The sequence below is a fragment of the Burkholderia sp. WAC0059 genome (assembly GCF_002870125.1).
GTDB lineage: Bacteria > Pseudomonadota > Gammaproteobacteria > Burkholderiales > Burkholderiaceae > Paraburkholderia.
In genome coordinates, this window is sequence record NZ_PNEO01000004.1 from 1 (window position 1) to 224,275 (window position 224,275).

Here is a 224,275-nt window from a genome sequence, read left to right on the forward strand (position 1 = left end):
GCTGCGGCGCGTCTTCGTTCATCAAGACCAGATAGGGAGCGGCGAAGCTCCATTCCTCGTCCGAAACGTCCGTGGGGTATGGCTTGCGTTCTGGCATTCCGCCAGATTACCAGGTTTGAACGAAAGTGCCTAACACGCTCTAGACTATTCACAACGAATTTCCGCAGCATGCTGCCATCCGATGTTCAGCGCGGCAATCACGATTCCACTCGGCACAACAATCGCGCATCGGTCACCCCCTGATCGCGGTGACCTCGACGAACACTACCGCTGCACGGCGCGGTATGCAGCACACGTGGTGGGCATCCGTAGCCCACGACGAACATCACGCTGCTCGTGAAGCCAGACCTACGTGCATGCGCCGGAACCGGGATTGATCTGTCTATCCGATCGTCGCGCAACCGTCCATTGCATCCGATACCCCCGACATAATGTTTGCTGGACCAAGTGCGACACATTCGCGTTTTAGCTGACCGACTGTACCGGTCACATCGTCGGTGATGTTCGGTATCAACAGGGTTTCGGGCAGAGCCAGCCAGAGTGCGATTGGCGCCGGGTACGGCCGCACGATAGATACCCAATGTCGCGAGATCCAGCGGTACGGACGGCCGGTGAAGCGCGAGCAAGCTGTCGGCGATATGCTCCATACGTCGGGCGTGCGCACCGACCGCGGCAGTGCTGTACGGCAGCAGGCCGAACACGCCCCCGGCGTCACCATCAACCATAACGCGCCGCCGCGCTACCATTCGGCAGCACATGCCGGAAGTACTCGAATTGCACGGTCGCAATTACAAGTCCGTTGACAAGGCCGGACATCACCGAACGAATGACCATCCGGATAAACACGCCGAGTAACAAGATAGACTTGAAGATTGTCTCTTGCCCTATCTCAAACCGCGGGAGCGATCTTTGGGAAAGCACGATAAGTCAACTCTTCTCCTCAGCCGGCCACCACCCTGTGCGCCAGTGAAGTCTCCGGTCGGGCAGAACGCCGAAAGGCCGGAAAGCTGCGCCTTCGAATTCATGCAAAGCGCGAAGCGCCGCGATTTCGGTTCTCGCACCACCAGCAAGAAAACAGCCCCACGACTCCGGAGAAACGCACCCGGATCAGTCAGCCGGAACGATCCGCCCGTGCTCCATCGCAATCCGCCGAGTCGCAAGACGATCCGCGAGACCGATATCGTGCGTGGCAATTACCAGAATCCCGGCATCACTGACAAACTGCTCAAGGCGAGCCTCTGCCTTCTGCTTGAAATGCTCGTCCCCAACACTCATCCATTCGTCCATGAGCAAAACCTCCGGCTTGATGATCGTCGAAATCGAAAAAGCCAGACGAAGCGTCATCCCGGACGAATAGGTTCGCACCGGCACGTTCAGAAAGTCGCCGAGCTCGCTGAATTCAGCTATCTCGTCCGTCAACGCTGCAATCTGTTTAGCCTTGAGTCCAAGAAACAACCCGCGCAAATACATGTTTTCGTAACCGGTGGATTCGAGATCCATACCCAACATCGAATCAAGCAGGCTAGTAACACGCCCTTCCACGCGCACGGATCCTTTCTCGGGATAATAGACGCCGGCAAGCACCCTCAATAACGTCGTTTTCCCAGCTCCGTTACCACCAAGTAGCGCTATCCGCTCGCCTTCGGCAACTTCGAGGTCGATGTCATGCAAAGCTTCGACGACCGTATGCCCTGCCTTACCGACAAACTGGCCACCGGTCGCGGCCGACATGATCGCGCGTTTAAACGACCGTTGCTTTGCGTCGTAAATAGGAAATCGAACACTTACGTTCTCGAGAGAGATATGCATCTAAATACCATTAAAGCCAATAGGTAACGCGATGCCGGAACTTCCCTAGCATATACAAAGCGAACGCAGTTCCAACCACAGCCATGCCGCCGGCTCTTATCCAAATCGCCGGGTCAGGCATTTCACCCAGCAGCGGCTCGCGTAAGAGATCCAAAAGATAGAAGAACGGATTGATATGAATCAGATGCCTCCGCCCCGGCGACAACTGTTCCGCTCTCCAGAGAATCGGCGTAACAAAAAACAACACCTGCACAAGGTTACCGATTACGGGCTGCATATCGCGATAGCGGGTACAGAAGATACTCGTCACACATCCGATCCAGAACATGTTGACGAGAACAAGCAATGCCGCCAATGGAAAGATCAGGATATTCCAATTCAAGTGAACCGGAAATATCAACCAAACGACGACAAAAACCAGAATATTATGCGCAAGAATGATCGAATGCCGGTACATGACTCGCAGCACGAACATAGAGAGCGGCAACTTCATCTGCCGAAGGTAGTTTGTCGAATTCGAAAATGCTTCTCCGAAATCATTTATCTGGCCTGCAATAAAACCCCAGAAAATCAAGCCAAGCGCCAAATGGGGTACGAAGGTGGCAACGTCGTATTTGAACAGGGCGCCATACAGCGGCCCCATAGCCCCAACCATCACTGCCATGCTGATGGTCAGCCAAAAAGGCCCCAACAACGAGCGACGATAGCGCTGACGGATATCCTGCATACCGAGCGCAAGCCACAGTTCACGACTGCGTATACCATCCCGGACGTCGGTTAGAGCATTCAGATATTTCACACTATATAATTAATTTAAAGATTACCCATCGAGATCAAATTCACCGCGCGCGCGAATTTTTGAAACTCCCGATATTAAATTCACCCTAAAGGAGCAAAACCATGCCCCCCCATAATGACCGTCAACCGGAATCTGTAGACAGAATAAATCCGGAATCTGCGAAACCCGGGGCATCATTACATTAAAATAACAAGTTAACTGTTAATCTTCCCATGCACACCCGGTAATGTCAACTCACAGACTACCGCCCCCATAACCTGGTGGCCAACAGCAAATCCATGAATTCAGATGGTAGCTTGCGAGCTTGTCCAGATTTGTCAGAAAGGGTTACCGAGCCGGGCAGACCTATGTCGTGCTGTCGGTCACCCCATTGCTCGATCTCGATCATGCAGACATCTCGCCAATGCTTCTCGCCACGCCGGCGCCCGAAGACCGAACGTGCTGGCCAATTTGTCGTTGCAAAGCCGGGAATTCAACGGCCGGCGGGCAGGCGTCGGATACTCGGAGCTTGAAATTGGCCTGACTGCGATACCCTTACAATTTGTTGCATCAAAAATAGCGGTCGCGAAATCGAACCAGGACGCTTCGCCTGCCGCACTCAGATGATAGATACCAGATAGTGAACCCCATCGGTCAGCGTCGGGGTCGGCAATATAGCGTGCAACTATATGCGAGGTCAGCGCTGCGATCGTACCGCTCCACGTCGGAGCACCGACCTGGTCGGCGACGACGCGAATCTCGTCTCGCCGCTCTCTTGCCAGCCGTAACATCGTCAACAGGAAATTGCGACCCATGACGCTGTATACCCAACTGGTCCTCAAGATCAAATGCGCACCGTTCGCCGCTGCGACCGCCCGCTCACCGGCAAGCTTCGTTCGACCGTATACGTTCAGCGGTTTCGGCTCGTCGCCCTCTCGATACGGTTGTGCCGAGGTACCGTCGAACACATAGTCGGTCGAATAATGAATGACAAGCGCCCCCAGCCGCCGAGCCTCTTCGGCGATGGTGCCCGGGGCAACGCCGTTCGCCAGATGCGCGTGCAATTCGTCGGTTTCAGCCCGATCAACTGCCGTATATGCTGCGGCGTTAATAATCAGCGCCGGCTTCACGTCGCGGATTATGGCGCGCACCCGATCGGCATCGCCGATATTCAATGCATTCCGATCGAGCGCAACGACGCGGCCGAGGCCCTGTAGCGAGCGTGTCAACTCGAATCCGACTTGACCATTCGCACCGGTCAACATGATCACCGGCCAGGGCTGATGGGAAGAAAACGAATCACTCATACGTCTGTGCGTCAGCCAGGTATGCCCCCGCTGCGTCCTTTACCGCAAGCACTGGCTCGCAGTCGAGGGGCCATTCGATACCGATATCCGGGTCATCCCATCGAATCGAGCGCTCATGCTCCGAATGCCAATAATCGGTCGTCTTGTAGAGCACCTCGGCCACGCTGGATACGACGACGAAGCCGTGCGCAAAGCCGGGCGGCACCCACAATTGCCGACGATTGTCCGCCGACAACCGCACGGCCACCCACCGGCCGAACATCGGCGAACTCCGGCGCAAATCGACGGCCACGTCGAATATCTCGCCGTGCACGACGCGCACGAGCTTACCCTGCGGATGCCGGATCTGATAGTGCAGCCCACGCAGCACGTTGTGCGCCGAGCGCGAGTGATTGTCCTGGACGAACGTCGCGTCACAGCCCACCTGCTCCGCAAAATCACGCGCGTTGAAGCTTTCGTAGAAGAAGCCGCGCGCGTCTCCATAGACGGTCGGCTCGATGATTTTGACCTCGGGTAGCGCCGTTGCGGTCACTGCGATTGCCATACGATCTCGTCGGTAAGAAGATTCATCAGATATCGGCCGTAGCTGTTCTTCGACAGCGGCACAGCGAGCCTCGACAGCTGTTCAGCGTCGATCCACCGATACCGGTACGCGACTTCTTCGGGGCACGCGACCACGAGCCCCTGGCGCTTTTGCAGCGTCGCGATGAAAGTCGCGGCATCGATCAGCGAGTCGTGCGTACCGGTATCGAGCCATGCGTAACCACGGCCCATCACTTCGACGTGCAGACGCCGGAGTGCAAGGTAGTGCAGGTTAATGTCGGTGATTTCGAGCTCGCCGCGCGCGGACGGCCTGATATCGGCCGCGATATCGCAAACGTCGTTGTCGTAGAAGTACAACCCGGTCACTGCATAGTTCGAGCGCGGCCGCTGCGGTTTCTCCTCGATCGACAGCACGCGTAGCTGGTTGTCGAACTCGACCACTCCATAGCGCTCAGGATCCTGAACGTGATAGGCAAACACGGTCGCGCAGTCGGTCCGTTCGTCCGCCTGACGCAGCTTCAACGCCAGATCATGCCCATAGAAGATGTTGTCGCCGAGAATCAGCGCGCATGAATCGGCGCCGATGAATTCGCGGCCGATCAGGAACGCCTGCGCCAGGCCGTCCGGCGACGGCTGCACCGCGTATTGGAGATTCATTCCCCATTGCGAGCCGTCGCCGAGCATCGCCTCGAAGCGCGGTGTGTCCGACGGCGTCGAGATAATCAGCACGTCGCGAATGCCGGCAAGCATCAGCGTCGACAGCGGATAATAGATCATCGGCTTGTCGTATACCGGCAGTAATTGCTTCGAGATCGCGTGCGTGATCGGATACAGCCGCGTGCCCGATCCCCCAGCGAGAATGATCCCCTTGCGCGTAGTCTTCGATGCCATCGCCCCACCTCAGCCCTGCTGCCTACGCATAATGCGTTTCGATCCAGCGACGATAGCTGCCGCTCGTCACGCCCTCAATCCATTCCGGATGCTCGAGATACCATTGCACGGTCCGGCGCAGACCGGACTCGAATGTCTCGACCGGTTTCCAGCCCAGCTCGCGTGCGATACGCGACGCGTCGATCGCGTAGCGCTGGTCATGCCCGGGCCGGTCCTTGACGAAGCGGATCTGCACAGCATGCGACTCGCCCGAAGCCCTCGGCCGCATTTCGTCGAGCAGCGCGCAAACCGCGTGGACCACGTCGATGTTAGCCTTTTCGTTCCAGCCGCCGATGTTGTACGTCTCACCGGACGCGCCGCGCTCGAGCACGACGCGTAGCGCCGCACAATGATCGCCGACGTATAGCCAGTCGCGCACGTTGCGGCCGTCGCCGTAAACCGGCAGCGGCTTCCCGTCGAGCGCGTTCAGAATCATCAGCGGAATCAGTTTCTCCGGAAACTGGTATGGGCCGTAGTTGTTCGAGCAGTTCGTCGTCAGCGTTGGCAGTCCGTACGTGTGATGCCACGCGCGCACGAAATGATCGGACGCCGCCTTGCTCGCCGAATATGGGCTGTTCGGTGCATAAGGCGTGCGCTCGTGAAACGCGGGGCCGTCCGCGCCAAGCGAGCCGAACACTTCGTCGGTCGAAACGTGCAAAAACCGGAACGTGTCCCGCTGACCGGCCGGCAGCGTCTGCCAATACGCGGTCGCTGCCTCGAGCAGTGTGAACGTGCCGACCACGTTCGTTTGCAGAAAATCACCCGGCCCGTGGATCGAACGGTCGACATGGCTTTCGGCAGCGAAATGCAGTACCGCGCGCGGCCGGTACTGGGCAAACACCGCGTCGAGCAAGCCGCGCTCGCAGATGTCAACGTGCGCGAACGCGTAGCGCGGATCCCCCTCGAACGGCTCAAGCGTTTCCGCGTTGCCCGCGTACGTCAGTCTGTCGACGTTCACGATTGGCTCGTCGCTGTCACGCAGCCAGTCGTGAATGAAATTACTACCGATAAAACCGGCTCCGCCTGTCACCAGGATCACGGTCCTTCCCCTATTAAGCCTCGCGGCCGGCGCGTAACCGGATACTCGCCGCCAGTAAAGCCAGATTATAGGTCCACAGCACATCGGCGACGCATGGCAAGCGCGAGCAGATTCGTGTGGCCTTCGAAACAAAGGATTGCGGCGAGCGCCAGGTTGTTACGACTGGCAGGAAACAACGGGATCGAACTTCGAAGGCATCGACAGGTTGCCGTTACCTGTAGCGCACTCGCGAGAGTGAGCGGCTACCGCAAAGACAGTACGCTGAATCCTGGTGCCGACAGCGGTATCGGTCACGCGCGGAGCATGGCGTTTAACGCCCGCGTCCTTCCTGTGACGACGCAAGCGAACGCGAAGCATCACCCTGCCGGCGGTAGCCGGCCAACCTCGGACGGATCGGCTGCATCACCCCACGACGTCGCGCCACTGTTGGCTACCTCGCCCGGCAACACCACCGGCCGATTGTCCTTCATCTCATCCAACGCGCCTCTCACCTGCGCCTCCGCCCGCGCCGCCAATGCCCGCCGATCCAAACCCGCGTCGATCGCCTCCCCAACATAAACATGGGCAGTAATCGGCCCGGCCCTTAGCAGCGCGTCGAGCGATTCGGCCAGCGACACGTCGTCGATATAGGCCGGCGCAACCGTCTGCCGGCCCTTGGCATCGGTGTACATCAGGCAGATCGGTTGCACGGGACACCCCGCCGACACCGCTGCCTGAAACAGGTTCGAGTGAAATGGCTTGAGCGAAAGTCCATCGGAGGTCGTCCCCTCCGGAAACACGCACATCAACTCGCCGCGGCCGAGCCGCCCGGCCAGCTCGTGCGTGATGCGCTTCGCGTCGCTGCGTTTTTCCCGTTCGATGAACACGGTATCGAGTTGACGCGCGAGCCAGCCCACGACGGGCCAGCGCTGGACCTCGGCCTTCGAGACGAACGGCGTCGGCCGCCACGCATTGATCACGTAGATGTCGATCCACGAGACGTGATTGCTGACGACGAGCGCGCCGGCATCGAGCCGCGCCGCGTCGTTATGGACGACCAGCGTGAGGCCGCAAAGGCGCAGCATCTTCCGCGACCAGGCGCGGTTCAATTCCATGCGCACGGCGGCCGGGGCACGCGAAAAACGCAGCGCGACGACCAGCATGCCGTACAGCAAATGTGCGATCAGCCGGGCCTTGCGCCAAAGTAGAGTCATATCAGGCTCAGGCACGTTCGTGAACGACGCCAGTCGGGCAGTCCCGAATCAGACAGCGGGCACTTCCGCCCCAACGCCGATGGGAACTCATAGCTGTTGACTGAAATGCTCGTCCAGATACTGCTGGAGAATGACGCAGGCGGCTTCGGCATCGAGCTGGCTCGAATCGCCTCCCCGCTCGCGAATGCGCGCTTCGGCGTCGACGGAGGAGTACCGTTCGTCGACCCACACGACCGGCAGCCCGAATCGGCCGTTCAACTGATTGCCGAAACGCTTCGCCTGCTGCGTCATGGCGTGCGGCGTACCGTCGGGATGCACGGGCAATCCGACCACGAGCAGATCGGGCTGCCACTCGCGCAACAGCGAGGAAATGGTCTCGAAGCGATAGTCGCGGCTGCGGTTCTGCACGACGGTCAGCGGCCGGGCGCTATGCGTGAGCGCATTACCGAGCGCGACGCCGATGCGTTTCTCGCCGTAATCGAACGCAAGCAACGTCGCTTCACGCCCGTCCGCTCCGCTCATGCGTGTCCCGCCTCGCCGGAAAGCACGGTCGACGAGATGCCGAGCAGCGCGAGCGCCGCTTCGAAGCGGTCCTCGGCCGGCACGTCGAAAACGATTTTCGGGTCCGCCTCGACGGTCAGCCAGCCGTTCTTCGAGATTTCGTCCTCGAGCTGGCCAGCGCCCCATCCTGCGTGACCGAGCGTCAGCAGGAACCGCTCCGGACCCTCGCCGTTGGCGACAGCCTCGAGCACGTCCTTCGAGGTGGTCATCTCGAGCCCGCCCGGCACCGACATCGACGACGTGTAGTTCGCGCCGCCTGCCGAGGCGTGCAGGACGAAGCCGCGCTCGGTCTGCACCGGGCCGCCGAAATAGACGGGCACGTGCATCAGCGGTTCGATTTCGAGCTTGAGGTCGATGCGGCTGAAAAGCGCCTGCAGATCGATGTCGGTGGGACGGTTGATGACGAGGCCGAGTGCACCGCGTTCGCTGTGATCGCACAGGTAGACCACCGTTCCTGAAAACGTGGGGTCGGCCATGCTCGGCATGGCGATCAGGAACTGGTTGGTCAGATTGATGCGATCGTTACTCTTGGACATGGTTCGAATTCTAGCAAAGACGATGCGGGATAGCGGCCCCCGCCGCCGCGCTCCGGAGCTTCATGCGCTGGGAACGATCTCACTCTAACACGCGGACTCGGCCATGCCGGCGCGAATAACGAGACCTGCCCGGTCACGCAAGCTATATGCCCGGCGGCTGTCCCGGAATCAGTTCGGCACGGGCTGGCCGAGCGCGCGGCCAAGCGCGGCGACGGCCAAACGGGCGTCCGGCTGCCCGACGCCGGCCGCCACCTTGTGCAGCATCGCGCGCAACGCCTCGCCGGCCTGTTCGAGCGCGGCGGGATCGGGCACGGCCGGCGGCAAAACCGGCGCCGAGTCGGACACTGCGGACGCGGCAAGCACCCCGTGGGCGGTGCGCCGCCAGGCGAGGCCGAGCGCATCGGCCAGCATCCCGACATGACCGAGCCCGAGCGCCCATGCGGCCGCGCCGAGCCGGTACGAGGCGTCGGCGGCCTGGAGCGCGGCGCCGGCATCCGGTCGCGCCGGCCGGTCGCCGGCGGCATGCGCGGCCAGCAACGTCATCGACGCATCGGCGGTCTGCAGAAAATCCTCGTAGGCGTTCGCGTTGACGCAAAGCGCACCGAGCTCGCGCGTCGACCCGCCCCCGCCCCGCGCCGACGCATCGGCGGCGGCTCCCGCGTCGGCTTCCCACAGCGCCTCGGAGGCCTGCGTGCCGGCCACGTGCCAGTCCGCCGTCAGCCCGTAGTCGTGCAGCAATTCGATGTCGTCGGCATCCTCGGCGGCCGCGCCGAAAAGCGCGTAATCGCGCCACAGCAGCGCGAGCGTCATGCGCACGAGCGATTGCGGCGCCACGCGCTGGCCGTATCCATGATCGGCCAGCACCAGGTTGCAGCGCGCGTAGAAGCGTCTTGCGTCGACCTCGCCCCACGCCTGTGCACGAGCCCGCAGCGACCGCCCGCAGGCCAGCGCGAGACGCCAGAAATCGTACGGATCGGCGCTCGTCAGTTCGCCCATGCAGGCGTCCATCTCGCCGAAGGCGGCCTCGGCCCAGGCCGTCGCCGCGCGGCTGCCGTTCGCGCGAATCTTCAGGGCGGGCAGCAGCGCCGCCTCGTAGCGCGCGCGCAACTGCGCAAGCTGCTGGGCGGGCTGGGCATGCAGCGTGACGGGCGGCAAGGGCCGGCCCGTCAGCGCGATGTCTTCAAACGTCAGCGAAAAACCCGGCGTATGCGGCGCCAGCACGTCGCAAAGCGCATGCTGGCGCGCGAAAAGCGCCGGCGAGCACGACAGCTCCCGCAGATTGCGGCGCCCGAGCGCGTCGTGCAGATCGCGCAGCGCCTCGCCGAACAGGGTCCGGACCTGGCCGTCGGCGGGCCGCCCTTCTCCCGGCATCGGCGCGGCGCCTGTCGCGACTGCAGCGATCGTCGCGTCGGCCATGGCAAGCGGCGAGGCGAGCAGCAACGTATCGGCAAACCGGGCGGCCGCGAGCCAGCCGGCCTCCCGCAGCGCCTGCACGGCCTGCAGCAACGGCGTGGCAGCGTCGCCGCGCCGCTCGAGCGCATCCATGGCGTTCGCGAGCGCGGCCTGCGCGGCCGGTACGCGACCGCCGCGAGGATTGGGCAACGCGTCGAAACTGGCGGCAGGCGTGAAACGAAGGGTCATGGGCAGCAGAGAAATACGCGCGGCGGACGAACCCGCCCATCCAGCGACGCGGACGACGAACTGCAAGCGACCCGCCCGACTCGCGAGCCGCCAGGGCGGCTCGTCATGGCGTCAGGGCACCGGAGCGAAGCCGGTCCGGCGCGGCCGCGCATGGCAGCCGAACCGGCAGCCGAACCGCGCCGTAGCGGACGGCACGCGAGACGGCGAGCCTCAGATCTGGACCATCTCGAAGTCTTCCTTGCGCGCGCCGCATTCGGGACAGGTCCAGTTGATCGGAACATCCTCCCAGCGCGTACCCGGCGCGATTCCTTCGTCCGGCAAGCCGGCTTCTTCGTCGTAAATCCAGCCGCAGATGAGGCACATCCAGCTTCTATATTCCATTCTTATGCCGCGTCGAAAAGTCCATACAACCGGGAAAAACAGGAGCCATGATGGTACCGTGTTGGCGCCCCACTGCCTAGCAAGCGCGACCACCCGCCCGGACGCCGCGCGCGCCACCTCTTCGCCCGCACAAAAATCCGCCGGGTGCGACCGATACACCGCATAATCGAGCCGGTGGCGCACGGTGCGCCGCGCCTGCGCTTTCCATTCCTGCCAGAACGTTCCATGTCCCGCGACACCCCTCCGATCGTCCTCACCTTTGGTCTTTCCGATCCGACCGGCGGCTCCGGCCTGCAAGCCGACCTGCTGACGCTCGCCAGCATGGGCTGTCACGGCGTCAGCGTGCTGACCGGCTATACCGTGCGGGACTCGGCCGGCTGCGAGGAAGTGACCGGGCTCGACCCCGATGCCGTCGCGAACCAGGCGCGCATGCTGCTCGAGGACATGCCCATCGCCGCATTCAAGATCGGCGCGACTACGCGAGCCGAAGTGGTCAGCGCCATTGCGGAAGTGGTCGCCGACTACGACGACGTTCCGCTCATCCTCGCGCCGGACTTCACGCTCGACGACGAACACGTACTGGCCGCCGACGAACTGCGCGAGGCAGTGGCCGAACTGCTCGCGCCGCAAACCACGCTGCTCGTCGCCGATACCGCCACGCTGCTCGCGCTCGCGCAGCCCGACGGCGAAGCCGAAGCGCCCGGCCTCGACATGGCGATCACGCACCTGCTCTCGCAGGGCTGCGAATACATCCTCTCGTCGGAAACGGGCTCGCATCGCGTGGTCAACACGCTGTTCAGCGAGGACGGCCAGTTGCGGCAGGATCTCTGGGACCGGGCCGGCCAACCGATGATGGGCCTCGCCGACACGCTCGGCTCGGCTATCGCGGCGCTGCTCGCGAACGGCCAGGAGCCGCCCGAGGCCGCGCGGGAAGCGCAGGAGTACGTCTACCAGGCCGTGCGCAGCGCGTTCCGTCCCGGCATGGGCGCCTGGCTGCCGGACCGCTTCTTCTGGGCACGCAGCAACGACGACGAAACGCCGCCCGCGGGCGGCGACGCGACCCGGAAGCAACGGCACGTGCCATAAGCCGACGGTAACGCCGAACAACCGGCGGGCAAGACGAACGACTCCGCCATGCCACGCGGCTACCACGCGCCCACGCAATCGATCGCCTCGACGGCAACCGTCCGGGGTGCCTTCGATCAGTCTCCCGAAGCCTGCCGACAACCCCGGCATTCGACCTGAGTCACGATCCGCCGGCCCGGCAGCGGGTCGAGCCGCACCGCGGATAGCTGATTGCCCCAGACGCAGCCCGAATCGAGCCCGATCACGTTGTCGCGCACCAGCAGGCCGAGGGCGGCCCAGTGACCGAACACGACGGTGACGTCGGCCGTCCGCCGACCTGGAACGTCGAACCAGGGCACGCAACCGGACGGCGCCGCGTCGAGGCCGCCGCTCGAACTGAAGTCCATCGCGCCGTCGTCGCGATTGCAAAAGCGCATGCGCGTGAGCGCGCTGCAGGTGATGCGCAGTCTGTCGATGCCCTTGAGGTCCGACGTCCAGCGGTTCGGCTCGTTTCCGTACAGGCCGGCCAGCGTCGCCTTCCAGTTCTCGCCGCGCAGCGCGCGCTGCAAATCGTGCGCAAGCTCGAGCGTGAGCTCGACGTCCCATTGCGGCGGCACGCCCGCGTGAACGAGCAGCATGCCCGCCTCGAAATGCGCGATCGGACGATGACGAACCCAGTGCATCAGATCGTCGACGTCGGGCGCGGACAGGATTTCGTCGATCGTGTCGCCCTTCTTCGATTTGCGGATGCCGGCGTAGACCGAAAGCAGATGCAGGTCGTGATTGCCGAGCACGGTCACGGCGCGCTCGCCGAGATCGATCACCTCGCGCAGCGTGGCGAGCGACTCCGGTCCGCGATTGACGACGTCGCCGGCGAACCAGAGCGGCGTGTCTTCGGACGGCGCGGCCTTCGCGAGCAGCTCGCGAAACGGCGCGCGGCACCCCTGGAGGTCGCCGAAGGCAAGCGGAGCAACGGTGGATCGGGTCGAAACGGTCATAGGAAACGGAAGACGTGGAGAGCAACGGACCCGCGCGTACGGGACCGATACAGGACGGCCGGAGGCAGTGTGTCAGAATACGCCGGGCCCGCGCGGCGGCGGCGGGACGTCAAGGCCGCCCGCGCGGCACAAGGCCGGCATGAGCGGACAACAGTATCACGATCCGCCCGCGAGGCACGCCGTGCGCGACACCGGCGCGGGCAGACATTCCTTCACAGCAGAAGATTCATGAACATCCTGAGTTTCGTCCTGATTCTATCCGGGGTCATGCTCAACGCAGCGGCCCAACTCTTCCTCAAGGCGGGCACGCACGCGCTCGGACTGTCCGGGTTCAGCCGGCACGAAATCGTCGCCTCGCTGTTGCGCGTGGCGTTCGAGCCGCACATCCTCGGCGGGCTCGCCTGCTACGCGATCAGCGTCGTCGTCTGGATCGCGGCGCTCTCGCGGGTCGAGGTCAGCGTCGCCTATCCGATGCTCTCCATCGGCTACGTCGTCAACGCGTTCGCCGCCTGGTATCTGTTCGGCGAGGCGCTCTCGGCCCAGAAGCTCGCGGGCATCGCCGTCATCATCGTGGGCGTCTGTCTCGTCGCCCGCGCCTGAGCGCGGACGTTGTCCCGACCGATCCGGCAGCAACGAAAAAACCCGCATTTCTGCGGGTTTTTTCGTTGGCGGGACGCGCCTCGCGGCGCGTCCCGCACGTCCATGTATTCGGCCGAAGCCGGAATTACATGTCCATGCCCATGCCGCCCATACCGCCGGGCATGCCGCCAGGCAGCGGTGCGTCTTCCTTCGGCAGCTCCGAGACGGCCGCGTCGGTCGTCAGCAGCAGGCCCGCCACCGAAGCGGCGTTCTGCAGCGCGGTACGCGTGACCTTGGTCGGGTCGACGACGCCGGCTTCCACGAGGTCGCCGTACTCGCCGGTCGCCGCGTTGTAGCCGTAGTTGCCCGTGCCGGCCGCAACGGCCGCCACGACGACGCTCGCTTCCTCGCCGCCGTTCGTCACGATCTGACGCAGCGGCTCTTCCATCGCGCGCAGCACGATCTTGATGCCCGCGTCCTGATCGGCGTTCACGCCCTTCAGGCCGGCGACGGCCGTACGCGCGCGGATCAGCGCAACGCCGCCGCCCGGCACGATGCCTTCTTCGACCGCGGCACGCGTGGCGTGCAGGGCGTCTTCGACACGCGCCTTCTTTTCCTTCATTTCGACTTCGGTCGCGGCACCGACCTTGATCACCGCCACGCCGCCCGCCAGCTTCGCGACGCGCTCCTGCAGCTTTTCGCGGTCGTAGTCCGAGGTCGCTTCCTCGATCTGCGTGCGGATCTGCTTGACGCGCGCTTCGATGCTCGCCGCTTCGCCGGCGCCGTCGATGATCGTCGTGTTTTCCTTGGCCACTTCGATGCGCTTGGCCTGGCCCAGCTCCTGGAGCGTCGCCTTTTCGAGCGTGAGGCCCGTTTCTTCCGCGATCACCTGGCCGCCGGTCAGGATCGCGATGTCTTCGAGCATCGCCTTGCGACGGTCGCCGAAGCCCGGCGCCTTCACGGCAACCGTCTTCAGGATGCCGCGGATGTTGTTCACGACGAGCGTCGCGAGCGCTTCGCCTTCGACGTCCTCAGCGATGATGAGAAGCGGACGGCCGGCCTTCGCCACTTGCTCGAGCACCGGCAGCAGATCGCGGATGTTCGAAACCTTCTTGTCGTGCAGCAGCACGAACGGGCTTTCGAGGACGGCGACCTGCTTGTCCGGGTTGTTGATGAAGTACGGCGAGAGGTAGCCGCGGTCGAATTGCATGCCCTCGACCACTTCCAGCTCGTCGGAGAGCGACTTGCCGTCTTCGACGGTGATGACGCCTTCCTTGCCGACCTTGTCCATCGCTTCGGCGATGCGCTCGCCGATCGACGTGTCGCTGTTCGCCGAGATCGAGCCGACCTGGGCGATTTCCTTGTTCGTCGTGCAGGGCTTGCTGACCTTGCGCAGTTCTTCGACGGCGGCGGCCACGGCCTTGTCGATACCGCGCTTCAGGTCCATCGGGTTCATGCCCGAGGCGACGTACTTCATGCCTTCGCGCACGATCGACTGGGCGAGCACGGTCGCCGTCGTCGTACCGTCGCCGGCGTTGTCGCTGGTCCGGGAAGCCACTTCCTTGACCATTTGCGCGCCCATGTTCTGCAGCTTGTCCTTCAGCTCGATTTCCTTGGCGACCGACACGCCGTCCTTGGTGACCGTCGGGCCGCCGAAGCTGCGCTCCAGCACCACGTTGCGGCCCTTCGGACCGAGCGTGACCTTCACCGCGTTGGCGAGAATGTTCACACCTTCGACCATCTTGGCGCGGGCGGAATCGCCGAACACAACGTCTTTAGCTGCCATCTTTTAACTCCTTGAATTCTGGAAAGATACGTACCGCTGAGCCGGGACTCTTACCGGTTCACCACGGCCATGATGTCTTCTTCGCGCATCACGAGCAGTTCCTGGCCGTCCACCTTGACGGTCTGGCCGGAGTACTTGCCGAACAGGACGCGATCGCCGACTTTCACGTCGAGCGCGATCAGTGCGCCCTTGTCGTCGCGCTTGCCCGGGCCGATGGCCAGGACTTCGCCCTGGTCCGGCTTTTCGGCGGCGGCATCGGGAATCACGATGCCCGAAGCCGTCTTGGTTTCCTGATCGAGTCGCTTGACGATCACGCGATCATGCAAAGGACGAAGGTTCATGGGTAGATCCTCTCTCTTGATTGGGACTTGAAAAACACTCAAGAAAACCCGGCCGGCGAAACCGGCGGGCAATATTGTTAGCACTCACGTGCGGCGAGTGCTGATTATATGGACGGGCGGTGACAAATTCAAGAACGGGGGAAGGAATGGGGCGGGAGGGGGCCCGATTGTCGTCGAGACTCGCTGCACGCTGGACCCGGCGCCGTCAGGCATAAAAATTAAGCATAAACAGTCAGTTACAAGAATCCAGCATCTGCCATTTGCCTGACGGATGTCCGCCAATGGCGGGGTCTGCCACGGCTCCGCCGGCAAACGCCGGTGTCTCCCAAGACCGAAAATCGTAGGTGTTTGCACCGGGTCAACGGCTACGGACCCCTTGTCCAGCCCCGTTTCTCCGTCGATACCGCCGGAATTTCGAGCCGAAACCTCGCGTCATTCGCGAGGGACCCAGGTATTTTCCCTGGTCCGTTCTGAAAGCGGTCCATCCCCTCGCATCGTCGACCGCCCCGCTCCCGTCAATTCAGCCCCGGCGCGCCCTGGCAATCACATGCAGCTCGCGCGCCTCCAGCACGGCCGTAGCGGCGCCATGCCTCGCGACTTCGAGCATCGCCTGGCCCATGTCGGCCGTCGTCACGAGACGCTCGCCCAGCACGAGCCGCAGCAGCGGCCAGAGCGGTTTCGTGAGCACGTAGATCGCGTGGTACAGGCGCGTCTTCGAGCGAACGCCTTCGAGCGGTTCGATCGCGCCGGGCCGGAACAGGTACACGGCGCGAAAGGGCAGGCGTTGCAGCGCGTTCTCGGCACGCCCCTTCACGCGCGCCCACATGCTGCGCCCTCGCTCCGTGCTGTCCGTGCCCGCACCCGTGACGCAGATGAAGGTCATCTGCGGGTTGAGGCGCGCAAGCGGGGTCGCCACAGCCATGGTCAGGTCGTAGGTGATGCGCGCGTAGTCGGCCTCCGACATGCCGATCGACGACACGCCGAGGCAAAAGAAGCAGGCGTCGAAGCCGGCCAGATCGGGCTCGATCGCACGGCTGTCGGCCAGGTCCGGCAACACCTTCTCGCGCAACTTTGGGTGCCGGATGCCCGTCTCGCGACGGCCAACCGTCTGCACGAGTTCGACGTCGGCAACCCGCAGGCATTCTCGCAGCACGCCCTGGCCGACCATGCCGGTCGCGCCGTAAATCAGAATCTTCATCGCTTTTTCTCTCCCGAGACGGGCATGGAGGTCGGTCAGCCTGGGGCGGTACTTGCCTTCGCCATCCCGGCAAGCCCTGCAATGAGGCAGCAGGCATCGCCCATTAATGAGCGATTACTCAATCATAACCCGGGCGGACAGGCAGGCAAACACGCGCCTGTTTCCGTGCGTCATCTCGAGCGAGGCCTATTCGCTCGCCTCTCGGCCGCAAATCGCGCGCGCCGCGCCGGCAGCGCGGCCACGTCATTCCACCGCCGGGCGTCCGAAGAAAGCCCCGGGGCGCACCTCGCCCACGGCGAGGCGGACACGGCGAAGCGATCGATCTCGAACGCGTGCGAGAACCGGGGACGACGGGCCCCGTCAGCCCGTGACGGCTTCGCGCGCGGTCTTGCGCGCGAGCGCGGTACGTGCGGCCACGTCGAACGCCGCGGCCATCGCCCCGACGTCGGCCTTGCCGGTGCCGACGATGTCATAGGCGACGCCGTGCGCCGGCGTCGCATAGACGGTCTTGAGGCCGCCGGTAAACGTGACCCCTTGCGAGAACCCGAGCAGCTTCGTCGCGATCTGCCCCTGGTCGTGGTACATGATGATGACGGCATCGAAGTCGCCACGACGAGCCTTGATGAAGACCGTATCCGACGGAAACGGCCCTTCGCTCGACAGCCCCTTCGCCCGCAGCGCCTCGAGAGTCGGGCGGATGATGCGAATTTCCTCGTCGCCGAACAGGCCGTTCTCGCCGCCGTGCGGATTGAGCGCGGCCACGCCGATGCGCGGCGACGCCTTGCCGAAGGCGCGCAGCGTTTCGTGCGCGAGCACGAGCGTGCCTTCGATGCGATCGGGCTTCACCATATCCACGGCCTCGCGCAGCGCCACGTGCGACGTGACGCGGAACGTCGAGAATTGCGGAATGATGTTGACCTCGCCGAAGTAGCCGACGTGGCCCGTCCACGCGGCGAACATCTGGTGTTCGTCGTGATAGTTCCAGCCGCCGCGATGCAGCGCCGCCTTGTTCAGCGGTGCGAAGCAAATGCCGTCGAGTGCTCCGGCGAGCGCGCGGTCCGTCATGAACTTCAGCGTCTCGCCCGTGAGCCGGCCCGACTCCGCATTGAGCTTGCCGCGCTCGTAGAGCGCCGGGTCGATGTTGTGCAAGTCGAGCAGCGGGACGGCCTCCGCGGCGTGATCCGCTTCTTCGAGACGCGAGATCGTCCGGTACGGAATGCGCACGCCGGCGTCCTTCATGCCCAGTTCGAGCACGCGCGCGTCGCCGACGATCACGACGTTGGCCCGCTCGCGCGCGGCCGGGGTCGAAAGCAGCTTGACGACCAGTTCGGGGCCGATGCCGGTCGCGTCGCCGGGCATGAGGCCAATCAGGGGTTTCATCTGTCGCTCCTCCATCTTTCCTTGTATTGAGAATCGGGGCCAGCGGTCGCGCGAGGCAACCGGTTCGCGCGTCATCACGCCCCGGGGATCGGCACGCCAATGCGCCTTTCCGAAGGCTTCGATCCGCGGCGAGCTCTTCGAAGCTCCAGGGACATCAGGAGCCCGGGCGCGGGCTCATCTGGAACGGGTACGGAACGGGTACGAATAGCCGGACGCGATGCAGGCACCGTCTGTCGACAACCGGGTCGTAGTCGGGCCAACGATTCCGGCGGAGATCCCCCGTCGATCTGGGCAATCTCCACATGACCGTCAACAGCCCGTTGTCACCACGTATGGTAAATCGTGATCCCGGCCGGCGCAGAAACTCGATTTCTCGTTGAAACGCGAATCGAGAGCGGAACGCCATTCACGCCGGACGACGATCGCCTCGACAATCGGGACAAGACCGTCGAGACGCTCGCGGCGCCGACTGGCCTGTGGGAATGACCGCCCTCGCCTCGCGGCAGTCGGCGGAAAGAGGGCCGCCCCTTTTACCCCGCGGGCGGCAAACCGGCGCTCAAAGCGCCGCGTCGACGATCAGCGAAGCCTTCAGCAAGCGAATCCGCCGATCGACGAAATAGCCGCCGCCTTCCGTGTAGCGCAGGAAGCCCCGCCCGCAGACAGCGCATTCCCAGACGGCGCAGCGGTTGTAGGGAAAATAGCGCGGCGCGATCGGCGCCTCCGGCGACCAGTAGCGCGCGCCGTCGAGCAGGTATTCGCTGAAGGTCGGCTCTTCGCCGGCGTCGGCCAGCAGCGTGCCGACCTCGCGCAGTTGCGATTCGGGCAGCGACAGCGGCTGGCTCTGCCAGCCGTCGAGCGGCGTCTTCGTGCACGAGCAGGGTTCGGCGACCGCCTCGGAGCGCGAGGCAAGTTCGGTCAGGGCGGCGAGATCGAGGTAGGGCGAAGTGCTCATGAATCGGGGCTTTCAGGCGGGAGCGGACAAAAAGCGGGCTGAAAAACGGGCAAACCGCGCCGCCCGGAAAAGGAAAGCCGGCCGGCGCGGAACCGGCCGCCGCGCGGCGTGCCGGAACCAGACCGGCGCGGCCGCTCGACGGACTTCGATCATACGCGAGCGAGGCCCGTCGTTCCCGTCACTGCGCCGCCGGATCGGCGCTCAGCGCGCGGGCCGCCTCGACGCTCGCCGAGCGGTCGGGCAGCAGGAACGCGACCACGGCGGCAAGGCCGGCCGCCACGGCCAGCACGATCAGCGCCACGGAGAAGCTGCCCGTCAGGTCCTTGATGATGCCGACCATCCACGGGCCGAGCAGGCCGCCGCATTGCCCGATGGTGTTGATGAGCGCGATGCCGATGGCGGCCGCGGCACCGGTCAGGAATTCGCCCGTGAGCGTCCAGAACACGGCGAGGCAGCCCCAGATCCCGCTCGCGGCGATGCACAGCAGGATGAGGCCGACGAGCGGCTGCGAGACGAACGCACAGGCGAAGAGCGCGAGACCGCCGACGGTCATGCACACGGCGATGTGAAGCCGCCGCTCGGCCACCTTGTCGGAATGGCGCGAGACGAAGTACATCGAGACCGCCGCGCAGCAGAACGGCAGCCCCGAGACGAACCCGACCTGCAGATCGGTCAGCGAGCCCATGTTCTTGATGATCTGCGGCAGCCACAGCAGCACGCCGTAGAACGCCGTCAGGAAGCAGACGAACAGCGCCGACAGGCTCCAGACGCGCGGCATCATCGCGATCTTCAGGAACGGCAGGCTGGCGGTTCTGGTGAGCTTCGCGGTCTCGTCCGCGAGTTCGGCGACGAGCCAGTTGCGCTGCTCGGCGGACATCCAGCTCGCGCGCTCGGGCCGGTCGGTGAGCCAGAAGAGCGAGAACACGCCGAGCACCACGGCCGGCACGGCTTCGAGCAGCAGCATCCAGCGCCAGCCGGAAATGCCGTGAGTGCCGGCGAGCGCGTGCATGAGGATGCCCGACACGGGCGAGCCGATCGCCGACGCGATGGCCGTCGCCATGATGACGCCGGCGTTGGCGCGCGAGCGGTAGCGCACCGGGAACCAGCAGGTCAGGTAGGCGACCACGCCGGGGATGAAACCCGCCTCGGCCACGCCGAGCAGGAAGCGCAACACGTAGAACGAAGTCTGGGAGTGGACGAACGCGAGCCCCGCCGAAACGAGCCCCCAGGTGATCATGATCCGGGCGATCCAGACGCGGGCGCCCAGCTTGTGCAGCATGATGTTGCTCGGCACCTCGAAGACGGCGTAGCCGACGAAGAAGATGCCGGCCCCGAGACCGAACACGGAAGCGCTGAATCCGAGCTCATGATTCATGCGCAGCGCGGCGAACCCGATGTTGACCCGGTCCAGGTAGTTGACGATGAGCATCACGAACAGCAAGGGCACCAATCGTCGGTAGATCCGTCTGATGGCAAGTACTTCTGTGGTGTTTTCCACGTTGGTCTCCACGGTTGGAAATTGCGCTCAACAAGGCCGTGTCTTTTTTATTGTTGTTCGTCCCGACCGGCGGCCCTCCTCCGGTCGGGCGTCGCGGCCCTCGCTCAACCAGCCGCGGGACGACTCGCGACGACCTGCGGGTTGAGCAGGTTGACCGGATGGCCGGCCTGCCACGCGAGCAACTGCTCGACGGCGATGCCGAAGTAATGCTCGTAGGTGTCCTTTTCGACGTAGCCGATGTGCGGCGTGGCCAGCACGTTGTCGAAAGCCAGCAGCGGATGGTCGGCGTGATAGATCGGCTCGCGCTCGTACACGTCGACGGCCGCGAAACCGGGGCGCCCGGCCCGCAGCGCCGCTTCCAGCGCGCCGTCGGCCACCACCTCGCTGCGGCTCGTGTTCACGAAGAGCGCCGTCGGCTTCATCGCCGTCAGATCCTTCAGCGTGATCATGCCGCGCGTCGCCGGCAACAGCCGCAGGTGACAGCAGATCACGTCGGCCTCGCCGAAAAACGTCTGCCGGTCGGTCTGCGCTTCGACGCCGTCGGCCTTCGCCGCGGCCACCGAGCTCTCGTGATCGCCGAGCGCGACGACCCGCATGCCGAAGGCCCGGCCGTAGCCGGCCACGACGCTGCCGATCTTGCCGTACCCGACGATGCCGAGCGTGCGGCCCTTCAGGCCCACGCCGAGGTGGCCCTGCCAGAGCCCGGCCTTCAGGCGCGCCGCTTCGAGGTGGACCTTGCGCATCGCCGTCATCACGAGCGCCCAGGTCAGCTCGGCGGCGGCCGTCGTGGCCGACCCCTCGGCCGAGACCGGAATGCCGCGCGCCGTGCAGGCCGCGAGATCGACGTGATTCGCGGCGCGGCCCGTCTGGCTGATGAACTTGAGTTTCGGCAGGCGCGCCAGCAGTTCGGCCGTGATCGGGGTGCGTTCGCGCACGAGCAGCAGCGCGTCGGCATCGGCGAAGCGCGCGGCCTGCGCGTCGAGCGTCGTCACCGTGTCGTGGTGAATCTCGACGTCGAAATGCTTCGCCAGCGCCGGATAGCAATCCAGCGTACGAATGCAGTCCTGATAGTCGTCGGAAATGACTACTTTCATCTCGTCTCCGTTTCGCCTGGTTGACGTTTCATATTTTCAACCAGAGTGGTTTCAGATTTTCGACCAGGGTGCCGAAAACAGGAGTTGATTCTCCTGTAACTGGAGATAGCCGCCTTCGGCCGTCATCTTCCGGTAAGCCGCCCAGTCCGGGTCCGCCTCCATGGCGGCGCGGCGCGTGCGGCGGTCCTCGAAGTCCTTGTAGCCCCAGAGATGCACGACCTGGTTGAGCGTGCCGACTTCGGAGATGAAATAGCCGAGCGGCTCGCCCACGTGCCGGCGTTGCACCGGCAGGCCGTATTGTTCGTAGACGGCAAGGTAGGCCTTGAGCTTGCCCGGCACGATCGTGTACCGCCGCAGATCCACCAGCATCCTGTTTTCCTCGTGAAATCAATCTTCACTGGAGTCTACGGGCCGGCTGCTCCATAATACAATCAATAAAAATGACTTGATTCACGAGAAATTTCAATGAATAAACCGGGTGCCTCAAAACGGCTTTCGATCCGCCACATCCGCTCGTTCGTGGCCGTCGCGAAGCACCGCAGCCTCACGCGGGCGGCGGAGTCGCTGTTCGTCACGCAGTCGGCGCTGAGCCTGACGATCCAGCACCTCGAGGACGACCTCGGCGTCCTGCTGTTCGACCGCTCGACGCGCCGCCTCGACCTCACCGAGGCCGGCCAGGAATTCCTGCCCTCGGCGGAGCGGCTTCTTCAGGACTTCGATTCATCGATACGGGAAATGCGCGCGCTCGGCCAGCGCGAGCGCGGCAAGGTCGGCGTCGCGGCCGTGCCGTCGGTGATGGCGCTCCTGCTGCCCGAGGCCGTCGCCGCCTACATCGACGCGTACCCCAACATCGACATCTACCTGCGCGAGGACAATTCCGAGACCGTGCAGCAGCGCATCGTGGACGGCGACGTCGACTTCGGCATCTGCTCCCCCTGGGAACCCGATCCGGAGCTGGTGTTCGAACCGCTCTTCGAGGACAGCTTCGGCGTGGTCTTCGCCCCCCAGCACGCGTTCGCGGCCGGCTCAGGTCCGCTGCACTGGGAAGCGCTCGCGGGGCAACGCATCATCGGGTTCAGCGCCGACCTCGGCATGCAGCACCAGTTGACCCACACGCCGGAGTTGAGCGAGGAAGTGCGCGAGCCGCGCTACCGGGTGTCGAACACCTCGACGATCGAAACGCTCGTCGCGCGCGGCGTCGGCGTCTCGGTCATGTCCGCGCTCGCGGCACAGCGCACGCCGCTCGACCGCCTGAGCCTGAGGCTCCTCACGCAGCCGGAGCTGACCCGGACCGTCGGCGTCGTGCGCCGGCAGGGCAAATCGCTCTCCCCGGCCGCGCTCACGATGCTGAAATACGTGCGCGCCGCCGTGACGCAACTCACGCGCTTCCCGGGCGTGCGCGTGCCGGTGGAGTTCTCGGCGAAGGAATGGGATGAGATCGCGCGCGAGTCCGCGAGCGGCACGGACGGCGTGGCCGGCGGCGGGTTCGGACCGACGAAGCACCGCGCGGCGCGCAAGGCGGCTGCCGAAACGTCCGCCGCAAGCGGCGAGCACTCCGCCTGAGCCGCTTCCGGTCCTCCGGCGAGCCAACCGCCGGACCGCCTCGCCCTTGAAGTGGCACGGTCAAGTCGAGGCCGTCGCCGTGACCCGCCCGACCGTGAACGTGAAACCTTTGGTCACATCCTTGTGCGTTGAGAAATCGGGGACGAGCGGCCAATACCCCGGCTGAATCGAAACCGGTCCGGCCGCCCGGCCCGAGGCAAGGCCTAGCGGCCGTGCCAGCCGCCGCCGACCCCCACGCCCACCGAGACGGCAGGCGCCGCATAGTATCCCGGCCCGTAGCCGTAATAGCCGTAGGCCGGCGCGGGCGCATAGCCGTATCCGTAAGGCGGAGCCACCACGCAGCCCGCGAGGCCCACGGCCAGAGCCACGCCGACGAGAAGTCTGATCATTATTTCTCTCCCGATGAACGGGCGAAGCGGACCGGCTGACGGCCGCGGTGCCCAGGTGAAGGCAGTGTAGCGAGCCGGTTGCGGCCGGGGATTTCGGAGCGGCTTACACGTGTTACCAGCCTTAACAGGCCCGGCGCGCCCGGCGGACGTCACAGGATCGGGGAACGGGCAAACCGGGCAGCCGGCAAGCGCGGCCTGCGCAGCCGGCTGCCGGCCATGTTCCGGCCGTGCGGCGCCGCTACGGCGCGCCGCCGGAACGGCCCATGCAGCTTTGTATAATCGCGCATTCTCTTCGAGGGTCCCGGCTTCATGCTTAGTTTTGCGCTCGGCTTCATCGTCTCACTGCTCGTTACGCTGCTGATCGTGCGCTACGCGCATCTGCATGAAAAATTCTCGACCGATGCCGATCTCGCCGGCGTGCAGAAATTCCACGCCCGGCCCGTGCCGCGCATCGGCGGGACCGGCATCGTGATCGGCCTCGTCGTCTCCGCCGCGCAGTTGCACGGCGCTTATCCGGCCGTCTCCGGCGGCATTCTCGGCCTCGCCGCGTGCGGCGTGCCGGCGTTCGCCTCGGGCCTGACCGAAGACCTCACCAAGCGCGTCTCGCCGCTCGCGCGGCTTCTGTGCACGATGGCCGCCGCCGCGCTCGCCTGGTTCGCGCTCCACATCGCCGTCACGCGCATCAGCGTGCCGCCGCTCGACTTTCTGCTCTCGTATCCGGCCGTCTCGTTCGCGATCACCGTGCTCGCCGTCGCCGCGCTCGCCAACGCGATCAACATCATCGACGGGTTCAACGGCCTCGCCTCGATGGTCGCGTTCATGATGTTCGCCTCGCTCGCCTACGTCGCGTTCCAGGTGCACGACGCCGTGGTGCTGTCGGCGTCGCTCATCATGATGGGCGCCGTGATGGGCTTCTTCATCTGGAACTTCCCGGCCGGGCTGATCTTTCTCGGCGACGGCGGCGCGTACTTCATCGGCTTCATGCTCGCCGAGCTCTCGATCGCGCTCGTGATGCGCAATCGCGACGTGTCCGCCTGGTATCCCGTGCTGCTCTTCATGTATCCGATCTTCGAGACCTGCTTCTCCATCTACCGGAAGAAGTTCGTCCGCGGCATCTCGCCCGGCATTCCGGACGGCGTGCACCTGCACATGCTCGTCTACAAGCGCCTCATGCGCTGGGCCGTGGGCGCGCGCACCGCGCGCGAGCTCACGCGGCGCAACTCGCTCACCTCGCCCTATCTGTGGCTGCTGTGCCTCATCGCCGTCATTCCGGCCACGCTGTTCTGGCGGCACACGGTCCACCTGTTCTGCTTCGTGGTGGTGTTCGCGATCACCTACGTCTGGCTCTACGTGAGCATCGTGCGGTTCCGGTCGCCGAAATGGCTGGTCGTGCGCAAGACGCGTTAGCCGACGCGCCGAGGAGCAGACCGTAGCCTGAGCGGTCGACATGACGAAATCGTCGGTGCGCCGGACCTCCTGCCTCAGGGGTTTCAGCCGCCCCGGAAGGCGGCGCAAAGGGCTCCGGGCGCGATGTATTGAAGCGTCATCGTCGTCGTGCGCCATGAAACATCGGGCCAATCGTTTTGTTTTGCATTCGGCACCGGCGGCGGCTTCCGGCCCGCGCAGCGTCGAGGCATGTGCCCCCGATAGCCGCGTACAATCCGCACGATCGGTCGACGGCGGCCCGACGGGGCGAACCCGCCGCGCACGGTACGTCCCGCCAGCCCGCTCCGCCCGTTCGATACGTATTCGTTCTTAAAGGAGAACCTTCATGGCTCGATTCATCGCGTTTGCGCTCGCGTTCGCGGCCGTCGCCCTCGCCGGCTGCAACACCGTTGCGGGCGCCGGCCAGGACCTTTCGCAGGGCGGCCAGGCCATCACCAACGCAGCCGACAAGGCCAAATAGCCCGAAATACGTTGCCCACGCCCGGGCCCGCCGGCATCTGGCGCGAGCAACGCCCCTCATCCCGCCAGATGCACCATGCACGCGCGAATGAACGGGATCGCGTTCTCGCCGGCCAGCATGCCGAGCAACCCGACGAGCGCGACCGTCGGCGGCGCCGGCGACTTGACGTGCGCGACGCTGTAGAGCAGCCCCACCGCCACGCCCGCCGCCAGGGAAATCAAATAAGCCTTCATCGTTCTCTCCGTTCCGGTTCGCGGCGCACTTACGCCATGTCGATCACGACGCGGCCGCGCGTACCAGCCGCGACGGCCTCGTACGCCTCCTTCGCACGCGCGAGCGGAAAACGCTCCGCGATCACGGGCGGAATGTAGAGTCCCGCGTCGAAGCCCTCGGCGAGCGCCGCCAACATCGGCGCCGAATCGGCGACGCCGAGCTTGGCGCTGTCCGCGCCGAAAAGCTGGGTTTCGTTGTGATAGAAGTCGATCAGGTCGAACTCGACGCGCCGGCGCCCCGTCGCGCTGATCTCGACCACGCGGCCGCGCCGCTTCGCGAGCGAGAGCGCGACCTCGAAGGCGACGCCGCCGACCGCGTCGTAGACGAGGTCCGCGCCCGCGCCGCCCGTCAGCTCGCGCACGCGCGCGGCCGTCTGGTCGTCAAACGGCACGTAGGCGTCGAGCCGTTGCGCGGCCGGCGAGTCCGGATGCGGCTCGTGCCGGTCCACCGCGATCACGCGCGCGCCGCGCGCCTTCGCGATCTGCGTGACCGCGCCGCCGACGCCGCCCGACGCGCCGATCACCGCGATCGTCTCGCCGGCGGCAATGCGCCCGTAATCGACCGTGCCGAGCCACGCCACGACGAAGTTCACGCCGATAGAAGCGGCCTGCTCGTGGCTCAGCGCGGCCGGCTTGCGCGCGAGCGCGGCCACGGGAATCCCGATGAATTCGGCATGCGTGCCGTCGCGCGTGAAGCCGATGTCGCCGCCCGTGCCCCACACCTCCGCGCCGACCCACTGGTCGGGGCCGTCCACGACCACGCCGCTGAAGTCGCGGCCCGGCACGCGCGGCGGCCGCGTGTGATCGAAATGCCCCGACACGTTCTTCACGTCGCTCGGGTTGACCGAGGCGCTCATCACGCGCACGAGCGCGCTACCGGCGGCGGGTCGGGGCGTGGGCAGATCGACGTATTCGAGTACATCGGGCGTACCGAAAGTCTTGAACTGGACGGCCTTCATGATGGGACTCCTTCGTTGAAGTTCGGCGCGGAAATGCGCGACGTCAGGCAGCAGTCTAGATTGCCGGTTGGCGATTGGATGGACAGATACTTTCGAATTCCGGACAACCGCCGGCGAGCCCCTGAACGGCCCCGGACGCGCCGCGCGGCGCGCCGCTCAGGTCGGCCTCAGGCCGGCTCGGGAACCGGCTCGCCGTCCGCGGCCATCAGCGTGCCGGCCGGGTAGAAGCCCGTCGGCGCGGCGCCCAGCTCGCGCCGGAACATGTCGCTGAAGCTGCTCGGCAGATAGCCGAGCGAACGCGCGACGCGGCTCACGGGCTGCCCTTCGGCGAGGCGCGAGACGGCGACGGCGAGCTGCACCTGCCGCCGCCACTCCGCGAAGCCGCTGCCGAGCTCGCGCCGGAACAGGCGCGAGAGGGTGCGCGAACTCGCGCCGACCGACGCGGCGTGCTGCTCGAAGCTGACCTCGAGCGAGGGGTTGACGATCACGGCCTCGCAGAGCATCGCGAGCCGCCGGTCGGCCGTGCCCGGCAGCGGAATGCGCTGGACATGGCTGCGCGCGCGCTCGAGCTCCATCACCGTGAGCCGGTAGGCCGTCTGCAGATAGGTCTCGTCGAGTTCGGCCTCGCGCTCGGCCAGCGTCGTGATGAGCTCGCGCAGCAGGCCGTTGACCTCGAACACGTCGTGCCGGCGGCTCAGGTGCCGCACGTAGCGCTCGTGCAGGTAGAGGTTGCGCATCTGCACGGCGCTCATCATGCGAATGGCGTGGACCGTGCCGGGCGGCAGCCAGACAGCGCGCTGCGGCGGCACGACGAGCGCTTCGCGCCCGGTCTCGACCCACATCACGCCCGAGACCGCGTAAAGCACCTGGGCCCAGTCGTGCGCGTGGGGATCGATCTCCAGCCCGCGCGGATAGTGCCGCGCGAGCGAACGGCCGCGGTCGGGACCACCGGCGGACAGATCGGGCGGCAGGGCTTTGGGCATGGCGTCGTGTCGGTGGTGAGCGCGAACCGGGTCGTCAGGCTTCGAAGTCGAGGCCGCCGATCAGTATCTCGGGCTCGCCCTGCGTGCAGGAGGCGAAGTCGACGGACCGCACGCTCTCCCACGCCCGCAGCTTGCTCACCGTGGCCTCGAGGTAGCGGGCGAAGCGCGCCTCGCCGTCGGGCTCCATCAGCCGGTCGATCTCGTCGCTGTCCCAGGTCAGCGACAGGTTCAGCGCGAAAGGATAGGGATGCCGATGTCCGTGAGGCTCGCCGGCGATGCGCACCCGCGTGGGGTGACCGCGCCCGGTGCGGGGCAGCACCTCGACCCTCACCCCCGGCCCGAACCGGCCGGCCAGATGTTCGGCAATGCGCGGCGCGAATCGCGTCTCGAACTGTCGGAACACGTCGTCGTTCATGCGTGGAAGACCCTGCTCGTGGGAGAAACCGGTGTCCGCGCGACAGGCGACTGCGTGTCGCGAAACACGAGTCGCCAGCATACCGCGTCCCGCGCACCGCCGCCCAGCATGGAGGATAGGGCGCAGCGGCAGGGCCCGGTCGGCCGCATCCGGCCGCGATGGTCGGCACGGATCTGCGCTACGCGGCCACGACGATCGCCACGACGGTGTTTGCTGCTGCTCTTACCCGGCGCGCATCGTCGGCTCCGGCGTCGCCCACGCCGTGCCGCTTACGCCGCTGGCGGACACGGGCCACTTGCCTGCGCGGGTCGATCGACTGGGCGATGCGGCTGTCGCTGCTTTGCGGATCGCTGCCTGGCATCGCGGTCGGCAGTCTACTGTCCTCGCGCAGCGCCCGAGGCGCTGCTGCGCAATCTGCTCGCGGCCACGCCGACGCGCGGCGGCTGTCCGCCTGACGCGAAGGAGCGACGAACGACGTCGCGCCCATCCAGGGCGGCGGGCCGATGGAACGGCGGTTAGCGGAAAAACCGGCAGTTGAGGTCCGTCTCGAACTCGCGCAGCCAGCGGCCGCAGCCGTCCATCCGGTACGCCTGGGCCCAGCCGCCGCGACGCACGATCACGAGCGGGCCGTGCTCCGGATCGGCGGGGTCGTCCTCGCCCGTCACCTCGAAGTGGGCCGGCGCGAAGCCGTGGCGCGCGCAGGCCAGCTCGAAGGCGGCCCGATCGCCGAGCGGCAGATCGGTGTAAGTCAGGCTGTTCATCTTCGTCCATCCGTCAGGCGCCGCGGCCCGGCACCCGCCCGAGAGCGGGCCGGGCTGCGGCAGGTTCGCCGATTTTCACCGTATACCCTCGTATACCCCCTTTTTCGCGAAATCTGTGTGTCAGTGCGCACACGCGTTGTGCAGCCCAGTCCCGGCACGCCGCCCGCTCAATCTCATGTACCATCGGCGCACGGATAATCCGTCGACGCAGCGGCACTTTCCCGGCGATGTTCCGCCCTGTTCCAGCACCTTCCCGGGACGACGTCCGCGCCGTCCCTCCGACCCCGAACGCATCGAGCCCGCTTGCCCCGTTCACCGTCGATGAAGCCACGCACCGGCCGCAAACCGCCTCCCCGCATCGTCGCGCGCTTCGTGGCGATTTCGTGGCGCGACCTGGCGATGTCCTTCGGTCCGATCCTGCTCGCGAGCATCGCGGCGCTCTGGCTCGCGGTGCGGCTCATCCAGCCCGCGCCGCCCGACTCGCTTACGATCAGCGCCGGCCCGCGGGGCAGCACCTTCTGGAACGCCGCGCAGCAGTACAAGACCATCCTCGCGCGCAACGGCATCACGCTGCGCGTGCTCGAATCCGAAGGCTCCGCGCAGAACCTCGAGCGCCTCGCCGATCCGTCGAGCCGCGTCGATGCGGCCTTCGTCCAGGACGGCCTCGCAAACCACGTGCCCGACGGGCTCGTCTCGCTCGGCAGCGTCGCGTACGTGCCGCTCGCCGTGTTCTACCGCGGGCCGGCCATCACGCGCCTCTCGCAGTTCGCCGGCGAGAAGCTCGCGATCGGCGCGCCGGGCAGCGGCACGCGCGCGCTTGCGCTCGTGCTGCTCGACGCGAACGGCATCGCGCCCGGCGGCGCGACGCAACTGCTGCCGCTCTCGGGCGACGAGGCCGCGAAGGCACTCACCGACGGCCGCGTCGACGCCGCGTTCCTGACGGGCGACTCCGCCCAGCCTCCCGTGATCAGCCGGCTCTACCGGACGCCGGGCGTGCGCCTCTTCGACTTCGCCCAAGCCGAGGCGTACGCGCGGCGCTTTCCGTACCTCACCGCGATCAGCCTGCCGATGGGCGCGCTCGACCTCGGCCGCAACCTGCCGGCCACAGACATCCGCATGATCGCGCCGACCGAGGAGCTCGTCGCGCGCGACTCGCTGCATCCGGCGCTCTCGGACCTCCTGATCGAAGCCGCCCAGGAAGTGCACGGCAAGGCGTCGCTGCTCCAGCGCGCGGGCGAATTTCCGGCGCTGCGCGGGGAGGACTTCCCGATCAGCGACGACGCTGCGCGCTACTACAAGTCGGGCAAGAGCTTCCTGTACCGCGTGCTGCCGTTCTGGCTCGCGAGTCTCGCCGACCGCCTGCTCGTCCTGCTGGTGCCGGTCGTGGTCGTGCTGATACCGGGGCTGCGGCTCGTGCCCTCGCTCTATGCCTGGCGGGTCAAGTCGCGCATCTACCGCCGCTACGGCGCGCTGATCGGCATCGAGCGCGAGGCGCTGAACGAGAACGGCGAAGCCCGCGCCACGGCGTCCGAGCCCGAACGCCGCGCGTTGCTGCGCAGGCTCGACGCGATCGAAAAATCGGTGAACAGCCTGAAAATGCCGCTCGCCTATGCGGGCCAGTTCTACGTGCTGCGCGAGCACATCGGCTTCGTGCGCGCGCGGCTGCTCGGCGCGCAGGCCGGCAACGACGCGAACGATGACGATGACGACGACGGCGACACCGGCCGCGGCGGACCGGGCGTCACCGTCCCGGATGCCGCCGATGCCGCTGATACCACCGATGCCGGGTGCGGCAAGGCGCAAGCGGGCGACGCGTCCGCCCCGGCGCCGCGGGCCGCCGGCGCGTCCGGCCGGCCCAGGACGCCGCGCGACGGATGAGCGCGCCGCGCGGGCCCGCGCGTTGCGTCACGCGCGGACGGTACACTGCCACGGCAGACGCGTCGGCAACGCCCGTTGCCCTGACGTCGGCATCCATTCGACGGGCCGCGGCCGACGCGACCCGCATAAAAGCAACCCGGGAGGAAAGCATGGTCAGCGGCATCGACGCCAGCCAGCCCATCTGGTTCTACGACTTCGTTTCGCCGTTCTCGTATCTGCTGCTCGAACAGCACGGCAAGTGGCCCGCCATCGACTTCGACATGCGGCCCGTGCTGCTGACCGACCTCTACCGCCACTGGGGCCAGCCGACCTCGCAGACCGTGCCCGCCAAGCGGATCTTCACCTACCGGCACGCGCTCTTTCGCGCGGAGCAGCTCGGCATTCCGTTCAGGATGCCGGGCGCGCATCCGTTCGATTCGATCCGGCCGATGCTGCTCGCCATCGCCTCGGGCAACGACCCGGCCTGCGTGCGGGAAATCTTCCGCTTCATCTGGCGCGAAGGCCGCGATCCGTCGGACGACGAGGGCTTCGAGGCGCTCTGCGAGCGCGTGGGCCTGCCGCACGGCGCCTCGCTGATCGAGCAGGAAGGCGTGCGCGCGCAACTGCGCCGCAACACGTCCGACGCGATCGCGCTCGGCGTGTTCGGCGTGCCGACGTTCTGGCTGAACCGCCAGCTATTCTGGGGCGAGGACGCGCTGCCGATGGTGCTGTACTGCGCCCGCACCCCGAACTGGCTCGATTCGGCCGAGGTCAGGCGCATCAGCGCGCTGCCCGCGGGCATGCCCGTTTCGGGTCGATGACGCCGGGCAACCAGGCGACCGGGGCGGCCGGCGAATTGATTCAGCGGCTGCATGCGAACCGGTTCCATGTAACAATTGCCGCTTTCGTGCAGTTCTCCACGTCAGTTTTTCCATGTCCGCCGATTTAGCGCCGCCGCGCAGCGAGTTCGCCACGACCGTCCAGATTCTCCCGGTCGTTTTCTTCACCTTCCTCTGCTATCTGACCATCGGCCTTCCGCTCGCGGTGCTGCCCGGCTACGTGCACGCGGACCTCGGCTACAGCGCCGTGCTGGCCGGCGGCGCCATCAGCGTGCAGTACGTCGCCACGCTCCTCTCGCGGCAGTTCGCGGGCCGCAGCGCCGACACGCTCGGCCCGAAGAAAACCGTCTCGATCGGTCTCATCGGCTGCGGCGTGAGCGGCGTGTTCCTGTTTCTCACCGTCCTGCTCGGGCACTGGCACGCGCTGAGCCTCGTCCTGCTGGTGCTGAGCCGCCTCGCGCTCGGCTTCGGCGAAAGCCTGTGCGGCACCGGCGCGATTCTCTGGGGCATCGGCCGGATCGGCACGTCCCACAACGCGCGCGTCATCTCGTGGAACGGCATTGCGACCTACAGCGCGCTCGCCATCGGCGCGCCGCTCGGCGTCGAACTCTCGCACTTCGTCGGCTATTGGGTGCTCGGCATCGTGGTGATCGCGCTCGCCGCGCTCGGCTACTACCTCGCGCGGCCGATCGCGCCCGTGCCCGTCGTGCACGGCGAGCGCATGTCGTACGGCAGCGTGTTCACGCGCGTGCTGCCGCACGGCATCGGCCTCGCGCTGGGCTCGGCCGGCTTCGGCTCGATCGCCACGTTCATCACGCTCTACTACGCCTCGCGACACTGGTCCAACGCGGCGCTCTCGCTGACGCTGTTCGGGCTCATGTTCATCGGCGCGCGGCTCGTGTTCTCGAACACGATCAAGACCTACGGCGGCTTCCGCGTGGCGATCGCGTCGTTTTCCTGCGAATGCGCGGGCCTCGTACTGCTCTGGCTCGCACCGACACCGCATCTGGCCATGGCGGGCGCGGCGCTGACGGGCTTCGGCTTCGCGCTCGTGTTCCCGGCGCTCGGCGTGGAGGCCGTCGGCCTCGTGCCGCCGGCGAGCCGAGGCGCGGCGCTGTCCGCGTACTCGGTGTTCCTCGACCTCTCGCTCGGCGTGACCGGCCCGCTCGCCGGCTATATCGCGGGGGCATTCGGCTACGCCTCGGTCTACTTCTTCGCCGCGCTGGCCGCGGCGGCGGCCATCGGGCTCTCGACGCTGCTGTACCGGCGCAGCCAGCGCGTCCCGCAGGCCCCGGCGGCCTGAGGCCTGAGGCCGGTTCGCCGGTTCGCCGGTTCGCCGGTTCGCCGGTTCGCCGGTTCGCCGGTTCGCCGGTTCGCCGGTTCGCCGGTTCGCCGGTTCGCCGGTTCGCCGGTTCGCCGGTTCGCCGGTTCGCCGGTTCGCCGGTTCGCCGGTTCGCCGGCAGCGCGAGACCGGCGACGGCCCGCGCGGTTCCCCTAACCGTCGATCGGCCGGGCCGACCGATCCGCCCCCTCGGCGGCCTCCCCGGCCGCCGGCCGCGCGTCGGCGCCGACGGTCTGCCGGCCCGCCGTCCCGTACCAGTGCGCGAACTCGGCCGCCGGCATCGGCCGCCCGATCAGATAGCCCTGAATGAGCGTCACGCCCCGCTCGCGCAGATAGTCGAACTGCGCGGGCGTCTCCACGCCCTCGGCCACGAGCGCGACGCCGAGCCGATGCGCGAGGCCGATGATCGTGTCGAGAATCGGCGCGTCGCCGTGCTCGGGATCGATGGCGCGCACGAAGCCCTGGTCCACCTTCAGGTAATCGAACGGGAATTTCTGCAGATACGACAGCGAGCAGTAGCCGGTGCCGAAGTCGTCGATGGCGACGCGCGCGCCCTCGGCGCGCAGCGTATCGAGATTCTCTCGCGCGCGGACGGCGTTCTCGACGAGACTGCGCTCGGTGATCTCGATCACCACGAGCGGCTGTCGCGCGGCCACGTCGGCCATGAACGCGTGGATGTCGGGCACGAGGCTGTCGCCCGACAGATGCTCGGCCGCGACGTTGAGCCCGAGATGGAACCCCGGCTCGAACACCCAGCGCCGGAAATCGTCCGCCACGAGCCGTAGCAGATGACGCGTGAGCGGCACGATCGCGTGCCCCTCCTCGGCGCTCGCGATGAAGGCGTCGGGCGGCACGGCGCCCTTGTCGGGCCGGTTCCAGCGCAGCAGCGCCTCCGCGCCCTCGCAGCGGCCGGCCGGGATGCTGTAGAGCGGCTGATAGACGACGTGCAGTTCGCCGCGGTGCATGGCCCTGAGCAGTTGCTCGCGCGGCGACTGGCGGTCCTGCTGCGCCTGCTGCACGCGATAGGCGAGCCACATGAGCACGCCCGAGAGCAGCGCGGCGAACGGCAGGAACTGCAGCAGGATCTCGCCCCACGTCCGGAACACGAGCTGGTGCGCCCCGAACACGCGCACGTCGACGACCGTGCCCGACGCCTCCGTCTTCCCGGCGAACAGCGGGACGCTCCGAGGCCGGCTCGCCTCGGGCATGCCGCCCTGCAGCGCGATGCCGTCGCCGACGCGCAGCTCGATGCGGTACGCGTTGAGCGGCGCGATCGCCGAGAGCAGATCGAGCAGGTACTGGCCTTCGACGACGGCCGCCACGCTGCGTCCGTTCGGGGCCGGCTCGCCGACGAGCAACGCGGCGCGCTGCGGCCGGAGCGGCGTGCCGCGCACCATCCGGACCCAGAGCCCCGCCGGCCGGCTCGTCGGAAACCCTTCGTAGTCGGCCAGCGCGAGGTTCACGGCGCCGCTGACCGACGAGCAGTAGATGTGATCGCCGTCGATCAGCAGCATCGAGCGCAGGTACGGCTCGACGGCGCCCTTGCGGCGCAGCGCCGGCAGGACCTGACCGCAGGTCTGCGTCGTGAGCGGGACCAGCTCGGCCGCCGTTTCACGCGCTTGCGCGAGCACAGTCTCGACCTGATTGCGCACAGCGTGAGCGGCCAGCTCCGCCCCGTCGCGCAGCTCGTGCAGGGCCTCGCGCCAGCCGAAGCCGAGCGCCACCACGATCGGCACGAGCGCGACGAGGATCGGCGCCAGATGGCGCCGCCAGCACTTCGGGGTTTCCGTTTCGGCTCCGGACAACGCCTCTCTCCCTTGCGACGACGGCCGCGCAGCGGCGGGACCGCGAATCCGCGGCACGATCGGCCAGAGGCCGACGAACGTCCCCCCAACCGGCGAACGCTGGCCGGCAACCATAAGCCGGCAACCATAGCCAGCAACGACGGGCCGGCGCTGCCGGCCGGGGCTAACGTCCCCCGGCCGGCAGCGGCTGCTGCGTCGGCTCCGCCGCCATCGCGGTCACGACGACAGACTTCACCTGGTTGCGGCCCGCCGACTTGGCTGCGTAGAGCTGCTCGTCGGCAATGGCGAGCAGCTTCGTCGCGATGCCGCCTTTGGCCGGACAGCAGGTGGCGCAGCCGACGCTCACCGTCACGTTGCCGTGCTCGCTGCCTTCGTTGGCCAGCGCGAGCTGCTCCACGCGACGGCGAATCGTCCCGGCAATCTCGAGCGCGCCGGCCGCCGGCGTGTCGGGCAGCACGACGGCGAACTCCTCGCCGCCGTAGCGGGCCGTCACGTCGACCGCACGGCGCGCCGACGACGCGATGCATTTCGCCACCGAAACCAGCACCTCGTCGCCGGCCGCATGCCCGTACGCGTCGTTGAACAGCTTGAACCGGTCGATGTCGATGAAAAGAATCGACATGAAGCCGCCCGTGCGGCGCGCGCGGCCCCATTCCTGCTCGAGCCGCTGGTCCAGCGTCCGCCGGTTGGCGAGGCCCGTCAGCGGGTCCGTCGTCGCGAGCCGCGCCAGCTCCGCCTGGGCCTGCTGCCTGCCGCGCAGCGTGTAGACGAGCAGCCAGGAGCCCAGCGCGAGCACGACGCCGAACGCAAGCGCCACGCATTCGGCAAGCAGGCTCTGCCGGCGCCAGTCCGCGAGCGCGTCGTCCACCGACGGCGCGACGACCGCGATCAGCGGCAGCCCCGGCACGCGGGCGAACGTGTAGAGGCGCTTGACGCCCGCGTCGCCCCGGTCGCCGGCGGCGACGAACGATCCGCTGTCGCGCGACGCCGTCTGCGCAAACCCCGGCAGCGACGCGATGCTCGTGCCGACGTCGCGCTCGTCGAACGGCTTGCGCGCGAGCACCGTGCCGTCCTCGAGGACGATGAACACGGCGCCGTCCGGACCCGTCGCGAGCCGGGCGAAGAGCTGCTGGAAATAGGCGAGCCGCACTTCGAGGAACGCGACGCCGGCGAACGCGCGGCCCGGCCCGTTGATGCGCTGCGTCAGCGCGATCGAGGGCGACCCGCCGTGCAGGGCGGAGGCAAACGGATGCGAGACGAACACCCCGGCCGACGGGTTGCGCTGGTGGAACAGGAAATAGTCGCGATGCGAAAGCTGAATCGTCGGGTCCATCGCGCCGTCGGGCGATGCCTTGAGCCGCCCGTCCGCGCCGATCACGTATTCGGCGTCCAGATAATCGGCGGCCGGCCCGCCGCCGAAGATCAGACGCGAGCGCATGTCCTCGGGCAGGCGCCAGGTTCTCACGTCCTGCGCGCCTTCGACCATGGTCTCCAGCAGCAGGCCGTAGAAGCGGCCGTTGCGTTCGAGGTCGAGCGCAACGATCGAGCTGAGATTGGCGGCGGTTTCGCGCGCATGCTCGAGCGCCTCGGCGCGGGCGACGGCGATCGGAAAGAGCGGCAGCACGACGACGGCGAGCGCGGCCGCCGTGCCGGCCACGCCGACGAGCGGCGGCGCGTTGCCGACCGTCCGGGCAAGGGTCGCGGCGGCAGCGCGCGCCGCGCGGCGAAGACGCCCGGCCGGGGCAGGACGGGCTGCGGGAGAAGGAGCCATGACCGGTCGTCGGATTCGCGAACGAGGCAAGCGAAAGGGCGTCCCGCGGCTTCGGCTTCGGGACACGGCGCCGGCGCGGCCTGCCTGCGCCGCGCGAATGCCTGCGTTCGATCCTAGCAGAGTGCGCCGCCGTCCGCCCTCGGGCGGCAACCCGCGCATGCCTTGCGCATCGGCCCGACACGCCTCTCGTGCCGGCAAGGGTTCCGGACCGGCCATGCCCCGGGGAAACCACTATGCCGCCGGCGCGCGGCCGGCCCGATTGTCGTGCTGTCCTGACGAACGACCGCCGCCTCGCGCGTCCTCTGCCCGTCTCGACCGATTAAGGGGAAATACCGTGTGCCGGGCGCGTCACGGCCGTTGTCATTGCGCCGGACTATCCCTATGATTTTCTTCCGGCGACCGTCATCGGCCGGTCCGACCCGACCCGCCGGACCGGCCGGCGCGACGCCGCCGTCCACGGACCATCCGCCCCCGACCCGCCGGAGCCCGCCATGCGCATCGTCCTCTTCAGCAGCCGCCAGTACGACCAGGACACCTTCACCGAAGCGAACGCGGCGTTCGGCTTCGAGCTGCACTTCCAGGAGGCCCATCTCGACGCCGACACCGCCATCCTCGCGCGCGGGTTCGACGTCGTGTGCCCGTTCGTGAACGACGCGCTCGACGCCGGCGTGCTCGAACAGCTACACCAGGGCGGCGCGAAATTCATCGCGCTGCGCTCGGCGGGCTTCAATCACGTCGATCTCGCGGCGGCCGCGCGCCTGAAGCTGCCCGTGGTGCGCGTGCCGGCCTACTCGCCGCACGCGGTGGCCGAGCACGCGGTCGGCATGATCCTCGCGCTGAACCGCCGTCTGCCGCGCGCCGTCGCGCGCACGCGCGAAGGCGACTTCTCGCTGCAGGGGCTGCTCGGTTTCGATCTGCACGGACGGACCGTCGGCGTCGTCGGTACCGGCATGATCGGCCGGACCTTCGCACGCATCATGGCGGGCTTCGGCATGCGCGTGCTCGCCTACGATCCGGGCCCGCCGGCGCCCGAGCTCGTCGCGCTCGGCGCCGGGTACGTGCCGCTCGACACGCTGCTCGCGAACGCCGACGTCGTGAGCCTGCACTGCCCGCTCGTGCCGGCCACGCATCACCTCATCAACCGGCACACGCTCGCGCGCATGAAGCGCGGCGCCATGCTCATCAACACGGGCCGCGGCGGGCTCGTGGAAAGCAACGCGCTCATCGGCGCGCTCAAGAGCGGCCAGCTCGGCCACCTGGGGCTCGACGTCTACGAGGAGGAAAGCGGCCTCTTCTTCGAGGACCATTCCGACCTGCCGCTGCAGGACGACGTGCTCGCGCGGCTGCTGATGTTCCCGAACGTGATCGTGACCGCGCACCAGGCGTTCTTCACGCGCGAGGCGATGAACGAGATCGCGCGCACGACGCTCGATAACGTGACGGCCTGGCGCGACGGCGCCCCGCGCAACCTGGTTCAGCCGCCGGAATGAACGGGGCGCGCGACCGCGCCGACCAGCGCCGGACCCGCGCCGCAGACCTCGCGCAGCAATCGGGCCTCGCGCTCGTGAACCTCGACGGGCAACCAGCGCGCGCCCGCGTGGGCCAGATAGCGGGCGCGATGCTGGCCGTTGCGGAACCCGACCACCCCCTCGCGGCTCAGGCCGAGCCAGCCGAACAGCCCCGCCGAGCGGCGCGTCCTGACCGTCACGTAGGGCATCTCGGGCACGCGCTCGTTGTCGGGATCGAGAAACTCGCGGATGCCGCGTATCTTGCCGGCATGCCAGTCGCTGACGGGCTTGAGGACGTAGTCGGTGTCGTCGCGGTCGGCGCAGACGAGCAGCCTGCGCGTATCGACGAGCACGACCTCGTGACGTACGCCGTCGGTCGCGAACACGCGCCGCAGGCGCACGTGGTCGTAGCCCGCGTGGCTGTCGAGCGGCACGATCCACAGCGGCCCGGCCGCGGCCGGCGGCGGGCTGTTCGAGGCGGGCGTGGACATGGTCTCGGACGGATGGCTGAAAACGGTCTGCATGACCGTGAAGGATAAAAAAAGCCGCTACGCTACGGACGATCCGTGAATATTTTGTGACAAATCCGCGGCGACGGGGTCTCCTGCTCTTTCCTGCTCCTTCGTCCCTCGCAATCAGTATATCGACGCTTTTTACGGACCTCGCGCCGCGTACCGGGACCGGCTTTTTCAGGCCGCCCCGCCCCTGCCGCCGCTCCCGGCCTTCCGGTATTTCGGCGCGCAGGTACGCTTAGGTACAATCGCTCACCCGTTCCCGGCCGACGCCCCCTGTCCGGCCTCGCGCAACACCCGGTTTCGACACCCTGTTTTTCCAGAGCATCCCGCCATGCCCCTGCCCCTCATCGCGCTTGCCGTCGCCGCCTTCGGCATCGGCACTACGGAATTCGTCATCATGGGCCTGTTGCCCGACGTCGCGCGCGACCTCGCCGTGTCGATCCCCGCGACCGGCATGCTGGTCTCGGCCTACGCGCTCGGCGTCGCGATCGGCGCGCCGATCGTCGCCATCGCGATCGCCAACGTGCCGCGCAAGCGGGCGCTGATGCGGCTCATCGCCATCTTCATCGTCGGCAACCTGCTCTGCGCGATCGCGCCGAACTACACCGTGCTGATGGCCGCGCGCATCGTCACCTCGTTCTGCCACGGCGCGTTCTTCGGCATCGGCTCGGTCGTGGCCGCCGGGCTGGTCGCGCCGAACCGGCGCGCGCAGGCCATCGCGCTGATGTTCACGGGGCTCACGCTCGCCAACGTGCTCGGCGTGCCGCTCGGCACGGCCCTCGGCCAGGCCGCCGGCTGGCGCGCCACGTTCTGGGCCGTGACCGGCATCGGCGTGCTCGCGGCCATCGCGCTGGCCGTCTGCCTGCCGGCGAAGATCGAAATGCCGAAGACGAGCCTCATGCACGAGTTCAGCGTGCTGAAAAACGTCCAGGTGCTGCTCGTGCTCGCCATCAGCGCGCTCGCGTCGGCCAGCCTGTTCTCGGTGTTCACCTACATCACGCCGATTCTCGAGAACGTCACCGGCTTCACGCCGCACGCGGTCACGCTCGTGCTGCTGCTCTTCGGGCTCGGGCTCACGGCCGGCAGCACGCTGGGCGGCCGGCTCGCCGACTGGCGGCTGATGCCGTCGCTCGTCGGCTTCCTGCTCGCGATCGGCGTGATCCTCGCCGTGTTCGCCGCCGCGATGCACGGGCAAAAACCCGCGATGGCGGCCATCTTCGTCTGGGGCGTGCTCGCGTTCGCGATCGTGCCGCCGCTGCAAATGCTCGTCGTCGAGCGCGCGAGCGAGGCGCCGAACCTCGCCTCCACGCTCAACCAGGGCGCCTTCAACCTCGGCAACGCGGGCGGCGCCTGGCTCGGCGGCGTGGCCATCAGCGCCGGCGCCCCGCTGACGCGGCTGCCGTGGGTCGGCCTCGCGCTCGTCGCCGGCGCGTTCGCGCTGACGCTCGTGTCGGCCTCGCTCGAGCGGCGCGCGAAAGCGCGCGTCACGGTGAACGACCCCGCCTCGTGCGCGTGAGCCCCGCGCGCGCCCTCAATTCCGGCTGCGCGCGGCCGATAAGGTTATGACCATTTCGTCCATGCCGCCGCGCGCCGGACTGCTACCATCCATGGATTCCGTCACGACGCGGCGCCGGCCGCCCACGTCCCCTTCCGGCCTCGCACCGCACAAGACATGATTGCCCCGACCCTTTCCGAGCTGGTCGCCCGCGCCGCCGATCATCCGTTTCTCGGCGAACACCTCGCGATGGGGGACGGCGAGCAGGCCGTCGCGCAACACGGCGACACGCTGCTGCGCAGCGGATACGCGCCGATCTTCGACGTCAGCGTGCACGGGCTCGCGCAGTCGCTCTCGCCCGAGCCCGCGAGCGCGGAGCGTTTCGGCGACGAACTCGGTTTCCAGGCCATCACGCTGCGCGAGGACGGCGAGCCGTTCGTGCTGCTCGACGACACGCTCGACGACCCCGCGCTCGTCTCGCTCGACCGGATGCTGCGCGCGCTCCACACGATCAATTTTCTCGGCACGCAGCGGCGCGGCCTGCTGTTCCTGCGCGTGCACGAGCGGCTGCTCAAGAGCGTGAAATACGACCACGGGCGGCATTTCTCGAACGTGCTCGTCTCGTTCGGGCTCAATCCGGGCCGCATCGTGATCGAGCTGCCGCCCGCCGCGGTGGCGCACCGGACTTTCCTCGGCTATCTGACGAAGAGCTACCAGCGCTACGGCTTCAAGGTGGCGGGCAACCTGCCGAATGCCGGGCAGATCCTGTCCGTGTCGGACATGGCGCGGCTCGACTTCGTGAAGATGGACGCGGGCGCCGCGCTGCGCGACTCGATGGTCAAACCGCTCGTCGGCTATGCCGCGCGGCTGCGCATTCCGCTGATCTTCAACCGCGTCGCCGACGCGTCCCAGTTCAACCTGCTGCAGCAGTACGACGTGCGGTTCGTGCAGGGGCCGCTCTTCGCGGCGCAGGACAAGGTGGCGGGCGCCTGGTCGGCCGCCCGGTAAGAAGGGGCTAAGAGGGGAAAAGCGGCCGGGCCGCTCAGAGACTGACGGGTTCCTGCTCGAGCTCGACGCCGAAGCGCGTGCGCACATCGCTGCGGATCGCCTGGGCGAGTTCGAGCACGTCGGCGCCCGTCGCGCCGCCGCGGTTCACGAGCACGAGCGCCTGCCGGTCGTGGACGGCCGCCGCGCGCAGCGCGCGGCCCTTCCAGCCGCAGCGGTCGATGAGCCAGCCGGCGGCCAGCTTCACGCGCCCGTCGGCCTGGGGATACGAGACGATCTGCGGTTCGCGCGCGAGCAGCGCGTCGAACTGCAGCGCATCGACGACGGGATTCTTGAAGAAACTGCCGGCGTTGCCGAGCTGGACCGGGTCCGGCAGCTTCGCGCGCCGCACCGCCACGACCGCGTCGAACACGGCCCGCGCGTCGGGCGTATCCGCGAAGCCGCGCGCTTCCAGTTCGCGCGCGAGATCGGCGTAGCCGGCGCGCGGCGTCCACCGCTTCGGCAGGCGGAACGTCACCGAGGTGATTGCAAAGCGCCCGCTGCCTTCGCGCTTGAAAACGCTGTCGCGGTAATCGAACCCGCAATCCGCGGCGTCGAATTCGGTCACCTTGCCGCTCGCGAGCTCGACCGCGCGCACCGAGGCGCAGCGCTCGGCCATTTCGAGCCCGTACGCGCCGATGTTCTGGACCGGCGCGGCGCCGACGGTGCCCGGAATCAGCGCGAGATTCTCGAGGCCCGGCATGTGCTGCTCGAGCGTCCAGGCGACGAAATCGTGCCAGTTCTCGCCGGCCGCCGCTTCGACGTACCAGGCATGCTCGTCCTCGCGCGCGAGACGCCGCCCGCGCAGCGCGACGAGCAGCACGAGGCCGTCGAAGTCGCGCGTGAGCACGACGTTGCTGCCGCCGCCCAGCACGAGCGTGCGCTGCCCCCGCGCGCGCGGGTCGCGCACCGCGGCGCGCAGGTCGACCTCGGTCTCGAGGCGGCACGCGAGCCGCGCCCGAACGTCGAAACCGAACGTGTTGTGCGCGCGCAGCGGATAATCGGCTGCGAACCAGGCACGAGCGTGGCGGGACGAGGCGGATGCGGGCATCGAAACGGGTATCCGGGCGGAGCGGGCGAGCGTCGGTGAAAACGTCGGTGAAAAAAACGGTAAAACCAGGGCCGCGAGCCATGCACGCGGAACGGCATGCGGCCTTGGGCAAAAGAAACGGCACCGGTAAAATGGCGTCGGTTCGTGATTATAGCGAGTGCGGCCGGCCCGACGGCAATCCGTGGCCGCGATCCGACACCGCGCTGCCCGGAAACGGCCGGGGACAACTGGGAGAATGCAATGCCATCGTTTGACGTCGTCTGCGAAGCCAACATGATCGAGGTGAAGAACGCCGTCGAGCAAGCCAACAAGGAAATTTCCACGCGCTTCGACTTCAAGGGCTCGGACGCGCGCGTGGAACAGAAGGAGCGCGAACTGACGATGTTCGCCGACGACGAGTTCAAGCTGGGCCAGGTCAAGGACGTGCTGCTCTCGAAGATGGCGAAGCGCAACGTGGACGTGCGCTTTCTCGACTACGGCAAGATCGAAAAGATCGGCGGCGACAAGGTCAAGCAGCTCGTCACCGTGAAGAAGGGCGTCTCGGGCGACCTCGCGAAGAAGATCGTCAAGCTCGTCAAGGACAGCAAGATCAAGGTTCAGGCCAGCATCCAGGGCGACGCGGTGCGCGTGGCGGGCGCCAAGCGCGACGACCTGCAAAGCGTCATCGCCCTGCTGCGCAAGGACGTGACCGACACGCCGCTCGACTTCAACAACTTCCGCGATTAGGACGCGCCCGGGCGCCGCACGTCCGGCTTCGTTCCGGATGGCCCGCCGGGCCGTCCGGAACGGCCCGGCGTCTCAGCCCGACGCCCACAGCCCACAGCCCCAGCGAACCCGCCCGGCCACGCCCCGCCTCACCCGCCCCGCCTCACCCGCCACGCTGACCGTCCGGTTCCGCCGTCTTCTTCCGGCCGCCGATGCGGCTTTCCGTACCCGCCATCAGCTTCGAAATGTTCGTGCGGTGGCGCCACACCAGCAGCACGCTCATCGCGAGAATCGCGAGCGCCACGAGGTGCCCGCCGAACAGGAGCGCGTCGAGGATCGGCGCGCACACGGCCGCCGCCAGCGCGGCCAGCGACGAGTAGCGAAACGCGAACGCGACGACGAGCCAGGCCAGCACGCACGCGAGGCCGAGCAGCGGCTGCACCGCGAACAGCACGCCGGCCGCCGTCGCGACGCCCTTGCCGCCCTTGAAGCGGAAGAACACCGGATAGAGGTGGCCGAGGAACACGGCGATCGACGCGAGCGCGACGGCTTCGTCGTTAAGTCCGAAGCGCGGACCGAAACGCGCGGCGAGCCAGACGGCGAGCCAGCCCTTGAGCGCGTCGCCCGCGAGCGTGAGGATCGCGGCCGTCTTGTTGCCGCTGCGCAGCACGTTGGTCGCGCCGGGATTGCCGGAGCCGTAGGAACGCGGGTCGGAGAGACCCAGCACGGCGCTGACGATCACGGCAAACGACACCGAGCCGATCAGATAGGCAAGGACGGCGACGATCAGGTTGTACATGCGTGAAGCCCGGACGAAAAAAGAAAGGAAGCGGGGAAGCCGCCCTGCGCGCCAGCGGTCGCGACCGCGCCGGCCTTCGCAAAGGCGCTCATTCTACCGAAGCGCCGCGACCGGAGCGCGCGCCGCCGGCGGACGAGGACCGGGAAAAGAACGGGAAGGCAGAAAGCGCCGAAAACACCAGACAAGCGCCGGACAAAAGCCGGGCGCGCCCTACTCGACGCTCGCGCACTGCACCGGCTTCGCGCCGAGCAGCGAGACGAGCGCCGCGGGCGCGAGGCTCACGAGAAAGCCCCGCCGCCCGCCGTTCAGATAGATCTCGTCGAATTCGAGGATCGTGGATTCGACGTAGACGGGCATCGTCTTCTTCGTGCCGAACGGCGACGTGCCGCCGACGAGGTAGCCCGAATGACGGTTCGCGACCTCGGGCTTGCAGGGCTCGACGCGTTTCGCGCCGATCTGCCGCGCGAGGCTCTTCGTCGAGACCTTGCGGTCGCCGTGCATGAGCACGATGAGCGGCTTCGCGTGCTCGTCCTCCATGACGAGCGTCTTGACGACGCGATGCTCGTCGAGGCCGAGCTGGCGCGCCGACTCGGCCGTGCCGCCGTGTTCGACGTATTCGTAGGGATATTCGCCGAACGCGATGCCGTGGCGCCGCAGCAGTTGCGTCGCGGGGGTTTCGGATACGTGTTTCGATTTGCTCATGGAGCGCCATTGTAGCGGGCGCCGGCCACGCAGCGGGCGGCGTTCTACCCGCGCGGATGGTGCGTCGCGTGTAGCTGCTTGAGCCGCTCGCGCGCGACGTGCGTGTAGATCTGCGTCGTCGAGATGTCGCTGTGGCCGAGCAGCAGTTGCACGACGCGCAGGTCCGCGCCGTGGTTCAGCAGATGCGTGGCGAACGCGTGCCGCAGCGTGTGCGGCGAGAGCGGCGCATGCACGCCGGCCGTCGCCGCGCGGCGCTTGATGATGTGCCAGAACTGCTGGCGCGTCATGCCCTCGGCGCGTGCCGTCACGAACAGCGCATCGGCCGTGCGCGCGCCGAGCAGCGCCGGCCGCGCGTCGCGCAGATAGCGCTCGATCCACCCGTGCGCTTCCTCGCCGAACGGGATCAGGCGCTCCTTCGCGCCCTTGCCGAGCACCCGCACCACGCCCTCGTTGAGCCCCACTTCGACGGTCTTGAGCGTGACGAGCTCGGTCACGCGCAGCCCGCTCGCGTACATCAGTTCGAGCATCGTGCGGTCGCGCAGCCCGAGCGGCGTGTCGACGTCGGGCGCGCCGAGCAGCGCCTCGACCTGCGCCTCGGTCAGCGTCGACGGAAAGCGCAGCGGCTGCTTCGCCGAGCGGATGCGCACGGTCGGGTCCGCCTGCGCGCGCCGCTCGCGCACGGCCCAGCCGTAATAGCGGCGAAACACCGAGAGCCGCCGGTTCGTCGAGGTCGGCTTGTCGTCGCGGCGCACGGCGCTGTAGGCGACCAGGTCGTCCTCGCGCGCGCCGTCGAGCATCCGCCCGCGCTCGAGCCCGAGCCACTGCGCGAAGATACTCAGGTCGCGCCGGTATGCGTCGAGCGTGTTGCGCGAGAGCCCGTACTCGAGCCACATCGCATCGCAGAACGTGTCGATCGCGGCGCGGCTCGCGACGAGCATGGGGGACGCGGCGGGTTCGCCGCCGGCTTCTGGACCGGGCGCATCGGCCTGGCCCGGCATTTTCGTCGTCTCGCTCATCGCGCCTCGACGCCCTCGTGCGCGAGCAGCCAGCGCTTCACGTCGCGAAAGAAGCCTTCGCCGCCGTGATGCGCGAACCCGCCGAGGCCGCTCGCCGCGACGACGCGGTGACACGGAATCACGAGCGGAAAGCGGTTCGAGCCGCAAGCCTGGCCGACCGCGCGCGGCGAGCTGCCGCCGATGCGCTCGGCCAGTTGCCCGTAGGTCAGCACGGCGCCCGCCGCGATCGTGTCGATGCCCTGCCAGACGCGCCGCTGGAACGGCGTGCCGCGCTCGGCAAGCGGCAGGTCGAAGTCCGCCGAGGCGCACTCGAAGTACCGCGCGATCTGGCCGGCCGCGCGCCCGGCCAGATCGCAGTCGGGCACGACGCCCGGCGCGTCGGCCGTCAGATAGACGATCTCGCTCACGCGCCCGCCTTCGGTCCGGATGCCGACCTTGCCGAACGGCGCGTCGATCACCGCGTTGAACATGATGTGCCTCCCCGTCGTCGAAATGCGGCTGCGCGGCCCTTTCGCCCGCTCCGTCGCCGCGCCGCCCCGATTATGCCGCGTCATGCCGCTTCGAGCGCCCAGCGAACGTGCTCGCGAACGAGCGCCGAACCGTCGTCTTCCCGCGCGCGCAGCGCGGCGACGAGCGCGGCGCGCGCGTCGTCCGCGAGCGCGCCGGACGGCGCGCGCAGCGCGTTGCCGAGCCCGACGGCCAGATTGCGCAGCCAGCGCTCGTAGCCGATGCGGCGCACCGCGCTGCCCTGCATGCGCTCGTCGAACTGCGCGGCGCTCCAGCCGAACAACTCGACGAGCGTCGCGCGGTCGAGCCCGTGGCGCACGTCGAAGTCGTCGACGGGCGCGGCCGCCGCGAACTTGTTCCAGGGGCACACGAGCTGGCAGTCGTCGCAGCCGTACACGCGGTTGCCGATCATCGGCCGGAGCTCGAGCGGGATGCTGCCTTTCAGTTCGATGGTCAGGTACGAGATGCAGCGCCGCGCGTCCACCCTGTAAGGCTCGACGATCGCGCCCGTCGGGCAGGCGTCGAGGCAGCGCGTGCAGCTTCCGCAATGCTCGCCGGCGTCGCCGGGACGATTCGGGCCGCCGTCGGCATCGGTCGGCAGCGGGAGATCGACGTAGATCTCGCCGAGAAAGAACAGAGACCCCGCGTCGCGCTGCAAAAGCAGCGTGTGCTTCCCCCGCCAGCCGACGCCGGCCTTCTGCGCGAGCTCGACCTCGAGCACAGGCGCCGAGTCGGCGAACACGCGATGGCCGTAGACGCCGACGGCCGCCTCGATGCGCTCGGCCAGTTGTTGCAGACGCTGACGCAACACCTTGTGATAGTCGCGGCCGCGCGCGTAGATCGACACCACCGCGGCCTGCGGATCGGCGAGCCTCGCGCGTTCCCTCGCCCGCCAGTCCGGCGGCGCGTCTTGCGAAGCACTTTCGCCGGGCTTTCCGCTCGCCGCTTCGGTGAAGCTCGCCGCAGGCAAATAGGCCATCCTTACGGAAATCACACGTCGCGTGCCGGCCACAAGCTCGCCGGGACGCGCGCGTTTCGGGCCATGTTTGGCCATATAATCCATCTCGCCGTGGCAGCCCGCTTCGAGCCACGCGGCAAGGCCCGCCTCGGCATGGGAAAGATTGGTATCGCTGATGCCGAGCGCGCCGAACCCCAGTTCGCGTCCCCAGACACGAATGCGCGCGGCAAGTTCGACGAGTTCGCGCGCATCGAACCCGGACCCGGCCGCGCGAGGCGACTCGTGCGACGCTTCGCGAGGCAGGCGGGACGAAAGGGGCGACGGACTGCGGTTCATCACGTCATTTTACGAGAATGCCCGTTATTCCCGGTCAGGACAGTATCGCTGGATACCCCGCCGACGCGCTGCTCGAACGCCGCTTCGAGCTGGCGGACGAAGCCGCCACCGACGCGTTCGGCGCGCGCTTCGCGAAAGCGATCGCGGAGCAACGGCAAGCGGCGCGCCGCGACGGCCTGCAGGTCCAGCTCACCGGCGACCTCGGCGCCGGCAAAACCTCGCTCGTGCGCGCCACCCTGCGCGCGCTCGGCCACGCGGGCCGCGTGCGCAGTCCCACCTACACGCTCGTCGAACCCTACACGGTCGCGACCCCGGACGGGGAACTCGCGCTCTATCACTTCGATCTCTATCGCTTCGGCGACCCGTCCGAATGGACCGACGCCGGCTTTCGCGAGTACCTCGACAGCGGCGCCGTCTGCCTCGTCGAATGGCCACAGCGCGCGAGCGGCCTGCTCGGCGTGCCGGACCTCGCGTTCGCGCTCGAACCCGGTGAGCGCGGCGAGGGCCGCGTGCTCACCGCATTCGCATACAGCAACCTGGGAAAGGCATGCCTCGAAAGATGTTAATCAAACCGTTCCGCTCGATCGAATCCGCCGCCACCGCCACGCACAACTGGCGCCGCCGGCAAATCCTCGGCGCGGGCGCCTCCACGCTGGTGCTCGGGCTCATGGCGCCGCGTCTCGCCTGGGCTGCCTCGATCGTCGGCGTGCGCGTGTGGCCGGCGCGCGACTACACGCGCGTCACCATCGAGTCGGATCAGCCGCTCGAAGCTTCGCAACAGTTACTGCAGAGTCCCGACCGGCTCGTCGTGGACCTGAACGGCCTCGACCTCGACGCCGCGCTGCGCGACCTCGTCTCGAAGATCACGCCGAACGATCCGCAGATTCAGTCGGTGCGCGTCGGCCAGTACCAGCCGCACGTGGTGCGCATGGTGTTCGACCTCAAGGGCTCGGTCAAGCCGCAGATGTTCGCGCTGACCCCGGTCGGCTCGTACCGCTACCGGCTCGTGTTCGACCTCTACCCGGCCGTCCCGCCCGACCCGCTGATGGACCTGATCGCGCAGACCCAGCGCAAGGAGCAGCAGCTCGCCGCGCGCCAGAACCTGCACGAAGACACGCCGCCCGCGACGCTGGCCGGCCCCGACGCCTCGGCCGCGCCGACATCGGGCGCATCGGGCGCCGGCACCGGCGGCGCGAACGCGACCGACGACAGCGACGCGTTCTTCCAGCGCTACGCGCAGAATGCCCCGCCCGCGAACACGCCGCCGGCGGCGCCGGGCACCTCGTCCGCGCCGCCGGCCGCCCCGCTCGCGCGGGACGACGGCAGCGACGACGCCTACGCGTTCACGACGCCGAAGAGCGGGCGCGGCGGCGCGCGCCTGCTCACCGTCGCCGTCGATCCGGGCCACGGCGGCGAGGACCCCGGCGCGATCGGCAGTGCGGGCACCTACGAGAAGCACGTCGCGCTCGACATCGCGAAGAAGCTGCGCGCGAAAATCGACGCGCAGCCCAACATGCGCGCGATGATGACGCGCGACTCCGACTTCTTCGTGCCGCTCAACGTGCGCGTGCAGAAGGCGCGGCGCGTGGGGGCGGACCTCTTCGTCTCGGTGCACGCGGATGCGTTCACGACGCCGGCTGCACACGGCTCGTCGGTGTTCGCGCTCTCGGAGCACGGCGCCTCGAGCGCGGCGGCGCGCTGGATGGCGAACAAGGAAAACTCGTCGGACCAGATCGGCGGCATCAGCGTGAAGACGGCCGACGCGTCGGTGAACCGCGCGCTCTTCGACATGTCGACGACGGCGCAGATTCGCGACTCGATGCGCTACGGCGACTTCGTGCTCAACGAGGTGGGCGGCGTGAACCACCTGCACAGCGGCCGCGTCGAGCAGGCCGGCTTCGCGGTGCTCAAGGCGCCCGACATTCCGTCGATCCTCGTGGAAACCGCGTTCATCAGCAATCCCGAGGAAGAGCAGCGGCTGCTGAACGACGCGTATCGCCAGCAGATGGCCGATGCGATCTTCAAGGGCATCCAGCACTACTTCGCGGCGAACCCGCCGCTCTCGCGAAGCACGACGGTCTGATCGGGGTCCGTCGGCGCGCCTGGGCAAGCCGGCGGATGGCCGGTCCGCATCGCGTCCGGCAACAGCCGACGCCAAACCGCCCGGCCGGCTCCCAACTCGTCCTCCGGCGCCGCGCCGGCAACCCGGTCGGCCGCCTGTTGGCCGCCTGTTGACCGTTTACTGGCGGCCTGTTGACCGCTTACCGGCGGTTTTCCGGCCGTTTGTCGACGACCGCCAGTCCCGGCGCCGCCGATTCGTCCGAACGGTAGAATGGCCCGCATCCGCCCGGCCCGACGCCGCCCCCGCAGCGTCCCGCGCGCCGCCCTCCCGCCGTTACCGCATCACGACAAGGAAGTCCCCGTGTCCTCTTCGATCAAGGCGATCCTCACCCCCCACGAGCGCGACATCGGCAACCTCGTCGTGCGGCGCGTGCTGCCGGCGCTCGCCGCGCGCCTCGTCGGGCCGTTCATCTTCTTCGACCACATGGGACCGGCCACGCTGCCGGCCGGCACGGGCGTCGACGTGCGCCCGCACCCGCACATCGGGCTCGCCACCGTCACCTATCTGTTCGACGGCGCGCTCATGCACCACGACAGCCTCGGCTCGCAGCAGGAAATCACGCCCGGCGACGTGAACTGGATGACAGCCGGCCGCGGCATCGTGCATTCCGAGCGCTCGCCGGCCGGGGAGCGCGCGCGCGACCGGACGATCCACGGCATCCAGACCTGGATCGCGCTGCCGCTCGAGCACGAGGACGCCGAGCCGTCGTTCGCGCACCATCCCGCCGCGACGCTGCCCGAGTTCGAGCGCAACGGCGCGACGCTGCGCGTCATCGCCGGCACCGCGTTCGGCCGCACCTCGCCGGCCGCGACGTTCTCCCCGACGCTCTACGTCGCCGCCCAGTTCGCGCCCGGCGGCGCGTTCGCGCTCGAACCGGAGCACGAGGAACGCGGCGTCTACCTCGTGGACGGCGACCTGTCGATCGACGGCACGCCGCTTGCACCCACCACGATGGCCGTGCTGCAGCCGGGCGAAACCGTCACGCTCGCGAGCGCCTCGGGCGCGCGCGTCATGCTGCTCGGCGGCGCGAAACTCGCGGGCGAGCGCTTCATCGAATGGAATTTCGTCGCGAGTTCGCGCGAAAAAATCGAGCGGGCCAAAGAGGCCTGGACGCGCCAGGCCCTGGGCCGGGTGCCCGGCGAAACCGAATGGATTCCGCTGCCGGAAAAGAAGCCGCATTAAGACCGCGCACTGACGCCGGGCCCGCGCCGGCGGGACCGCCGAAAACCGTTGCGGACCGTTGAAATTCGCGGCTTCGCCCCAATTTGGCCGGCAGACAGTTTTTCCGAGAGGAAGCGAGGACACGCCATGGACACGACTCTGGCCACATTTGAAAAGGACGTCATCGACGCGTCGGTACTCGCGCCGGTGCTCATCGACTTCTGGGCGCCCTGGTGCGGCCCGTGCAAGACGCTCGGCCCGATGCTCGAAAAGCTCGAGGCGGAGTACGCGGGCAAGTGGAAGCTCGTGAAGGTCAATGTCGACGAGAACCAGGAGCTGGCCGCGCATTTCCAGGTGCGCAGCATCCCGCACGTCGTCGCGTTCGCGGACGGCCAGCCCGTCGACCAGTTCATCGGCGTGCTGCCCGAGCGGGAGTTGCGTGCATTTTTGGACCGGCTCATTCCGGACGCCGCGCAAAGCGAGCGGCTCGCGGCCCAGGAAGCGCTTGCCGAAGGCCGCCGCGACGAAGCCTACGACGCGCTGAAGGCCGCGCTCGCCTACGACCCCGGTTTCGACGACGCGCGCATGGACCTGATCGAGCTGCTGCTCGCGGACAATCGCGTCGACGAGGCCCGGGCGGAAGTCGAACTGCTCTCGCCGAAGACGACCCAGGGCATCGACGCGCGCTTCAACGCGCTGAAGACCCGCCTCGACGCGCTCGACGTCGCCGCCGACCTGCCGCCCACCGATGCGCTCGAAGCGCGCGTCGCGGCGCATCCGGACGACCTCGAGGCGCGTTTCGATCTGGCCAGCGCGCTGATCGCGCGGCGCGGCTACGCACTCGCGCTCGAACAACTGCTCGAAATCGTGAAGCGCGACCGCGCGTTCCGCGACGACATCGGCCGCAAGACCATGCTGTCCGTCTTCGACCTGGCGGCGCACCAGCCGCAGCTCGTCGCCGAGTGGCGACGCAAGCTCAGCACGGCGCTTAATTGAGCGGGCGTCGGGGACGCGCAACGGCGGCCCCGACGATCCCCCCGGGGCGTCAGCTCCCTCCGTCCGGCGGCGGCCGCCGGGCGATCTCGCGCAGCACGTGCGCGGCGGCCGCGAAACCGAAGCTCGCCGTCACGCACACGCTCGAACCGAACCCGGCGCAATTGAGGCCGACCGGCCCGCTATGTCCCGGCGACGTGGCGAGATGCGCCGCTTCGGCATCGACGTCGCAGACGGCGGGCTCGGGATAGATGAGCGGCTCGTCCGAATAGACCGCGCTCACCCGGAACTTCGCCTTCGGCCCGCGCGCAAAGCCGTGCTGCTTTCTCAGTTGCGCTCGCACTTTCGAGAGCAGCGGGTCCTGAATCGTCAGCGCGAGATCGTCGATGCGGATGCGCGTCGGGTCGAGCTGGCCGCCCGCGCCGCCGACGGTGACGAGCGGCTGGCGCCGCTCGACGCACCAGGCGATCAGCGCCGTTTTCGTGCGCACGCTGTCGATCGCGTCGATCACGTAGTCGAAACCGCCGCCGAGCAGGGCGGCGAAGTTCTCGGGCTCGACGAAGTCCTCGACGACGCGCACCCGGCAGGCCGGATCGATCAGCGCGATCCGCCCGGCCATGGCGTCGACCTTCGGCTTGCCGTAGTTGCCGTCGAGCGCGTGGATCTGCCGGTTGGTGTTGCTCTCGGCGACGTTGTCGAGGTCGATCAGCGTGAGCGCGCCGACCGCGCTGCGCGCCAGCGCCTCGGCCGCCCACGAGCCGACCCCGCCGAGGCCGATCACGGCGACGTGCGCGCGCTCGAACGCGGCCAGCGCCGCCGCGCCGTACAGGCGGGCAAGACCGCCGAAACGGCGCGCGCGGTCGGCGGTTCCGGCGTCGTCGGGAGCAACGGTGCGATCGACCGGATCGGCCGGCACGGAAATCGGGGAACGGGACATGGCGGAGGAACGGCAACGAAATCGGGCGGGCCGGCCGGAACGGGATGCGAACCCGCCGCCCGACGCCAGCGCCGCGAAAAGCCGTATTTTGCCTGATCGCGCCGGGGCAGGCGGGCAGCACGCCGACCGGGCTCGCCGGATGACCGACGGACGACCAATGGGTCGCACGTCGGACGCCGCGTGCGCGGCTATACTTCAGCGCACTTCACGACCGACTTTAGCCGCCCGCACGACAGGAACATGACGACACTCGCCGACCTCCGGAAAAACTACTCGCTGGGCTCGCTCGACGTCTCCGACGTCGATCCCGATCCGATCCGCCAGTTCCAGACCTGGCTCGCCCAGGCGCTCGACGCGAAGCTGCCCGAGCCCAACGCGATGACCGTGGCGACGGTCGACGCGCAGGGCCGCCCGGCCGCGCGCATCCTGCTCATCAAGGGCGTGGACGAACGCGGCTTCGTGTTCTTCACCAACTACGAGAGCCGCAAAGGCCGCGAACTCGCGGGCAATCCGCGCGCGAGCCTGCTCTTTCACTGGATCGAACTGGAGCGGCAGGTGCGCATCGAGGGCGCGGTCGAAAAGACGAGCGCGGCCGAGAGCGACGCCTACTTCGCCTCGCGCCCGCTCGGCTCGCGCATCGGCGCCTGGGCCTCGGAGCAGAGCCGGCCGCTCGCGAGCCGCGCGGAACTGGAAGCGCGCGAGCGCGAAATCGGCGCGAAGTACGGGGAGGAACCGCCGCGGCCGCCGCATTGGGGCGGCTACCGGCTCGTGCCCGACGCCGTCGAATTCTGGCAGGGCCGCCCGTCGCGGCTGCACGACCGGATTTTCTACACGCGGACCGATGCCGGCTGGAACATCGGCCGGCTCTCGCCCTGACGTCCCGCCCGCTCATTGCCGGCGCCCCGTGACCGGGCATCGGCGGGCGGTTGCATTCGGGCACGGGGCGCTGGTATCGTTGGCCGTCCGCTTTTCACCCCGACTTCGCCCCGATGACCGACCGCGACGCGCCTCAGCCCGACGGCGCTCAATCCGACCTGTTCGGCTGGGTGCCTCCCGCTCCGGCGCAACCGGCAGACGGAAACGCTGAACAGGAGGCGGACGGCAGCGCCGCCCCCGATGCGGCAACCGATACCTCCCGCCCGAAACGCCGCGCCCGCGGCGCCGTATTGCCTGCCGAACCCAGTCCCGACTTACTCGACCTCGCCGCCGCGCTGCCGGCCCAGGTGCGGCTCGGCACGTCGTCGTGGTCGTTCCCGGGCTGGCGCGGCATCGTCTACGGCGACGACTACAGCAACGCGAAGCTCGCGCGCGACGGCCTTGCTGCCTACGGCGCGCATCCGCTGCTGCGCTCGGTCAGCATCGACCGCTCGTTCTACGCGCCGCTCAGCGTCGCCGACTACCTGCGCTACGCCCAGCAGGTGCCCGACACGTTCCGCTTCATCGTGAAGGCGCCCGCGTCGATCACCGACGCGTCGGTACGCGGCGACCGCGGCGAGCCCGTAGCAGCCAATCCCTGCTTCCTGAACGCCGAACTCGCCGTCGGCGAATTCGTGCGGCCCTGCATCGAGGGGCTCGGTGCGAAGGCCGGCGCCCTCGTCTTCCAGTTCCCGCCGCTGCCGCCGCCACTGCTCGCCGACCCGGCCGGCTTTGTCGAGCGGCTCGCCGCGTTCCTCACGGCCCTGCCGCCGCCGGACTCGTTCGGCGAGGCGACGTCCGACGCCTGCTATGCGGTGGAGATTCGCGACGCGATCCTGCTCACGCCGCGCCTCGTGCGCGCGCTGCGCGCGGCCGGCGTGCGCTACTGCGTCGGGCTGCACGCGCGGATGCCCGATCCGCTGCGCCAGGCGGCGGCGCTCGCGCTGATGGACGGCGAGACGCCAGCCGGGCCGCTCGTCGTGCGCTGGAGCCTGCACAGCGGCTTTCGCTACGAGCAGGCGAAAGCGCGCTACGAACCGTTCGACAGGCTCGTCGACCCCGACCCTTACACGCGCGACGCGCTCGCGGAACTGGCGGCGCGGTACGTCATCGCGGGCCAGCCCGTGCTGATCACGACCAACAACAAGGCCGAAGGCTCGTCGCCGCTGTCGTGCGTCGAGCTCGCGCGGGCCATCGTCGCGGCCTGCGGACAGCAGCGCGGCACCGCGACGCCCTGACCGGCAACGCGCCGCGACGCGCGGCAACTGTGCTGCAACTCGCGCCGCCCGGGCCCGGCTCAACCGGCCTTCTTGAGCCGGTGCGCGAACTTCTGCCGGAATTTCGCGACCTTCGGCGCCACCACGAACGCGCAGTACCCCTGGTCCGGGTGATGCGCGAAATAGTCCTGGTGATAGGCCTCGGCCGGCCAGTAGTTGCTATCGTTGCCGTCGAGCGCCAGCACCTGCGTGACGATCGCGCCGTCGTAGACGCCCTCGGCGGCCAGCTCGCGGATCGCCTGTTCCGCGGCGGCGCGCTGCGCGTCCGAACGCGTGAAGACGACCGACCGATACTGCGTGCCGACGTCGTTGCCCTGCCGGTTGAGCTGGGTCGGATCGTGGATCGCAAAGAAGATGTCGAGCACCTCCCGATAGCTGATCCGCGCGGGATCGAACGTGACGTTGACGACCTCGGCATGGCCCGTGTCGCCGCTGCACACCTGCTCGTAGGTGGGCCGTTCGAGATGCCCGCCCGCATAGCCCGACTCGACGTGCGTGACGCCCTCCACGCGCAGATAGACCGCTTCGAGACACCAGAAGCACCCGCCGCCCAGCGTGGCGATTTCGACTGTCTGACTCATGCTTTCGACTCCCTGATTCGTTGATGGCGGCTGTCCCGGCCGGCACGCGCACGGTTTCCGTTAAAATTGGGACAATTTGCCGCCTTCCCAAATGACACCCATTCTGCGCTTTCCACCGCCGCGCGAGGCCCTGTCCCGATGACGCGCCGCGCCAGCCCGCCCAACTTCGACGAGGCTTCGTTCCGCCGCGCGCTCGGCCAGTTCACAACCGGCGTGACCGTCATCACCACGCGCTCGCCGGACGGCGAGCTCGTCGGCGTCACGGCGAGTTCGTTCAATTCGGTGTCGCTCGATCCGCCGCTCGTGCTCTGGAGCCTCGCGACGCGCTCCGCGTCGATGCCGGCGTTCCGCGCCAACAGCCATTATGTGGTGAATGTGCTCGCCGCGTCGCAGCTCGATCTGTGCAAGCGTTTCGCGACCGTGAAGGGCGACCGGTTCGCGGGCGTCGCGCATGCGGCGGGCGATTCGGGCATGCCCGTGCTCGACGGCGCGCTGGCCTGGTTCGAGTGCCACAACCGCAGCCGCTACGACGAGGGCGATCACGTAATCTTCGTGGGCGAGGTGGAACGCTGCGGCATCCTCGACGAGGCCGGCGAATTCGCCCCGCTCGTATTCCAGAACGGCGGCTTCCACCGGCTCGGCCCGCTCTGACGGCACGCCCCCCGCGCGACGGGCCGCGGAGCAGGCACCGCTTCGTCAGGCCGTCGTCGTTCCCTTGCCGATCTTCTGCTCGATCAGGTCCACTGGCACGCCCGAATCGTCCTTGAGCGTCTGCAACACGATGTTCGAGCGGATGTCCATGACGCCCGGCGTGCGATAGAGCCGGTGCAGCACGAAGTCGGAGTAGTGCTTGAGGTTGTGGGCAAGCACCCGCAGCAGGTAGTGCGACCCGCCCGTCACGGCGTAGGCGCCGACGACCTCGGGCCAGTCGCGCAGCGCGGCCGTGAACTGCTCGTGCCAGTCCTGCTGGTCGTTGCGCATCGACACCTGCACGAACGCCTCCATTTCGAAGCCGAGGACCTCCCGGTTCAGGCACGCGCGATAGTGTTCGATGACTCCCTGTTCCTCGAGCAGCCGCAGCCGCCTCAGACACGCAGACGGCGACAGGGAGATGCGTTCGGCCAGATCCAGGTTGCTGATTCGCCCCTCGTTCTGGAGCACGGCGAGAATCCGGCAGTCGGTAGCGTCAAGCGAGATCGCGTTCACTTCTTGTCTCCCTTTTCGTCTTCGCTCAAATTATGTGCCAATAACCGGGAATTGCGGCGTTTTTTTCGCAAGCGCATTTCGCTCCGACCCGCCTATCATGCGACGGCCCGCGCGGCATGGGCGCCGGGCGCGCCGCGCAGGAACGGGAAAAGCGGGGAGATAACGCGAAATAGGCGCGGAACCGGGCGGCGACGCCGTTAATCGTCGACGATCGCCGCCTGACGCCGGCCGCCCGAATCGCCCCGTCAAACGATCGGGACGACCGGCGTGCAAAACGCAAAGGGCGCGAAAACGAGCAACGGAAAGACGGAAAAAGCGGAAAAACCTGCGAAAACGGGCAGGTCGAAGGCCTGCCCGCTTGTCAGGAAGCGCGCCCCTGGACGGGACGGGAGTCGAACCTTAGACGACGACCGTCTGCGCTTCGCCGGGACGGCTTTCGCGCACCGTGCCGATCTTCCAGACCTGCTCGCCGGCCGAGGCCAGCAGCGCGGCGGCCTCGTCGGCCTGCCCGGCCGACACGACGACGGCCATGCCGATCCCGCAGTTGAACACGCGATGCATCTCGGCGTCGGCGACGCCGCCGTGCGTCTGCAGCCACGAGAAGAGCGGCGGCAGCGGCCACGCGCGGTGGTCGAGCTCGGCGGTCAAGCCCTCGCGCAGCACGCGCGGGATGTTCTCGACCAGCCCGCCGCCCGTGATGTGCGCCATGCCCTTCACGGTCAGGCGCTCCATGAGGCCGAGCAGCGGCTTCACGTAGATGCGCGTCGGCGCCATCAGCGCGTCGGCGAGCGAGCGACCGTCGAAGTCCGCGTTCAGGTCCGGCTGCGCGCGCTCGATGATCTTGCGCACGAGCGAAAAGCCGTTCGAATGGATGCCGCTCGAGCCGAGGCCGAGCACGACGTCGCCCGGCGCGATCGTGCTGCCGTCGATGATCGCGCTCTTCTCGACCGCGCCGACCGCGAAGCCGGCCAGATCGTATTCGCCGTCCGGGTACATGCCCGGCATCTCGGCCGTTTCGCCGCCGATGAGGGCGCAGCCGGCCAGCTCGCAGCCCTGCGCGATGCCCTTGACGACCGTCGCGGCCGTGCCGACCTCGAGCTTGCCGCAGGCGAAGTAGTCGAGGAAGAAGAGCGGCTCGGCGCCTTGCACCAGGATGTCGTTGACGCTCATCGCGACGAGATCCTGACCGACGGTGTCGTGTTTGTTCAGATGGAACGCGAGCTTGAGCTTCGTGCCGACGCCGTCGGTGCCCGACACGAGCACCGGTTCGCGGTACTTCTTCGGCACTTCGAACAGCGCGCCGAACCCGCCGATGCCGCCCAGCACGCCGTCGCGCAACGTCTTTCTGGCAAAGGGCTTGATCGCGTCGACGAGGGCATCGCCCGCGTCGATGTCGACGCCGGCGTCGCGATACGACAGGCCGCTGGCATCGGGAGCGGATTTCGGTTGATTCATGGGAGGCGCAAGAAGGTCGGTAAAATGCGATTTTACCCGATAGATATCGCCGGTTGCGCCGCGTGGGCTGAATTCGCCCGCCCGGCCGCCGCGAAACGCCGCCTTGTCGCCCAACTCGTCCTTTTTCACGCCCTATCAACGCCAGGCCTTCGTCTGGGCCGCGCTCGCGCTCGCGTTCGGCATCGTCCTGTGGCTGCTGCGCTCGGTCCTCACGCCGTTCCTGCTCGGCGCGATCCTCGCCTACATCCTGCACCCCGGCGTCGACGCGCTCGCGCGCCACCGCGTGCCGCGCTCGCTCGCCGCGCTCCTGATGATGCTGCTCTTCGCGCTCGTCGTCACGATGCTGCTCGTCTTGCTCTTCGTCGTCGTGCAGACGGAGGAGCCGCAGTTGAAGCAGCAGGTGCCGGCGTTGTTCGCACACCTGCACGACTGGCTGCAGCCCGAGCTCGCGCGCTTCGGCGCGACGGGCGCGCTCGACTTCGCGAACCTGCGCGACATGGCGACGGGCAAGCTCGAGGACAGCGCGCAGTCGATCGCGCTCGCCGCCTGGGCCTCGATCCGCAAGAGCGGCAACGTGATGATCACGGTCGTCGGCAACGTCGTCATGGTGCCGCTCGTGCTGTTCTACCTGCTCTACGACTGGAACGCGATGATCGGCCGGATGCAGTCGTTCGTGCCGCGCCGCTGGCTTGCGCACACGACGGAGCTCGCCGGCGAAATGGACCGCATGCTCGCGCAGTACCTGCGCGGCCAGCTACTCGTGATGGGCGTGCTCGCGGCCTACTACGCGATCGCGCTGTCGATCGCCGGCTTCGAGATCGGGCTGCCCATCGGCATCTTCACGGGGCTCGCCGTGTTCATTCCCTACCTCGGCTACGCGACGGGACTCGTGCTCGCGCTGATTGCCGCCGCGCTGCAGTTCGGCGACTGGTACGGGTTCGGCGCCGTCGCCGTGGTCTACGGCATCGGGCAGATTCTCGAGGGCTTTTTCCTGACGCCGCGGCTCGTCGGCGAGCGCATCGGCCTGCATCCGCTCACCGTCATCTTCGCGCTGCTCGCGTTCGGCCAGTTGTTCGGCTTTTTCGGCGTGCTGCTCGCGCTGCCGGCCAGCGCGATCCTTTCGATCGCCCTGCGCGAGTTGCGGCGCAGCTACCTCGACAGCGCGCTCTACAGGAACTGATTTCCGCCCGGATTCATCGTGCTTCGACAGCTCACGCTCGATCTCGGCACCCCGCCGCCATCGACCTTCGACAATTTCTTCGCCGGCGCGAACGCCGAGCTCGTCGCGCGCCTGCGCGGGCTCGAGGCCGCGCTCGCCGCCGCGGCCGCGAACGGCCCCGTGGCCGACCGCACGTTCTACGTCTGGGGCGAGCCGGGCAGCGGCCGCAGCCATCTGCTGCAGGCGCTCGCGCACGAGGCGCAGCCCGGCGGCGCGCGCTATCTCGGAGCGCAGAGCCCGCTCGCCGCATTCGAATTCGATCCGCGCGTCGCGATCTACGCCGTCGACGACTGCGACGCGCTGCCGGCCGCGCAGCAGATCGCGCTCTTCAACCTGTTCAACGAGGTGCGCGCGCATCCGGCCTGCGCGCTCGTCGCGACGGGCAACGCGGCGCCGCTCGCGCTCGCGGTGCGCGAAGACCTGCGCACGCGGCTCGGCTGGGGGCTCGTGTTCCATCTCGCGCCGCTCTCCGACGCCGACAAGACCCACGTGCTGCGGCACGCGGCGCGCGAACGCGGCCTCGTGCTCGCCGACGACGTGCCCGCCTACCTGCTCACGCATTTCCGGCGCGACATGCCGAGCCTGATGGCGCTCCTCGACGCGCTCGACCGCTTCTCGCTCGAACAGAAGCGCGCGGTCACGCTGCCGCTGCTGCGCACGATGCTGGCCTCGCCGCCGGGCGCGCCGGGCGAGGGCGAACAGGACGCAAGCGGCACGGGCTTCACCCGCTTCAAGTAGAATGGCCCCCCATGGCTAACCTCGCACTTTTCGATCTCGACCACACGCTGATCCCGACGGACAGCGATCACGAATGGGGCCGCTTCATGGTGAAGCTCGGCATCGTGGACGCCGAACGCTTCGCGCAGCAGATCGACCGCTTCTACGCCGACTACAAGGCCGGCGTGCTCGACATCCACGCGTATCTCGTCACGATGCTCACGCCGCTCGCGAAATATCCGCGCGCGCAGTTGAAGGACTGGCACGACGAGTACATGCGCGACGTGATCCGGCCGGTGATCCTGCCCGCCGCGCTCGAACTCGTGCGCCGGCACCGCGACGCCGGCGACCTTTGCTGCATGGTCACGGCCACCAACGAATTCATCACCGCGCCGATCGCCGAGGCGTTCGGCATCGACAAGCTGATCGCCTGCGAGGTCGAGACCGTGGACGGCCATCCCGACTCCGCCTACACGGGCCGGCCGTGCGGCACGCCGAGCTACCGCGAAGGCAAGATCGTGCGCACCGAGGCCTGGCTCGCCTCGCTCGGCAAGACCTGGGCCGACTTCGAGCGCAGTTATTTCTACAGCGATTCGCACAACGACATTCCGCTGCTCGAAAAGGTCACCGATCCGGTCGCGACCAATCCCGACGCGACGCTGCGCGCGCGCGCGCAGGCCGCCGGCTGGCCCATCCTCGACCTGTTCCCACCCTCGTGATCAAGAAATTCATCCGCAAGCTGTTCGGCCAGGACGCCGCCCCGGGCACGACGCAGGCCGACGCATCCGCCGCCGCGGCGCTGCCCGCGGTCCCGTCCTCCGCCGCGCCGCAATCGGCGGCGGGCACGAAAACGCGCCGCCCGAAAACGCACGGCGCCGCGCCGAAGAGCACCGATCCGGCCGCGCCCGTCGTCCTGTCGGCCGACGTGCACGGCATCGACCCCGCGCTGATCTCGAAGAACGCCGTGCGCGTCACCTCCACGCTGCAGCAGGCGGGTTTTCGCGCGTTCATCGTCGGCGGCGCCGTGCGCGACCTGCTGCTCGGCGTCGCGCCGAAAGACTTCGACGTCGCGACCGACGCGACGCCCGACGAGGTGCAGCGCCTGTTCCGGCGCGCGCGCATCATCGGCCGGCGCTTCCAGATCGTGCACGTGCAGTTCGGCCAGGAAATCATCGAGGTCTCGACGTTCCGCGCCCTCGTCGATCCGCCGCCGCCCGCGCCCGACGAAGCCGCGCCGCGCCGGCTGCGCCGCGACGAGCTCGACCGGCGCACCCACGCCGTCGACGCGAGCGGCCGCGTGCTGCGCGACAACGTCTGGGGCGAGCAGCACGAAGACGCGACCCGCCGCGACTTCACGATCAACGCGATGTATTACGACCCGGCCACGCAAACCGTGCTCGACTATCACCACGGCATGGCCGACATTCGCGCGCGCCTGTTGCGGATGATCGGCGACCCGGCCACGCGCTACCGCGAGGACCCGGTGCGGATGCTGCGGGTCGTGCGCTTCGCCGCGAAGCTCGGCTTCGAAATCGAGGCGCACACGCGCGAGCCGATCCGCGAGCTGGCCGACCTGATGGACAACGTGCCGGCCGCGCGTCTTTTCGACGAGATGCTCAAGCTGCTGCTCTCGGGCCAGGCGCTCGCGTGCCTGAAGTGGCTGCGCCAGGAAGGGCTGCATCACGGGCTCCTGCCGCTCCTCGACGTGGTCCTCGAACAGCCGCAGGGCGAGCGCTTCATCTCGCTCGCACTCGCGAACACCGACGCACGCGTGCGCGCGGGCAAGCCGGTGTCGCCGGGCTTCCTGTTCGCGACGCTGCTCTGGCACGACGTGCAGCAGCGCCTGCAGCAATACACGGCGGCCGGCGAATATCCGGTGCCGGCCCTGCATCGCGCGATGGACGACGTCATCGACGCGCAGACCGAAAAGCTCGCGATCCATCGCCGCTACTCGTCGGACATGCGCGAAATCTGGGGCCTCCAGCTTCGTCTGGAAAAGCGCCCGGGCCGCAGCGCGCTGAAGCTCATCGAACACCAAAGATTTAGAGCAGGGTATGATTTCCTCCTGTTGCGCTGCGAATCGGGCGAGCTCGACGAGTCGACCGGCGCATGGTGGACCGATTTCATCGATGGAGACGCCGCCGCGCGGGAAGCCCTGCTCACCTCGGGCGGCAGCACGGAACGCGCGCCCCGCAAGCGCCGCCGGCGCGGCGGCGCACGCAACCGCAAGGCGGGCGAAGGCGCGCCGGGCGATGCAGACGCGGCCCCGACGGCCCCGGAAGAAGCGGGTCACGGCGGTCAGTACGAGGACTGAGGGCGTAAAACGCCGCGGTCTGTTCGAACGACAGTCGCAGGAAGTGATGCCATGACGTTTGCCTATCTGGGCCTCGGTGCGAACCTGGGAGATGCGCGCCAGGCCCTGAAAGACGCAGTGGTGTGTCTCGCGCAGCAATGCGCCGTCACCGTGCTCGCCAAGTCGGGCATATACCGCACCGCCCCGATCGATGCGGGCGGCGACGACTTTTACAATTGCGTCGTGAAGCTCGAAACGAGCCTGTCCGCCCGCGCCCTGCTCGAACTCTGCCAGCGCGTCGAGCACCATTTCGGCCGCGAGCGCCCCTTTCGCAACGCGCCCCGCACGCTCGACATCGACATCCTGCTCTACGGCGAACACGCAATCGCCGAACCCGACCTGATCGTGCCGCATCCGCGCCTGGCCGAACGCGCCTTCGCGCTCGTGCCGCTCGTCGAGATCGCGCCGGACCTCGTCATTCCGGGGCACGGCGCGGCCAGCGCGCTGCTGCCCGACGTGGCCGCCCAGCGCATCGAGAAAATCAAGCCGCCGTGCCAGTGCCTCGGGTTCGGCCGCGCGACCAAACCGGCCACGGGCTCATGCCGGTGAGCGCGCCCGCCCTCACCGTCACGGCGCCCGACGCGCGGCCGCCGTTTCGCTACATCGCCATCGAAGGCGCGATCGGCGCGGGCAAGACCGCGCTCGCGGCGGGGCTCGCGCAACGCTGGTCGATGCAGACGCTGCTCGACGAGCCGGCCGGCAATCCGTTTCTCGAACGCTTCTACCGCGACGCCGCGCGATACGGGCTCGCCACGCAATTGCACTTCGCGCTGCAACGCGCGGCGCAGTCGCGCCGGATCGCCGGACTGCTCGCCGCGCACACGCCGCTCGTCACCGACTTTCTCGCGCAGAAGAACGACCTGTTCGCGCGCCTCGCGCTGCCCGACGACGAATGGCAGCTCTACCGCGCGCTCAGCGCGCAATTTGCCGCCGACGCGCCGCCGCCCGAACTCGTCGTCTATCTGCAGGCGAGCCCCGAGGTGCTGTTCGCCCGCATCCAGAAGCGCGCCGCGCTGGCGGAGCTGCCGATCACCGACGCGTACCTGCGCTCGCTGAGCGACAGCTACAATGAATTTTTCTACCATTACGACCGCGCCCCGGTGCTGACCGTCAGCGCCGAGCACCTGGACTCGCTCGATTCCGGCGCGGACCTCGCGCTCGTCGCCGAACGCATCGAGACGATGCGCGGCCGCCGGGAATCCTTCGTCAAGGGCACGTCGCGCTGAGCCGCCGACGCACGCCCCGCCCTCCCTTTTTCAACGGACTGTCCGCCATGACTTACTTGCAGGAAACGAGCCGCAGCGCCGTCACCGTGCCGAAGCTCCAGGCCATGCGCGACGCGGGCGAGAAGATCGCCATGCTGACCTGCTACGACGCCAGCTTCGCCGCGCTGCTCGACCGCGCGGGCCTCGACGTGCTTCTCATCGGCGATTCGCTCGGCAACGTGCTGCAGGGCCATTCGACGACCCTGCCCGTCACGCTCGAGCACATCGCCTATCACACCGCCTGCGTGGCGCGCGCGCAAACCTCGGCACTCGTCGTCGCCGACTTGCCGTTCGGCAGCTACGGCACGCCCGACGACGCGTTCGCGAGCGCCGTGCAATTGATGCGCGCAGGCGCGCAGATGGTGAAGCTCGAGGGCGGCGAATGGCTCGCGCCGACCGTGCGGATGCTGGTGGAGCGCGCGGTGCCGGTGTGCGCGCATATCGGCCTCACGCCGCAGTCGGTCCACGCGTTCGGCGGCTTCAAGGTACAGGGCAAGACCGAGCAGGGCGCGAACCAGTTGCTGCGCGACGCCCACGCGTTCGAGGACGCAGGCGCCCAGTTGATCGTGATCGAGGCCGTGCCTTCGACGCTAGGCTCGGCGGTCACGCAACAGGTCGGCGTGCCGACCATCGGCATCGGCGCGGGCGCCGACTGCTCGGGCCAGGTGCTGGTGCTGCACGATATGCTCGGCGTCTTTCCCGGCAAGCGCCCGCGCTTCGTGAAGGACTTCATGCAGGGGCAGCCAGACATCCAGTCGGCCGTCGTCGCGTATGTGCGCGCGGTGAAGGACGGCGCGTTCCCGGCCGCCGAGCACGCGTTCCAGTAAACGGCAAAACGCCGCCCGCAACCTGCGGCCGGCGTTTTGCGCCGCGGCCCTTCCTTCCGGCCTGCCTATACCCTACCTGCTACCTACTGCACGCGACTGCGCAGGAACGCGGAGCCGCGCTCGGCGGCGGCGACCAGCACGAACGTGACGATCAGCAGATACGACACGGTCTGGTACTGGAACAGGTTCATCGCCGTCAGCAGCACGAAGCCGATCCCGCCCGCGCCGACGAAGCCGAGCACCAGCGACGAGCGCAGGTTCTCGTCGAAGCGGTACAGGCTGATGCCGAGCAGCGTCGGCAGCACGCCCGGCACCACCGCGTGCGTGAACACCTGCAGGCGGCTCGCACCGGTCAGCGTCAGCGCCTCGACCGGGCCCATGTCCATGTCCTCGATCACTTCGGAGAACAGCCGCCCGAGCATCCCGACCGAATGCACGCCGAGCGCGAGCGCGCCCGGAAACGGGCCGAGCCCGACCGCCGTCACGAACAGCAGCGCCCACACGAGGTCCGGCACCGAACGCGAGATGCTGATGGCCCCGCGCGCGAAGTAATACAACGGTCGCGCGGGGCTCATGTTCGACGCCGCGAGCATCGCGAGCGGAAATGCGAGCACGACGCCGAGCACCGTGCCGAACACCGCGAGGTCGATCGTCTCGAGAATCGGCTGGAGGCTCGGCACGAACTGGCTGAAGTCGGGCGGCATCGAGCGCGAGATGATGTCGGCCATCCCGTGCACGCCGGTGATCAGGTCCTGCGGGCGCGCATGCACGCCCTGGCAGGCCTGCGCGAACAGCACGAGAAACGCGGCGAACGCCGCGATCTTCGAAAGCGAGCGTGTCGCCGGCGCGCGCGGCGAACGCTGCGAATGGGAAACGCTATTCATGATTGCGCGACGTAGAGGTTTGAAATTCGCTGCATGCTGACCGACGACGCGCGTTCGTCGAATTCGACCTTGCCGCGACGCATGCCGATCAGGCGGTCCGCGTAGCGCGTCGCCAGTTCCGGCTGGTGCAGCACCGCGACCACCGCGAGGCCGTCGTCCGTCGCGAGACGGCGCAACAGGCGCATCACTTCGTCGGCGGCTTCGGGGTCGAGGCTCGCGACCGGTTCGTCCGCAAGCACCACCTGCGGCCTCTGCGCAAGCGCGCGCGCCACCGCGACACGTTGCGCCTGGCCGCCGGACAGCGTGCCCGCGCGCTGGCCCGCCAGATGCAGCAGGCCGACCTCGTCGAGAAAACCACGCGCCGGTTCCATCTCGCTCCTCGGCAGGCGGCCGAGCGACGTCGCGAGCGAACGATGACGACCCAGCGCGCCGGTGCAGACGTTCGCCAGCACGCTGCGCCGCTTCACGAGGTTCGCATGCTGCGAAATGAGCGCGACCGGCAAACGCGCGGCGCGCAAATCCTTGCCGGACAACCGGGCAAGGTCGCGCCCGGCGACCTCGACCGTGCCGCCGGTCGGACGGTTCAGCCCGACCACGCATTTCATCAGCGTGGACTTGCCGCAACCGTTGCTGCCGAGGATCACGACCATCTCGCCGGCGCGAACGCCGAGGCTCACGCCGTCGAGGGCCGTGTGTCCGTTCGGATAACGCATTGTCAGGTTGCGCACAGCCAGCCGCGCACTACTCTCTGCGGCAGGCGCGTGAGCGCCCGACTGCGGATGGAAATCGAGGCCCTCGGCCAGGCTATGCGGCAACGTGCTCATCACATCTTCGCCAGGTCGATATGCAGCGTCGACACCAGATCGCGAATCTGGTTGTACGCGGCATCGGTTTGCGGAACGGTCTTCAGCGAGTTGCCTTCGTTCGCCGCCAGGAACTTCTGGTCGGCTTCCGGCAGCTCGTGGAAGTCCAGGTTCTGCAGCACGCTCGTCAGCTTCGCCTTGAAAGCGGCCGGCAGATCGCCGCGTACCGCGAACGGGTCCTGCGGAATCGGGTCCGACTTCCACAGCGTGATGAACTGCGACGGGTCGTATTCGTTATGCAATTGCGCGCTCGCGATTTCGTCGCTGTTCAGCTCGCCGGACTCGACCTTGTGATTGCGGATCGCTTCGAACGACGCGGTATGGCTGCCCGCGTAGACGCCCTTCACGCCCTTGTCCGGATCGATGCCGTTCTTGCTCAGGCCGTAGGCCGGGAACAGGTGGCCGGACGTCGACGCCGGGTCCGAATACGCGAACGAACGGCCCTTCACGTCGGCGATCGTCTTGATGCCGCTGCCCGGCCACGTCACGATCGACGCGTAATAGCTGGCCGGCTTGCCGTTGTCGTCGGAGAAGCCTGCCACGGCCTGTGCATGCGCGACCTGGTGCGCGAGCACATAACCGAGCGGGCCGAATTCGCCGAATTCCAGCTTGTCGTTGCGCATCGCTTCGATTTCGGCGTTATAGCTGGTCGCAACATAGAGCTGGATGTTGCAGCCGATCTTCTGGCCGATCAGCTTCGCAAGATCCGTATAAACCGGCAGCAGACGCGCGGTCGATTCGTACGGCTCGACGCCGAAGCGCACGGTGCCATCGTTCGGGCACACTGCACCGGCTGCGTGGGCGGCGCCGACCAGGCCGGCGTAAACCGTCATTCCTGCGAGGAAGTGGGAAATTTTCATGTCGTCGTCGTTGATCGCGCATTGCGAGGGTTGGGACGAGCCGATCATAGGAGGCGAATGTGATGGAACCGTGACGCAGCCAGAAAAAGGTACAGACGTATAGTCGACTGGATAATCGCACCCTGAATTCACCGATACGGTGCGATCTCGGCGTTAGCCAGCACAAGGTAAATAAAAGGTTTCTCGCGCAATGTATTTGTATGCCATTACGCTGAGGAATAACGCGGAATGCCGACGTCCTTGTCGTTTTTTGAAATCGGACGAAAATCGCCCGAATAAGCCGGATTCCGAATTAATCGGAGTTTTCGCCCGATGGCGTCGCGAGCCGCGCGGGCAATGCGCCGCGCAGCGCATTGCATAACAGCAGCGCGTCCGCGTTCAGCACGTCGTCGCGCGTCAGCACGCGCTCGGCCGCGCCGAACGCGGAGTCGTCGAGCAGCGCGCCGCGCATCACGCCCGGCAGCAGGCCGGACGCGAGTGGCGGCGTCCACCAGCGTCCGTCGCGCTTCACGAACACGTTCGAGCGGCCGCCTTCGGTCAGCTCGCCGCGCATGTTGAAGAACAGCATGTCGAATGCGCCGCGCGCCTCGGCCTCGCGCCACGCGCGGTCGAATTCGGCGCGGCGCGTCGTCTTGTGGCGCAGCAGCGGGTCGTCCGGCGACGTGGCGGCCAGTCCGCAGTCCGGCGCCAGCAGCACGTCGACACTCGCGGACGCGAGCGGAGCCAGCGCCGCCGCCGTCAACGCCGCGCCGCCGCGCTTCGGCAACGCGACGCGCAACCGGTGCGCAACGCCATCCGGCAGCGCACGGCACTGCGCGGCAAGCCGGGCGCGCAGCGCTGCTTCGTCGTAATCGAAATCGAGCCACGCGGCGCTCGCCGCGAGCCGCGCGAGATGCCGGTCCAGATGACGGACGCCTTCCGCGCGCGTCGCGTACAACGTCTCGATCAACTCGAAACCGGGATCGACGTCGGTCAGGAAACGCGCCTTCAGCCGGCATTCGTCGTATTCGTCGTCGGCAACGCTGTCGAGCACGATGCCCGCGCCGACACCCATCTGTGCGGACCGCACGCTGCCCTCGCCGGCAGGGCCGACGTCCAGCGTGCGAATCGCGACCGACAGGCAGAAGTCGCCGCACGCCGAAGCGGCGTCCGGCGCGTCGAGCCATCCGATCGCGCCGGTATAGAGCCCGCGCGGCCCGTGTTCGAGCGCGTCGATCAGTTGCAGGGTCCGGTGCTTCGGCGCGCCGGTGATCGAGCCGCACGGAAACAGCGCGCGCACGATGCCGGCGAACGGCGTGAGCGCGCGCAACGTCGCCTCGACCGTCGACGTCATCTGCCAGACCGACGCATACGGCTCGACGCCGAACAGCGCGGGCACCCGCACGGAGCCCGGCTGCGCGACGCGCGACAGGTCGTTGCGCAGCAGGTCGACGATCATCACGTTTTCCGCGCGATTCTTGGGATCGTTCGCGAGCGCCGCGGCCGTCGCGCGGTCGCGTTGCGGGTCCGCGTCGCGCGCGGCGGTGCCCTTCATCGGCCGCGCGCGCAGCGTATCGCCGTGCTTCTCGACGAACAGTTCCGGCGAGCACGACAGCACCCAGCGGTCGCCGGGCAGCGCGACCAGCGCGCCGTAGCGCACCGGCTGGCGCGCGCGCAGCCGCCGGTACAGCGCCAGCGGCGTGCCGAACACGTCGAACGCGAGCCGGTACGTGTAATTCACTTGATACGAGTCGCCGGCCTGCAGCGCCGCGTGAATCGCGTCGATTGCGTGTGCGAACCGCTCGCGCGTCACGCCGGGCCGCAGCCGCGCGATGCCGGCCGGCGCCGGCTCAGCGGAGCCCGTGTCGCGCGCGGCGAGCCATGCGTCCGCTTCGTCACGCGCGAGCCGTTCGCAGCGCGAGAACAATAAAAAACGCAGCACGGCGTCGCCGCCATGCTGCGTCTCTTTCCCGATGCCCGAACGCCGCCCGAGCTGCAGATCGCGCCCGAACTCGTAATCGGCCAGCACGACCGCGTGGAGCCCGTCGCGCAGATCCGCGCGCGCCGCTTCGCACAGCGCGTCCAGATCCGCCGCGCGGCCCGCGTGTTCGCGGACGAACCCCGTATACAGACGGCTCGTACGGCGCGCGGCCGTGGCGTCGCAGTCGTCCAGCAGCGCGAACGCCGCGCCGCCCTCGTGCGCCTGCATCGCTACCCTACCCGTGACGTCACATCAGTCGAAGAAACTCTTCACCCGGTCGAACCAGCTCTTGCTCTGCGGGCTGTGCCGCGCGCCGCCCTCGACGAGCGACTTCTCGAACTGCTGCAGCAGATCGCGCTGCTGGTCAGTGAGCTTGACCGGCGTTTCGACCTGCACGTGAACGTACAGGTCGCCGGCGATGCTCGAACGCAGCCCCTTGATGCCCTTGCCGCGCAGCCGGAACGTCTTGCCCGACTGCGTGCCCTCGGCCACCGGGAACGTCGCGCGGCCGGCGAGCGTCGGCACCTCGATCTCGCCGCCCAGCGCCGCCGTCGTGAACGGAATCGGCATCTGGCAATGCAGGTCGTCGCCGTCGCGCTCGAATACCGGGTGCGACTTGATGTGAATCTCGACGTAGAGGTCGCCCGACGGCCCGCCGTTGATGCCCGGCTCGCCGTTGCCGGCCGAGCGGATGCGCATGCCGTCGTCGATGCCGGCCGGAATCTTCACTTCGAGCGTCTTGGTTTCCTTCACCTTGCCCGCGCCGTGGCAGTTCGCGCAGGGCTCGGGAATCCAGCTACCGGTGCCGTGACACTTCGGGCAGGTCTGCTGGATGCTGAAAAAGCCCTGCGACATGCGTACCGCGCCGGAGCCGTGGCAAGTCGGGCAGGACTCGGGCTTGGTGCCGGCCTTCGCGCCCGAGCCGTGGCAGACCTCGCAGGTGCTCCAGCCCGGCACGCGAATCTGCGTGTCGTAGCCGTGCGCGGCCTGCTCCAGCGTGATCTCCATGCTGTAGCGCAGGTCCGCGCCGCGATACACCTGCGGGCCGCTGCGACCGCCGGCGCCGCGCGCACCGCCGGCCGCCGCCTGGCCGAAGATGTCGCCGAAGATGTCGCCGAACGCGTCGGCGAAGCCGCCGAAGCCCTGCGCGCCGGCCGCGCCCCCCATATTCGGATCGACGCCCGCGTGCCCGTACTGGTCGTAGGCCGCGCGCTTCTGCGCATCCGAGAGCATCTCGTAGGCTTCCTTCACCTCCTTGAAATGCTCTTCCGCATCCTTGTTGTCCGGATTGCGGTCGGGGTGGTACTTCATCGCCAGCTTGCGATAAGCCTTCTTGATTTCGTCGTCGCCCGCATTCTTCGCGACGCCCAGAACCTCGTAGTAATCCCGTTTCGCCATATCGGTTCAACACCGGCCGCGCCCCTGCGCGCGCGTCCGCTCCTTGTGAATGCCTCAGTCTCGCGACCCGTGTCGCCGCCCGCGCAGGCGGCCGCCAGAAAACAAATGTGCCCGGCGAACCCGAAGGTCCGCCAGGCGCTTGCCATGCGGCGCGCGCCGAAAAGCGCGCGCTGCGGACGGCCGCGCCGCGCCCGTTACAGCGCGCGGCGCGGCGGCCCGTTCCACTCGATCAGTCCTTCTTGACTTCCTTGAACTCGGCATCGACCACGTCGTCCGCCGGCTGGCTCGCGCCGCCCGCGTGCGCACCGCCGCCCGCCGCCGACGCATCGCCGCCCGCCGCCGCGGCCGCCGCGCCCTGGGCGGCCTGCATGTCGGCGTACATCTTCTCGCCGAGCTTCTGCGAAGCCGTGCCCAGCGCCTCGATCTTGCCTTCGATCTCCGCCTTGTCGGCCGACGCGCTCTTCAGCGCGTCTTCGAGATCCTTCAGCGCGGACTCGATCTTCTCCTTCTCGCCCGCGTCGAGCTTGTCGCCGTACTCGGCCACCGCCTTCTTCGTGCTGTGCACGAGCGCGTCGCCCTGGTTGCGCGCGTCGGCCAGCTCGCGCAGCTTGTGGTCCTCTTCCGCGTTCGCTTCGGCGTCCTTCACCATCTTGTCGATCTCGGCGTCCGAGAGGCCCGAGTTCGCCTTGATGGTGATCTTGTTCTCCTTGCCGGTCGCCTTGTCCTTCGCGCCCACGTGCAGGATGCCGTTCGCGTCGATGTCGAAGGTCACCTCGATCTGCGGCACGCCGCGCGGGGAAGGCGGAATGCCTTCCAGGTTGAACTCGCCGAGCAGCTTGTTGCCGGCCGCCATCTCGCGTTCGCCCTGGAACACCTTGATCGTCACGGCGCCCTGGTTGTCGTCGGCTGTCGAATACACCTGCGAGTGCTTGGTCGGGATCGTGGTGTTCTTGTTGATCATCTTCGTCATCACGCCGCCGAGCGTCTCGATGCCGAGCGAGAGCGGCGTCACGTCGAGCAGCAGCACGTCCTTGCGATCGCCCGAGAGCACCTGACCCTGGATCGCGGCGCCCACGGCCACGGCCTCGTCCGGGTTCACGTCGCGGCGCGGCTCCTTGCCGAAGAACTCCTTCACCTTCTCCTGCACCTTCGGCATGCGCGTCTGGCCGCCGACGAGAATCACGTCGTCGATGTCGCCGACCTTCACGCCCGCGTCCTTGATCGCGACGCGGCACGGCTCGATCGTGCGCTCGATCAGTTCCTCGACCAGCGCCTCGAGCTTCGCCCGCGTGACCTTCAGGTTCAGGTGCTTCGGACCCGAGGCGTCCGCCGTGATGTACGGCAGGTTGATTTCGGTCTGCTGGCTCGACGAGAGCTCGATCTTGGCCTTTTCGGCGGCTTCCTTCAGGCGTTGCAGCGCGAGCACGTCGCGGCTGAGGTCGACGCCCTGCTCCTTCTTGAACTCGCCGATGATGTAATCGATGATGCGCTGGTCGAAGTCCTCGCCGCCGAGGAACGTGTCGCCGTTGGTCGAGAGCACTTCGAACTGCATTTCACCGTCCACGTCGGCGATCTCGATGATCGAGATGTCGAACGTGCCACCGCCCAGGTCGAACACCGCGATCTTGCGGTCGCCCTTCTCGGCCTTGTCGAGGCCGAACGCGAGCGCGGCCGCCGTCGGCTCGTTGATGATCCGCTTCACTTCGAGGCCGGCGATGCGGCCGGCGTCCTTGGTCGCCTGGCGCTGGCTGTCGTTGAAGTACGCGGGCACCGTGATCACCGCTTCGGTGACGGGCTCGCCGAGGTAGTCCTCGGCCGTCTTCTTCATCTTGCGCAGCACTTCGGCCGAAACCTGCGGCGGCGCGAGCTTCTGGCCGTGCGCCTCGACCCAGGCGTCGCCGTTGTCGGCCTTGACGATCTTGTACGGCATCAGGCCGATGTCCTTCTGGACTTCCTTCTCCTCGAAGCGACGGCCGATCAGCCGCTTGACCGCGAACAGCGTGTTGGTCGGATTCGTGACCGACTGGCGCTTGGCCGGCGCGCCGACCAGCACTTCGTTGTCGTCCACGTAGGCGATGATCGACGGCGTCGTGCGGGTGCCTTCGGAATTTTCGATCACCTTGACCTGATTGCCTTCCATCAGCGCCACGCACGAGTTGGTGGTGCCGAGGTCGATGCCGATGATTTTGCCCATGTTTCGTAATCTCCAGATTTGATCGCTGCGGAGGGCCGCCCCGCCGTGCCTTCGCACCGGGCGCCCGCCTTCAATTCAGAACTGCCGTCAAGATTGGGACCGCCGCATCGTTTTCAAGACCCTTGACGCGATGCGGTCTTTAATTTTTCCGACCGCGCCCGCCATGCGCGCCGAAGCGGGACGGACCGCGTCTAACCGGCCCCGAGCCACGCCCTGAAACGTCCTGCGCATCTCGAGGCCGCCCGAAACCCGCCGACGGCCCGTGGCGAGCACAGACCTTTCTTTTCGCTTACTTCGGCTGTGCGACGGTGACGAGCGCCGGACGCAGCACGCGCTCGGCGATCACGTAGCCCTTCTGCAGCACGGTGACGACCGTGTTGGGCTCCTGATCGGCCGGCACCATCGAGATGGCCTGGTGGCGATGCGGGTCGAACTTCTCGCCGACCGGGTTCAAGGCCACGACGCGGCCCTTCTCGAGCGCGCCGGCCAGTTGCTTCAACGTCAACTCGACGCCTTCGCGCACCCTGGCGAGATCGCTGGAATTGTCGGCGAGCGCAGCCTCGAGGCTGTCGACGACCGGCAGCAGATACTCGGCGAAGCTCTCGATGGCGAACTTGTGGGCCTTCGCCACGTCGTCCTGCGCCCGGCGGCGCACGTTCTCGGTTTCGGCCTTCGCGCGCAGGAAGTCTTCCTGCAGTCCGGCGATCTTCGCCTCGGCTTCGGCGAGCGCCGTCTCCGCGCCGCCCGGCGCGGCGGCTTCCTGGCCGGCCGCGGCGGAAGCAGGTTCTTGCGCGGGCGTCGGGTTCGTCGGGTTGTCTTGCGTGTTTTCCATGTCGCTGAACGTCGTTAACAAGAAATTGGAGGAACGGGGCCGGTTCCGCCGGCCGGCCGGACTGCCGCCGGCACGGCGCGGCCCGCCGTGCGCAATGTCGCTCCACTTGGGGGGCGGATCGGCGATTTCAAGGGCCGGCAGCCGCTTTTTTTGCGGCGCCGCCGGGCGGAAATCCGCCGTTACACCGCTTACCCGCACCCCGCCAGATTGAAATTGAGTACGGGCAAACACTGACCTACACTGAAAGCTTCCGGCGCGGCGGGGTCCGGGTAAACCGGTCCCCGCCGTGCCGGACAGCTTTCATTTCCATGCTGGAATTCCCGGGGGAGCACCGTGAAACTGACCCTTGCAATATCGGCGGTCGCCCTGGTGCTCATTGCCGGAACCACGACCATCTGCATGTCCGGCGCCGTCAACTACAACACGACCGAGTACGGCGCGGTTCACGCGACGATCGAATCGCTCTTCAGTCCTCACGCGAAAGTTTGTCGATAGTCCGCCGGTCGCGCTTGGTCGGCCGCCCGTGCAGCACGGCGGCCGGTTCCCGGAAAAGCCGCCGCCGCGCCTCTTCGGCCGTGCGCTTCGCGCGGCTTTCCGCCGTTTCCGCATAGAGCGTCTGCGCGATGCTGGCGGGACCGCGCACCTCGCAGAGGCCGAGCACGTCCACTTCCCACACCTGCTCGACGACGGCGATCGTCACGCGATCGCCGACACGCACATCCTTCGACGCCTTCACGGCGTCCCCGCCGATGCGCACGCGCCCCTTCGCGACGGCATCGGCCGCGAGCGAGCGCGTCTTGAAGAAGCGGGCCGCCCAGAGCCACTTGTCGATGCGCAGCCGCGCGGTCGGTTCGGTCGATACCTTGTAGTTCATACGATTCGTCCGGGTTGCGTCCGGATTACGTCCGGGTCGGATAGCCGTCTGCGCCGCAGGATTCGGGCCGCGGCCCAGGCGGCCGATCAGGTTGCCATCCAGGCCGCCATTCAGGCCGCCGCGCCGGCCGGCACCGCGGCCTGCACGGGCCAGCCCTGCAGATGCTGCGCGACGATTTCGCCGAGCGCGGCAATCCAGGCCGGCGCGGCGTTCAGGCACGGGATACGGTGGAACGCCTGACCGCCCGCGTGCAGGAACTCGTCGCGCACCTCCATGCCGATCTCCTCGATGGTCTCGAGGCAGTCGGCCGTAAACCCGGGGCAAAACACGTCGGCGCGCCGCACGCCCGCCTCGCCCAGTTCCTTCAGCGTCGGCGCCGTGTACGGCTGAAGCCACTGCGCGCGGCCGAACCGCGACTGGAACGCGACGCGGCATTCGACGGGCGAGAGCTCGAGCGCATGCATGAGCAGCGCGGCCGTCTGCTGGCACTGGTCATGATAGGGGTCGCCGAGATCGAGCGTGCGGCTCGGCACCCCGTGAAAGCTGAGCACGAGCCGGTCGCCCGCGGCGAAATCGGGGCGGCCGTGCTGCTCCCAGTAGTGCCTCACCTGCGCGGCCAGCGCGCCGATATAGGCAGGATGGTCGTGATAGCCGCGCACGGTGCGCACTTCCGGCTGGTTGCGCATGCGCCGCAGCGCCGCGAACGCGGCGTCGAACGCCGTCGCCGTGGTGGAGGACGAATATTGCGGATACATCGGCATCAGCAGGATCCGCTCGGCGCCGGCCAGCTTGAGCTGGTTGAGCATGGCCGGGATGTCGGGGGTGCCGTAGCGCATCGCGTAATCGACGAGCACGGCGTAATCGTTCAGTTGCAGCAGATGCCGCAGGCCGTCGGCCTGCTTCTGCGTGTGCACGCGCAGCGGCGAGCCCTCGGCCGTCCAGACGGCCGCGTATTTCTTCGCCGACGCCCGGCCGCGGCCGGGCAGGATCAGCGCGCGCAGCACGATCTGCCAGAGCGGCGCCGGAATCTCGACGACGCGCGGGTCGGACAGGAACTGCGCGAGATAGCGGCGCACCGCGGGCGGCGTCGGCTCGTCGGGCGTGCCGAGATTGATCAGCAGCACCGCGACGCGATGCGCGCCGGCGGATTGCAGGGGCCGCTCCAGATCGAAACGCATAGGCCGAAAGCTGGCCGTGCCCCAAGGCACGGCGTCGTTGCACGAAGTCTCATTATAGCGGCCGGACAACGGCCGGCCCGGCGAGACGGGAAGCGCCGCGGGAAACCCGCGCCTAATTCTGGCTGAGCGCGAGCGAGAGCAGCCGCGCCGTGATGTCGACGATCGGGATGACGCGGTTGTAGGCCATCCGGGTCGGGCCGATCACGCCGAGCGTGCCGACGATCTGGCCGTTCACCTCGTAGGGCGCGGTGACGACGCTCATCTCCTCAATCGGCACGAGGTTCGACTCGCCGCCGATGAAGATCTGCACGCCCTGCGCGTGGCTCGACACGTCGAGCAGTTGGAGCAGGCTCGTTTTCTGGTCGAACACGTCGAAAAGCTTGCGCAGCCGCGCCATGTCCGAGGACAGGTCAGCCACTTCGAGCAGGTTGCGCTCGCCGGAGATCAGCACGGTCTCGCCGGCCTCGGCCTCGTCGGCGCTCGCAACGACGGCCGCGTGCATGAGCGCCGTCATGTCGCTGCGCAGCGCGTCGATTTCCTCGCGCAGCCGCACGCGCACCTCGTCGAACGAAAGCCCGGCGAAATTCGCGTTGATGTAATTGGACGCCTCGGTCAGTTCCGAGAGCGAGAAGTCGCGCTGCGTCGCCATGATGCGGTTTTGCACGTCGCCTTCGGGCGTCACGACGATGAGCAGGATGCGCCTGTCGGACAGGCGCATGAATTCGATCTGCCGGAAGACGTGGCTGCGCCGCGGCGTGAGCACCACGCCGGCGAACTGCGAAAGGTTGGACAGCACGCTCGCGGCGGCGGCCACCACCTTCTGCGGCTCGCCGGGGCGCAGCGTGGTCTTCACGATGCGCACGACCGCTTCCTCATCGGCCGCGGACTCGACGGTGAGCATCGTGTCAACGAAGAGCCGGTAGCCGCGCGGGGTCGGGATGCGCCCGGCCGACGTGTGCGGGCTCGCGACGAGACCCAGCTCCTCGAGGTCCGACATCACGTTGCGGATCGTCGCGGGGCTCAGTTCCAGCCCGGAAAAGCGCGACAGCGTGCGCGAACCGACCGGCTGACCCTCGGCGATGTATCGCTCGATCAACGTTTTGAGGAGAGTTTGGGCGCGCGGGTCTAACATGGCGAAAAATTTTAGCTCAATGGCAGTCGCACCGCGAGGCGGGCCGACGCCACGGACCTGCCGCGGCGACCGCCTGCCGGATCCGGGCTCGCGCAGGCGGGCCCGACCGTCGTTACGCCGCCATTCTATCGGGAAACCGCGAAAAAACCGGCGGCGGGCCAGGCCGCCTTTCGGGCCGGTTCTTTTCGCGACCTGACTATGGTGTAATGCCGGCATGCAAACCAACAGCCAGTTCAAGACCGTCGCGCTCGTCGGGCGCAGCAACACGCCGGGCATCGGCGAGCCGCTGCTCGGCCTCGCCGCGTGCATCGTCGAGCGCGGCTTCGAAGTCGTCTTCGAGGCGCAGACCGCGGCCGAAATCGGCGTGACCGACTACCGGGCGTTGACGCCGGCCGAGATCGGCACGCACGCGGACGTGGCCGTCGTGCTCGGCGGCGACGGCACCATGCTCGGCATCGGCCGCCTGCTCGCGCCGTACCAGACGCCGCTCATCGGCATCAACCACGGCCGGCTCGGCTTCGTCACCGACATCGCCTTCGCGGACATGCGGGAAATCGTCCCGCTGCTGCTCGGCGGCCGCTTCGAGCGCGAGGAGCGCACGCTGCTCGAAGCCCGCATCACGCGCGACGGCGAACCGATCTATCACTCGCTCGCGTTCAACGACGTGGTGGTGAACCGCAGCGGCTTCTCGGGCATGGCCGAGCTGCGCGTGCACGTGGACGGCCGCTTCATGTACAACCAGCGCTCGGACGGCCTCATCGTCGCCACGCCGACGGGTTCGACCGCCTACGCGCTCTCGTCGTCGGGGCCGATCCTGCATCCGCGGCTGCAGGGCATCGTGCTCGTGCCGATCGCGCCGCACGCGCTCTCGAACCGGCCGATCGTGCTGCCCGACGACTCGATGGTGAGCATCCAGATCGTCGGCGGGCGCGACGTCAACGTGAACTTCGACATGCAGTCGTTCACCGCGCTGCAACTCGGCGACGTGATCGAAGTGCGGCGCTCGCGCCATACCGTGCCGTTCCTGCATCCGGTCGGCTACAGCTACTACGCGACGCTGCGCAAGAAGCTGCACTGGAACGAGCATCCCTCGCGCGAGGACGACCCCGAGGACTAATCAAGGGAACAGGCCGCGCGTCCGCGCATCGTCATCGCTTCCGGCTTTTCGCCCCGACTTCCCTGACAGACGACCCATGCTCCGCCATCTCTCGATACGCGACTTCGTGATCGTCGCGGCGCTCGACCTCGAATTCGACAGCGGCTTCACGGTGTTTTCGGGCGAAACGGGCGCCGGCAAATCCATCCTGATCGACGCGCTCGCGCTCACGCTCGGCGCACGGGCGGACGCGGGCGTCGTGCGCGCGGGCGCGGCCCGCGCCGACATCACGGCCGAATTCGACGCGCCGCCGCCCGTCGCGCGCTGGCTCGACGCGCAGGCGCTCGGCGACGCGCACGAAGACGGCGCGTCCGTGATGCTGCGACGCGTTATCGACAGCGGCGGGCGCTCGCGCGCGTTCGTCAACGGCACGCCGGCCACGCTCGCGCAGTTGCGCGAGGTCGGCGAAATGCTCGTGGACATCCACGGCCAGCATGCGCACCAGTTGCTGATGCGCCCCGACGCGCAGCGCGAGCTGTTCGACGCGCACGCCGGCCTCGCCGCGACGGCGGCTGCCGTCGCGCGCGCCTGGCGGACCTGGCGCGATGCCGCGCAGGCGCTCGAAACCGCGCAGACGCGCGACCGCGAAATCGCGCTCGAACGCGAGCGGCTCGCCTGGCAGCTCTCCGAACTCGACAAGCTCGCGCCGCAGCCCGGCGAATGGGAGGAGATCAACGCGGAGCATCTGCGTCTCTCGCATTCGGCGAGTCTCATCGACGGCGTGCAGGGCGCGCTTGCCGCGCTGTCGGAATCGGACGACGCGCTCCTCTCGGGCGTCGGCGCCCTCGTCTCGAAGTTGCGAGACCTGGCCGGGATCGACCCGGCGCTCGGCGATACGCTCGCGGCGCTGGAGCCCGCGGTCATCCAGTTGCAGGAGGCCGCGTACTCGCTCGGCCATTACGCGCAGCGTCTCGAACTCGACCCGGACCGGCTCGCGCAGGTCGAGGCGCGGCTCGACGCGCTCCACTCGACCGCGCGCAAATTCCGCCTGCGGCCCGAAGCGCTGCCCGAGGAGCACGAGACGCGGCGCGCGCAGTTGGCGGCGCTCGATGCCGCCGCCGATCTCGACGGCCTGCGCGCGTCGGCGAACGAGGCGCGCGAAGCCTGGCTCGCCGAGGCGAAGCAACTCTCGAAGGCGCGCGCGAAGGCGGCGAAGGCGCTGGGCGCGGCGGTCACGCAGGGCATGCAGGAACTCTCGATGGCAGGCGGCCGCTTCGAGGTCGCGCTGGTGCCGCTCGCGGACGGCGGCGCGCACGGCCTCGAGCAAGTCGAGTTCCGCGTGGCCGGCCATGCGGGCGTGCCGTTGCGGCCGCTCGCGAAGATCGCCTCGGGCGGCGAACTCGCGCGCATCAGCCTCGCGCTCGCCGTGATCGCGAGCGCCGCCAGCCTCACGCCGACGCTGATCTTCGACGAGGTGGACACGGGCATCGGCGGCGGCGTGGCCGAAGTCGTCGGCCGGCTGCTCCATCAGCTCGGCCGCGAGCGCCAGGTGCTCTGCGTCACGCATCTGCCGCAGGTCGCGGCGCGCGGCGATCGTCATTTCCAGGTGTCGAAGTCGACGGACGCGGGCGGCGCCACGCTGTCGGTCGTCACGCCGCTCGACCGGCCGGGCCGCATCGAGGAAGTCGCGCGGATGCTGGGCGGCCTCGAGATCACGGCAACCACGCGGCGCCACGCGAAGGAAATGCTCGCGGCCTAAAGCGAGAAAATCGGGTCGCCGTGCCGGCGCCCCGGGTTCGGCCGCGCGACCAAACCGACCACGGGCGCATGCCGGTGAGCGAGCCCGCCCTCGCCGGCGAGGCCGAAGCGACGCCTCCCTACGGCCGGAAATTCAGCACCGCTCGCCGAACACCCTGCGCCAGAGCGCGAGCACGGCGTCGCGCTCGCCGGCCACGCGCTGCGGCTCGACCCTCGCCGCGTCCATGCCTTCGAGCCGCAACTGATGCTGGAGCTTGCGGTAGGTGCGGTAGGCCGCGCCGATCGTCTCCGCCTCCGCCGCGCTCATGAGCCCGAAACGCGAAACATCGCGCAGCAGCGCGATGTTGCCGGTGTTGCGGATCAGCGCCGGGTCCCGGGCCGCGTGGAGCAGCACCCAGTATTGGACCAGGAATTCGATGTCGACCATCCCGCCGCGGTCGTGCTTGAGATCGAAGCGACCCGTGCGGTTCGGATGCCCGTCCTCGACGCGCGCGCGCATTCCGACGATTTCGCCCGCAAGCGCGCCGGCCTCGCGCGGCGCCGTCAGCACCCGGACGCGGATCGCCTCGAACTGCGCGCCGATCTGCGCGTCGCCGGCGCAAAAACGCGCGCGCGTGAGCGCCTGGTGCTCCCAGACCCAGGCGGTGTTCGCCGCGTCGCCCTCGCGTAGCTGATAGCGGCGGAACGCGTCGAGATCGGTCACGAGCAGCCCCGACTCGCCGTTCGGCCGCAACCGCAGATCGATGTCGAACAGCGTGCCCGCGCCCGTCGCCGTGGTCAGCCACGTGATGAGCCGGCGCGCGAACATCGCGTAGACCTCTGGCGCGTGCTCGTCGGGGTCGTCGTACAGAAAGATCAGGTCGAGATCGGACGCGTAGCCGAGCTCCTTGCCGCCGAGCTTGCCGTAGGCGATCGCGGCGAAGCGCGGCACCTCGCGATGGCGCCGCGCGAACTGTTGCCAGACGGCCTCGATCGTCACGTCGAGCATGGCGTCGGCGAGCTCGGAGAGCCGGTCGCTCACGTGCTCGACCGAGAGCTGGCCCGCCAGATCGATGAGCAGGATGCGGAACACCTCGGCCTGATGCGCGTGACGCAGCAGGTCCATCTGCTGCTCCATGCCGTCGGCCGCCGCGAGACGCGCGCGCAGCGCGCGCTTGAACTCGGGCCAGTCGAACGGCGTGGCGATGACTTCGTCGTCGAGCAGTTCGTCGAGCAGTTGCGGATGGCGGCACAGGTAGCCGGCCGCCCAGCGCGACGCGCCGAGCACGGCGAGCACGCGGTCGAGCGCGCCCGGATATTCGGTGAGGAGCGCGAGATAGGCGCCGCGCCGGCCGATGGCTTCGAGTAGGTCGAAGAGCCGCGCGAGCGTGTCGCCGCGGCGCGCGCGCGGCTCGATCGAACGCGCCGCCTCGAGCGCGCGCTGGGCCACGCAGTCGAAGCGCACCCGGCTGCTCTCGGGCAGGCCGAGGTAGCGCGCCGACCGGTAGACGCCGCGCAGCCGCGCGAGCAGCGCGTCGGCGTCGTCGATGCCGAGCTCGGCGAGCCGCGCGAGCAGCACGTCCTCGCCGCCGTCCTCGGCCAGCGCGCCGCTCCAGACCCAGGCCGCCGCGCCGTCCTCGGGCACCGCGCAGCCGCCGTAGCCGTTCACCTTGTCGGCGAAAATCTGGTCGAACTGCCGGGCGACCTTGCGGCGATGCCCGTCCAGCACGTCCATCAGCGCCGCGTAGCCGTCGAAGCCCATCGCGCGGGCCAGCGCCTCGCGCTCGTCGTCCTGCGCCGGCATCGAATGGGTCTGCGCGTCGTCCCGGTACTGCAGCCGGTGTTCGAGCCTGCGCAGGAAGCGGTAGGCGTTCGCGAGATCGTCGCGCACGCCGGGCGGGACGAGCCCGCGCGCCGCCGCGTGGTCGAGCACGGCCAGCGTCGGGCGCACGCGGAAACCGGCGTCCTGGCCGCCGCGGATCAACTGGAACACCTGGGCGCTGAACTCGATCTCGCGGATGCCACCGCGGCCGAGCTTGATGTCGTCGGCCTTGTCGGGCCGCATCGCCGCGCGGCGCTGCGCCTCCTGGCGAATCTGCAGATGCAGCGAGCGGATCGCGCCGATCGCGCCGAAATCCAGATAGCGGCGGTAGACGAACGGCCTGACGAGCGCGTCGAGCTGCTTCGCGAGCCGCCGCTGCGGCTCGCCGGCCCGGCCCGGTTCGCGGCCGGACAACAGCCGCCCCTTGATCCAGGCGTAGCGCTCCCACTCGCGGCCCTGCACGTAGAAATACTCCTCGAGCATGCCGAGGCTGCAGACGAGCGGCCCCGAATCGCCGTTCGGCCGCAGCCGCATGTCGACGCGAAAGACGTAGCCGTCGGACGTCACGTCGTTGAGCGCGGCGATGAGGCGTTTGCCCACGCGCGTGAAGAAGTCCTGCGTCGCGATCGGGGCACGCGTGCCGCCGGCCGTCTCGCCGTCGTCTTCGTAGACGAAGATCAGGTCGATGTCCGACGAGACGTTCAGTTCGCGGCCGCCCAGCTTGCCCATGCCGACCACGCCGAGCACGAGCCGCTCGCCGTGCGGGCCGCGCGGCTCGCCGAACAGCGCCTCGAGGTCGGCCGTGACGACGGCGAGCGCGCGCTCGAGCGCGACTTCGGCCAGGTCGGTCATCGCGCCCGTGACCTCGGCCACGTCGGCCGCGCCGGCGAGATCGCGCGCCATCACCGCGCAGAACACCTCGGTGCGCAACTGGCGCAGGGCCTTCTTCAGTCGATGATCATCGGCGAGCGGCGCGGCGGGCGATACCCGACCGTCCGCCTCTCCTGCCGCACCCGCCTCTCCTGCCGCGCCCGCCGTACCCGCCACGTCCGCCGAACCGGGCAGCGCCCCTCCGGCCGCCGCCGCGCACAGCGCGTCGAGCCGCGCCTCGATGCACTCGCGCGTCACCGGCGCCGCCGCGAGGGCGGCGACGAGGCCGGGCAATTCGGGACGGGCGGCGCCGGCGCGCGCCGCATAGCGGGAATAGCGGGAACCTGGGAACGGAGTGTCGGTCATCGGGGAAAGGGCGTCGTTCGTTGCGCCTGCGGGCGGCGCGGCCGGCCGGACCGGGGGGCGGGCGCCCCGCGCGGGACGGGCGCCGGACGGTCGTGGCCGCAGTCCCCTGTGATACAGTCCAACGTTAGTCCGCAACGCTACCACACCCCATCCGTCGCAGCATGTCCGAGCGAAACGATTCCTCCCGCCCGCCCACCGGACAACGTGCCAGTGCCGCTGCGAAGGATCATGCCGTATTGCGACATCTGCTGCGCGCCATTCTGGCCGCCGCGCTCGTGGCTTACTTCGTCGCGGCCGCGCTGTACTTCGGACTGCGTTACGCGGTTCTGCCCCACGTCGACGACTGGCGCCCCCGCATCGAAGCCCTCGTCTCGGACCGGCTGCACGCGCAGGTCCGCATCGGCAAACTGTCTCCCCGCTGGTCGGGCTTCCAGCCCGGCGTCGACATCGCGAACCTCACGATCCGCGACCCCGACGGCACGCTCGCGCTGAACGTCCCGCACGCGAGCGCGAGCATCGCCTGGCGCTCGCTCGTCGAATTCGCGCCGCTCCTCTCGAGCCTCGCCGTCGACCGGCCCGACGTGCTGATCGAGCGCGACGCCGGCGGCGCGCTGCGCATCGCGGGCGTGCCGGCGCCGGGCGACCACACGGGCAACCCGACCTTCACCACCTGGCTCATGCGCCAGCAGGCCATCGTGCTGCGCGGCGGCACGCTGCGCTGGCGCGACGCGACGCGCAGCGTGCCGGAGCTCGCGCTGCGCCACATTCGCCTCGCCATCCTCAACGACGGCGACACGCACCGCTTCGCGCTGCAAGCGCCGGCCGAAGGCACCGTGCTGCACGGACCGCTCGACTTCCGCGCGCGCTTTCGCGACGCGCGCCTCGCGCAGGCCGGCAATCCCGCCAACTGGAGCGGCGAGGCCTACCTCTCGACGGGCCCCGTCGATCTGCCGACGCTCGCGCGCTACGTCCGCCTGCCGATCACGACCTACGCGGGCCGCATCGACAACGCGATCTGGGTCGACTTCGCGGGCGGTCGCCTCACCTCGGCGAGCGGCCGGCTCGACGGCACCGACGTCGCGCTGCGCGTGCGGGCGACCCAGCCGCGCCTGAACCTGCCCGTCGCGCATTTCGACTGGCAGCTCCACGACCGCCCGGGCGACTACACGCTGCACCTCGCCCACCTGCGCGCGGAACTGAGCCAGCCCCCGCTCGAGGACGGCACGCCCGTCATCCGCACGCTCGCGCTCGCCACTCTCGATGCGCGCTTTCGCCAGCAGTCGGCCAGCGCGGGCCAGCTCTTCAGCGTGCGCGGCGACCGCATCGACCTCGGCCTGCTCGCCGAATTCATGCGGGCGCTGCCGCTGCCGGAGCGCGTGCAGGACGAACTCGTGCGCTTCGACCCGCGCGGGCTCGTCGCCAACTACGACATCGCGGTCGAGCGCGCCCGGCCGCCCGACGCCGGCCCGGCCGCCGCGCCCGCCAGCGCGTCGGACGTCGGGCCGATCATCCACTACCGCTTCAAGGCCGACCTGCAGGGCATCAGCGTGGCCGCGCAGGAGCCGCCGCCGGGGCTGACCCGGCTCAACCACCCGCACGCGGGCCTGCCCGGCTTCGAGAACCTCTGGGGCCGCATCGACGCCGACGAGACGCGCGGCACCCTCACGCTCGACACGGCCGACGCCGCCGTCACGTTGCCGGGGCTCTTCGACAATCCGCGTCTGACCTTCGACCGCCTGAACGGCGCGGCAAGCTGGACCGTGGCGCCGCAACCGTCGCCGGGCGAGCCGCACAAGGCGTTCCAGGTGAACGTCGCGCGGTTCGGCCTGCAAAACGCCGACCTCGACGCGACGCTCGCCGCCCACTACACGAACCCCGGCCACGGGCGCGGCGCGCTCGAGCTCACGGCCGACCTCGCGCGCGTCGCGCTGCACCGCATCCCCCATTACCTGCCCACGAGCGTCAACGAGAAGCTGCGGACCTTCCTCGGCCACGCGCTCGTCTCCGGCAACGCGACGGGCGCCACCGTCGAGGTGCGCGGCGACCTCGACCAGTTCCCCTACACGCGCGACCCGACGGCCGGTCGGTTTCGCGTCGTCGCGCCGTTCTCGGCCGGGCGCTTCGACCCGTCGCCGTACCCGCTGCACCGGCTGCGGGACGGCACGCCCGACGTATGGCCGGCGTTCGACGGCATCGACGGCGTGTTCCGCATCCGCGAGAACCTGCTGCGCTTCGACATCGCGCGAGCACGCTACCGCAACGTCGTGCTCGCGAACGTGAACGGCCGGATCGGCGACCTCGGCTCGCGCGCCTCCGACCTCGTCATCAGCGGCACGGGCCGAGGCCCGCTCGCCGACATGCTCGACTACACGAACCGCAGCACGCTCGCCGCTCTCTCGAACCATGCCGGCGAGAAAGTGCACGCGCAGGGCCCGGCCACGCTCGCGCTCACGCTCGCCATCTCGCGCGCGCTGCGGCCCGCGCCGATCGGCGTGAAGGGCGCGCTCGGCTTCCGGAACGATCAACTCGAGACGGGCGACCTGCCGCCCGTCTCGAACCTGACGGGCCAGGTCCGCTTCACGAACCGCAGCGCGCAGCTCGAGCGCGTCGCCGGCCGCTTTCTCGGCGGCGCGGTTCGCGCGACGGGCGGCCTGCGCGGCGCCGATTACGCGTTCAACGTCTCGGGCCAGGTCGCCGTCGACGCGGCGCGCGGGCTCAATCTGCACGGCCCGGTCGCCGCCGCGCTCGCGCGCATGAGCGGCAGCGCGCCTTACGCGTTCAGCCTGCGCGGCACGCACGGGCATCTGCCGGACATCACGGCCAGCTCGGACCTCACCGATCTCGCGCTCGACCTGCCCGCGCCGTTCGGCAAGGCGGCCGGCACGCCGATGCCGTTCAGCTTTTCGTTCACGCCGGGGCCGGCCGACGCGATGCAGACGGGGCCGAAAACGGAGCCGAAAACCGCCGGCCTGCAGCAGGCGAACCTGCGATTCGGCCCGCTCGCGGCCGCCTACGTGCTCAGCCACGTGCCGGGGCAGCCGCCGCAGGTGGTGCGCGGCGCGATCGGCCTGAACCGGCCGGCCGACCTGCCCGCCGACGGCGTCAGCGCCACGGCCGATCTGCCGGCGTTCGACGCGGACGCCTGGGCACAGGTGGTCCGGCAGTGGCGCGACAGCGCCCACGACGCCCCGGCCGGCGAGACGGCGGGTGCCGAAAGCGCTCGCCCGAGCCGGGCCGGTGCCGATGCGGCGGCGGCCGTGGCGGCGCCCGCCTCCGCGCCGTTCGTGCCGACGGGCGCCATCGCCCAGTATCTGCCGTCGCGCTTCGCGGTCCACGTCGGCACGCTGACGCTGCTCGAGCGCCACTGGGAAAATCTCGTGATCGGCGCGTCGCGCAGCGGCAACCAGTGGCAGGCCAACGTCGCGTCGAACCAGATGTCGGGACACCTCGACTGGCAGCCCGGCGCCGCGGCCGGCGCCCCCGGCACGCTGCGCGCGCGGCTCGCGCGCCTCGTCGTGCCGGCCGCGACGGACGACGATCTGCTGGGCCAGGCGATCTCGACGCCCGCGCAGAACATGCCGGCCATCGACCTCGTCGTGAACCAGCTCATCGTGCGGAACCACGATCTCGGCGAGCTGCACGTTAACGCGCACAACTTCGACGAAAACGGCGTGCCGGTCTGGCAGCTCGACACGCTCGACCTCGACAACCCGGCCGCCCGCCTGACAGCGACCGCCAACTGGCGCACCGGCACGCCATCCGCCGGCGCCGCAGCGGCGACCGGTGCGCCGCCGCGGCGCACCGCGCTCGACTTCCGGCTCGACATCCGCAACGCCGGCGCGCTGCTCGACCGCGCCGGCCTGCCGCGCACCGTCGCGGGCGGCGCCGGCGTGCTGTCGGGCAAGGTCGACTGGCGCGGCGGCCCGACCGCCATCGACTACCCGACGCTCGACGGCAACCTGAACCTCGACCTGCACCAGGGCCAGATCCTGAAGGTCGATCCCGGCGCCGCCAAGCTGCTCGGCGTGCTGAGCCTGCAGGGCCTCGCGCGCTTCGCGACCCTCAATTTCCGCAGCGTGCTCGGCAAGGGCCTGCCTTTCGCCAGCATGACGGGCAGCGCCCAGATCCGCGACGGCATCGGCAGCACCCACGACTTCCGGGTCGTCGCCTCGCCGGTTCGCGTCGACATGGCCGGCTCCGTCGACCTCGCGCGCGAAACCCAGGCCCTGCACGTGCACGTGACGCCGACCGTGAGGCCCGACGCCGCCGTGGTCGCCGCGGCGGCCATCAACCCGCTGCTCGGCCTCGGCGCGCTGGCGGCGGATTTCGCGCTGTCGCACTCCATCGCGGCGGCTTTCGCGTTCGACTACGCCATCACCGGATCGTGGTCGCAACCGCACGTCGAGCGACTGCGCGGCGATCAGGGTAAGATGGATGCGCAAACGCCGATGGCGGCGCGTTGAGCGAAGTCATCGGCCGCGCCGTTTTTCCGGGTTTTCCAGGGAACCGTTGATGAGCGAATTGCAGAGTCCCTCCACTCCGTTTCGCGTGGCCGCGCTGCAGATGGTCAGCGCCCCGGAACGCGAACGCAATCTGGCCGAGGCCGGACGCCTGATCGGCGAGGCCGCCGCGGCCGGCGCGCAGTTGGTGCTGCTGCCCGAATACTTCTGCTTCATGGGCATGAAGGACACCGACAAGCTCGCGATTCGGGAGCCGTATCGCGACGGCCCGATCCAGCGTTTTCTCGCCGATGCCGCGCGCGAGCACGGCGTCTGGGTGATCGGCGGCACGATGCCGCTCATGGTGCCGGGCCCGGCGCCCGAGCCGAATCGCGTGCTGAACACGACGCTCGTGTTCGATCCGCGGGGCAACGAGGTCGCGCGCTACGACAAGATTCACCTGTTCAGCTTCGAGAAGGGCACCGAATCGTTCGACGAGGCGCGCACGATCCGCCCCGGCGCCGAGGTGCGCACGTTCGACGCGCCGTTCGGCCGCGTCGGCCTCTCGGTCTGCTACGACCTGCGCTTTCCCGAGCTGTACCGCCGCCTGGGCGATTGCGCGCTGATCGTCGTGCCGTCGGCCTTCACGTACACGACGGGCCGGGCGCACTGGGAGACGCTGCTGCGGGCCCGCGCGATCGAAAACCAGTGCTACGTGCTCGCGGCCGCGCAGGGCGGCAAGCACGAGAACGGCCGCCGCACCTGGGGGCACAGCATGCTCGTCGATCCGTGGGGCGAAATCGTCGCCGTGCGCGACGAGGGCGCGGGCGTCGTGGCCGGCGAAATCGATCCGGCCCGCCTGGCCGACGTCCGCGCGAGCCTGCCCGCCTGGCGGCACCGCGTGCTCGACGGAACCGGCTGAACCGACCGGCCAACCCTGCCGCCCCTGAATTCCGGCCTTGATTAACGGCATCCCCGTCCGAATCTACGTCACGAACCTTTTCCTCTCGCCCGCATGAACATTATCGAACCCGGTATCCGCAACCTCGCCACCGCGAAGGACGCGCTCCTCACCCCCTACGGCCTCGACGAAACCGTGCTCACGCGCACGCTCGCCGAAATCTTCACGCATCGCGTCGACTACGCCGACCTCTACTTCCAGACCACGCGCAGCGAGGCCTGGAGCCTGGAGGAAGGCATCGTCAAGTCGGGCAGCTTCAGCATCGACCAGGGCGTCGGCGTGCGGGCGGTGTCGGGCGAGCGCACCGCGTTCGCCTACTCGGACGACCTCTCGCCCGAGGCGATCCGCGAGGCCGCGATCGCGACGCGCGCCATCGCGAAAGCCGGCGGCGGCAAGCACAAGGTCAAGGTGGCGTCGTCGCTCACGGGCGTGGCGGGGCGCGACCTGTACCTGCCGGCCGACCCGCTCAACTCGCTCGACGCGACCGCGAAGGTGAAACTGCTCGAACGCATCGAGCAGATGGCCCGCGGCCGCGACCCGCGCATCACCCAGGTGATGGCGGGCCTTGCCGGCGAATACGACATCGTGCTCGTCGCGCGCAGCGACGGCGCGCTCGCCGCCGACATCCGGCCGCTCGTGCGCCTGTCGCTGACGGTGATCGCCGAGCAGAACGGCCGCCGCGAAATCGGCAGCGGCGGCGGCGGCGGCCGCTTCGACTACCGCCACTTCACCGACGAGGTGCTCGCGAAGTACGTCGACGACGCGGTGCACTCGGCGCTCGTCAACCTCGACGCGCGGCCCGCGCCGGCCGGCTCGATGACGGTCGTGCTCGGCCCCGGCTGGCCCGGCGTGCTGCTGCACGAGGCGATCGGCCACGGGCTCGAGGGCGACTTCAACCGCAAGGGCTCCTCGGCGTTCGCGGGCCGCATCGGCGAGCGGGTGGCCGCGAAGGGCGTCACCGTCGTCGACGACGGCACGCTGCCGAACCGGCGCGGCTCGCTCAATATCGACGACGAGGGCAACCCGACGCAGTGCACGACGCTGATCGAGGACGGCATTCTGAAGGGCTACATCCAGGACTCGCTGAACGCCCGGCTGATGGGCATGCCGGTAACGGGCAACGCGCGCCGCGAATCGTACGCGTCGCTGCCGATGCCGCGCATGACCAACACCTACATGCTCAACGGCGACCGCGATCCGCAGGAAATCATCGCGTCGGTGAAGAACGGCCTCTACGCCGTGAACTTCGGCGGCGGCCAGGTCGACATCACGAACGGCAAATTCGTGTTCTCGGCCTCCGAGGCCTACATGATCGAGAACGGCAAAGTCACCTACCCCGTGAAGGGCGCGACGCTGGTCGGCAGCGGCCCGGAATCGCTCAAGTACGTGAGCATGATCGGCAACGACATGAAGCTCGACAGCGGCGTCGGCGTCTGCGGCAAGGAAGGCCAGAGCGTGCCCGTGGGCGTCGGCCAGCCGACGCTGCGCATCGACCGGATGACGGTCGGCGGCACGGTTTAGCCGCGCCGGAACGCGCCAAAAACGCCTGACTTGCGCATCGGGCGCCGAAAATACGCGGATTATCCGCATTTTCGGCCCCAATGACTTGCCAGCCGGGCACGATCGGGTTATAAAGCAAGTCAACCTCTTTCGACGAACGATAGCTCAGACCGTTTTTCGCCATGTCCGCCACCAAGTTTTACTTTTACTTTTTTTGGCATCTCAGGCCGCTGGCGGATCGAGAGGGTTGTTAGCACGCGCAAGACCCGGATACACGAAGAACCGCCAGCGAAGCCTGGCGGTTTTTTTTTGCCCCCTTTAACCGAACACCCTGCAACACACGCTACGAAAAGGATTGGGAGAAAACCATGCCCCCCCACAACACCGACGATGTCCGTATTCGCGAACTGAAGGAACTCGCGCCGCCCGCGCACCTGATCCGCGAGTTCCCGTGCTCCGAAGCCGTATCGGACCTGATCTACAACGCGCGCGCCGCGCTGCACCGCATCCTGCACGGCCAGGACGACCGGCTCGTCGTCGTGATCGGCCCCTGCTCGATCCACGACACGAAGGCCGCCGTCGACTATGCCCGCAAGCTCGTCGAGCAACGCCGGCGCTTCGCCGGCGAGCTCGAGATCGTGATGCGCGTGTACTTCGAAAAGCCGCGCACGACGGTGGGCTGGAAGGGCCTCATCAACGACCCGCACCTCGACAACAGCTTCCAGATCAACGACGGCCTGCGCACCGCGCGCGAGCTGCTCATGCACATCAACGAACTCGGCCTGCCCGCCGGCACCGAGTACCTCGACATGATCAGCCCGCAGTACATCGCGGACCTGATCTCGTGGGGAGCGATCGGCGCGCGCACGACCGAATCGCAGGTGCACCGCGAACTGGCCTCGGGGCTTTCGTGCCCGGTCGGCTTCAAAAACGGCACCGACGGCAACGTGAAGATCGCCATCGACGCGATCAAGGCCGCCTCGCAGCCGCATCATTTCCTGTCGGTCACGAAGGGCGGCTACTCGGCGATCGTCTCGACGGCCGGCAATGAGGACTGCCACGTGATCCTGCGCGGCGGCAAGGCGCCGAACTACGACACCCAGAGCGTGGGCGCGGCTTGCAGCGACCTCGAAAAGGGCGGCCTCGCGGCGCGCCTGATGATCGACGCGAGCCACGCCAACAGCTCGAAGAAGCACGAGAACCAGATTCCCGTCTGCGCCGACATCGGCCGGCAGGTCGCGGCCGGCGACGAGCGCATCGTCGGCGTGATGGTCGAATCGCATCTCGTGGCAGGTCGCCAGGACCTGAAGGAAGGCTGCGAGCTGACCTACGGCCAGAGCATCACCGACGCCTGCATCGGCTGGGACGACAGCATCGCCGTGCTCGAAGGGCTCGCCGAGGCAGTGAAGCAGCGCCGGCTCGCACGCGGCCGCGCGGACTGAGCGCGACGACGGCGAACGTCGTGAAAGCCCGGCCGCGCCCTTGCGCGCGGCCGGGCTTTTTTGCGTCCGGCGCAATCGCCCTGCCGTTTACCGCCGCGCGCGGCGCTCGTGCCGCCAGAGCACGTCGCCGACGCCTTCGGTCCGATTGAGCACCCGGGCCAGCACGAACAGCAGGTCCGAGAGCCGGTTCGCATAGCGGCGCGGCCCGTCGGCCGATGCGCCGAGCGCGACGATCGAGCGTTCGGCCCGCCGGCACACGGTCCGGCACACGTGCGCGAGCGCCGCCGCGCGCGAGCCGCCCGGCAGGACGAACTCCGCGAGCGGCGGCAAATCGGCGTTCCAGTCCGCCAGCCAGCCGTCGAGCCGCGCGAGATGCGCGTCGCCGATCAGCGCGTGGTCCGGCAGGCACAGTTCGCCGCCAAGGTCGAAGAGGTCGTGCTGGATGGCCGTCAACGCCGCTCGCGCGTCGTCGGGCAAGGCCTCGCAGAGCAACACGCCGATCTGCGAATTCAGCTCGTCGACGTCGCCGATCGCGGCGATGCGAGGGTCGTCCTTGCGCACGCGGCTGCCGTCGCCGAGCCCCGTCGTGCCGTCGTCGCCGGTGCGCGTCGTGATTTTGCCGAGTCGGTTACCCATGATGATGTCGCCCTCGTTCGTCCGGCCCATCGCGTGCCGCAATCCCGTGCGTAGAAACGAAACTATGGCGGCGCCCGACTTCATGCACCGCAGCAATGGCGGCGTATCGATCGGCGTAGAATAAAACGCACTCAAATCAGAATACGTCAATCAACGGAGACACCCGCGTGAACCATCCCGCCCCGCCGGCGTCCCTGCGCCGCCCCTTCCCCGCCGCACTGCTCGATCAACTGACCGCCGCGTTCGGCCCGCGCGTCTCGACGGCCGGCGCCGTGCGCGCCCATCACGGCCGCGACGAGTCCGCGTTCGATCCGCAACTGCCCGACGCCGTCGTCTTCGCGCGCTGCACCGAGGACGTCCAGACCGCCGTGCGCCTCTGCGCGCAGCACGACGTTCCCATCATCGCATACGGCAGCGGCTCGTCGCTCGAAGGACACCTGCTCGCGGTGCAGGGCGGCGTGAGCATCGACCTCTCGGAAATGAACCGGGTCCTGTCGATCGACGCCGAAGACCTCACCGTGACGGTCGAGCCCGGCCTCTCCCGCAAGGCGCTGAACGAAGCGCTGCGCGACACGGGCCTCTTTTTCCCGATCGATCCGGGCGCGGACGCGAGCATCGGCGGCATGGCCGCGACGCGCGCCTCGGGCACCAACGCCGTGCGCTACGGCACGATGCGCGAGAACGTGCTCGGCCTCACCGTCGTGCTGGCCGACGGCCGCGTCATCAAGACCGGCTCGCGCGCGCGCAAGTCGGCGGCCGGCTACGACCTCACGCGGCTCGTCGTCGGCTCGGAGGGCACGCTCGGCATCATCACCGGCGTCACGCTGCGGCTCTACCCGCTGCCCGAGGCCATCTCCGCCGCGGTCTGCACGTTCGGCTCAATGACCGAGGCCGTGCGCGCCGTCATCGAGACGATCCAGATCGGCGTGCCCGTCGCGCGCGTGGAGTTCATCGACCCGCTCGCGGTCCGCGCCATCAACCACCACTCGAACCTCGCGCTGCGCGAGGCGCCCACGCTCTTCTTCGAGTTCCACGGCACGGCCGCGGGCGTCGAGGAGCAGGCGCAGCTCGTACAGGAAATCGCCGCGCAGAACGGCGGCGAAGGCTTCGAATGGGCGACGCGTCCCGAGGACCGCAGCCGCCTCTGGAACGCGCGGCACAACGCCTACTTCGCGATGCTCCAGCTCAAGCCCGGCAGCCGCGCGCTGTCGACCGACGTCTGCGTGCCGATCTCGCGGCTCGCCGAATGCGTGGCCGGGACCGAGGAGGATCTGAAAACCTCGCCGCTGCCCTGCCCGATCGTCGGCCACGTCGGCGACGGCAACTTCCACGTCGCGATCCTCGTCGATCCCGCGAAGCCCGGCGAGATGGAGGAAGCCGAGCGCCTGAACCATCGCATCGTGCGCCGCGCGCTCGCGATGGACGGCACCTGTACGGGCGAGCACGGCATCGGCCTGCACAAGATCGACTTCCTCGTCGAGGAGCAGGGCGCCGATACGGTCGACACGATGCGCTCGATCAAGCACGCGCTCGATCCGCGCAATCTGATGAATCCGGGCAAGATTTTTTCCTGGGGCGCCTGAACCGTTACGTGGCAGGCAATCCCCGCGCAAGCCGGACGAAAACAGAACGCCGGGCGGAGGAGACATGAACGAAACGGCCGACCTGTCAGCCCGTCAGCGCGAAGTCGTGCAGGCCCTGCAGGCCGCGCTGCCCGCGCATTGCCTGCTCTACCGCGAGGAGGACACCGTCGCCTACGAATGCGACGGGCTCACCGCCTGGCGGCGTCTGCCGCTCGCCGTCGTCCTGCCCGAAACCGAGGCCCAGGTGCTGCGCATCGTGCAGATCTGCCGGCGGCTCGCGGTACCCGTGGTGCCGCGCGGCGCCGGCACGGGCCTCTCCGGCGGCGCCCTGCCGATTCGCGAAGGCATCGTCGTCTCGCTGGCCCGCCTGCGCACTATCGTCGAGGTGGACCCCTACGCGCGCACGGCCACGGTGCAGCCCGGCGTGCGTAATCTCGCGGTCTCCGAGGCCGCCGCGCCCTACGGGCTCTACTACGCGCCCGATCCTTCGTCGCAGATCGCCTGCACGATCGGCGGCAACGTCTCGGAGAATTCGGGCGGCGTCCACTGCCTCAAGTACGGGCTGACGGTCCACAACGTGCTGCGCGTGCGCGCGGTGACGATGGACGGCGAGATCGTCGAGTTCGGCTCGCTCGCGCCCGATGCGCCGGGGCTCGACCTGCTCGCCGTGACGATCGGCAGCGAAGGCATGTTCGCGCTCGTGACGGAGGTGACGGTCAGGCTGATTCCGCGTCCGCAGACGGCGCGGGTCGTCATGGCCAGCTTCGACGACGTCGTGAAGGGCGGCGAGGCCGTCGCCGGCATCATCGCGGCCGGCATCGTTCCGGCGGGCCTCGAAATGATGGACAAGCCGGCCGTGCGCGCCGTCGAGGACTTCGTCCACGTGGGCTACGACCTCGACGCGGCCGCGATCCTGCTGTGCGAAGCCGACGGCACGCCCGAGGAAGTCGCCGACGAAATCGCGCGCACGACGGCCGTGCTGCGCGAGCGCGGCGCGACGCGCATCCAGGTCTCGCGCAGCGAGGCCGAACGGCTCGAATTCTGGTCGGGCCGCAAGAATGCCTTTCCGGCGGCGGGCCGCCTGTCCCCCGACTACTACTGCATGGACGGCACCGTGCCCCGCCGCAGCATCGGGCCGCTGCTCGCGTGCATCCACGACATGGAGGAAAAGTACGGACTGCGTTGCATCAACGTGTTCCATGCCGGCGACGGCAACATGCACCCGCTCATCCTGTTCGACGGCGCCGATCCCGACGAATGGCGCCGCGCCGAGGCGTTCGGCGCCGACATCCTCGAAACCTGCGTCGAGCTGGGCGGCACGGTGACGGGCGAGCACGGCGTCGGCATCGAGAAGATCAATTCGATGTGCGTGCAATTCTCGCCCGAGGAGAGCGACGCGTTTCACGCGGTCAAGTGCGCGTTCGACCCGGCCGGCCTGCTCAATCCCGACAAGGGCATCCCCACGCGTGCGCGCTGCGCCGAGTACGGCCGCCTGCACGTGCGCGGCAACCGGCTGCCGCATCCCGAACTGCCGCGGTTCTAGCGGCGAAGCCGTCTCGTTCCCAGCCGCAACCGGCCTCAAGACCTCGCCGGAACGCCCACGCGCGGGTCGACCCGCACGCTCACCGGGTCATTCCCTTACGGGTCGGCGCCGGTTGCGGGCGCGAACGCGGCCGATACAATCGAAAAGAACGACAACGAATACGAGACCATGGAAGAGGACGACATCGTCGCCGTCTGGTCCGGGCGCGTCCGCTCGGCCAGCGCCGGGGGCAGGCCGCTGCGCCTGCGCGGCGGCGGCACGAAGGACTGGTATGGTGAGCAGACCGAAGGAGAAACGCTGGACACGCGCGCCTGGCACGGCATCGTTTCCTACGATCCGGCCGAGCTCGTCGTCACCGCGCGCGCGGGCACGCCGCTTGTCGAAGTCGAGGCGGCACTCGCCGAATGCCGGCAGATGCTTGCATTCGAGCCGCCGCATTTCGGCGCGGACGCGACGTTCGGCGGCTGCATTGCCGCCGGCCTCGCCGGACCGCGCCGGGCCAGCGCCGGCGCGCCGCGCGATTTCGTGCTCGGCGCGGTCGTCATGAACGGTCGCGGTGAGGTGCTGCGCTTCGGCGGCCAGGTCGTGAAGAACGTCGCCGGCTACGACGTGTCGCGCCTGCTGGCCGGCTCGCTCGGCACGCTCGGGCTCATCCTCGAACTCTCGGTCAGGGTGCTGCCGCGCCCGCAGACCGAAACCACGCTCCAGTTCGACACGAACGCGACGGACGCGGTGCGCCGGCTCAACGAATGGGGCGGGCGCCCCCTGCCGATCGCCGCGAGCGCCTGGCGCGACGGCACGCTGGCCGTGCGTCTCGAAGGCGCGGAAACGGCGGTCAAGGCGGCGCGCCTCGCACTCGGCGGCGAGGCCGTCGACGCGGTGGACGCCGCGCGCTTCTGGGTCGCGCTACGCGAGCAGACCGACCCGTTCTTCGCCTCGGTCGGGCCCGGCGAGGCGCTGTGGCGGCTCGCGCTGCCGTCCGTCGCCGAGCCGCTGCACCTGCCCGGCGCGCAACTGATGGAATGGGGCGGCGCGCAGCGCTGGTGGATCACCGACGCCAACGCGCAGACCGTGCGCGCGAGCGCAAACCAGGTAGGCGGCCACGCGACGCGATTCCGCGCCGGCATGCACTACGACCGCGGCGACGGCGTGTTCGCCCCGCTGCCCGCGCCGCTCATGAAAATCCATCGCGGCCTGAAAGCCGCCTTCGATCCGGCCCGTATCTTCAATCGCGGCCGCCTGTATCCCGACTTCTGAGCGGCGCGATGCAAACCCATCTCGCGGACTTCATCCGCCACACGCCCGACGGCGACGAGGCCGACGCGATCCTGCGCCGCTGCGTGCATTGCGGCTTCTGCACGGCGACCTGCCCGACCTATCAACTGCTCGGCGACGAGCTCGACGGACCGCGCGGGCGCATCTACCTGATCAAGCGGATGGCGGAGGGCGCGCCGCCCACGCGCAGCACGCTCACGCATCTCGACCGCTGCCTCACCTGCCGCGGCTGCGAAACCACCTGTCCGTCGGGCGTCCAGTTCGGACGGCTCGCCGAGATCGGCCGCAAGCTGGCCGAGGAACGGGTCGAGCGCCCGCTGCGCCAGCGCCTCGCGCGCCGTCTGCTTTCCGGCTTTCTGCCGCGCAGCACCGTCTTCTCGGCGGCCATGCGCGTGGGCCGGCAGGTGCGGCCGCTGCTGCCGCGCACGCTGCGCGACAAGATACCGGTGCTCGCGCCGCCGCTCGCCTGGCCCCGCGCACGGCATGCGCGCAGGATGCTGCTGCTCGCCGGCTGCGTGCAGCCCGCGATGATGCCCAACGTCAACACGGCGACGGCGCGCGTGCTCGACGCGCTCGGCATCGAAACCGTCGTCGCGCCGCGGGCCGGCTGCTGCGGCGCGATCCGGCTGCATCTCGGCTACGTCGACGACGCGCTCGACGACGCGCGCGCCAACGTCGACGCCTGGTGGCCCTACGTCGAGGACGGCGTCGAGGCGATCGTCATGAACGCGTCGGGATGCGGCGCGACGGTCAAGTCGTACGCGCACCTGCTGCGCAACGATCCGGCCTACGCGAAGCGGGCGCAGCGCATCGTCGGACTCACGCGCGACCTCGGTGAAATCCTGCCCGCGTTCGAGAACGCGCTGATCGACGCGACGCGGCCGCGCGACGTGCATGCCGTCGCCTACCATCCGCCCTGCACGCTGCAGCACGGCCAGCAATTGCGCGGCGGCGTCGAGCGCGTGCTCGGCGCGCTCGACATCGACGTGCGTCTGCCGGCCGACAGCCATCTGTGCTGCGGGTCGGCCGGCACCTACTCGCTGCTGCAGCCGAAGCTCTCGTACGCGCTGCGCGACCAGAAGCTGGGCCGTCTGCGCGCGCTGGAACCGCAGATGATCGTCTCGGCCAACGTCGGCTGCATCGCGCATCTGCAAAGCGGCACGACGCTGCCGGTCGTCCACTGGATCGAGCTCGTCGAGCACCTGCTGACGACGGCGTGAACAACAGCATGAACTCCGGCCCGTCACGAACGGTTCCGTATAATTGGCGCGACGCATTCAACCCGCCCGCCCTGCCCGAACGCTCCCGGACACGCCACCGTCCCCACGCCCGATGACCACCGATCTCGCCCACAACCTCGACGCCACGCACCGGCGCATCGCAGAGGCGGCCCGCGCGGCCGGCCGCGATCCCCGCTCGATCGCACTGCTCGCCGTCTCCAAGACGTTTCTCGCCGAAGACGTGCGCGCGGCCCACGCGGCCGGCCAGCGCGCGTTCGGCGAGAATTACGTGCAGGAGGCGATCGCGAAGATCGAGGCGCTCGCGGACCTGCGCGCCGGCCTCGAATGGCACTTCATCGGACCGCTGCAATCGAACAAGACGCGGCCCGTCGCCGAGCATTTCGACTGGGTCCATTCCGTCGACCGGCTCAAGATCGCGCAGCGCCTCGCCGAGCAGCGGCCGGCCGGGCTGCCGCCGCTCAACGTCTGCCTGCAGGTGAACGTGAGCGGCGAGGCATCGAAGAGCGGCGTCGAGCCGGCCGAGGCCGCACACGTGGCGCATGAAATCGCGGCCCTGCCGCAATTGCGGCTGCGCGGGCTCATGTCGATCCCGGAGCCGGCCGCCGGGCTCGATGCGCAACGCGCGCCGCACCGTCGACTGCGCGAACTCTTCGACGCGCTGCGCGCCGACGGACTCGCGCTCGACACGCTCTCGATGGGCATGTCCGCCGATCTCGAGGCGGCCGTGCTCGAAGGCGCCACGGTCGTGCGGATCGGCACCGCCATCTTCGGCGCGCGCGATTACGGCCACGCGTCCCGTTAGTCATCAACCCGCGCGGCCGCGCCGAAGGCAGCCGCGCCCTTTTCGTCACGCATCCCATCATGAAAATCGCCTTCATCGGCGGCGGCAACATGGCCTCCGCACTCATCGGCGGGCTGATCCGGCAGGGCGTCGCCGCCTCGGACCTGTACGCGATCGATCCCGACGAAGCCGCGCGCGCGCGCAGCGCGCAGCAGTTCGGCATCGGCACCGGCGCGTCGGCCGACGCGGCGCTCGCCGCCTACGACGCCGTCGTGCTCGCGGTGAAGCCGCAGGTCGTGAAGACGGTGGCGCAGGCGCTCTCGCCGTGGCTCTCGTCGCGCCAGCTCGTCATCAGCATCGTGGCCGGCATCCGCAGCGCCGACCTCTCGCGCTGGCTCGGCGGCCACGCGCGCATCGTGCGCACGATGCCGAACACGCCCGCGCTGATCGGCATGGGCGCGACGGGCCTCGCGGCGGGCGGCGGCGTCGACGAGGCCGACCGCGCGCTGGCCTCGTCGGTGCTCGGCGCCGTGGGCCAGACCGTCTGGGTCGACGACGAGGCGAAGATCGACGCCGTCACGGCGATCTCGGGCAGCGGGCCGGCCTACGTGTTCTATTTCATCGAGGCGCTGGAAGAGGCGGCCCGCCGCCTCGGCATGGACGCGGCACAGGGCCGCGCGCTCGCCGCCGCGACGTTCGCAGGCGCGGCGCAGCTCGCGCTGCAGTCGGACGAACCGCCTTCGGTGCTGCGCGAGCGCGTGACGTCGAAGGGCGGCACCACGGCCGCGGCGCTCGCGTCGTTCGACGCGTCGGGCATCAAGGAAGCGATCGTGCGCGGCGCGCTGGCCGCCGACGCGCGCGCGAAGGACATGGGCGAGGAATTCGGGCGGCAGTAATCGGGCCGCGCCGCCCGGCGCGCATTCGATGAAAGCGCCACCGACGCAGCGGCTTCAGCGGCCTCAGCGGCCCGCCGCGACGAGGTAATGCGCGGCGATCCCCACGAACAGCACGCCGCCGAGCCAATTGTTGTGCCGGAACGCCGCAAAGCACGGCATCCGCTCGCGGCCGCGGATCAGCGTGTAGTGATAGACGGCGCAGCCCGCAGCGGCAACCCAGCCGAGCCAGTACAGCGGCCCGAAGCCGAGCGCGACGCCGAGCCCCGCGTAGATGGCGAGCGTCGCCGCGTAGCAGAGCATGATGGCGAGCACGTCGAAGCGGCCGAACGTAATCGCGGACGTGCGAATGCCGATCCTGACGTCGTCGTCGCGATCGACCATCGCGTATTCGGTGTCGTAGGCGACCGACCAGAACACGTTCGCGACGAGCATGAGCCACGCGAGCGGCGGCACCTGGTTTTGCACGGCCGCGAACGCCATCGGAATGCCGAAGCCGAACGCGATGCCGAGATAAGCCTGCGGAATCGCGAAGAAGCGCTTCGTGAACGGATACGAGGCCGCCACGAACACGGCCACGACCGAGAGCTGTCGGGTCAGCGCGTTGAGCGGCAGGATCAGCAGGAACGACAGCGCCGCGAGCCCGGCCGCGATCGCGATGGCCTCCCAGGCGCGAATGCGGCCCGAGGTGATCGGCCGCTCGGCCGTGCGCTTGACGTGGCGGTCGAAGTCGCGATCCGCGTAATCGTTGATCGCGCAGCCGGCCGAGCGCATCAGCACCGTGCCGATCGCGAAAATGGCGAGCAGCGACGGCGCCGGATGACCGCCCGAGGCGATCCACAGCGCGTTGAGCGTCGGCCACAGCAGCAGCAGGCTGCCGATCGGCTTGTCCATGCGCACAAGGCGCAGATAGAGCGGGAGTCGGGCGAACATGGCGAAATCGGGCAAAACGGCGCGGCGCGCCTGTCGGGCGTCTATTGTAGGCCAGACGGAGGCCAGCCCCGTGCCTTCCCGGGCCGGCGCGATCGGCCTGAACCCGTCCGGCGCACGCGGGCGCCTCCCATAAAAAAACCGGCCGGGATCGCTCCCGGCCGGCCATTCGTCCAACACGCCGCCCAAAACCGATCGATCAGGCGAGCATCGAGCGCAGCATCCATGCGGTCTTTTCATGCGTCTGCATGCGCTGCGTCAGCAGGTCGGCGGTCGGCTCGTCGTTCGCCGACTCCGTGGCCGGGAAAATCTCGCGCGCCGTGCGCACCACCGCTTCCTGGCCCTCGACGAGCTGGCGGATCATCTCCTCGGCGGCCGGCACGCCGTCCGCCTCGGGGATCGACGAGAGCTTGCCGAAATCCTTGTAGCTACCCGGCGCGAACACGCCCAACGCGCGAATGCGCTCGGCGATCAGGTCGACGGCCGTCGCCAGTTCGGTGTACTGGGTTTCGAACATCAGGTGCAGCGTGTTGAACATCGGCCCCGTGACGTTCCAGTGAAAGTTGTGCGTCTTCAGGTAAAGCATGTAGGTGTCGGCGAGCAGGCGCGACAGCCCTTCCGCGATCTTCTTGCGGTCCTTGTCGCTGATGCCGATGTTGACGTGCTGCACGGTGGATTTTTTTGCCATGACGATTCCTTTGGACAGTGAGACGAACCCGGCCCGGCATCCGGCGAACCCGCGGCGCGGGCCGCCGTTCGCGGACGCTCGAACGGGGGTCAGTGTAGCGTAGAAAGCTTGTGCATCCGTCCCCGGACGCGCGCGGTCAGCCGCCGAACGCGCGCTGCAACCCTTGCGCGACGAGAACGACGAAACCGCTGCCGACGATCGCGAATCCCACGGTTCGACGTACCGCCGTCGAGGCGCGCACGAGCGGGCCCTGCGCGGCAATCGCGCCGGCGGCGCTGCCGGCGGCTTCAACCGCCATCGTCATCATCCGGATCATGGTCGTTCTCCCTGGCTTCAAACGTCTTCGAAAAAAACAGGACACGCGGGCGTGTGGTCGCTCAGAAAGCCAGCGCGCGATCGACGAGCAACGAAAAGGCGACCGTGCGCAGGCCCTTTTCAGGCGCCGTGGGCGCCGCTGCGAGCGCGGCCGCGCCTGGCGCTTGAGTCTCGGACTGGGGAACGGCGGACGACGGAACGGTCTGATGCATGGTTTCCTCCTCGAAAAGCCGGCCAATGATCGGCGGGCCATGGAAGGAACTATAACAAAGCTATTGTTTTATAGTTTTTGATTTATTTTATCTATTCAATAGGCGGTCTTCCGCGCCTGGCAAGTCCCTTCCAGCCCGATCCGGCGGCGCCTCCGGGCGAAGCGCCGCCGTGTCCGTTCAGGCCATCACGACCGACGACGCGTCCAGCTTCTTCACGCCCGGCAGGTCGCAGGCGGTGATCGCCTCGCAGATCGCCTCGATCGCGGGCATCCGCGTGAAGCTCTTGCGCCAGGCCAGCACCACGCGCCGGTCCGGCACCGGATCGTCGAACGCGACGTAGGAAAGCAGGCCGGCGTCCACGCCGCCCGCGTGCGGCTTGACCTCGTGCACCGACATGCGCGGCAGCACGGTAATGCCGACGCCGCTCGCGACCATATGGCGGATCGTCTCGAGCGAGGAGCCCTCGAACGTCTTCTGGATACCGTCGGCGTTCTGCGAAAAACGCATCAGCTCGGGGCACACGCCGAGTACGTGGTCGCGAAAGCAGTGGCCGCTGCCGAGCAGCAGCATGGTTTCCTGCTTGAGGTCGTCGGGGTTGATCTTCGAGCGCCGCTCCCAGGCGTGGCCCGACGGCAGCGCGACGACGAACGGCTCGTCGTAGAGCGGACGCAGCGTGAGGCCGGTTTCGGGGAACGGCAGCGCCATGATGGCCACGTCGATCTCGCCCTGTTTGAGCAACTCGATCAGTTTGAGCGTGTAGTTCTCCTGGAGCATCAGCGGCATCTGCGGCACGCGCTTGATCATCTGCTTGACGAGCGTCGGCAGCAGGTAGGGCCCGATCGTGTAGATCACGCCGAGTCGCAGCGGCCCCACGAGCGGGTCCTTGCCCTGCTTGGCGATTTCCTTGATGGCGAGCGTCTGCTCGAGGACGCGCTGGGCCTGGGTCACGATCTGCTCGCCGATCGGCGTCACGCTGACTTCGCTCGTGCCGCGTTCGAAAATCTGCACGTTCAGCTCGTCTTCGAGCTTCTTGATCGCCACCGACAGCGTCGGCTGGCTCACGAAGCAGGCTTCTGCCGCCCGTCCGAAGTGCCGCTCGCGCGCGACCGCGACGATGTATTTCAGTTCAGTCAGCGTCATTGGGGACCAATCAGAAGGGAAATTCGATAGGTTCTAGTTATACACCGATGAGGCCGATTCGCCAACCTCCGGCGCGCCGGCGGCGCAAAAAACGGGACTGGATCAATCGCCGGCGCCGCGGCAGGCCGGTTCCGGCCTGGGGGACAAATCGCCCGAATCGCCCGTTCAGGCCTTCAGATACTGCTCGCGCGCGCCGAGCCAGCGGTTCAGGTGCTGGACGACGACGTGCGGGTGGTCGGCAAGCAGCCGGTCGGCCGCGCCGCGCGCCGGCTCGATGAGCCAGGCGTCGTGCTCGAGGTCGGCGAACCGCAGCATCGCGGCCCCCGACTGGCGCGCGCCGAGGAACTCGCCGGGCCCGCGGATTTCGAGGTCGCGGCGCGCGATCTCGAAGCCGTCGGTCGTCTCGCGCATGGTCTGCAGCCGCGCGCGGCCGGCGATCGAAAGCGGCCCGCTGTAGAGCAGCACGCAGACCGACGCCACGCTGCCGCGCCCCACGCGGCCGCGTAGCTGGTGCAGTTGCGCGAGACCGAAGCGCTCGGCGTGTTCGATCACCATCAGCGAAGCGTTCGGCACGTCCACGCCGACCTCGATCACCGTGGTCGCGACGAGTAGCTGAACCTCGTTGCGCGTGAACGCATCCATCACGGCGGCCTTCTCCGCGGGCGCGAGCCGTCCGTGCACGAGGCCGACGCGCAGCTCCGGCAATGCGGCGACGAGCGTCTCGTAAGTCTCGACGGCGGTCTGCAGTTGCAGCGTCTCGCTCTCCTCGATGAGCGGACAGACCCAGTAGACCTGGCGGCCCGTCAGCGCGGCCTCGCGCACGCGCGCGATCACCTCGTCGCGGCGCGCGTCGGCCACGAGCTTCGTCAGCACCGGCGTGCGGCCCGGCGGCAATTCGTCGATCGTCGAAACGTCGAGGTCCGCGTAGTAGGTCATCGCGAGCGTGCGCGGGATCGGCGTCGCCGACATCATGAGCTGGTGCGGCTGGAACTCGCGGCCGGCGTCGGCGGCGCCGCGCGCGTTCTGCGCCTTCGCGCGCAGCGCGAGCCGCTGCTCGACGCCGAAGCGGTGCTGCTCGTCGACGATCACGAAACCGAGCCGCGCAAACGCCACGGCATCCTGGATGATCGCGTGCGTGCCGATGACGAGCTGCGCCGTACCGAGCGCGGCCGCCTCGAGCGCCGAACGCTTCGCCTTCGCCTTGAGGCTGCCCGCGAGCCAGGCCACCTGCACGCCGAGCGGTTCGAGCCAGTCGCGCAGCTTGCGCGCGTGCTGCTCGGCGAGAATTTCGGTCGGCGCCATCAGCGCAGCCTGGTAGCCGGCGTCGATGGCCTGGGCGGCGGCCAGCGCCGCCACCACGGTCTTGCCGCTGCCGACGTCGCCCTGCAACAGCCGCTGCATCGGATGCGGCTCGGCGAGGTCGCGCGCGATTTCGGCGACGGCGCGCTGCTGCGCGCCCGTCAGCCCGAACGGCAGCGCGGCATAGAGGCGCGAGACGAGCGAGGCCGGCGCTACGTCCAACCCCGTGCCCTGTGCATTACCCGATTTCGCGTCCGCTGCGCGCAGCGGCATCGCCGGAGCCGAGCGCGTGCGGCGCTCGGCCTGCGCGCGCTTGAGCGAGAGCTGCTGCGCCAGCAGTTCCTCGAACTTGATGCGCGTCCACGCCGGATGCGTGCCGTCGACGAGCGCGGTCTCGTCGGCATCGACGTCGGGATGGTGAAGCGTGCGCACGGCGTCCATGAGGCCCGGCACGCCGAGCGGCTCCAGATAGTTACGCGCGACGGATTCGGGCAGCAGCTCGGGCAGCGACGTGCGCGCCAGCGCGTTGTCGATCGCCTTGCGCAGATAGGCCTGGCTCACGCCGGCCGTCGTCGGGTAGACGGGCGTGAGGGCCTGCGGCAGCGGCGTGTCGTCGTCGACGACGCGCACGGCCGGGTGCACCATCTCGAGCCCGAAGAACCCGCCGCGCACGTCGCCGCGCACGCGCAACCGCTTGCCCAGCGCCATCTGCGCGACCTGCGAGCCGTAGAAGTTCAGGAAGCGCAGCACCAGCTCGTGGCCGGCGTCGTCGCGCAGCTTCACGAGCAATTGGCGGCGCGGCCGGTACGCAATCTCGTTGTCGAACACCACGCCTTCGGTCTGCGCGATGCCGCCGGGCAGAAGCTCGCCGATCGGCGTGAGCGTCGTCTCGTCCTCGTAGCGCATCGGCAGATGCAGCACGAGATCGATGTCGCGCGCGAGCCCGAGCTTCGCGAGGCGATCGGCCGTTTTGGCGGCGGCGGGCTTGTCTGCCGCCTTCGCGCGTCCCGCCTTGCCGCCTCCTTCCGCGCCTTTCGGCGCGCGGGACTTCGATGCCCCGGCCCCCCTCGGCGTGGCCGGCGCCGCATCGCTGTCGGCTGCGGACTCGCGCGTCCCGCCCGAGAGACCGGACTCGGACTCGGAATCGGCGGACATCGGATCGGGCATCGAACGGCGGACGGACGAGGGCATGGGCGGCTTCGCAAGTACAATATCGGCTTTCCGGCGGGGCGCGCAGAGCGCATCGGCGATCAGGACGACAAGGCGGACGACGGGGCGGACGACGAAGCGCGCGTCGCGCGCGAACCGCCCCGCCGTTGCGCCGTCCCGCAATCATAGCCGCTCGCCGTCGGCGGGCGGCGCATTCCCGCTTCATCCTGGCCGCATGCTCAAGCTTTCCGATTTCGATTTCGATCTGCCCGCCGAGCTGATCGCGCAGACCGCGCTGCCCGAGCGCAGCGCGAGCCGCCTGCTCGAGGTAAGCACCGCGACGCGGCCGGCCGCTCTCGCCGACCGCCGCTTCGCCGATCTGCCCGACTGCCTCGCGCCGGGCGACCTGCTCGTCTTCAACGACACGCGCGTGCTCAAGGCGCGCTTCCTCGGCCAGAAGGCGAGCGGCGGCCGGATCGAGGTGCTGGTCGAGCGCCTGACGGGCGCACGCACGGCGCTCGCGCAGATTCGCGCGAGCAAGAGCCCGGCGCCGGGCACCGCGCTGCGCCTCGCCGACGCGTTCGAGGTGACGGTGGGCGAGCGCGTCGAGCCGTTCTACACGCTGCACTTCCCCGACGATTGTCTCGCGCTCATCGAACGCTACGGCCGCCTGCCGCTGCCGCCCTACATCGCGCACGACGCCGACGCGACCGACGAAACGCGCTATCAGACCGTGTTCGCGCGCCACCCCGGCGCCGTGGCCGCGCCGACGGCGGGCCTGCATTTCGACGACGCGCTGCTCGCGCGGCTCGACGCGCGCGGCATCGAACGCGCGACGCTGACGCTGCACGTCGGCGCGGGCACGTTCCAGCCGGTGCGCGTCGAGAACCTCGCCGAGCACCGCATGCACAGCGAGTGGTACGAACTGCCGGCGTCGCTCGTCGAACGCATCGAGGCGACGCGCGCGCGCGGCGGCCGCGTGGTCGCCGTCGGCACGACCTCGATGCGCGCGCTCGAAGCCGCCGCGCGCGACGCCGCGGCCACCGGCCGCCCGCTCGCCGCGACCTCGGCGGAAACGGACATCTTCATCACGCCCGGCTACCGGTTCCGCGTCGTGGACCGGCTCGTGACGAACTTTCACCTGCCGAAATCGACGCTGCTGATGCTCGTCTCGGCGTTCGCGGGCTTCGAGACGATCCGCGAGGCCTACCGGCACGCCATCGCGCAGCGCTACCGGTTCTTCAGCTACGGCGACGCGATGCTGCTCACGCGCGCCGCGCCGCCGGCGGGCGAGCCCGGCTGAAGCGACGGGCACGGCCGACCCCGCCCGCCACCGCATGGCCCCGCCACGCCGCTTTCATCCGCCGCCCGCGCTCGCGCGGACGGCGTTCATCGTCTGCGCCGGGCGGGCCGGTCCGACGCCGGCGCTTCGGCGCCAGGCACCGGCCCCACGCAGCACCTTTCCGGTCGCACAGGAGCTTTGACATGACCGACGGTCATCCCCACGACAGCCTCGCCCAGCCGGGCATCCCCTCCGGTGCGCAGCCGAAGCCGGACAGCGGCCTCGCCTTCGAACTGCTCGCGACGGACGGCCTCGCGCGCCGCGGCCGCCTCACGCTGAACCACGGCACGATCGAAACGCCGATCTTCATGCCCGTCGGCACCTACGGCACCGTCAAGGCGATCCAGCCGCGCGAGCTCGAGGAGATCCGCGCGCAGATCGTCCTCGGCAACACGTTCCACCTCTGGCTGCGCCCCGGCCTCGACACGATCGCCGCGCACGGCGGCCTGCACCGCTTCATGGGCTGGCAGCGGCCGATCCTCACCGATTCGGGCGGCTTCCAGGTGTTCTCGCTCGGCGAGCTGCGCAAGATCACCGAGGAAGGCGTCGCGTTCGCCTCGCCCGTCAACGGCGACAAGCTGTTCCTTTCGCCCGAGGTGTCGATGCAGATCCAGAAGGTGCTCGACTCCGACATCGCGATGCAGTTCGACGAATGCACGCCCTACGCCACCGACGGCGTGCCGACCTCGCACGAGGACGCCGCCGCGTCGATGCGCCTGTCGCTGCGCTGGGCGAAGCGCTCGATCGACGAGTTCGCGCGGCTCGGCAATCCGAACGCGCTGTTCGGCATCGTGCAGGGCGGCATGTACGAGGACCTGCGCGACGAATCGCTCGCGGGCCTTGCCGACCTGCCGTTCCACGGCTACGCGATCGGCGGCCTGTCGGTCGGCGAGCCGAAGGAGGACATGATGCGCGTGCTCGGCCACGTCGCACCGAAATTGCCCGCCGACAAGCCGCATTACCTGATGGGCGTCGGCACGCCGGAAGACCTCGTGGCGGGCGTCGCCGCCGGCATCGACATGTTCGACTGCGTGATGCCGACGCGCAACGCGCGCAACGGCTGGCTCTTCACGCGCTTCGGCGACCTCAAGATCCGCAACGCGACGCACCGCAATTCGCTGCGCCCGCTCGACGAACAATGCGGCTGCTACACGTGCCGCCATTTCACGCGCGGCTACCTGCATCACCTGCACCGCGTGGGCGAAATTCTCGGCGCGCAGTTGAACACGATCCACAACCTGCACTACTACCTCGAACTGATGGGCGAAATGCGTTCGGCCATCGAAACCGGCGCGTTCGAGGCGTTCCGGCGCCGTTTCGAGGCGCAGCGCGCGCGCGGCGTGGATTGAGCGGAGGGCGATGCGGCGAAATGCCCCGTCTCGTCCGATCCGGCTTCGCCCTAACCGCCCCATTTATTACGAAACCCCTTCGCAACCTGACCGTCCGGCACATTCCGTCGGACGCCGGCCCGGCGATAACAGCTTGATCGGAAAGCGCATTTGCCTCCACGTCGAGAAAGGAGCCGGTGGTAGAATGTCGGGCTCGACTTTTCTGATCGTGTAACCACGGAGAGACCAACGTGTCGTTCATTTCCAACGCCTTCGGGCAAAACGCTGGCGGAGCCAGCTCCAGCCTGATGAGCTTCCTGCCGCTGATCCTGATGTTCGCCGTGCTGTACTTCATCATGATCCGCCCGCAAATGAAGCGTCAGAAGGAGCACCGCAACATGCTGTCCGCCATGGCCAAGGGTGACGAAGTCATCACGAACGGCGGCATCGTCGGCAAGGTGACGAAGGTGAGCGATGCCTACGTCGGCGTCGAAATCGCGGAAGGTACCGAGATCACCGTGCAGAAGTCGGCCGTCACGACGGTTCTGCCCAAGGGCACGATCAAGTCGCTGTAAGCGACTGATCCGGCCGCGCCCGGCATCGCGCCGGGCCGCCCCTCGCCCCGGGCCGCATACCAGCGGAGAACCGGCCTCCCGCGCCGCTTTCCCAGGCAACCCCCTCCCCCGTTGGGCCATCCCATGAACCGTTACCCTCTCTGGAAATATGTCGTGATGCTGGTGGCACTCGCCATCGGCGTCCTGTACACATTGCCCAATCTCTTCGGCGAAGCGCCGGCGGTGCAGGTGACGAGCGGCAAGGCCACCGTCCAGCTCGACGCCGGCACGCTCTCGCAGATCGAATCCGCGCTCGCCGCGAGCCACATCGCGGCCGACGACGTCACGTTCGACAACGCCTCGAGCAACGCGAACATCCGCGTGCGCGTCGCCGACACCGACACGCAACTGCGCACGCGCGATCTGCTGCAAAAGACGCTGAACAGCGACCCGACCGATCCCGACTACGTCGTCGCGCTGAACCTGCAAAGCGCGTCGCCGCGCTGGCTGACCGCGCTGCGCGCGCTGCCGATGTACCTCGGCCTCGACCTGCGCGGCGGCGTGCACTTCCTGCTGCAGGTGGACATGAACGGCGCGCTCGTCAAGAAGCTCGACTCGGACGCCTTGGACGCGCGCACGCTGCTGCGCGACCGCGACATCCGCGACGGCGGCGTGAACCGCGTCGACCAGTCCGTCGTCGTCGACTTCGCCGACGCGGCGACGGCGAACACCGCGCGCACTGCGCTCACGACCGGCGTGTCCGAGCTGCAATGGGCGACGCAGAACGGGCCCCAAGGCGACTACCAGCTCGTCGGCACGTTCACGCCGGCCGTGCGCAACGCGGTGGAGGCCGCCGCGCTCCAGCAGAACATGACGACGCTGCACAACCGCGTGAACGAGCTCGGCGTGGCCGAGCCGATCATCCAGCAGCAGGGCAGCGACCGCATCGTGGTCGAGCTGCCGGGCGTGCAGGACACCGCGAAGGCGAAGGAAATCATCGGCCGCACGGCAACGCTCGAAGCGCGCCTCGCCGACCCCGACAACCTCCACCCGAACCCGGGCGACCCCGTGCCGCCCGGCGACGAGCTCTTCACCGAAGGCAACCAGGCGCCGGTGATGCTGAGAAAGCAGGTGATCTTCACGGGCGACCGCATCATCGACGCCTCGGCCGGCTTCGACGATCACCAGCGCCCGGCGGTCAACATCCGCCTCGACGCGGCGGGCGGGCGCGCCGTGCAGAGCATCTCGCGCGACAACATCGGCAAGCCGATGGCGATGGTGCTGTTCGACAACGGCCGCGGCCAGGTGCTCACGGTCGCGACGATCCAGTCCGAGCTCGGCGACCGCTTCCAGATCACCGGCCAGCCCACGCCGCAGGCCGCCGCCGACCTCGCGCTGCTGCTGCGCGCGGGCTCGCTCGCGGCGCCGATGAACATCATCGAGGAACGCACGATCGGCCCGAGCCTCGGCGCGGACAACATCCACAAGGGCTTCGACTCGGTGGTGGGCGGCTTCATCGCCATCGCCGTGTTCATGACCGTCTACTACATGCTGTTCGGCATCATCTCGGTCGTCGCGCTGTCGGTGAACCTGCTGCTGCTCATCGCGGCGCTCTCGATGCTGCAGGCCACGCTGACGCTGCCCGGCATCGCCGCCATCGCGCTCGCGCTCGGCATGGCGATCGACGCGAACGTGCTCATCAACGAGCGCATCCGCGAAGAGCTGCGCCGCGGCGCGCCCCCGCAGCTCGCGATCCAGAACGGCTACAAACACGCCTGGGGCACGATTCTCGACTCCAACGTGACGACGCTGATCGCGGGCCTCGCGCTGCTCGCGTTCGGCTCGGGCCCGGTGCGCGGCTTCGCGGTCGTGCACTGCATCGGCATCCTGACCTCGATGTTCTCGGCGGTGTTCTTCTCGCGCGGCCTCGTGAACCTCTGGTACGGCGGCAAGAAGAAGCTGAAGTCGCTCGCGATCGGCCAGGTCTGGCGGCCGGCGGCCGACGCCGGCCAGGCGGCGCTCGCGGACGAGACCGGTACGGCGCCGGTCGCGGCCGGCGCCGCCGCGAAAACGCAGAAGGCGGCGAAGCCGGCACGCACGGGCAAGCCCGTGGCGCGCCGCCGTTCGGGCCCGGACAGCCCGGGTTCGACGTCCGGCAAACCGGGCTCGTCCCGCTGACCCCCGGAGAAGAACATGGAATTTTTCCGCATCCGTAAAGACATTCCGTTCATGAAGCGCGCGTTGATCTTCAACGCGATCTCGCTCATCACGTTCATCGCCGCGGTGTTCTTCCTCGTGCATCGCGGGCTGCACCTGTCGATCGAATTCACGGGCGGCACGGTGGTCGAGGTGCAGTATCCGCAGGCGGCCGATCTCGAATCGGTGCGCGGCTCGCTCGCGAAGATCGGCTACGGCGACTCCGAGGTGCAAAGCTTCGGCACCTCGCGCGACGTGCTGATCCGTCTGCCGATGCGCGCCAACCTCAGCTCGGCGCAGCAGAGCGACCAGGTGATGGCCGCGCTGACGACCGCCGATGCCCAGGTGCAACTGCAGCGCGTCGAGTTCGTCGGCCCGCAGGTCGGCAAGGAGCTCGCGACCAACGGCCTGCTCGCGCTCGCCTGCGTCGTGGTCGGCATCGTGATCTACCTGTCGTTCCGCTTCGAATGGAAGTACGCCGTGGCCGGCGTGATCGCGAACCTGCACGACGTCGTCATCATTCTCGGCTTCTTCGCGTTCTTCCAGTGGGAGTTCTCGCTCTCGGTGCTCGCCGCCGTGCTCGCGGTGCTCGGCTACTCGGTCAACGAGTCCGTGGTCATCTTCGACCGGATTCGCGAAACCTTCCGCCGCGAACGCAAGATGAGCGTGACCGAGGTGATCAACCACGCGATCACGAGCACGATCTCGCGGACCATCATCACGCACGGCTCGACGCAGATGATGGTGCTCTCGATGTTCCTGTTCGGCGGCCCGACGCTGCATTTCTTCTCGCTCGCGCTGACCATCGGCATCCTGTTCGGCATCTACTCGTCGGTGTTCGTCGCGGCGGCGCTCGCGATGTGGTTCGGCGTGAAGCGCGAGGATCTGATCCGCGAAAAGAAACAGCAGCAGCACGATCCGAACGACCCGAACGCGGGCGCGCAGGTTTAACGACGCGCGGCGCGATACCCTGGTCGCGGCGGGGGCCGGTTCAATCGAACCGGCCCTCGTCGTTTCCGGGGTCGCCGAAGGAAGCGCCGGGGAGGTCGCCGCAAGGCGCCACGGCGCGGAACCGGCGGGCAGCGGCGGGCAGCGGCAACCGGCCGGGCGCGCACGAACGGCGAGAACCCCGGCACCGGGACGCGATCCGGTGGAGAATGGCGAGCGCGCTGCGCAGCGTTCGCGCGCCGACCGGACCGCCGCATGCGGCGAGGAAAGGCCGCCGGTCCGCCCGGCTTGCGCGGCGCCGCCGCGCGTTTGGTAACATGGCGCGAGTTCGCCCGTGCCCGGGCGGACCTGCCGGCACCGCCTCCCCCGTTTTCGTCGCTTTGGGTCATCTGCTCGCATGGCTGAGGACAAACTGATCGCGTGTCACGACTGCGATGCGCTGCTCGAGAAGCCGCGTCTGGCCGACCGTCAGACCGCGCGCTGCCCGCGCTGCCGCGCGATGCTCTATCAGAGCGCATCGACGAAGCTCGACTGGATCAGCGCGATCACGCTCGCCGCGCTCATCACGTTCGTGATCGCGCAGTCCTTTCCGATCGTCGAACTCGAAGCGAACGGCATCACCTCGCGCTCGAGCCTGTTCGGCGCGCTCGTCGTGCTCTGGGAAGAGGACATGCAGATCATCGCGGTCCTGGTGTTCTGCGCGACGGTCCTGTTCCCGCTGACCGAGATGGTCGCGCTGCTCTACGTAATGCTGCCGGTACGACGCGGCCGCATCCCGCCCGGCTTCAACGCGGTGCTGCGTGCGATCCAGTTCGTGCGCCCCTGGGGCATGCTCGAAGTGTTCATGCTCGGCGCGCTCGTCACGATCGTGAAGATGGCGAGCCTCGCGCGCGTCATTCCCGAAACGGCGCTGTTCGCCTTCGGCGCGCTCACGCTGATGCTCACCGTCGTCGTCACGTTCGACCCGCGCACGCTCTGGGACATCGCCGACGCGCTGCGCGCCGGCCGCTCGCCGACCCCGGCGCCGTCGCCGCCGGGCCGCCGCGAGCCGCATCTGGCCGGACCGGAGACGAATCCCCGATGAATTACCTGAGCGCGCGCCGGGCCGGCCTCGCTTCGTGCCACGCGTGCGGCCACCTCCAGCCGCTCGCGCGGCCCGCCGCGCCGAACGCGCGGCAGGCGCCGCAGCGCTGCGCGCGGTGCGGCGCGACCATGCACTCGCGCCGCCCGGACAGCCTCGCGCGCACATGGGCATTCCTCATCGCCGCGGCCCTGCTCTACATCCCGGCCAACCTGCTGCCCGTCATGCACACGGCGTCGCTCGTCGGCAGCGAGGACGACACGATCATGAGCGGCGTCGTCTACTTCTGGACCTCGGGCGACTGGCCGCTCGCCGTCATCGTCTTCGTGGCAAGCATCCTCGTGCCGATGCTCAAGCTCTCCGTACTCACGCTGCTCGCGTGCACCGCGCAGCGCCGCTCCACGTGGCGGCCCGTCGAGCGCGCGAAGCTCTACCGGCTCGTCGAGTTCATCGGCCGCTGGTCGATGCTCGACGTGTTCGTCATCACGCTGACCGTCGCGCTCGTGCGCTTCCGCTCGCTCGCGGTCATCACGGCGGGACCGGGCGCGATCGCGTTCGGCGCGGTCGTGATCCTGACCATGCTCGCCTCGAAACAGTTCGACCCCCGGCTGATCTGGGACCCGATGAACGACGAGACCTCGCCTTCGCCCCGGCCGCACTCTCAGGACCCCCTTCATGAATAGCCCGCAAGGACCGACCGAACCGACACCGCCCCGCCTGCCCGCGCCCGACATCGTGCCGCCGCGCCGCTGGCTACCCTCGCTCGTCTGGATCGTGCCGCTCCTCGCCGCGCTCGTCGGCGTCGCGCTCGTCGTCGAATCGATCGCGAAGCGCGGGCCCGTCATCACGATCAGCTTTTCGAGCGCCGAGGGCATCGAGCCGGGCAAGACCCAGGTCAAGTACAAGGACGTCAACATCGGCTCGGTCCGCTCGGTCAAGCTTTCGCCCGACCTCTCGCACGTGCTCGTCAGGGTGGAGCTGACCAAGGACGCCGAGCCGTTCGCCGTGAAGGACAGCCGCTTCTGGATCGTGCGCCCGCGCATCGGCGCGAGCGGCGTCTCGGGGCTCGGCACGCTGCTCTCGGGCTCGTACATCGGCACCGACGCCGGCCGCTCGAAGGCGAAGGAGACCGACTTCGTCGGCCTCGAGACGCCGCCCGCGGTCACGCTCGACGAAAAGGGCCATCACTACACGCTGCACGGCGACTCGCTCGGCTCGGTCGACATCGGCTCGCCGATCTTCTACCGGCGCGTGCAGGTGGGCCAGGTGACGGGCTTCTCGCTCGACCAGGACGGTACGGGCGTCACGCTGCAGGTCTTCATCAACGCGCCCTACGACCAGTACGTGGGCACCAACACGCGCTGGTGGCACGCGAGCGGCGTGAACCTGCAGCTCGATTCGAGCGGCTTCAAGCTCAACACGCAGTCGCTCGCCACCGTGATCGTCGGCGGGCTCGCGTTCCAGACGCCGCCCGGCCAGGCGAAGGGCCCGCAGGCGCCGGACGGCCAGACCTTCGAGCTCGCCGGCGACCAGAGCGACGCGATGCGCGACCCCGACGGCCCGCCGATGCACGTCGTGATGAACTTCAACCAGTCGCTGCGCGGCCTCGCCGTCGGCGCGCCGATCGATTTCCGCGGCATCGTGCTCGGCCAGGTCACCGACATCGGCGTCGAGTACGACGCGAAGACGCACAACTTCACGATGCCCGTCACGATGGACGTCTACCCGTCGCGCCTGCTGCGCCACGCGGACGGCTCGCTACCGGCGCCGAACACGCCGCAGAGCCGCGAGCTGCTGCGCGAGCTGATCGCGCACGGCCTGCGCGGCCAGTTGCGCACGGGCAACCTGCTCACGGGCCAGCTCTACGTCGCGGTCGATATCTTCCCGAACGCCGCGCGCGCGTCGGTGGACCTGACACAGGACCCGATCACGCTGCCGACCATACCCAACACGCTCGACGAGCTGCAGCTCCAGATCGCCGACATCGCGAAGAAGCTCGACCAGGTGCCGTTCGACCAGATCGGCAACAACCTGAACAGCTCGCTCAAGAACGCCAACCAGTTGTTCTCGCAGCTCAACACCCAGTTGCTGCCGCAGGCGCGCGACACGCTGGCGGCCGCGCAGCATACGTTCGGCGCGGCCGAATCGACGCTGCAGCAGGATTCGCCGCTGCAGTCCGACGTCCACGAGGCGCTCCAGCAGCTCACGCGCACGCTGCAGTCGCTCAACGCGCTCTCCGACTACCTGGAGCGCCACCCCGAATCGCTGCTGCGCGGCAAACCAGGAGATCAGCCATGAAGCCCATCCGGCGCCCCGCCTCCGCGCCCCGCGCCTGCCTCGCGTCGCGCGCCGCCGGCGTCGGCACGGCGACGGCCAACCCGCCCTGGCTCATCGCGCTCGCGCCCGTGGACGTGCCGGCCCTGGTCCAGAAGAACCAGCTCGTCGTCCAGCGGGACGCGGCCCGCGTCGACGTGCTCGAACAGGAACGCTGGGCCTCGCTGCCCGGCGACGAGATCCGCCGCGCGCTCTCGGGCGACCTCATGCGCCAGCTCGGCACGATCGACGTCTACGGCACGCCCTATCCGGGCAACCTGCCGGTCTACCGCGTGAGCGTCAACGTCGCGCGCTTCGAGTCGTGGCCCGGCTCGCACGCGCTGATCGACGCCGTCTGGAGCGTGCGCTCGCTGCGCGCGCGGACCTCGATGACCTGCCGCAGCGTGATCAGCGAGCCGGTCGGCGCCGGCTACGAAGCGCTCGTGGACGGGCATCGCCGCGCGGTGGAAGCGCTCGCCACGGCGATTTCGGGCGGCGTGCGCACGCTGGCGGACGCGCCGCCCGCCAATCGACTGACAAACGCGTCGTCGTCGGACGAGGGCATGACGAGCATCGCCTGCCCGGTTGCGGCACCCAGCGCCGGCATAGAGGGCCAGCCGGCCGGCTGACGTCTGCGCGACGGCCGGCCGGCTGAGCCATGCTGACCGGTCGCCCGTCCCCAAAGGCTCGCCCAGAGCTCACCCAAGGCGCTCCTTCGGCCCCGAACGGCGCGTAGCCGCCCCGGAAGCGGCCGCGCACCCGCGTACAATAGCGCCTTCCTGCAGCGTCCCCGGCCTTCCCCATGTCCTTCGAATTCTTCGTTCCCTGCCCGCGCGGGCTCGAATCCGCGCTCGCCGCCGAGCTGGCCGAAACGGGCGAGCGCCGCCTGCCGCCCGGCGCGCTCGTCACGGGCGCCGAAGTGCCCGGCGGCGTGCATCTGCGCGGCAACTGGGCCGCCGGCATGGCCGCGAACCTCCATTCGCGACTCGCGAGCCGCGTGCTGCTGAAAATCGCGCAACGCCCCTATCGCAGCGAACACGACATCTATGCGCTCGCGCACGAGCAGCGCTGGGAGCAGTGGTTCTCGGCGAACGAGACGCTGCGCGTGGACGTCACGGCGATCAAGTCGCCGCTCAGGAGCCTCGAATTCGCGACGCTGCGCGTGAAGGACGCGATCTGCGACCGGCTGCGCGAGGTAAGCGGCGCGCGGCCGAGCATCGACACGGCCGAGCCCGACGTGCGCGTCTTCGCATTCCTCACGGCCACCGACTGCACGCTCTACCTCGACACCTCCGGCGAACCGCTCTTCAAGCGCGGCTGGCGGCTCGACAAGGGCGCGGCGCCGCTGCGCGAGAACCTCGCGGCCGGCATTCTGCGGCTCACGGGCTGGACGCCCGGCACGCCGCTCTACGATCCGATGTGCGGCAGCGGCACGTTCCTCGCCGAGGCGGCCCAGGTCGCGCTCGACATCGCGCCCGGCATCGAGCGGCGCTTCGGCTTCGAAAAACTGAAGCAGTACGACAAGGCCGCCTGGCGCCATCTGAAGGACGCCGCGCTGCAGGCGCGCGAGGCGGCCCGCGCGGAGAAGCGCGACCTGCTGATTTTCGGCAGCGACATCTCCGGCGACATGATCGAGAAGGCGCGCGCGAACTTCGCGCGCGCGGGGCTCGCCGGCGTGCCGCTCAAGCAGCTCGACGCGCGGGGCATGACGGCGCCGGCCGCGACGCCGGGCATACTCGTCGCGAACCCGCCCTACGGCGAGCGCATCGAGGTACGCGGACGCGGTCCGCGCGGCGAGGCGCGCCCGACGGGCCGCGAACTGCGCGCCGGCGGGGACGGCGATGAAGAAGGCTTTCGCCGCGCCCGGCCCGACGAAACCGACGGCGAATTCTTCCAGGCGTTCGGCGACGCGCTCAAGCAGCGCTTCACCGGCTGGCACGCGTTCGTCCTCACCTCGGACCGCAAGCTGCCGGGCCAGATGCGCCTGCGCGAATCGACGAAGACGCCGCTCTACAACGGCGCGCTCGAATGCCGGCTGTTCCGCTTCGATCTCGTGGCCGGCAGCGTGAGGCAGCGGGCGGGCGCAACGGGCAGCCGCGACGCCGGCAGCGACACGAGCAGCGACGCACCGCAGGCGTAGCAGGCACACCGCGCGCGAATCGGGGGCACGTTCATGGGCGCGCGCCCGCTGCCGGCGCGCGTCCGGCAGCACCGGCTTTCCCCCGGTAAAATGCCGTTCCATGAAACAGGAAACCTGGGCGCCACACGTCACTGTGGCGGCGATCGTCGAGCGCGACGGACGCTTTCTCGTCGTCGAAGAGCACACGGCGGCCGGGCTGCGGCTGAACCAGCCGGCCGGGCATCTGGAGCCGGGCGAGACGCTCGTCGAGGCCGTCGTGCGCGAAACGCTCGAGGAAACGGCGCATCCGTTCGCGCCCGAGGCGCTCGTCGGCGTCTACATGACGCATTTCGGGCAACCGGGCGAAAGCGGCGCGACCTATCTGCGCTTCACCTACTGCGGCCGTGCGGACGAGGCGGTCGCGGGACGCGCGCTCGACCCCGACATCGTCCGCACGCACTGGATGAGCGCCGACGAGTTGCGCGCCGCGAGCGCGCGGCACCGCACGCCGCTCGTCATGCGCTGCGTCGAGGACTTTCTCGCCGGCCGCCGCGTGCCGCTCGACTTCGTGCACACGCACGCGGTCGCGCCGGGTTTCCGGACACCGGGCAGTCAGTCATGAGCAAGCAAAGGGTCGTGGTGGGCATGTCGGGCGGCGTCGATTCGTCGGTGACCGCGTGGCTGCTCAAGGAGCAGGGGTACGACGTCGTCGGTCTCTTCATGAAGAACTGGGAAGACGACGACGACAGCGAGTACTGCTCGACGCGCGAGGACTGGATCGACGTGGTGTCGGTCGCGGACCTCCTCGGCATCGACGTCGAGGCCGTGAACTTCGCGGCCGAGTACAAGGACCGCGTGTTCGCGGAGTTCCTGCGCGAATACTCGGCCGGCCGCACGCCGAACCCGGACGTGCTCTGCAACGCCGAAATCAAGTTCAAGGCGTTCCTCGACCACGCGATCTCGCTCGGCGCCGAAACGATCGCGACCGGCCACTACGCGCGCGTGCGCGAGCGCGACGGCCGCTTCGAACTGCTCAAGGCGCTCGACCACACGAAGGACCAGTCGTACTTCCTGCACCGCCTGAACCAGGCGCAGCTCTCGAAGACGATGTTCCCGCTCGGCGAGATCCCGAAGACGAAGGTCCGCGAGATCGCCGCGCAAATCGGCCTGCCCAACGCGAAGAAAAAGGATTCGACCGGCATCTGCTTCATCGGCGAGCGTCCGTTCCGCGAGTTCCTGAACCGCTATCTGCCGACGAAGCCCGGCCCGATGAAGACGCCCGAAGGCAAGGTGGTCGGCGAGCACATCGGTCTCGCGTTCTACACGTTCGGCCAGAGAAAGGGCATCGGCCTCGGCGGCAGCCGGGACGGCAGCGGCGAGCCGTGGTTCGTCGCCGGCAAGGACATCGCCTCGAACACGCTCTACGTCGTGCAGGGACACGATCATCCGTGGCTGCTCTCGCACGTGCTCGGCGCGGGCAACGTGAGCTGGGTCGCGGGCGAGCCGCCGGCCGGCGGCCACGCGTGCGGCGCGAAAACGCGCTATCGCCAGGCCGACGCGGCCTGCGCGTTCCGCGCGGCGCCCGCGGAAGACGCCGGCGCGTTCGAGCTGCACTTCGACGCCGCGCAATGGGCCGTCACGCCGGGCCAGTCGGCCGTGCTCTACGACGGCGAGGTCTGCCTCGGCGGCGGAATCATCGAATACGCGGCCACGGCCCAGCCCCGCGCCCAGGCCGCGCCGGCGCACGCCGCGGCCTGAGCGCCGCGACACGGGCTCGGGCCGGTCCTGGCGAAGCGCCGTCGGAGGACGGGCGCACGATACGCCGGCTTCGGCGCACGCCTTCCTCCGGGCACGTCGCCGCGGCCGCCGTGGGTGACTTCTTCGCCCTCCTCCGCTTTTTCCTTCTTCCGTCCTTTTCCTCTTTTCCTGTCCGTTATCGGGGACGCGTCCCGCTGAAACGCCCCTAAGCGCCCCTAAACCCACCGCCGTCTGCTCGATTCCTCACTCGTTTCACGAACTTACGGCATCATGTGCGCGCATCCCGTGCCTGCCGGCTCAGGAGATAAGGCCGGCGCGGCGCGTTCGTCCCGTTCAAGGAGTCCCCAATAATGTTTTCGAGACGCTATCTCGCCCTGTGGTGCTTCGGGCTGCTGTTCGCGGCCTGCGCCGTCGCGGCGCTCTTCCATCGGCTGTCCTGGCTGTGCGCCGTCGTGCCGGCGCTGCTCGTGCTGCTCGGCCTCTACGACCTCTCGCAGCAGCGCCACGCCATCCTGCGCAACTATCCCATCTGGGGCCATCTGCGCTTCATATTCGAATTCGTGCGGCCCGAAATCCGCCAGTATTTCGTCGAGGACGACACCGACGGGCGGCCGTTCTCGTGGCAGCAGCGCAGCATCGTCTACCAGCGCTCGAAGAACGCGGTCGACAGCCGCCCTTACGGCACGGAACTCGACGTGGCGGCAATCGGCCACGAATGGATCAGCCATTCGCTCGCGCCGACGACGCTCGACGACTGCGACTTCCGCATTCTCGTCGGCGGCACGCGCGCGCAACCGTACTCGATGTCGATCTTCAACATCTCGGCGATGAGCTTCGGCGCGCTGTCGGCCAACGCGATCCGCGCGCTGAACCTCGGCGCGAAGAAAGGCCATTTCGCGCACGACACGGGCGAAGGGTCGATGTCGAAATACCACCGCGAGCACGGCGGCGACATCATCTGGGAAATCGCCTCCGGCTACTTCGGCTGCCGCAACGACGACGGCACGTTCAACCCGGAGAAGTTCGCGCGCCAGGCCGCCGAACCCCAAGTGAAGATGATCGAGGTAAAGCTCTCGCAGGGCGCGAAGCCGGGCCACGGCGGCGTGCTGCTCGCGGCCAAGGTCACGCCCGAGATCGCCGAGACGCGCGGCATCCCGCTCGGCAAGGACTGCGTCTCGCCCTCGCGCCACACCGAATTCTCGACGCCGCGCGGACTGCTCGAATTCGTCGAGCGGCTGCGCACGCTCTCGGGCGGCAAACCCACGGGCTTCAAGCTCTGCATCGGGCATCCGTGGGAATTCTTCGGCATTGCGAAGGCGATGCTCGAAACGGGCATCCTGCCTGACTTCATCGTCGTGGACGGCGCCGAGGGCGGCACCGGCGCGGCGCCGCTCGAATTCACCGATCACATTGGCACGCCGCTTCAGGAAGGACTGCTGCTCGTGCACAACACGCTCGTCGGCATCGGCCTGCGCGAGAAGATCCGCATCGGCGCGAGCGGCAAGATCGTGACCGCGTTCGACATCGCGAAGACGCTCGCGATCGGCGCGGACTGGGTGAACTCGGCGCGCGGCTTCATGTTCGCGGTGGGCTGCATCCAGGCGCAGAAGTGCCATTCCGACCGCTGCCCCACCGGCGTCGCGACCCAGGACCCGGTGCGCCAGCGCGCGCTGAACGTGCCCGACAAGGGCGAGCGCGTGTTCAACTTCCACGCCAACACGCTGCATGCGCTGAAGGAACTGATCCAGGCCGCCGGCCTTGCCGGACCGCAGGCGCTGCGCGCGCACCACATCGTGCGGCGCGTCTCGTCCTACGAGGTGCGGCTGATGTCGGAACTGCTCAAGTACCTGCAGCCGGGCGACCTGCTCGACGGCCGCTATCGGTATCAGTTGTACGAGAAGTGGTGGCCCATCGCGCGCAGCGATTCGTTCGCGCCGCAATTGGAGGAGGAAAGGGCCGGCAAGGAGGCCGCGCTCGCCGTCTGAACCCGCAAAGCCGCCCGCCGGGCGCGCGGCTTCGCGCCGCGCGTCCGGTCAGTCTCGCGGCACCGTGTCGATAAACGACTGCCGCTGCGAGAGCTTCGCGAAGTGCCGCTCGAGGTTCGGATAGCGCTCGCGCCAGTCGAGCCCCGGCATCCGGAAGTCGAGATAGCCGAGCGCGCAACCGAGCGCGACGTCGGCGAGCGTGTAGCGGTTGCCCGCGCACCAGGTCTTGCTGCCGAACCCCTGCGACATCGCGATCAGCCCTTCGTCGATCTTGCGCTGCTGGCGCGCCAGCCAGCTTTCGCTGCGCTGCTCCGGCGCGCGCAGCACGTTTTCCAGACGCACCGCCACGGCGGCGTCGAGCACGCCGTCGGCGAGCGCCTCCCAGCAGCGCACCTCGAGACGCTCGCGCCCCGACGGCGGAATCAGCTTGCCGACCGGCGAAAGCGTATCGACGTATTCGCAGATCACGCGCGAATCGAACACCGCCTCGCCGTCCTCCATCACGAGGCACGGCACCTGGCCGAGCGGATTGAAGTCGTGGATCGAGGCCTGCTCGCCCCAGACGTCGTCGAGTTCGAACCGGTAGTCGATTTTCTTTTCGGCGAGCACGATCCGCGCCTTGCGGACGAACGGGCTGCCGAGCGAACCGATAAGTTTCATCGCACCTGCCTTTTCTGAAATCCGGCGAAAGTATACGTTGGATTCATCGAGTTCTGACGCCGGACAAATGGCGCAAGCCCGGCGCGCGCGGCGCGGCCGCAAGCCGCGAACGGCAGCGCCTTGCGGGTCTTGATTGGAAACGTTTCCTCAACCGCCGCACCCGGTAATCGTCCGCGGGCGACTTCCGCTGTTTCCCGCCCCACGGGGCTGCCGCATCCCGCCGCTGCGGCACTGAAACCCCATCCCAACCCCACCCAAACCCGACAAGCGGCCCCGGCGCTACAATCGCACGATGACCACGACGCCCTCCCTCTCCTCATCCGACTCCGCCGGCGCAAGCGCCGTCCGGAGCGGCCCCGACGGCACCGCCGATCTCTACCGGGCCCGCCGCGCGCGCGTGCTCGCCGCGCTGCGCGCGCAAGGCGGCGGCGTCGCCATCGTGCTGACCGCGCCCGAGGCGCTGCGCAACCGCGACGCCGACTATCCGTACCGGCACGACAGCTACTTCTACTACCTGACAGGCTTCACCGAGCCGCAGGCGCTGCTCGTGCTCGACGCGAACGCGAGCGGCGACGAACCGGCGTCGATCCTGTTCTGCCGCACGAAGAACGCCGAACGCGAGACCTGGGAGGGCTTTCGCTACGGTCCCGAGGCCGCCCGCGAGGCGTTCGGCTTCGACGCCGCCTTCCCGTTCGATGAAATCGACGCGCACCTGCCGCGGCTCATCGCGAACCGGCCCGCGCTGCACTACGCGCTCGGCGCCTCGTCCGCCTTCGACGCGCAGGTGCGCGGCTGGCTCGACGCGGTGCGCGCCCAGGGCCGCAGCGGCGTCACCGCGCCGCACGCGGCGTTCGACCTGCTGCCGCTGCTGGACGACATGCGGCTCGTCAAGGACGACCACGAACTCTCGGTGATGCGCCGCGCATCGCGCATCTCGGCCCTCGCCCACCGGCGCGCGATGGCCGCCTGCCGGCCCGGCGTGCACGAATACGAACTCGAGGCGGAACTGCTTTACGCGTTCCGCAAGCATGGCGCGCAGGGGCCCGCCTACAACTCGATCGTCGCGGCCGGCGCGAACGCCTGCGTGCTGCATTACCCGGCCGGCAACGCCGTGGCGCGCGCGGGCGACCTCGTGCTGATCGACGCGGCCTGCGAACTCGACGGCTATGCCTCCGACATCACGCGCACGTTCCCGGCGAGCGGGCGCTTCAGCGGTCCGCAGCGCGAGCTCTACGACATCGTGCTTGCGGCGCAGTACGCGGCCGTCGAGGCGACGCGCGCGGGCGTCGATTTCAACGCGCCCCACGACGCGGCCGTGCGCGTGCTCGCGCAGGGGTTGCTCGACACCGGCATCGTCGACCGCTCGACGTTCTCTTCGGTCGAGGACGTCGTCGCCGAGCGCGCCTACGCGCGCTTCTACATGCACCGGACCGGCCACTGGCTCGGCATGGACGTGCACGACTGCGGCGACTACCGCGAGCGCGGCACGCACGTGCCGGCGAGCGCGACGCCGCCGTGGCGCACGCTGCGCGCCTCGATGACGCTCACCGTCGAGCCCGGCCTCTACGTGCGCGCCGCGCCCGACGTGCCCGAGCAGTACTGGGACATCGGCATCCGCATCGAGGACAACGCGATCGTGACCGAAACGGGCTGCGAACTGATCACGCGCGACGTGCCCGTCGAAGCCGACGAAATCGAGGCGCTGATGCGCGACGCGCAGGCCGTTGCCGTATGACGACGACGGCCCGACGCAGCTCATCCGCATTCGGGGCGGAGCGCCAGACCGGCGCGAACGCCGCCGCTTCCGCCTCCGCCGACGACGCGAATTCGTCCCCGGCCGACGACGCGCCGTTCGACTACGACGTGACGATCGTGGGTGCCGGGCCGGTCGGCCTGGCACTCGCTGGCTGGCTCGCGAAGCGCACGGCGACGCAGTCGCTTTCGCTCGCGCTCGTGGACGCGCGAGAACCCGCCGACAGCGCCTCGGACCCGCGCGCCATCGCCGTCTCGCACGGCAGCCGCACATTGCTCGACGCGCTCGCGTGGCCGCGCGACGCGACGCCGATCGAGCGCATTCACGTCTCGCAGCGCGGCCACTTCGGCCGCACGCTGATCGACCGCGCCGATTACGGACTGACCGCGCTCGGCTACGTCGCGCGCTACGGCGCGATCGTCGAGGCGCTGGCCGCCGCCGTGCGCACCACGCCGGCCCGCTGGCTGCACGCCACGCGCGCGTTCGCGCCGGCGCCCGACGGCGAGGGCGTGACGCTGTCCGTCGAAAGCGCCGCCAGCGGCGCGCGCACACTGCGCACGCGCATCCTCGTGAATGCCGAAGGCGGCCTGTTCCGCCGCCCGCCCGCCGGGGACGACGCCATCGAGGCCGCATCCCGGCCGGCCGACGAGCGTCTCGACGACGAAACGAAACGCACGCGCGATTACGGCCAAACGGCGCTCGTCGGCGTCGTCACGGCGGCGGCACCGCGACCGCACGTCGCCTGGGAACGCTTCACGCCCGAGGGCCCGATCGCGCTCCTGCCGATGGGCGGCACGCGCGGCGCCGACTACGCGCTCGTCTGGTGCTGCGCGCCCGCCGAAGGCGCGCGCCGCGCGCAACTGTCCGACGAAGACTTCCTCGCCGAGCTCGACATCGCGTTCGGCGCGCGTATGGGCCGCTTCACGGCCGTCCGGGGCCGCGCGGCCTTCCCGCTCGGCCTGTCCGCGCTCGACACGCTCGTGAAGGGCCGCATCGTCGCGGTCGGCAACGCGGCCCAGACGCTGCATCCGGTGGCGGGCCAGGGGCTCAACCTCGGCCTGCGCGACGCCCACGCGCTCGTCGACGCGCTCGCGCAACACGGCGCGACGCCACTCGCGCTCGCCGAATTCGCGCGGCGCCGCGCGCTCGACCGGCGGCTCACGATCGGCGCGACCGACACGCTCGCGCGCCTCTTTACCGTCGATTCCCGGCCGCTCGCGACGCTGCGCGGCCTCGCGTTGACGGCGCTCGAGTTCGCGCCGCCCGTCAAGACGGCGCTCGCGCGACACATGATGTTCGGCCAGCGTCGCTGACCCGGCGCCGGCCCGCTCCAGCCCCGAATTCGCCGGCCGGACGCTCAAGTCCGCTGGCGCCATCCCGTTAACGCTAAAATACGCGTTTCCCCTTTCGTTTTCGCCACCGCGCCGCCCAGCGCGGCGGCATGGATTTCGCCCGCGCGTCATGCTCACTCTCGGCCGCCACATTCTGCGCAACAACCTGTTCGTCGCCCCGATGGCGGGCGTCACGGACCGGCCGTTCCGCCAGCTCTGCAAGCGTCTCGGCGCGGGCTACGCGGTCTCGGAGATGGTCGCCTCGAACGCGCAGCTCTGGAAGAGCGAGAAGACGATGCGGCGCGCGAACCACGCCGGCGAGGTCGAGCCGATCGCCGTGCAGATCGCGGGCGCCGACCCCGCGATGATGGCCGAGGCGGCGCGCTACAACGTCGCCAACGGCGCGCAGATCATCGACATCAACATGGGCTGCCCAGCCAAGAAGGTCTGCAACGTCGCCGCGGGCTCCGCGCTGCTGCAAAACGAGCCGCTAGTCGCGCGCATCGTCGGCGCGGTCGTGAACGCGGTCGGCGTCGGCCCCGACGCGGTGCCCGTCACGCTGAAGATCCGCACGGGCTGGAACCGCGAGAACCGCAACGCGCTCGCCGTGGCGCGCATCGCCGGGGACGCCGGCATCTCGATGCTGACCGTGCACGGCCGCACGCGCGCCGACCTCTACCACGGCGAGGCCGAATACGAGACCATCGCCGCCGTGAAGGCCGCCGCGCGCATTCCCGTCGTCGCGAACGGCGACATCGACTCGCCGCACAAGGCCCGCGACGTGCTGGCCGCCACGGGCGCCGACGCGCTCATGATCGGCCGCGCCGCCCAGGGCCGCCCCTGGCTCTTTCGCGAAATCGCGCATTTTCTCTCGACCGGCGAGCTGCTGCCGCTGCCGCGCGTCGACGAGATTCAGGCCATCATGAACGAACACCTCGAGGACCACTATGCGTTCTACGGCGAGTTTGTCGGCGTGCGCACCGCGCGCAAGCACATCGGCTGGTACACTCGCGGCCTTCGCGGCGCCCACGCGTTCCGGCACCGCATGAACACGCTGGACACCACGCGCGAACAGCTCGCCGCCGTCAACGCGTTCTTCGACGGGCAAAAGGCGTTTTCCGAGCGTCTCGTGTATCTCGACGAAACCGGCGACGACGCGCGCGGCGAGTCCGAAACCACCGATCGACTGGCAGCATGAGCAAGCACAACATCGAACAATGCGTTCGCGAGAGCCTCCGCATCTACTTCCGGGATCTCGACGGCGCCAACCCGCACGACGTCTACGACATGGTCATGTCGTGCGTCGAAAAACCGATGCTCGAGGTGGTACTCGAGCAGGCCGGCGGCAACCAGTCGCTGGCGGCCGACTACCTCGGCATCAACCGCAACACGCTGCGCAAGAAGCTGCAACAGCACGGCCTGCTGTAGCGCCCAGCTCCCCGACCCCACCGGCCTTACCGTTCCCATCATGATCAAGCAAGCGCTCATCTCCGTTTCCGACAAGTCGGGCATCGTCGATTTCGCGAAGTCGCTCTCGGCGCTCGGCGTGCGGATCCTGTCGACCGGCGGCACCGCGAAACTGCTCGCGGACGCCGGCCTTCCCGTCACCGAGGTGGCCGACTACACGGGCTTTCCGGAAATGCTCGACGGACGCGTGAAAACGCTGCATCCGAAGGTGCACGGCGGCATCCTCGCGCGCCGCGACCTGCCCGAGCACATGGCCGCGCTCGAGAAGCACGACATCCCGACCATCGACCTGCTCGTCGTGAACCTCTATCCGTTCGTGCAGACCGTCTCGAAGGACGAGTGCACGCTCGAGGACGCGATCGAGAACATCGACATCGGCGGCCCGACCATGCTGCGCTCGGCGGCGAAGAACCACCGCGACGTGACCGTGATCGTCGATCCGGCCGACTACGCCGTCGTACTGGAAGAAATGCGCGCGAACGGCAACGCGGTCGGCTACGCGACGAACTTCCGCCTCGCGACCAAGGTGTTCGCGCACACCGCGCAGTACGACGGCGCGATCACGAACTATCTGACGAGCCTCACCGGGGAGCTTCAGCACAAGTCGCGCAACGCGTATCCGGCCGTGCTGAACCTCGCGTTCGACAAGGTGCAGGACCTGCGCTACGGCGAGAACCCGCACCAGAGCGCCGCGTTCTACCGCGACCTCGCCGTGCCGGCCGGCGCGCTCGCGAACTACCGCCAGCTCCAGGGCAAGGCACTCTCGTACAACAACATCGCCGACTCCGACGCGGCCTGGGAATGCGTGAAGACGTTCGACGAGCCGGCCTGCGTCATCGTCAAGCACGCGAACCCGTGCGGCGTGGCCGTCGCCGGCGACGCGCACGACGCCTACGCGAAGGCGTTCCAGACCGACCCGACCTCGGCGTTCGGCGGCATCATCGCGTTCAACCGCGAGGTGGACGAAGCCGCGGCTCAGGCCGTCTCGAAGCAGTTCGTCGAGGTGCTGATCGCGCCGTCGTTCTCGGAAGCGGCCAAGGGCGTGTTCGCCGCGAAGCAGAACGTGCGCCTGCTCGAAATCCCGCTGGGCGCGGGCGCGAACGCGCACGACTTCAAGCGCGTGGGCGGCGGCCTGCTCGTGCAGTCGCTCGACGCGAAGAACGTGCAGCCGCACGAGCTGCGCGTCGTGACGAAGCGCCACCCGACGCCGAAGGAAATGGCCGACCTGCTGTTCGCCTGGCGCGTCGCGAAGTTCGTGAAGTCGAACGCGATCGTGTTCTGCGCGAACGGCATGACGCTCGGCGTCGGCGCGGGGCAGATGAGCCGCGTCGACTCGGCGCGGATCGCAAGCATCAAGGCGCAGAACGCAGGGCTCACGCTGGCGAGCTCGGCCGTCGCCTCGGACGCGTTCTTCCCGTTCCGCGACGGCCTCGACGTCGTGGTCGCGGCCGGCGCGACCTGTGTGATCCAGCCGGGCGGCTCGGTGCGCGACGACGAGGTGATCGCGGCCGCCGACGAGCACAACATCGCGATGGTCGTGACGGGCATCAGGCACTTCCGGCATTGAGGCGCCGGGGGCGCGGCGGCGCGCGCCGCCCGCCCGGCCCCGTCCTCGCGCGAACCGGCATACGCTCACGCGAAAAAGCCTGCCCCGCTTATTTCGGGGCAGGCTTTTTTTCTGGCCACTTCATTCGCTCCATTGCCGGGAAGTTGGGCCAGGCCGGGAGATGGCCGATTCGTTTTTCCGCCGGGTCATCGGCTCGGCCGATCGCCAATCAACGGCACTCCCCGCTTCCCTCGCCGTTCGTTGTACCATCGCAGGCAACTCCCGCCCCCCCCGGACTCCATGAGAATTCTCGGCATCGACCCCGGCCTGCGCGTGACCGGCTTCGGGGTCATCGAGCGCCACGGCCATCAGCTCAGCTACGTCGCGAGCGGCGTCATCCGGACCGCCGACGCCGATCTGCCAGCCCGGCTCGGCATCATTTTCGAGGGCATCTCGACGCTGATCCGCCAGCACGCGCCCGACCAGTCGGCCATCGAAAAAGTCTTCGTCAACGTCAATCCGCAATCGACGCTGCTGCTCGGCCAGGCGCGCGGCGCGGCGATCTGTAGCCTCGTCGCGGGCGGCGTGCCGGTCGCGGAGTACACGGCGCTGCAACTGAAGCAGGCCGTGGTCGGCTACGGCCGCGCGACCAAGGAACAGATGCAGCAGATGGTCGTGCGCCTCCTGAACCTCCAGGGCACGCCGGGCACCGACGCAGCCGACGCGCTCGGCATGGCGATCTGCCACGCGCACAGCGGCGACACGCTCGCGACGCTCGGCGGCATCGCGCCCGCGCTCGCGAAGAAAGGCCTGCGCGTGCGACGCGGGCGCCTCGTCGGCTGAGGGCCGGCGCGGGGCTCCGTCGTCGCGCTGCGCTACACTCGCGCTTTCCCCTCACTGAACCCGCCATGATCGGTCGCATCGCCGGCGTCCTGCTGGAAAAGAACCCGCCCCACCTGCTCGTCGACTGCCACGGCATCGGCTACGAGGTCGACGTGCCGATGAGCACGTTCTACAACCTGCCCGCCACGGGCGAGAAGGTCGTGCTGCTCACGCAGATGATCGTGCGCGAGGACGCGCACCTGCTCTACGGCTTCGGCACGGCGCAGGAGCGCACGACGTTCCGCGAGCTGCTGAAGATCAGCGGCATCGGCGCGCGCATGGCGCTCGCGGTACTCTCGGGCATGAGCGTGCACGACCTCTCGCAGGCGGTCACGCTGCAAGATGCGGCGCGCCTCACGCGCGTGCCCGGCATCGGCAAGAAAACCGCCGAGCGGCTGCTGCTCGAACTGAAGGGCAAGCTCGGCGCCGACCTCGGCGCGATGGCAGGCGCCGTGTCGGCGTCGGACCACGCCACCGACATCCTCAACGCGCTGCTCGCGCTCGGCTACTCGGAGAAGGAGGCGCTGGCCGCGATCAAGAACGTGCCGGCCGGCACGGGCGTGTCCGAGGGCATCAAGCAGGCGCTGAAGGTGCTGTCGAAGGCCTGACGACCGGCTACCGGCGGCGCATAGCGGGTTCATGACGGACCCGTCGCGCGCAGAGCCGCTACCCGCCCGGAGACCGGCAGTCCGCCCCGGTAGCGCCGCGGCGCTCGCCGCCCGGTTCGCCCCGCAGGGAACACGCACCGAATCCCGGCACGCCGGAAAAGGACGGCGAGGTACAATCGTCGCGTAACCAGAGGGAATCCCCGAGGGATGATCGAAACCGACAAACTCGCCGCCGATCGCGTGATCGCCCCCACGCCGGCCTCGCCGAACGAGGAAGCGTTCGAGCGCGCGCTGCGCCCCCGCCAGCTCGACGAATACGTCGGCCAAGAAAAGGTGCGCGGCCAGCTCGAAATCTTCATCGAGGCGGCGAAGCGGCGCGCCGAGCCGCTCGACCACGTGCTGCTGTTCGGGCCGCCCGGCCTCGGCAAGACCACGCTCGCGCACATCATCGCGCGAGAAATGGGGGTCAACCTGCGGCAGACCTCGGGGCCGGTGCTCGAACGCGCGGGCGACCTCGCGGCGCTGCTCACGAACCTCGAACCGAACGACGTGCTGTTCATCGACGAAATCCACCGGCTCTCGCCCGTCGTCGAGGAAATCCTGTATCCGGCGCTCGAGGACTACCAGATCGACATCATGATCGGCGAAGGGCCGGCCGCGCGCAGCGTGAAGCTCGACCTCCAGCCGTTCACGCTCGTCGGCGCGACCACGCGCGCGGGCATGCTGACCAACCCGTTGCGCGACCGCTTCGGCATCGTCGCGCGCCTCGAGTTCTACACGGCCGAGGAGCTCGCGCGCATCGTACGCCGCTCGGCGTCGCTGCTCGGCGCGCAGATCCATCCGGACGGCGCGCTCGAAATCGCGCGGCGCTCGCGCGGCACGCCGCGTATCGCGAACCGCCTGCTGCGCCGCGTGCGCGACTTCGCCGAGGTAAAGGCCGACGGCAACATCACCGCGCGCGTCGCGGACGCCGCGCTCAAGATGCTCGACGTCGATCCGGTCGGCTTCGATCTGATGGACCGCAAGCTGCTCGAGGCGATCCTGCTCAAGTTCGACGGCGGCCCGGTCGGCGTCGACAACCTCGCCGCCGCGATCGGCGAGGAGCGCGACACGATCGAGGACGTGCTCGAACCGTACCTGATCCAGCAGGGCTATCTGCAGCGCACGCCGCGCGGACGCGTCGCGACGCTGCTCACCTACCGCCATTTCGGCCTTGCCGCGCCGGACGCCCAGCCTGCCGCCGGGCGCGGCCTCTGGGACGCGGACGCGTCCTGAACCGCGAACCGCGCGCCACGCCGATGTCCGAGCATCCCGGCCGCCGCCACGACGCCCCCGAGCCGGACGGACTCGCCCAGCAGATCGCGCATCGGCTGCGCATGACGCTCGCCGACAGCGTCACGCATCTGACGACGGGCAGCGGTCCGCGCCTCGACTACTCGTCGCCGCCGGGCGACCCCGGCCTGTTCGGCCCCGAGGCCGTCTGCTGGAAAGTGCACGCCGACTTCACCTCGATGATGGCGGGCGGCATCAGCGCGCTGCTGCTGCAGGCGCTGCACCCGCTCGCGCTGGCCGGCGTCTGGGACCACTCGACCTTTCGCACCGACATTCTCGGCCGCCTGCGCCGGACCGCGACGTTCATCGCCGGCACGACCTACGGCAGCCGCGCCGATGCGCTCGCGCTGATCGAGCGCGTGAAACAGATTCATCTCGGCGTGACGGGCACGGCGCCGGACGGCCGGCCCTATCGCGCGAGCGATCCGGCACTGCTGACCTGGGTGCACGTCGCCGAGGTGTCGAGCTTTCTGACCGCGTATCTGCGTTACGTGAACCCGTCCCTGCCGGGCGCGGCGCAGGACCGGTATTACGAGGAGACGGCGCGCATCGCGCGCATGCTCGGCGCGCCCGATGCGCCGACCTCGTGCCGACAGATCGAAACCTATCTGCTCGCCATGCAGCCGGAACTCGTGGCGAGCGACCGCACGCGAGAAGTCGTGCGCATCCTGATGAACGTGCCGGCGCCGCGCGCCTCGCTGCGGCCGGCCGGCATGCTGATGCGCCACGCGGCCATCGACCTGTTGCCGCCCTGGGCGCAGCGGATGCTGGGGTTCGGGCGTTTCGCCGGCGTGCGGCACCTGCTCGTGCAGCCCGGCATCCGGACGGTCGCGCCCGTGCTGCGCTGGGCGCTCGTCAACGGCGTATCGAAGCGCGCGCGCCGCCGGGCGCTGGCCGGCGGCGGCGTCGACGCGGCCCATACCCGGCGCGCTGCCGGCCCGGCCGACATGGCGGATCTGTCCGATACGCCAGGCGCCACGCGCGAATGACGCGAACGGCGCGAATCATCCTGCCGCGCCGATCCCCCGCATGACGACCGACGCCGCGCTACCGGTCAGCGCCCGGACGCGGGCGCCCGACTGAAGCCGTCGTCGTCGCTCGCGCCGTCGAGGTGGCCGATGTCGGCCCACGAGACGATGCGCGCCTGCCCCGAGTCCTCGAAATCGATCGCGTTGATGCTGGCATTCAGCAACGGGTAGTCGCGCGGCGTTTCGAGCGCCAGCCCGCGCGCGAAGCGATAGAGGCAGTCGAGCACGCCGCCGTGCGTGAAGCAGGCGATCCGCTGTCCCCGATGAGCCGCGACGATCGTCTGCGCTGCCTGCACCACGCGCTGATAGAACGCGCGCAGCGATTCGCCCGCGGGCGGCGCGAAATCCGCTTCGCGCGCCTGCCAGCGCGCGAAACCGTCGGGAAAACGCGCGGCGACTTCCTTGTCGTCATGCCCCTGGAACGCGCCGTACAGGCGCTCGCGCAGTCCCTCCGATAGCCGCAGCGGCAGCAGGCCGAGCGCCTGCGCCGTCGGCTGCGCGGTCTGCCGCGCGCGCCCGAGATCGCTCGACCAGATCGCGTCGAGCCGCGCGCCGCGCGCGGCCTCGCCGGCCAGCCGGCTCGCGAGCTGCCGCGCCTGCTCTTCGCCGCTCGGCGAAAGCGGAATGTCGAGGTGTCCCTGAATGCGCTTGAGACGGTTCCAGGCGGTTTCGCCATGGCGGATGAACAGGATCTGGGTCGTCATGAGCGTGCGGCGCGGGCCGCCGTTCCGTGGATGGAACCGCCATTGTCGCAAAAGCGGCGCCGCAAAGGCGCCGCGCGCCGCTTTCAGCTCCGCGCCTGGAGCCAGAACGTGACGGGGCCGTCGTTGACGAGCGAGACCTGCATGTCGGCGCCGAACTCGCCGGTCTCGACGACGGGATGCTTCGCGCGGGCCGCCGCGACGAAGTAGTCGAACAGCCTTCGCCCCTCGTCGGGCGGCGCGGCCGGCGTGAAGCTCGGGCGCAGGCCGCTTGCCGTATCGGCCGCGAGCGTGAATTGCGACACGAGCAGCAGGCCGCCCGCCGTGCCCGCGCCGTCGATGTTCTGCACCGGCAGGTTCATCTTGCCCGCCGCGTCGCTGAACACGCGATAGCCGAGCACCTTCGCGAGCAGCCGGTCGGCAATCGCCCCGGTGTCGCCGCGTTCGGCACAGACGAGCGCGAGCAGACCCGCGCCGATCGCGCCCGTCACGCGCTCGCCGCCGCCCCCGGTCACGCGCACTTCCGCGCGGCGCACCCGCTGGATCAGCGCGATCACGGGCGCACCGTCGAGTCCGACGTCGCCGTCATGCGCCGAGCGTCACGCGCGCGAAGCGGCGCTTGCCGACCTGCACGACGTACTCGCCCGCCTCGACCTTGAGCCCCTTGTCGGACACGGTCGCGCCGTCGATCTTCACGCCGCCCTGCTCGACGTTGCGCAGCGCCTCGCTCGTCGACGGCGCGAGGCCCGCCTGCTTGAGCAACTGGCCGATCGCGAGCGGCGCGCCCGCGAGCGTCACCGACGGAATGTCGTCGGGCACGCCGCCTTTCGCGCGGTGGTCGAAGTCCTCGAGCGCGCGTTCGGCGTCGGCCTGCGAATGGAACCGCGCGACGATCTCCTGCGCGAGCCTCACCTTGAAGTCGCGCGGGTTGCGGCCCGCTTCCGCTTCGCGCCTGAAGCCCGCGATCTCGTCCATCGGGCGGAACGACAGCAGTTCGAAGTAACGCCACATCAGCGTGTCGGAGATGCTCATCAGCTTGCCGAACATGTCGTTCGGCTTCTCGCCGATGCCCACGTAGTTGTGCTTGGACTTCGACATCTTCTCGACGCCGTCGAGCCCTTCGAGCAGCGGCATCGTCAGGATGCACTGCTGCTCCTGGCCGTACTGCTTCTGCAGCTCGCGGCCGACGAGCAGGTTGAACTTCTGGTCCGTGCCGCCGAGTTCGAGGTCGGCGCTCAGCGCAACCGAGTCGTAGCCCTGCATCAGCGGGTAGAGGAATTCGTGGATCGAGATCGGCACGCCGCCCTGGAAGCGCTTCGTGAAGTCGTCTCGTTCGAGCATCCGCGCCACCGTGTAGCGCGAGGCGAGCTTGATCATGCCGTCCGCGCCGAGCGGCATCGACCATTCGCTGTTGTAGCGGATCTCGGTCTTCTCGCGATCGAGCACGAGCGCGGCCTGCTCGAAATAGGTCTTCGCGTTCGATTCGATCTGCTCGCGCGTGAGCGGCGGACGCGTCGCGTTGCGGCCCGACGGGTCGCCGATCAGCGACGTGAAGTCGCCGATCAGGAAGATCACCGTGTGGCCGAGATCCTGCAACTGGCGCATCTTGTTGAGCACGACCGTGTGCCCGATGTGGATGTCGGGCGCGGTCGGGTCGAGACCGAGCTTGATGCGCAGCGGCTTGCCCGTCGCCGCGCTGCGGGCGAGCTTGTGCAGAAACTCGTCCTCGATCAGCAATTCGTCCGCGCCGCGCTTCGCGACGGCGAGCGCGTGACGGACGGCGTCGGTGACGGGATAGGCGTTCGCAGCCTGGGAAGCCTGGGAAGGGGACTCGGTGCTCATGCGGGAGGGTCGTGATATTCAGGTCAGACCGCGATTTTACGTGATTCGCCCCGCCGCGCCGAGCTTTGCCGGCGGCGGGTCAACGCCGCCTCGCAACGCGCCGGCATTTTACGTCCGGACGCCATTGCGCCGATAATCGGAACGAACATCGAGGAGGAACGGCGACGTGGCGTCACGAAACACCGAAAACGAAGGGCCCGTTCACGCCGCCAACGGCGTGTATCTCGGACTGATGTCCGGCACGAGCATGGACGGCGTGGACGGCGTGGCCGTGCAGTTCGTCGAAGGCAAACCGCCGGCGGTGTTCGCCGAGGCGTTCGTGCATTTTCCCGACAGCCTGCGCGAGGCGCTCTTCGCCCTGCAACAACCCGGCGAGAACGAGGTAGAGCGCGAGGCGCTGGCCGGCAACGCGCTCGCGGCCCGCTACGCCGTCTGCTGCCACGAACTGCTGCGCGCCGGCAAGCTTTCCGCCGAGGACGTGCTCGCCGTCGGCGTGCACGGACAGACCATCCGGCACCGGCCCGAGAAGGGCTATACGCGGCAGATCCACAATCCGGCGCTGCTGGCCGAACTCACGCACCTCGACGTCGTCACCGACTTTCGCAGCCGCGACGTCGCCGCGGGCGGCCAGGGCGCGCCGCTCGTGCCGGCGTTCCACGCGACCGTGTTCGGCGCGCCGGACGAGACGCGCGTGGTCTGCAATCTGGGCGGTATCAGCAACATTACGATTCTCGCAGCCGTGGGCGGCGTGCGCGGCTTCGACTGCGGGCCGGCCAACGCGCTGACGGACCTCTGGTCGGTTCGCCATCTCGGCAAGCCGTTCGACGAGCACGGCCAGTTCGCCGCGAGCGGGCGGCCGAATCCGGCACTGCTGGACGCGCTGCTCGACGAGCCGTTCTTCACGCAAACGCCACCGAAAAGCACCGGACGCGACCTGTTCAACGCGGATTGGCTCGACGCGAAGCTGAAGGGATTCGAGACGCTGGCGCCGGCCGACGTGCAGGCGACGCTGGTCGAGCTGACGGCCGTCACGGTCGCGCGCGAAATCGGGCGCCATGCGCCGGATTGCGGGGCCGTCTACGTCTGCGGCGGCGGCGCGCGCAACCCGGTGATGATGAAGGCGCTTCAGTATGCGCTGGCGGCCGGAGGCCAGAAGGGCGTGCCCGTCATGACGACGGGGGCGCTCGGCGTGCCGCCGCATCAGGTGGAAGCGCTGGCGTTCGCGTGGCTCGCGATGCGCTGCGTCGCGCGCCAGCCCGGCAATCTGGCCGACGTGACGGGCGCGGCCGGCGAACGGGTGCTGGGCGCGATCTACCCGCGCTGACGCCGCTCGCGGCGCCCTTTGCGCAGACAATCAGGAGGAAAGCCGCACCATCGACGAAAAACGGGGCCGCTGGCCCCGTTTCTTCCGGCGGACGTGTCCCGTCAGACCGAGAACGACGAGCCGCAGCCGCAGGTCGTCGTCGCGTTCGGGTTCTTGATGACGAACTGGGCGCCGTTCAGGTCGTCCTTGTAGTCGATCTCGGCGCCGACGAGGTACTGGTAGCTCATCGAGTCGATCAGCAGCTCGACGCCGTTCTTGTTCATCACGGTGTCGTCCTCGTTGGTCGTCTCGTCGAACGTGAAGCCGTACTGGAAGCCCGAGCAGCCGCCGCCCTGCACGAACACGCGCAGCTTCAGGTCGGGATTGCCTTCTTCGTCGATCAGTTGCTTGACCTTGTCGGCCGCCGCGTCGGTGAAAACGAAGGGGCCCGGCATTTCGGTCACGGGGGTGTCGGTGACAGCGTTCATTCGAACTTCTCCAAAAGGGCTTTCAGCCAGTATTGTAGGACTGATCCCGCGATCGTGCTTTAGGCCCACTGAGCCAGGGGGTTCTCCGCGGGCGACTCGTCCGGCCCCATGACGAAAAAAGCCGCCCGTGCGCAAACGCGGGGCGGCTTTCGCGACGTATCGCGCCGCGCCGGCAAGCCGGGGCGGACGCGAAAGGCGCTTAACGCTTCGAGAACTGCTTGCGGCGGCGTGCCTTGTGGAAACCGACCTTCTTCCGTTCCACTTCGCGCGCGTCGCGCGTCACGAAACCGGCGTGCGAAAGCGCCGGCTTGAGCGTCGCGTCGTAGTCCATCAGCGCGCGGGTGATGCCGTGGCGAACCGCACCGGCCTGACCCGTTTCGCCGCCGCCCGTCACGTTGACCTTGATGTCGAACGTGCTGGCGTGGTTCGTGAGTTCGAGCGGCTGGCGCACGATCATCAGCGAGGTTTCGCGCGAGAAGTAGTCGGCGATGGGCTTGCCGTTGACGACGATGTCGCCCTTGCCGGCCTTGATGAAGACGCGGGCGACGGCGCTCTTGCGGCGGCCCGTGCCGTAATTCCAGTTACCGATCATGTGGGCTCCCCTTAGATCTCGAGCGCCTTCGGCTGTTGCGCCGAATGCGGATGCGTTGCTTCGGCGTAGACCTTCAGCTTCTTGATCATCGCGTAGCCGAGCGGGCCCTTCGGCAGCATGCCCTTGACCGCCTTCTCGAGCGCGCGGCCCGGGAAGCGTTCCTGCATCTTGCCGAACGTCGTTTCGTAGATGCCGCCCGGGTAGCCCGAGTGACGGTAGTACTTCTTGTCGGTCGTCTTGTTGCCCGTGACCTTGAGCTTGCCGGCGTTGATGACGATGATGAAATCACCGGTGTCGACGTGCGGGGTGAACTCGGGCTTGTGCTTGCCGCGCAGACGGCGTGCCACTTCGCTGGCGACACGGCCGAGAACCTTATCCGTCGCGTCAATCACGTACCATTCACGCGCCACCTCGTGGGCTTTTGCGGAAAACGTCTTCATGATCGATCCAAAAAATATGCTGTGCCCTTCTTTTTTTCCTGCTTGTTAAAAGCGCTCGACTCCGAAAGAAGCGGCGCAGCGCAGGCTCTCCCTGTTCTTCTTCCGCGGGCATGGTGCGGAAAAAGCCCTGAATTATAAAGGAAAACGCCGGGCTGGTCAAAGCCTGCGCAACGGGCCGGCTGGAGAAGGGTGAAATTGGAGCGAAAACGGGGACGAGAAGCGAAGACAAAAAGCGGGGGGATGAAAAAAAGCCCGAGCGGGCTTGCCTGCTCGGGCTTAATCCACCTTTGGAGGAGGGTGGAGGAGACATGCTGAGGTGTCCAGACCGGGAAACCCGGCCCCACCGATGAAACGGATTATAGGCCCCGGGCTTGTGCGCCGCAAGAGAATTTGCATAGCGAAATGAAAATTCACGATATGAAATTCCCAAAATCGGGAGGCCGCCGCGTGGTCCCGGATAAAGTCTTCAAGAAATGCCCCGCTGGGCGCCCCGATAGCCGCCCCGCCCTGCCGCCCGGGACCAACCCTGTTGAATTCGCCGGGTCAATCATTCCTCTGCAGCACATGGCGCGCCGCAACATGCGCCCGGTCGCAACAAGAAGTTCCCTCGAGCGGACCCCGGACATACCAGCAGGATGATGAAGGCTACAATGCAGTCTCGAAAACAGGACATTCGCTGGGGAATACGCATGGAATGCAAGGTGAGCTGGATGGGGCAGGATGGCATGGCGTTCGCCGCCGAAACGGGCAGCGGTCATCTGGTCGCCATGGACGGCGCGCCCGAAGGCGGCGGCCGCAACCTTGCGCCGCGCCCGATGGAAATGGTGCTGCTCGGCACCGGAGGCTGCACGGCCTACGACGTCGTCATGATCCTGAAGAAGAGCCGCCAGGAGATCAGCGACTGCTCGGTCACGCTGAAGGCCGACCGCGCGAGCGAAGATCCGAAGGTGTTCACGAAGATCCACTTCCACTTCACCGTGACGGGCAAAAACCTGAATCCGGCCACCGTCGAGCGGGCCGTCAACCTCTCGCACGACAAGTACTGCTCGGCGTCGATCATGCTCGCGAAGACGGCCGAGCTCACGCATTCGTTCGAGATCGTCGCCGCCTGACACCTGACGGCAGGCCGGAGGCAAACCAAAGAAAAAGCCGGCGCGGTGTGAAACCGCGCCGGCTTTTTGCATGGATACGAACGGCAAAGCGGGCCGATAAGCCGGATTCTGTGCACGCCGCGCGCCTTGCAGCGCGCGACGCGTGGCAGCCATTCCTCTAGGCGCGCCATTGCTGACGCGCTCAAGCTTCCTACCCGCAGACGAAACGGGGGCCCCGTCCTGCATCGCGAAGATGCGCGCCTGCCTACTTGGAATTGCTCCGGGTGGAGGTTACCGTGCCGGTCTGCGTCGCCGCAGCCGCGGTGCGCTCTTACCGCACCGTTTCACCCTTGCCTGATCCCGACCGAAGCCGGGCCATCGGCGGTTTGCTTTCTGTTGCCCTGTTCCGCGTGTCGCCACGGATGGCCGTTAGCCATCACCCTGCCCTGTGGAGTCCGGACTTTCCTCGCCCCCGTTGGCCGAAGCCGCCGGGGCCGCGACTGCCTGGCCCGCTTTGCGAGTGGCGATCTTAACACGCGGGGCCGCGGCCCTCGTCTGCCTCGCGAACGCGCCGTCCCGCGCGAAAAACGGCCGGATCGTCGTAAAACGCCCCGGCCTCGTTCTGCGGCCACCAGCCGGGAATGCCGAGCACGGGCAGCGGCGCGAAACGACACCCGCTCAATGCGTCCTGTTCGAGCAGTGCGGCGGAAACGGCCGCGTCGAGCCACGCGTCGCGATCGGCCTGGGGCCAGGAGAAATAGTCCGGCGGCACCTCGACCACCCACGCATGCGCCGTACAGGCCTTGAACGGCGCCATCAGCTTTTCGAGCAGCGCGTGGCCGAAGCCGCGCACCTCGCAGCGCGTCCCCCATGCGGCGCGCCCGGCGACGAACAGCGCGCCCCAATCGAAATCGCGTAAGGCTCGCGCGAGCGACGCGTCGGAGCAGGCGAACAGCACGGCGTTCTCGTCGAAGAGCGTCAGCGCGTCGCGCAACCTGCCGCGCGTCGGGCCGATGCCGAGCGCGTCGATGGCCGCCGACTGCCGCGCGTTCAGCACGTCCTTGATGCGCGGAAACGCGAACCAGACGAGCGCATTGAAGAAATCGTGGAGATTGTGCCGCGTCGGCACGCAGCCGGTAGCCGCGATGTGCACCTCGTAGGCCGAGCCCGGCGGCAGGGCCTCCTGCGCGATGAACGCGAGCGGACGGCCCCGCCCCGTAACCTGGCCCGACGCGCGCGCATCGGCGTTCAGTGCGTCGAGCAGATGTGTATGGCCCGTGAGCGCGGCCCGCTGCCAGCGCCGGCCGCGCTCGCCGAACGGCGCGAACCACGGCCGGCCCCAGTCGATGCCCGCGAAATCCACAGGCGAAATAGCCTGCCGTTTGCCGCGGGCGGGCGACGGCGTGGCGTCCATGCGTTCCGGCCGACCGTATGGCCCCGGCACGATGCTCAGACGAGACGCCAGCCGATCGGCTCGCCGCCGCGCAGCGGCACGACCGGCGTGTCGCCCGCCGACACCTCGGCCGGCAGCGTCCACGTATCGTGCTGCAGCGTCACGCGCTCGGCGCTGCGCGGCAGGCCGTAGAAATCGGCGCCGAAAAAGCTCGCGAAGCCTTCCAGCCGGTCCAGCGCGCCGGCCTTCTCGAACGCCTCGGCATAGAGCTCGAGCGCGTGCAGCGCCGTGTAGCACCCCGCGCAGCCGCACGCATGCTCCTTGAGTCCCTTCGGATGCGGCGCGCTGTCGGTGCCGAGGAAAAAGCGCGGATCGCCCGATGTCGCCGCCTCGACGAGCGCGACGCGATGCGTCTCGCGCTTGAGCACGGGCAGACAGTAGTAATGAGGCCGCACGCCGCCCTGAAAAATCGCGTTGCGGTTGTAGAGCAGGTGGTGCGCCGTGATCGTCGCGCCGAGCAGCCCCGGCTGCGCGCGGTCGGCCCGGATGTAGTCGACGGCGTCCTTCGTCGTGATGTGCTCGAACACGACCTTCAGCGCGGGAAAGTCGCGGCGCAGCGGCGTCATCACGCGGTCGATGAAGACCTTCTCGCGATCGAACAGGTCGATGTCGGGGTCCGTGACCTCGCCGTGCACGAGCAGCGGCATGCCGGTCTCCTGCATGGCCTCCAGTGCCTTCGCGCACTTGCGCAGGTCGGTCACGCCGGCGTCCGAATTGGTCGTGGCCCCGGCCGGATAGAGCTTCACGCCGTGCACGAAGCCGCTTTCACGCGCGCGGCGAATTTCGTCGGGCGGCGTGTTGTCGGTCAGGTAGAGCGTCATGAGCGGCTCGAAGCGCGCGCCGGCCGGCAGCGCGGCCAGAATCCGTCCGCGATAGGCGGCGGCCATGTCGGTCGTCGTGACGGGCGGCTTCAGGTTCGGCATGATGATCGCGCGGCCGAACTGGCGCGCGGTGTGGGGCAGCACGGCGGCCAGCATCGCGCCGTCGCGCACGTGCAGGTGCCAGTCGTCGGGGCGGGTCAGCGTGAGGGTAGCGGGAGCGGAAGAAGCGTTCATGGCGAAAGTGGCGCGGCGATGGGCGGCCGGACGACGAAAAGCGGACGATCGGGCATGGCAGGCTCTCTATCCCGCGCACCGAAGCGGTGCGCCGACGCTTCCCGAACCGTGGAACCGCGGGGCCGTGGCGCGCACGCCACGGCGAAACCGGCAGAAAGCCTCAACAGCCCGCTAACGCCACGCCTGCAAAGCATCCGACAAATTTCGTTATTGGCCGCTCGGGGCTCGGTGATATGCTTGGAAATCGCCATTGTACCGGGTCATTCCCGCGCTTCGCCCCGCCCTTCGCACCATGTGCCAACTTCTCGGAATGAACTGCGCCGCGCCGACGGACGTCACGTTCTCCTTCACGGGCTTCGCGGCGCGCGGCGGCGTCACCGACCATCACGCAGACGGCTGGGGCATCGCGTTCTTCGAGGACAAGGCCTGCCGCCTGTTCATCGACCACGAGGCGTCGTCGCGCTCGCCGCTCGCCGAGATGCTGAAGCGCTACCCGATCAAGTCGCGCAACACGATCGCCCACATCCGCAAGGCGACGCAGGGCCATATCCTGCTCGAGAACTGCCACCCGTTCCAGCGCGAACTCTGGGGCCGCCACTGGATCTTCGCGCACAACGGCGACCTGCAGGACTTCAACCCCGTGCTCTCGGGCGTCTACCAGAACGTCGGCAACACCGACAGCGAGCTCGCTTTCTGCCTGCTGCTGCAGGGCCTGCGCAAGGCGTTTCCGGGCGCGCAGCCGCCGCTCGCCGAACTGTTCGACACGCTCGCCTCGCTCACGCGCGAGATCACGCAGTTCGGCGTGTTCAATTTCCTGATGTCGAACGGCCAGGCGCTGTTCGCGCACTGCTCGACGCACCTGTACTACCTCGTGCGCCGCTGGCCGTTCTCGACGGCGCATCTGGTCGACGCGGACGTGTCGATCGACTTCGCGAAGTACACGACGCCAGAGGATCGCGTCGCCGTCATCGCGACGCAGCCGCTGACCGACAACGAAGTGTGGACGCGTTTCGCGCCCGGCGATCTGCTGATGTTCCAGCACGGCGAGGTCATCGCACAGGCGAGCGTGCCCGTGCCGGAGCGGGTGCTCGAGAAGCTGCGCGACCCGTCGACGGACGCTTCGGCCTCGGCCGTCCGTCCCGAAACCGCCGAAACCGCCCGAATCGAGGCCGAAGCCCTCGACCTCGAAGCAAGCGACGACCGGGCCGCCGTGCAATCGTAGGCGGGCGCGGGACGGGCCCAAGGCAGAGGCGAGCCGCCCGGACCCGCGTTCCTCAGTGCAGGATCTTCGCGAGAAAGTCCTTCGCGCGGTCCGACTTCGGATGAGCGAAGAAGTCTTCCTTGCGGTCGTCCTCGACGATGAGGCCCTGGTCCATGAAGATCACGCGGTGCGCGACCTTCTTCGCGAAACCCATCTCGTGGGTCACGCACATCATCGTCATGCCTTCCTGCGCGAGTTCGACCATCACGTCGAGCACCTCGTTGATCATCTCCGGGTCGAGCGCCGAGGTCGGCTCGTCGAACAGCATCGCGATCGGGTCCATCGACAATGCGCGCGCGATCGCAACGCGCTGCTGCTGACCGCCCGAAAGCTGGCCCGGAAACTTGTCCGCGTGCGCGCGCAGGCCGACGCGATCGAGCAGCCGCAGCCCCTTGTCGGCGGCTTCCTCCTTCGTGCGGCCGAGCACCTTCGTCTGCGCAAGCGTCAGATTCTCCGTGATCGACAGATGCGGAAACAGCTCGAAATGCTGGAACACCATGCCGACCTTCGAGCGCAGCGTCGAGAGGTTGGTGCGGCGGTCGCCCACCGATTCGCCGTTGACGAGAATCTCGCCCTGCTGGAACGGCTCGAGGCCGTTCACCGTCTTGATGAGCGTGGACTTGCCCGAGCCCGACGGTCCGCAGACCACGACCACCTCGCCCTTCTGCACTTCGGTCGAGCAGTCGGCCAGCACCTGGAACTGGCCGTACCACTTCGAAACGTTCCTGATCGAAATCATCTTGCGACCTTTTTCTGAAGACCTTTCACGAGAGCCGCCGCTGCAACGTGCACCGCGGGCGGCCGGCCCCTGCGAACACTACCATCCCGACGGCTTTCGTGCCGGCAGGACATTCAGTCCATCCAGTCCGACAGCGGGGCGATCACCCGGTCGTTCGGATTGCGGTACAACGCTTTCACATCATCGCTTTCCGGAAAATTCAGGTTCAGCCCGTTGGGCGGAATCGGCGAGAGAAACCACTTCCGGTAGATCCGCTCGGCCTCGCCCGAGGTCTCGACCTTCGCGATCGCGTCGTTGACCACCTGCCGGAATCCGGGGTCGTCCTTGCGCATCATGCAGCCGTAGGCCTCGCGCGAGCGCGGCTTGCCGACGATCACGAAGTCGCCGGGACGGCCCGACCGCGCCCGTTCGCCGGCCAGCAGCGCGTCGTCCATCATGAACGCAACGGCACGGCCTGTCGACAATGCCAAAAACGCGGTGTCGTGATCCTTCGCGCTGATGATGCGCATGTGCATGTCCTGCGTTTCGTTCATCCCGCGCAGCAGCCGCTCCGACGTCGTTCCCGCCGTCGTCACGACGGTCTTGCCGCGCAGGTCGCGCCAGTCGCGGATGCCTGCGCCGCGCCGCGTCATGAGACGCGTGCCGATCACGAAGATCGAGTAGGAAAACGCGACGTCCTCGGCGCGCTCGGCGTCGTGGGTCGTCGAGCCGCATTCGAGATCGACGGTGCCGTTCTGCACGAGCGACATGCGGTTCTCCGGCGTGACCGGCGTGAGCGCCACCTTCAGGTCCGGCGCGTTCAGCCTGCGCTTCACGGCTTCGACGATCTGCGCCGCGAAGTCCTGCGAATAGCCGATCACGCCGCCCTTGCCGTCGTCGTACGAAAACGGAATCGACGCCTCCCGATACCCGAGCGCGATCACGCCCGTCTCGCGAATCCTCGCCAGCGTGTCCGATTCCTGCCCCTGCGCGCCGGCCGCCGCCGCACAGAAAACGGCCCACGCCAGCAGCGCCCGCCCTACCCTCATCGTCCTTCTCCTCGACCGCAACCGCCGCCAAGCTTACTAAAGCCCCGGGCCGGAAAGAATCCGGGCCGGCGAAATGTTGTATCCGCGCCATGCCGCAGCACGCCCGGAGACGGACGCCGCAAAAAAAGACGGCGCCGTGCACCGGCGCCGTCCGCTTCCAGGTTTCCCGGGCTGAAGGGGCCCGGCACGCGTCGTCGGCCGGGGCCCGCCCCGCCCGCTTCGAGGATTTAGGGGTACAGGCCGCGCATTTCGCGCGCCATCAGGATGCGCGTGCAGGCCACGATGAACGCCGCGGTGCGCATCGACACCTTCTGCTCGCTCGCCACCTGCCAGACCGCGGCGAACGCTTCGCGCATCACGCGCTCGAGCCGCTCGTTGATCTCGTTCTCGGTCCAGAAGAAGCTCGAGAAGTCCTGCACCCATTCGAAGTACGACACGGTCACGCCGCCCGCGTTGGCCACGACGTCGGGAATCACGAGCACGCCCTTGTCGTGCAGGATGTCGTCGGCCGCGGTCGTGGTCGGGCCGTTCGCGCCTTCGACGACGATCTTCGTGCGGATCTTCGGGGCGTTCTGCTCGGTGATCTGGTTTTCGAGCGCGGCCGGAATCAGGATGTCGGTCTCGACGGTCCAGAACTCATCGTTCGCAATCGGATCGGCGCCGGCGAAACCGCCCACGCCGCCCGTCTTCGCGACGTGCTCGAGCAGCGCGGCCGCGTCGATGCCGCCCGACCGGTAGAGCGAGCCGCTGTGGTCCTGCACCGCGACGAGCTTCGCGCCCGCCTCGTGGAACAGGCGGGCCGCGATGCCGCCCACGTTGCCGAAGCCCTGCACGGCGACGCGCGCGCCCTCGATGGCGAGGCCCGTGCGGCGCGCCGCTTCGCAACCGACCACGAACACGCCGCGGCCCGTCGCCTCGCGGCGGCCGAGCGAGCCGCCGAGCGTGATCGGCTTGCCCGTCACGACGCCGGTGGCCGTCTGCCCCTGGTTCATCGAGTAGGTGTCCATCATCCACGCCATGATCTGCTCGTTCGTGTTGACGTCCGGCGCGGGAATGTCGGTATTCGGCCCGATGATGACGCCGATCTCGCTCGTGTAGCGGCGCGTCACGCGCTCGAGCTCGCCGCGCGAAAGCGTGCGCGGATCGACGCGGATGCCGCCCTTCGCGCCGCCGTACGGCACGTTCACGGCGGCGTTCTTCACCGACATCCAGGCCGACAGCGCCATCACTTCCGAGAGCGTCACGTCCTGGTGGTAACGCACGCCGCCCTTGCCCGGGCCGCGCGAAACGTTGTGCTGCACGCGGTAGCCCTCGAAATGCGCGACAACGCCGTTGTCGAGCTCGATCGGCACGTCGACGATCAGGATGCGCTTCGGACGCTTGAGCGTTTCGAGCCAGCGCGAAAGCGAGCCGAGGTACGGCGCGACCCGGTCGACCTGGCGAAGATAGTTGCCCCAGGGGCCGAGATCGTCGCTATGCAGATAGGAAGGCAGGGACGACGGCAAGACGGACTGCGTTTGGGAAGACATGGATGCTCCAGCGGTCGGATGAGTGGGTGCAATTGTCGAAAAACGCTCCGGCGAAATCCAATGCCGTTTGTTCATTCCGTTATGTTTTTCGCGCATAACGTCCGCGACGCGAAACCGGACCGCGGACAGGCTCCGGAACGACGGCGCGAGCGAAGCGACGGACCGCGCCTCGCTCAGGTTAGCGCATCGCCCGCCGCGCGCACAGGGGCGTCCCCGCCGCGCGCGAGCTCCGCGCAGACGGCGTCCCAGACCCCGCGCAGCAGCGCCTTGCGCGGCTCGTCGCCCTGCGCGGCCAGCTTGTCCCGATAGAGGCGAATTTCCATGTCGAGCGTGAACTGCCCCGCCGGCGCGCCGCGCGTCGCGCGATCGAGCCGGATCAGGCTGCCGTCGGCCAGCTCGTCCTCCACCGCGCTGTGCGGCAGGAACGCGACGCCGTGCCCGGCGAGCGCCATCGCCTTCAGGCCCTCGGCCATGTCGGTCTCGTAGATCGGATCGAGATGAAGCCGCGCCGGCGCGTTCGCGACGATCACCTCCGTCATGCGGCCCAGATACGCGTTCGGCGCATAGGCGAGGTACGGCGTCGGCGCCTCGGGCGTGCCGGGCAGCGTGTAGCGCGCGCGGCCAGCGCGGGCCGGCGCCGAGCAGGGGCTGATCGACTCGACGCCGAGCGTGAGCGTGTCGTAGCGCGCCGGATCGAGCGTGACGGGATGGCTCGGGTGGTGGTAGCCCATCACGAGATCGCAGCCGCCCTCGACGAGCGAGAGCACGGCGTCGTGCACGTTCAGCGCGCGCAGCCGCGTACGGATCGGGCCGAGCTGCGCCTCGACGCGCTGAAGCCAGTGCGGAAAATACGTGAGCGAGAGCGTGTGGGGCACGGCGAACTCGATCGCCATGGCCGGCGTCGCGCTGCGGCCGCGCAGCAGCGTGCGGGCCTCGTGGACCTGCGAGAGCATCGCGAGCGCCTGCTCGTAGAACACCTGTCCCGACGCGGTAAGGCGCGTCGGATAAACCGAACGGTCGATCAGTTCCGTGCCAAGCCACGCCTCCAGCGCCTGGATACGGCGCGAAAACGCCGGCTGGGTGACGTGCCGCAGCTCGGCGGAACGGCTGAAACTGTGCGTTTCGGCGAGCGACACGAAGTCTTCGAGCCATTTCAGTTCCATCGGATGCGAACCCCCTTCGGTAACAGGACGCTCGCATTCTAGAGCGGCCGAAACCCGCGCAGTGATAAAATCGCGGACTCCCGCCGTTTCCCATTCCGACCGTAACCCCAGCCGTTACGCGCTACGCTCCGATCATGTCCGACACCCGCCCCGATACGCTCTACGCGCTGACCGCGCTCTCTCCGCTCGACGGCCGCTACGCCGCAAAAACCGAGGCGCTGCGCGACTGGCTCTCCGAAGCCGCGTTCATGCGCCACCGCGTGACCGTCGAAATCCACTGGCTGATCGCGCTCTCGCACGCGGGCTTCGCCGAGATTCCGCGCTTCTCCGCGGACTCGGAGCATTTCCTGCTGCAGCTCGCCGAGCGCTTCACCGCGCACGACGCCGCGCGCATCAAGGACATCGAGCGCGTGACGAACCACGACGTGAAGGCCGTCGAATACTGGCTCAAGGAGTCGGTGAAGGGCCAGCCCGAACTGGAGCGCGCGAGCGAATTCATCCACTTCGCCTGCACCTCGGAAGACATCAACAACACCTCGCACGGCCTGATGCTCGCCGGCACGCGCGAACACGTGATCCTGCCGGCGCTGCGCGCCGTGCATCAGCGGCTCGTCGCGCTCGCCCACGCGCAGGCCGACCAGCCGATGCTCTCGCGCACGCACGGCCAGCCCGCGAGCCCGACGACGCTCGGCAAGGAAATCGCCAACGTCGCGGCGCGCCTTGCGCGCGCGATCGCGCGCATCGAGAAGGTCGAGCTGCTCGGCAAGATGAACGGCGCGGTCGGCAACTTCAACGCGCACCTGTCGGCGTATCCCGAGTTCGACTGGGAGGCGTTCTCGAAGAACGTCGTCGAAACGCGCCTGAAGCTGACGTTCAACCCGTACACGATCCAGATCGAGCCGCACGACTACATGGCCGAGCTGTTCGACGCCGTCGCGCGCGCCAACACGATCCTGCTCGATCTCGACCGCGACGTGTGGGGCTACATCTCGATCGGTTATTTCAAACAGCGGACGAAGGCCGGCGAGATCGGCTCGTCGACGATGCCGCACAAGGTCAATCCGATCGACTTCGAGAACTCGGAAGGCAACCTCGGCCTCGCGAACGCGACGCTGCGCCATCTGGCCGACAAGCTGCCGGTGTCGCGCTGGCAGCGCGACCTGACCGACTCGACCGTGCTGCGCAATATCGGCGTCGCGTTCGGCTACTCGCTGCTCGCCTACGACGCGCTGATCCGCGGCCTCGACAAGCTCGAAGTGAACCCCCAGCGTCTGAACGAGGACCTCGACAACACGTGGGAAGTGCTCGCCGAACCCGTGCAGACGGTGATGCGCCGCTACGGCATCGAGAATCCGTACGAGCAGTTGAAGGAGCTCACGCGCGGCAAGGGCATCACGCGCGAGGCGCTGCAGTCGTTCATCGGCGGTCTCGCCATTCCGGCCGACGCGAAGGCGCGCCTGCTCGCGATGACGCCGGCTTCGTACATCGGCAAGGCGGCGGAGCTGGCGAAGCGGATCGCGTAAATCGCGCAGCCATTTTCCGTCCGTTCCAATTGAAAAAAGCGCTCCCGAAGGAGCGCTTTTTTCGTTCGTTCGCGTTCGTTATGTGCGGGTCTTCAGCCGCTCCATCACCTCGTCGACGATCCGCTCGGGCGTCGCCTCGATGCTCACCGCGATCGCCTCGTCCAGCCCCGGCTCCTCGAGCGTGTCGAGCTGGCTGTGCAGCAGCGACGGATCGAAGAAATGCCCGGTGCGCGCCGAGAGCCGCTCGCGCAGCACCTCGAACGTCCCCTTCAGATAGACGAACAGCACGTCGCGATCGGTCCCGCGCAGGATGTCGCGATACGCGCGCCTGAGCGACGAGCAGGTGAACACGGCGGTCTCTCCCGCCCGCTCCTTCTCCTCGATCGCCGCGCGAATGGTCCGCAGCCACGGCCAGCGGTCCTCGTCGGTGAGCGCGATGCCGCGGTGCATCTTCTCGCGGTTGGCGTCGCTGTGGAACGCGTCGCCATCGGTGAAGCTGCAGTGCAGACGCTGCGCCAGCAGTTCGCCCACGCGCGTCTTGCCCGCGCCGGACACGCCCATTGCAATCAGAATCATCCGCTGCTCCTTGCGTCGCTGATAAGGCCGCCCCGGCGACGCACGGGCGCAGCCCGTCCGGCCGGAAACGGCGGGACGCAACGTGTCAGTGCACGGGCCGTGCCAGCTCGCGCGCCGCGTGCGCGAGCCGCGTCACCTCGGCCCAGTTCTGCGCGGCGAGCGCCGCCTTCGGCGTGAGCCAGGAGCCGCCCACGCAGACCACGTTCGGCAGCGCAAGAAAGTTCGGCGCGGATTCGGCCGTGATGCCGCCCGTCGGGCAGAACTTGAGCGCCGGGAACGGGCCCTGGAACGCCTGCAGCATCGGCACGCCGCCGGCCTGCTGCGCCGGGAAGAACTTGACGATCTCGTAGCCGAGTTCGAGCGCGACGATGATGTCGGTCGGCGTCATGACGCCGGGCAGCAGCGGCAGGCCGGCATCCTGGGCGGCCGCGTGGATGTCCTTCGTGAGGCCGGGCGAGACGCCGAAGCGCGCGCCGGCCTTCTTCGCGAGCGCGCATTGCCCGGGCTTCGTGATCGTGCCCACGCCGACGACGATGTCGGGCGAGAGCTGCGCCGCGCGTTCGATCGCCGCGAATCCGGCGCCGGTGCGCAGCGTGATTTCGAGCACCTTCACGCCGCCGTCGAGCAGCGCGCGCGAGACGTGTTCGCCCTGCTCGACGGATTCGAAAGCGAGCACCGGGATGACCGGGCCGAGGCGGACGATGTCGGCGACCGTGGTTGCTGTCATGGTTCAGACTCCTTGAAGATGCGTTTCGCGGCCGGCATGGGAAACGCCGGCCTCGCCGGCGAGCGGCCCGAACACCGACGCGCCGAGCTCCGCCGGCGCGGCCGCCGCGCGGAAGACGCCGAACAGTTCGCGGCCGAAGCCGACCTCGTTGCCCGGCTGATGCGCGGGCTGCGCGACGGGACGTGCAGCCCACTCGGCCTCGTCCGCTTCGACGTCGAGCACGCCGGCCTGCGCGTCGATGACGATCATGTCGCCATCGCGCACCTTGCCGATCGGCCCGTGCAGCAGCGCTTCGGGCGACACGTGGATCACCGCGGGCACCTTGCCCGAGGCGCCCGACATACGGCCGTCGGTCACGAGCGCGACGTGGAACCCCTGGTCCTGCAGCACGCCGAGCAGCGGCGTCAGGCGGTGCAGCTCCGGCATGCCGTTCGCGCGCGCGCCCTGGAAGCGCACCACGGCCACGAAATCGCGCCTGAGCTCGCCCGCGTCGAAGGCGGCCTGCACCGCCTCCTGCGAATCGAACACGATCGCGGGCGCCCTCACCGTGCGCCGCTCGGGCGCGACCGCCGACACCTTGATCACGCCGCGTCCGAGCTTGCCCTGCATGAGGCGCAGGCCGCCATCGGGCTGGAACGGCTCATCGATGCCGCGCAGCACCGCCGTGTCCAGACTTTGCGCGGCGCCCGCTTCCCAGACGAGCCGACCGTCGATGAGCTTCGGCTCCCGCGTGTAGTGCGCGAGGCCGTCGCCGGCGACGGTCCTGACATCCTCGTGCAGCAGGCCGCCGTCGAGCAGGCTGCGCACGAGGAACGCGATGCCGCCCGCCGCGTGGAAATGGTTCACGTCGGCCTTGCCGTTCGGGTAGACGCGCGCGAGCAGTGGCACGACCTGCGAGAGCGTGTCGAAGTCGTCCCAGTCGATCACGATGCCGGCCGCGCGCGCGATGGCGACGAGGTGCAGCGTGTGATTGGTCGAGCCGCCCGTCGCGAGCAGCGCAACGATGCCGTTGACGATCGCCTTCTCGTCGATCACGCGGCCGATCGGCGTGTACTGGCCGCGCTCGTGGGTGAGCGCGAGCACGCGGCGCGCGGCCTCGGCCGTCAGCGCGTCGCGCAGCGGCGTGTGGGGATGGACGAACGCGGCGCCGGGCAGATGCAGCCCCATCACCTCCATCAGCATCTGGTTGCTATTGGCCGTGCCGTAGAACGTGCAGGTGCCGTGGCCGTGGTAGGCCGCCGCCTCGGCCTCGAGCAGCGCATCGCGGCCCAGTTGGCCCGTCGCGAACTGCTGGCGGACCTTCGCCTTCTCGTCGTTGGAGAGGCCGCTCGTCATCGGGCCGGCCGGCACGAAAATCGTCGGCAGATGCCCGAACTGCAGCGCGCCGATCAGAAGGCCCGGCACGATCTTGTCGCAAATGCCGAGGCACAGCGCCGCGTCGAACATGTTGTGCGTGAGCGCGACGGCCGTGCTCATCGCGATCACTTCTCGCGAGAAGAGCGACAGCTCCATGCCCGCGTTGCCCTGGGTGATGCCGTCGCACATGGCCGGCACGCCGCCCGCGAACTGCGCGACGCCGCCGCTCTCGCGCGCGGCGGCCTTGATGAGGTCGGGGAACGTGCGGTACGGCGCGTGCGCCGAGAGCATCTCGTTGTAGGCCGAGACGATTCCGATGTTGGGCTCGCGGATCGTCTTGATCGCCCGCTTGTCGGGGCCTTCGAGGCCGGCGAAGCCGTGGGCGAGATTGGCGCACGAGAGCGTCCCGCGCGCGGGGAACTGCCCCTCGGCCGCCGCGATGCGCGCCAGATAGGCCTCGCGCGTCGGCCTGCTGCGCGCGATCACGCGCGCCGTCACGTTCAGCAGTTGCGAATGCGGGGAAACCATCGAATCTCCTTCATGTATCCCGACTGCGCAGGCCTCGTGCCGCGCCCGCCGGACGGTCCTGAACAGGCTCGACGATGTTAGTAGAAAAACTACATATCCACAATCCGGGCAAATCCCAGGTTCCGCCCATCGTCCCGCTCACTTCGCCCGCAACAGCCTAAAATATCGACTCAATGTGTTTTTAGATGCCGGCCGATCCGGCCCATCGCCAGGAACGGCGAAAACAAACGATTTGTAGTTTTTGTACAATTCTTTCGATCCGCTATAGTCCCCCGATCATTCAGCATAGTGCGAGTTTCCCGATGCTGCTTTCCCAGGTGCAGGCCATGCGCGAGCAGTTGCGCCCGTCCGAGCGCAAGCTCGCCGACTACGTCGTCGAAGCGCCGCGCGAGGTGCTCGACCTCTCGATGACCGAGGTCGCCCGGCGCGCGGACGTCAGCCAGCCGACCATCGCGCGCTTCTGCCACGCGCTCGGCTTTTCCGGGTTCCGCGAGTTCAAGATCCGGCTGGCACAGGCCGTCGCCGGCGACCTGCCGGCCGTCTATCGCGACGTGCGGCCCGACGAGCCCGTGGCGGGCGTCGCGGCGAAGGTGCTCGAGCGGACCATCGGCGCGCTGCTCCAGGTGCGCAACAACCTCTCGACGGACGCGGTGGCCGCCGCCATCGACCTGCTCGCGCGGGCCTCGCGCATCGAGTTCTACGGCGCGGGCGGTTCCGGCATCGCCGCCCAGGACATCCAGCACAAGTTCTTCCGGCTCGGCATGCCGAGCGTCGCCTATTCGGACCCGCACACGTTCCTGATGTCGGCGGCGCTGCTCGGCCCGGGCGACGTCGTCGTCGCGATCTCGAACACCGGGCGCACGCTCGACATCGTCGACGCCGCGCGCGCGGCGCTCGCGGGCGGCGCGCGCGTGATCGCCATCACGCACGGCACCTCGCCGCTCGCCCAGCTCGCGACCGTGGGCCTGCACGCGAACGTCGACGAGGAAACCGACGTGTTCTCTCCGATGACCTCGCGCACCTCGCACCTCGCCATCGGCGACATCCTGGCCGTGGGCGTCGCGCTGCATCGCGGCCCCGAGCTGGCCGAGAAGCTGGCCGGCGCGAAGGACCTGCTCTCGCACCGGCGCATCGAGCCGCAGGGCTGAGGGCGGGGCGAGGAAAAAGGCGTAGCGCCTGTTCTGCGACGTTCTGCAGCGCGCCAACGGTAGAGTCACCCGTCGAGAAATGGTGGAGCACGATGCTTCGTTGACGAAACTCGACGGAATGAGAAGGCATCGCCGACGTGGCGAACGCCCCGCCATGCACGCCCGGCAACGCGTGAAATAAAAAAGGCGCCCTCACGGAGGGCGCCTGCGCGACGACGGGCTTTAAGGCCGAAGCCGGTCAGAACGGCTTGACGACCACCAGCGCCACGGCGGCCAGCATCCCCAGCACCGGCAGCTCGTTGAACACCCGATACCACCGGTCGGAATGACGATTCTCGCCGCGCTCGAACGCCGCGAGCAGCCGGCCGCAATAGGCGTGATAGACGATGAGCAGCACCACGACGCCGACCTTTGCGTGAATCCAGCCCTGGCCGCGCCCGATGCCGACCACGAGCCAGAGCCAGAGGCCGCAGAGCAGCGCGGGCACGGCGATCAGCGTCATGAACCGGTAGAGCTTGCGCGCCATGACGAGCAGCCGCTGCACGACGGCGGGCTCGGTCTCCATCGCGAGGTTGACGAAGATGCGCGGCAGGTAGAAGAGGCCGGCGAACCAGGAAGCGACCAGAACGATATGAAACGTCTTGACCCAGAGCATCGGTAATCCCAGGTGGCGGGTTGGGGGGAAAAATCGGGGGAGGAGAAGCCGGGAGACGGGAGACGGGCGATGCGGGCACGGCATGTACGACCGGCCCGTTGCGCGCCTGCGGCGGACGCCGACGGCGCCGGCGGCGTCGACAGAGAAGCCGCCGCCGCGCCGCCTCGCCTACTGCCGCCCTTCGCCGTGCCCCAGCACGACGTACTTCAGCGAGGTCAGCCCTTCGAGCCCGACCGGGCCGCGCGCGTGCAGCTTGTCGTTGGAAATGCCGATCTCGGCCCCGAGCCCGAATTCGAAGCCGTCGGCGAAGCGCGTCGAGGCGTTGACCATCACGCTCGCCGAATCCACTTCGCGCAAAAACCGCATGGCGCGGTCGTGGTCCTCGGTGACGATCGCGTCGGTATGCGCGGAACCGTAGGTATTGATGTGCTCGATCGCCGCGTCGAGGCCGTCGACCACCCGGATCGCGAGCACCGGCGCGAGATATTCTGTGCGCCAGTCTTCTTCGGTCGCGTCGACGAGCGGGCCGACGCCGGCCGCCGAAAGAACCGCGCGCGCGGCCGGATCGACGCGCAGCTCGACGCCCTTCTCGCGATAGCGCCGCCCGAGCGGCGGCAGCGCGGTCGGCGCGATGCCGCGCGCGACGAGCAGCGTCTCCATCGTGTTGCAGGTGCCGTAGCGGTGCGTCTTCGCGTTGTCGCAGACGTTGAGCGCCTTCGTCATGTCCGCGCCGTCGTCGACGTAGACGTGACAGATGCCGTCGAGGTGCTTGATCATCGGCACGCGCGCCTCGGCCATGAGCCGCGCGATCAGGCTCTTGCCGCCGCGCGGCACGATCACGTCGACGTATTCGGTCATCGTCACGAGCTTGCCGACCGCCGCGCGGTCCGGCGTGCCGACGACCTGCACCGCGTCCTGCGGCAGGCCCGCCGCCGCGAGCCCTTCGCCGATCAGCCCGGCGAGCGCCGTGTTGCATTCGAGCGCCTCGGAGCCGCCGCGCAGGATCGTCGCGTTGCCCGACTTCAGGCACAGCGCGGCGGCGTCGATCGTCACGTTCGGCCTCGACTCGTAGATGATGCCGACCACGCCGAGCGGCACGCGCATCTGGCCGACCTGGATGCCACTCGGCCGGTACTTGAGATTGCCGATCTCGCCGATCGGGTCGGGCAGCGCCGCGACCTGCCTCAAGCCCTCGACCATCGTATCGATCGCCTTGTCGGAAAGCGTCAGGCGGTCGATGAAAGCCGCGTCGAGCCCCTTCTCCCGCGCACGGGAAAGGTCGCGGGCGTTCGCTTCCCGGAGTCGCGCGGCCTCGCGCCCGATCGACTGCGCGATCGAGTCGAGCGCGGCGTTCTTCGCCGCCGTCGAGGCCCGCGCCATCGCGCGCGACGCCTCGCGGGCGCGGCGACCGAGATCGGTCATGTACTGGTCGATATCCATAAGTCTGTCGTGAAGCAGCGCGCCCGATAAGGGCGGCGTCGATCGAAGGAAGATGGCCCGATTGTAAGTCCTCGTGCCCGGCTTTGCCCGCGCCGGGCGGACTGGGCGGACGCTGGGTAGGCCAGGTGGGCCGCGCTGCATCTCGGCCTGGCTACGCCGCCCGCGGTTGCGGCCGTCGTTGCGGCTGCGGCGTTTGCGGCGGCGCTCGCCGGCGGACGACGGGCGTCAGGATGAGCGGCGCCCCGGCGCGGCGGTCGCGGTTCGAGGCGGCGGCCGGACCGACGCGCGGCCGGCCGGCGGCGGCGCCTCGCGCGGCGCCGCGACGGCCATCGCCAGTTCGAAGAGCCCGTCCCAGGCGTCGGGCGGCAGGGCATGGCGCCACTCGCCTCGCGCGCCGGCCCAGAGCCCCTTCACCTGCCGGTCGAGCTTCGCGGCCAGCGCAAGCCCTCGTTCGAGCCCCGCCTCGGTCAGCCGCCCGAGCGCCGGCCCGACCAACCGTTCGCGCGGCCCCCAGACGCGGTTCTCGCGCAGGAGCGTCGCGAGCGGCTTGCCGGCCGCGACGCCGCGCTTGATGCGCAGCAGCGTGCGGACTTCCTCGACGAGCGCCCAGAGCACGAGCACCGTCGCCTCGCCCTCGCCGCGCAGACCGTCGAGCATGCGCGCGAGCCGCCCGACGTCGCCCGCGAGCATCGCCTCGTTCAGCTTGAACACGTCGTAGCGCGCCACGTTGAGCACGGCGTCGTGCACCTGCTCGAAGCTGAGCGCGCCCTCCGGATAGAGCAGGCCGAGCTTCTGGATTTCCTGATGGGCGGCGAGCAGATTGCCTTCCACGCGCTCCGCGACGAACTGCAACGCGCGCCGCCCGTCTTCGCCGGCCGCGACGCGCTGCCCCTGCTGGGCGAGCCGCTGGCCGATCCAGTTCGGCAGTTGCGCGCGCTCGACAGGATCGATGCGCAGCGCCGCGCCGGCTTCGGCGAGCGCCGTGAACCAGGCGGACTTCTGCGTCGCCGCGTCGAGCCTCGGCAGCGTGATCAGCACGAGCACGTCGGGATTGTCCGAGGCGGCGAGCGACTTCAGCGCATCCGCGCCCTCCTTGCCGGGCTTGCCCGACGGAATCCGCAGCTCGACAAGTTGGCGGTCGCCGAACAGCGACATCGACTGGCTCGCGCCGAGCAGCGAACTCCAGTCGAAACCGCGCTCGACGGTAAACGTCGAGCGCTCCGTGAAGCCGGTCGCGCGCGCGGCGGCCCGAATGCGGTCGCAGGCCTCCTGGACGAGCAGATGCTCGTCGCCGTAGACGACGTAGAGGCCGGACAGGCCCTTCGCGAGATGCGGTTCGAGCGCGTCGAGTCGCAGTTGCATGACGGCCATCCGTTCAGGAAAGGGACGCGGAAAAGCGCATGATCAGAGCGGCGGCGGCGGCAGCGGCGCGTGCGGCCCGACGCCCGGCACGGGCTGCGCCGGATGCAGCGACTTGAGCACGGCGAGACGGCGCGTCAACTGGTCCACCGCGTCGTTCTGCATGTCGGCGAACAGCAGGTCCGATTCCGCGTTCTTGGCCTGCGAATACTGGTCGCTATAGGTCATGGCGCGATCGAGCGCGATCGTGCTCTGCGCGATGAGCGGCGTGCCGTCCGCGCCGGTGAGCGAATAGTTCAGCGAGTAGTTGAGCTGATACTCCTCGACCACGCCGAGCGAGCTGAGCGTGAGCGTGGCCCAGCCGCGCGACTCGCTGACGTGCAGCACCGCGTCGGCGTCGGCCGTGGAATTGACGACCACCGAGTCGCTGCCGGCCTCGACGTAGCGCGTGAGGCGCGCGGCCACGGGCGCCGCGGCACCGACGATCGCGAGGCGCTTGAACGCGTAGTTCTCCTCGCCGCGTAGCTGGAAGCCGCAGGCGGATAGCGTCAGCGTACCGAGCGCCATTATCAGGAACGTTCTGCGAATCACGAGGGCTCCCAGGTTCGCGACAGATTGAAGACGGTTTCGGCGGGCACCCCGGCGCCCGCCGTTCCCCTAGACGACGACATTCACGAGCCGGCCCGGCACGACGACGATCTTCTTCGGCGGCTTGCCTTCGCCGAATCTCGCGAACATCTCGTGGGCGAGCGCCGCGGCCTCGATGGCCTCGCGCGGCGCGTCCTTCGCGACCGTCAGCGCGCCGCGCACCTTGCCGTTCACCTGCAGCACGAGCTCGATCTCGGCCTGCTCCAGCGCGTTTTCGTCGACCTTCGGCCAGGGCGCATCGAGCAGCGAACCGAATTCGTCCGCGTAGCCGAGCTCCGTCCAGAGGCGGAACGTGACGTGCGGCACGACCGGATAGAGCGCGCGCAGCAGCACGCCGAAGGTTTCGCGCAGCACGGCAGGCCGCGCGTCGCGCGCGCCTTCGAGCGCGTTGAGCATCTTCATCGCCGCCGAGACGACCGTGTTGTACTGCAGGCGCTGATAGTCGAAGTCGGCCTGGCGGAGCACGCCGTGGATCTCGCGGCGCAGCGCCTTCTCGGGTTCGGCGAGTTGCGCGGCGTCGAAGCCGGCGCGCTCGCGCAACGCCGCCGCGTTCGCATGGCCGAACGTCCAGACGCGGCGCAGGAAGCGGCTCGCGCCCTCCACGCCCGCGCCCGACCATTCGAGCTGCTGCTCGGGCGGCGCCGCGAACATCGTGAAAAGACGCGCCGTGTCCGCGCCGTACTGGTCGATCAGCAGTTGCGGATCGACGCCGTTGTTTTTCGACTTCGACATCTTCTCGACGCCGCCGAGCACGACCGGCTGGCCGTCGGCGTTCAGCGTCGCGCCGACGGGGCGGCCCTTGTCGTCGTGCGTGACGACGACGTCGGCCGGGTTGTACCAGGTCTTCTTGCCGGAGGCGTCCTCGCGATAGAACGTCTCGTTGAGCACCATGCCCTGCGTGAGCAGGTTCTTCGCCGGCTCGCCGAACTTCACGAGCCCCATGTCGCGCATCACCTTGGTCCAGAAGCGCGAGTAGAGCAGGTGCAGGATGGCGTGCTCGATGCCGCCGATGTACTGGTCCATCGGCATCCAGTAGTCGGTGCGCGCGTCGACCATGGTCGGCGCGTCGGGCGCCGTGTAGCGCGAGAAGTACCACGACGAATCGACGAACGTGTCCATGGTGTCGGTCTCGCGCTTCGCCGCGCCGCCGCACTTCGGGCACGTGCAGTTCACGAAGGCTTCGGACTTCGCGAGCGGATTGCCCGTGCCGTCCGGCACGAGGTCCTCGGGCAGCACGACGGGCAGGTCCTTTTCGGGCACCGGCACGTCGCCGCATGCCGGGCAATGGATGATCGGGATCGGCGTGCCCCAGTAGCGCTGGCGCGAAATGCCCCAGTCGCGCAGCCGCCACGTGACCTGCTTGTCGCCGTAGCCGCCGGCCTTCAGGTCGGCCGCGATCGCGTCGACGGCGGCGGCATGCGGGAGGCCGTCGTACCGGCCGCTGTTGACGCAGACGGCGCGCTCCTTGTCGCCGTACCATTCCTGCCACGCGTCGGTCGAGAAGGTCTCGCCTTCGACCGCCACCACCTGACTGATCGGCAGGCCGTACTTCTTCGCGAACGCGAAGTCGCGCTCGTCGTGGGCCGGCACGCCCATCACCGCGCCTTCGCCATAGCTCATCAGCACGTAGTTGCCGATCCACACTTCGACCTGCTGCTGCGTGAGCGGATGCGTGACGAAAAAGCCCGTGCCGACGCCCTTCTTCTCCATCGTCGCGACGTCGGCCTCGGCGACGCCGCCGCGCTTGCATTCGTCGATGAACGACTGGAGCTCGGGCCGGCCCTCGGCGAGACGCGTCGCGAGCGGATGCTCGGCGGCGATCGCGCAGAAGGTCACGCCCATGATCGTGTCGGCGCGCGTCGTGAACACGCGCAACAGCGCTTTTTCGCCGTCGAGTTCGTACGGGAAGCCGAAGTTCACGCCGAAGCTCTTGCCGATCCAGTTCTGCTGCATCACCTTCACGCGCTCGGGCCAGCCGAGGCCTTCGAGATCGCTCAAGAGCTCGTCGGCGTACTGCGTGATGCGCATGTAGTACATCGGGATCTCGCGCTTTTCGACAAGCGCGCCCGAGCGCCAGCCGCGCCCGTCGATCACCTGCTCGTTGGCGAGCACGGTCTGGTCGACCGGGTCCCAGTTCACGGTGCCCGTCTTCTTGTACGCGATGCCCTTCTCGAGCATCTTCAGGAACAGCCACTGGTTCCACTTGTAGTACTCGGGCTTGCAGGTGGCGATCTCGCGCGACCAGTCGATCGCGAGGCCCATCGCCTGCATCTGGCCCTTCATGTACGCGATGTTGTCGTAGGTCCACTTCGCGGGCGGCACGCCGTTGGCCATGGCGGCGTTCTCGGCCGGCATGCCGAACGCGTCCCAGCCCATCGGCATCAGCACGTTGTAGCCGTTCATCCGCAGATAGCGGTACATCACGTCGTTGATCGTGTAGTTCCGCACATGGCCCATGTGAAGCTTGCCCGACGGATAGGGCAGCATCGACACGCAGTAGAACTTGGGCTTGCCGGCCGTTTCGGCCGTCCGGTAGGCGTCGCTGGCGCGCCATGCCTCTTGCGCGGCGGATTCGACGTCGGAGGGAACGTATTTTTCGAGCATGGTGTGATGGAAACGGAGTCGGCGCCGGAGCGCGCGGGCCGGATGCTGCGCCGGCCCGGTGGCGCGGGCTTCTGAATCCCCAGGTGGCGGGGAAACGCCGATTATACCGTTGAGCGTGCGGGGTTTTCCGCCTTGCGGTCGATTCGCCCGCGGGTTCACCGGTTGCCCGTCGACGATTCGCCGATCGCGCTCATCGGCCGCTCACTGGCCGCTCATCGGCCGCTCCCGGACCGCCCGACCGCCGTCGTCGACCGGATCGCCGCCTTGTCGAGGCGAACCCGCCGGCCCGCGCAGCCCGGGCAGACGGCAGGTCAATGCCCCGCGGGCGGCGCGGTCACGAAGCCGATCCGGGCCAGCCCCGCGTCCTGGGCCGCGCCCATCACCTCCGCGATGACCTCGTAGCGGGTCGAGCGCGCCGCGCGCAGTTGCAGTTCCGGCGGCGCGGCCTCCTTGCCGGCCTGCGCGAAACGCGCGCGCAGGGTGTCGAGCGAGATGGCCTGGCCGTTCCAGTAGAGCTTGCCGGCCGCGTCGATGGACAGCGTGACGGTCTGCGGCGTCTGCGGCGCCGGCGCGGAGGCGACTTTCGGCAGATCGAGCCGGATCGCATGCGAAAAAAGCGGCGCGGTGATGATGAAGATGACGAGCAACACCAGCATCACGTCGATGAGCGGCGTCATGTTGATGTCCGCCATCGGCGCGGACGACTGCTTGCGTTCGAGTCCGCCGAATGCCATCGAATGCTCCTTCCCGATGAATGCCCGCGCGGCGCGCGGCCGCCCTCGGCCTGCCAAACCCCTCAGTCCGCTTCCGACAGCGCCGCACGCGCGGCCTGCTGGGCCGCGCCGGCCGACTCGCCGCAGACGTAGGCGTGCAGGTCGTGCGCGAAACCGTCGAGGTCCTCGGACAGTTGCCGCGCGAGCCGCCCCAGCACGTTGTAGGCGAGCACGGCCGGAATCGCGACGACGAGGCCGAACGCGGTCATGATGAGCGCCTCGCCGACCGGCCCGGCGACGTTCTCGATCATCGCCTGGCCGCTGGCGGCGATGCTGCCGAGCGCGTGATAGATGCCCCAGACGGTGCCGAGCAGGCCGACGAACGGCGCGGTGCTGCCCACGGAGGCGAGCAGCACCTGGCCGAACTCGAGCCGGCGCTGAGAGGCCGCGAGCGCGCCGCGCAGCACGCGCAGCACCCGCTCGCCGCGCTCGACGCGCGCGAGCAGCGCGCCCGGCACGTCGGCCTCGGCAGCCAGCAGGGCCGCCTCGGCGAGCGGCACGAACACGCGCTCGCGGTCGACGAAACGCATCGCCGTCACGCCGTCGGAAAGCGAACGCGACTGCCAGAACCGCTCGAGCGCGCGCGGCCCCTGACGCTTCGCGCGCAGGAGCACCCAGCTCTTGACGATCAGGAAGCACCAGCTCGCGATCGACATCGCGAGCAGCACCCACGCCACCGCGTGCGTGACGGCGTCGCCCGCCTGCAGATAATGGATAACGCCTCCGGTACCCGCTGCCAATCGACCCTCGCTCTCCGGTTTTGCCGGCTTCGATGCGCTCAGCGCAGGCCGAGCACGTCCTGCATATCGTACAGCCCGTTCGCGCGGCCCTCGAGAAAACGCGCGGCGCGCAGCGCGCCCTGCGCGTACGAGAGACGGCTCGACGACTTGTGCGTGATCTCGATGCGCTCGCCGGTGCCGGCGAACAGCACGGTATGGTCGCCGACGATGTCGCCGCCGCGAATCGCCGAGAAGCCGATCGTCGACGGATCGCGTTCGCCCGTCACGCCGTGGCGGCCGTACACCGCGCAGTCGTCGAGACTGCGGCCGAGCGCGCCGGCGATCGCCTCGCCCATCGCGAGCGCCGTGCCCGACGGCGCGTCCACCTTGTGGCGATGGTGCGCCTCGACGATCTCGATGTCGTAACCCGTCGCGAAATGGCGCGCGGCGAACTCCAGCAGCTTGAGCGTCACGTTCACGCCGACGCTCATGTTCGCAGCAAATACGATGCCGATCTTCCGCGCGGCTTCCTGCAGACGCGCCTTCTGCGCGGCATCGAGGCCCGTCGTGCCGATCACGAGCCCGATGCCATGCCTGAGCGCCGCCTCGACGTGGACCATCGTGCCCTCGGGCCGCGTGAAGTCGATCAGGTAGTCGGACTGCGCGAACACGCGGTCGATGTCGTCGGTCACGACAACGCCGGTCCGCCTGCCGAGGAACGCGCCCGCATCCTCGCCGAGGCAGGCGGCGCCCTGCGGCGCCAGCGCGCCCGAGAGCGTCGCGCCGGGCTCGTTCAGGACCGTTTCGATGAGCATCCGGCCCATGCGGCCCGATGCGCCGGCAATCGCGATTTTCATGAGTTTTCCAGAGACGGCGGAACAGGAATGATGCGACGGCGCGCGGGGCACCGGAGCCGCACCGCGCGCCCGTGAAGCGCGCGGCGCGGATGAAGCAGGGACCGCGGAATCAGTTGCCCGTTCCCGATCCGGACACGTCCGGCGGCGCGGCAAGCGACGTGTTCGGGGACGGCACGGGGCCGCTCGTGGACCCGGTGCCCTGGCTGCCGGCGGCCGGGCCGACCGGATTGACGGGCGGTCCGCTCGTTCCGGGCGGCGGCGCGCGGTGCAGCTGGATCTGCTGGGGCAGCGTGCCGTTGCTGCCGTAGGGCACGTCGCCGGCCGACGGCACGTTGGGCACGTTGCTGCGCACCGAAGGCGTCTGCCCGGCCGGCGGCGTCTGCACGGCGCTCGTCGCGCGGTTGGCCGCGTCGGCGGCCTCGGCGTTCGCGTCGACGGGCAGCGCCGCCGTCGCGGCCCCGAGTTCGGGCGTCGTCGTGCGGGCGGTGTCGGTCACGACCGGCCCGATCGCGGCGACGCCCGCCGCCGAAGCCGCGGCGGCCGCCACCGCGGCGCTCGCGGCATTCGGGGGGTGGGCCGACGCCTTCTTCTTGCTCGGCTTGTCGCCGTCGATTTCGGCCAGCAGCTCCAGATTCGATGGCAGATCCTCGCCGCCCGTCCAGCTCGCCACGTTGTCGCCGTTGAAATACACGACCAGGTCACGCTGCTGCACGACCGAGGTCGAACCGCGCTTGAAATAAAAGACGTAATCCCAGCGGTTCGCGTGGAACATGTCGGTCAGGAGCGGCGTGCCGAGCACCTGGCGCACCTGGGCGCGCGTCATGCCCACGTGCATCTGCGCGGCCGCTTCCCTCGAGACGAAATTGCCCTGCACAATGGTGATCCGGTACGGCGTGATGTGCTGCGCGATACGCTGGGTCGCGCTGTCGTAAGCGGAACAGCCGGCAAGAACCGTGAGCGCGGCGGCCAGTAGCGTGCCGGTCACGGTCCCCGCGAAACGCCCACCCCGGCTGATCGTTCTGGATTCTGGAATCATTTCCCTCACCGTGCGGGCCTGTCGACAGGCCGCGCGAATTGCGAATTCGTTCGAAGTTCTGCCGAGGATGACCTGAACGGCAAAAACGCATTACCATAAGAGCCCAGCATTGTACTCCAGGGACTTATTGTCATGACCAATCCAACCGATCTGAAAAATATCGGCCTGAAGGCGACGCTGCCTCGCCTCAAGATCCTGGAGATTTTTCAGCACAGCCCGGTACGGCATCTGACTGCGGAAGACGTCTACCGGAACCTGCTGAACGAGGAGCTGGACATCGGCCTCGCCACGGTTTACCGCGTGCTGACCCAGTTCGAGCAGGCCGGCCTGCTCACGCGCAGTAACTTCGAGTCCGGCAAGGCCGTGTTCGAGCTCAACGAGGGTTCCCATCACGACCACCTCGTCTGCCTCGACTGCGGGCTCGTCGAGGAATTCTTCGACCCCGAAATCGAAAAGCGCCAGCAGATCATCGCGACGGAGCGCGGCTTCAAGCTCCAGGAGCACGCGCTCGCGCTCTACGGGGCCTGCACGAAAGAAAACTGCCCGCACCGCAAACATTAGGCCGGCGACGCGGGCCCGTCCCACAAAAAAGCCACGGCAGCCGCCGTGGCTTTTTTTGTCGGAAGCCGCCGCGCCCGCCGGGACGCGACGCTCCTATCCGCGCGTCACTTCGCGTTCGCGAACGCGACGGCCGTGTCGAGCATGCGGTTCGAGAAACCCCACTCGTTGTCGTACCAGCTCGACACCTTCACGAGCCGGCCCGACACCTTGGTCAGCGTCGAGTCGAACGTCGACGAGGCCGGGTTGTGGTTGAAGTCGATCGAGACGAGCGGCGCCGCGTTGTAGCCGAGAATGCCCTTCAACGCGCCTTCCGAGGCTTCCTTCATGATCGCGTTGACTTCCTCGACCGTCGTGTCGCGCTTCGCGATGAACGACAGGTCGACGATCGACACGTTGATGGTCGGCACGCGGATCGCGTAGCCGTCGAGCTTGCCGTTCAGCTCCGGCAGCACGAGGCCGACCGCGGCGGCCGCGCCGGTCTTGGTCGGGATCTGGCTGTGCGTGGCCGAGCGCGCGCGGCGCAGGTCCTCGTGGTAGACGTCGGTCAGCACCTGGTCGTTCGTGTAGGCGTGAATCGTCGTCATGAGGCCGGTCTCGACGCCGATGCGGTCGTTCAGCGGCTTGACGAGCGGCGCGAGACAGTTGGTCGTGCACGAGGCGTTCGAGATGACCGTGTGTTCGGCCTTCAGCGTGTGATGGTTCACGCCGTAGACGATCGTCGCGTCGACGTCCTTGCCGCCCGGCGCCGAGATGATGACCTTCTTCGCGCCGCCCTTCAGGTGCGCGCTCGCCTTTTCCTTGGTCGTGAAGAAGCCCGTGCACTCCATCACCACGTCGACGCCGAGTTCGCCCCACGGCAGCTCGGCCGGGTTGCGGTTGGCCAGTACGCGAATCCGGTCGCCGTTCACGACGAGGTAGTCACCGTCCACCGAAACGTCGCCCGGAAACTTGCCGTGCGCCGTGTCGTACTGCGTCAGGTGCGCGTTGGTCTTCGCGTCACCGAGGTCGTTGATCGCCACGATCTCGATGTCGTGCTTCTTGCCGTTCTCGTAAAGGGCGCGCAGCGTGTTGCGGCCGATCCGGCCGTAGCCGTTGATTGCGACGCGGGTCGTCATGGTTCTCTCCTGATGGATAAAAAAGCGGGGCCGGGGCTCGCGCGAACCGCGCGCCGCCGTTCAGGACGGCGCGCGCGGCTCCTTGCGCGTCACGCCTGGCCAAGCGCTGCTTTCGATGCAGCGACGATGTGTTCGATGGTGAAGCCGAAGTGCTTGAACAGCACGCTTGCCGGGGCCGATTCGCCGAACGTGTCGATGCCGACCACGCCGCCTTCGAGGCCCACATACTTGCGCCAGTAGTCCGTCACGCCCGCTTCGATGGCGACGCGGCGCACGCCGGCCGGCAGCACGCGCTCGCGGTACTCGGCGTCCTGACGGTCAAACGCGTTCGTCGACGGCATCGAGACGACGCGCGCACCGATCCCTTCGCGCGCGAGCGGCTCGACGGCCTTCAGCGCGAGTTCCACCTCGGAGCCCGTGGCGATCAGGATGATCTTGCGCGCCGGAATCTCGTCGTTCCAGTCGCGCAGCACGTAGCCGCCCTTCGCGACGTTCGCGATCTGCGCGTCGGTGCGCTCGGAGAAGGCGAGGTTCTGGCGGCTGAACACGAGGCACGACGGGCCGTGATGCTCGATCGCCTGGGTCCAGGCCACCGCGGTTTCGACCGTGTCGGCCGGACGCCAGAGCGTCATGTTCGGGATCAGACGCAGGCTCGCGAGCTGCTCGATCGACTGGTGCGTCGGGCCGTCCTCGCCGAGGCCGATCGAATCGTGCGTGAACACGAAGATCGACGGGGACTTCATCAGCGCCGCGACGCGCAGCGCGTTGCGGCTGTAGTCGGAGAACGTCAGGAACGTGCCGCCGAACGGCCTGTAGCCGCCGTGCAGGGCAAGCCCGTTGAGCGCCGCGCTCATGCCGAACTCACGCACGCCGTAGTTGACGTAGTTGCCCCACTGGAGGCCGACGCCGTTCCCGGCCGCGCGCACCGCCTTCGAAGCCTTCCAGTTGGTGAGATTCGAGCCCGTCAGGTCGGCCGAGCCGCCGAGCAGTTCGGGCAGCACGGCGGCGAGGCCGTCGAGGGTCTGCTGCGAGGCCTTGCGCGTCGCCACGGTTTCGGCGCGCTGGTTCGCGCCGGCGACGATCGCCTGGGCCTTCTGCGCCCAGTCGGCGGGCAGCTTGCCCGCGACGCGACGCTCGAAGTCGGCGGCCTCCTGCGGATACTTCGCGCGATACTGCGCGAACGCCTCGTCCCACGCCGCCTCGAACTTCGCGCCCGAGGCTTTCGCGTCCCACGCGTCGTAGACTTCCTGCGGCACGACGAACGGCTCCCACTTCCAGCCGAGCGTCGCGCGCGCGCGCGCGACTTCCTCGGCGCCGAGCGCGGCGCCGTGCACGTCGTGCCCGCCTTCCTTGGTCGGCGCGCCCTTGCCGATCACGGTCTTGCAGCAGATCAGCGTGGGCTTGTTCGAGCGCTTCGCCTGCGCGATCGCCGCGTCCACGGCCGCGACGTCGTGGCCGTTCACGCCCGGAATCACGTTCCAGCCGTAGGCCTCGAAGCGCTTCGGCGTGTCGTCGTGGAACCAGTGCACGACGTCGCCGTCGATCGAGATGCCGTTGTCGTCGTAGAAGCCGATCAGCTTGTTCAGGCCGAGCGTGCCCGCGAGCGAGCAGGCCTCGTGCGAGATGCCTTCCATCAGGCAGCCGTCGCCGAGGAACACGTAAGTGTGGTGATCGACGATCTTCGCGTCGGCCCGGTTGAATTCGCCCGCGAGCAGCGCTTCGGCAAGCGCCATGCCGACCGCGTTGCCAAGGCCCTGGCCGAGCGGACCCGTCGTCGTCTCGACGCCCGGCGTGATGCCGTACTCAGGGTGGCCCGGCGTCTTCGAATGGAGCTGGCGGAAGTTCTTCAACTCCTCGATGGGCAGGTCGTAGCCGGTCAGATGCAGGAGCGAATAGAGCAGCATCGAGCCATGGCCGTTCGACAGCACGAAACGGTCGCGGTCGCTCCAGTGCGGATTGGCGGGATTGTGGCGCAGGTGGCGCGACCAGAGCGCCACGGCGATGTCGGCCATGCCCATCGGCATGCCGGGGTGGCCGGAATTCGCCTGTTGAACGGCGTCCATGGCCAGCACGCGGATCGCGTTGGCCATCAGTTGGGGAGAAGCGGGAGACGAGGTCGTCATGTCGAGTCCGGGAAGAGTGCAAAAAGCGGCATGCGCGAACGAATCGGCATAGCAGCGCTGGCGCTCCGGAGGCTCGGCACTCGCCTTTGTGTTCCCCGACGCACGGATGCGGCGCCGACGGACGCGAAAAACGGACGGGCAGAGCAAACGGGCAAGGCTGCAAAGCGAAATATTCTAGCAGATCGTACCGCCATTCCCGCCCGCGCGGACGGCCGGAAGGCCGCCCCGGCGAGCGGGGCCGGAACGTCGCGCGGGCAGGATCGCACGGATACGGCGGCCGCTACGATGCGGCGCGCCGTCCGCGCCTGCCGGTCATGACGGCGCACGCTTCGTGCCCGGTTCCGGCCGCGCGCGGGCGGCATGGACGACCGCGTTCATTCGGGCCGGGCACGCCTCCCTTGCGCAGGGCACGCTCGCCCGGACGGCGAGCCTCGCGTCCCCTTATATAATCGCGACGTTGTCCGCTGGCGCAGCGCCCCATCCCGGCCTGCCTTGCATCGGCATTTTTGGGCGCCGGCTTCCATCCGCGCCCCGCAACCGACCGTGAAGAACGCCCCGCTCCTCTTCCATCCCGCGCCCGACGCGCTGTACGGCTTTCCCGGCGCCCGCCGGCTCGCGGACGTGCGCACCGCGTGGCAGCGCATCGAGGTGTGGGAGACGCCGCAGCTCGGCCGCCTGTTCGCGCTCGATGGTCGCCCGATGACCGCCGCCGGCGACGAGTTCGTCTATCACGAATGCATGGTCCATCCGGCCGCGCTCGCTCATCCGTCGCCGCAGGCGGCGCTCGTGCTCGGCGGCGGCGACGGCGGCGCCGCGCGGCAACTGCTGCGGCATCCGTCGGTCGCGCGCATCGTCGTCGCCGAGCTGGACCCGGACGTGGTGCGTCTCACCGCCGAACACCTGCCCGAGGTCGGCGGCGGTGCGTTCGACGATGCGCGCGTCGAACTCGTGATCGGCGACGCCGCGCGGTTCGTCGCCGCGACCCGCGAGCGCTTCGACCTCGTCGTCTTCGATCTCACGCCGCCCGATTCGCCGGCGGCCGGCCTCTACACGCCTGCGTTCTACGCGGCGCTCAAGCGGGTCATGCGCGAGGACGCTCTGATTTCCGTGCATCTCGGCTCGCCGTATCACCACGCCGCGCGCATCGCGACGCTGCTCGAGGGCCTGCGCGACGCGTTCGCGTTCGTCCGCGCGCTCGGCGCCTTCGTGCCGCTCTACGGCTCGCTGTGGCTGATGGCCGTCGCCAGCGACCGGCTCGACGCGGCCGCGCCGGATGCGCGGCAGATCGCCGAACGGCTCGCCTCGCGCGGCATCGACGGACTGCGCTGCTACGGCCCGGACGCGCATGCGGGCCTCTTCGCCGCACCCTTTATTGCCCGCGATAAACTAGGACGGATGTTCGCGCGATAACTCATGCACGGCGTTCGCCCCCGAAGCGAAACGCCCGCGACGCCGGGGCGGGTCGCGCGAACGAATCCGCCATGGCCTGGCGCCCCCCGCTCACCGTCAAGAATGGAGAAGTTGATGACTGCCTCACGACCGGCCGGCGTGCCGTGGCTGACCCCGTACCTGACGGTACGCGACGCCCGCGCCACCCTCGCCTTTTTCGAGGCGGCCTTCGGCTTCAGCCTGCGCGACAGCGTGCAGGACGACGGCGCGCTCATGCACGTCGAGATGGCCTACCGGGACCAGCTAATCGTGATGTTCGCGCCGGAAGGCGCGTTCGGCTCCGCGGCGCTCACGCCGAAGAGCGCGGGCGCCGTCGCGCCGCAATCGTTCTATCTCTATGTCGACGACGTCGATGCCGTCTATGCGCGCGCGCTCGCGGCCGGCGCGAAACCGTTGAGCGAGCCGCAGGACCAGTTCTGGGGCGACCGCTTCGCCCAGATCGAGGATCTCGACGGCTACCGCTGGGCGCTGGCCTGCCGCCTGCCCTGAACCCGCGAGAATCCGCCTGATGCCCCGTTTTTTTGTCGATGCGCCGCTCGAACCCGGCGATCTCGTCACGCTGCCCGACGAAGTCGCGCGCCACGTCCAGGTGCTGCGCCTGCAACCCGGCGACACGCTCGCGCTCTTCAACGGCACGGGCGGCGAGCACGGCGCCGAAGTCGTCGAACTGGAGCGCCGCCATGCGAGCGTGCGCATCGGCGAGCGGCGCGACGTCGAGGCCGAACCGCCCTACCGGCTCACGCTCGCCCAGGGCATCGCGGGCGGCGACAAGATGGACTGGCTGATCGAGAAAGCTGTCGAGCTCGGGGTGGCGCGCTTCGCACCGCTTGCGACGGCGCGCAGCGTCGTGCGGCTCTCGGGCGAACGGGCGCTGCGGCGGCAATCGCACTGGCAGCGCATCGTGCGGGCCGCGTGCGAGCAATGCGGACGCAATCGGCTGCCCGACGTCGAGCCCGCGCGCGAGATCGACGCCTGGCTCGACGCGCTGCCGCCCGCGCCGGACGGCGATCAGTTGAGAATCGTGCTGTCGCCGCGCGCGAGCCGGCCGTTCGCGGCGTTGCCGGCCGATCCGCCGGCAGGCGACGTGCTGCTGCTGATCGGCCCGGAGGGCGGCCTCTCGCCCGAAGAGGAAACGGCCGCCGGAGCGCGCGGCTTCGTCGCCGTGGAACTCGGGCCGCGCGTGTTGCGCACCGAGACGGCCGGCATCGCCGTGCTGGCGGCGCTGGCGGCGCGCTGGGGCGGATGGTGACGGCGAACGGCGGGAATGGCGGGAATGGCGGGAATGGCGGGAATGGCGGGAATGGCGGCGCCAGACGAAAAAAGCCCGCCGGCTGGCGGGCTTTTTTCATCGCTTCGTGATTCGTCTCATGCCCGGCTCGCGGGCATACGGCCGCGTTCAGGCAAACGAATAAAACACGCGGAACGCGACCTTGCGCTCGGCCCAGAATTCGGCCGCCTCGCGGAACACGTCGAGCAGCGTCTCGCGCGCGTCCTTGTCGAACTTCTGCGCAACGGGCAAGCCTTCCAGCACGACGACGAAGCCAGGCTGCTCGCCCGCCTTGTGCACCAGATCGGTCAGGCAGTCGTAGAGGCCGTCGTAGTTCTTCCCGAAATGCTTCGGAAACAGAAACGACGTGGAAATGGTTTCCAGGACTTCCTGCCGCGTCTGGGCATTCGCGCAATGCGCGTAGAGAAAATGCTGCTGCAGCTCGCGCGCCGCGTCGGCGAGATCCTGCACGCGAAACGCGCGGATCGACTGCACGATGTTCGGCCGGACCGTCCTGAACAGACTCATGGGGCCCTCGTTCGGTGAAAGCGCCGCGCGAGGAGCGTCGCTCTTGCTGGTCCCGCCTTCTCCGGTACTTTTCATCTGCATGACGCGCTGGAACAGGTTGCCTTCGCCGGCCGAGAAAAGATCTCTCGCGACCCGGGGGTCTTGCGCGTAGATGTGATCGCTCATGCCGTTCATCCCGATATCATTCAACAATTCGCTTAAAACTGGCGTAGTGGTCGTTGGAGTAAAAGCAGTTGTCGGTCCGCCTCGGCGGCCCGCCGCAGACGATACGCCGCGCTCCCCGGTTATGCGCCCAGGGCGTCGGAACGGTGTATTCGTGGTAATAGCCGCGCCGGTGCGGCGGCAGCAGCCGCTCGTAATTGCCGAACACGATGCCGTCCTTCTCGTAAGGATAGGGCCCGCCCGCGGCGACCAGGTTCAGGGTATTCACGGCTTCACGCGGCAACCGGGCGAGCGCCACGGTGCTCTCGACGGACTGCGCCCCGTCGGCCGTGCCGGCCGGGTCGGCCCAATGACTGCGCGCCTCGGCGGCAGGCATCGCCGCGCCGGCAAGCGTCGCCGCCACGACTACGACGACCTGCGCGAAACGAACGGCACCCGGGGCCCAGCCCCTTTTGCCCGCCTCTCCCTTTATGCCGCCCGTGCGATTCCGGTTTCGTTCAAGCAGCCACTTGCACGCCATCTGCCGATTTCCTGCCGCGAGAAGATTTTTTCTGCCGCGTTTTTCCGCTGCGCTTTACCGTTGCTGCCTTGCCGATTTGTTTGCCGCCGGCTTTTCGCCAGATTCCCGACGGGTCATTCGGAGTTGCCGCGGGTTTTCCATCTTCTCCGACAGATTTTCCCGACGAACTTTCCGCTGGGTCCTGCGCTCCGAGTCCGCGCCGGCCCGACTTCTCCCGCCCGCCGTTGTCCGTCTACCGGCCGTGGCCTACCGGACCGCGCGTTTGACGACCATGAAAGGTGTAAGGGTATCGCTAATGGCCCCCGGAAGCAATGTCCGGCCTGGGCGGCCCGTCGGCCGTTGATCCGGCACAGGGCAAGCCAATGTTTTCGCCCCAATTCGGCTACCGGATTTATCCTGGCCAGGATAAGCTTGCTCCGCACCAAGCGAGATGGAAAAGTGGCATGGCTACCCGCCGCTTGCAGCAATAGAACGCCGCGCGGCAAGTCAGCGGGTAGTCTTTTTGGAAGGCGTGCCCACGCTCGTGGGCACGCCGCTTTTTTTGTCCTGCCGATTCCCGGCGACAACCGGCCGGCAGGGAAAGACCGCGGCTTTAGCGCACCGCGCTCACGTCCGCCACGAGCAGCGCGGCCATGTTGACGATCCGGCGCACCGTCGCCGACGCGGTCAGCACGTGCACCGGCTGCGCGGCGCCAAGCAGTATCGGGCCGATCGCGACGTTGTTGCCCGCGGCCGTCTTCAGCAGGTTGTAGGCGATGTTGGCCGAGTCGATGTTCGGCATCACGAGCAGGTTCGCCTCGCCCTCGAGCGTCGATTCCGGCTGGACCTCGTGGCGCAGGCCCGCGTCGAGCGCGACGTCGCCGTGCATCTCGCCGTCCACCTCCAGCCCGGGCGCGCGCTCCCTGAGAAGCGCCAGCACGTCGCGCATCTTCTGCGCCGTCGGCGCGTTGCTCGAACCGAAATTCGAATGCGAAACGAGCGCGACCTTCGGCTCGACGCCGAAGCGGCGCACTTCCTCGGCGGCCAGGATCGTGATCTCGGCCAGTTCCTCGGGCGTCGGATCGACGTTCACGTGCGTATCGACGAGAAAGATCTGCCGGTTCGGCAGCACGAGCGCGTTCATCGCCGCGTAGACGCTGCAGCCTTCGCGCTTGCCGATCACCTGGTCGATGAAGTGCAGGTGCCGGTGCGTCGTGCTGATCGTGCCGCAGATCATGCCGTCGGCCTCGCCCTTCTTCACGAGCATCGAGCCGATCAGCGTCGTGCGGCGGCGCATTTCGAGCTTGGCCATCTGCGTCGTGATGCCCTTGCGCGACATCATCTTCGCGTAGGTCTGCCAGAAGTCGCGATAACGCTCGTCGTGATCGGTGTTGACGACCGTGTAGTCCTGGCCCGCGACGAGGCGCAGCCCGTAGCGCGCGATGCGCTGCTCGATCACGGCCGGCCGGCCGATCAGGATCGGCTTCGCGATCTTCTCGTCGACCACGATCTGGATGGCGCGCAGCACGCGCTCCTCCTCGCCCTCGGCGAAGACGATGCGCTTCTTGTCGGCCGGGACGTTGCGCGCGATCTGGAAGATCGGCTTCATCGTCGTGCCGCTGTGGTAGACGAACTGCTGCAGGTGCTGCTCGTAGGCGTCCATGTCCTCGATCGGACGGGTCGCGACGCCCGAATCCATCGCGGCCTTCGCCACGGCCGGCGCGATCTTCACGATGAGGCGCGGGTCGAACGGCTTCGGAATCAGGTACTCGGGACCGAACGAGAGGTCCTGGATGCCGTAGGCGGCCGCCACGACGTCGCTCTGCTCCTGGCGCGCCAGCTCGGCGAGCGCGTTGACCGCGGCGATTTCCATTTCCCGCGTGACCGTCGTTGCGCCCGTGTCGAGCGCGCCGCGGAACAGGAACGGGAACACGAGCACGTTGTTCACCTGGTTCGGATAATCGGTGCGGCCCGTCGCGATCACCGCATCCGGGCGCACTTCGAGCGCGAGTTCCGGCAGGATTTCCGGCGTCGGATTCGCGAGCGCGAGGATCAGCGGCTTCGCGGCCATCAGCTTCACCATGTCCTGCTTCAGCACGCCGCCGGCCGACAGGCCGAGGAACACGTCGGCGCCTTCGATCGCCTCGGCCAGCGAGCGCGCGCCCGTTTCGCGGGCGAAACGTTCCTTGTCCGGGTCCATCAGCTCGACGCGGCCCTTGTAGACCACGCCGGCCAGGTCCGTCACCGTGATGTTCTCGAGCGGCAGGCCGAGGTCGACGAGCAGGTCGAGACACGCGAGCGCCGCCGCGCCCGCGCCCGAGGACACGAGCTTCACTTCCCGGATGTCCTTGCCGACCACTTTCAGGCCGTTCGTGATGGCCGCCGCCACGACGATCGCGGTGCCGTGCTGGTCGTCGTGGAAGACCGGAATCTTCATGCGCTTGCGGCACTCCCGCTCGACGATGAAGCAGTCCGGCGCCTTGATGTCCTCGAGGTTGATGCCGCCGAAGGTCGGCTCGAGCGCGGCGATCACCTCGACGAGCTTGTGCGGGTCCGACTCGTTCAGCTCGATGTCGAACACGTCGATGCCGGCGAACTTCTTGAACAGGACGGCCTTGCCCTCCATCACCGGCTTCGAGGCGAGCGGGCCGATGTTGCCGAGGCCGAGCACCGCCGTGCCGTTCGTCACGACGCCGACGAGGTTGCTGCGCGCCGTGAAGCGCGCCGCGTTCAGCGGGTTCTCGACGATCTCCTCGCAGGCGAACGCCACGCCAGGCGAATAGGCGAGCGCGAGGTCGCGCTGGTTGATCATCTGCTTGGTCGGCGCGATCGCGATCTTTCCGGGGCTCGGAAATTCGTGGTAGTCGAGGGCGGCTTCGCGGAGCTTGGTGTTGGCGGGCGTGGACATGGGAGGCTGTGATCGAGTGCGGATTAGAATGACTTGTGCGACGCATTGTAGCTCCATACCCTGCCCGATTCCTTACAGTTCGGGCATGGATACTGCGTCAGTTGCGCGCCGGTTGCCGGTCCGGAGCCGGCGGATGCTCCGTTTGCCACAGGCCAGCTTCATGCTCTCCGAGTTTTCCCTGATCGACCGTTTCTTCGCCCGGCGCGCCCGCTCGCGCACGCGCCGCGCCGAGCTCGGCATCGGCGACGATTGCGCGCTGATCGCGCCGTTTGCCGGCGAGATGCTGGCCGTTTCGACCGACATGCTCGTCGAAGGGCGTCACTTCTTTCCCGACATCGAGCCGCGCGCGCTCGGCCACAAGGCGCTCGCCGTCAACCTCTCGGATCTGGCTGCGATGGGGGCGGCGCCGCTCGGCTTCACGCTCGCCTTCGCGCTGCCCGCGCCGCGCGAGGCCTGGCTCGAAGCTTTCAGCGACGGGCTCTTCGAGCTTGCGGATCGCTTCGACTGCGAGCTGATCGGCGGCGACACGACGGCCGGGCCGCTCAACCTCTGTCTCACCGTGTTCGGCTCGGTGCCGCCGCAGGCCGCGCTGCGCCGCGACGCGGCCCGGCCCGGCGACGACGTCTGGATATCGGGCACGCCCGGCGACGCGCGCGCGGGCCTCGGCGTGCTGCGCGGCGAGTGGTCGGCCCCGCCCGGGGACATGGCCGCGTTTCGCCGCGCGCTCGAATATCCGGAGCCGCGCATCGCGCTCGGGCTCGCGCTGCGCGGGCTCGCGCACGCGGCGCTCGACATCTCGGACGGACTCGCGGGCGACCTGCTGCACATTCTCGAACGCTCGCGCGTGAACGCCCGCATCGACGTCGACGCGCTGCCGCGCTCGCCTGCGCTCGCCCGCCTGCCCGCCGCGGTACAGCGGCAGTGCACGCTCGCGGGCGGCGACGACTACGAACTCTGCTTCACGGCCGCGCCCGCGCAGCGCGGCGCGATCGAGGCGGCCGCGCAACAGGCCGGCGCGCGCGCGACGCGCATCGGTACAATAGCTGCGCTCGGCCCCGCCGACACGGCGCCCGCCATCGCGTGGCACGACGCGACGGGCGCACCGCTCACCCTGACGTTGCAAGGCTTCGATCATTTCCATGCAGACTGAACCCACGCCGCCCCCGGCCGAGGAGCCGGCCCGGGCGCTCGTCCCCCGGCCGCCGGACGCGCAAGCCGCGCCGCGCCGCGCGAGCGTGTCGTTCATGCTGTCGCATCCGCTGCACATCGTGTCGCTCGGCTTCGGCAGCGGCCTGTCGCGCATCGCGCCGGGCACGGCCGGCACGCTGTTCGCCTGGGCGTCGTTCGACCTGCTGAACCGCTACCTGAACGTGGCCGAATGGGGTCTCGTCGTCATCGTCGGCTACCTGGCGGGCATCGGCATCACCGGCTTCACGGCAAAGGCGATGCACACCGACGACCCGTCGGCCGTGGTCTGGGACGAGATCGTCGCGTTCTGGCTCGTCATGCTGATGGTGATGCCGATCGACCGCGCCGGCCAGGTGTGGGCGTTCGTCGTGTTCCGCTTCTTCGACATGGTGAAGCCGCCGCCGATCCGCTACTTCGACCGCCAGTTCAAGGGCGGCTTCGGCATCATGTTCGACGACCTCGTCGCCGCCTTCTTCACGCTGCTCGTCATCGCGCTCTGGCGCATCTCGACCTGATCCCGACCTGAACGCGCGGCCTCCAGGCTCGCCCGACTCTCCACCGGACTTCCCCCATCATGGCCACCGATTCCGTCGTCCACCAGCTCGCGGTCCGCGCCGGCAACCAACTGCGCGAGGGCCGGCTGATGCTCGCCACCGCCGAGTCGTGCACGGGCGGCATGGTCGCCGCGGCGATCACCGACATCTCCGGCAGCAGCGGCTGGTTCGAGCGCGGCTTCGTCACGTATTCCAATCAGGCGAAGAGCGAAATGATCGGCGTGCCGCCCGATCTGATCGAGCGGCACGGCGCCGTCAGCGAGAGCGTCGCGCGCGCGATGGCCGAGGGCGCGCTGCGCAACAGCCGCGCGCAGGTCTCGCTCGCGATCACGGGCATCGCGGGGCCCGGCGGCGGCACGCCCGACAAGCCGGTCGGCACCGTCTCGTTCGCCTGGAGCAACCGCCTGCACACGAGCGCCGAGACGCGCGTGTTCAAGGGCGACCGCGAGCAGGTGCGCGTGCAGGCGGCCGTGCACGCGCTACGCGGCCTGCTCGCGCTGCTCGACGAAAAGGAACGCTGAAGAACGCGGGGAAACGGATCGGGACAGGAAGGCCACATGAACACCGCACGCGCGAGCGCCGACGAACTGATACGCCGCTTCGGGCTCGAACCGCATCCCGAAGGCGGCTTCTATCGCGAGACGTACCGCGCCGGCTTACGCGTGCTGCGCGAGCGCGCGGGCGCCGAGGACGGCACGCGCGCTGCCTCGACGGCGATCTACTTCCTGCTCTGCGACGGCGCGCACTCGAACTGGCACCGCATACGCTCCGACGAAGTCTGGCACTTCTATGCGGGCGCGCCGCTCGAGGTTCATGCGATCGACGCAGCCGGCGCGCTGACGACCCACCGCCTCGGCAACGCGCTCGAACACGCCGACGCGACGTTCCAGGCCGTGGTGCCGGCCGGCTGCTGGTTCGCCGCGCGCTGCTGCGATCCGGCCACGTTCGCCCTCGTCGGCTGCACGGTCGCGCCGGGGTTCGAATTCAGCGAGTTCGAACTGGCCGGCGTCGAGACGCTCGTCGCCGCGTGGCCCGAACACAGAGGCGTCATCGAGCGGCTCGGCCGGCCGGAGACCGGGCCCGGTTCAGGTCGGTGACGGGCCTGCGGCGCCGGCCGGTTCAAGAACCGACAGCCGAGGGCCGATCAACCCGATCGACCTCTAGCGAAACGCGTTGATGCGATCGCGCGTTTCTTTCGCCGCGAGCGCCGCCGCTTCGGCGTAATCCTCGCCCTTGCCCGCGTAGAGGATCGCGCGCGACGAATTGATCAGCATGCCCGCGCCCGACGCGCTGCGGCCCGCGCGCACCGTCGCCTCGACGTCGCCGCCCTGCGCGCCGATCCCCGGAATCAGCAGCGGCATGTCGCCGACGATCCCGCGCACGATCTCGATCTCCTTCGGGAACGTCGCGCCGACGACGAGCCCGAGCTGTCCGCCCGCGTTCCACTTCTGCGCCGCCAGTTGCGCGACGACCTGGTAGAGCGGCCGCCCGTCCACGTCGAGAAACTGCAGGTCCGAGCCGCCCGGGTTCGACGTGCGGCACAGCACGATCACGCCCTTGCCCGCGTGCGCGAGGTACGGCTCGATCGAGTCGAAGCCCATGTAGGGATTGACCGTCACGGCGTCGGCGCGATAGCGCTCGAACGCCTCGCGCGCATATTGTTCGGCCGTGCTGCCGATGTCGCCGCGCTTCGCGTCGAGGATCACGGGCAGGCCCGGATGACGCGCGTGAACGTGCGCGATCAGTTGCTCGAGCTGGTCTTCCGCCCGGTGCGCGGCGAAGTAGGCGATTTGCGGCTTGAACGCGCACGCGTAGGGCGCCGTCGCGTCGACGATGGCGCGGCAGAACTCGAAGATCGCGTCGGCGCGGCCGGCCAGGCCGGCCGGGAATTTCGCGGGCTCGGGGTCGAGGCCGACGCACAGCAGCGAATCCGTGTGCTGCCATGCGGCGTCGAGGGTCTGGGTGAAAGAGGTCATGATGAAAGTCGCGGCGCGCCTGTGACGGGAACGGCGCGTATTTTAACCGGGCGCGCCCGGCGGGGCGCGCGGCTCAGTTGAGCTGATACGAGAACGCGGCGTTCACGCGCGGGCTGCGCGAGGGGCTTTCCACCGGCGCGTCGCCGAGCGGCTTCGCGACCGAGAGGTCGAGGCTGTAGTACTTCGAATCAGAAATCCGAAAGCCGAGCGCGACCGAGACCAGCTTCGACGGCGGAGGCGTGCCCGTGTGGAGATAGACGCGCGCCATGTCGAACGAGACGTAGGGCGTAAACGTGTGCAGATACGTGAAGCTCGTCGAGAACGCGCGGTTGACCTCGAGCCCCAGGCCCCAGCCCGAATCGCCCGACGCCTCGCCGGGCTCGTAGCCGGGCGCGAAGCGCTGCCCGCCGAAGGCGATCTGCTCGGAGGTCGGCAGCGAATCCGGGCTGTACTGGCCCGTAGCCGCGACTGCCGTGCCGATGCCGAGCGGCCACTGGTTGGTCTGCGAAAAGCTCGCGCCCGTGCGCACGAAATCGAGCGAAGCCGGATTCGTCTCGCTCACGCCCGGAATGTTCGAGTCGCCGGCCTTCGAGGCGCCGAGGATGTCGAAGGCCTTGGCCACGTTGACCGACACCTTGCGCACCTGGGTGCCGTCCACGTCCGTGTAGTCGGCCTGCATCTGCAGCACGCGGACCTGCGAGCGCAGGCCGATCTGCGCGCCGGTGATCTGGTTCTGGTACGAATCCTCGTCGTGCGAGGCATAGGCCGACACGGTGCCGATCAGGCTGTGATGGTTGTCGAGCAGCCGCAGCGGCATGGAGAGCGAGCCGCCGAGCTTGTCGTTGACGACGGTGCGCTGGACGTACGACGGCAGGCCCGGATTGTCGGTCGGATTGGAGCGGAAATGCGACGCGTCAAAGCTCGCGCTCAGGCCTTCGCTGCCGATCGGCACGGCGGCGTGCACGGCCACGTAAGTCTCGTGGTCCGGGCCCGGCGGCGCGAGGGCCGACACGCTCAACTGCTCGCCGAGCGCGGTCAGGCCATTCTCGGTCGCCGTCAGCAGGCCCTGTACGCCGGGCTGGTTCGTGTTCAGGCCCAGGCTCAGGTTGACGGGCTTGCGCTCCACCTTGAGCTCGAGCGTCGTCGCACCGTCGGTGTTCTTCGGCGGCGGCACGTTGGCCGTCGCCTTGATGCCGGGCAGCAGGCCCAGCACGTTGACGTAGCGCTCGAAAGTAGCCTGCCGCAGCGGCCGGTCGCTGAGGATATGGCCGGCGATGGCGTGGATGCGCGCCTCGTCGCCGCCCGGATTGCCGGTGATCTTGAGGTCCGACACGTAGCCCTCGACGACGACCACGCGCACGAGGCCCCGGTCGAACGTCTGCGCCGGCACGAACGCGAACGACAGCGCGTAGCCGTGCGCCTGGTAGAGCTTCGTGACGTCGTCGGCCGCGCCGATGAGCTGGCCGATCGTGATGTCCTTGCCGACGAACGGCGTGAAGTGCCGCGAGACCTCGTCGAACGGAATCGACTTCACGCCTTCGACCTGAATGTGCGAGGGCGTCAGATGGCGGGCCAACAGACTCTGCAATTGCGCCGGCTGCGACTGGACCTGGACGGTCACGTTCGGCCCCTTCGAGGGCGCGTTGATTTGCGGAAGCGAATCGAGCAGATTGCCGCCCGGCAGGGCCGCATGCGTCTGCGCCTGCGCGGTGCCCGCAGCGACCATCGTCGATAGCGTCAGCAGGACGGTCTTGCCGTATCCCCGTTTCATCGGCCATGCCCTTGCACGTCTTTTACGTCGTTCTTTTCGCATCGGCGCGCCGGCCACCCCGGCCTGACGCGTCGCCTGTCGCTGCAGTCCGGCGATGCGAAGCGCATGGCGAAACCGTTCTCCCTTGCGCCGCGCGGCCTGGCTCAACCCGGAATGCGCGTGCCCACGAACATCGCGCCCGGATAACGCGAGGGCCAGCCCGAGTCGGATTCGTCGGCCGCCGTGCCCGGGCTCGGCACCTGCCGGCCCGCCCCGGCGAGCCTGGCGTCGGCACCCGACAATGTACAGGACGACGAAATTTCACCGCCCGAAACCTGCCGCCGCGCGCGGGCGTGCCCCCAAAAAAAGAGGCTGATGGACATTTCTACCTCCCCCGTATGCGCGATGCATGAACCCTCATCCGGACGACTCGGGCCCGCTTCGCGCGGGCCCGCCGTCTCCTGCGCTCTGTTCGCGCAGGCTTATTTCTTCGCAATGCCGCCGACCAGGCCGCCGACGAGCGACGTCACGGCCGAGAGCGGATTGGCCGCCGAACCGCCGCCCGTGAGCGACGACAGCGAAAGGCCCACGCCGCTCGAAGCAGTCTTCGTCCCGGCCGATCCGCCGACGCCCGCTCCCACTCCGGCACCCGCGCCCACGCCGCCGGCCGTGCTGCCGACGCCCGCGCCGACGGTGGCGCCCACGCCGGCACCCGCCGTGCCGCCGCTGCCGCCCGTTCCCGCGCCGACCCCGACGCCCGCGCCGACCCCAATGCCCGCGCCCGCGCCGCCGCCGGTTCCGACGCCGAGCGCGCCGCCGATGCCGCCGAGCAGACCCGTCACCGGCGCAAGCGGATTCGCGCCTCCGCTACCCGACGACGCGCTGCCGCCCGAGAGCAGGCCGCCGATCGACGCCACGGTCGTGCCCGCGCCGGCCACGGTGCCGCCGAGCCCGGTCGTGATCGCATTGCCGCCGCCGGTCGTCGCAATCGCGCCGCCCGCCTTGACGAGGCCGCTGCCGACCGCGGTCAGCAGGTTGTTGACCGGCGCGCCGAGCCCGGTGGCGTTGCCGACGGTCTGGGTCGCGCCGGAAACGAGCGACGTGATGGGCGTGATCGCGGAACTGGTCGCCGACGTGATCTGCTGAACCGGGCCGGTCGAGAGCGCGGTCGTCAGGCCGTTGCCGGCCGCCGTCACGCCGTCGCCGAGCGTGCTGACGAGACCGCCGACCGGTGTCGTCACGGCGGCAAGCGGTGCGAGCGGCCCGTTGCCGACGCTGCTGACGAGATTGCCCGTGTCCGTCACGGCCGCGCCCAGATCGCCGACGGCGCCGCCGGTGCTCGCGAGCGTCGTGCCGACCGGGTTGGCCGTCGTGCCGATCTCGCCGAGGCCCTGCGACACGCCGTTGCCGAGCGTCGAGGCGGCCGCGCCGACGTCCTCCACGATGCCGCCCGTAGCCGCGGTACTCTGCGTGCTGAGGAGCGGCAGATTCTGCGAGGCGAGCGTCGAGCCGACGCCCGAGACCGTCGAGCCCAGACCGTTGACGGCGCCGCCCGTCTGGTTCACCACGTCGGCAAGCGCGTTGGTCGCGAGCGGCGTGGTGGTGCCGGTCGAGCCGCCGCCGCCGGTCGTCGAGCCGTTGCCGCTGCCCGTGGTCGAACCGCCGTCGCCGCCGCCCGTGCTGCTGGTCGTCGTCGTGCTGCTTCCCGTCGTGCTCCCGCTTCCCGTCGTCGTGCCGGAGCTGGTCGTCGTGCTGCTGCCGGTCGTCGTGTTGCCGCTGCCGCTATCCGACGACGGATCGCTGCTGCTCGAAGGCGTCGTGCTGCCCGTGGTCTGCACCGCGCCGCTACCGGAGCCCGAGCCGGAACTGCCGCTCTTTCCGCTGCCGAGCGCGCCCGAACCGCCGCAAGCGCTCAGCGAAAGCCCAAGCATCACCGTCGTGACCATCATCGCGACCGCCGGCAGGCCGCCTCTCGTCGTTTGAACCTTCATCTCACCCTCGCTACGCGCATGTTGTTGATGGGTCGCTGCGGGGCTCTTATTGCAACAGGTACGCCAGCCCGGTCCGGATGCGGCTTTCCGGAACCGGTGCGAAAGCGCCGGAGCCAGACCGGCCAAGGCTTTGCCCGCTATGTCAATTAGTGCTTCGATTCGCGGGGCATCGGCTAAAACGGGATTTTCGATTCAACTCCCGCCGTTACGTCACGTAACGAAATGGCCGTGACGTTACGGATTAATCCGTAACACCATGGAATACCCCACCCCAATACCGGTCAGAAAAACCCAAAAATAAAGAATAAATTATTCCGGATGCATCGGTAATATTGCGCCGCACAAACGCAAGATCATCAAGAAATGCAAAGGCCGGGGCAATTTAATGCGGCCCCGGGTCGATTTCTGATGAAACGAATAATCAATCAATTGACTAAATCGAATCGGTAGACTAAAAATGAACGACCGCAAATAAAGAGGGGGAGGTGGGCTATCGAACGGGATCGAAAATCGGTTTCTGGCAGTCGGAGCGGGCAACGTAACGCGCATTGCCGGACCCGGTAGCCGATGAACGGAATCATCGGCTCGGGCCTGCAATTCCCGGGGACGCGGCACGCGTATTGTTTACGGAAATGGTTCATCGAGGTTTCGAGGCAGAAATGAAAAACTTCACCAGGCGGTTTCTCGTCGAGAACAAGGGAGTCACCGCGATCGAATACGGGTTGATCGCGGGGTTAATTGCGATGGTTATTGCGGTCGGCGTGACCTCGATCGGTACCGACCTGGAGTCGGTATTCAGCAGCATCGCGACCAAGCTCTCCAGCACCACGACGTAGTAAAAAGCATCAATCGGCCTGCGGGGAGGCCGAATTTCTCTCCGCGACAAAACAATAGAGGCAGTTTTCGAATAAGAACGACGGTTGCCCCTATTTTCGCTATGTTTTCACAGGAATAACGCGTCTGTTGTTTTTTCAAATAACAGACAGGGATTCGTTTTGCCTGCCGGATTCGAATATGAACATGCCGCTGGGTGGAATTCTGTTTACGGGGTGGGCCGCGGCCGTGGCCTGGTGCGACTGCCGCAGCCGGCGCATTCCGAACGCGCTGGTCGTTGCCGGCCTGCTGGGCGCCTTCGTCTGCGCGCTCGCGGGACGCGGTCCGTTCGGACTGCCGTGCGCGGGCGCCCTGCTGGGCGCAGCGGCGGGGCTCGCCGCCCTGCTGCCGTTCTTCGCGCTCGGCGTGATGGGCGCGGCCGACGTCAAGGTCTTCGCCGCGCTCGGCGCCTGGTGCGGGATCGACCTGCTGCCGGGCCTGTGGATCGTGGCAAACCTCGCGGCCGGCCTCCACGCGCTGTGGCTCGTCGCCCGCGTGCCGCTCGCGGCGGCCGGCCAACCCGATGCGCAACGAAGAGACGCGCCCGCGCGCGCCGACCGGCCCGGCACGCCCTACGCGGCCTGCCTCACGGTGCCCGCCGTCGCCTGGCTCGCCGTCGAGACGCTCGCGAGGAGCCACTGACCATGCGCGCCGCCGCGATCCCGAAACGCGCCGAACCCATCCGCCGGCATCGCCAGCGCGGCAACGCGGCCATCGAGTTCGCGCTGCTGTTTCCGCTCTTCTTCCTGATCTTCTATGCGATCGTGACGTTCAGCGTGATCTTCGTGGCCCAGCAATGCCTGACGCTCGCGGCCGAGGACGGCGCGCGCGCCGCGCTCGTCTACCAGCAGGCCGACACCCCCGCCGACGCGCTGGCCTCGCGGGCCGAAGCCGCCTGCGAAACCGCGAGCCAACTGGTACAGGACGCGTCCGCGTTCGTCGGCAATGCCAACTGCGCGCAGACGTCCGGCCAGTGCGCCTACGACTCGACCATGGACTGCGTGAACGTCACGCTGACCTACGGCTACGCCGCCAATCCCATCCTGCCGGCCATCCCGCTGATGAACTTGGCGCTGCCCGCGAACCTGACCGGCAGCGCGACCGTGCAGATCGATCCGGAGAACATATTGTGATCGGGCTGCCCGGACACCACGGCGCGCCGCCTTCGCGACCGGCCTTCCCCCCGCTTCGTTTCGCGCCATGCCGAACCTGACCAAAATCGCGGCCGTCCTGCTGATCGCGTTCGCGCTGCTGCTCGGCGCGCTCGCCTGGACGCTCGCGCGCCGGCCCTTGCCGCATCCGGTCCTGAAGACCGCGCAGGCGAGCTTCCCCGTGGTCGTCGCCACGCGCGCGCTGCCGGCCGGCCAGCCGATTCCGGCCGGCGCGCTGCGCGTCCAGCCGCTGCCGATCCGGCCCGACGGCGCCTTCAGCAGTCCCGCCCAACTGAGCGGCCGGGTGCCCGTCGCCGGCATCGGCGCGAACGCGCCGGTACTCGAAGCCGAACTCTCGAACGGGCTGACCACGCAGATCGCGCCGGGCGAGCGCGCGGTAGCGGTGCGCGTGGACGAATACAACGCGGTCGGCGCGCGCCTGCGGCCCGGCAACTTCGTCGACGTGTTCTTCACGCTGCGGCGCGAAGGCGGCGCGGGCACCGGGGAAGTCGCGCAGACCCAGGCGCGGCTGCTCCTCTCGAAGATTCGCGTGCTCGCGTTCGGCAACGCGAGCCTGACGAGCGACGCGTCGGGCGACGCCACGCGGCTCGCGCGCACCGCCGTGCTCGCGGTCCCCGTCGCGGACATCGACCGGCTCGAACTGGCCGAAAGCGCGGGACGCCTGATATTCGCGCTGCGCAATCCCGCCGACGACGGCGTGATCGACGACGCGGCGCTGCCGCCCTTGCCCGCCGTGCTGCGCACGTCGGCGACGGCCGGCGGCGGGCCGGACGGCGAGATGCACGACATGCACGACATGCGCGACTCGACGCGCGCGGCGGCCGGCGTCGCGCTCGCCGCGCTGTCGGGCGAAGCCGACGGCGCGGCGGCGCAGGCCGCGCCGCGGCGGGCGCCGCCGCGCCGGACGGGCAGGACGACGACGGCGGCAACGCCGGGACTCGAGGTCATAAGAGGGGGGCGAGCCGAAACGGTCGCCTGGTAGCCTGGTCAGCGAGCGGGCCGCGGTCGGGCCCGATACACATAGATGACAAGACAGATGCTTGCACGCGGGGTAATGGCATGGCTCGGCCTGGCGCCGGCGTTCGTGCCGTCATGGGGCGCGGCCGCCGGCGCGCCGCAGACGATCGCCCTCGCCGTCGGCGCGCAGGAGCCGCTCGCGGCGGGCGGGAATCTCGTGCGCGTCGCCGTCGGCGATCCGGCCGTGGCAGACGTGCTCGTGATCCGCGCTACGCGGCCCGGCGAGAAGGGCGGCGGCCTGCTGCTCGTCGGCAAGTCGCCCGGCACGACGAGCCTGATGCTGTGGGAGCGCGGCCGCGACGCGCCGCTCGCCTACACCGTCGAGGTCGCGCCGGCCGCGTCCGGCGCGCTGCTCGGCGGCGACGCGCCGACGGTCAGCGCGTCCGGCAACGAGGCGCTCGTCTCGGGCTCGACGCCGACGATGCTGTCTCACGAGCCCGCCGCAGCCGTCGCCAGAGGTGCCGCGGGCAAGGACGGCACGGTGGTCGACGCGTCGACGGTCGCCGCGAGCCCCGTGGTGCAAGTCGACGTCCGGGTCGTGGAATTCAGCCGCTCGCTGCTCAAGGAGGCGGGTTTCAACTTCTTCCGGCAGAACAACGGCTTTTCGTTCGGCACGTTCTCGGCCGCGTCGACGACCACGCTGTCGTCGACGGCCTCGTCGAACTCGCTGGGCGCGGTGAGCGCGCTGCCGGCCGTGGCGACGCCGATCTCGTCGGCGCTGAACCTCGTGTTCAGCACGTCCAACCACGGCATCTTTTCGGACCTGAGTCTCATGGAAAGCAACAACCTCGCGCGCGTGCTCGCCGAACCGACGCTCGTCGCCCTCTCGGGCCAGAGCGCCAGCTTCCTCGCCGGCGGGGAAATTCCGGTGCCGGTGCCGCAGGGCCTCGGCACGACCTCGATCGAATACAAGCCCTACGGCATCGGCCTCACGCTCACGCCGACCGTGCTGAGCCCGCAGCGCATCGCGCTGAAGGTCGCGCCCGAGGCGAGCGAGCTCGACTTCACGAACGCGGTGACGATCGACGGCGTCAGCGTGCCGGCCATCACGACGCGGCGCGCCGACACGACGGTCGAACTCGGCGACGGCGAGAGCTTCGTGATCGGCGGCCTGATCGACCGCGAGACGACCTCGAACGTCTCGAAGGTGCCGCTGCTCGGCGACCTGCCCGTCATCGGCACGTTCTTCAAGCAGCTCCAGTACCAGCAGAACGACGAGGAACTCGTCATCGTCGTGACCCCGCATCTCGTCTCGCCGCTCGCGAAGGACGCCGTGCTGCCCGACACGCCCGGCGAGGCCTCCGAACAACGCGACGGCCCGGTCTGGCGCGCGTTCGTCGGCGGCGCGCTGTCGCGAGATGCCGGGCCGGGGTTCTCCAGATAAGCCGGCCATGAACGCGAGAACCCCGCCCTTGACCGCCCAGACGACCTCCGGCTGCTTCGTGCTCGCCTCGCCCGACGAGGCGCACGCGCAGTGGCTCGCGGCCGCGCTGACCCCAGCCGGCACCGTCGAGCGCGCCACGCTCGACGCGCTGCCGCTCGCGCAGCGCATCGGCCTGCTCAATCCGTCGCTGCTCTTCATCGACTTCGCCGGTGGCCGCGCGGCCGCCGCCAGCGCGGCAGCGAGCGCCGCGACGCACGCCTGCCCGGGCCTGCAGATCGTCGCGCTCGGCTCGCTCGCCGAGCCGGAAAGCGCGCTCGCCGCGCTGCGCGCCGGCGTGCGCGACTTCGTGGACTTCGCCGGCGACCCGGAGGACGCGCTGCGCATCGTGCGGCGCGTGCTGGAAAACCGGCCCGAGCCGGTGAGCCGCCACGGCCACCTGACGGTGCTGCTCGGCGCGCGCGTCGGCATGGGCGTGAGCACGCTCGCCGCCAACCTGGCCGTCACGCTGCAGCGGCGCGACGCGGCCCAGGGCCGCCAGGCCATCCTGCTCGACTTCGGGCTGCCCAGCGGCGACAGCAGCCTGCTGCTCGACACGCGCAGCGAGTTCGACGTCGTCGAGGCCGTGCGCAACGTGCGCCGCTTCGACCAGACCTTCGTGCACACCGCGCTCTCGCGCCACGCGAGCGGCCTCGCGCTCACGACGCTGCCGCAGGACCTCGGCGCGCTGCGCGAGGTCTCGCACGCCTCGCTGATCGCGCTGCTCAACCGGCTGCGCGCGTTCTTCGACCAGCAGATCGTCGACATGGGCGGCTTCAGCAACGACGAATTCGTCGCGCACGTCGTCCCGGCCGTCGACGAGACCTGGCTCGTCTGCGACCAGTCGGTCGCCTCGGTCGTCTCGGCGGCCAGCCTCATCGACACGCTGCGCGAGGCCGGCATCGACACGGGCGGCATGCGGCTCGTCGTCAACCGGTTCACGCCGGACCTCGGCCTCGGCGTCGCGCAGATCGCGCAGCGCCTGGGCATCACGCCGCTCGCGACGCTGCCGGACCGGCGCGTCGCGCTCGGCCAGGCGGCCAACCAGGGACATCTGCTCGCGGAAACCTCGGCGCACGACCCGTACGTGCGCGCGCTCGACACGCTCGTCGAGCATCTGGGCGGCGCGGGCGAGGCGCGGCGCAAGTCCGCGCTCACCGCGCTCAGGCGCTTCATTCCCCACTCACACAGACGGTCGTAAGCGATGACAAAAGACATAGCATTCGCCGACGACGCACCGGCGTTCGCGCAAAGCCAGCAGTTCCAGGACGTGAAGAACGCGGCACACGAGCATCTGCTCTCGCGCATCGAGGAACTCGGCTCGGAGTTCGGCCGCTGGTCGCGCGGCGCCATCAACCAGTTCGTCGACCTGGAGATGGACAGCTTCGTGCGGCTGCGCCACATTCCGATCAACGAGAGCGAGGTGCGGCTCATCGCCGGGGCGCTGACCAAGGAGCTGGCCGGGTTCGGCCCGATCGAGGACCTGCTCGCCGACCCGGCCGTCGAGGACATTCTCATCAACGGCTATCACGACGTCTACGTCTCGCGCCACGGCATCCTCGCGAAAATTCCCGTGCGCTTTTCCGACAACGCGCACCTGCTGCGCATCGTGCGGCGCATCCTCGCGCCGATCGGCCGGCGCCTCGACGAATCGAATCCGATGGTGGATGCGCGCCTGCCCGACGGCGGGCGCGTGAACGTGGTGATCGAGCCGCTCTCGATCGACGGCCCGGTCGTCTCGATCCGCAAGTTCCGCAAGGACCCGCTGCGCCCCGACGATCTGCTCGGCAACGGCACCTACAACGCCGAGATCGGCTCGCTGCTCGAAGCCGCCGTGGCCGCGCGCTGCAACGTGCTGATCTCGGGCGGCACGAGTTCGGGCAAGACCTCGCTGCTCAACGCGCTCGCGTTCCACATTCCCGAGGGCGAGCGTGTCGTCACGATCGAGGACACGGCCGAGCTCTCGCTAAACCACCCGCACGTGGTGCGGCTCGAAAGCCGGCCCGGCGGCTTCGACGGCTCGGGCGTCGTGACGATCCGCGACCTGCTGCGCAACACGCTGCGCATGCGGCCCGACCGCATCGTCGTCGGCGAAGTGCGCGGCGGCGAGGTGCTCGAAATGCTGCAGGCCATGAACACCGGCCACGACGGTTCGATGGGCACGGTTCACGCGAGCTCGCCGCGCGAGTGCCTGTACCGGCTCGAAATGCTGGCCGGCTTCGCCGGCTTCCAGGGCACCGAGTCGAGCCTGCGCCGCCAGATCGCCAACGCCATCGACTTCATCGTGCAGATCGGCCGGCTCTCGAGCGGCAAGCGCCGCATTCTTTCCGTCACCGAGGTGACGGGCCTCTCGGACAACATCATCACGACCCAGGAGCTCTACCGCTACGAGCCGGTCATCGGCGGCGACGGCGAGGAGCTCGACGAGTGGGCGTCGCTCGGCATCCACCCGCATTCGCCGAAGCTCGCGCGCCTGCGGCATCTGCCCGGCGGCGCGGGCGCGAACCCCGAGTTCGGCGCGGGCGGATTCGGCGGAGGGTTCAATGTCTAGCGCCGCGCTCATCGTCGCCGCGCTCGCGCTGCTGAGCGCGGGCGCCGCGCTGCTGCTCTGGCGGCACGGCGCCGAGCGCAGAAAGCAGGCGGGCACGAAGCGCTTCATCGACAGCCGGATGACGGCGGCGGGCGTGGGCATGGACGCCGGCCTCGCCGTCGCGGGGGGGCCGGCCGGCGCGCCTTATCCGGGGGCCGCGTCGGTTGCTTCGGCGACTCCGTCCGCGGCGCGTCCGTCGCTGGGCGCGGCTGCCGCCGCTGCGCGGCCCGCCCGCGCCGCACAAGCGGCACAAGCGGCACAAGCGGCACAGGCAACACAACGCAGGCAGACGCGCCCGGGCCTCGGCGGCACGCGCGTCGCGCTGGCCCTCGCCCATACGCTGCGCCGCGCCGGCATCGCGTCGCCCCGGCGCGCCATGCTCGTCGCCGCGCCGCTCCTGCTCGCGCTCTGCCTGATCGCCGCGAAGGCGGCCGGCATGACGGCCGCCGCGGCGACGCTCGTCGCCGGCGCGACGCTCTGCGGGTTCGTGCTCTCGATGCGCACGCACCGGCGCCGCCGGGCCCTCGTCCAGCAACTGCCCTCGTTTCTCGACGGCATCGTGCGTCTCGTCACGCTCGGCAACAGCGTGCCGGCGGCATTCCAGGCAGCGCTCGCCACCACCGACGCGCCGCTGCGCGAATGCCTCGACGACGTCTCGCGGATGCTGCGCTCGGGCGTCGAGATCGACCGCGCGCTCTCGCACGTCGCGCACGTCTACGGCTCGTCCGAGCTCGACCTGGTCGGCGCGGTGCTGCGCCTCTCGGTCAAGTACGGCGGCCGCGCCGACGTGATGCTCGAGCGCATGGCGATCTTCATGCGCGACCTCGAACAGGCGGGCCGCGAGCTCTCGGCCCTGTCCGCCGAGACGCGCCTCTCGGCGTGGCTGCTGGCCGCGCTGCCCATCGTCATCGGCAGCTTCCTCGTCGTGACCAACCCGCGCTACTTCGGCTCGATGTGGAACGACGAGTTCGGCCGGCGGCTCGTCTATCTCGCCGTCGGACTCCAGATAGCGGGCGCCTGGCTGCTCTTTCGCCTCGCGCGGCTCGGGGATTGACATGGATATCCGGCAACTGTCCGCGCTCGCGCTTGCGCTGTTCGCGCTCGCCCTGCTGCTGCTCGCGAGCATCGCGCTCGTGCGGCTCGCGGCCGCGCGGCGCAGCGCGCGCACGCTCGCCCACGTGTTCGGCCAGCGCGCGCAGCAAAACGCGGCGGCGGCCGCGCGCGGGCCGGCCGGGAGTTCCGCGGCCGGCGGCGCGCTGCGCGCCAGCAATGCCGGGGCGGCGAACGGGGCCATCGACGGCGCGGGCAATGCGGGCGACCTGAACCGTCCGAACCACCCGAATGGCCGGACCGGCGCAGACGGCACGCGCGGCATCATCGGCCAGAACGGCACGAGCGGTGCAAGCAGCACGAGCGGCCCGAACGGCGCATCGGCGAGCGGGCTCGCCCGCCTCGTCGAAAAACTCGCGCGCCACGGCGCCCAGTGGCTCGACACGCCGTTCGGCGCGCAGGTCGTCGCCGCCGAGGACCGCCGCCTGCTCGAGCAGTGCGGCTTCGTCGAGGCGCGCGCGCGCGGCCTGTTCCTCGTGGCGCGCGTCGGCTGCGCCCTCGCCCTGCCGCTCGCGGCCAGCCTGCTCGCGAGCGGTCGCGTCGCCGGCCTCCATCACACGATACTGCTCGGCGTCGCGCTCGTCGCCGGCTTCCTGCTGCCCAAGTTCGTCCTGCGGCAGCGCGCGGCGGCACGCTGCGCCGCCGTCGTCGACGAGCTGCCGATGCTCGTCGACCTGCTGCGCCTGCTCCAGGGCGTCGGGCTCTCGCTCGACCAGAGCCTGCAGGTCATGATCAACGACTTCAGCCGCGTGCTGCCCGTGCTGGCCGGCGAGCTCGCCATCGCCCAGCGCCAGTTCGTCGCCGGCCGCACGCGCGAGCAGTCGCTGCAGCGGCTCGCCTCGAGCTACGCCAACGAGGATCTGCGCGCCATCGTGCGCCTCGTCGTCCAGGTCGACCGACACGGCGGCGCCGTGCAGGAGCCGCTGCGGCAGTTCGGCGACCGGCTGCGCGAGACGCGCCGCGCGACGCTGCGCGAACGCATCGGCCGCCTCTCGGTGAAGATGACCGGCGTGATGATCGTCACGCTCCTGCCCGCGCTGATGATCGTCACGGCCGGCCCCGGCGTGCTCGCCGTCCTGCGCTCGCTGAGCGCGATGCATCACCCGCGCTGATTCGCCTCGAGTCGGCACGACAGGTTCCCCCGGAAAAACGGACATGACGCACAGGACTGACACGGACACGACGGAAGGAACGGCACCGACGACATCGGCGGCACCGCCGGCAAGCGGCGCGAACACGCGATGCCCCCGCCTCGCGCGGCCCGTGCAAGCCTGCGCGCTGACCGGCCTGCTGGCCGGCCTGCTGGCGCTCGGCGCCTGCGCCTCGAAGGAAACGGGCTACGGCGTCGGTTCGCAGGCGGAACGCGAGGCGCTGATAGAAGAGGCGAACCGCGCACCGCAGCCGGACACGCCGGGCCTCTATCTGGAGCTGATCGAGCGGATGCAGGCCGACGGTCTCTATTACGCGTCGCTCGCGCATCTCGACGCCTACGAGAAGCAGTACGGACCCACGCCGAAGACGATCCTGCTGCGCGCCGACGCGCTGCGCGCCACCGCCCAGCCGGCCGCCGCGTCGGCCGACTATGCGCGCCTGCTGCAGACGCCGCTCGCCGCGAACGGCTATCACGGGCTCGGCCTGATCGCGGGCGCGAACGGCGACTTCGGCACGGCCGCGGCGCGGCTCGCCGAAGCCGCGCGGCGCGCGCCGACCGACACGGCCGTGCTGTCGGACCTCGGCTACGCGCTCCTGCGCGAGGGCGACGTCGACGGCGCGCGCGTGCCGTTGATGAAGGCGATGGAGCTCGACCACGACAACCCGAAGATCGTCAGCAACGTAACGCTCTTTCTGCTGGCCGACGGCGATCGCGACAAGGCGCAGGCGCTCATGGACGCCCAGCAGATGTCGCCCACGGTGCGCGCGGCCATTCTCGCCGACGCGAGCAAGGTCGTCGTCGCCGAAGCGTCGCGGCCGGCTGCTGCGCCGGCGCCTGTGCCCGGCCCCGAGCCCGAATCCGCGACCGAGCCCGAGCCTGCCCCCGCGCCGATGCCGGCGCAGTCGAACGTGCAGGCGCCGCCGCTCGCGAGCACCGACGCGACCGAACCCGCCCCGCCGCTGCTGCAGCGGTTCGCCCAATGATCCCGACGCATTTCGCCCGACCAGGCCCACGCGATGAAGACAGCGCAACGGAGACGGACATGATCGATCGACGAACCGCGCGCGGCGTCCTCGCGCTCGCGCTGCTCGCGGTCTGCGCCGGGGCCGCGGCGCAAACGTCGCCGCCACCGGCGCAGGAAGCGTCGCCGGAAACGCCGGCCGTGGCGCACCATCGGCACCGAATCCGGGCGAGCGAGATCGGCCGCTCGACCACCGCGTGGCTCGCGCTCCAGCGCGGCAACACGGAGGCCGCGCCGGCGCAGCCGATGCTCGGCGCCGAGGCGGGGCTCGCGTGGCAGCGCTACATGAACTCGTTCAGGCATCCGATTCCGGACCAGTACGACTCGCCCGTCAACGCGGGCGCGGGCGGCAGCCCGGGCTCCGGCTTGTCGGGCGCGGCGCAGAACTGACATGAACGCCGGGACCGCGCGCCGCGATTCGATCCGCTGCTGCCACGCGCGCGTCGGCGGCGCGCGCGGCGCGATCTCGATCATGGCCGCGATCTGGCTCGTCGTGGCCGTCGCGGCGCTCGGCGCGATCGACGTGGGCAACGCGTTCTTCGCGCACCGCGCGCTGCAGCGCAGCGCCGACATGGCCGCGCTCGCCGGCGTACAGAAGGTGGCCGGCAGTTGCGCGGCGGCGCAAAGCTCGGCATTGCAGAACGCCGCCGCCAACGGTTTCGCCGCCGACTCGAACGGCCCGCCCGTCGTCGCCTGCGGCCGCTGGAGCCCCGGCGCGACGAGCCTCGCGACGAACACCGAGCCGCCCAACGCCGTGCAGGTGCAGGTCACGCACAACGTGCCGTACTTTTTCCTCGACGGCGGCCGCCCGCTCACGGCGAGCGCCATCGCCGAGGCCACCAATCTCGACCAGTTCTGGCTCGGCACCGGCGTCGCGCAGCTCGACACCCAGCAATCGGCGCTGCTCAACGCGTTGCTCGGCGGATTGCTCGACACCAGCGTGGACCTCGGCGTGATCGACTATCAGAACCTCGCCGGCGCGCAGCTCTCGATCCAGAACCTGATGGCCGCCCTGAGCGTGGCTTCGAGGCAGGGCCTGCTCAACACGACGGTGAGCTACCAGTCGTTCGTGCTCGCCATGGCGCAAGCGCTCCAGACCAACGGCGACACGGCCGACGCCACGCTGCTGCAGCAACTGGCCGTCGCGATTCCGGGCGGGCAGGACGTCACGATCGGCGACGGCGGCACCGGCGCGCCGGGCCTGCTCGCGCTCGAGCTCGCCAATCCGAATTCGGCGGCGAGCGCCGTGATCGACCCGCTCGACGCGCTGCTCGTCGCCGCCGAAATCTCGCGCAGCAGTCCGCCCGGCAGCACCCAGCCCGCGCCGCTCATCGACCTGAACCTCAGCACGACGCTGCCCGGCATAACCGGCACCGGCGCCACGCTGCAGATCGTCCAGCCGCCCGTGATCGCGGCGGGCGAAGTCGGCGGCCCGACGCCCACGGTGGCGCGCTCGGCCGCCGTCGTGCTGAACCTGCAACTCGCGCCGCCCGCATTCCAGACGCTGTCGCTCGACATTCCCGCCGTGGGCGGCGTCTCGGTCGCGGCGCTCGACACCCCGATCGACCTCGCGCTGACGAGCGCACAGGCTACCGCGACGCTGACGGGCATCGACTGCGAGCCGACGAAGTCGGCCAGCTCGGCCACGATCGAGGTCGAGCCCAGCGTCGCGTCGATCTGCCTCGGCGCCGACCCGTCGTGCGGCAGCCCCATCAACATCGCCAGCGTGACGCTGAACACCGCCCTCGGCTCGACGCCGCTCGCCACCGTCGCGCTCGGCAGCGCGTCGCCGCCCTCGGGCGTCGGCCCGCTTTCGCTCGCGCCGGGCGCGGCACAATCGCTGACCTTCCTCGCCGACGGCAGCAACGCGACGCAGTCGGTCGACTCCAACGCCGTCGGCAGCGATCTGTCGACGCTCACGACGTCCCTCATCGGCGCGCTGCCCTCAGCTCTCAATGTGACGGCGCTGGACGGCGCCGTGAACGTTTCGGACTTGACCGGTCCGCTGCTCCCGGCGCTCGACCCCGTGCTCGAGGCCGCCCTCTCGCCCGTCTTCTCGACGCTCGATGCCGTGCTGGTGCCCGTGCTCGGCACGCTCGGCGCGCAGATCGGCAACGCCACGGTCCACAACATCGCCCTGACCTGCGGCACGGCTCGGCTCGTCAACTAGCAACCGCCATGAGAACCACGACCAAAATCGAAGAAATCGACCTCTACGTCTGGGAGGGCAAGACGGACATCATCGAGCGCGTCGCGCGCTGCATGGCGAACTTCGACATCGAGGTGATCCGCGCCGACGACCTCTTCGTCCCGCCCGAACGCGCCGCGCTGCGGCCGGCGCTCGCGATCATCAGCGTCTCGGTCATCGAGGGCGGTTCGACGGCGCCGCGCGACTGGCAGGCCGCGCACGGCATGCCGGTGATATGGGTCGGCGCCGCGCCGCGCGACCAGGACCCGACCCAGTACCCGGCCGAGTATTCGCACGTCCTGCCGCTCGACTTCACCTGCGCCGAGCTGCGCGGCATGGTGAGCCAGCTCGCGGCCCAGCTCCGCGCGCACGGTGCGCAGACGCTCGCGCCGGGCGCGCTCGTCGCGAACTCGGAGTGCATGCAGGCGCTGCTGCGCGAGGTCGAAACCTTCGCCGATTGCGACACGAGCGTGCTCGTGCACGGCGAGACCGGCGTGGGCAAGGAGCGCATCGCGCAACTGCTGCACGAGCGGCACACGCGCTACGGGCGCGGGCCGTTCGTCGCCGTCAACTGCGGCGCGATTCCCGACGGCCTGTTCGAATCGCTGTTCTTCGGCCATGCGAAGGGTTCGTTCACGGGCGCCGTCGGCGCGCACAAGGGCTACTTCGAGCAGGCCGACGGCGGCACGCTCTTTCTCGACGAGATCGGCGACCTGCCCGCCTACCAGCAAGTCAAGCTCCTGCGCGTGCTCGAGGACGGCGCCGTGACGCGGCTCGGCTCGGCCGCGCCCGTGAAGCTCGACTTCCGGCTCGTCGCGGCCACCAACAAACCGCTGCGGCAACTGGTGAAGGACGGCTGCTTTCGCGCCGACCTCTATTACCGGCTCGCCGTGATCGAGCTGCGGATTCCGTCGCTCGAGGAGCGCGGCGCCGTCGACAAGATCGCCATCTTCAAGGCGTTCGTCGCCTCGGTCATCGGCGAGGAGCGGCTCGCGGGCCTGCCGGAACTGCCTTACTGGCTCGCCGACTCGATCGCCGACACGTTCTTCCCCGGCAACGTCCGCGAGCTGCGCAACCTCGCCGAGCGCATCGGCGTGACGGTGCGCCAGATCGGCGGCTGGGACGCGCCCCGGCTGCAGCGGCTGCTCGCGCTCGCGCGCAGCAGCCAGCCGGTGCCGCCCGAGAGCGCAGCCGAAATTCTCGTCGACCGCAGCAAATGGGACATGACCGAGCGCGAACGCGTGCTCGCCGCACTCGACTCGAACGGCTGGCGCCGCCAGGACACCGCCCAGCAGCTCGGCATCAGCCGCAAGGTGCTCTGGGAAAAGATGCGCAAGTACCAGATCTTCGACGAGGAACCCGTCACGCGCGAGCACGGGTGAGGCCGCGACCGGCCGGACGACGCGCGATGTCGCGTGATGTCGCGCAATACCGCGCGTTACGGCCACGCCGTGACATGCCGCGCCGGGTTACGTAACGCCGCTGCCCGACGGCGGCCCGACAGCCCCTCGGCCTGCCACCCGATCCTCCCGCAAGCCCCGCAACACGGGGGTTTCGCGAGCGCTCTCCACGATCCGCGACGCCCCCCAGCGCCGCTGGCCTGCTCCTTGCAGTAATGCCTTCACCTGTCCGATCCGTGGAGGCAACGCAATGGGCGAGTTCATTCCCGACTACCTGGTCCGCGAGCAGGCCGCCGTCGGCGCGCTGGTTCTGTTCGGAATACTGCGCGTTCTCGGCGCCGCGTTCGCGTTCGGCCGCGGCTGGCGCATCGGGGTCGTGGAGAAATGCCTGCTCGCCGCCGCCGTGCTCTACTGCGTGCCGCAGCTTCTCGACCTGCTCGGCCACCCGTACGCGTCGCCGGGCGCCGAGGCCGCGTTCGAGGGCAAGGCCGCCGGCTGCGCCGTCGCGCTCTTCTGCGCGCCGATCGTTGGTCACAAGCTCGGCTTCGAATGACGGGCGCGCCGGCGTTGGCCGGTAGCCGGTAGCCGGTAGCCGGTAGCCGGTAGCCGACGATAGCCGCCCAATCGGCGGCTGACAGCAGCCCGACGACCGCTCGATGGCCGCCCGGGCCCGGGCGCCCGCGGCATACCCGGTCAGACGACCGGGCGTGCCGCCCCGCCCGCTCCCTTCCCGCTCAACGCCCCGAAACACCTCCGTTTCGCCGCCGGCCGGCCGCCCGCCGGCCTCGCGCCCCACAAAACGGCGCACCCGACCATTTTCCGAATCCGGCTGTCCTGATACGATGCCTGCGGCGACCGGCCGCCGAATCGCGCCGTTTCACGAAACGGCGGCACGCGTTGTGTACCATCTGGCAGCCGAACCGGCGGGCGGAGCAATCAGGAAGGAAGGCCGCAAAAAGGGGAAAGAGGGATGACTGGGGGACAAACGAGGAGCGAACGGGAATGAAAGTCGCAAGCTATCAGGGCGCATCGATCGATCCGTACGGCAAGGGGCTCGGCCACGTTCCGGGCGCGACCATCGCGCTCGTCGACGCCGCGCGCCTCGAATGGAACCTGCTCGACGAGGACGTCAGCCTGCCCGCCGCCGTGCTCTACGCCGAGCGCGTCGAGCACAACCTGAAGTGGATGCAGGGCTTCGTCGAGCGCTACGGCGTGAAGCTCGCGCCGCACGGCAAGACGACGATGGCGCCGCAGCTCTTCCGCCGGCAGCTCGAGGCCGGCGCCTGGGGCATCACGCTCGCGACCGCCCATCAGACGCGCGCCGCCTGGCGCGGCGGCGTGAGGCGCGTGCTGATGGCCAACCAGCTTGTCGGCCGCTACAACATGCGGATGATCGCCGAGCTCATCAGCGATCCCGACTTCGAGTTCTGCTGCCTCGTCGATTCCGCGGAAGGCGTCGACCAACTGGGCGCCTATTTCAGGGCTTCGCGCCGGCCGCTCAACGTGCTGCTCGAACTCGGCGTGAAGGGCGGACGCACCGGCGTGCGCGACGCCGCGGCGCTCAAGGCCGTGCTCGCCGCGCTCGCGCGCTACCCCGACGCGCTCGCGCTCGCGGGCGTCGAGCTGTACGAAGGCATCCTCAAGGACGAATCCGAAGTGCGCGGCCTGCTGCGCAGCGCGCTCGCGGTCACGCGCGAGCTGGCCGCCGCGGGCCGCTTCGCGCGCACGCCGCCGATCCTCTCGGGCGCGGGCTCCGCGTGGTACGACGTCGTCGCCGACGAACTCGCGCCGGCGGCGAAGTCCGGGCAGATCGAGGTCGTGCTGCGCCCCGGCTGCTACGTGACGCACGACGCCGGCATCTACGAGAAAGCCCAGGCCGACGTCCTCGCGCGCAACCCGATCGCGCGGCAGATGGGCGAGGCGCTCAAGCCGGCGCTGCATCTGTGGGCCTACGTGCAGTCGATTCCGGAACCCGATCGCGCGATCGTCGGCTTCGGCAAGCGCGACGCGTCGCCCGACGCCGGCTACCCGGTGCCCGCGCGCCACTACCGGCCGCTGCGCGCGGCCGCCGTCGTCGACGAGGACGCGCGCAGGCTGCCGCGCGAGGTCTCGCCCGACGAGCGCTGGGAAGTGTTCGCGATGATGGATCAGCACGCCTACATGCGCATTCCGGCCGGCGCGAACCTGCGAGTGGGCGACCTGATCGGCTTCGACATCTCGCACCCGTGCCTCACCTTCGACAAGTGGCGCCAACTGCTGCTCGTCGATCCCGAGTATCGCGTGACCGAGGTGATCGAGACGCTGTTCTAGCGCGGGACCGGCCCTATGCAGAAGCCGCCGCGGCGATCCCCTCGCCGATGCGGTCCTCGACCATGCGCAGCGCGACCGAGAGCGCGGCGAGCACGTCGTCGGGCAGGCCCGCGAGCGTGTCATTGAGGAACGCGTTGCGGCGCGGCAGGCTTTCCTCGATCACCGAATTCCCCTTCGCCGTCAGCTTCACGTTGGTGATGCGGTTGTCGCGCTCGTCGGCGCTGCGCGCGATCCAGCCGAGCGACTCGAGCGTCTTGATCTGCCGCGTCAGCGCGCCGGGGTCGATGCGCAGCCGCTCGACGAGCCGCTTCTGGGACGACTCGCCGCCCTGCTCGTAGAGCGCGAGCAGCACGCGCCAGCGCGGCATCGGCTGGCCGACCCGGGCCTCGAACGCCGCCATGAAAGCCCGATAGGTCCGGCCGAACTGCTGGACGACGGCGATGCGGTCCTGTGCTTCCATGTGATTCCGTCCCGGTGCCGGCGTGCGGCGTCAGTCCGCGTGGAGCGTCGGCTCGGCCGGCGCGCGCAGTTTGATGGGCGGCACGCGCCGGCTTTGCCAGACCGACGCGGCCGCGACGAGAGCGGCCACCGCGATGCCGAGGTGGATGGCCGAGACGAGCGCCTCGCGCGCGGCTTCGAGCAGCAGCGCGCCGTTGTGGCCCGCGTGCGTGAGCTCGTCCGTCAACGTCCGCTGGGCGTCGAGGTTGATGAGGATCTGCGGGTCCGCGAGCCGCGCGAACCAGTGGCTCGCGTGGTCGGCGGCGAGCGCCTCTCGCACGCCGCTCGCGTAGAGATGCGTGACCATCGTGCCCGTCAGCGCCGTGCCGATCATTCCGCCGACCATCCGCAGCGACTGCAGCAGCGCCGTGGCGATGCCCAGGTGCTCGCGCCCGGCCACCTGCTGCGCGAACACGGTCAGGTTCGGCATCACGAAGCCGAGGCCGAGGCCGGCCAGGACCATGAACGACATCAGGAGCGAGCGCGGCATCGAACGCGTGGCGACGGCCACGGCGACGCAGGCTACCGCCAGCATCGCGAAGCCGATGTAAAGCATGAGATTCGGATTGCGGATGCGCGAGACGATCCGGCCGTTCGTGATGCTGCCGATCGTGATGAAGACGACGAGCGGCGTGATGACGAGGCCGGCGTCCTGCGGCGACATGCCGAAGCCGCCCTGGAACAGCAGCGGAGCGTAGAAAAGCAGCGAGAACATCGCGAAGCCGCCGAGCACCGCGAGCGTGAAGAGCGCGTTCAGGCTCGGGTTGCGGAACATGTCCATGGGCAGGATGGCCTGCGGGAACCGGCGCTCCCAGCGCAGCAGCGCCCACGTGGCCGCCACGCTCGCCGCGAGCAGGCAGACCGTTTCGACCGTGATGCCCTGCCTCGGCAGCCGCTCGACGAAGAGCTGCAGGCAGCCGAGCGCGAGCGCGATCAGCGCCGCGCCGGGCCAGTCGAGCCGCATGCGCCCCTTGTGCTCGACGTGGCGCAGGTGCGGCAGGTAGCGCCAGACGAAGAACAGCGAGACGAGCCCCACCGGCAGGTTCACGTAGAACACCGAGCGCCAGCCGTAATACTGCGTGAAGAAGCCGCCCATCGACGGGCCGACCGCGTTCGCGATGCCGAACGCGGAGCTCATCAGCACCTGCCAGCGCAGCCGCACCACGGAGTCGGGAAAGAGATCGGGGATGCAGGCGAACGCCGTGCCGACGAGCATCCCGCCGCCGATGCCCTGCAGGCCGCGCGCGAGCACGAGGAACAGCATGCTGTTGGCCACGCCGCAAAGCACCGAGGCGGCGCTGAACACGATGATCGAGGCGATCAGGAACGGCTTGCGGCCGTAGTAGTCGCCGAGCCGCCCGAAAATCGGCACGGTGATGACCGAGGTGAGCAGATACGAGGTCGCGACCCACGCGTAGAGCTCGAAGCCGCGCAGCTCCGCGACGATGGTCGGCAGCGCCGTGCCGACCACGGTCTGGTCGAGCGCGACGAGCATGGTGACGAACGAAACGCCGAGCATCGCGAGCAGCGACTCCCGGAACGGCAAGACCTGCTTGCTGGAGTGATGGGCGGCGGTATGGACAGCCATTTTTTGATTCCGCAACGATTGCCGCGTCAAAGATACGGCATCATACCATGCGGCGATCTTCTAAACTGACGGGCACGGCGCGCCGGCGCGCCCGTTTTTGCCGCGTTCCGGCTCGTTCTTCGCGGTTTTTGCGGGCTTTTCCCGGATCGGCCCCAAGTCCGGAATTTTTTGCAGGAGATTCGTCGAGCATGGAGCGCCATCCCGCCTCACCCGCCACGTCACCCGCCGCGCCGTCCGGCGCCTTTGCCGGCTTGAGCGACAACGACCTGGCCGCGCTGCGGCGCGCGAAGCGCCAGCTCGAAAGTCCGCCCTTCGGCATGAAGCTCGCGTCGATGGCCGGGGCGCCCGTCGAAAAGCTGATCGGCCGCCTGCCCGCCGCGGCCGGCGACAAGGTGAACGAAGCCGCGCGGCTCGCGCTGCGCCAGTGCCTGCGAATCGCGCTGAAGACGCTCGGCCGCGCCCGCCCCGCCGTCGCCGGCAACGACGCCGCCGAACCCGCCGCGAACGACGTGAACGGCGCGCCGGCGGCGAACGCAAAGCCGCCCGGCAACCTGCTGCACCGGATCGCGGTCGCGACGACGGGCGCGGCCGGCGGCGCGTTCGGCCTCGTGGCGCTGCCGGTCGAGCTGCCGGTGACGACGACGCTGATGTTCCGCTCGATCTGCGAGATCGCGCGCAGCGAGGGCGAGAACCTGGCTTCGCCCGACACGCAACTGCAATGTCTGACGGTGTTCGCGCTCGGCAGCGCGTCGAAGGCCGACGACGACGCCGAACTCGGCTACTTCCTCGCGCGCGGCGCGCTCGCCCAGGCCGTTTCGAAAGCCTCGACCGAGGTCGCCTCCAAGGGGTTCGCCGCGCACGGCTCGACCGCGCTGCTGCGGCTCATGCAGTCCATCGCCGCGCGCTTTTCGGTGCAGGTGAGCGAGCAGATCGCCGCGAAGTCGATTCCGGCGATCGGGGCGGTGCTCGGCGCCGCCGTCAACACCGTGTTCATCGGCCACTTCCAGCAGGTCGCGCACGGCCACTTCACGGTGCGGCGGCTCGAGCGCCACTATGGCGAAGAAGCGGTGCGGACGGCCTGGCAGGCCATCGGCGACGTCCGGACCGTCGAGGCACCGCCCGACGACCGGAACGCGAGCTGAAACGCCCCGCCTCAGTTGGCCGGCAGCACCTGCCCGCGGATCTCGCCGCCCGGGTTCTGCGTCGTGTGGACGTTGAAGTACCACTGGCCGCCCAGCAGGTCCGTCACCTGCTGTTGATCCAGCTTCGCCGAACCCTTGATCGGGCTGGGCAGGTCGCTCTTCGCGATCGGAATCTGCACCTTCGCGTTCTGGCCCACGGGCGCGGGACCGTGGAAATGCGCGGCGATCGCGGGCGAGGACAGGCCGCCGTAGGTCACGGTCCACGTCAGCGTGTCCGTCGTGGTGTCGAATGTGGCGTTGAGCTGGCCGTGGCCGTGCGTGGCGTGCGGCGGCACCTCGCTCGAAGGCTCGAGGTTGGCCTTCAGCGCGACCGTGTCGGCAAACGCGGCGCTCGACGCAAAGGCGCAGAGGAGAACGGCAAACTTGAACAGGCGAAGCGCAATCATTGTTTTCTCCAGGGTGTTGTTGTGTCGGGTCGCGCCGCCCTTGCGGAGCGTGCGACGCCCTCATGCTAGTGCAAATTCCCGGCGACCGTCGTCGTCTTACCTTCGGCACAAACGGCGCTCGCCCGGTATGGCGGACGTCATTGTTTGCGCTTCCGATAAGAGTGAATTCCTCGATTTGCACTCGATCTTCGCGACTTCAGCCGCTACTCTTTGCCTTGCGAGAAGTGAAACCCCTCCACGAGGGGTTTCCAAGCTTGAACGCGGCTTCGGCCGCGTTTTTTTTCGTCTTCGCTTTTCCGCCTGAGCGAGCGTCCCGTTTTCGTCCGCCTCGCGACCGGCCGCCCCCCCTGATCGTCGAGGCGATAATCAAGAGGAATCCGGATCATTGATCCGGCCATCTCGCCGGTTGGCCGGACCGCTTCGACGAGGTCCGGCCGCGCGGCGCTCAGGCCGAAGCGCCCACCAGTTGCGAGAAGCGTTGCAGATCGACGTTGCCGCCCGAAACGACGATGCCCACCCGCTTGCCGCGCACGTCGACCTTGCGCTGCAGGACCGCGGCCGCCGCGAGGCAGCCGGTCGGCTCGACCACGATCTTCATCCGGCTCGCGAAAAACTTCATCGTCTCGACGAGCTCCGCGTCGCTCACCGTGACGACGTCGCTGACCAACTCGCGGATCACCGGGAACGTGTACTGGCCGAGGTGCTGCGTCTGCGCGCCGTCGGCGATCGTCTTCGGCGTTTCGATGTGGACGATCGAGCCGCCGCGCAGGCTGCGCTGGCCGTCGTTGCCGGCCTCGGGCTCGACGCCGAGCACCGTGCAGTCGGGATTGAGCGCCTTCGCGGCCGTCGCACAGCCCGAGAGCAAACCGCCGCCGCCGAGGCAGACGAGCAGCACGTCGAGCGGCCCGGCGTCCTCGACGAGTTCCTTCGCCGCCGTGCCCTGGCCCGCCATCACGTGCGGATGGTCGTAAGGCGGGATCAGCGTAAGGCCGCGCTCGTGGGCGAGCTTGCGCCCGAGCGCCTCGCGGTCCTCCTTGTAGCGGTCGTAGAACACGACCTCGCCGCCGTAGCCGCGCGTCGCCGCGACCTTCACGGCCGGCGCGTCCTCGGGCATCACGATCACGGCCTTCACGCCGAGCAGCCGCGCGGAGAGCGCGATGGCCTGCGCATGGTTGCCCGACGAATAGGTGATGACGCCGGCCGCCTTCTGCGCGGGCGAGAACTGCGCGATCGCGTTATAGGCGCCGCGGAACTTGAACGCGCCCATGCGCTGGAAGTTCTCGCACTTGAAGAAGAGTTGCGCGCCGCCCAGTTCGTCGGCGGTGCTCGACGTCAGCACCGGCGTGCGGTGCGCCGCGCCGCGAATGCGCTCGTGCGCGGCGACGACGTCTTCATAGGTAATCGGCAATGCAGTCATGGTGATATTCGGTCGGCACGAAAGCCGGTTCCCTTTTGCGGATTGACGGATTTGACGAACAATTCGGAACGGAACGCACGGGTATACCGAACCATAAACGAATCGTCAATAGATTCGCTTATCATACCGGAGAAATTCATCGACTCCCGGCGCTCATCGAATGCGCCATCGAACGAATGGTTCATGCGCGTCCGGCGCATTGACTGTCTCGTCAAAACAACGCCGATAAAAATAAGGAAACGTTTCCAATTCTGGATCTAGAATGGCATTGGCCCGGGCTGGGCGCAATGCCTCCCCAGTCGGCGGATTCGCCCTGTCAGCACGCTTCCGGCAAGCAAACGATTGGATACGTTTTTATCGTACGAGTGCAACCGTTTGCGTAATCGATTTTAAAAAACGGACAGCTCAAGTCTCATAAAAATATGCCGCTTTAACGGCAGATTCAGCTAATTCTTGAGTCCGAAAAAAAGCCGAATCACCCTTCAATTCATCTAACTTTTTATCCGGCAGCTCCACTAGAATGGGCGCGCTCGCGGGTCTATTCGTCGTTTTTTCATTGAGCCCGTGATTTCTTCATGGAGCTAAAACATGCGTCAAATCATCCGGAAACTGTGGGCCGACGAACGCGGCGTGACCGCGCTCGAATATGCGATTCTCGCGGCGGTCGTCGTCGTCGCGGTGACGGCGGCGGGTGCCGTCCTTGAGAACAACGGCACGGGACTGCCTGGTCTGTTCACGAGCCTGATGACCAAAATCACCACTGCGCTGAACAACACTGGCGGCTGATAACGGAGCATCGCGGCCGCCGTCGGGAAGCAGGTACCCACGCCCGACGGCACCCGATCACTGCGCCACGCTCACGGGACACCGCCCACCGGCGGCGGCCCGCGTTTTTATCGCAGCAGACCGCGCGCGGAAATCCGATTCCATGCTGTTCGCCATTCGCCTGATCGCGTGCGCGCTTCTCGCCGTGCTCGCGTGGTGCGACGTCCGCTCACGCAGGTTGCCGGGTCCGCTCGTCGCCGCGCTGGTCGCGCTCTATTTCGCCGCCGCGCTGGCCGCCCACGCCGCCGTCGCGTCCGTGCTCGTTCATCACGTCGCGGTCGCCGTCGCGGCCTTCGCCGTGGGCACGGCGCTGTTCGCCTGCGGCGCGCTCGGCGGCGGCGACGTAAAGTTGGCCGCCGCCGTTTTCCTGTGGGCGGGCAGCACGCTCGCGCTGCCCGCGCTGCTGCTGATTGCGCTCGCCGGCCTCGCGGTCGCGCTGCTCGCGCTCGCCGCGTCCGGGCTCGTCCGCCTCGCGCCGTCGAGCCCGTTCGGCCGCGCCGCGCGGCCCTGGTCGGCCAAGCGCGGCGTGCCGTACGGCGTCGCCCTCGCAGCCGGCGGGGCCGTCGTCATCCTGGGCCCCGTGCTCGCGCACGGGCCGCATACCTGATTCGCCCCGCCTTTATCGGCGCTTACTCGCTGGCTTCGTCATGTCGAACGTCATCAAGATCGGTTTGCTCGTTGTCGTGGCGGTCATCGCCGCGCTCGTCCTGCGCGGCCTCTTCATCGCCGCCTCCAGGCCGGCCGTGCGCCCGCCGGCGTTCGACAACGTCCGCGTCGCCGCCGCCGATCTGCCGCAAGGCCTCCTGCTGCGCGACGACGATCTCGCCTGGAAACAGTACCGGCACGCGCAGACGCCGGCCGGCGCCGTCGTCGAGGGCGCGAAGTCCGGCGTCGAGCTCAAGGGCGCCGTGCTGCGCCATCCGCTCGCGGCCGGCGCGCCCGTCACCGCCTCGGACGTGATCGAGGCCAACGCGCCGGGCTTCCTCTCCGCGACGCTCAAGCCCGACATGCGCGCCGTCTCGGTCGCGATCGACGACGTCTCGGGCAACGCGGGCCTGATCCAGCCCGGCGACTACGTGGACCTGATCCTCACGCAGAACATGGCGGGCAAGACCGACTCGCCCGACCTCTCGGTGTCGAGCGAGATCGTCGTCCAGCACGCGCGCGTACTCGCGGTGGGCTCGGAGCTCCAGCCCACGAAGGACACGACGGGCCCGAACCTCGCCGGCGACGCGAACACGCGCGCGCGCACCGTGACGCTCGAAGTCTCGCCGCACACGGCCGAGGCCGTGGCCGTGGCCGCGCGGCTCGGCAGCCTGTCGCTCGCGCTGCGCAGTTTCGCGACGCTCGACCGGACGGCCTCCGACACGTCGGGCAACGACGCGACCTCGAACGCGCTGCCCAACGAGAAGCCCGTCTGGGCCGGCGACATCTCGCGCGCGGTCCGCGATCTGCCCGCGGAGCGGCGCGGGTTCGACGCCGGCGCCACGCCGCAGCACGCGGCGGCGCGCGCCGTGACGATCTACCGGGGCTCGACGGAAGCGACGCTGGCGGGCGACAGCGGCCCGCTCCCGCCGCTGCCGTCGATCGCGAGCCTGCCGCCGTCGGGCCCGCCGACGGTGCCCGCGCACCCATGAACCGCGAGCCCATCCCCATGATCGATTTGAGGCCCGGCCGCGCAGCCGGATCGGGAAACAGGAAAAACCCCATGGCGTACCGTCGTCCACTGTCGATGTTGCTGCGGCTCGCCGCCGCCGCGTGCGTTTGCGCGGCGGCGCTGAACGTCGCCCATGCCGGCGCGCGACGGCCCGCCGGAGGCAACGAGGTCGACGCGCCGGCCGGCACGCTTTCGATCGGCGTCGGCAAGGGCTCGCTCGTGCGCCTGCGCTCGCCCGCGACCACGGTGTTCGTGGCCGATCCGTCCGTCGCCGACGTCCACGTGCCGAATCCGCAGGCCGTGTTCGTGCTCGGCAAGAAGTCGGGCACGACGACGCTCTACGTGCTCGGCGCCGACAACCGCACGCTGCTGCGCGAGACGATCGAGGTGACCGACGACGTCGCCTATCTCCAGCAGATCCTCGACGCGCGCTTCCCGGCGCTGCACCTCGCCGTCACCTCGGCGCCGGGTTCGCTGATGGTCTCGGGCCAGGTGAACAGCGCCGCCGACGCCGACGCGGTCGTGCAGACGATCACGCCCTACCTGGATGGCAAGGAAACGCTCATCAACCGCATGGTGCTCACGCACCCGTTGCAGGTGAACCTGCACGTGCGCATCGCCGAGGTCGACCGCACGGTCACGCAGGAATTCGGCGTGAACTGGTCCGCGGTGGGCGGGGGCAACTTCATCGGCGGCCTCCTTTCGGGCCGCGAGATCCAGGACCCGAGCACGGGCGTCTACCAGTTGGCGACCAACAACGCGTTCTCGCCGCTCGTCGGCTTCAAGGCCGGCGCCACGTCGATCCAGGCGCTCATCGACGCGCTCGACCAGGAAGGCCTCATCACGATGCTCGCCGAGCCGAACCTGACCGCGATGTCGGGGCAGACGGCCAGCTTCCTCGCCGGCGGCGAGTTCCCGATTCCGGTCACGCAGGGCGGCAGCAACGGCGCGATCAGCGTCGAGTTCAAGGAATTCGGCGTCTCGCTGAACTTCACGCCGACGGTGCTCGCCGACAACCGTATCAGCCTGCGCGTCCACCCGGAGGTGAGCCAGCTCGACACCTCGGCCAGCATCACCTCGGGCGGCATTTCGATCCCCGGCCTCAGCGTGCGCCGGCTCGAAACCACGGTCGAGCTTTCGAGCGGCCAGAGCTTCGCGATCGGCGGCCTGCTTTCGAGCGATTCGAGCAACACGCTCTCGGAGCTGCCCGGCATCGGCTCGCTGCCGATACTCGGCAAGCTGTTCTCGTCGCGCAACTTCCAGGACCAGAAGTCCGAGCTCGTCGTGATCGTGACGCCCTACCTCGTCAACCCGACCAACGGCAACCGGCTGCGCACGCCGCTCGATACGCTGATGTCGCCGAGCAGCGACGTCGAGTACAGCCTGCAGCGCCAGACCGGGCTCGATCCGCTGTCGGGCAACACGCCGCGCCTCGTCGGCTCGGCCGGCTTCGTCTATTGAAGGAGACCGCGATGCGCCCCGCCGTCCGCCACGCCCTCACCGTCCGCCGCGCGCTGCCGCTCGTGCCGCTCGCGTCCGGCCTGCTGCTGTGCCTCGGCCTGTCCGGCTGCCTGTCGCAGGACCCGCCGCTGAACCTGCCCGACGCGCGCGTGATCTCGTTCGACGGGAACGCGGCCGTGCCGCCCGATTGCACGCAGATCGCCGAGCCGTCGCATCTGGGCGACCCCGACAGGCTGCCGCACCCGACCATTCCGTTCGGCTGCGCGACCTACGCGAACCTCGCCGCCGAACTCGCGCGGCCCGAGGACGCGGTCTCGCCCAAGCCCTACGCCGGCGAGCGCGCGGCCGACGCCGCGCTCGGCGCCTCGGCCGTGCGTGCCCTCGAAAACGGCAAGGTCACGCCGCTCACGTCGGGCAACACGATGTCCTCTCCCGAGAACTAATGAAACCCACGTTGCGAGGCTCCCGTGCTAAACGCCCCTGATGCGCTGTCCCGCGTCGGCCTAGGCGCCGGCAAGCCGGTCAAGTCGGCCGAATTCGTCGCCTTCGTCTGCGACCAGCAGACCGAGGACACGATCCGCGGTTTCGTGCACGACCAGATGATCGCGCACGCCTACGTCGCGACCGGCACCGTCGACGACGCGATCCGCCGGCTGCAGCGCATGGAGCGCTCGCCCTCGCGGCTGCTCATCGACCTCTCGCAGTCGGCCATGCCGCTCTCGGACCTCGCGCGGCTCGCCGAAGTGTGCGAGCCGTCGGTGTCGGTCATCACGGTCGGCGAGCGCAACGACGTCGGCCTGTTCCGCAACCTGCTGCAGATCGGCGTGCAGGACTACCTCGTCAAGCCGCTCACGGCGGAGCTGCTGCAACGCACGTTCGCCGCCGACGAGAGCGGCGAGCCGCTACAGCAGCGGCGCACCGGCAAGGTGCTGGCGCTCGTCGGCACGCGCGGCGGCGTCGGCGTGACGACGATCGGCGTCGCGCTCGCGCGCCAGCTCGCCGACGTCACGCTGCGCCGTGTCGCCTACGTGGACCTGAACCCCTACGGCGGCGCCGCGAACACGCTCCTCGGGCTCACCACCAACAACGGCCTGACCGACGTGCTGCAGAACGTGCACCGCCTCGACCTGCAATACATGGAGCGCACGTTCGTCACGCGCGGACCGCGGCTCTTCGTGCTGTCCTCGGAACTCGAGTACCGCCGCGACTTCGAGCTGCAGGCGGGCGCGATCAGCGACCTCGTCTCGATGCTCAAGCACTACTTCCATTACGTGCTGCTCGACGTGCCGAGCCGCGCCGGCACGCTCGCCGAGGAGGCGTTCGCCAGCGCGAAGAACATCTACGTCGTCGCCGACCGCTCGGTGCATTCGGCGCGCGAAACCTCGCGGCTGATCCGCCACGTGCTCGCCTGCAGCAGCGAGCCGACCGTCTCCGTGCTCGTGAACAATCCCGGCCAGCCCGCGTCGGGCCGCGTCGAGCTGCCCGACTTCGCCGAGGCGATCGGTCGGCCCGTCGCGCAGGAGCTGCCGTTCGACGGCAAGTCCGTCGCGACGGCCGAGAACCTCGGCGAGGCCGTGCCGTTCGAGAGCGAGTTCGGACTCGCCATCACGGCGATCGCCGACAACCTGACCGGCACCCGCACGACGGTGCAGCCCCCCTGGTACGCGCGGTTCCTGCCGCGAAGGAGACGCTGATGTTCGGCCTGAAGACCGTTTCCCGCCCGCCCGTCGTCGAAAACGATCCGCCCGAGGATGAAACCGGGCGGACCGAACGCGCTGAACGAGTCGAGCGGATCGAACGCGCCGAGCGGACCGTCGAGCGTCCCGCGCCGCCGCAGGCGAGCTTCGCGCCGCCCAAGTCGCGCGAGGCCGCCGCCGCGGTCGCGCAGGCCGAATCGATGATCCGCTCCGAGGCGTTCCGCTCGATCCGCAGCGGCGTGTTCGCGGCGATGAACGTCTCGGCGGCCGTGCTGAAGACGCGCACCGAAGTGCACGAGGGTATCGGCCAGATCGTCTCCGACCTGATCGAGCGCGACCGGCTCAACCTCACCCAGGCCGAGCAGGCGCTCGTCATCGACGAACTGCTCAACGACATGTTCGGCGTGGGCCCGATCGAGCCGCTGCTCGCCGACGACTCGGTGACCGACATCCTCGTGAACGGCCCGGACCAGGTCTACGTCGAGCGCCACGGGCGGCTCGAGCTCACGCAGCTCAAGTTCCGCGACAACGCCCACGTCGTCAACATCGCGCAGCGCATCGCCGCCTCCATCGGGCGGCGCGTCGACGAGAGCAGCCCGATGGTCGACGCGCGGCTTGCCGACGGCAGCCGCGTCAACGTCGTGCTGCCGCCGCTCGCGATCCACGGCGCCTGCATCGCGATCCGCAAGTTCTCGAGACGCAACATCTCGCTGCAGCGCATGTCCCAGCAGGGAAACATGTCGCACGAGATGGCGCAGTTGCTCAAGATCGCGGCCACAGCGCGGCTCAACATCCTGATCTCGGGCGGCACCGGCTCAGGCAAGACGACGCTGCTCAACGCGATGTCGCACTTCATCGACGCGCGCGAGCGCGTGCTGACCATCGAGGACGCGGCGGAACTGCAGCTCCAGCAACCGCACGTCGTCAGCCTGGAGACGCGCCCCGACAACACCGAGGGGCTCGGCGGCGTCACGCAGCGCGACCTCGTGCGCAACGCGCTGCGGATGCGCCCGGACCGCATCATCCTCGGCGAAACGCGCGGCCCCGAGGCGTTCGACGTGCTGCAGGCGATGAACACCGGCCACGACGGCTCGATGACGACGATCCACGCGAACACGCCGCGCGACGCGGTCTCGCGGCTCGAAAGCATGGTGCTGATCGCCAACGGCAACCTGCCGCTGATCTCGATCCGCCGCCAGATCGCGAGCGCGGTGCACCTGATCGTGCAGGTCGAGCGCATGCGCGACGGCGTGCGGCGCGTGACGCGCATCACCGAGATCGCCGGCATGGAAGGCGACATCATCATCACGCAGGACCTGTTCACGTTCCGCTACGACGCCACCGCCTACAACGAGGAAGTGAAGGGCGTGTTCGAATGCGCGTCGATCCGCCCGGCGTTCTCGGGGCGCGCCGCCTACTACGGGCTCGAGGAAGCGCTGATGGAGACGATGCGATCGTGAGTCCGGCCGACGTCGTCACCCTCGCGAGCTTTCTCGCCGTCATGTTCGCAGGCCTGCTGTTCCTGTCGCTGCGCAACGCGCAGCGCGAGCGTCCGCAGGCGCGGCTGCGCGAGCGCCTGAAGGCGCTGCAGTCGCAGCGCGTCGAGCAGCGCCCGGCCGCCGCCGACGAGACGACGGACCTGTTCCGCCAGCAGACGCCCGAGGGCGTGCTGCAAGCCTGGCTCTACCGGCACCGCCAGCGGCTCAACACCGTGGCCGGCAAGCACGGCGGCGCCTCGCTCGCCTTCGCGGCGCTCGCCGGGCTGATCGCGGGCCTCGCGCTCGCGCGGCTCTCGCTGCTGCCCGGCTGGACCGATCCGCTCGTCGTGCTGGCCGGGCCGCCGCTCGCCATCGTGCTCGCCTACAAGCGCCTGATCGCGCGCTTTCGCGTCCGCTTTCTCTACGCGTTCCCCGACACCATCGACCTCGTGATCCGAGCCACGCGCGCCGGCGTGCCGATCACGCAGGCCATCGCGACGGCGGGCGAGCAGGTCGACGAGCCGGTGCGCGCCGAGTTCAAGACGATGGGCGACGCGCTGAAGCTCGGCATCGACCTCGTGGACGTGCTCGAGGCCGCCAACGCGCGCATCGAGATCGCCGACTTCGCGTTCTTCTCGGTCTGCCTGCGCCTGCAGCGGGAAACCGGCGGCCAGCTCGGCGAGACGCTCGAGAACCTGTCGTCGATCATCCGCATGCGCCGCGACATCCGCCAGAAAACCAAGGCGCTGACGGCCGAAGGCAAGCTGACGAGCCGCATCATCGCGTTCGTGCCGTTCTTCATCGGCGCCGCCATCTACACGCTGAACCGCGACTACATCGAAGTGCTGTTCACGACCGGGACCGGGCACCGGATGCTCGCCGTGGCCGCCGTGCTGCTCACGGTAGGCCTCACGATCGTGCAGAAAATGGCCAGACTGGATACCTCGCGATGAATCTTCATGCTTCTTTCGTCGTCGCCTGCCTCCTGCTGATCGTCGCCGCGCTCGCGGCCGCGACCGCCTGGTTCCGGGTCGGGTCGAGCCCGCGCGCGCGCATCGCCGAGCGCGTGCGCGCCGTCGCCGCGAACGGCACGGGCTCGCTCGAACTCGCGAACGAGACCGGGCATCCGCTGCTGCGCCGCGGGCTCGGCCGCAGCCTCGCGATGCTCGGCGAGCGCATCCCGATCTTCGACGCGCAGCAGCGCACGCATCTCGCGCAGCAGTGCCGCCGCGCCGGGTTCCACGGCCAGCGGGCCGTGTCGATCCTCATCGGACTGAAGTTCAGCGCCGGCATCGGCGCCGCGCTCGGCATCGCGCTGTTCGGCCAGCACGTGCCCCTGTTCGGCCAGTACCTGCTGCTGCGCGTGCTGATGATGCTCGGCGCGTTCATCCTCGGGATGATCGTGCCGGAATACGTGCTCGCGTTCCGCGCGCGGCGCTGGCAGCGCAAGATTGCCGTGGCGCTGCCCGACGCGCTCGACCTGCTCGTCATCTGCACGAACGCGGGCCACAGTCTCGCCGTGGGCGTGCAGCGCGTCGCCGACGAAATCCGCATGGTGTCGGCGCCGCTCGCCGACGAGCTGGATCTGACCTCCTCGGAGCTGCAGTTGGGCGGCGACGCCTCGATCGCGCTGCGCAACCTCGCCGACCGCGTCGCGCTGCCTTCGGTGCGCAGCCTCGTCGCGACGCTGATCCAGTCGCAGCAGTTCGGCACCCCGATCACGACGGCACTCAAGACCCTCTCGAAGTCCGAGCGCAACTCGGCGATGGTCGAGCTCGAGGAGAAGGCCGCGAAGCTCGCGCCGAAAATGACGATGCCGATGATGCTCTTTATCCTGCCGGTGGTTTTCATCATCGCCGCCGGCCCCGCCGTGTTGCGCCTGTTGACGGTGTTTGGAAAATGAACGAAGCGACCCGCTCCCGGCGCACCCGCGCCTCTCCCCCCGTCACCCTCGCCGCCTTCGTGCCGCTCGTTCTCGCGCTCGGCCTCCTCGCCGGCTGCTCCAGCACGCCGCGATACGCGTCGACGCTGCCCGAACCGAAGCCGATCACGAAGACGCTCGGCGCAACCGACGACCTGCGCATCGCGAACGGCGCGCTCGAGTCGGGCGACCTCGACCTCGCGCAGTCGCTCTACGAGAAGGCGCTCAAGCACGACCCGAAATCGGTCGAGGCCAGCCTCGGGCTCGGCGACTGCCTCTACCAGCAGGACGACCTCGAGCACGCGCGCCTCGCCTACGAGCACGCCGTCGCGCTCGCGCCCGACACGCCGGCGCCGCAACTCGCGCTCGGGCGCATCGCCATCCGCCAGCGCCGCTTCGACGACGCGGCGCAGCGCTACCGCGCGCTGCTCGCGAAGACGCCGAACGATCCGGCCGCCTCGGCCGGCCTCGGCACGGTGCTCGACCTCGAAGGCCAGCACGCGCAGGCCGAGGCCGTCTACCGCGGCGCGCTCGCGCTGCATCCGGACAGCCAGGCGCTGCGGATCGATCTGGGGCTTTCGCTCGTCCTGTCGAACCAGCCGCGCGAAGGCGCGAACGTGCTGCTCGACGTGGCCGGCATTCCGGACGCGCCGCCGCAGGCCCGCCAGGATCTCGCGCTCGCCTACGGCCTGCTCGGCAACGACGACGCGGCACAGAAGATTCTGCTGACCGATCTGCCCAAGGCCTCGGTGGAGGACAACCTGCGCTACTACGCGCGGGCGCGGGCGGCGCTGCAGAGCCAGCCGCAGGCCGACGCCGCGATACCGGTGGCGTCCGCCGTATCGCAAGTGCCCGGGGCGGCCGTGCCGCTCGCGCCCACGATTCCTTCCGCGGCGCCGGCGACGAACGCGGCCGCCGCGTCGGGCCAGGCCCCCGGATCGTCCGCTCAGGAAATGACGGCGCAAAGCTCGATTCCGGCGCGACTGACGGCCGGCTTCGACAAATGAGCGGCGCGGATCGTACGGTGCGCGCGACGCGGCCCGTCCGCGCACCGAAGCGGCAACGCGGCGTCACGACGGTCGAGTTCGTGATGATCCTGCCGTTCTTCCTGCTGCTCGTCTTCATGATCTTCGAGCTGGGCCTCGCGTTCGCGACCCAGGAGCTCATGGACAACGCGGCGCGCGACGCGGCCCGGCTGATCCGCATCGGCACGATCACCGGCTCGAACTACGCGACGCCGCTCGTCGACGCCATCTGCAACGACCTCTCGCTCACGCAGTTCACGCTGGTGCCGGCGTGCCAGCAGAACATCCAGATCTACGTCGCGGCGACGAACTCCGGCTCGCCGAGCGGCACGGGCTTCACGCAGCTCTCCACCGCGGCGTTCGGCAACGGCACGATGACCCAGACCGAGGCGAACCTTTCCGCCGACTACGACGTGATCCTCCAGGTGGGCTACAACTACCGCTGGGCGCTGCCGTGGACCTCGGTGCTCGCCGGCAACACGATGCTGATTTCCACCATCGCCTTCCAGACGGAGCCGTACTGATGCTGCGTTTGCTGCGCTTCCTGCGTTCGCTCCTCGCCAGCCGCCGGGGCACGGCGGCGACAGAGTTCGCGATTCTCATGCCGGTCATGGCGACGATCCTGTTCGCCGTATTCGAGCTTTCCCAGATCGTGCGCGCACAGATGAAGCTCGAAAATGCGGCGCAATCGATCGCCGACCTCGTGTCGCAACAAATCGACGGCGTGACGGGCGGCACGAACGGCTCGCTCGGCAACTTCTGCAAGGCCGGCGCGCTGATGATGACGCCGTTCTCCGTCGGCGCCGACTCGGCCTCGTTCACGATCGCGGTGGCGAGCGTGACGAACCAGGGCGGCGCCGCCCAGGACTGGCAAAGCGACGATTCGTGCGGTTCGAACGCGACCGCGATCTCGTCGGTTTCGCTCGCACGCGGCCTCGTGCCGTCCGCCGGCGACAGCGTCATCGTCGTGCAGGCATCCTATCTTTACAACTCGCCGATCCAGTATCTGTTCCCGGGGCTTTTCACGCTGACCCACGTCGCGTTCGCGCGGCCGCGCGGCAACGCCGCGATCGCGTGTACGGCTTCGTGCTCGTGAGGCCATTGCCATGCCGATTCCAGACAAAACGCGCGCGGGCCTGATGCTTCGCCCGAAATCGAAGGAGCGCGGCGTCTCCAGCATCATGCTGCTGATCCTGCTGATTCCGATCATCCTGATCGTCGGCATCTCGGTCGATTTCGCGCGCATGGTCCAGTTCCGCTCCGACCTGCAGAACGCCGTGGACGAAGCCGCCCTCGCGGGCGCCGTGGTCTTCGACGACCAGACCCAGGCCGACAACGCGCAAAGCGTCGCCCAGAACTACTTCAATCACGCGATCCTGCCGTCCAGCCTGTCGGTTGCCTCGTCGAAAGTGACGACCGACACGAACGGCACCATCAACCCGAATCTTGGCGGAGCGGCAGCCCACACCGTCACGGTGAGCGCGACCGCCCATGCCTCGACGACGCTGATGTCCCTGTTCCTTCCGGGCGCCCAGACCATCAGCGCACAGGGCACGGCCGGCAATCCGATCGTCTCGGCGACGCCGGTCGTCACCCAGGTCAACTCGCGCGCCTGCGACGGCAACACCGTCTATCTGTACCAGGTGCCTGTCAACGCGCAGGGCACGGCCTACGATTTCTCGAGCGTGCCGGCGTTCTCGAACAGCAGCTACGACGAGATCGGCACCAGCTACACGCCGGGCACCCCGCAATACCCGACGCAATCCGGCCAGGGCGTGCCCTCGTTCGCGGCCACGCAGCCGTTCGGCGTGATGCTGCGCAACGATACCAACGGCAACGTCGGCAATCCGACCTGCTCCGTGTCGGTGAACGGCGCGAACTCTTACGGCGCGCCGAACGGCGGCAGCCAGACGTTCTACTCGTCGCTGCTCCAGAACGGCGAATCGCCGAGCGAGGATTCGAACTACGGCTACCAGGTTGCGGTTACGTCCGGGACCGATTCGTCGGGCAACCCCGAGATCACGTCGGTCCAGACCACGCTGCCGCCCAGCATCCTGAACCCGCAGGGCAGCACGGCCTCGCTCAGCCAGTCGACGCTGCAATCGCTGCAGGCATCGGGATACAACACGCTGGACACCTATCTGGGCATCAATGCGCCGGACACGGGCTACTCGAACTGCACGACGAGCACCTCGGGCAACACCACGACCTATGACTGCTCCACCCAGTACCGGACCTCGAAGAACCCGCAGACCTCGGCGACGCCGAACTGCTCGTTATACATCCAGACCGGCGTGACGCAGGACTACATCAACGGCTTGTCGGGCTCGTCTCCGCCGCCGTCCCAGGGCAACTGCTTTTCCACGACGGACGGCGGCGCGCAGTATGCCGCACCGAGCTGCGCGCAGCTCTCGGCGCTGGCCGCGGGCTCGGGTTCGTCGGCAACCGCGCCGGCGGCCGTGTTCTGGTGGGACGACGGGGGCGGGGTGGGTCCGAACGAACAGTTCTACCTGGGCGCTTACCACTGCGCGCAAATGTCGAAGGACAGTCCGGGCTACGGCGAGGACTGCCAGTTCCAGAACGCCTTCTTCGCCATCGAGTGCTCGATACCGAACGGAAGCCAGACGGGATTGATCTCGGTGGTACTGACGCAGTAGACGGCAGGGCCTGGGCCCGGAAACGCGGCATGCCGGATAAGCCGTCGACCGCGAGCCGGGGTCCGGCGGCACGGCTGCAAAACCCGCCGCCCCCGGCCGACGCCTGTCAGGAAGCGGCGATCAGCGCGACAGGCGGCGTCTCGCGATGGGCCGCCGCGGCGCGCGCGCCGGACGGAAGGCTTGCCGCCTCGCCCAGCACCGCGCGCGAAATCTGGAAGCCGGCCACGGCCTCCTTGAGCTGCCGCGTCTGTTGATGCAGCGACGCGGCCGCGGCGGCGGCCTCCTCGACGAGCGCCGCATTCTGCTGGGTCATCTGGTCCATCTGCGCGACGGCCTGGTTCACCTGCTCGATGCCCGTGCTCTGCTCGCGCGACGAACCGCTGATGTCGGCGATCATCTGCGTGAGCTTCGAGATCGATTCCGACACGCCGCGCATCGCCTCGCCCGCGTGTTCGACGCGCTCCGCGCCGCCCCGGATCTGGCCGACCGAATCGTCGATCAGCGTCTTGATCTCCCTGGCCGACTGCGCGCTGCGCTGCGCGAGCGCACGCACCTCGGAGGCGACCACCGCGAAGCCGCGGCCGTGCTCGCCCGCGCGCGCCGCCTCGACGGCCGCGTTGAGCGCGAGGATGTTGGTCTGGAACGCGATGCCGTCGATCACGCCGATGATCTCCGCGATTTTCCCCGAGCTTTCGGCAATGGCGTGCATGCGCTCCACGACGTCGTTCACGACGGAGTTGCCGCGCGAAGTCGCGTCGAGCGCGCCCGTCGCGAGCGCGTTCGCCTCGCCCGCGTGCTCGGCGTTGCGGCGCACGGCGCCCGTCAGCTCGCCCATGCTCGCCGTGGTCTGTTCGAGCGAGGCGGCCTGGCTTTCGGTGCGCGCCGAGAGGTCGGCGTTGCCGGTCGCGATCTCGTCGGCGCCGAGGTGGATCGAATCGGCGGCCTCGCGCACCGTCTGCACGGTGCGCGCGACGCTCGTCTGCATCATGGCGAGCCCGTGCAGCAGCCGGCCGATCTCGTTCTGGCCGTGGGCGACGACGGGTTCGTCGAGATGCCCGCGCGCGATGCGCTCGAAGTGGCGGCCCGCTTCTTCGAGCGGCGCCACGACGCCGCGCCGCAGCGCGGCGTACACGCCGACGGTCAGCGCGACGAGCACGACGAGAATCGCAATGCCCACGCTGCGGAAAAGCGCGAGACGCGTGTCGATCGAATCGAGCGAGGCGCGCGTCGCCGCCGAGCTGAACTGCACGAACGCCTGCAGCTCGCCGAGATAGGCGTCCTGGAACGACTGCGTCGGCTGGTCGAGGAACGCCTGGATGTTGCCCGCGTCGAGGTATTGCGCAAGCTCGGTCAGCGCCTCGTGCAGCGCGTGATAGCGCTGCGCCACGGCGTCGGTGTGCGTGCGGTTTTCGCTATTGATCTGCGCCGTGTTCGCGAACACGGCGAACGACTGTTCGGCGAGCTGCAACTGCGCGCGCGCGTGATTGACGATGTCGGCCGGTTCGCTGCCGCCGCGCACCATCCGCGTGCCGGCGCGCGAAAGGTTGATGCGCGCGTCCATCAATTCCTGCGTCGTCAGGTTGATCGCATTCTCCTGCTTCAACGCGACGTTAGAGAGATCGCCGACGTCGTCGTGCGAACGCGCCAGCGACCAGAAACCCAACCCCTCGGTCACGAGCTGCAACACGCAGAACGCTGCGAGAACACACAACATGCCGGAAGCAATCTTGATCTTGCTGAACATCGTGGACACCTGATGGGCTGGATTGAAGGGAGCAATCTGGCAAACAGCCATGTCAGGGTTAACGGTTTGGCGGCTTCGGCGCTTGAGTCGGCTCGGGACTGCGACGGCCTCCCGGGACCGACGTTTGACGGCCTGCCGGCCGGCGGATTTCGCGCGAAGCGCGTCTAACCGATTGTTCCTTTTGAAGTGATTCGGAAGCAGCCAGATCGGGGCGCGACGAATCGAGACCGGACACTAATAAAGTCGCGCGCGGTTCATCAAAACGACACTCGCCCTTCCGCCGGATCGAGGCGCGCGACGGCCGAACTTCCGAAAAAGCGGAAACCGCGACGTCAGCCGCGCACGCTCCAGTGCCAGGCTTCGAGACCCATCTTCGCGGCCAGCACGAGGAGCATCGCGCCCATCACCGCGCGCTGGACGAGCAGCCAGCGCGGACGCCTCGCGAGGAATCCCGCGACGCTGCCCGAGGACACGGCCACGAGCGCGTTGACCGAGAGAAACGCGCCGCAAAGCGAGGCGCCCAGCACCAGCGACTGCCTGAGCACGTTGCCGGCGCGATAGTCGATGAACTGCGGCAGCAGCGACAGGAAGATCATGGCGAGCTTCGGGTTCAGGAGGCTCGTCGCCGCGCCCATCGCGAACAGCCGGCGCGGCCGCTCGGCCCGCACTTCGCCGATCTGCAGCGGCGAACGTCCCCCGGGCCTCAACGCCTGCCAGGCCAGATAGAACAGATAGAGCGCGCCGCCGGCCGCGAGAACGCGGCCCGCGTCCGGCACGCCAAGAAACAGCGCCGTGATCCCGAACGCCGCGCCGAACATGTAGAACAGGTAGCCGAGCATCACGCCCGCGAGCGACGTCAGCCCTGCCCTCGGCCCCTGCGCGACCGAGCGCGACATCACGTAGACCATGTTGGGCCCCGGCGTGACGGCCAGCATGCTGCCCACGGTCACGAATTCGTAAATCGTCCCCATCCCTTCCCTCTGCCGCGGCTCCATCGTCGATCACGGTGAACAGTATCGGATTGCGCGACAGCGTCGTAAAACGGATTAAACTGAACCAATTAATCAGATTTTCTGACGAATATGAAAAAGCTCGATCTCGACGTGCTGGAGATGGTCGTCGCGGTGGCCGACGCCGGTTCGTTCGCCGGCGCCGCCGAATCCGTGCACCGCTCCCCCTCGGCGGTGAGCATGCAGATCCGGTCGCTCGAAGCGTCGCTCGGCAAGCCGCTCTTCACGCGCGACACGCGCAACGTCGCGCTGACCCCGGACGGCCGGACGCTCGTCGATTACGGCCGCCGCATGCTGGCGATCCGCGAGGAGGCCTGGGCCTCGGTGGTCCGCCCCGAGATTCGCGGACGCGTCACGATCGGCGTGCCCGACGATTACGCCTCGTCGCTGCTGCCGGCCGTGCTGCGCAAATTCGCGGTCGCCCATCCGCGCGTGGAAATCCGCGTCATCGGGCTGCCGAGCGGCGCCCTCGTCCCGCTGCTCAAGGACAACACGCTCGACCTCGCCTGCATCACGAAAATCCGCGGCGTCACGGGCGAATTCATCCGGTTCGAGCCGGCGGTCTGGGCGGCCGCGCGCGGCAACCAGCAGGTGTGGAAGGAGCGTCCGTTGCCGATCGCCGTCTTCGAGCCGGGCAGCACGGTCCGCTCCTACGCGATCGCCGCGCTGCAGCGGGCCGGCATCAAATACCGGATGTCGTATGAAAGCCCGAGCCTGCTCGGCGTCGTCAGCATGGTCGAAGCCGGGCTCGCCGTCACGCCGCTCGCGCGCTGCAGCGTACCGAAGCATCTCGCCGAACTCGGGGAGGCCGAAGGCCTGCCGCCGCTGGCGGCGCTCGAAGTCGTGCTCGCCCGTAGCGCGCGGTCCGCGCGGCCGCCTTGCGAGTTTCTGGCGGAGCAGATGCTGGCGGAGCTTAGGGCGTGAGGGTGTTTCCAGTCGCACCCGACGCAAAGTCGGGAACGGCGAATTAGAAGCGGCCCGGTACAAAAACAAAAAGAAAAGCCAAACAAGGACTTCCATTTTTCATTTTGGTCCGGTTCAATTTTAAAAATTCCAGCAATCAAATCATAGGCTACATATTGAACCCCTATGAATCCCAGCGAATCAACCAGGAGCCTTATCGGAATCAAGTCATCAGGAGATGCCATTCATCTCCACATCGAGGGAAACGAATGCTCTCTTTATGCAGGGAAAATAATGATTGCCTTGCCAGTTAATTCGCAACCTCGAAACAATACGAAAGAACGGGCCGCCACATGATTCTAAAATGATTTTCGGTAGAATTAGCGCCCGAGGAGCAGGCCGTCCCTCGTAAGTAGCTACAAGGCGGCTCTGATAAGTAATGGCGATATTCGCCGTTGCCACAGAAATATGACAACCCTCCCTAAGGGTTCTTCGTTCTCTGTACGTCTCGCTCCTCGCCAACAATAAATCTATGCGGCGAGTCCGGGGAAATGACTCTTGATGAAATCTGGCCCACTTAGTTGACGTCGCGAAACCGCTCCGGTCAATTTCGCAGTGGCCCGCGGGTACGTCATTGTCCAGACATTCGTACTCTGTGACTTTACCTGCGACCCATCGCGACTACGGCTCTATCGGTCGGTCGTCATGGTGGTCATGTCCCTCCTGTCGCGCTATCCGGGCACTACATTGATTACCGTTATTTCGTAAAGAAAAGGAGAAAAATGAATCTGCCGAAGACATACGGGGTTATTCTCGCGGCCGCCATCGCGGCACTGGGCGGATGCGCGACCGAGTCGTCGCACTCTCTGCCCGTACCGCCGGTCGCCAGTGCCCAGATTCCGGCCACGGGCAAGCCGGTCGCGATTGCGGTGGGCAAGTTCGACAACCGGTCGAGCTACATGCGCGGCATCTTTTCCGACAATGTCGATCGCCTCGGCGGCCAGGCGAAGACGATCCTCATCACGGCGCTTCAGCAAAGCGGGCGCTTCAACGTCCTCGATCGCGACAACCTCGACGAAATCCGCCAGGAAGCGGGTTTCCTGAAGCAGGCACCGGCAATCAAGGGCGCGCACTACGTCATTACCGGGGACGTGACCGAGTTTGGGCGCAAGGAGGTGGGGGACCAGGAGCTGTTCGGCATCCTCGGCCAGGGCAAGGCCCAGGTCGCGTATGCGAAGGTGAGCCTCAACGTAGTGGATACCTCGACATCGGAAGTCGTGGCATCGAGCGAGGGAGCCGGCGAATTCAGTCTGTCGAATCGCGAAGTCATCGGCTTCGGTGGCACGGCCAGCTATGACTCGACGCTGAACGGCAAGGTGCTGGACCTCGCTATCCAGGAGGCCGTCAACCACCTGGTAGCACAGGTGGATGCGGGCGCGCTCAAGGCAACCCGGTAACGGAGAACGCCCCGGTCCATCCACGATTCAACGGTATCCGAAGCAGACACACTCAAAACTTTTACGATGAACTACAACAGCACGATACGGGGAATCTGCCTGCCGGTAACGGCGGCAGCGATGCTTCTTACGGGATGCGCAGCGAACAGCCCGCCGCCGATTTACCAATGGACCGGCTACCAGCCGGCTGTCTACGACTACCTCAATGGTGCAAAGGCGCCGCAGGAGCAGATCGACGCGCTCGAAAAAGCGCTTCAGGAAATTCGCGCCAGCGGCCACACGCCGCCGCCCGGCTTCCATGCGCAACTGGGCATGCTGTACGCGAGCGTCGGCAACGAAACACAGGCCATGCAGGAGTTCGAGGTCGAAAAGGAGCTGTTTCCGGAGTCCGCGACCTATATGGATTTCCTGATGAAGAAACCCAAACAGCCCTGAGCGAGCCGCCATGTCAAAGTTCCTTTCCTTCAAGCTCTGGCTTGCCCTGTCGACTCTCGCCCTGCTGGCTGCGTGCGCGCAACCCGTCAGGCATGTTGACTACACCGCGTTCAAGAACAGCCGGCCGCGCTCGATCCTGGTGTTGCCGCCGACGAACGAAACCACCGACGTCAACGCAACGAACAGCATGCTTTCACAGATGACCATGCCGCTTGCCGAATCCGGCTACTACGTGGTGCCGGTGGCGGTGATGGACGAGACGTTCAAGCAAAACGGCCTGACGACGGCGGCCGACATCCAGGCGACGTCACCAGCGAAGCTGCGCGAAATCTTCGGCGCCGACGCAGCGCTGTACGCCAAAGTCACCCAGTACGGCACGGTGTACCACATAGTCGACAGCGCAACCGTGGTCACGGCATCCGCAAAGCTCATAGACCTCAAGACGGGCGACATACTGTGGCAGGGCAGCGCGAGTGCAAACAGCAACGAGGGCAACAATAGCTCTGGCGGCGGACTGATCGGCATGCTGATAATCGCAGCCGTCAAGCAAATTGCGAACTCGCTGACCGACAAAAGCCACGATATTGCCGCGGTGACAAGCTATCGCCTGCTGCACGCGGGACCGCCGAACGGGCTCCTGTATGGGCCGCGATCGCCGAAGTACGGCACCGACTGACCGCTCCGGCAAAAAAAGCATCGATCACAAGGGAGGAACGCGGCGCCGGCTCCAGATCGTCTGGGCTGGCGCAACTCCCGACCGACGCGTTATGTTCCGCTGGCACGTCATGCCGGTCGAAAAAGAAGAGCCCCGGTTCTCTCTTTCAAGCCTTTGGCTTGAAAGAGAGAACCGGGGCATGCTTTATACGTGACCCCGATATTCCGGTTAGAACGGAATATCGTCGTCCATCTCGTCGAACCCGCCGCCGGCCGGCGCGCTGGAGCGGCCGCCGCCGTTGCCGCCACCGCCGTTACCACCGCTACGCCCGGCACCGCCGCCACCGGCCGCCCGGCCGCCGCCGCCACTACCACCGCGCGACGACGACTCGACCGGCTCGCGGCCGCCATATCCGCCGTCGTCCCCGCCCATCGCCGCGCCGCCGCCGCGGCCGCCCAGCATCTGCATCTGGTCCGCGACGATCTCGGTCGAGTAACGGTCGGTGCCGTCCTGCGCCTGCCACTTGCGGGTGCGGATACGGCCCTCGATATAGACCGACGAGCCCTTCTTCAGGTATTCCGACACGATTTCCGCGAGGCGGCCGAAGAACGCGACGCGGTGCCATTCGGTCATTTCCTTCATGTCGCCGGACGCCTTGTCCTTGTAGCGATCGGTCGTGGCAAGCCGGATGTTCGCCACCGCGTCGCCGCTCGGCAGGTAGCGCACTTCGGGATCGGCACCGAGATTGCCGACGAGAATGACCTTGTTCACCGATGCCATAAAGTTTCTCCTGTGGATTCCGTTGCGCGCGAACGCGCCGGCGCTCGCGACCCGATATCAGCCGCGGCGCGGCGGCGCCTTCATATTGGCCGCGATTATAAGCCAGCACAAGACCAGCCCCGAGCAGGCGTAAAACACCACGCTGGGGCCGCCGCTCTTGAGGAGCCACCCGCCCGCGAAGCCGCCGAGCGCGAGCCCGATCGACTGCGTCGTGTTGTACACGCCGGCCGCCGCGCCCTTGCGCGTGCCCGGCGCGAGCTTGGACACAAGCGAGGGCTGCGACGCCTCGAGAACGTTGAAGCCCAGGAAGTACACGAACAGAATCGCGGCCACGATCAGAATGGTATGCGGCGCAGCGCCGAGCAATAGCTGGCCGATCAGGATAAGCGCGACGGCCGAGACGAGCACGGCCTTCATCTTGCCCCGCTTCTCGGCCGCGATGATGGCGGGCACCATCGCGAAGAACGAAAGGCCCATCACGGGCAGATACACTTCCCAGTGGTCCGCCACCGGCAGGCCCGCGTCGACGAGCAGGCGCGGCACCACGAGAAAGAGCGCCGTCTGCGTCGCGTGCAGCACCAGCACGCCGAAATTGAGCCGCAGAAGCTCGACGTTGTGCAGCACCTCGGCGAACGGCGCGCGCACGTGCACGGGCTTCGGCGCGTCGGGCACGATCCAGAGCACGACGCCGACGGCGAGAATCGAGAGCACGCCGACGATCGCGAAGAGCCCGCTCATGCCGACGAACTCGAACACGATGGGCGCGCCGACGATCGCGACGGCGAACGAAATGCCGATGCTGCCGCCCACCATCGCCATGGCCTTGGTGCGGTTCTGCTCGGAGGTGAGGTCAGCGATGAACGCGATCACCGCCGAGGACACGGCGCCCATCCCCTGGATCACGCGGCCGACGATAATCCAGGTCATGTCGTGCGCGGACGCGGCCACGAAGCTGCCGATCGCGAAGATGACGAGGCCCGTCGCGATGACGGGCTTGCGGCCCACGCGGTCCGACACCCATCCGTAGAAGATGTAGAGCAGCGACTGCGTGACGCCGTAGGCGCCGAGCGCGACGCCGACGAGAAACACGTCGTTCCCGCCGGGGATCGTTTTCGCGTAGACCGAAAACACCGGCATGATCATGAAGAGGCCCAGCATGCGCAGCGCGAAGATCGCCGCGAGGGAGACGGTCGCGCGCCGCTCGGGCGCGCTCATGCGTGTGGATGTGGCGGACGGATTGGACATCGGGAACAATGTTTGGATTCTGGCCCGCGATGCGCGGGTACTTCCCGGACACGGCGGGCGAGCGCCGCGCCGCACGGGTACGGACGGCGGAACGGCAGGCCGTCGCCGCGCGGCGCCGGAGCGGCCGCCGCGCGGCATGGCCGTGGCCGTGGCCGACAGCGTGCGATCGGACTACAACCGGGCTGCAACCGGACCGCGACGGGACGACAACCGGACGACCCTGCCGCGACGCGCTCGCGACAGTCTGCACCGCGTCCCTTTCAGGGGCATTCCAGGGCCGTCAGTCGCCTGTCAGCAAGCCGTAACGGGGGTCCGGAAAAGCCGTTATAGTAGCAGGTTTAGCCTCCTCCTCTTGTGGCAGGTTCATGGAACAAATCCGTATCCGTGGGGCCCGAACCCACAACCTGAAGAACGTCAATCTCGACCTTCCGCGCCACAAGCTGGTCGTGATCACCGGTCTATCCGGCTCGGGCAAGTCCTCGCTCGCGTTCGACACGCTCTACGCGGAAGGCCAGCGGCGCTACGTCGAAAGCCTCTCGGCCTATGCGCGGCAATTCCTGCAGTTGATGGAAAAGCCCGACGTGGACCTGATCGAGGGGCTCTCGCCCGCCATTTCGATCGAGCAGAAGGCCACCTCGCACAACCCGCGCTCGACGGTCGGCACGGTCACGGAAATCCACGACTACCTGCGGCTACTTTACGCACGCGTCGGCACGCCCTACTGCCCCGACCACGGCATCGCGCTCGCGGCGCAAAGCGTCTCGCAGATGGTCGACGCGGCGCTCGCGCTGCCCGAGGACACGAAGCTGATGATCCTCGCGCCCGTCGTCGCCGACCGCAAGGGCGAGCACACGGAACTGTTCGACGACATGCAGGCGCAGGGCTTCGTGCGCTTTCGCGTGCGCTCGGGCGGCGGCACCGCGAACGAGGGCGAGGCGAAGATCTACGAGGTCGACTCCCTGCCGAAGCTTAAAAAAAGCGAGCGCCACACGGTCGACGTGGTGGTCGACCGGCTCAAGGTCCGCGCGGACATGAAGCAGCGCCTCGCCGAATCGTTCGAGACGGCGCTGCGCCTCGCCGACGGCCGCGCCGTCGCGCTCGAAATGGACACGAACCGCGAGCATCTGTTCAGCTCGAAGTTCGCCTGCCCGATCTGCTCGTATTCGCTGCCGGAGCTCGAGCCGCGCCTCTTCTCGTTCAACAACCCGATGGGCGCGTGCCCCGAATGCGACGGGCTGGGCCAGATCACGTTCTTCGATCCGAAGCGCGTGGTCGCGCACCCGTCGCTCTCGCTCGCGGCGGGCGCCGTGAAGGGCTGGGACCGGCGCAACCAGTTCTACTTCCAGATGCTGCAAAGCCTCGCGGCGTTCTACGACTTCGACATCGACACGCCGTTCGAGGACTTGCCCGAGAAGGTCCGCAAGATCCTGCTCTACGGCTCGGGCAAGGAGCAGATCCCGTTCTCCTACATCAACGAGCGCGGCCGCACGTCGGTGCGCGAGCACGTGTTCGAGGGGATCATTCCGAACCTCGACCGGCGCTATCGCGAAACCGATTCGGTGGCGGTGCGCGAGGAGCTCGCGAAGTACCAGAACAACCAGGCGTGCCCCGCCTGCGAGGGCACGCGGCTGCGCCGCGAGGCGCGCTTCGTGCGCATCGGCGCGAACGAGGACGCGCGCGGCATCTATGAAGTGAGCGGCTGGCCGCTGCGCGACGCGCTCGGCTACTTCCAGACGCTGCGTCTCGAAGGCGCGAAGCGCGAGATCGCCGACAAGGTCGTGAAGGAGATCGTCGCGCGCCTCATGTTCCTCAACAACGTCGGGCTCGACTACCTCTCGCTCGAACGCAGCGCGGAAACGCTCTCGGGCGGCGAGGCGCAGCGCATCCGGCTCGCCTCGCAGATCGGCTCGGGCCTGACCGGCGTGATGTACGTGCTCGACGAGCCGTCGATCGGCCTGCACCAGCGCGACAACGACCGGCTCATCGCGACGCTCAAGCATCTGCGCGACCTCGGCAACTCGGTGATCGTCGTCGAGCACGACGAGGACATGATCCGCATGGCCGACTACGTGGTCGACATGGGGCCGGGCGCCGGCGTGCACGGCGGCATGGTGATCGCGCAGGGCACGCCGGCGCAGGTCGAGGCCGACCCGGCCTCGATGACGGGCCAGTACCTCTCGGGCGCGCGCCGCATCGAGTATCCGGACGAGCGCAACGCGCCCGGCGACCGGTGGCTGCGTATCGTCGAGGCGCACGGCAACAACCTGAAGCGCGTCACGCTCGACCTGCCCGTGGGGCTCCTCACCTGCGTGACGGGCGTGTCGGGCTCGGGCAAATCCACGCTCATCAACGACACGCTCTATCACGCGGTCGCCCAGCACCTCTACGGCTCGTCGGCCGAGCCCGCGCCGTTCGAGGCGATCGAGGGGCTCGAGCATTTCGACAAGGTCATCAACGTGGACCAGTCGCCGATCGGCCGCACGCCGCGTTCGAATCCGGCCACCTACACGGGCCTCTTCACGCCGATCCGCGAGCTGTTCGCCGGCGTGCCGGCCGCCAAGGAGCGCGGCTACGATCCGGGCCGCTTCTCGTTCAACGTGAAGGGCGGGCGCTGCGAGACCTGCCAGGGCGACGGCGTGCTGAAGGTCGAGATGCACTTCCTGCCCGACGTCTACGTGCCCTGCGACGTCTGCCACGGCAAGCGCTACAACCGCGAGACGCTCGAAGTGCAGTACAAGGGCAAGAGCATCAGCGAGGTGCTCGACATGACGGTCGAGCAGGCGCACGAGTTCTTCCGCCCCGTGCCCGTCGTCGCG

The 224,275-nt window shown here is 68.6% G+C and carries 210 protein-coding genes, 1 other RNA gene and 1 pseudogene (1 of these 212 cut by a window edge); 109 read left to right on the forward strand and 103 right to left on the reverse strand.

Going from position 1 to position 224,275, the window contains the following annotated elements; genetic code table 11:
* The 12 genes from CY652_RS05160 to CY652_RS05220 all read right to left on the reverse strand — a co-directional run.
* Positions 1–97: transposase (locus CY652_RS05160; RefSeq protein WP_374703632.1), on the reverse strand; the 97-nt coding region annotated here is incomplete at its 3' end.
* A gap of 1,010 nt (positions 98–1,107) precedes the next feature.
* Complete coding sequence (locus CY652_RS05170; protein ID WP_102129639.1) at positions 1,108–1,809, reverse strand: ABC transporter ATP-binding protein; 702 nt, start codon at positions 1,807–1,809, stop codon at positions 1,108–1,110.
* A 10-nt stretch (positions 1,810–1,819) separates the two neighbouring features.
* Positions 1,820–2,608, reverse strand: coding sequence for an ABC transporter permease (locus CY652_RS05175; protein ID WP_258002201.1), 789 nt, complete (start codon positions 2,606–2,608; stop codon positions 1,820–1,822).
* 362 nt (positions 2,609–2,970) lie between these two features.
* Positions 2,971–3,894, reverse strand: a complete 924-nt coding sequence (rfbD, locus tag CY652_RS05180; RefSeq protein ID WP_102129641.1) for a dTDP-4-dehydrorhamnose reductase — start codon at positions 3,892–3,894, stop codon at positions 2,971–2,973.
* Positions 3,887–4,438 carry a dTDP-4-dehydrorhamnose 3,5-epimerase gene (rfbC, locus tag CY652_RS05185; protein WP_102129642.1) on the reverse strand — a complete coding sequence of 184 codons (552 nt, stop codon included), beginning with the start codon at positions 4,436–4,438 and terminating at the stop codon, positions 3,887–3,889. Before rfbC ends, rfbD begins: the two co-directional genes overlap by 8 nt.
* The gene (rfbA, locus tag CY652_RS05190; protein WP_102129643.1) at positions 4,423–5,328 is read right to left on the reverse strand and encodes a glucose-1-phosphate thymidylyltransferase RfbA; all 906 of its coding nucleotides are present in this window, start codon (positions 5,326–5,328) and stop codon (positions 4,423–4,425) included. Before rfbA ends, rfbC begins: the two co-directional genes overlap by 16 nt.
* Before the next feature lie 22 nt (positions 5,329–5,350).
* Positions 5,351–6,406, reverse strand: coding sequence for a dTDP-glucose 4,6-dehydratase (rfbB, locus tag CY652_RS05195; RefSeq protein ID WP_102129644.1), 1,056 nt, complete (start codon positions 6,404–6,406; stop codon positions 5,351–5,353).
* A 356-nt stretch (positions 6,407–6,762) separates the two neighbouring features.
* Positions 6,763–7,599 (reverse strand): lysophospholipid acyltransferase family protein, encoded by an 837-nt coding sequence (locus CY652_RS05200; protein ID WP_102129645.1) that lies wholly within the window; start codon positions 7,597–7,599, stop codon positions 6,763–6,765.
* Between the two features lie 87 nt (positions 7,600–7,686).
* Complete coding sequence (gene ruvX, locus CY652_RS05205; protein WP_102129646.1) at positions 7,687–8,121, reverse strand: Holliday junction resolvase RuvX; 435 nt, start codon at positions 8,119–8,121, stop codon at positions 7,687–7,689.
* Positions 8,118–8,696: a YqgE/AlgH family protein gene (locus tag CY652_RS05210; protein WP_102129647.1), complete on the reverse strand. Its 579-nt coding sequence runs from the start codon at positions 8,694–8,696 to the stop codon at positions 8,118–8,120. Before CY652_RS05210 ends, ruvX begins: the two co-directional genes overlap by 4 nt.
* A gap of 168 nt (positions 8,697–8,864) precedes the next feature.
* Positions 8,865–10,337, reverse strand: coding sequence for a hypothetical protein (locus tag CY652_RS05215; protein WP_102129648.1), 1,473 nt, complete (start codon positions 10,335–10,337; stop codon positions 8,865–8,867).
* Between the two features lie 210 nt (positions 10,338–10,547).
* Positions 10,548–10,718, reverse strand: coding sequence for a rubredoxin (locus CY652_RS05220; protein ID WP_008342674.1), 171 nt, complete (start codon positions 10,716–10,718; stop codon positions 10,548–10,550).
* A gap of 225 nt (positions 10,719–10,943) precedes the next feature.
* Between CY652_RS05220 and CY652_RS05225 the strand changes: the two genes are divergently transcribed.
* Positions 10,944–11,804, forward strand: a complete 861-nt coding sequence (locus CY652_RS05225; protein WP_102129649.1) for a hydroxymethylpyrimidine/phosphomethylpyrimidine kinase — start codon at positions 10,944–10,946, stop codon at positions 11,802–11,804.
* Positions 11,805–11,920: 116 nt separating this feature from the next.
* Here CY652_RS05225 and CY652_RS05230 read toward each other — a convergent pair whose 3' ends face one another.
* The gene (locus tag CY652_RS05230; RefSeq protein ID WP_102129650.1) at positions 11,921–12,781 is read right to left on the reverse strand and encodes a symmetrical bis(5'-nucleosyl)-tetraphosphatase; all 861 of its coding nucleotides are present in this window, start codon (positions 12,779–12,781) and stop codon (positions 11,921–11,923) included.
* A gap of 228 nt (positions 12,782–13,009) precedes the next feature.
* On the opposite strand from CY652_RS05230, the gene CY652_RS05235 reads away from it, so the two are divergent.
* Complete coding sequence (locus CY652_RS05235; RefSeq protein ID WP_102129651.1) at positions 13,010–13,381, forward strand: SMR family transporter; 372 nt, start codon at positions 13,010–13,012, stop codon at positions 13,379–13,381.
* Positions 13,382–13,505: 124 nt separating this feature from the next.
* On the opposite strand, the gene groL is transcribed toward CY652_RS05235, so the two are convergent.
* The 8 genes from groL to CY652_RS05275 all read right to left on the reverse strand — a co-directional run bounded on the left by groL (position 13,506) and on the right by CY652_RS05275 (position 21,978).
* Complete coding sequence (gene groL, locus CY652_RS05240; RefSeq protein ID WP_102129652.1) at positions 13,506–15,146, reverse strand: chaperonin GroEL; 1,641 nt, start codon at positions 15,144–15,146, stop codon at positions 13,506–13,508.
* Positions 15,147–15,196: 50 nt separating this feature from the next.
* The gene (gene groES / locus CY652_RS05245; protein ID WP_102129653.1) at positions 15,197–15,487 is read right to left on the reverse strand and encodes a co-chaperone GroES; all 291 of its coding nucleotides are present in this window, start codon (positions 15,485–15,487) and stop codon (positions 15,197–15,199) included.
* 520 nt (positions 15,488–16,007) lie between these two features.
* Entirely contained in the window at positions 16,008–16,685 is a 678-nt protein-coding gene (locus tag CY652_RS05250) for an epimerase (RefSeq protein ID WP_102129654.1), read from the reverse strand.
* Positions 16,686–17,045: 360 nt separating this feature from the next.
* Entirely contained in the window at positions 17,046–18,065 is a 1,020-nt protein-coding gene (locus CY652_RS05255; RefSeq protein ID WP_102129906.1) for a PdxA family dehydrogenase, read from the reverse strand.
* Between the two features lie 556 nt (positions 18,066–18,621).
* Positions 18,622–19,017: a hypothetical protein gene (locus tag CY652_RS05260; protein ID WP_102129655.1), complete on the reverse strand. Its 396-nt coding sequence runs from the start codon at positions 19,015–19,017 to the stop codon at positions 18,622–18,624.
* A gap of 178 nt (positions 19,018–19,195) precedes the next feature.
* Entirely contained in the window at positions 19,196–20,515 is a 1,320-nt protein-coding gene (locus CY652_RS05265; protein WP_219723707.1) for an MFS transporter, read from the reverse strand.
* Positions 20,516–20,619: 104 nt separating this feature from the next.
* Positions 20,620–21,609, reverse strand: a complete 990-nt coding sequence (locus CY652_RS05270) for a D-2-hydroxyacid dehydrogenase family protein (protein ID WP_102129656.1) — start codon at positions 21,607–21,609, stop codon at positions 20,620–20,622.
* A gap of 51 nt (positions 21,610–21,660) precedes the next feature.
* Positions 21,661–21,978 (reverse strand): NIPSNAP family protein, encoded by a 318-nt coding sequence (locus tag CY652_RS05275; RefSeq protein ID WP_102129657.1) that lies wholly within the window; start codon positions 21,976–21,978, stop codon positions 21,661–21,663.
* A gap of 96 nt (positions 21,979–22,074) precedes the next feature.
* Here CY652_RS05275 and CY652_RS05280 point away from each other — a divergent pair, with 96 nt between their 5' ends.
* Positions 22,075–23,172, forward strand: a complete 1,098-nt coding sequence (locus CY652_RS05280) for a LysR family transcriptional regulator (protein WP_102129658.1) — start codon at positions 22,075–22,077, stop codon at positions 23,170–23,172.
* A gap of 203 nt (positions 23,173–23,375) precedes the next feature.
* Here the strand turns inward: CY652_RS05280 and CY652_RS05285 are convergent, their stop codons facing one another.
* Positions 23,376–23,561 (reverse strand): hypothetical protein, encoded by a 186-nt coding sequence (locus CY652_RS05285; RefSeq protein ID WP_102129659.1) that lies wholly within the window; start codon positions 23,559–23,561, stop codon positions 23,376–23,378.
* 309 nt (positions 23,562–23,870) lie between these two features.
* Here CY652_RS05285 and CY652_RS05290 point away from each other — a divergent pair, with 309 nt between their 5' ends.
* Together CY652_RS05290 and CY652_RS05295 are read left to right on the forward strand one after the other, a co-directional pair.
* Positions 23,871–24,968: an MraY family glycosyltransferase gene (locus tag CY652_RS05290; protein ID WP_102129660.1), complete on the forward strand. Its 1,098-nt coding sequence runs from the start codon at positions 23,871–23,873 to the stop codon at positions 24,966–24,968.
* Positions 24,969–25,332: 364 nt separating this feature from the next.
* Positions 25,333–25,467: an entericidin A/B family lipoprotein gene (locus tag CY652_RS05295; protein ID WP_102129661.1), complete on the forward strand. Its 135-nt coding sequence runs from the start codon at positions 25,333–25,335 to the stop codon at positions 25,465–25,467.
* 56 nt (positions 25,468–25,523) lie between these two features.
* Here the strand turns inward: CY652_RS05295 and CY652_RS05300 are convergent, their stop codons facing one another.
* The 4 genes from CY652_RS05300 to CY652_RS05315 form a co-directional block, all read right to left on the reverse strand.
* Positions 25,524–25,700: a DUF1427 family protein gene (locus tag CY652_RS05300; protein WP_102129662.1), complete on the reverse strand. Its 177-nt coding sequence runs from the start codon at positions 25,698–25,700 to the stop codon at positions 25,524–25,526.
* 29 nt (positions 25,701–25,729) lie between these two features.
* Positions 25,730–26,698 carry a quinone oxidoreductase family protein gene (locus CY652_RS05305; RefSeq protein WP_102129663.1) on the reverse strand — a complete coding sequence of 323 codons (969 nt, stop codon included), beginning with the start codon at positions 26,696–26,698 and terminating at the stop codon, positions 25,730–25,732.
* A gap of 167 nt (positions 26,699–26,865) precedes the next feature.
* The gene (locus CY652_RS05310; RefSeq protein ID WP_102129664.1) at positions 26,866–27,681 is read right to left on the reverse strand and encodes an AraC family transcriptional regulator; all 816 of its coding nucleotides are present in this window, start codon (positions 27,679–27,681) and stop codon (positions 26,866–26,868) included.
* A gap of 34 nt (positions 27,682–27,715) precedes the next feature.
* Complete coding sequence (locus CY652_RS05315; RefSeq protein ID WP_102129665.1) at positions 27,716–28,096, reverse strand: DUF5594 family protein; 381 nt, start codon at positions 28,094–28,096, stop codon at positions 27,716–27,718.
* A 232-nt stretch (positions 28,097–28,328) separates the two neighbouring features.
* On the opposite strand from CY652_RS05315, the pseudogene CY652_RS05320 reads away from it, so the two are divergent.
* Positions 28,329–28,615: pseudogene (locus tag CY652_RS05320) on the forward strand (hypothetical protein); the annotation flags it as partial.
* Here the strand turns inward: CY652_RS05320 and CY652_RS05325 are convergent.
* Entirely contained in the window at positions 28,612–28,857 is a 246-nt protein-coding gene (locus tag CY652_RS05325; protein WP_102129666.1) for a hypothetical protein, read from the reverse strand. The pseudogene CY652_RS05320 and the gene CY652_RS05325 overlap by 4 nt on opposite strands.
* Before the next feature lie 321 nt (positions 28,858–29,178).
* Here CY652_RS05325 and CY652_RS05330 point away from each other — a divergent pair, with 321 nt between their 5' ends.
* From CY652_RS05330 to CY652_RS05340, 3 genes are all read left to right on the forward strand, one after another.
* Entirely contained in the window at positions 29,179–30,735 is a 1,557-nt protein-coding gene (locus CY652_RS05330; RefSeq protein ID WP_102129667.1) for a TAXI family TRAP transporter solute-binding subunit, read from the forward strand.
* Positions 30,736–30,884: 149 nt separating this feature from the next.
* Complete coding sequence (locus CY652_RS05335) at positions 30,885–31,535, forward strand: 2-hydroxychromene-2-carboxylate isomerase (protein WP_102129668.1); 651 nt, start codon at positions 30,885–30,887, stop codon at positions 31,533–31,535.
* A 112-nt stretch (positions 31,536–31,647) separates the two neighbouring features.
* Complete coding sequence (locus CY652_RS05340) at positions 31,648–32,856, forward strand: MFS transporter (protein WP_102129669.1); 1,209 nt, start codon at positions 31,648–31,650, stop codon at positions 32,854–32,856.
* Positions 32,857–33,047: 191 nt separating this feature from the next.
* Here CY652_RS05340 and CY652_RS05345 read toward each other — a convergent pair whose 3' ends face one another.
* Both CY652_RS05345 and CY652_RS05350 read right to left on the reverse strand, forming a co-directional pair.
* Entirely contained in the window at positions 33,048–34,700 is a 1,653-nt protein-coding gene (locus CY652_RS05345; RefSeq protein WP_258002202.1) for an EAL domain-containing protein, read from the reverse strand.
* A gap of 163 nt (positions 34,701–34,863) precedes the next feature.
* Positions 34,864–36,471, reverse strand: a complete 1,608-nt coding sequence (locus CY652_RS05350; RefSeq protein WP_102129671.1) for a sensor domain-containing diguanylate cyclase — start codon at positions 36,469–36,471, stop codon at positions 34,864–34,866.
* 491 nt (positions 36,472–36,962) lie between these two features.
* Here CY652_RS05350 and CY652_RS05355 point away from each other — a divergent pair, with 491 nt between their 5' ends.
* Positions 36,963–37,961 carry a 2-hydroxyacid dehydrogenase gene (locus tag CY652_RS05355; protein WP_102129672.1) on the forward strand — a complete coding sequence of 333 codons (999 nt, stop codon included), beginning with the start codon at positions 36,963–36,965 and terminating at the stop codon, positions 37,959–37,961.
* On the opposite strand, the gene CY652_RS05360 is transcribed toward CY652_RS05355, so the two are convergent.
* On the reverse strand, positions 37,946–38,470 hold the full coding sequence (locus tag CY652_RS05360) for a plasmid fertility inhibition factor family protein (protein WP_102129908.1): 525 nt from the start codon (positions 38,468–38,470) through the stop codon (positions 37,946–37,948). The genes CY652_RS05355 and CY652_RS05360 overlap by 16 nt on opposite strands.
* Before the next feature lie 355 nt (positions 38,471–38,825).
* Here CY652_RS05360 and CY652_RS05365 point away from each other — a divergent pair, with 355 nt between their 5' ends.
* Positions 38,826–40,010 carry an MFS transporter gene (locus tag CY652_RS05365; protein WP_102129673.1) on the forward strand — a complete coding sequence of 395 codons (1,185 nt, stop codon included), beginning with the start codon at positions 38,826–38,828 and terminating at the stop codon, positions 40,008–40,010.
* A gap of 156 nt (positions 40,011–40,166) precedes the next feature.
* Positions 40,167–40,997 (forward strand): EAL domain-containing protein, encoded by an 831-nt coding sequence (locus tag CY652_RS05370; protein WP_102129674.1) that lies wholly within the window; start codon positions 40,167–40,169, stop codon positions 40,995–40,997.
* Positions 40,998–41,031: 34 nt separating this feature from the next.
* On the opposite strand, the gene murB is transcribed toward CY652_RS05370, so the two are convergent.
* Positions 41,032–42,084, reverse strand: coding sequence for a UDP-N-acetylmuramate dehydrogenase (gene murB, locus CY652_RS05375; RefSeq protein WP_102129675.1), 1,053 nt, complete (start codon positions 42,082–42,084; stop codon positions 41,032–41,034).
* A 240-nt stretch (positions 42,085–42,324) separates the two neighbouring features.
* On the opposite strand from murB, the gene CY652_RS05380 reads away from it, so the two are divergent.
* Positions 42,325–42,810 (forward strand): YajQ family cyclic di-GMP-binding protein, encoded by a 486-nt coding sequence (locus tag CY652_RS05380; RefSeq protein ID WP_102129676.1) that lies wholly within the window; start codon positions 42,325–42,327, stop codon positions 42,808–42,810.
* Positions 42,811–42,952: 142 nt separating this feature from the next.
* Here the strand turns inward: CY652_RS05380 and plsY are convergent, their stop codons facing one another.
* The 5 genes from plsY to queG form a co-directional block, all read right to left on the reverse strand.
* Entirely contained in the window at positions 42,953–43,588 is a 636-nt protein-coding gene (gene plsY / locus CY652_RS05385) for a glycerol-3-phosphate 1-O-acyltransferase PlsY (protein ID WP_102129677.1), read from the reverse strand.
* A 210-nt stretch (positions 43,589–43,798) separates the two neighbouring features.
* A complete protein-coding gene (gene ybaK / locus CY652_RS05390; protein ID WP_102129678.1) occupies positions 43,799–44,290 on the reverse strand; it encodes a Cys-tRNA(Pro) deacylase in 492 nt (163 codons plus the stop codon).
* A 44-nt stretch (positions 44,291–44,334) separates the two neighbouring features.
* Entirely contained in the window at positions 44,335–45,288 is a 954-nt protein-coding gene (xerD, locus tag CY652_RS05395) for a site-specific tyrosine recombinase XerD (protein ID WP_102129909.1), read from the reverse strand.
* A 14-nt stretch (positions 45,289–45,302) separates the two neighbouring features.
* On the reverse strand, positions 45,303–45,776 hold the full coding sequence (locus CY652_RS05400) for a methylated-DNA--[protein]-cysteine S-methyltransferase (RefSeq protein ID WP_102129679.1): 474 nt from the start codon (positions 45,774–45,776) through the stop codon (positions 45,303–45,305).
* An 80-nt stretch (positions 45,777–45,856) separates the two neighbouring features.
* Positions 45,857–47,107, reverse strand: coding sequence for a tRNA epoxyqueuosine(34) reductase QueG (gene queG / locus CY652_RS05405; protein WP_102129680.1), 1,251 nt, complete (start codon positions 47,105–47,107; stop codon positions 45,857–45,859).
* A gap of 17 nt (positions 47,108–47,124) precedes the next feature.
* On the opposite strand from queG, the gene tsaE reads away from it, so the two are divergent.
* The 4 genes from tsaE to trxA all read left to right on the forward strand — a co-directional run bounded on the left by tsaE (position 47,125) and on the right by trxA (position 51,386).
* Entirely contained in the window at positions 47,125–47,673 is a 549-nt protein-coding gene (gene tsaE, locus CY652_RS05410) for a tRNA (adenosine(37)-N6)-threonylcarbamoyltransferase complex ATPase subunit type 1 TsaE (protein WP_102129681.1), read from the forward strand.
* Positions 47,655–49,190, forward strand: a complete 1,536-nt coding sequence (locus CY652_RS05415) for an N-acetylmuramoyl-L-alanine amidase (RefSeq protein WP_102129682.1) — start codon at positions 47,655–47,657, stop codon at positions 49,188–49,190. The genes tsaE and CY652_RS05415 overlap by 19 nt, the downstream gene beginning before the upstream one ends.
* Positions 49,191–49,529: 339 nt before the next feature.
* The gene (locus CY652_RS05420) at positions 49,530–50,411 is read left to right on the forward strand and encodes a pirin family protein (protein ID WP_102129683.1); all 882 of its coding nucleotides are present in this window, start codon (positions 49,530–49,532) and stop codon (positions 50,409–50,411) included.
* 126 nt (positions 50,412–50,537) lie between these two features.
* Positions 50,538–51,386 (forward strand): thioredoxin, encoded by an 849-nt coding sequence (gene trxA, locus CY652_RS05425; protein ID WP_102129684.1) that lies wholly within the window; start codon positions 50,538–50,540, stop codon positions 51,384–51,386.
* 49 nt (positions 51,387–51,435) lie between these two features.
* Here trxA and tcdA read toward each other — a convergent pair whose 3' ends face one another.
* Complete coding sequence (gene tcdA, locus CY652_RS05430; protein ID WP_258002204.1) at positions 51,436–52,320, reverse strand: tRNA cyclic N6-threonylcarbamoyladenosine(37) synthase TcdA; 885 nt, start codon at positions 52,318–52,320, stop codon at positions 51,436–51,438.
* 240 nt (positions 52,321–52,560) lie between these two features.
* Here tcdA and pdxH point away from each other — a divergent pair, with 240 nt between their 5' ends.
* Both pdxH and CY652_RS05440 read left to right on the forward strand, forming a co-directional pair.
* Positions 52,561–53,196, forward strand: coding sequence for a pyridoxamine 5'-phosphate oxidase (gene pdxH, locus CY652_RS05435; protein ID WP_102129685.1), 636 nt, complete (start codon positions 52,561–52,563; stop codon positions 53,194–53,196).
* Positions 53,197–53,309: 113 nt separating this feature from the next.
* Positions 53,310–54,473 carry a DUF72 domain-containing protein gene (locus tag CY652_RS05440; RefSeq protein ID WP_102129686.1) on the forward strand — a complete coding sequence of 388 codons (1,164 nt, stop codon included), beginning with the start codon at positions 53,310–53,312 and terminating at the stop codon, positions 54,471–54,473.
* Between the two features lie 59 nt (positions 54,474–54,532).
* On the opposite strand, the gene msrA is transcribed toward CY652_RS05440, so the two are convergent.
* Complete coding sequence (gene msrA, locus CY652_RS05445) at positions 54,533–55,093, reverse strand: peptide-methionine (S)-S-oxide reductase MsrA (protein WP_102129687.1); 561 nt, start codon at positions 55,091–55,093, stop codon at positions 54,533–54,535.
* Between the two features lie 138 nt (positions 55,094–55,231).
* Here msrA and CY652_RS05450 point away from each other — a divergent pair, with 138 nt between their 5' ends.
* On the forward strand, positions 55,232–55,744 hold the full coding sequence (locus CY652_RS05450) for a flavin reductase family protein (protein ID WP_102129688.1): 513 nt from the start codon (positions 55,232–55,234) through the stop codon (positions 55,742–55,744).
* Between the two features lie 45 nt (positions 55,745–55,789).
* On the opposite strand, the gene CY652_RS05455 is transcribed toward CY652_RS05450, so the two are convergent.
* Both CY652_RS05455 and purM read right to left on the reverse strand, forming a co-directional pair.
* Positions 55,790–56,299 (reverse strand): Lrp/AsnC family transcriptional regulator, encoded by a 510-nt coding sequence (locus tag CY652_RS05455; protein WP_102129689.1) that lies wholly within the window; start codon positions 56,297–56,299, stop codon positions 55,790–55,792.
* 399 nt (positions 56,300–56,698) lie between these two features.
* A complete protein-coding gene (gene purM, locus CY652_RS05460) occupies positions 56,699–57,754 on the reverse strand; it encodes a phosphoribosylformylglycinamidine cyclo-ligase (protein ID WP_102129690.1) in 1,056 nt (351 codons plus the stop codon).
* Positions 57,755–57,857: 103 nt separating this feature from the next.
* On the opposite strand from purM, the gene CY652_RS05465 reads away from it, so the two are divergent.
* Genes CY652_RS05465 through panB form a run of 7 tightly spaced genes read left to right on the forward strand, consistent with a single transcriptional unit; the run spans position 57,858 to position 64,135 of the window.
* Positions 57,858–58,934 (forward strand): AI-2E family transporter, encoded by a 1,077-nt coding sequence (locus CY652_RS05465; RefSeq protein WP_102129691.1) that lies wholly within the window; start codon positions 57,858–57,860, stop codon positions 58,932–58,934.
* 18 nt (positions 58,935–58,952) lie between these two features.
* A complete protein-coding gene (gene hda / locus CY652_RS05470; RefSeq protein WP_102129692.1) occupies positions 58,953–59,711 on the forward strand; it encodes a DnaA regulatory inactivator Hda in 759 nt (252 codons plus the stop codon).
* An 11-nt stretch (positions 59,712–59,722) separates the two neighbouring features.
* Positions 59,723–60,409 carry an HAD family hydrolase gene (locus CY652_RS05475; RefSeq protein WP_102129693.1) on the forward strand — a complete coding sequence of 229 codons (687 nt, stop codon included), beginning with the start codon at positions 59,723–59,725 and terminating at the stop codon, positions 60,407–60,409.
* The gene (pcnB, locus tag CY652_RS05480) at positions 60,406–62,004 is read left to right on the forward strand and encodes a polynucleotide adenylyltransferase PcnB (protein ID WP_102129694.1); all 1,599 of its coding nucleotides are present in this window, start codon (positions 60,406–60,408) and stop codon (positions 62,002–62,004) included. Before CY652_RS05475 ends, pcnB begins: the two co-directional genes overlap by 4 nt.
* A 51-nt stretch (positions 62,005–62,055) precedes the next feature.
* The gene (gene folK / locus CY652_RS05485; RefSeq protein ID WP_102129695.1) at positions 62,056–62,592 is read left to right on the forward strand and encodes a 2-amino-4-hydroxy-6-hydroxymethyldihydropteridine diphosphokinase; all 537 of its coding nucleotides are present in this window, start codon (positions 62,056–62,058) and stop codon (positions 62,590–62,592) included.
* Positions 62,583–63,269, forward strand: a complete 687-nt coding sequence (locus CY652_RS05490; RefSeq protein WP_374703630.1) for a deoxynucleoside kinase — start codon at positions 62,583–62,585, stop codon at positions 63,267–63,269. Before folK ends, CY652_RS05490 begins: the two co-directional genes overlap by 10 nt.
* Before the next feature lie 47 nt (positions 63,270–63,316).
* Positions 63,317–64,135, forward strand: coding sequence for a 3-methyl-2-oxobutanoate hydroxymethyltransferase (gene panB / locus CY652_RS05495; RefSeq protein ID WP_102129696.1), 819 nt, complete (start codon positions 63,317–63,319; stop codon positions 64,133–64,135).
* An 83-nt stretch (positions 64,136–64,218) separates the two neighbouring features.
* Here the strand turns inward: panB and phnE are convergent, their stop codons facing one another.
* The 7 genes from phnE to grpE form a co-directional block, all read right to left on the reverse strand.
* A complete protein-coding gene (phnE, locus tag CY652_RS05500; protein ID WP_102129697.1) occupies positions 64,219–65,019 on the reverse strand; it encodes a phosphonate ABC transporter, permease protein PhnE in 801 nt (266 codons plus the stop codon).
* A complete protein-coding gene (gene phnC, locus CY652_RS05505) occupies positions 65,016–65,843 on the reverse strand; it encodes a phosphonate ABC transporter ATP-binding protein (RefSeq protein WP_258002205.1) in 828 nt (275 codons plus the stop codon). The genes phnE and phnC overlap by 4 nt, the downstream gene beginning before the upstream one ends.
* Positions 65,843–66,742: a phosphate/phosphite/phosphonate ABC transporter substrate-binding protein gene (locus CY652_RS05510; RefSeq protein WP_102129913.1), complete on the reverse strand. Its 900-nt coding sequence runs from the start codon at positions 66,740–66,742 to the stop codon at positions 65,843–65,845. Before CY652_RS05510 ends, phnC begins: the two co-directional genes overlap by 1 nt.
* Positions 66,743–67,034: 292 nt before the next feature.
* Positions 67,035–68,930: an aminodeoxychorismate synthase component I gene (gene pabB / locus CY652_RS05515; protein ID WP_102129698.1), complete on the reverse strand. Its 1,896-nt coding sequence runs from the start codon at positions 68,928–68,930 to the stop codon at positions 67,035–67,037.
* A 24-nt stretch (positions 68,931–68,954) separates the two neighbouring features.
* The gene (dnaJ, locus tag CY652_RS05520) at positions 68,955–70,100 is read right to left on the reverse strand and encodes a molecular chaperone DnaJ (protein WP_102129699.1); all 1,146 of its coding nucleotides are present in this window, start codon (positions 70,098–70,100) and stop codon (positions 68,955–68,957) included.
* Positions 70,101–70,329: 229 nt separating this feature from the next.
* Positions 70,330–72,294, reverse strand: a complete 1,965-nt coding sequence (dnaK, locus tag CY652_RS05525) for a molecular chaperone DnaK (RefSeq protein ID WP_102129700.1) — start codon at positions 72,292–72,294, stop codon at positions 70,330–70,332.
* Between the two features lie 289 nt (positions 72,295–72,583).
* Positions 72,584–73,126, reverse strand: a complete 543-nt coding sequence (grpE, locus tag CY652_RS05530; protein ID WP_102129701.1) for a nucleotide exchange factor GrpE — start codon at positions 73,124–73,126, stop codon at positions 72,584–72,586.
* A gap of 333 nt (positions 73,127–73,459) precedes the next feature.
* Here grpE and CY652_RS24375 point away from each other — a divergent pair, with 333 nt between their 5' ends.
* Positions 73,460–73,621, forward strand: coding sequence for a hypothetical protein (locus tag CY652_RS24375; RefSeq protein ID WP_180970423.1), 162 nt, complete (start codon positions 73,460–73,462; stop codon positions 73,619–73,621).
* Here CY652_RS24375 and CY652_RS05535 read toward each other — a convergent pair.
* From CY652_RS05535 to hrcA, 3 genes are all read right to left on the reverse strand, one after another.
* Positions 73,593–74,000, reverse strand: coding sequence for an RNA-binding S4 domain-containing protein (locus CY652_RS05535; RefSeq protein WP_102129702.1), 408 nt, complete (start codon positions 73,998–74,000; stop codon positions 73,593–73,595). The genes CY652_RS24375 and CY652_RS05535 overlap by 29 nt on opposite strands.
* A 110-nt stretch (positions 74,001–74,110) precedes the next feature.
* Positions 74,111–75,178, reverse strand: coding sequence for a ferrochelatase (gene hemH, locus CY652_RS05540; RefSeq protein WP_102129703.1), 1,068 nt, complete (start codon positions 75,176–75,178; stop codon positions 74,111–74,113).
* A 112-nt stretch (positions 75,179–75,290) separates the two neighbouring features.
* Positions 75,291–76,586: a heat-inducible transcriptional repressor HrcA gene (gene hrcA / locus CY652_RS05545; protein WP_180970425.1), complete on the reverse strand. Its 1,296-nt coding sequence runs from the start codon at positions 76,584–76,586 to the stop codon at positions 75,291–75,293.
* Here hrcA and CY652_RS05550 point away from each other — a divergent pair.
* Together CY652_RS05550 and recN are read left to right on the forward strand one after the other, a co-directional pair.
* The gene (locus CY652_RS05550; protein ID WP_102129704.1) at positions 76,525–77,427 is read left to right on the forward strand and encodes an NAD kinase; all 903 of its coding nucleotides are present in this window, start codon (positions 76,525–76,527) and stop codon (positions 77,425–77,427) included. The genes hrcA and CY652_RS05550 overlap by 62 nt on opposite strands.
* A gap of 76 nt (positions 77,428–77,503) precedes the next feature.
* Positions 77,504–79,165: a DNA repair protein RecN gene (gene recN / locus CY652_RS05555; RefSeq protein ID WP_102129705.1), complete on the forward strand. Its 1,662-nt coding sequence runs from the start codon at positions 77,504–77,506 to the stop codon at positions 79,163–79,165.
* 132 nt (positions 79,166–79,297) lie between these two features.
* Here the strand turns inward: recN and glnE are convergent, their stop codons facing one another.
* Positions 79,298–82,201 carry a bifunctional [glutamate--ammonia ligase]-adenylyl-L-tyrosine phosphorylase/[glutamate--ammonia-ligase] adenylyltransferase gene (glnE, locus tag CY652_RS05560; protein WP_102129706.1) on the reverse strand — a complete coding sequence of 968 codons (2,904 nt, stop codon included), beginning with the start codon at positions 82,199–82,201 and terminating at the stop codon, positions 79,298–79,300.
* A 161-nt stretch (positions 82,202–82,362) separates the two neighbouring features.
* Here glnE and CY652_RS05565 point away from each other — a divergent pair, with 161 nt between their 5' ends.
* The 4 genes from CY652_RS05565 to aroG all read left to right on the forward strand — a co-directional run bounded on the left by CY652_RS05565 (position 82,363) and on the right by aroG (position 90,543).
* On the forward strand, positions 82,363–86,664 hold the full coding sequence (locus tag CY652_RS05565; protein ID WP_102129707.1) for a YhdP family phospholipid transporter: 4,302 nt from the start codon (positions 82,363–82,365) through the stop codon (positions 86,662–86,664).
* 49 nt (positions 86,665–86,713) lie between these two features.
* Positions 86,714–87,562, forward strand: a complete 849-nt coding sequence (locus CY652_RS05570; protein ID WP_102129708.1) for a carbon-nitrogen hydrolase family protein — start codon at positions 86,714–86,716, stop codon at positions 87,560–87,562.
* 93 nt (positions 87,563–87,655) lie between these two features.
* A complete protein-coding gene (tldD, locus tag CY652_RS05575) occupies positions 87,656–89,122 on the forward strand; it encodes a metalloprotease TldD (RefSeq protein ID WP_102129709.1) in 1,467 nt (488 codons plus the stop codon).
* Positions 89,123–89,469: 347 nt separating this feature from the next.
* Entirely contained in the window at positions 89,470–90,543 is a 1,074-nt protein-coding gene (aroG, locus tag CY652_RS05580; RefSeq protein ID WP_102129710.1) for a 3-deoxy-7-phosphoheptulonate synthase AroG, read from the forward strand.
* A gap of 87 nt (positions 90,544–90,630) precedes the next feature.
* Here the strand turns inward: aroG and CY652_RS05585 are convergent, their stop codons facing one another.
* On the reverse strand, positions 90,631–91,179 hold the full coding sequence (locus tag CY652_RS05585; RefSeq protein ID WP_102129915.1) for a cob(I)yrinic acid a,c-diamide adenosyltransferase: 549 nt from the start codon (positions 91,177–91,179) through the stop codon (positions 90,631–90,633).
* A 167-nt stretch (positions 91,180–91,346) separates the two neighbouring features.
* Here CY652_RS05585 and CY652_RS05590 point away from each other — a divergent pair, with 167 nt between their 5' ends.
* The 6 genes from CY652_RS05590 (at position 91,347) to proC (ending at position 98,498) form a co-directional block, all read left to right on the forward strand.
* Positions 91,347–92,762 carry an FAD-linked oxidase C-terminal domain-containing protein gene (locus CY652_RS05590; RefSeq protein WP_102129711.1) on the forward strand — a complete coding sequence of 472 codons (1,416 nt, stop codon included), beginning with the start codon at positions 91,347–91,349 and terminating at the stop codon, positions 92,760–92,762.
* A 64-nt stretch (positions 92,763–92,826) separates the two neighbouring features.
* Positions 92,827–94,305 carry an FAD-linked oxidase C-terminal domain-containing protein gene (locus tag CY652_RS05595; protein WP_102129712.1) on the forward strand — a complete coding sequence of 493 codons (1,479 nt, stop codon included), beginning with the start codon at positions 92,827–92,829 and terminating at the stop codon, positions 94,303–94,305.
* A 168-nt stretch (positions 94,306–94,473) separates the two neighbouring features.
* Complete coding sequence (glcE, locus tag CY652_RS05600) at positions 94,474–95,562, forward strand: glycolate oxidase subunit GlcE (RefSeq protein ID WP_102129713.1); 1,089 nt, start codon at positions 94,474–94,476, stop codon at positions 95,560–95,562.
* An 8-nt stretch (positions 95,563–95,570) separates the two neighbouring features.
* Entirely contained in the window at positions 95,571–96,800 is a 1,230-nt protein-coding gene (glcF, locus tag CY652_RS05605) for a glycolate oxidase subunit GlcF (RefSeq protein WP_102129714.1), read from the forward strand.
* Between the two features lie 112 nt (positions 96,801–96,912).
* Positions 96,913–97,623, forward strand: a complete 711-nt coding sequence (locus tag CY652_RS05610; protein ID WP_102129715.1) for a YggS family pyridoxal phosphate-dependent enzyme — start codon at positions 96,913–96,915, stop codon at positions 97,621–97,623.
* Positions 97,624–97,682: 59 nt separating this feature from the next.
* Positions 97,683–98,498 carry a pyrroline-5-carboxylate reductase gene (gene proC / locus CY652_RS05615; protein ID WP_102129716.1) on the forward strand — a complete coding sequence of 272 codons (816 nt, stop codon included), beginning with the start codon at positions 97,683–97,685 and terminating at the stop codon, positions 98,496–98,498.
* 63 nt (positions 98,499–98,561) lie between these two features.
* On the opposite strand, the gene ubiA is transcribed toward proC, so the two are convergent.
* The 6 genes from ubiA to recG all read right to left on the reverse strand — a co-directional run bounded on the left by ubiA (position 98,562) and on the right by recG (position 104,234).
* Positions 98,562–99,428: a 4-hydroxybenzoate octaprenyltransferase gene (ubiA, locus tag CY652_RS05620; protein ID WP_102129717.1), complete on the reverse strand. Its 867-nt coding sequence runs from the start codon at positions 99,426–99,428 to the stop codon at positions 98,562–98,564.
* 196 nt (positions 99,429–99,624) lie between these two features.
* Positions 99,625–100,113: a Dps family protein gene (locus CY652_RS05625; RefSeq protein ID WP_102129718.1), complete on the reverse strand. Its 489-nt coding sequence runs from the start codon at positions 100,111–100,113 to the stop codon at positions 99,625–99,627.
* Between the two features lie 136 nt (positions 100,114–100,249).
* Positions 100,250–100,429: a hypothetical protein gene (locus tag CY652_RS05630; RefSeq protein ID WP_102129719.1), complete on the reverse strand. Its 180-nt coding sequence runs from the start codon at positions 100,427–100,429 to the stop codon at positions 100,250–100,252.
* 61 nt (positions 100,430–100,490) lie between these two features.
* Positions 100,491–100,640, reverse strand: coding sequence for a hypothetical protein (locus CY652_RS24380; protein WP_180970426.1), 150 nt, complete (start codon positions 100,638–100,640; stop codon positions 100,491–100,493).
* A 177-nt stretch (positions 100,641–100,817) separates the two neighbouring features.
* Complete coding sequence (locus CY652_RS05635; protein WP_102129720.1) at positions 100,818–101,780, reverse strand: hydrogen peroxide-inducible genes activator; 963 nt, start codon at positions 101,778–101,780, stop codon at positions 100,818–100,820.
* A 165-nt stretch (positions 101,781–101,945) separates the two neighbouring features.
* Complete coding sequence (gene recG / locus CY652_RS05640; RefSeq protein ID WP_102129916.1) at positions 101,946–104,234, reverse strand: ATP-dependent DNA helicase RecG; 2,289 nt, start codon at positions 104,232–104,234, stop codon at positions 101,946–101,948.
* A 229-nt stretch (positions 104,235–104,463) separates the two neighbouring features.
* Between recG and queA the strand changes: the two genes are divergently transcribed.
* The 13 genes from queA to CY652_RS05705 all read left to right on the forward strand — a co-directional run bounded on the left by queA (position 104,464) and on the right by CY652_RS05705 (position 119,852).
* Positions 104,464–105,531 (forward strand): tRNA preQ1(34) S-adenosylmethionine ribosyltransferase-isomerase QueA, encoded by a 1,068-nt coding sequence (gene queA, locus CY652_RS05645; protein ID WP_102129721.1) that lies wholly within the window; start codon positions 104,464–104,466, stop codon positions 105,529–105,531.
* A gap of 182 nt (positions 105,532–105,713) precedes the next feature.
* Positions 105,714–106,919: a tRNA guanosine(34) transglycosylase Tgt gene (gene tgt / locus CY652_RS05650; RefSeq protein ID WP_102129722.1), complete on the forward strand. Its 1,206-nt coding sequence runs from the start codon at positions 105,714–105,716 to the stop codon at positions 106,917–106,919.
* A 230-nt stretch (positions 106,920–107,149) separates the two neighbouring features.
* Complete coding sequence (gene yajC / locus CY652_RS05655; protein WP_102129723.1) at positions 107,150–107,473, forward strand: preprotein translocase subunit YajC; 324 nt, start codon at positions 107,150–107,152, stop codon at positions 107,471–107,473.
* A gap of 123 nt (positions 107,474–107,596) precedes the next feature.
* Positions 107,597–109,630 (forward strand): protein translocase subunit SecD, encoded by a 2,034-nt coding sequence (gene secD, locus CY652_RS05660; protein ID WP_102129724.1) that lies wholly within the window; start codon positions 107,597–107,599, stop codon positions 109,628–109,630.
* Positions 109,631–109,645: 15 nt separating this feature from the next.
* The gene (gene secF / locus CY652_RS05665; RefSeq protein ID WP_102129725.1) at positions 109,646–110,599 is read left to right on the forward strand and encodes a protein translocase subunit SecF; all 954 of its coding nucleotides are present in this window, start codon (positions 109,646–109,648) and stop codon (positions 110,597–110,599) included.
* A 394-nt stretch (positions 110,600–110,993) separates the two neighbouring features.
* The gene (locus CY652_RS05670) at positions 110,994–111,680 is read left to right on the forward strand and encodes a paraquat-inducible protein A (protein WP_102129726.1); all 687 of its coding nucleotides are present in this window, start codon (positions 110,994–110,996) and stop codon (positions 111,678–111,680) included.
* Positions 111,677–112,360, forward strand: a complete 684-nt coding sequence (locus CY652_RS05675) for a paraquat-inducible protein A (RefSeq protein WP_102129727.1) — start codon at positions 111,677–111,679, stop codon at positions 112,358–112,360. Before CY652_RS05670 ends, CY652_RS05675 begins: the two co-directional genes overlap by 4 nt.
* On the forward strand, positions 112,353–113,975 hold the full coding sequence (locus CY652_RS05680; RefSeq protein WP_102129728.1) for a PqiB family protein: 1,623 nt from the start codon (positions 112,353–112,355) through the stop codon (positions 113,973–113,975). Before CY652_RS05675 ends, CY652_RS05680 begins: the two co-directional genes overlap by 8 nt.
* Positions 113,972–114,619, forward strand: coding sequence for a PqiC family protein (locus tag CY652_RS05685; protein ID WP_102129729.1), 648 nt, complete (start codon positions 113,972–113,974; stop codon positions 114,617–114,619). Before CY652_RS05680 ends, CY652_RS05685 begins: the two co-directional genes overlap by 4 nt.
* A 173-nt stretch (positions 114,620–114,792) precedes the next feature.
* Positions 114,793–116,130, forward strand: coding sequence for a THUMP domain-containing class I SAM-dependent RNA methyltransferase (locus CY652_RS05690; RefSeq protein WP_102129730.1), 1,338 nt, complete (start codon positions 114,793–114,795; stop codon positions 116,128–116,130).
* A 100-nt stretch (positions 116,131–116,230) separates the two neighbouring features.
* Positions 116,231–116,731: an NUDIX hydrolase gene (locus CY652_RS05695; RefSeq protein ID WP_102129731.1), complete on the forward strand. Its 501-nt coding sequence runs from the start codon at positions 116,231–116,233 to the stop codon at positions 116,729–116,731.
* Positions 116,728–117,867 carry a tRNA 2-thiouridine(34) synthase MnmA gene (mnmA, locus tag CY652_RS05700; protein WP_102129732.1) on the forward strand — a complete coding sequence of 380 codons (1,140 nt, stop codon included), beginning with the start codon at positions 116,728–116,730 and terminating at the stop codon, positions 117,865–117,867. The genes CY652_RS05695 and mnmA overlap by 4 nt, the downstream gene beginning before the upstream one ends.
* Positions 117,868–118,217: 350 nt before the next feature.
* Complete coding sequence (locus tag CY652_RS05705) at positions 118,218–119,852, forward strand: FMN-binding glutamate synthase family protein (protein ID WP_102129733.1); 1,635 nt, start codon at positions 118,218–118,220, stop codon at positions 119,850–119,852.
* Positions 119,853–119,900: 48 nt separating this feature from the next.
* Here the strand turns inward: CY652_RS05705 and CY652_RS05710 are convergent, their stop codons facing one another.
* A complete protein-coding gene (locus CY652_RS05710) occupies positions 119,901–120,512 on the reverse strand; it encodes a glutathione S-transferase C-terminal domain-containing protein (RefSeq protein ID WP_102129734.1) in 612 nt (203 codons plus the stop codon).
* 292 nt (positions 120,513–120,804) lie between these two features.
* Here CY652_RS05710 and CY652_RS05715 point away from each other — a divergent pair, with 292 nt between their 5' ends.
* The 9 genes from CY652_RS05715 (at position 120,805) to CY652_RS05755 (ending at position 130,420) form a co-directional block, all read left to right on the forward strand.
* Positions 120,805–122,247: an aminopeptidase P N-terminal domain-containing protein gene (locus CY652_RS05715; protein WP_102129735.1), complete on the forward strand. Its 1,443-nt coding sequence runs from the start codon at positions 120,805–120,807 to the stop codon at positions 122,245–122,247.
* Positions 122,244–123,578 carry a UbiH/UbiF/VisC/COQ6 family ubiquinone biosynthesis hydroxylase gene (locus CY652_RS05720; protein ID WP_102129736.1) on the forward strand — a complete coding sequence of 445 codons (1,335 nt, stop codon included), beginning with the start codon at positions 122,244–122,246 and terminating at the stop codon, positions 123,576–123,578. Before CY652_RS05715 ends, CY652_RS05720 begins: the two co-directional genes overlap by 4 nt.
* A 148-nt stretch (positions 123,579–123,726) precedes the next feature.
* Positions 123,727–124,794, forward strand: a complete 1,068-nt coding sequence (gene dusB, locus CY652_RS05725; RefSeq protein WP_102129737.1) for a tRNA dihydrouridine synthase DusB — start codon at positions 123,727–123,729, stop codon at positions 124,792–124,794.
* Complete coding sequence (locus CY652_RS05730) at positions 124,791–125,024, forward strand: Fis family transcriptional regulator (RefSeq protein ID WP_102129738.1); 234 nt, start codon at positions 124,791–124,793, stop codon at positions 125,022–125,024. The genes dusB and CY652_RS05730 overlap by 4 nt, the downstream gene beginning before the upstream one ends.
* A gap of 40 nt (positions 125,025–125,064) precedes the next feature.
* Positions 125,065–126,630, forward strand: a complete 1,566-nt coding sequence (gene purH, locus CY652_RS05735; RefSeq protein ID WP_102129739.1) for a bifunctional phosphoribosylaminoimidazolecarboxamide formyltransferase/IMP cyclohydrolase — start codon at positions 125,065–125,067, stop codon at positions 126,628–126,630.
* 279 nt (positions 126,631–126,909) lie between these two features.
* Entirely contained in the window at positions 126,910–127,452 is a 543-nt protein-coding gene (ruvC, locus tag CY652_RS05740) for a crossover junction endodeoxyribonuclease RuvC (RefSeq protein WP_102129740.1), read from the forward strand.
* A 65-nt stretch (positions 127,453–127,517) separates the two neighbouring features.
* On the forward strand, positions 127,518–128,099 hold the full coding sequence (gene ruvA, locus CY652_RS05745; protein WP_102129741.1) for a Holliday junction branch migration protein RuvA: 582 nt from the start codon (positions 127,518–127,520) through the stop codon (positions 128,097–128,099).
* 207 nt (positions 128,100–128,306) lie between these two features.
* Positions 128,307–129,374 (forward strand): Holliday junction branch migration DNA helicase RuvB, encoded by a 1,068-nt coding sequence (ruvB, locus tag CY652_RS05750; protein WP_102129742.1) that lies wholly within the window; start codon positions 128,307–128,309, stop codon positions 129,372–129,374.
* Between the two features lie 23 nt (positions 129,375–129,397).
* The gene (locus CY652_RS05755) at positions 129,398–130,420 is read left to right on the forward strand and encodes an oxygenase MpaB family protein (RefSeq protein ID WP_102129743.1); all 1,023 of its coding nucleotides are present in this window, start codon (positions 129,398–129,400) and stop codon (positions 130,418–130,420) included.
* Positions 130,421–130,485: 65 nt separating this feature from the next.
* Here CY652_RS05755 and CY652_RS05760 read toward each other — a convergent pair whose 3' ends face one another.
* The 3 genes from CY652_RS05760 to tyrS form a co-directional block, all read right to left on the reverse strand.
* Positions 130,486–131,163 (reverse strand): histidine phosphatase family protein, encoded by a 678-nt coding sequence (locus CY652_RS05760; protein WP_102129744.1) that lies wholly within the window; start codon positions 131,161–131,163, stop codon positions 130,486–130,488.
* Between the two features lie 83 nt (positions 131,164–131,246).
* Positions 131,247–131,717, reverse strand: coding sequence for a D-aminoacyl-tRNA deacylase (gene dtd / locus CY652_RS05765; RefSeq protein WP_102129745.1), 471 nt, complete (start codon positions 131,715–131,717; stop codon positions 131,247–131,249).
* Positions 131,718–131,745: 28 nt separating this feature from the next.
* Positions 131,746–133,002 (reverse strand): tyrosine--tRNA ligase, encoded by a 1,257-nt coding sequence (gene tyrS / locus CY652_RS05770; RefSeq protein WP_102129746.1) that lies wholly within the window; start codon positions 133,000–133,002, stop codon positions 131,746–131,748.
* Between the two features lie 166 nt (positions 133,003–133,168).
* Here tyrS and CY652_RS05775 point away from each other — a divergent pair, with 166 nt between their 5' ends.
* A complete protein-coding gene (locus CY652_RS05775; protein WP_308410374.1) occupies positions 133,169–134,326 on the forward strand; it encodes an anhydro-N-acetylmuramic acid kinase in 1,158 nt (385 codons plus the stop codon).
* A gap of 101 nt (positions 134,327–134,427) precedes the next feature.
* Here CY652_RS05775 and erpA read toward each other — a convergent pair whose 3' ends face one another.
* From erpA to rplM, 3 genes are all read right to left on the reverse strand, one after another.
* The gene (gene erpA / locus CY652_RS05780) at positions 134,428–134,793 is read right to left on the reverse strand and encodes an iron-sulfur cluster insertion protein ErpA (protein WP_102129747.1); all 366 of its coding nucleotides are present in this window, start codon (positions 134,791–134,793) and stop codon (positions 134,428–134,430) included.
* Between the two features lie 199 nt (positions 134,794–134,992).
* The gene (gene rpsI, locus CY652_RS05785; RefSeq protein WP_102129748.1) at positions 134,993–135,385 is read right to left on the reverse strand and encodes a 30S ribosomal protein S9; all 393 of its coding nucleotides are present in this window, start codon (positions 135,383–135,385) and stop codon (positions 134,993–134,995) included.
* An 11-nt stretch (positions 135,386–135,396) separates the two neighbouring features.
* On the reverse strand, positions 135,397–135,825 hold the full coding sequence (rplM, locus tag CY652_RS05790; RefSeq protein ID WP_102129749.1) for a 50S ribosomal protein L13: 429 nt from the start codon (positions 135,823–135,825) through the stop codon (positions 135,397–135,399).
* 689 nt (positions 135,826–136,514) lie between these two features.
* On the opposite strand from rplM, the gene CY652_RS05795 reads away from it, so the two are divergent.
* A complete protein-coding gene (locus CY652_RS05795; RefSeq protein WP_102129750.1) occupies positions 136,515–136,937 on the forward strand; it encodes an OsmC family protein in 423 nt (140 codons plus the stop codon).
* An 81-nt stretch (positions 136,938–137,018) separates the two neighbouring features.
* Here CY652_RS05795 and rnpB read toward each other — a convergent pair.
* From rnpB to pyrC, 3 genes are all read right to left on the reverse strand, one after another.
* Positions 137,019–137,432, reverse strand: an RNA gene (rnpB, locus tag CY652_RS05800) — RNase P RNA component class A.
* Positions 137,433–137,445: 13 nt separating this feature from the next.
* Entirely contained in the window at positions 137,446–138,330 is an 885-nt protein-coding gene (locus CY652_RS05805; protein WP_102129751.1) for a DUF3025 domain-containing protein, read from the reverse strand.
* 35 nt (positions 138,331–138,365) lie between these two features.
* Positions 138,366–139,424: a dihydroorotase gene (gene pyrC, locus CY652_RS05810; protein ID WP_102129752.1), complete on the reverse strand. Its 1,059-nt coding sequence runs from the start codon at positions 139,422–139,424 to the stop codon at positions 138,366–138,368.
* A gap of 292 nt (positions 139,425–139,716) precedes the next feature.
* On the opposite strand from pyrC, the gene CY652_RS05815 reads away from it, so the two are divergent.
* Complete coding sequence (locus tag CY652_RS05815) at positions 139,717–140,646, forward strand: class II glutamine amidotransferase (protein WP_102129753.1); 930 nt, start codon at positions 139,717–139,719, stop codon at positions 140,644–140,646.
* A gap of 52 nt (positions 140,647–140,698) precedes the next feature.
* Here CY652_RS05815 and CY652_RS05820 read toward each other — a convergent pair whose 3' ends face one another.
* The 4 genes from CY652_RS05820 to CY652_RS05835 form a co-directional block, all read right to left on the reverse strand.
* The gene (locus CY652_RS05820) at positions 140,699–141,424 is read right to left on the reverse strand and encodes an amino acid ABC transporter ATP-binding protein (protein ID WP_102129754.1); all 726 of its coding nucleotides are present in this window, start codon (positions 141,422–141,424) and stop codon (positions 140,699–140,701) included.
* A 113-nt stretch (positions 141,425–141,537) separates the two neighbouring features.
* Complete coding sequence (locus tag CY652_RS05825) at positions 141,538–142,452, reverse strand: glutamate/aspartate ABC transporter substrate-binding protein (RefSeq protein WP_102129755.1); 915 nt, start codon at positions 142,450–142,452, stop codon at positions 141,538–141,540.
* 227 nt (positions 142,453–142,679) lie between these two features.
* Entirely contained in the window at positions 142,680–143,981 is a 1,302-nt protein-coding gene (locus tag CY652_RS05830) for a Glu/Leu/Phe/Val family dehydrogenase (protein WP_102129756.1), read from the reverse strand.
* A 173-nt stretch (positions 143,982–144,154) separates the two neighbouring features.
* Positions 144,155–145,144 carry a LysR family transcriptional regulator gene (locus tag CY652_RS05835; RefSeq protein ID WP_102129757.1) on the reverse strand — a complete coding sequence of 330 codons (990 nt, stop codon included), beginning with the start codon at positions 145,142–145,144 and terminating at the stop codon, positions 144,155–144,157.
* A gap of 134 nt (positions 145,145–145,278) precedes the next feature.
* Between CY652_RS05835 and purB the strand changes: the two genes are divergently transcribed.
* On the forward strand, positions 145,279–146,667 hold the full coding sequence (gene purB, locus CY652_RS05840) for an adenylosuccinate lyase (protein ID WP_102129758.1): 1,389 nt from the start codon (positions 145,279–145,281) through the stop codon (positions 146,665–146,667).
* Between the two features lie 78 nt (positions 146,668–146,745).
* Here purB and CY652_RS05845 read toward each other — a convergent pair whose 3' ends face one another.
* The 3 genes from CY652_RS05845 to edd all read right to left on the reverse strand — a co-directional run bounded on the left by CY652_RS05845 (position 146,746) and on the right by edd (position 149,854).
* Positions 146,746–147,243: a gluconokinase gene (locus CY652_RS05845; protein WP_102129759.1), complete on the reverse strand. Its 498-nt coding sequence runs from the start codon at positions 147,241–147,243 to the stop codon at positions 146,746–146,748.
* Between the two features lie 85 nt (positions 147,244–147,328).
* Positions 147,329–147,970: a bifunctional 4-hydroxy-2-oxoglutarate aldolase/2-dehydro-3-deoxy-phosphogluconate aldolase gene (gene eda, locus CY652_RS05850; RefSeq protein WP_102129760.1), complete on the reverse strand. Its 642-nt coding sequence runs from the start codon at positions 147,968–147,970 to the stop codon at positions 147,329–147,331.
* A gap of 3 nt (positions 147,971–147,973) precedes the next feature.
* On the reverse strand, positions 147,974–149,854 hold the full coding sequence (edd, locus tag CY652_RS05855) for a phosphogluconate dehydratase (protein WP_102129761.1): 1,881 nt from the start codon (positions 149,852–149,854) through the stop codon (positions 147,974–147,976).
* Between the two features lie 302 nt (positions 149,855–150,156).
* On the opposite strand from edd, the gene CY652_RS05860 reads away from it, so the two are divergent.
* On the forward strand, positions 150,157–151,002 hold the full coding sequence (locus tag CY652_RS05860) for a MurR/RpiR family transcriptional regulator (protein ID WP_102129762.1): 846 nt from the start codon (positions 150,157–150,159) through the stop codon (positions 151,000–151,002).
* A 238-nt stretch (positions 151,003–151,240) separates the two neighbouring features.
* On the opposite strand, the gene CY652_RS05865 is transcribed toward CY652_RS05860, so the two are convergent.
* The 9 genes from CY652_RS05865 to CY652_RS05905 all read right to left on the reverse strand — a co-directional run bounded on the left by CY652_RS05865 (position 151,241) and on the right by CY652_RS05905 (position 161,093).
* The gene (locus CY652_RS05865) at positions 151,241–151,657 is read right to left on the reverse strand and encodes a CopD family protein (RefSeq protein WP_102129763.1); all 417 of its coding nucleotides are present in this window, start codon (positions 151,655–151,657) and stop codon (positions 151,241–151,243) included.
* A gap of 168 nt (positions 151,658–151,825) precedes the next feature.
* Positions 151,826–153,097, reverse strand: a complete 1,272-nt coding sequence (locus CY652_RS05870; protein WP_102129764.1) for a glutamate-5-semialdehyde dehydrogenase — start codon at positions 153,095–153,097, stop codon at positions 151,826–151,828.
* A 225-nt stretch (positions 153,098–153,322) separates the two neighbouring features.
* Positions 153,323–154,459 (reverse strand): DNA polymerase III subunit delta, encoded by a 1,137-nt coding sequence (gene holA, locus CY652_RS05875; protein ID WP_102129918.1) that lies wholly within the window; start codon positions 154,457–154,459, stop codon positions 153,323–153,325.
* Positions 154,460–154,501: 42 nt separating this feature from the next.
* Complete coding sequence (locus CY652_RS05880; RefSeq protein ID WP_102129765.1) at positions 154,502–155,047, reverse strand: LPS-assembly lipoprotein LptE; 546 nt, start codon at positions 155,045–155,047, stop codon at positions 154,502–154,504.
* Between the two features lie 66 nt (positions 155,048–155,113).
* Positions 155,114–157,708: a leucine--tRNA ligase gene (gene leuS, locus CY652_RS05885; protein WP_102129766.1), complete on the reverse strand. Its 2,595-nt coding sequence runs from the start codon at positions 157,706–157,708 to the stop codon at positions 155,114–155,116.
* Between the two features lie 311 nt (positions 157,709–158,019).
* Positions 158,020–158,442 (reverse strand): ExbD/TolR family protein, encoded by a 423-nt coding sequence (locus tag CY652_RS05890; RefSeq protein ID WP_102129767.1) that lies wholly within the window; start codon positions 158,440–158,442, stop codon positions 158,020–158,022.
* A 62-nt stretch (positions 158,443–158,504) separates the two neighbouring features.
* Positions 158,505–159,221: a MotA/TolQ/ExbB proton channel family protein gene (locus tag CY652_RS05895; RefSeq protein ID WP_102129768.1), complete on the reverse strand. Its 717-nt coding sequence runs from the start codon at positions 159,219–159,221 to the stop codon at positions 158,505–158,507.
* A 38-nt stretch (positions 159,222–159,259) separates the two neighbouring features.
* A complete protein-coding gene (gene dapB / locus CY652_RS05900; protein ID WP_102129769.1) occupies positions 159,260–160,057 on the reverse strand; it encodes a 4-hydroxy-tetrahydrodipicolinate reductase in 798 nt (265 codons plus the stop codon).
* A 109-nt stretch (positions 160,058–160,166) separates the two neighbouring features.
* The gene (locus CY652_RS05905) at positions 160,167–161,093 is read right to left on the reverse strand and encodes an outer membrane protein assembly factor BamE (RefSeq protein ID WP_102129919.1); all 927 of its coding nucleotides are present in this window, start codon (positions 161,091–161,093) and stop codon (positions 160,167–160,169) included.
* A gap of 132 nt (positions 161,094–161,225) precedes the next feature.
* Between CY652_RS05905 and fur the strand changes: the two genes are divergently transcribed.
* Complete coding sequence (gene fur, locus CY652_RS05910) at positions 161,226–161,654, forward strand: ferric iron uptake transcriptional regulator (RefSeq protein ID WP_102129770.1); 429 nt, start codon at positions 161,226–161,228, stop codon at positions 161,652–161,654.
* A gap of 104 nt (positions 161,655–161,758) precedes the next feature.
* Here the strand turns inward: fur and gap are convergent, their stop codons facing one another.
* Both gap and tkt read right to left on the reverse strand, forming a co-directional pair.
* Entirely contained in the window at positions 161,759–162,769 is a 1,011-nt protein-coding gene (gene gap, locus CY652_RS05915) for a type I glyceraldehyde-3-phosphate dehydrogenase (protein ID WP_102129771.1), read from the reverse strand.
* Positions 162,770–162,858: 89 nt separating this feature from the next.
* On the reverse strand, positions 162,859–164,892 hold the full coding sequence (gene tkt / locus CY652_RS05920) for a transketolase (RefSeq protein ID WP_102129772.1): 2,034 nt from the start codon (positions 164,890–164,892) through the stop codon (positions 162,859–162,861).
* A 543-nt stretch (positions 164,893–165,435) separates the two neighbouring features.
* Here tkt and speE point away from each other — a divergent pair.
* The 3 genes from speE to CY652_RS05935 all read left to right on the forward strand — a co-directional run bounded on the left by speE (position 165,436) and on the right by CY652_RS05935 (position 167,590).
* Positions 165,436–166,302: a polyamine aminopropyltransferase gene (speE, locus tag CY652_RS05925; protein WP_258002207.1), complete on the forward strand. Its 867-nt coding sequence runs from the start codon at positions 165,436–165,438 to the stop codon at positions 166,300–166,302.
* A gap of 114 nt (positions 166,303–166,416) precedes the next feature.
* Positions 166,417–166,830, forward strand: a complete 414-nt coding sequence (locus CY652_RS05930; RefSeq protein WP_102129920.1) for a VOC family protein — start codon at positions 166,417–166,419, stop codon at positions 166,828–166,830.
* A gap of 19 nt (positions 166,831–166,849) precedes the next feature.
* Positions 166,850–167,590, forward strand: coding sequence for a 16S rRNA (uracil(1498)-N(3))-methyltransferase (locus tag CY652_RS05935; protein WP_102129774.1), 741 nt, complete (start codon positions 166,850–166,852; stop codon positions 167,588–167,590).
* Between the two features lie 147 nt (positions 167,591–167,737).
* Here the strand turns inward: CY652_RS05935 and CY652_RS05940 are convergent, their stop codons facing one another.
* The 3 genes from CY652_RS05940 to CY652_RS05950 form a co-directional block, all read right to left on the reverse strand.
* Entirely contained in the window at positions 167,738–168,301 is a 564-nt protein-coding gene (locus tag CY652_RS05940; protein WP_102129921.1) for a barstar family protein, read from the reverse strand.
* A 16-nt stretch (positions 168,302–168,317) separates the two neighbouring features.
* Complete coding sequence (locus CY652_RS05945; RefSeq protein ID WP_102129922.1) at positions 168,318–168,674, reverse strand: ribonuclease; 357 nt, start codon at positions 168,672–168,674, stop codon at positions 168,318–168,320.
* 736 nt (positions 168,675–169,410) lie between these two features.
* Positions 169,411–171,705, reverse strand: a complete 2,295-nt coding sequence (locus CY652_RS05950) for an NADP-dependent malic enzyme (RefSeq protein ID WP_102129775.1) — start codon at positions 171,703–171,705, stop codon at positions 169,411–169,413.
* 160 nt (positions 171,706–171,865) lie between these two features.
* Between CY652_RS05950 and thiL the strand changes: the two genes are divergently transcribed.
* Genes thiL through CY652_RS05970 form a run of 4 tightly spaced genes read left to right on the forward strand, consistent with a single transcriptional unit; the run spans position 171,866 to position 174,544 of the window.
* Positions 171,866–172,855, forward strand: coding sequence for a thiamine-phosphate kinase (gene thiL, locus CY652_RS05955; protein ID WP_102129776.1), 990 nt, complete (start codon positions 171,866–171,868; stop codon positions 172,853–172,855).
* Positions 172,845–173,408: a phosphatidylglycerophosphatase A family protein gene (locus CY652_RS05960; RefSeq protein WP_102129777.1), complete on the forward strand. Its 564-nt coding sequence runs from the start codon at positions 172,845–172,847 to the stop codon at positions 173,406–173,408. The genes thiL and CY652_RS05960 overlap by 11 nt, the downstream gene beginning before the upstream one ends.
* Before the next feature lie 59 nt (positions 173,409–173,467).
* Complete coding sequence (locus CY652_RS05965; protein ID WP_102129778.1) at positions 173,468–173,968, forward strand: CinA family protein; 501 nt, start codon at positions 173,468–173,470, stop codon at positions 173,966–173,968.
* A gap of 36 nt (positions 173,969–174,004) precedes the next feature.
* On the forward strand, positions 174,005–174,544 hold the full coding sequence (locus tag CY652_RS05970) for a cupin domain-containing protein (RefSeq protein WP_102129779.1): 540 nt from the start codon (positions 174,005–174,007) through the stop codon (positions 174,542–174,544).
* Positions 174,545–174,607: 63 nt separating this feature from the next.
* Here the strand turns inward: CY652_RS05970 and pyrF are convergent, their stop codons facing one another.
* The 4 genes from pyrF to CY652_RS05985 form a co-directional block, all read right to left on the reverse strand.
* Positions 174,608–175,423: an orotidine-5'-phosphate decarboxylase gene (gene pyrF / locus CY652_RS05975; protein WP_102129780.1), complete on the reverse strand. Its 816-nt coding sequence runs from the start codon at positions 175,421–175,423 to the stop codon at positions 174,608–174,610.
* 73 nt (positions 175,424–175,496) lie between these two features.
* Complete coding sequence (locus CY652_RS05980) at positions 175,497–177,194, reverse strand: ShlB/FhaC/HecB family hemolysin secretion/activation protein (RefSeq protein ID WP_102129781.1); 1,698 nt, start codon at positions 177,192–177,194, stop codon at positions 175,497–175,499.
* A 143-nt stretch (positions 177,195–177,337) separates the two neighbouring features.
* Positions 177,338–177,556 (reverse strand): hypothetical protein, encoded by a 219-nt coding sequence (locus CY652_RS23835; protein WP_146010029.1) that lies wholly within the window; start codon positions 177,554–177,556, stop codon positions 177,338–177,340.
* Between the two features lie 99 nt (positions 177,557–177,655).
* On the reverse strand, positions 177,656–179,164 hold the full coding sequence (locus CY652_RS05985) for a collagen-like triple helix repeat-containing protein (RefSeq protein ID WP_102129782.1): 1,509 nt from the start codon (positions 179,162–179,164) through the stop codon (positions 177,656–177,658).
* 632 nt (positions 179,165–179,796) lie between these two features.
* On the opposite strand from CY652_RS05985, the gene CY652_RS05990 reads away from it, so the two are divergent.
* From CY652_RS05990 to CY652_RS06060, 15 genes are all read left to right on the forward strand, one after another.
* Positions 179,797–180,000: a Flp family type IVb pilin gene (locus CY652_RS05990; protein ID WP_374703633.1), complete on the forward strand. Its 204-nt coding sequence runs from the start codon at positions 179,797–179,799 to the stop codon at positions 179,998–180,000.
* A 178-nt stretch (positions 180,001–180,178) separates the two neighbouring features.
* On the forward strand, positions 180,179–180,679 hold the full coding sequence (locus CY652_RS05995) for an A24 family peptidase (protein ID WP_102129783.1): 501 nt from the start codon (positions 180,179–180,181) through the stop codon (positions 180,677–180,679).
* A 2-nt stretch (positions 180,680–180,681) separates the two neighbouring features.
* Positions 180,682–181,170, forward strand: a complete 489-nt coding sequence (locus tag CY652_RS06000) for a TadE/TadG family type IV pilus assembly protein (protein WP_102129784.1) — start codon at positions 180,682–180,684, stop codon at positions 181,168–181,170.
* Between the two features lie 67 nt (positions 181,171–181,237).
* Positions 181,238–182,191, forward strand: a complete 954-nt coding sequence (gene cpaB, locus CY652_RS06005; protein WP_102129785.1) for a Flp pilus assembly protein CpaB — start codon at positions 181,238–181,240, stop codon at positions 182,189–182,191.
* Between the two features lie 72 nt (positions 182,192–182,263).
* Complete coding sequence (locus CY652_RS06010; protein WP_258002208.1) at positions 182,264–183,610, forward strand: type II and III secretion system protein family protein; 1,347 nt, start codon at positions 182,264–182,266, stop codon at positions 183,608–183,610.
* A gap of 7 nt (positions 183,611–183,617) precedes the next feature.
* Entirely contained in the window at positions 183,618–184,847 is a 1,230-nt protein-coding gene (locus CY652_RS06015) for a fimbrial protein (RefSeq protein ID WP_102129787.1), read from the forward strand.
* Between the two features lie 3 nt (positions 184,848–184,850).
* Complete coding sequence (locus CY652_RS06020; protein ID WP_102129788.1) at positions 184,851–186,197, forward strand: CpaF family protein; 1,347 nt, start codon at positions 184,851–184,853, stop codon at positions 186,195–186,197.
* Positions 186,190–187,290: a type II secretion system F family protein gene (locus CY652_RS06025; RefSeq protein WP_102129789.1), complete on the forward strand. Its 1,101-nt coding sequence runs from the start codon at positions 186,190–186,192 to the stop codon at positions 187,288–187,290. Before CY652_RS06020 ends, CY652_RS06025 begins: the two co-directional genes overlap by 8 nt.
* A 1-nt stretch (position 187,291) precedes the next feature.
* Positions 187,292–188,458, forward strand: coding sequence for a type II secretion system F family protein (locus tag CY652_RS06030; protein WP_102129790.1), 1,167 nt, complete (start codon positions 187,292–187,294; stop codon positions 188,456–188,458).
* Between the two features lie 43 nt (positions 188,459–188,501).
* The gene (locus tag CY652_RS06035; RefSeq protein ID WP_102129791.1) at positions 188,502–189,482 is read left to right on the forward strand and encodes a tetratricopeptide repeat protein; all 981 of its coding nucleotides are present in this window, start codon (positions 188,502–188,504) and stop codon (positions 189,480–189,482) included.
* Between the two features lie 59 nt (positions 189,483–189,541).
* Positions 189,542–189,910 carry a DUF3613 domain-containing protein gene (locus CY652_RS06040; protein WP_102129792.1) on the forward strand — a complete coding sequence of 123 codons (369 nt, stop codon included), beginning with the start codon at positions 189,542–189,544 and terminating at the stop codon, positions 189,908–189,910.
* A 1-nt stretch (position 189,911) separates the two neighbouring features.
* Positions 189,912–191,690: a TadG family pilus assembly protein gene (locus CY652_RS06045; RefSeq protein ID WP_102129793.1), complete on the forward strand. Its 1,779-nt coding sequence runs from the start codon at positions 189,912–189,914 to the stop codon at positions 191,688–191,690.
* Between the two features lie 8 nt (positions 191,691–191,698).
* Complete coding sequence (locus tag CY652_RS06050) at positions 191,699–193,090, forward strand: sigma 54-interacting transcriptional regulator (RefSeq protein ID WP_102129794.1); 1,392 nt, start codon at positions 191,699–191,701, stop codon at positions 193,088–193,090.
* Positions 193,091–193,358: 268 nt separating this feature from the next.
* Positions 193,359–193,661 (forward strand): hypothetical protein, encoded by a 303-nt coding sequence (locus CY652_RS06055; protein WP_102129795.1) that lies wholly within the window; start codon positions 193,359–193,361, stop codon positions 193,659–193,661.
* 449 nt (positions 193,662–194,110) lie between these two features.
* A complete protein-coding gene (locus CY652_RS06060) occupies positions 194,111–195,418 on the forward strand; it encodes an amino acid deaminase (protein ID WP_102129796.1) in 1,308 nt (435 codons plus the stop codon).
* A gap of 13 nt (positions 195,419–195,431) precedes the next feature.
* On the opposite strand, the gene CY652_RS06065 is transcribed toward CY652_RS06060, so the two are convergent.
* From CY652_RS06065 to CY652_RS24385, 3 genes are read right to left on the reverse strand one after another with little or no spacing between them, the layout of a single operon-like run.
* Positions 195,432–195,878, reverse strand: a complete 447-nt coding sequence (locus tag CY652_RS06065) for a MarR family winged helix-turn-helix transcriptional regulator (protein WP_102129797.1) — start codon at positions 195,876–195,878, stop codon at positions 195,432–195,434.
* A gap of 30 nt (positions 195,879–195,908) precedes the next feature.
* Complete coding sequence (locus CY652_RS06070; protein ID WP_102129798.1) at positions 195,909–197,504, reverse strand: MDR family MFS transporter; 1,596 nt, start codon at positions 197,502–197,504, stop codon at positions 195,909–195,911.
* A gap of 40 nt (positions 197,505–197,544) precedes the next feature.
* Positions 197,545–197,694, reverse strand: a complete 150-nt coding sequence (locus CY652_RS24385) for a hypothetical protein (protein ID WP_180970428.1) — start codon at positions 197,692–197,694, stop codon at positions 197,545–197,547.
* Here CY652_RS24385 and CY652_RS06075 point away from each other — a divergent pair.
* Positions 197,693–198,646, forward strand: a complete 954-nt coding sequence (locus tag CY652_RS06075) for an EcsC family protein (protein ID WP_102129799.1) — start codon at positions 197,693–197,695, stop codon at positions 198,644–198,646. The genes CY652_RS24385 and CY652_RS06075 overlap by 2 nt on opposite strands.
* 11 nt (positions 198,647–198,657) lie before the next feature.
* Here the strand turns inward: CY652_RS06075 and CY652_RS06080 are convergent, their stop codons facing one another.
* The 3 genes from CY652_RS06080 to CY652_RS23840 form a co-directional block, all read right to left on the reverse strand.
* Positions 198,658–199,092, reverse strand: coding sequence for a CHRD domain-containing protein (locus CY652_RS06080; protein WP_102129800.1), 435 nt, complete (start codon positions 199,090–199,092; stop codon positions 198,658–198,660).
* Between the two features lie 445 nt (positions 199,093–199,537).
* A complete protein-coding gene (locus tag CY652_RS06085) occupies positions 199,538–200,509 on the reverse strand; it encodes a threo-3-hydroxy-L-aspartate ammonia-lyase (protein WP_102129801.1) in 972 nt (323 codons plus the stop codon).
* Complete coding sequence (locus tag CY652_RS23840) at positions 200,506–200,694, reverse strand: hypothetical protein (RefSeq protein ID WP_146010030.1); 189 nt, start codon at positions 200,692–200,694, stop codon at positions 200,506–200,508. Before CY652_RS23840 ends, CY652_RS06085 begins: the two co-directional genes overlap by 4 nt.
* Before the next feature lie 403 nt (positions 200,695–201,097).
* Between CY652_RS23840 and CY652_RS06090 the strand changes: the two genes are divergently transcribed.
* The 13 genes from CY652_RS06090 to CY652_RS06150 all read left to right on the forward strand — a co-directional run bounded on the left by CY652_RS06090 (position 201,098) and on the right by CY652_RS06150 (position 213,230).
* The gene (locus CY652_RS06090) at positions 201,098–201,295 is read left to right on the forward strand and encodes a Flp family type IVb pilin (RefSeq protein ID WP_102129802.1); all 198 of its coding nucleotides are present in this window, start codon (positions 201,098–201,100) and stop codon (positions 201,293–201,295) included.
* A 142-nt stretch (positions 201,296–201,437) separates the two neighbouring features.
* The gene (locus CY652_RS06095; RefSeq protein WP_102129803.1) at positions 201,438–201,941 is read left to right on the forward strand and encodes a prepilin peptidase; all 504 of its coding nucleotides are present in this window, start codon (positions 201,438–201,440) and stop codon (positions 201,939–201,941) included.
* Between the two features lie 40 nt (positions 201,942–201,981).
* Complete coding sequence (cpaB, locus tag CY652_RS06100; RefSeq protein ID WP_102129804.1) at positions 201,982–202,971, forward strand: Flp pilus assembly protein CpaB; 990 nt, start codon at positions 201,982–201,984, stop codon at positions 202,969–202,971.
* A 71-nt stretch (positions 202,972–203,042) separates the two neighbouring features.
* Positions 203,043–204,452 carry a type II and III secretion system protein family protein gene (locus CY652_RS06105; RefSeq protein WP_102129805.1) on the forward strand — a complete coding sequence of 470 codons (1,410 nt, stop codon included), beginning with the start codon at positions 203,043–203,045 and terminating at the stop codon, positions 204,450–204,452.
* Positions 204,453–204,463: 11 nt separating this feature from the next.
* Positions 204,464–204,895, forward strand: coding sequence for a hypothetical protein (locus CY652_RS06110; RefSeq protein WP_258002209.1), 432 nt, complete (start codon positions 204,464–204,466; stop codon positions 204,893–204,895).
* 24 nt (positions 204,896–204,919) lie between these two features.
* Positions 204,920–206,146, forward strand: coding sequence for an AAA family ATPase (locus CY652_RS06115; protein ID WP_258002210.1), 1,227 nt, complete (start codon positions 204,920–204,922; stop codon positions 206,144–206,146).
* Positions 206,146–207,609, forward strand: coding sequence for a CpaF family protein (locus CY652_RS06120; RefSeq protein WP_258002211.1), 1,464 nt, complete (start codon positions 206,146–206,148; stop codon positions 207,607–207,609). The genes CY652_RS06115 and CY652_RS06120 overlap by 1 nt, the downstream gene beginning before the upstream one ends.
* Positions 207,606–208,580 carry a type II secretion system F family protein gene (locus CY652_RS06125; protein ID WP_102129806.1) on the forward strand — a complete coding sequence of 325 codons (975 nt, stop codon included), beginning with the start codon at positions 207,606–207,608 and terminating at the stop codon, positions 208,578–208,580. Before CY652_RS06120 ends, CY652_RS06125 begins: the two co-directional genes overlap by 4 nt.
* Positions 208,577–209,530 carry a type II secretion system F family protein gene (locus CY652_RS06130; protein ID WP_102129807.1) on the forward strand — a complete coding sequence of 318 codons (954 nt, stop codon included), beginning with the start codon at positions 208,577–208,579 and terminating at the stop codon, positions 209,528–209,530. The genes CY652_RS06125 and CY652_RS06130 overlap by 4 nt, the downstream gene beginning before the upstream one ends.
* Positions 209,527–210,555 carry a tetratricopeptide repeat protein gene (locus CY652_RS06135; RefSeq protein ID WP_102129808.1) on the forward strand — a complete coding sequence of 343 codons (1,029 nt, stop codon included), beginning with the start codon at positions 209,527–209,529 and terminating at the stop codon, positions 210,553–210,555. The genes CY652_RS06130 and CY652_RS06135 overlap by 4 nt, the downstream gene beginning before the upstream one ends.
* The gene (locus CY652_RS06140; RefSeq protein WP_102129809.1) at positions 210,552–211,097 is read left to right on the forward strand and encodes a TadE/TadG family type IV pilus assembly protein; all 546 of its coding nucleotides are present in this window, start codon (positions 210,552–210,554) and stop codon (positions 211,095–211,097) included. The genes CY652_RS06135 and CY652_RS06140 overlap by 4 nt, the downstream gene beginning before the upstream one ends.
* Positions 211,097–211,669: a TadE/TadG family type IV pilus assembly protein gene (locus CY652_RS06145; protein ID WP_102129810.1), complete on the forward strand. Its 573-nt coding sequence runs from the start codon at positions 211,097–211,099 to the stop codon at positions 211,667–211,669. The genes CY652_RS06140 and CY652_RS06145 overlap by 1 nt, the downstream gene beginning before the upstream one ends.
* Before the next feature lie 10 nt (positions 211,670–211,679).
* Positions 211,680–213,230, forward strand: coding sequence for a pilus assembly protein TadG-related protein (locus tag CY652_RS06150; protein ID WP_102129811.1), 1,551 nt, complete (start codon positions 211,680–211,682; stop codon positions 213,228–213,230).
* A gap of 106 nt (positions 213,231–213,336) precedes the next feature.
* Here CY652_RS06150 and CY652_RS06155 read toward each other — a convergent pair whose 3' ends face one another.
* Both CY652_RS06155 and CY652_RS06160 read right to left on the reverse strand, forming a co-directional pair.
* Entirely contained in the window at positions 213,337–214,974 is a 1,638-nt protein-coding gene (locus CY652_RS06155; protein WP_102129812.1) for a methyl-accepting chemotaxis protein, read from the reverse strand.
* Between the two features lie 332 nt (positions 214,975–215,306).
* On the reverse strand, positions 215,307–215,945 hold the full coding sequence (locus CY652_RS06160; RefSeq protein ID WP_102129813.1) for a LysE family translocator: 639 nt from the start codon (positions 215,943–215,945) through the stop codon (positions 215,307–215,309).
* A gap of 111 nt (positions 215,946–216,056) precedes the next feature.
* Here CY652_RS06160 and CY652_RS06165 point away from each other — a divergent pair, with 111 nt between their 5' ends.
* From CY652_RS06165 to CY652_RS06180, 4 genes are all read left to right on the forward strand, one after another.
* Positions 216,057–216,908 (forward strand): LysR substrate-binding domain-containing protein, encoded by an 852-nt coding sequence (locus CY652_RS06165; RefSeq protein ID WP_102129814.1) that lies wholly within the window; start codon positions 216,057–216,059, stop codon positions 216,906–216,908.
* A 761-nt stretch (positions 216,909–217,669) separates the two neighbouring features.
* Complete coding sequence (locus CY652_RS06170) at positions 217,670–218,344, forward strand: CsgG/HfaB family protein (protein ID WP_102129815.1); 675 nt, start codon at positions 217,670–217,672, stop codon at positions 218,342–218,344.
* A 120-nt stretch (positions 218,345–218,464) separates the two neighbouring features.
* Positions 218,465–218,779: a DUF4810 domain-containing protein gene (locus CY652_RS06175; RefSeq protein WP_258002212.1), complete on the forward strand. Its 315-nt coding sequence runs from the start codon at positions 218,465–218,467 to the stop codon at positions 218,777–218,779.
* 10 nt (positions 218,780–218,789) lie between these two features.
* A complete protein-coding gene (locus tag CY652_RS06180) occupies positions 218,790–219,455 on the forward strand; it encodes a DUF799 domain-containing protein (RefSeq protein WP_102129817.1) in 666 nt (221 codons plus the stop codon).
* Positions 219,456–219,662: 207 nt separating this feature from the next.
* On the opposite strand, the gene CY652_RS06185 is transcribed toward CY652_RS06180, so the two are convergent.
* Both CY652_RS06185 and CY652_RS06190 read right to left on the reverse strand, forming a co-directional pair.
* Positions 219,663–220,214 (reverse strand): single-stranded DNA-binding protein, encoded by a 552-nt coding sequence (locus CY652_RS06185; RefSeq protein ID WP_102129818.1) that lies wholly within the window; start codon positions 220,212–220,214, stop codon positions 219,663–219,665.
* Positions 220,215–220,271: 57 nt separating this feature from the next.
* On the reverse strand, positions 220,272–221,459 hold the full coding sequence (locus CY652_RS06190; RefSeq protein ID WP_102129819.1) for an MFS transporter: 1,188 nt from the start codon (positions 221,457–221,459) through the stop codon (positions 220,272–220,274).
* Positions 221,460–221,824: 365 nt separating this feature from the next.
* Between CY652_RS06190 and uvrA the strand changes: the two genes are divergently transcribed.
* Positions 221,825–224,275: the 5' portion of an excinuclease ABC subunit UvrA gene (gene uvrA, locus CY652_RS06195; protein ID WP_102129820.1), read on the forward strand. The gene runs 438 nt beyond the window's last position; only the first 2,451 of its 2,889 coding nucleotides appear in the window; it begins with the start codon at positions 221,825–221,827; the stop codon falls past the right edge of the window.

What these genes read in the sequence shown, in the direction of transcription:
- dnaK (WP_102129700.1), bottom strand. Translation starts at nt 72,294, where the DNA reads ATGGGCAAAATCATCGGCATCGACCTCGGCACCACCAACTCGTGCGTG.
- CY652_RS06015 (WP_102129787.1), top strand. Translation starts at nt 183,618, where the DNA reads ATGAACGCGAGAACCCCGCCCTTGACCGCCCAGACGACCTCCGGCTGC.
- CY652_RS06020 (WP_102129788.1), top strand. Translation starts at nt 184,851, where the DNA reads ATGACAAAAGACATAGCATTCGCCGACGACGCACCGGCGTTCGCGCAA.
- glcE (WP_102129713.1), top strand. Translation starts at nt 94,474, where the DNA reads ATGGAAGAGGACGACATCGTCGCCGTCTGGTCCGGGCGCGTCCGCTCG.
- hrcA (WP_180970425.1), bottom strand. Translation starts at nt 76,586, where the DNA reads ATGCCCGGCGTGTTGCTGCGCCCGACGAGCGCGACGGTCTTGAACTGG.
- CY652_RS05720 (WP_102129736.1), top strand. Translation starts at nt 122,244, where the DNA reads ATGACGACGACGGCCCGACGCAGCTCATCCGCATTCGGGGCGGAGCGC.
- CY652_RS06050 (WP_102129794.1), top strand. Translation starts at nt 191,699, where the DNA reads ATGAGAACCACGACCAAAATCGAAGAAATCGACCTCTACGTCTGGGAG.
- CY652_RS06180 (WP_102129817.1), top strand. Translation starts at nt 218,790, where the DNA reads ATGTCAAAGTTCCTTTCCTTCAAGCTCTGGCTTGCCCTGTCGACTCTC.
- CY652_RS05805 (WP_102129751.1), bottom strand. Translation starts at nt 138,330, where the DNA reads ATGGACGCCACGCCGTCGCCCGCCCGCGGCAAACGGCAGGCTATTTCG.
- CY652_RS05795 (WP_102129750.1), top strand. Translation starts at nt 136,515, where the DNA reads ATGGAATGCAAGGTGAGCTGGATGGGGCAGGATGGCATGGCGTTCGCC.
- rpsI (WP_102129748.1), bottom strand. Translation starts at nt 135,385, where the DNA reads ATGATCGGTAACTGGAATTACGGCACGGGCCGCCGCAAGAGCGCCGTC.
- CY652_RS05935 (WP_102129774.1), top strand. Translation starts at nt 166,850, where the DNA reads ATGCCCCGTTTTTTTGTCGATGCGCCGCTCGAACCCGGCGATCTCGTC.
- CY652_RS05755 (WP_102129743.1), top strand. Translation starts at nt 129,398, where the DNA reads ATGTCCGAGCATCCCGGCCGCCGCCACGACGCCCCCGAGCCGGACGGA.
- CY652_RS05370 (WP_102129674.1), top strand. Translation starts at nt 40,167, where the DNA reads ATGATTGCCCCGACCCTTTCCGAGCTGGTCGCCCGCGCCGCCGATCAT.
- tyrS (WP_102129746.1), bottom strand. Translation starts at nt 133,002, where the DNA reads ATGAGCACCGAGTCCCCTTCCCAGGCTTCCCAGGCTGCGAACGCCTAT.
- groES (WP_102129653.1), bottom strand. Translation starts at nt 15,487, where the DNA reads ATGAACCTTCGTCCTTTGCATGATCGCGTGATCGTCAAGCGACTCGAT.
- CY652_RS05270 (WP_102129656.1), bottom strand. Translation starts at nt 21,609, where the DNA reads ATGAAAGTAGTCATTTCCGACGACTATCAGGACTGCATTCGTACGCTG.
- ruvA (WP_102129741.1), top strand. Translation starts at nt 127,518, where the DNA reads ATGATCGGTCGCATCGCCGGCGTCCTGCTGGAAAAGAACCCGCCCCAC.
- CY652_RS05295 (WP_102129661.1), top strand. Translation starts at nt 25,333, where the DNA reads ATGGCTCGATTCATCGCGTTTGCGCTCGCGTTCGCGGCCGTCGCCCTC.
- CY652_RS24385 (WP_180970428.1), bottom strand. Translation starts at nt 197,694, where the DNA reads ATGCTCGACGAATCTCCTGCAAAAAATTCCGGACTTGGGGCCGATCCG.
- CY652_RS05350 (WP_102129671.1), bottom strand. Translation starts at nt 36,471, where the DNA reads ATGGCTCCTTCTCCCGCAGCCCGTCCTGCCCCGGCCGGGCGTCTTCGC.
- CY652_RS05940 (WP_102129921.1), bottom strand. Translation starts at nt 168,301, where the DNA reads ATGAGCGATCACATCTACGCGCAAGACCCCCGGGTCGCGAGAGATCTT.
- panB (WP_102129696.1), top strand. Translation starts at nt 63,317, where the DNA reads ATGACTTACTTGCAGGAAACGAGCCGCAGCGCCGTCACCGTGCCGAAG.
- CY652_RS06185 (WP_102129818.1), bottom strand. Translation starts at nt 220,214, where the DNA reads ATGGCATCGGTGAACAAGGTCATTCTCGTCGGCAATCTCGGTGCCGAT.
- CY652_RS06095 (WP_102129803.1), top strand. Translation starts at nt 201,438, where the DNA reads ATGCTGTTCGCCATTCGCCTGATCGCGTGCGCGCTTCTCGCCGTGCTC.
- CY652_RS05675 (WP_102129727.1), top strand. Translation starts at nt 111,677, where the DNA reads ATGAATTACCTGAGCGCGCGCCGGGCCGGCCTCGCTTCGTGCCACGCG.
- CY652_RS05815 (WP_102129753.1), top strand. Translation starts at nt 139,717, where the DNA reads ATGTGCCAACTTCTCGGAATGAACTGCGCCGCGCCGACGGACGTCACG.
- CY652_RS05250 (WP_102129654.1), bottom strand. Translation starts at nt 16,685, where the DNA reads ATGAAGATTCTGATTTACGGCGCGACCGGCATGGTCGGCCAGGGCGTG.
- tgt (WP_102129722.1), top strand. Translation starts at nt 105,714, where the DNA reads ATGACCGACGGTCATCCCCACGACAGCCTCGCCCAGCCGGGCATCCCC.
- CY652_RS06155 (WP_102129812.1), bottom strand. Translation starts at nt 214,974, where the DNA reads ATGTTCAGCAAGATCAAGATTGCTTCCGGCATGTTGTGTGTTCTCGCA.
- CY652_RS05695 (WP_102129731.1), top strand. Translation starts at nt 116,231, where the DNA reads ATGAAACAGGAAACCTGGGCGCCACACGTCACTGTGGCGGCGATCGTC.
- secD (WP_102129724.1), top strand. Translation starts at nt 107,597, where the DNA reads ATGAACCGTTACCCTCTCTGGAAATATGTCGTGATGCTGGTGGCACTC.
- CY652_RS05325 (WP_102129666.1), bottom strand. Translation starts at nt 28,857, where the DNA reads ATGAACAGCCTGACTTACACCGATCTGCCGCTCGGCGATCGGGCCGCC.
- CY652_RS05285 (WP_102129659.1), bottom strand. Translation starts at nt 23,561, where the DNA reads ATGATCAGACTTCTCGTCGGCGTGGCTCTGGCCGTGGGCCTCGCGGGC.
- CY652_RS05305 (WP_102129663.1), bottom strand. Translation starts at nt 26,698, where the DNA reads ATGAAGGCCGTCCAGTTCAAGACTTTCGGTACGCCCGATGTACTCGAA.
- CY652_RS05230 (WP_102129650.1), bottom strand. Translation starts at nt 12,781, where the DNA reads ATGACCGTTTCGACCCGATCCACCGTTGCTCCGCTTGCCTTCGGCGAC.
- CY652_RS06165 (WP_102129814.1), top strand. Translation starts at nt 216,057, where the DNA reads ATGAAAAAGCTCGATCTCGACGTGCTGGAGATGGTCGTCGCGGTGGCC.
- rfbA (WP_102129643.1), bottom strand. Translation starts at nt 5,328, where the DNA reads ATGGCATCGAAGACTACGCGCAAGGGGATCATTCTCGCTGGGGGATCG.
- CY652_RS06120 (WP_258002211.1), top strand. Translation starts at nt 206,146, where the DNA reads ATGTTCGGCCTGAAGACCGTTTCCCGCCCGCCCGTCGTCGAAAACGAT.
- CY652_RS06135 (WP_102129808.1), top strand. Translation starts at nt 209,527, where the DNA reads ATGAACGAAGCGACCCGCTCCCGGCGCACCCGCGCCTCTCCCCCCGTC.
- CY652_RS24380 (WP_180970426.1), bottom strand. Translation starts at nt 100,640, where the DNA reads ATGCATCAGACCGTTCCGTCGTCCGCCGTTCCCCAGTCCGAGACTCAA.
- CY652_RS05860 (WP_102129762.1), top strand. Translation starts at nt 150,157, where the DNA reads ATGCTGCTTTCCCAGGTGCAGGCCATGCGCGAGCAGTTGCGCCCGTCC.
- murB (WP_102129675.1), bottom strand. Translation starts at nt 42,084, where the DNA reads ATGCCCGCATCCGCCTCGTCCCGCCACGCTCGTGCCTGGTTCGCAGCC.
- CY652_RS05380 (WP_102129676.1), top strand. Translation starts at nt 42,325, where the DNA reads ATGCCATCGTTTGACGTCGTCTGCGAAGCCAACATGATCGAGGTGAAG.
- CY652_RS05820 (WP_102129754.1), bottom strand. Translation starts at nt 141,424, where the DNA reads ATGATTTCGATCAGGAACGTTTCGAAGTGGTACGGCCAGTTCCAGGTG.
- ruvX (WP_102129646.1), bottom strand. Translation starts at nt 8,121, where the DNA reads ATGAGCGGAGCGGACGGGCGTGAAGCGACGTTGCTTGCGTTCGATTAC.
- CY652_RS05225 (WP_102129649.1), top strand. Translation starts at nt 10,944, where the DNA reads ATGTCCCGCGACACCCCTCCGATCGTCCTCACCTTTGGTCTTTCCGAT.
- CY652_RS06160 (WP_102129813.1), bottom strand. Translation starts at nt 215,945, where the DNA reads ATGGGGACGATTTACGAATTCGTGACCGTGGGCAGCATGCTGGCCGTC.
- CY652_RS05995 (WP_102129783.1), top strand. Translation starts at nt 180,179, where the DNA reads ATGAACATGCCGCTGGGTGGAATTCTGTTTACGGGGTGGGCCGCGGCC.
- dapB (WP_102129769.1), bottom strand. Translation starts at nt 160,057, where the DNA reads ATGAAAATCGCGATTGCCGGCGCATCGGGCCGCATGGGCCGGATGCTC.
- CY652_RS05170 (WP_102129639.1), bottom strand. Translation starts at nt 1,809, where the DNA reads ATGCATATCTCTCTCGAGAACGTAAGTGTTCGATTTCCTATTTACGAC.
- purB (WP_102129758.1), top strand. Translation starts at nt 145,279, where the DNA reads ATGTCCGACACCCGCCCCGATACGCTCTACGCGCTGACCGCGCTCTCT.
- xerD (WP_102129909.1), bottom strand. Translation starts at nt 45,288, where the DNA reads ATGCCGGGCCAGGCCGATGCGCCCGGTCCAGAAGCCGGCGGCGAACCC.
- fur (WP_102129770.1), top strand. Translation starts at nt 161,226, where the DNA reads ATGACCAATCCAACCGATCTGAAAAATATCGGCCTGAAGGCGACGCTG.
- CY652_RS06130 (WP_102129807.1), top strand. Translation starts at nt 208,577, where the DNA reads ATGAATCTTCATGCTTCTTTCGTCGTCGCCTGCCTCCTGCTGATCGTC.
- CY652_RS05490 (WP_374703630.1), top strand. Translation starts at nt 62,583, where the DNA reads ATGCCGGTGAGCGCGCCCGCCCTCACCGTCACGGCGCCCGACGCGCGG.
- CY652_RS05905 (WP_102129919.1), bottom strand. Translation starts at nt 161,093, where the DNA reads ATGATTCCAGAATCCAGAACGATCAGCCGGGGTGGGCGTTTCGCGGGG.
- CY652_RS05690 (WP_102129730.1), top strand. Translation starts at nt 114,793, where the DNA reads ATGTCCTTCGAATTCTTCGTTCCCTGCCCGCGCGGGCTCGAATCCGCG.
- CY652_RS05570 (WP_102129708.1), top strand. Translation starts at nt 86,714, where the DNA reads ATGAGCGAATTGCAGAGTCCCTCCACTCCGTTTCGCGTGGCCGCGCTG.
- CY652_RS06150 (WP_102129811.1), top strand. Translation starts at nt 211,680, where the DNA reads ATGCCGATTCCAGACAAAACGCGCGCGGGCCTGATGCTTCGCCCGAAA.
- CY652_RS05870 (WP_102129764.1), bottom strand. Translation starts at nt 153,097, where the DNA reads ATGGATATCGACCAGTACATGACCGATCTCGGTCGCCGCGCCCGCGAG.
- rplM (WP_102129749.1), bottom strand. Translation starts at nt 135,825, where the DNA reads ATGAAGACGTTTTCCGCAAAAGCCCACGAGGTGGCGCGTGAATGGTAC.
- CY652_RS06025 (WP_102129789.1), top strand. Translation starts at nt 186,190, where the DNA reads ATGTCTAGCGCCGCGCTCATCGTCGCCGCGCTCGCGCTGCTGAGCGCG.
- CY652_RS06010 (WP_258002208.1), top strand. Translation starts at nt 182,264, where the DNA reads ATGGCATGGCTCGGCCTGGCGCCGGCGTTCGTGCCGTCATGGGGCGCG.
- thiL (WP_102129776.1), top strand. Translation starts at nt 171,866, where the DNA reads ATGCTCTCCGAGTTTTCCCTGATCGACCGTTTCTTCGCCCGGCGCGCC.
- CY652_RS06090 (WP_102129802.1), top strand. Translation starts at nt 201,098, where the DNA reads ATGCGTCAAATCATCCGGAAACTGTGGGCCGACGAACGCGGCGTGACC.
- CY652_RS05630 (WP_102129719.1), bottom strand. Translation starts at nt 100,429, where the DNA reads ATGATCCGGATGATGACGATGGCGGTTGAAGCCGCCGGCAGCGCCGCC.
- CY652_RS05890 (WP_102129767.1), bottom strand. Translation starts at nt 158,442, where the DNA reads ATGGCATTCGGCGGACTCGAACGCAAGCAGTCGTCCGCGCCGATGGCG.
- gap (WP_102129771.1), bottom strand. Translation starts at nt 162,769, where the DNA reads ATGACGACCCGCGTCGCAATCAACGGCTACGGCCGGATCGGCCGCAAC.
- CY652_RS06170 (WP_102129815.1), top strand. Translation starts at nt 217,670, where the DNA reads ATGAATCTGCCGAAGACATACGGGGTTATTCTCGCGGCCGCCATCGCG.
- CY652_RS05290 (WP_102129660.1), top strand. Translation starts at nt 23,871, where the DNA reads ATGCTTAGTTTTGCGCTCGGCTTCATCGTCTCACTGCTCGTTACGCTG.
- CY652_RS05990 (WP_374703633.1), top strand. Translation starts at nt 179,797, where the DNA reads ATGGTTCATCGAGGTTTCGAGGCAGAAATGAAAAACTTCACCAGGCGG.
- pdxH (WP_102129685.1), top strand. Translation starts at nt 52,561, where the DNA reads ATGACGACACTCGCCGACCTCCGGAAAAACTACTCGCTGGGCTCGCTC.
- proC (WP_102129716.1), top strand. Translation starts at nt 97,683, where the DNA reads ATGAAAATCGCCTTCATCGGCGGCGGCAACATGGCCTCCGCACTCATC.
- ruvC (WP_102129740.1), top strand. Translation starts at nt 126,910, where the DNA reads ATGAGAATTCTCGGCATCGACCCCGGCCTGCGCGTGACCGGCTTCGGG.
- CY652_RS05715 (WP_102129735.1), top strand. Translation starts at nt 120,805, where the DNA reads ATGACCACGACGCCCTCCCTCTCCTCATCCGACTCCGCCGGCGCAAGC.
- CY652_RS05210 (WP_102129647.1), bottom strand. Translation starts at nt 8,696, where the DNA reads ATGTCCAAGAGTAACGATCGCATCAATCTGACCAACCAGTTCCTGATC.
- purH (WP_102129739.1), top strand. Translation starts at nt 125,065, where the DNA reads ATGATCAAGCAAGCGCTCATCTCCGTTTCCGACAAGTCGGGCATCGTC.
- eda (WP_102129760.1), bottom strand. Translation starts at nt 147,970, where the DNA reads ATGACAGCAACCACGGTCGCCGACATCGTCCGCCTCGGCCCGGTCATC.
- dnaJ (WP_102129699.1), bottom strand. Translation starts at nt 70,100, where the DNA reads ATGGCGAAACGGGATTACTACGAGGTTCTGGGCGTCGCGAAGAATGCG.
- CY652_RS05830 (WP_102129756.1), bottom strand. Translation starts at nt 143,981, where the DNA reads ATGTCTTCCCAAACGCAGTCCGTCTTGCCGTCGTCCCTGCCTTCCTAT.
- CY652_RS05965 (WP_102129778.1), top strand. Translation starts at nt 173,468, where the DNA reads ATGGCCACCGATTCCGTCGTCCACCAGCTCGCGGTCCGCGCCGGCAAC.
- CY652_RS05535 (WP_102129702.1), bottom strand. Translation starts at nt 74,000, where the DNA reads ATGAACTACAAGGTATCGACCGAACCGACCGCGCGGCTGCGCATCGAC.
- plsY (WP_102129677.1), bottom strand. Translation starts at nt 43,588, where the DNA reads ATGTACAACCTGATCGTCGCCGTCCTTGCCTATCTGATCGGCTCGGTG.
- cpaB (WP_102129804.1), top strand. Translation starts at nt 201,982, where the DNA reads ATGTCGAACGTCATCAAGATCGGTTTGCTCGTTGTCGTGGCGGTCATC.
- recG (WP_102129916.1), bottom strand. Translation starts at nt 104,234, where the DNA reads ATGTCCGCCGATTCCGAGTCCGAGTCCGGTCTCTCGGGCGGGACGCGC.
- CY652_RS06110 (WP_258002209.1), top strand. Translation starts at nt 204,464, where the DNA reads ATGCGCCCCGCCGTCCGCCACGCCCTCACCGTCCGCCGCGCGCTGCCG.
- CY652_RS05330 (WP_102129667.1), top strand. Translation starts at nt 29,179, where the DNA reads ATGAAGCCACGCACCGGCCGCAAACCGCCTCCCCGCATCGTCGCGCGC.
- CY652_RS06190 (WP_102129819.1), bottom strand. Translation starts at nt 221,459, where the DNA reads ATGTCCAATCCGTCCGCCACATCCACACGCATGAGCGCGCCCGAGCGG.
- CY652_RS05585 (WP_102129915.1), bottom strand. Translation starts at nt 91,179, where the DNA reads ATGGGTAACCGACTCGGCAAAATCACGACGCGCACCGGCGACGACGGC.
- CY652_RS06080 (WP_102129800.1), bottom strand. Translation starts at nt 199,092, where the DNA reads ATGATTGCGCTTCGCCTGTTCAAGTTTGCCGTTCTCCTCTGCGCCTTT.
- CY652_RS05340 (WP_102129669.1), top strand. Translation starts at nt 31,648, where the DNA reads ATGTCCGCCGATTTAGCGCCGCCGCGCAGCGAGTTCGCCACGACCGTC.
- CY652_RS05235 (WP_102129651.1), top strand. Translation starts at nt 13,010, where the DNA reads ATGAACATCCTGAGTTTCGTCCTGATTCTATCCGGGGTCATGCTCAAC.
- CY652_RS05440 (WP_102129686.1), top strand. Translation starts at nt 53,310, where the DNA reads ATGACCGACCGCGACGCGCCTCAGCCCGACGGCGCTCAATCCGACCTG.
- CY652_RS05595 (WP_102129712.1), top strand. Translation starts at nt 92,827, where the DNA reads ATGAACGAAACGGCCGACCTGTCAGCCCGTCAGCGCGAAGTCGTGCAG.
- CY652_RS06000 (WP_102129784.1), top strand. Translation starts at nt 180,682, where the DNA reads ATGCGCGCCGCCGCGATCCCGAAACGCGCCGAACCCATCCGCCGGCAT.
- CY652_RS05945 (WP_102129922.1), bottom strand. Translation starts at nt 168,674, where the DNA reads ATGCCTGCCGCCGAGGCGCGCAGTCATTGGGCCGACCCGGCCGGCACG.
- CY652_RS06105 (WP_102129805.1), top strand. Translation starts at nt 203,043, where the DNA reads ATGGCGTACCGTCGTCCACTGTCGATGTTGCTGCGGCTCGCCGCCGCC.
- CY652_RS05685 (WP_102129729.1), top strand. Translation starts at nt 113,972, where the DNA reads ATGAAGCCCATCCGGCGCCCCGCCTCCGCGCCCCGCGCCTGCCTCGCG.
- mnmA (WP_102129732.1), top strand. Translation starts at nt 116,728, where the DNA reads ATGAGCAAGCAAAGGGTCGTGGTGGGCATGTCGGGCGGCGTCGATTCG.
- CY652_RS06040 (WP_102129792.1), top strand. Translation starts at nt 189,542, where the DNA reads ATGATCGATCGACGAACCGCGCGCGGCGTCCTCGCGCTCGCGCTGCTC.
- CY652_RS05960 (WP_102129777.1), top strand. Translation starts at nt 172,845, where the DNA reads ATGCAGACTGAACCCACGCCGCCCCCGGCCGAGGAGCCGGCCCGGGCG.
- tkt (WP_102129772.1), bottom strand. Translation starts at nt 164,892, where the DNA reads ATGACGACCTCGTCTCCCGCTTCTCCCCAACTGATGGCCAACGCGATC.
- CY652_RS06175 (WP_258002212.1), top strand. Translation starts at nt 218,465, where the DNA reads ATGCTTCTTACGGGATGCGCAGCGAACAGCCCGCCGCCGATTTACCAA.
- ruvB (WP_102129742.1), top strand. Translation starts at nt 128,307, where the DNA reads ATGATCGAAACCGACAAACTCGCCGCCGATCGCGTGATCGCCCCCACG.
- aroG (WP_102129710.1), top strand. Translation starts at nt 89,470, where the DNA reads ATGCCCCCCCACAACACCGACGATGTCCGTATTCGCGAACTGAAGGAA.
- rfbC (WP_102129642.1), bottom strand. Translation starts at nt 4,438, where the DNA reads ATGGCAATCGCAGTGACCGCAACGGCGCTACCCGAGGTCAAAATCATC.
- CY652_RS06140 (WP_102129809.1), top strand. Translation starts at nt 210,552, where the DNA reads ATGAGCGGCGCGGATCGTACGGTGCGCGCGACGCGGCCCGTCCGCGCA.
- recN (WP_102129705.1), top strand. Translation starts at nt 77,504, where the DNA reads ATGCTCCGCCATCTCTCGATACGCGACTTCGTGATCGTCGCGGCGCTC.
- CY652_RS05275 (WP_102129657.1), bottom strand. Translation starts at nt 21,978, where the DNA reads ATGCTGGTGGATCTGCGGCGGTACACGATCGTGCCGGGCAAGCTCAAG.
- CY652_RS06065 (WP_102129797.1), bottom strand. Translation starts at nt 195,878, where the DNA reads ATGGAAGCACAGGACCGCATCGCCGTCGTCCAGCAGTTCGGCCGGACC.
- rfbD (WP_102129641.1), bottom strand. Translation starts at nt 3,894, where the DNA reads ATGAGTGATTCGTTTTCTTCCCATCAGCCCTGGCCGGTGATCATGTTG.
- CY652_RS05760 (WP_102129744.1), bottom strand. Translation starts at nt 131,163, where the DNA reads ATGACGACCCAGATCCTGTTCATCCGCCATGGCGAAACCGCCTGGAAC.
- msrA (WP_102129687.1), bottom strand. Translation starts at nt 55,093, where the DNA reads ATGAGTCAGACAGTCGAAATCGCCACGCTGGGCGGCGGGTGCTTCTGG.
- CY652_RS06070 (WP_102129798.1), bottom strand. Translation starts at nt 197,504, where the DNA reads ATGGCTGTCCATACCGCCGCCCATCACTCCAGCAAGCAGGTCTTGCCG.
- CY652_RS05550 (WP_102129704.1), top strand. Translation starts at nt 76,525, where the DNA reads ATGCAAACCAACAGCCAGTTCAAGACCGTCGCGCTCGTCGGGCGCAGC.
- CY652_RS06045 (WP_102129793.1), top strand. Translation starts at nt 189,912, where the DNA reads ATGAACGCCGGGACCGCGCGCCGCGATTCGATCCGCTGCTGCCACGCG.
- CY652_RS05930 (WP_102129920.1), top strand. Translation starts at nt 166,417, where the DNA reads ATGACTGCCTCACGACCGGCCGGCGTGCCGTGGCTGACCCCGTACCTG.
- pabB (WP_102129698.1), bottom strand. Translation starts at nt 68,930, where the DNA reads ATGCAGGCGCACGAGGGCGGCGCGGCGTTCGCGCTGCTGGACGACTGC.
- phnC (WP_258002205.1), bottom strand. Translation starts at nt 65,843, where the DNA reads ATGAGCACGTTGCCGCATAGCCTGGCCGAGGGCCTCGATTTCCATCCG.
- CY652_RS06030 (WP_102129790.1), top strand. Translation starts at nt 187,292, where the DNA reads ATGGATATCCGGCAACTGTCCGCGCTCGCGCTTGCGCTGTTCGCGCTC.
- erpA (WP_102129747.1), bottom strand. Translation starts at nt 134,793, where the DNA reads ATGAACGCTGTCACCGACACCCCCGTGACCGAAATGCCGGGCCCCTTC.
- grpE (WP_102129701.1), bottom strand. Translation starts at nt 73,126, where the DNA reads ATGGAAAACACGCAAGACAACCCGACGAACCCGACGCCCGCGCAAGAA.
- CY652_RS05335 (WP_102129668.1), top strand. Translation starts at nt 30,885, where the DNA reads ATGGTCAGCGGCATCGACGCCAGCCAGCCCATCTGGTTCTACGACTTC.
- tcdA (WP_258002204.1), bottom strand. Translation starts at nt 52,320, where the DNA reads ATGTCCCGTTCCCCGATTTCCGTGCCGGCCGATCCGGTCGATCGCACC.
- CY652_RS05845 (WP_102129759.1), bottom strand. Translation starts at nt 147,243, where the DNA reads ATGATTCTGATTGCAATGGGCGTGTCCGGCGCGGGCAAGACGCGCGTG.
- CY652_RS05680 (WP_102129728.1), top strand. Translation starts at nt 112,353, where the DNA reads ATGAATAGCCCGCAAGGACCGACCGAACCGACACCGCCCCGCCTGCCC.
- CY652_RS06060 (WP_102129796.1), top strand. Translation starts at nt 194,111, where the DNA reads ATGAAAGTCGCAAGCTATCAGGGCGCATCGATCGATCCGTACGGCAAG.
- CY652_RS05565 (WP_102129707.1), top strand. Translation starts at nt 82,363, where the DNA reads ATGTCCGAGCGAAACGATTCCTCCCGCCCGCCCACCGGACAACGTGCC.
- folK (WP_102129695.1), top strand. Translation starts at nt 62,056, where the DNA reads ATGACGTTTGCCTATCTGGGCCTCGGTGCGAACCTGGGAGATGCGCGC.
- CY652_RS06145 (WP_102129810.1), top strand. Translation starts at nt 211,097, where the DNA reads ATGCTGCGTTTGCTGCGCTTCCTGCGTTCGCTCCTCGCCAGCCGCCGG.
- CY652_RS05280 (WP_102129658.1), top strand. Translation starts at nt 22,075, where the DNA reads ATGAATAAACCGGGTGCCTCAAAACGGCTTTCGATCCGCCACATCCGC.
- CY652_RS23835 (WP_146010029.1), bottom strand. Translation starts at nt 177,556, where the DNA reads ATGTCCATCAGCCTCTTTTTTTGGGGGCACGCCCGCGCGCGGCGGCAG.
- CY652_RS05365 (WP_102129673.1), top strand. Translation starts at nt 38,826, where the DNA reads ATGCCCCTGCCCCTCATCGCGCTTGCCGTCGCCGCCTTCGGCATCGGC.
- CY652_RS05950 (WP_102129775.1), bottom strand. Translation starts at nt 171,705, where the DNA reads ATGTCCACGCCCGCCAACACCAAGCTCCGCGAAGCCGCCCTCGACTAC.
- queA (WP_102129721.1), top strand. Translation starts at nt 104,464, where the DNA reads ATGCTCAAGCTTTCCGATTTCGATTTCGATCTGCCCGCCGAGCTGATC.
- hemH (WP_102129703.1), bottom strand. Translation starts at nt 75,178, where the DNA reads ATGCGTTTCGATCTGGAGCGGCCCCTGCAATCCGCCGGCGCGCATCGC.
- CY652_RS05400 (WP_102129679.1), bottom strand. Translation starts at nt 45,776, where the DNA reads ATGTTCAACGCGGTGATCGACGCGCCGTTCGGCAAGGTCGGCATCCGG.
- CY652_RS05670 (WP_102129726.1), top strand. Translation starts at nt 110,994, where the DNA reads ATGGCTGAGGACAAACTGATCGCGTGTCACGACTGCGATGCGCTGCTC.
- CY652_RS05705 (WP_102129733.1), top strand. Translation starts at nt 118,218, where the DNA reads ATGTTTTCGAGACGCTATCTCGCCCTGTGGTGCTTCGGGCTGCTGTTC.
- CY652_RS06055 (WP_102129795.1), top strand. Translation starts at nt 193,359, where the DNA reads ATGGGCGAGTTCATTCCCGACTACCTGGTCCGCGAGCAGGCCGCCGTC.
- CY652_RS05260 (WP_102129655.1), bottom strand. Translation starts at nt 19,017, where the DNA reads ATGAGCACTTCGCCCTACCTCGATCTCGCCGCCCTGACCGAACTTGCC.
- tsaE (WP_102129681.1), top strand. Translation starts at nt 47,125, where the DNA reads ATGCCCGTTATTCCCGGTCAGGACAGTATCGCTGGATACCCCGCCGAC.
- ubiA (WP_102129717.1), bottom strand. Translation starts at nt 99,428, where the DNA reads ATGTTCGCCCGACTCCCGCTCTATCTGCGCCTTGTGCGCATGGACAAG.
- CY652_RS05450 (WP_102129688.1), top strand. Translation starts at nt 55,232, where the DNA reads ATGACGCGCCGCGCCAGCCCGCCCAACTTCGACGAGGCTTCGTTCCGC.
- CY652_RS05835 (WP_102129757.1), bottom strand. Translation starts at nt 145,144, where the DNA reads ATGGAACTGAAATGGCTCGAAGACTTCGTGTCGCTCGCCGAAACGCAC.
- CY652_RS05315 (WP_102129665.1), bottom strand. Translation starts at nt 28,096, where the DNA reads ATGAACGACGACGTGTTCCGACAGTTCGAGACGCGATTCGCGCCGCGC.
- purM (WP_102129690.1), bottom strand. Translation starts at nt 57,754, where the DNA reads ATGAATCAACCGAAATCCGCTCCCGATGCCAGCGGCCTGTCGTATCGC.
- tldD (WP_102129709.1), top strand. Translation starts at nt 87,656, where the DNA reads ATGAACATTATCGAACCCGGTATCCGCAACCTCGCCACCGCGAAGGAC.
- CY652_RS05625 (WP_102129718.1), bottom strand. Translation starts at nt 100,113, where the DNA reads ATGGCAAAAAAATCCACCGTGCAGCACGTCAACATCGGCATCAGCGAC.
- glcF (WP_102129714.1), top strand. Translation starts at nt 95,571, where the DNA reads ATGCAAACCCATCTCGCGGACTTCATCCGCCACACGCCCGACGGCGAC.
- CY652_RS05475 (WP_102129693.1), top strand. Translation starts at nt 59,723, where the DNA reads ATGGCTAACCTCGCACTTTTCGATCTCGACCACACGCTGATCCCGACG.
- CY652_RS05415 (WP_102129682.1), top strand. Translation starts at nt 47,655, where the DNA reads ATGCCTCGAAAGATGTTAATCAAACCGTTCCGCTCGATCGAATCCGCC.
- CY652_RS05610 (WP_102129715.1), top strand. Translation starts at nt 96,913, where the DNA reads ATGACCACCGATCTCGCCCACAACCTCGACGCCACGCACCGGCGCATC.
- CY652_RS05510 (WP_102129913.1), bottom strand. Translation starts at nt 66,742, where the DNA reads ATGAAAATTTCCCACTTCCTCGCAGGAATGACGGTTTACGCCGGCCTG.
- CY652_RS05200 (WP_102129645.1), bottom strand. Translation starts at nt 7,599, where the DNA reads ATGACTCTACTTTGGCGCAAGGCCCGGCTGATCGCACATTTGCTGTAC.
- CY652_RS05635 (WP_102129720.1), bottom strand. Translation starts at nt 101,780, where the DNA reads ATGACGCTGACTGAACTGAAATACATCGTCGCGGTCGCGCGCGAGCGG.
- CY652_RS05255 (WP_102129906.1), bottom strand. Translation starts at nt 18,065, where the DNA reads ATGAAACCCCTGATTGGCCTCATGCCCGGCGACGCGACCGGCATCGGC.
- holA (WP_102129918.1), bottom strand. Translation starts at nt 154,459, where the DNA reads ATGCAACTGCGACTCGACGCGCTCGAACCGCATCTCGCGAAGGGCCTG.
- CY652_RS05310 (WP_102129664.1), bottom strand. Translation starts at nt 27,681, where the DNA reads ATGCCCAAAGCCCTGCCGCCCGATCTGTCCGCCGGTGGTCCCGACCGC.
- phnE (WP_102129697.1), bottom strand. Translation starts at nt 65,019, where the DNA reads ATGAATAGCGTTTCCCATTCGCAGCGTTCGCCGCGCGCGCCGGCGACA.
- cpaB (WP_102129785.1), top strand. Translation starts at nt 181,238, where the DNA reads ATGCCGAACCTGACCAAAATCGCGGCCGTCCTGCTGATCGCGTTCGCG.
- CY652_RS23840 (WP_146010030.1), bottom strand. Translation starts at nt 200,694, where the DNA reads ATGAACCATTCGTTCGATGGCGCATTCGATGAGCGCCGGGAGTCGATG.
- CY652_RS05865 (WP_102129763.1), bottom strand. Translation starts at nt 151,657, where the DNA reads ATGCTCTGGGTCAAGACGTTTCATATCGTTCTGGTCGCTTCCTGGTTC.
- CY652_RS05970 (WP_102129779.1), top strand. Translation starts at nt 174,005, where the DNA reads ATGAACACCGCACGCGCGAGCGCCGACGAACTGATACGCCGCTTCGGG.
- CY652_RS05220 (WP_008342674.1), bottom strand. Translation starts at nt 10,718, where the DNA reads ATGGAATATAGAAGCTGGATGTGCCTCATCTGCGGCTGGATTTACGAC.
- pyrF (WP_102129780.1), bottom strand. Translation starts at nt 175,423, where the DNA reads ATGACCTCTTTCACCCAGACCCTCGACGCCGCATGGCAGCACACGGAT.
- CY652_RS05355 (WP_102129672.1), top strand. Translation starts at nt 36,963, where the DNA reads ATGCGCATCGTCCTCTTCAGCAGCCGCCAGTACGACCAGGACACCTTC.
- CY652_RS05710 (WP_102129734.1), bottom strand. Translation starts at nt 120,512, where the DNA reads ATGAAACTTATCGGTTCGCTCGGCAGCCCGTTCGTCCGCAAGGCGCGG.
- groL (WP_102129652.1), bottom strand. Translation starts at nt 15,146, where the DNA reads ATGGCAGCTAAAGACGTTGTGTTCGGCGATTCCGCCCGCGCCAAGATG.
- ybaK (WP_102129678.1), bottom strand. Translation starts at nt 44,290, where the DNA reads ATGAGCAAATCGAAACACGTATCCGAAACCCCCGCGACGCAACTGCTG.
- CY652_RS05215 (WP_102129648.1), bottom strand. Translation starts at nt 10,337, where the DNA reads ATGACCCTTCGTTTCACGCCTGCCGCCAGTTTCGACGCGTTGCCCAAT.
- CY652_RS05300 (WP_102129662.1), bottom strand. Translation starts at nt 25,700, where the DNA reads ATGAAGGCTTATTTGATTTCCCTGGCGGCGGGCGTGGCGGTGGGGCTG.
- secF (WP_102129725.1), top strand. Translation starts at nt 109,646, where the DNA reads ATGGAATTTTTCCGCATCCGTAAAGACATTCCGTTCATGAAGCGCGCG.
- trxA (WP_102129684.1), top strand. Translation starts at nt 50,538, where the DNA reads ATGGACACGACTCTGGCCACATTTGAAAAGGACGTCATCGACGCGTCG.
- edd (WP_102129761.1), bottom strand. Translation starts at nt 149,854, where the DNA reads ATGGTTTCCCCGCATTCGCAACTGCTGAACGTGACGGCGCGCGTGATC.
- CY652_RS05730 (WP_102129738.1), top strand. Translation starts at nt 124,791, where the DNA reads ATGAGCAAGCACAACATCGAACAATGCGTTCGCGAGAGCCTCCGCATC.
- leuS (WP_102129766.1), bottom strand. Translation starts at nt 157,708, where the DNA reads ATGCTCGAAAAATACGTTCCCTCCGACGTCGAATCCGCCGCGCAAGAG.
- dusB (WP_102129737.1), top strand. Translation starts at nt 123,727, where the DNA reads ATGCTCACTCTCGGCCGCCACATTCTGCGCAACAACCTGTTCGTCGCC.
- CY652_RS06075 (WP_102129799.1), top strand. Translation starts at nt 197,693, where the DNA reads ATGGAGCGCCATCCCGCCTCACCCGCCACGTCACCCGCCGCGCCGTCC.
- CY652_RS05825 (WP_102129755.1), bottom strand. Translation starts at nt 142,452, where the DNA reads ATGAGGGTAGGGCGGGCGCTGCTGGCGTGGGCCGTTTTCTGTGCGGCG.
- CY652_RS05980 (WP_102129781.1), bottom strand. Translation starts at nt 177,194, where the DNA reads ATGAAACGGGGATACGGCAAGACCGTCCTGCTGACGCTATCGACGATG.
- CY652_RS06085 (WP_102129801.1), bottom strand. Translation starts at nt 200,509, where the DNA reads ATGACTGCATTGCCGATTACCTATGAAGACGTCGTCGCCGCGCACGAG.
- CY652_RS05985 (WP_102129782.1), bottom strand. Translation starts at nt 179,164, where the DNA reads ATGAAGGTTCAAACGACGAGAGGCGGCCTGCCGGCGGTCGCGATGATG.
- glnE (WP_102129706.1), bottom strand. Translation starts at nt 82,201, where the DNA reads ATGACCGACACTCCGTTCCCAGGTTCCCGCTATTCCCGCTATGCGGCG.
- CY652_RS05360 (WP_102129908.1), bottom strand. Translation starts at nt 38,470, where the DNA reads ATGTCCACGCCCGCCTCGAACAGCCCGCCGCCGGCCGCGGCCGGGCCG.
- CY652_RS06035 (WP_102129791.1), top strand. Translation starts at nt 188,502, where the DNA reads ATGACGCACAGGACTGACACGGACACGACGGAAGGAACGGCACCGACG.
- pyrC (WP_102129752.1), bottom strand. Translation starts at nt 139,424, where the DNA reads ATGAACGCTTCTTCCGCTCCCGCTACCCTCACGCTGACCCGCCCCGAC.
- queG (WP_102129680.1), bottom strand. Translation starts at nt 47,107, where the DNA reads ATGAACCGCAGTCCGTCGCCCCTTTCGTCCCGCCTGCCTCGCGAAGCG.